Source organism: Serratia sp. CY47280, assembly GCF_052168655.1.
Lineage (GTDB): Bacteria > Pseudomonadota > Gammaproteobacteria > Enterobacterales > Enterobacteriaceae > Serratia > Serratia bockelmannii.
Genome location: NZ_JBJNMG010000001.1, coordinates 680592 through 906274, shown reverse-complemented (window position 1 = coordinate 906274; position 225683 = coordinate 680592). Strand labels below are relative to the sequence as shown.

The 225683-nt window shown below is 60.1% G+C and carries 210 protein-coding genes, 1 pseudogene, 1 riboswitch and 1 other annotated feature (1 of these 213 only partly in view); of the genes and pseudogenes, 104 read left to right on the top strand and 107 right to left on the bottom strand.

All coding sequences use genetic code 11. The features are described from left to right. Positions 1-82 precede the first annotated feature (82 nt). Together ACJ8J4_RS04310 and ACJ8J4_RS04305 are read left to right on the top strand one after the other, a co-directional pair. On the top strand, positions 83-637 hold the full coding sequence (locus ACJ8J4_RS04310) for a D-lyxose/D-mannose family sugar isomerase (RefSeq protein WP_025303061.1): 555 nt from the start codon (positions 83-85) through the stop codon (positions 635-637). Positions 638-707: 70 nt separating this feature from the next. Continuing rightward, positions 708-1709: a LacI family DNA-binding transcriptional regulator gene (locus tag ACJ8J4_RS04305; protein WP_025303060.1), complete on the top strand. Its 1002-nt coding sequence runs from the start codon at positions 708-710 to the stop codon at positions 1707-1709. A gap of 24 nt (positions 1710-1733) precedes the next feature. Here the strand turns inward: ACJ8J4_RS04305 and ACJ8J4_RS04300 are convergent, their stop codons facing one another. Next, on the bottom strand, positions 1734-2690 hold the full coding sequence (locus ACJ8J4_RS04300; RefSeq protein WP_049208559.1) for a DMT family transporter: 957 nt from the start codon (positions 2688-2690) through the stop codon (positions 1734-1736). Positions 2691-2781: 91 nt separating this feature from the next. Here ACJ8J4_RS04300 and ACJ8J4_RS04295 point away from each other — a divergent pair, with 91 nt between their 5' ends. Then, the gene (locus ACJ8J4_RS04295; RefSeq protein ID WP_049205515.1) at positions 2782-3636 is read left to right on the top strand and encodes a LysR substrate-binding domain-containing protein; all 855 of its coding nucleotides are present in this window, start codon (positions 2782-2784) and stop codon (positions 3634-3636) included. A gap of 108 nt (positions 3637-3744) precedes the next feature. Here the strand turns inward: ACJ8J4_RS04295 and ACJ8J4_RS04290 are convergent, their stop codons facing one another. Further along, positions 3745-4041, bottom strand: a complete 297-nt coding sequence (locus ACJ8J4_RS04290) for a YciI family protein (protein WP_004932096.1) — start codon at positions 4039-4041, stop codon at positions 3745-3747. Between the two features lie 175 nt (positions 4042-4216). Here ACJ8J4_RS04290 and ACJ8J4_RS04285 point away from each other — a divergent pair, with 175 nt between their 5' ends. From ACJ8J4_RS04285 to bioB, 3 genes are all read left to right on the top strand, one after another. Continuing rightward, positions 4217-4870: an epoxyqueuosine reductase QueH gene (locus ACJ8J4_RS04285; RefSeq protein WP_025303057.1), complete on the top strand. Its 654-nt coding sequence runs from the start codon at positions 4217-4219 to the stop codon at positions 4868-4870. A 236-nt stretch (positions 4871-5106) separates the two neighbouring features. Further along, positions 5107-5850, top strand: coding sequence for a TonB system transport protein TonB (tonB, locus tag ACJ8J4_RS04280; protein ID WP_197835978.1), 744 nt, complete (start codon positions 5107-5109; stop codon positions 5848-5850). Between the two features lie 582 nt (positions 5851-6432). Continuing rightward, positions 6433-7455: a biotin synthase BioB gene (gene bioB, locus ACJ8J4_RS04275; RefSeq protein WP_049205512.1), complete on the top strand. Its 1023-nt coding sequence runs from the start codon at positions 6433-6435 to the stop codon at positions 7453-7455. A 69-nt stretch (positions 7456-7524) separates the two neighbouring features. On the opposite strand, the gene yciA is transcribed toward bioB, so the two are convergent. Together yciA and ACJ8J4_RS04265 are read right to left on the bottom strand one after the other, a co-directional pair. Beyond that, positions 7525-7953, bottom strand: a complete 429-nt coding sequence (gene yciA / locus ACJ8J4_RS04270; RefSeq protein ID WP_004932085.1) for an acyl-CoA thioester hydrolase YciA — start codon at positions 7951-7953, stop codon at positions 7525-7527. A 116-nt stretch (positions 7954-8069) separates the two neighbouring features. After that, positions 8070-8609 (bottom strand): septation protein A, encoded by a 540-nt coding sequence (locus ACJ8J4_RS04265; RefSeq protein ID WP_004932082.1) that lies wholly within the window; start codon positions 8607-8609, stop codon positions 8070-8072. A 222-nt stretch (positions 8610-8831) separates the two neighbouring features. On the opposite strand from ACJ8J4_RS04265, the gene ACJ8J4_RS04260 reads away from it, so the two are divergent. After that, positions 8832-10535, top strand: coding sequence for a SulP family inorganic anion transporter (locus tag ACJ8J4_RS04260; RefSeq protein WP_197835976.1), 1704 nt, complete (start codon positions 8832-8834; stop codon positions 10533-10535). 52 nt (positions 10536-10587) lie between these two features. On the opposite strand, the gene ACJ8J4_RS04255 is transcribed toward ACJ8J4_RS04260, so the two are convergent. Then, the gene (locus ACJ8J4_RS04255; protein WP_016927513.1) at positions 10588-11340 is read right to left on the bottom strand and encodes a YciC family protein; all 753 of its coding nucleotides are present in this window, start codon (positions 11338-11340) and stop codon (positions 10588-10590) included. 34 nt (positions 11341-11374) lie between these two features. Beyond that, positions 11375-11815 carry a YkgJ family cysteine cluster protein gene (locus ACJ8J4_RS04250; protein WP_025303054.1) on the bottom strand — a complete coding sequence of 147 codons (441 nt, stop codon included), beginning with the start codon at positions 11813-11815 and terminating at the stop codon, positions 11375-11377. 286 nt (positions 11816-12101) lie between these two features. Here ACJ8J4_RS04250 and ompW point away from each other — a divergent pair, with 286 nt between their 5' ends. Continuing rightward, positions 12102-12734 carry an outer membrane protein OmpW gene (gene ompW, locus ACJ8J4_RS04245; protein WP_016927514.1) on the top strand — a complete coding sequence of 211 codons (633 nt, stop codon included), beginning with the start codon at positions 12102-12104 and terminating at the stop codon, positions 12732-12734. Between the two features lie 45 nt (positions 12735-12779). Here the strand turns inward: ompW and ACJ8J4_RS04240 are convergent, their stop codons facing one another. The 6 genes and pseudogenes from ACJ8J4_RS04240 to ACJ8J4_RS04215 form a co-directional block, all read right to left on the bottom strand. After that, positions 12780-13094, bottom strand: a complete 315-nt coding sequence (locus tag ACJ8J4_RS04240; protein WP_025303053.1) for a BON domain-containing protein — start codon at positions 13092-13094, stop codon at positions 12780-12782. Positions 13095-13311: 217 nt separating this feature from the next. Continuing rightward, on the bottom strand, positions 13312-14118 hold the full coding sequence (gene trpA / locus ACJ8J4_RS04235; RefSeq protein ID WP_025303052.1) for a tryptophan synthase subunit alpha: 807 nt from the start codon (positions 14116-14118) through the stop codon (positions 13312-13314). Continuing rightward, positions 14118-15308, bottom strand: coding sequence for a tryptophan synthase subunit beta (trpB, locus tag ACJ8J4_RS04230; protein ID WP_025303051.1), 1191 nt, complete (start codon positions 15306-15308; stop codon positions 14118-14120). Before trpB ends, trpA begins: the two co-directional genes overlap by 1 nt. Positions 15309-15349: 41 nt before the next feature. Then, entirely contained in the window at positions 15350-16711 is a 1362-nt protein-coding gene (trpCF, locus tag ACJ8J4_RS04225) for a bifunctional indole-3-glycerol-phosphate synthase TrpC/phosphoribosylanthranilate isomerase TrpF (RefSeq protein ID WP_025303050.1), read from the bottom strand. A 3-nt stretch (positions 16712-16714) separates the two neighbouring features. After that, positions 16715-18311, bottom strand: a pseudogene (gene trpD, locus ACJ8J4_RS04220) (bifunctional anthranilate synthase glutamate amidotransferase component TrpG/anthranilate phosphoribosyltransferase TrpD). Next, positions 18311-19873 carry an anthranilate synthase component 1 gene (locus ACJ8J4_RS04215; RefSeq protein ID WP_025303047.1) on the bottom strand — a complete coding sequence of 521 codons (1563 nt, stop codon included), beginning with the start codon at positions 19871-19873 and terminating at the stop codon, positions 18311-18313. The pseudogene trpD and the gene ACJ8J4_RS04215 overlap by 1 nt, the downstream one beginning before the upstream one ends. Before the next feature lie 24 nt (positions 19874-19897). Next, positions 19898-20001: a sequence feature (Trp leader region), on the bottom strand. Positions 20002-20253: 252 nt separating this feature from the next. Between ACJ8J4_RS04215 and rnm the strand changes: the two genes are divergently transcribed. From rnm to rluB, 5 genes are all read left to right on the top strand, one after another. Next, positions 20254-21135: an RNase RNM gene (gene rnm, locus ACJ8J4_RS04210; RefSeq protein ID WP_043142502.1), complete on the top strand. Its 882-nt coding sequence runs from the start codon at positions 20254-20256 to the stop codon at positions 21133-21135. A 47-nt stretch (positions 21136-21182) separates the two neighbouring features. After that, positions 21183-21803, top strand: a complete 621-nt coding sequence (locus ACJ8J4_RS04205; RefSeq protein ID WP_025303045.1) for an L-threonylcarbamoyladenylate synthase — start codon at positions 21183-21185, stop codon at positions 21801-21803. Between the two features lie 115 nt (positions 21804-21918). Next, on the top strand, positions 21919-22278 hold the full coding sequence (locus tag ACJ8J4_RS04200) for a Rap1a/Tai family immunity protein (RefSeq protein ID WP_025303044.1): 360 nt from the start codon (positions 21919-21921) through the stop codon (positions 22276-22278). 149 nt (positions 22279-22427) lie between these two features. Beyond that, positions 22428-23225 (top strand): alpha/beta fold hydrolase, encoded by a 798-nt coding sequence (locus ACJ8J4_RS04195; protein WP_043142506.1) that lies wholly within the window; start codon positions 22428-22430, stop codon positions 23223-23225. A gap of 162 nt (positions 23226-23387) precedes the next feature. Beyond that, complete coding sequence (gene rluB, locus ACJ8J4_RS04190; RefSeq protein ID WP_025303042.1) at positions 23388-24293, top strand: 23S rRNA pseudouridine(2605) synthase RluB; 906 nt, start codon at positions 23388-23390, stop codon at positions 24291-24293. Between the two features lie 38 nt (positions 24294-24331). Here the strand turns inward: rluB and cobO are convergent, their stop codons facing one another. Both cobO and ACJ8J4_RS04180 read right to left on the bottom strand, forming a co-directional pair. Continuing rightward, on the bottom strand, positions 24332-24922 hold the full coding sequence (gene cobO / locus ACJ8J4_RS04185) for a cob(I)yrinic acid a,c-diamide adenosyltransferase (RefSeq protein ID WP_025303041.1): 591 nt from the start codon (positions 24920-24922) through the stop codon (positions 24332-24334). 13 nt (positions 24923-24935) lie between these two features. Next, the gene (locus tag ACJ8J4_RS04180; protein WP_025303040.1) at positions 24936-25697 is read right to left on the bottom strand and encodes a YciK family oxidoreductase; all 762 of its coding nucleotides are present in this window, start codon (positions 25695-25697) and stop codon (positions 24936-24938) included. A gap of 359 nt (positions 25698-26056) precedes the next feature. Here ACJ8J4_RS04180 and sohB point away from each other — a divergent pair, with 359 nt between their 5' ends. Then, on the top strand, positions 26057-27103 hold the full coding sequence (gene sohB / locus ACJ8J4_RS04175) for a protease SohB (RefSeq protein WP_004930703.1): 1047 nt from the start codon (positions 26057-26059) through the stop codon (positions 27101-27103). A gap of 51 nt (positions 27104-27154) precedes the next feature. Here the strand turns inward: sohB and ACJ8J4_RS04170 are convergent, their stop codons facing one another. Continuing rightward, a complete protein-coding gene (locus ACJ8J4_RS04170; RefSeq protein WP_033650243.1) occupies positions 27155-27406 on the bottom strand; it encodes a YciN family protein in 252 nt (83 codons plus the stop codon). Between the two features lie 427 nt (positions 27407-27833). Between ACJ8J4_RS04170 and topA the strand changes: the two genes are divergently transcribed. The 5 genes from topA (at position 27834) to acnA (ending at position 37713) form a co-directional block, all read left to right on the top strand. After that, positions 27834-30431: a type I DNA topoisomerase gene (topA, locus tag ACJ8J4_RS04165; protein WP_004930691.1), complete on the top strand. Its 2598-nt coding sequence runs from the start codon at positions 27834-27836 to the stop codon at positions 30429-30431. 360 nt (positions 30432-30791) lie between these two features. Continuing rightward, positions 30792-31766 carry an HTH-type transcriptional regulator CysB gene (cysB, locus tag ACJ8J4_RS04160; RefSeq protein ID WP_004930690.1) on the top strand — a complete coding sequence of 325 codons (975 nt, stop codon included), beginning with the start codon at positions 30792-30794 and terminating at the stop codon, positions 31764-31766. A 333-nt stretch (positions 31767-32099) separates the two neighbouring features. Continuing rightward, positions 32100-34409, top strand: coding sequence for a type VI secretion system Vgr family protein (locus ACJ8J4_RS04155; RefSeq protein WP_043142510.1), 2310 nt, complete (start codon positions 32100-32102; stop codon positions 34407-34409). 17 nt (positions 34410-34426) lie between these two features. Continuing rightward, the gene (locus ACJ8J4_RS04150; protein ID WP_043142513.1) at positions 34427-34822 is read left to right on the top strand and encodes a hypothetical protein; all 396 of its coding nucleotides are present in this window, start codon (positions 34427-34429) and stop codon (positions 34820-34822) included. A 218-nt stretch (positions 34823-35040) separates the two neighbouring features. Further along, positions 35041-37713 (top strand): aconitate hydratase AcnA, encoded by a 2673-nt coding sequence (acnA, locus tag ACJ8J4_RS04145; protein WP_197835974.1) that lies wholly within the window; start codon positions 35041-35043, stop codon positions 37711-37713. Positions 37714-37769: 56 nt separating this feature from the next. On the opposite strand, the gene ribA is transcribed toward acnA, so the two are convergent. Continuing rightward, entirely contained in the window at positions 37770-38363 is a 594-nt protein-coding gene (gene ribA / locus ACJ8J4_RS04140) for a GTP cyclohydrolase II (protein WP_025303036.1), read from the bottom strand. 279 nt (positions 38364-38642) lie between these two features. Between ribA and pgpB the strand changes: the two genes are divergently transcribed. Beyond that, a complete protein-coding gene (pgpB, locus tag ACJ8J4_RS04135; protein WP_043142522.1) occupies positions 38643-39404 on the top strand; it encodes a phosphatidylglycerophosphatase B in 762 nt (253 codons plus the stop codon). Between the two features lie 22 nt (positions 39405-39426). Here pgpB and ACJ8J4_RS04130 read toward each other — a convergent pair whose 3' ends face one another. Beyond that, positions 39427-40221: a DeoR/GlpR family DNA-binding transcription regulator gene (locus ACJ8J4_RS04130; protein WP_089180979.1), complete on the bottom strand. Its 795-nt coding sequence runs from the start codon at positions 40219-40221 to the stop codon at positions 39427-39429. Positions 40222-40609: 388 nt separating this feature from the next. Between ACJ8J4_RS04130 and ACJ8J4_RS04125 the strand changes: the two genes are divergently transcribed. From ACJ8J4_RS04125 to lapB, 11 genes are all read left to right on the top strand, one after another. Continuing rightward, positions 40610-41413 (top strand): transketolase, encoded by an 804-nt coding sequence (locus ACJ8J4_RS04125; RefSeq protein ID WP_043142526.1) that lies wholly within the window; start codon positions 40610-40612, stop codon positions 41411-41413. A gap of 2 nt (positions 41414-41415) precedes the next feature. Next, a complete protein-coding gene (locus ACJ8J4_RS04120) occupies positions 41416-42321 on the top strand; it encodes a transketolase family protein (RefSeq protein WP_089195944.1) in 906 nt (301 codons plus the stop codon). 9 nt (positions 42322-42330) lie between these two features. Next, entirely contained in the window at positions 42331-43131 is an 801-nt protein-coding gene (locus ACJ8J4_RS04115) for a GolD/DthD family dehydrogenase (RefSeq protein WP_025303031.1), read from the top strand. A 63-nt stretch (positions 43132-43194) separates the two neighbouring features. Beyond that, the gene (locus ACJ8J4_RS04110; protein ID WP_025303030.1) at positions 43195-44127 is read left to right on the top strand and encodes a D-ribose ABC transporter substrate-binding protein; all 933 of its coding nucleotides are present in this window, start codon (positions 43195-43197) and stop codon (positions 44125-44127) included. Positions 44128-44191: 64 nt separating this feature from the next. Further along, positions 44192-44809: a DUF2291 family protein gene (locus ACJ8J4_RS04105; protein ID WP_025303029.1), complete on the top strand. Its 618-nt coding sequence runs from the start codon at positions 44192-44194 to the stop codon at positions 44807-44809. 9 nt (positions 44810-44818) lie between these two features. Next, positions 44819-46318: a sugar ABC transporter ATP-binding protein gene (locus ACJ8J4_RS04100; RefSeq protein WP_043142531.1), complete on the top strand. Its 1500-nt coding sequence runs from the start codon at positions 44819-44821 to the stop codon at positions 46316-46318. 10 nt (positions 46319-46328) lie between these two features. Continuing rightward, the gene (locus tag ACJ8J4_RS04095) at positions 46329-47393 is read left to right on the top strand and encodes an ABC transporter permease (RefSeq protein ID WP_049295734.1); all 1065 of its coding nucleotides are present in this window, start codon (positions 46329-46331) and stop codon (positions 47391-47393) included. Beyond that, positions 47386-48909, top strand: coding sequence for an FGGY family carbohydrate kinase (locus tag ACJ8J4_RS04090; protein ID WP_049295733.1), 1524 nt, complete (start codon positions 47386-47388; stop codon positions 48907-48909). The genes ACJ8J4_RS04095 and ACJ8J4_RS04090 overlap by 8 nt, the downstream gene beginning before the upstream one ends. Next, positions 48906-49703 (top strand): SDR family oxidoreductase, encoded by a 798-nt coding sequence (locus tag ACJ8J4_RS04085; RefSeq protein WP_025303025.1) that lies wholly within the window; start codon positions 48906-48908, stop codon positions 49701-49703. Before ACJ8J4_RS04090 ends, ACJ8J4_RS04085 begins: the two co-directional genes overlap by 4 nt. A 292-nt stretch (positions 49704-49995) precedes the next feature. Next, positions 49996-50298, top strand: a complete 303-nt coding sequence (locus tag ACJ8J4_RS04080) for a LapA family protein (protein WP_025303024.1) — start codon at positions 49996-49998, stop codon at positions 50296-50298. A 6-nt stretch (positions 50299-50304) separates the two neighbouring features. After that, entirely contained in the window at positions 50305-51477 is a 1173-nt protein-coding gene (gene lapB, locus ACJ8J4_RS04075; RefSeq protein ID WP_025303023.1) for a lipopolysaccharide assembly protein LapB, read from the top strand. A 61-nt stretch (positions 51478-51538) separates the two neighbouring features. On the opposite strand, the gene ACJ8J4_RS04070 is transcribed toward lapB, so the two are convergent. Together ACJ8J4_RS04070 and bhsA are read right to left on the bottom strand one after the other, a co-directional pair. Further along, positions 51539-51838 carry an Arc family DNA-binding protein gene (locus ACJ8J4_RS04070; RefSeq protein ID WP_025303022.1) on the bottom strand — a complete coding sequence of 100 codons (300 nt, stop codon included), beginning with the start codon at positions 51836-51838 and terminating at the stop codon, positions 51539-51541. Between the two features lie 172 nt (positions 51839-52010). Then, complete coding sequence (gene bhsA / locus ACJ8J4_RS04065; protein ID WP_025303021.1) at positions 52011-52271, bottom strand: multiple stress resistance protein BhsA; 261 nt, start codon at positions 52269-52271, stop codon at positions 52011-52013. Between the two features lie 329 nt (positions 52272-52600). Between bhsA and pyrF the strand changes: the two genes are divergently transcribed. Both pyrF and yciH read left to right on the top strand, forming a co-directional pair. Then, positions 52601-53329, top strand: coding sequence for an orotidine-5'-phosphate decarboxylase (gene pyrF, locus ACJ8J4_RS04060; protein WP_025303020.1), 729 nt, complete (start codon positions 52601-52603; stop codon positions 53327-53329). A gap of 10 nt (positions 53330-53339) precedes the next feature. Further along, positions 53340-53666, top strand: coding sequence for a stress response translation initiation inhibitor YciH (gene yciH / locus ACJ8J4_RS04055; RefSeq protein ID WP_025303019.1), 327 nt, complete (start codon positions 53340-53342; stop codon positions 53664-53666). 190 nt (positions 53667-53856) lie between these two features. On the opposite strand, the gene osmB is transcribed toward yciH, so the two are convergent. The 4 genes from osmB to ACJ8J4_RS04035 all read right to left on the bottom strand — a co-directional run bounded on the left by osmB (position 53857) and on the right by ACJ8J4_RS04035 (position 58489). Beyond that, positions 53857-54075: an osmotically-inducible lipoprotein OsmB gene (osmB, locus tag ACJ8J4_RS04050; protein ID WP_004945176.1), complete on the bottom strand. Its 219-nt coding sequence runs from the start codon at positions 54073-54075 to the stop codon at positions 53857-53859. A gap of 280 nt (positions 54076-54355) precedes the next feature. Continuing rightward, entirely contained in the window at positions 54356-55102 is a 747-nt protein-coding gene (locus tag ACJ8J4_RS04045; RefSeq protein ID WP_004930631.1) for a DeoR/GlpR family DNA-binding transcription regulator, read from the bottom strand. A gap of 50 nt (positions 55103-55152) precedes the next feature. Then, positions 55153-57585, bottom strand: coding sequence for a formate C-acetyltransferase/glycerol dehydratase family glycyl radical enzyme (locus ACJ8J4_RS04040; protein WP_049295728.1), 2433 nt, complete (start codon positions 57583-57585; stop codon positions 55153-55155). Between the two features lie 4 nt (positions 57586-57589). Beyond that, on the bottom strand, positions 57590-58489 hold the full coding sequence (locus ACJ8J4_RS04035; protein ID WP_049205489.1) for a glycyl-radical enzyme activating protein: 900 nt from the start codon (positions 58487-58489) through the stop codon (positions 57590-57592). Between the two features lie 149 nt (positions 58490-58638). Between ACJ8J4_RS04035 and fsa the strand changes: the two genes are divergently transcribed. Continuing rightward, on the top strand, positions 58639-59304 hold the full coding sequence (gene fsa / locus ACJ8J4_RS04030) for a fructose-6-phosphate aldolase (protein WP_049205488.1): 666 nt from the start codon (positions 58639-58641) through the stop codon (positions 59302-59304). A gap of 48 nt (positions 59305-59352) precedes the next feature. On the opposite strand, the gene ACJ8J4_RS04025 is transcribed toward fsa, so the two are convergent. Further along, positions 59353-61419 (bottom strand): carbon starvation CstA family protein, encoded by a 2067-nt coding sequence (locus ACJ8J4_RS04025; protein ID WP_197835971.1) that lies wholly within the window; start codon positions 61417-61419, stop codon positions 59353-59355. 385 nt (positions 61420-61804) lie between these two features. On the opposite strand from ACJ8J4_RS04025, the gene ACJ8J4_RS04020 reads away from it, so the two are divergent. Beyond that, positions 61805-62968 (top strand): M20 aminoacylase family protein, encoded by a 1164-nt coding sequence (locus tag ACJ8J4_RS04020; RefSeq protein WP_025303015.1) that lies wholly within the window; start codon positions 61805-61807, stop codon positions 62966-62968. Between the two features lie 30 nt (positions 62969-62998). Beyond that, entirely contained in the window at positions 62999-64309 is a 1311-nt protein-coding gene (locus ACJ8J4_RS04015; protein ID WP_043140662.1) for an MFS transporter, read from the top strand. A gap of 65 nt (positions 64310-64374) precedes the next feature. Here the strand turns inward: ACJ8J4_RS04015 and ACJ8J4_RS04010 are convergent, their stop codons facing one another. Both ACJ8J4_RS04010 and gloA read right to left on the bottom strand, forming a co-directional pair. Then, the gene (locus tag ACJ8J4_RS04010) at positions 64375-66309 is read right to left on the bottom strand and encodes an exoribonuclease II (protein ID WP_025303013.1); all 1935 of its coding nucleotides are present in this window, start codon (positions 66307-66309) and stop codon (positions 64375-64377) included. A gap of 187 nt (positions 66310-66496) precedes the next feature. Then, the gene (gloA, locus tag ACJ8J4_RS04005; protein WP_025303012.1) at positions 66497-67024 is read right to left on the bottom strand and encodes a lactoylglutathione lyase; all 528 of its coding nucleotides are present in this window, start codon (positions 67022-67024) and stop codon (positions 66497-66499) included. A gap of 99 nt (positions 67025-67123) precedes the next feature. On the opposite strand from gloA, the gene ACJ8J4_RS04000 reads away from it, so the two are divergent. Next, positions 67124-67978 carry a LysR family transcriptional regulator gene (locus ACJ8J4_RS04000; protein WP_197835969.1) on the top strand — a complete coding sequence of 285 codons (855 nt, stop codon included), beginning with the start codon at positions 67124-67126 and terminating at the stop codon, positions 67976-67978. Positions 67979-67993: 15 nt separating this feature from the next. Here ACJ8J4_RS04000 and ACJ8J4_RS03995 read toward each other — a convergent pair whose 3' ends face one another. Then, positions 67994-70300 carry an FdhF/YdeP family oxidoreductase gene (locus tag ACJ8J4_RS03995; protein WP_197832015.1) on the bottom strand — a complete coding sequence of 769 codons (2307 nt, stop codon included), beginning with the start codon at positions 70298-70300 and terminating at the stop codon, positions 67994-67996. Positions 70301-70582: 282 nt separating this feature from the next. On the opposite strand from ACJ8J4_RS03995, the gene dacD reads away from it, so the two are divergent. After that, entirely contained in the window at positions 70583-71752 is a 1170-nt protein-coding gene (gene dacD / locus ACJ8J4_RS03990) for a serine-type D-Ala-D-Ala carboxypeptidase DacD (RefSeq protein WP_089180971.1), read from the top strand. A gap of 64 nt (positions 71753-71816) precedes the next feature. Then, positions 71817-72722 carry a LysR family transcriptional regulator gene (locus ACJ8J4_RS03985; protein WP_089195936.1) on the top strand — a complete coding sequence of 302 codons (906 nt, stop codon included), beginning with the start codon at positions 71817-71819 and terminating at the stop codon, positions 72720-72722. Positions 72723-72765: 43 nt separating this feature from the next. Here ACJ8J4_RS03985 and ACJ8J4_RS03980 read toward each other — a convergent pair whose 3' ends face one another. Next, positions 72766-73950, bottom strand: coding sequence for a CMD domain-containing protein (locus tag ACJ8J4_RS03980; protein WP_049295717.1), 1185 nt, complete (start codon positions 73948-73950; stop codon positions 72766-72768). A gap of 17 nt (positions 73951-73967) precedes the next feature. Here ACJ8J4_RS03980 and ACJ8J4_RS03975 point away from each other — a divergent pair, with 17 nt between their 5' ends. After that, positions 73968-74225 carry a hypothetical protein gene (locus ACJ8J4_RS03975; RefSeq protein ID WP_141998194.1) on the top strand — a complete coding sequence of 86 codons (258 nt, stop codon included), beginning with the start codon at positions 73968-73970 and terminating at the stop codon, positions 74223-74225. A gap of 149 nt (positions 74226-74374) precedes the next feature. On the opposite strand, the gene sapF is transcribed toward ACJ8J4_RS03975, so the two are convergent. The 5 genes from sapF to sapA are packed head-to-tail and all read right to left on the bottom strand — an operon-like array spanning position 74375 to position 79669. Continuing rightward, positions 74375-75187 carry a putrescine export ABC transporter ATP-binding protein SapF gene (gene sapF / locus ACJ8J4_RS03970; protein WP_016927550.1) on the bottom strand — a complete coding sequence of 271 codons (813 nt, stop codon included), beginning with the start codon at positions 75185-75187 and terminating at the stop codon, positions 74375-74377. Between the two features lies 1 nt (position 75188). Then, positions 75189-76181: a putrescine export ABC transporter ATP-binding protein SapD gene (gene sapD, locus ACJ8J4_RS03965; RefSeq protein ID WP_019452674.1), complete on the bottom strand. Its 993-nt coding sequence runs from the start codon at positions 76179-76181 to the stop codon at positions 75189-75191. Next, entirely contained in the window at positions 76181-77071 is an 891-nt protein-coding gene (sapC, locus tag ACJ8J4_RS03960) for a putrescine export ABC transporter permease SapC (RefSeq protein WP_004930580.1), read from the bottom strand. Before sapC ends, sapD begins: the two co-directional genes overlap by 1 nt. Further along, entirely contained in the window at positions 77058-78023 is a 966-nt protein-coding gene (sapB, locus tag ACJ8J4_RS03955) for a putrescine export ABC transporter permease SapB (protein WP_004930575.1), read from the bottom strand. Before sapB ends, sapC begins: the two co-directional genes overlap by 14 nt. Continuing rightward, positions 78020-79669 carry an ABC transporter substrate-binding protein SapA gene (gene sapA / locus ACJ8J4_RS03950; protein WP_025303005.1) on the bottom strand — a complete coding sequence of 550 codons (1650 nt, stop codon included), beginning with the start codon at positions 79667-79669 and terminating at the stop codon, positions 78020-78022. The genes sapB and sapA overlap by 4 nt, the downstream gene beginning before the upstream one ends. A 204-nt stretch (positions 79670-79873) precedes the next feature. On the opposite strand from sapA, the gene folE2 reads away from it, so the two are divergent. Genes folE2 through zigA form a run of 3 tightly spaced genes read left to right on the top strand, consistent with a single transcriptional unit; the run spans position 79874 to position 82548 of the window. Then, positions 79874-80800, top strand: coding sequence for a GTP cyclohydrolase FolE2 (gene folE2, locus ACJ8J4_RS03945; RefSeq protein ID WP_442515990.1), 927 nt, complete (start codon positions 79874-79876; stop codon positions 80798-80800). Further along, positions 80790-81350 (top strand): carbonate dehydratase, encoded by a 561-nt coding sequence (locus tag ACJ8J4_RS03940; RefSeq protein WP_025303003.1) that lies wholly within the window; start codon positions 80790-80792, stop codon positions 81348-81350. The genes folE2 and ACJ8J4_RS03940 overlap by 11 nt, the downstream gene beginning before the upstream one ends. Positions 81351-81360: 10 nt before the next feature. Beyond that, positions 81361-82548, top strand: a complete 1188-nt coding sequence (gene zigA / locus ACJ8J4_RS03935) for a zinc metallochaperone GTPase ZigA (RefSeq protein WP_197835967.1) — start codon at positions 81361-81363, stop codon at positions 82546-82548. A gap of 194 nt (positions 82549-82742) precedes the next feature. Here zigA and pspF read toward each other — a convergent pair whose 3' ends face one another. After that, positions 82743-83750, bottom strand: a complete 1008-nt coding sequence (pspF, locus tag ACJ8J4_RS03930) for a phage shock protein operon transcriptional activator (RefSeq protein WP_025303001.1) — start codon at positions 83748-83750, stop codon at positions 82743-82745. 184 nt (positions 83751-83934) lie between these two features. On the opposite strand from pspF, the gene pspA reads away from it, so the two are divergent. From pspA to tyrR, 7 genes are all read left to right on the top strand, one after another. After that, on the top strand, positions 83935-84600 hold the full coding sequence (pspA, locus tag ACJ8J4_RS03925; protein ID WP_193402309.1) for a phage shock protein PspA: 666 nt from the start codon (positions 83935-83937) through the stop codon (positions 84598-84600). Between the two features lie 63 nt (positions 84601-84663). After that, a complete protein-coding gene (gene pspB / locus ACJ8J4_RS03920) occupies positions 84664-84891 on the top strand; it encodes an envelope stress response membrane protein PspB (RefSeq protein ID WP_004930553.1) in 228 nt (75 codons plus the stop codon). Next, positions 84891-85250: an envelope stress response membrane protein PspC gene (pspC, locus tag ACJ8J4_RS03915; RefSeq protein ID WP_004930552.1), complete on the top strand. Its 360-nt coding sequence runs from the start codon at positions 84891-84893 to the stop codon at positions 85248-85250. Before pspB ends, pspC begins: the two co-directional genes overlap by 1 nt. Before the next feature lie 96 nt (positions 85251-85346). Then, on the top strand, positions 85347-85613 hold the full coding sequence (gene pspD / locus ACJ8J4_RS03910) for a phage shock protein PspD (RefSeq protein ID WP_025302999.1): 267 nt from the start codon (positions 85347-85349) through the stop codon (positions 85611-85613). Beyond that, positions 85594-86991 carry a YcjX family protein gene (locus ACJ8J4_RS03905; protein WP_025302998.1) on the top strand — a complete coding sequence of 466 codons (1398 nt, stop codon included), beginning with the start codon at positions 85594-85596 and terminating at the stop codon, positions 86989-86991. The genes pspD and ACJ8J4_RS03905 overlap by 20 nt, the downstream gene beginning before the upstream one ends. After that, on the top strand, positions 86988-88049 hold the full coding sequence (locus ACJ8J4_RS03900) for a YcjF family protein (RefSeq protein WP_004930545.1): 1062 nt from the start codon (positions 86988-86990) through the stop codon (positions 88047-88049). The genes ACJ8J4_RS03905 and ACJ8J4_RS03900 overlap by 4 nt, the downstream gene beginning before the upstream one ends. Positions 88050-88362: 313 nt before the next feature. Further along, positions 88363-89934: a transcriptional regulator TyrR gene (tyrR, locus tag ACJ8J4_RS03895; RefSeq protein WP_025302997.1), complete on the top strand. Its 1572-nt coding sequence runs from the start codon at positions 88363-88365 to the stop codon at positions 89932-89934. A gap of 57 nt (positions 89935-89991) precedes the next feature. Here the strand turns inward: tyrR and tpx are convergent, their stop codons facing one another. Continuing rightward, the gene (tpx, locus tag ACJ8J4_RS03890) at positions 89992-90495 is read right to left on the bottom strand and encodes a thiol peroxidase (RefSeq protein WP_004930536.1); all 504 of its coding nucleotides are present in this window, start codon (positions 90493-90495) and stop codon (positions 89992-89994) included. 225 nt (positions 90496-90720) lie between these two features. On the opposite strand from tpx, the gene ycjG reads away from it, so the two are divergent. After that, complete coding sequence (gene ycjG / locus ACJ8J4_RS03885; protein ID WP_043143636.1) at positions 90721-91695, top strand: L-Ala-D/L-Glu epimerase; 975 nt, start codon at positions 90721-90723, stop codon at positions 91693-91695. A 3-nt stretch (positions 91696-91698) separates the two neighbouring features. Here the strand turns inward: ycjG and mpaA are convergent, their stop codons facing one another. Further along, positions 91699-92406 carry a murein tripeptide amidase MpaA gene (gene mpaA / locus ACJ8J4_RS03880; protein ID WP_060433156.1) on the bottom strand — a complete coding sequence of 236 codons (708 nt, stop codon included), beginning with the start codon at positions 92404-92406 and terminating at the stop codon, positions 91699-91701. Positions 92407-92612: 206 nt separating this feature from the next. Here mpaA and ACJ8J4_RS03875 point away from each other — a divergent pair, with 206 nt between their 5' ends. Then, complete coding sequence (locus ACJ8J4_RS03875) at positions 92613-92963, top strand: hypothetical protein (protein WP_025302994.1); 351 nt, start codon at positions 92613-92615, stop codon at positions 92961-92963. 158 nt (positions 92964-93121) lie between these two features. Then, positions 93122-94756, top strand: coding sequence for a peptide ABC transporter substrate-binding protein (locus ACJ8J4_RS03870; protein WP_049205471.1), 1635 nt, complete (start codon positions 93122-93124; stop codon positions 94754-94756). A 160-nt stretch (positions 94757-94916) separates the two neighbouring features. Here the strand turns inward: ACJ8J4_RS03870 and ACJ8J4_RS03865 are convergent, their stop codons facing one another. From ACJ8J4_RS03865 to ACJ8J4_RS03855, 3 genes are all read right to left on the bottom strand, one after another. Continuing rightward, positions 94917-95165 carry a hypothetical protein gene (locus ACJ8J4_RS03865; protein WP_004930507.1) on the bottom strand — a complete coding sequence of 83 codons (249 nt, stop codon included), beginning with the start codon at positions 95163-95165 and terminating at the stop codon, positions 94917-94919. 194 nt (positions 95166-95359) lie between these two features. Further along, positions 95360-96451 (bottom strand): hypothetical protein, encoded by a 1092-nt coding sequence (locus tag ACJ8J4_RS03860; protein ID WP_197835965.1) that lies wholly within the window; start codon positions 96449-96451, stop codon positions 95360-95362. After that, a complete protein-coding gene (locus tag ACJ8J4_RS03855; RefSeq protein ID WP_049205467.1) occupies positions 96403-97104 on the bottom strand; it encodes a hypothetical protein in 702 nt (233 codons plus the stop codon). Before ACJ8J4_RS03855 ends, ACJ8J4_RS03860 begins: the two co-directional genes overlap by 49 nt. A gap of 154 nt (positions 97105-97258) precedes the next feature. Here ACJ8J4_RS03855 and zntB point away from each other — a divergent pair, with 154 nt between their 5' ends. Beyond that, a complete protein-coding gene (gene zntB / locus ACJ8J4_RS03850; RefSeq protein WP_025302990.1) occupies positions 97259-98242 on the top strand; it encodes a zinc transporter ZntB in 984 nt (327 codons plus the stop codon). Positions 98243-98460: 218 nt separating this feature from the next. Here zntB and ACJ8J4_RS03845 read toward each other — a convergent pair whose 3' ends face one another. Together ACJ8J4_RS03845 and ttcA are read right to left on the bottom strand one after the other, a co-directional pair. After that, positions 98461-98859: a VOC family protein gene (locus ACJ8J4_RS03845; protein ID WP_025302989.1), complete on the bottom strand. Its 399-nt coding sequence runs from the start codon at positions 98857-98859 to the stop codon at positions 98461-98463. A gap of 146 nt (positions 98860-99005) precedes the next feature. Further along, positions 99006-99944 (bottom strand): tRNA 2-thiocytidine(32) synthetase TtcA, encoded by a 939-nt coding sequence (gene ttcA, locus ACJ8J4_RS03840; RefSeq protein WP_025302988.1) that lies wholly within the window; start codon positions 99942-99944, stop codon positions 99006-99008. 294 nt (positions 99945-100238) lie between these two features. Between ttcA and ACJ8J4_RS03835 the strand changes: the two genes are divergently transcribed. Continuing rightward, the gene (locus ACJ8J4_RS03835; RefSeq protein WP_025302987.1) at positions 100239-100553 is read left to right on the top strand and encodes a hypothetical protein; all 315 of its coding nucleotides are present in this window, start codon (positions 100239-100241) and stop codon (positions 100551-100553) included. Positions 100554-100639: 86 nt separating this feature from the next. Here ACJ8J4_RS03835 and nifJ read toward each other — a convergent pair whose 3' ends face one another. After that, a complete protein-coding gene (gene nifJ / locus ACJ8J4_RS03830) occupies positions 100640-104173 on the bottom strand; it encodes a pyruvate:ferredoxin (flavodoxin) oxidoreductase (RefSeq protein WP_264383568.1) in 3534 nt (1177 codons plus the stop codon). A 238-nt stretch (positions 104174-104411) separates the two neighbouring features. Between nifJ and ssmE the strand changes: the two genes are divergently transcribed. Together ssmE and ACJ8J4_RS03820 are read left to right on the top strand one after the other, a co-directional pair. Continuing rightward, a complete protein-coding gene (gene ssmE, locus ACJ8J4_RS03825) occupies positions 104412-104744 on the top strand; it encodes a multidrug efflux SMR transporter SsmE (RefSeq protein ID WP_025302985.1) in 333 nt (110 codons plus the stop codon). Positions 104745-105243: 499 nt separating this feature from the next. Further along, positions 105244-105498, top strand: a complete 255-nt coding sequence (locus tag ACJ8J4_RS03820) for a DUF333 domain-containing protein (RefSeq protein ID WP_015377999.1) — start codon at positions 105244-105246, stop codon at positions 105496-105498. 21 nt (positions 105499-105519) lie between these two features. Here the strand turns inward: ACJ8J4_RS03820 and hslJ are convergent, their stop codons facing one another. The 3 genes from hslJ to ACJ8J4_RS03805 all read right to left on the bottom strand — a co-directional run bounded on the left by hslJ (position 105520) and on the right by ACJ8J4_RS03805 (position 107423). Next, positions 105520-105948: a heat shock protein HslJ gene (gene hslJ / locus ACJ8J4_RS03815; RefSeq protein ID WP_337147103.1), complete on the bottom strand. Its 429-nt coding sequence runs from the start codon at positions 105946-105948 to the stop codon at positions 105520-105522. 50 nt (positions 105949-105998) lie between these two features. Then, a complete protein-coding gene (locus ACJ8J4_RS03810; protein ID WP_025302983.1) occupies positions 105999-106991 on the bottom strand; it encodes a 2-hydroxyacid dehydrogenase in 993 nt (330 codons plus the stop codon). Between the two features lie 141 nt (positions 106992-107132). Beyond that, positions 107133-107423, bottom strand: coding sequence for a putative quinol monooxygenase (locus ACJ8J4_RS03805; RefSeq protein WP_025302982.1), 291 nt, complete (start codon positions 107421-107423; stop codon positions 107133-107135). 139 nt (positions 107424-107562) lie between these two features. Here ACJ8J4_RS03805 and ACJ8J4_RS03800 point away from each other — a divergent pair, with 139 nt between their 5' ends. From ACJ8J4_RS03800 to ACJ8J4_RS03780, 5 genes are all read left to right on the top strand, one after another. Next, the gene (locus tag ACJ8J4_RS03800) at positions 107563-108387 is read left to right on the top strand and encodes a LysR family transcriptional regulator (RefSeq protein ID WP_080287156.1); all 825 of its coding nucleotides are present in this window, start codon (positions 107563-107565) and stop codon (positions 108385-108387) included. 324 nt (positions 108388-108711) lie between these two features. Further along, the gene (locus ACJ8J4_RS03795) at positions 108712-111324 is read left to right on the top strand and encodes a YdbH family protein (RefSeq protein ID WP_442515989.1); all 2613 of its coding nucleotides are present in this window, start codon (positions 108712-108714) and stop codon (positions 111322-111324) included. Further along, the gene (locus tag ACJ8J4_RS03790) at positions 111321-111518 is read left to right on the top strand and encodes a YnbE family lipoprotein (protein WP_025302979.1); all 198 of its coding nucleotides are present in this window, start codon (positions 111321-111323) and stop codon (positions 111516-111518) included. The genes ACJ8J4_RS03795 and ACJ8J4_RS03790 overlap by 4 nt, the downstream gene beginning before the upstream one ends. A gap of 8 nt (positions 111519-111526) precedes the next feature. Next, positions 111527-111850: a YdbL family protein gene (locus ACJ8J4_RS03785; RefSeq protein ID WP_025302978.1), complete on the top strand. Its 324-nt coding sequence runs from the start codon at positions 111527-111529 to the stop codon at positions 111848-111850. After that, complete coding sequence (locus tag ACJ8J4_RS03780; protein ID WP_421117533.1) at positions 111835-111972, top strand: hypothetical protein; 138 nt, start codon at positions 111835-111837, stop codon at positions 111970-111972. The genes ACJ8J4_RS03785 and ACJ8J4_RS03780 overlap by 16 nt, the downstream gene beginning before the upstream one ends. On the opposite strand, the gene azoR is transcribed toward ACJ8J4_RS03780, so the two are convergent. Continuing rightward, on the bottom strand, positions 111969-112574 hold the full coding sequence (azoR, locus tag ACJ8J4_RS03775; protein WP_015377994.1) for an FMN-dependent NADH-azoreductase: 606 nt from the start codon (positions 112572-112574) through the stop codon (positions 111969-111971). The two genes, ACJ8J4_RS03780 and azoR, sit on opposite strands and share 4 nt — an antisense overlap. Before the next feature lie 269 nt (positions 112575-112843). Here azoR and hrpA point away from each other — a divergent pair, with 269 nt between their 5' ends. Then, the gene (gene hrpA / locus ACJ8J4_RS03770; RefSeq protein ID WP_072070378.1) at positions 112844-116731 is read left to right on the top strand and encodes an ATP-dependent RNA helicase HrpA; all 3888 of its coding nucleotides are present in this window, start codon (positions 112844-112846) and stop codon (positions 116729-116731) included. Positions 116732-116829: 98 nt separating this feature from the next. Here the strand turns inward: hrpA and ACJ8J4_RS03765 are convergent, their stop codons facing one another. Together ACJ8J4_RS03765 and asr are read right to left on the bottom strand one after the other, a co-directional pair. Continuing rightward, positions 116830-117642 (bottom strand): trypsin-like serine peptidase, encoded by an 813-nt coding sequence (locus ACJ8J4_RS03765; protein ID WP_043143623.1) that lies wholly within the window; start codon positions 117640-117642, stop codon positions 116830-116832. Positions 117643-117936: 294 nt separating this feature from the next. Then, positions 117937-118212, bottom strand: a complete 276-nt coding sequence (gene asr / locus ACJ8J4_RS03760) for an acid resistance repetitive basic protein Asr (protein WP_025302975.1) — start codon at positions 118210-118212, stop codon at positions 117937-117939. A gap of 185 nt (positions 118213-118397) precedes the next feature. Here asr and ACJ8J4_RS03755 point away from each other — a divergent pair, with 185 nt between their 5' ends. Next, positions 118398-119303: an alpha/beta fold hydrolase gene (locus ACJ8J4_RS03755; protein WP_049207473.1), complete on the top strand. Its 906-nt coding sequence runs from the start codon at positions 118398-118400 to the stop codon at positions 119301-119303. A 166-nt stretch (positions 119304-119469) separates the two neighbouring features. Here ACJ8J4_RS03755 and ACJ8J4_RS03750 read toward each other — a convergent pair whose 3' ends face one another. From ACJ8J4_RS03750 to folM, 4 genes are all read right to left on the bottom strand, one after another. After that, positions 119470-120969, bottom strand: coding sequence for a carboxypeptidase M32 (locus tag ACJ8J4_RS03750; protein ID WP_025302973.1), 1500 nt, complete (start codon positions 120967-120969; stop codon positions 119470-119472). Positions 120970-121004: 35 nt separating this feature from the next. Further along, entirely contained in the window at positions 121005-122309 is a 1305-nt protein-coding gene (gene rstB / locus ACJ8J4_RS03745) for a two-component system sensor histidine kinase RstB (protein ID WP_043143616.1), read from the bottom strand. Next, entirely contained in the window at positions 122306-123031 is a 726-nt protein-coding gene (rstA, locus tag ACJ8J4_RS03740; protein ID WP_004938307.1) for a two-component system response regulator RstA, read from the bottom strand. The genes rstB and rstA overlap by 4 nt, the downstream gene beginning before the upstream one ends. 75 nt (positions 123032-123106) lie before the next feature. Continuing rightward, positions 123107-123829, bottom strand: coding sequence for a dihydromonapterin reductase (gene folM / locus ACJ8J4_RS03735; protein ID WP_025302971.1), 723 nt, complete (start codon positions 123827-123829; stop codon positions 123107-123109). Between the two features lie 184 nt (positions 123830-124013). Here folM and ACJ8J4_RS03730 point away from each other — a divergent pair, with 184 nt between their 5' ends. After that, complete coding sequence (locus ACJ8J4_RS03730) at positions 124014-124424, top strand: hypothetical protein (RefSeq protein ID WP_264383565.1); 411 nt, start codon at positions 124014-124016, stop codon at positions 124422-124424. 99 nt (positions 124425-124523) lie between these two features. On the opposite strand, the gene ACJ8J4_RS03725 is transcribed toward ACJ8J4_RS03730, so the two are convergent. The 4 genes from ACJ8J4_RS03725 to ydgH all read right to left on the bottom strand — a co-directional run bounded on the left by ACJ8J4_RS03725 (position 124524) and on the right by ydgH (position 128245). Continuing rightward, entirely contained in the window at positions 124524-124919 is a 396-nt protein-coding gene (locus ACJ8J4_RS03725) for a pyridoxamine 5'-phosphate oxidase family protein (protein WP_025302969.1), read from the bottom strand. A gap of 33 nt (positions 124920-124952) precedes the next feature. Beyond that, entirely contained in the window at positions 124953-125438 is a 486-nt protein-coding gene (locus ACJ8J4_RS03720) for a hypothetical protein (protein WP_264383564.1), read from the bottom strand. A gap of 220 nt (positions 125439-125658) precedes the next feature. Then, the gene (locus ACJ8J4_RS03715) at positions 125659-127050 is read right to left on the bottom strand and encodes an amino acid permease (RefSeq protein ID WP_264383563.1); all 1392 of its coding nucleotides are present in this window, start codon (positions 127048-127050) and stop codon (positions 125659-125661) included. 244 nt (positions 127051-127294) lie between these two features. Continuing rightward, the gene (ydgH, locus tag ACJ8J4_RS03710) at positions 127295-128245 is read right to left on the bottom strand and encodes a DUF1471 family protein YdgH (protein ID WP_025302966.1); all 951 of its coding nucleotides are present in this window, start codon (positions 128243-128245) and stop codon (positions 127295-127297) included. Between the two features lie 118 nt (positions 128246-128363). Here ydgH and ACJ8J4_RS03705 point away from each other — a divergent pair, with 118 nt between their 5' ends. From ACJ8J4_RS03705 to pntB, 3 genes are all read left to right on the top strand, one after another. Then, the gene (locus ACJ8J4_RS03705; protein ID WP_127145956.1) at positions 128364-128633 is read left to right on the top strand and encodes a hypothetical protein; all 270 of its coding nucleotides are present in this window, start codon (positions 128364-128366) and stop codon (positions 128631-128633) included. 149 nt (positions 128634-128782) lie between these two features. Continuing rightward, complete coding sequence (gene pntA, locus ACJ8J4_RS03700; RefSeq protein ID WP_264383562.1) at positions 128783-130312, top strand: Re/Si-specific NAD(P)(+) transhydrogenase subunit alpha; 1530 nt, start codon at positions 128783-128785, stop codon at positions 130310-130312. Positions 130313-130322: 10 nt separating this feature from the next. Next, the gene (pntB, locus tag ACJ8J4_RS03695) at positions 130323-131717 is read left to right on the top strand and encodes a Re/Si-specific NAD(P)(+) transhydrogenase subunit beta (protein WP_264383561.1); all 1395 of its coding nucleotides are present in this window, start codon (positions 130323-130325) and stop codon (positions 131715-131717) included. 57 nt (positions 131718-131774) lie between these two features. On the opposite strand, the gene uspE is transcribed toward pntB, so the two are convergent. The 13 genes from uspE to ACJ8J4_RS03630 form a co-directional block, all read right to left on the bottom strand. Continuing rightward, positions 131775-132737, bottom strand: a complete 963-nt coding sequence (gene uspE, locus ACJ8J4_RS03690) for a universal stress protein UspE (RefSeq protein ID WP_004938281.1) — start codon at positions 132735-132737, stop codon at positions 131775-131777. A 126-nt stretch (positions 132738-132863) separates the two neighbouring features. Beyond that, positions 132864-133628, bottom strand: coding sequence for an FNR family transcription factor (locus ACJ8J4_RS03685; protein WP_004938278.1), 765 nt, complete (start codon positions 133626-133628; stop codon positions 132864-132866). Positions 133629-133899: 271 nt separating this feature from the next. Further along, positions 133900-134424 (bottom strand): methylated-DNA--[protein]-cysteine S-methyltransferase, encoded by a 525-nt coding sequence (gene ogt / locus ACJ8J4_RS03680; protein WP_025302963.1) that lies wholly within the window; start codon positions 134422-134424, stop codon positions 133900-133902. Between the two features lie 219 nt (positions 134425-134643). Next, on the bottom strand, positions 134644-134955 hold the full coding sequence (locus ACJ8J4_RS03675; RefSeq protein ID WP_025302962.1) for a hypothetical protein: 312 nt from the start codon (positions 134953-134955) through the stop codon (positions 134644-134646). A 306-nt stretch (positions 134956-135261) separates the two neighbouring features. Then, entirely contained in the window at positions 135262-136116 is an 855-nt protein-coding gene (locus tag ACJ8J4_RS03670) for a tagatose bisphosphate family class II aldolase (protein WP_197824039.1), read from the bottom strand. 9 nt (positions 136117-136125) lie between these two features. Beyond that, on the bottom strand, positions 136126-137292 hold the full coding sequence (locus ACJ8J4_RS03665; protein ID WP_043144075.1) for an SIS domain-containing protein: 1167 nt from the start codon (positions 137290-137292) through the stop codon (positions 136126-136128). Positions 137293-137318: 26 nt separating this feature from the next. After that, positions 137319-138089 carry a transcriptional repressor AgaR gene (gene agaR / locus ACJ8J4_RS03660; protein WP_025302959.1) on the bottom strand — a complete coding sequence of 257 codons (771 nt, stop codon included), beginning with the start codon at positions 138087-138089 and terminating at the stop codon, positions 137319-137321. 332 nt (positions 138090-138421) lie between these two features. Beyond that, on the bottom strand, positions 138422-139327 hold the full coding sequence (locus tag ACJ8J4_RS03655) for an ROK family protein (RefSeq protein WP_049207688.1): 906 nt from the start codon (positions 139325-139327) through the stop codon (positions 138422-138424). Positions 139328-139345: 18 nt separating this feature from the next. After that, complete coding sequence (locus tag ACJ8J4_RS03650) at positions 139346-140629, bottom strand: Gfo/Idh/MocA family protein (RefSeq protein WP_043143427.1); 1284 nt, start codon at positions 140627-140629, stop codon at positions 139346-139348. 19 nt (positions 140630-140648) lie between these two features. After that, positions 140649-141761 carry an ABC transporter ATP-binding protein gene (locus tag ACJ8J4_RS03645; protein WP_025302956.1) on the bottom strand — a complete coding sequence of 371 codons (1113 nt, stop codon included), beginning with the start codon at positions 141759-141761 and terminating at the stop codon, positions 140649-140651. 21 nt (positions 141762-141782) lie between these two features. Next, a complete protein-coding gene (locus ACJ8J4_RS03640; RefSeq protein WP_004938251.1) occupies positions 141783-142601 on the bottom strand; it encodes a carbohydrate ABC transporter permease in 819 nt (272 codons plus the stop codon). 10 nt (positions 142602-142611) lie between these two features. Continuing rightward, the gene (locus ACJ8J4_RS03635; RefSeq protein ID WP_025302955.1) at positions 142612-143553 is read right to left on the bottom strand and encodes a carbohydrate ABC transporter permease; all 942 of its coding nucleotides are present in this window, start codon (positions 143551-143553) and stop codon (positions 142612-142614) included. Between the two features lie 78 nt (positions 143554-143631). Next, positions 143632-144885, bottom strand: a complete 1254-nt coding sequence (locus ACJ8J4_RS03630; protein ID WP_025302954.1) for an ABC transporter substrate-binding protein — start codon at positions 144883-144885, stop codon at positions 143632-143634. 465 nt (positions 144886-145350) lie between these two features. On the opposite strand from ACJ8J4_RS03630, the gene ACJ8J4_RS03625 reads away from it, so the two are divergent. From ACJ8J4_RS03625 to ACJ8J4_RS03610, 4 genes are all read left to right on the top strand, one after another. Then, positions 145351-147021, top strand: coding sequence for a DUF4091 domain-containing protein (locus ACJ8J4_RS03625; protein WP_264383560.1), 1671 nt, complete (start codon positions 145351-145353; stop codon positions 147019-147021). Positions 147022-147176: 155 nt separating this feature from the next. Continuing rightward, positions 147177-148898, top strand: a complete 1722-nt coding sequence (olsF, locus tag ACJ8J4_RS03620; protein WP_049207482.1) for an ornithine lipid synthase OlsF — start codon at positions 147177-147179, stop codon at positions 148896-148898. A gap of 101 nt (positions 148899-148999) precedes the next feature. Then, positions 149000-149782 carry an N-formylglutamate amidohydrolase gene (locus tag ACJ8J4_RS03615; protein ID WP_025302951.1) on the top strand — a complete coding sequence of 261 codons (783 nt, stop codon included), beginning with the start codon at positions 149000-149002 and terminating at the stop codon, positions 149780-149782. A gap of 76 nt (positions 149783-149858) precedes the next feature. After that, positions 149859-150572: a flagellar brake protein gene (locus ACJ8J4_RS03610; RefSeq protein WP_025302950.1), complete on the top strand. Its 714-nt coding sequence runs from the start codon at positions 149859-149861 to the stop codon at positions 150570-150572. Between the two features lie 43 nt (positions 150573-150615). On the opposite strand, the gene pdxY is transcribed toward ACJ8J4_RS03610, so the two are convergent. From pdxY to ACJ8J4_RS03595, 3 genes are read right to left on the bottom strand one after another with little or no spacing between them, the layout of a single operon-like run. Beyond that, positions 150616-151458: a pyridoxal kinase gene (pdxY, locus tag ACJ8J4_RS03605; protein WP_025302949.1), complete on the bottom strand. Its 843-nt coding sequence runs from the start codon at positions 151456-151458 to the stop codon at positions 150616-150618. A gap of 3 nt (positions 151459-151461) precedes the next feature. Further along, a complete protein-coding gene (locus tag ACJ8J4_RS03600) occupies positions 151462-152178 on the bottom strand; it encodes a glutamine amidotransferase (RefSeq protein WP_442515988.1) in 717 nt (238 codons plus the stop codon). Beyond that, the gene (locus ACJ8J4_RS03595; RefSeq protein ID WP_025302947.1) at positions 152175-152429 is read right to left on the bottom strand and encodes a hypothetical protein; all 255 of its coding nucleotides are present in this window, start codon (positions 152427-152429) and stop codon (positions 152175-152177) included. Before ACJ8J4_RS03595 ends, ACJ8J4_RS03600 begins: the two co-directional genes overlap by 4 nt. Positions 152430-152495: 66 nt before the next feature. On the opposite strand from ACJ8J4_RS03595, the gene ACJ8J4_RS03590 reads away from it, so the two are divergent. Further along, positions 152496-153800 (top strand): aminotransferase class I/II-fold pyridoxal phosphate-dependent enzyme, encoded by a 1305-nt coding sequence (locus ACJ8J4_RS03590; protein ID WP_049205632.1) that lies wholly within the window; start codon positions 152496-152498, stop codon positions 153798-153800. On the opposite strand, the gene ACJ8J4_RS03585 is transcribed toward ACJ8J4_RS03590, so the two are convergent. The 5 genes from ACJ8J4_RS03585 to ACJ8J4_RS03565 form a co-directional block, all read right to left on the bottom strand. Next, the gene (locus ACJ8J4_RS03585; protein ID WP_442515987.1) at positions 153797-154783 is read right to left on the bottom strand and encodes an MsnO8 family LLM class oxidoreductase; all 987 of its coding nucleotides are present in this window, start codon (positions 154781-154783) and stop codon (positions 153797-153799) included. The genes ACJ8J4_RS03590 and ACJ8J4_RS03585 overlap by 4 nt on opposite strands. A gap of 138 nt (positions 154784-154921) precedes the next feature. Continuing rightward, complete coding sequence (gene pbpG, locus ACJ8J4_RS03580) at positions 154922-155758, bottom strand: D-alanyl-D-alanine endopeptidase (protein WP_261464120.1); 837 nt, start codon at positions 155756-155758, stop codon at positions 154922-154924. Positions 155759-155851: 93 nt separating this feature from the next. Next, entirely contained in the window at positions 155852-156277 is a 426-nt protein-coding gene (nudI, locus tag ACJ8J4_RS03575; RefSeq protein WP_049207497.1) for a nucleoside triphosphatase NudI, read from the bottom strand. Between the two features lie 120 nt (positions 156278-156397). Then, entirely contained in the window at positions 156398-157312 is a 915-nt protein-coding gene (gene ppk2 / locus ACJ8J4_RS03570) for a polyphosphate kinase 2 (protein ID WP_025302942.1), read from the bottom strand. A gap of 26 nt (positions 157313-157338) precedes the next feature. Further along, on the bottom strand, positions 157339-158949 hold the full coding sequence (locus tag ACJ8J4_RS03565) for an inorganic phosphate transporter (protein WP_442515986.1): 1611 nt from the start codon (positions 158947-158949) through the stop codon (positions 157339-157341). 186 nt (positions 158950-159135) lie between these two features. Here ACJ8J4_RS03565 and ACJ8J4_RS03560 point away from each other — a divergent pair, with 186 nt between their 5' ends. Further along, positions 159136-160164, top strand: a complete 1029-nt coding sequence (locus ACJ8J4_RS03560) for a transporter (protein ID WP_049207503.1) — start codon at positions 159136-159138, stop codon at positions 160162-160164. Here the strand turns inward: ACJ8J4_RS03560 and ACJ8J4_RS03555 are convergent, their stop codons facing one another. The 9 genes from ACJ8J4_RS03555 to ACJ8J4_RS03515 form a co-directional block, all read right to left on the bottom strand. Further along, positions 160165-160698 carry an SRPBCC family protein gene (locus ACJ8J4_RS03555; RefSeq protein ID WP_025302939.1) on the bottom strand — a complete coding sequence of 178 codons (534 nt, stop codon included), beginning with the start codon at positions 160696-160698 and terminating at the stop codon, positions 160165-160167. A 3-nt stretch (positions 160699-160701) separates the two neighbouring features. Next, a complete protein-coding gene (locus ACJ8J4_RS03550; RefSeq protein ID WP_004938187.1) occupies positions 160702-161049 on the bottom strand; it encodes an ArsR/SmtB family transcription factor in 348 nt (115 codons plus the stop codon). 83 nt (positions 161050-161132) lie between these two features. After that, positions 161133-162359 (bottom strand): Zn-dependent hydrolase, encoded by a 1227-nt coding sequence (locus tag ACJ8J4_RS03545; protein WP_049207507.1) that lies wholly within the window; start codon positions 162357-162359, stop codon positions 161133-161135. Then, positions 162356-162847: an L-2-amino-thiazoline-4-carboxylic acid hydrolase gene (locus tag ACJ8J4_RS03540; protein ID WP_089195917.1), complete on the bottom strand. Its 492-nt coding sequence runs from the start codon at positions 162845-162847 to the stop codon at positions 162356-162358. Before ACJ8J4_RS03540 ends, ACJ8J4_RS03545 begins: the two co-directional genes overlap by 4 nt. A gap of 18 nt (positions 162848-162865) precedes the next feature. Then, complete coding sequence (locus tag ACJ8J4_RS03535; protein WP_406894506.1) at positions 162866-163975, bottom strand: branched-chain amino acid ABC transporter substrate-binding protein; 1110 nt, start codon at positions 163973-163975, stop codon at positions 162866-162868. Positions 163976-164051: 76 nt separating this feature from the next. After that, positions 164052-164765, bottom strand: coding sequence for an ABC transporter ATP-binding protein (locus ACJ8J4_RS03530; RefSeq protein ID WP_043143459.1), 714 nt, complete (start codon positions 164763-164765; stop codon positions 164052-164054). Then, positions 164758-165528, bottom strand: coding sequence for an ABC transporter ATP-binding protein (locus ACJ8J4_RS03525; RefSeq protein ID WP_025302934.1), 771 nt, complete (start codon positions 165526-165528; stop codon positions 164758-164760). Before ACJ8J4_RS03525 ends, ACJ8J4_RS03530 begins: the two co-directional genes overlap by 8 nt. Next, positions 165525-166637 carry an ABC transporter permease subunit gene (locus tag ACJ8J4_RS03520; RefSeq protein ID WP_060447725.1) on the bottom strand — a complete coding sequence of 371 codons (1113 nt, stop codon included), beginning with the start codon at positions 166635-166637 and terminating at the stop codon, positions 165525-165527. The genes ACJ8J4_RS03525 and ACJ8J4_RS03520 overlap by 4 nt, the downstream gene beginning before the upstream one ends. Before the next feature lie 10 nt (positions 166638-166647). After that, a complete protein-coding gene (locus tag ACJ8J4_RS03515; RefSeq protein WP_043143464.1) occupies positions 166648-167598 on the bottom strand; it encodes a branched-chain amino acid ABC transporter permease in 951 nt (316 codons plus the stop codon). Between the two features lie 170 nt (positions 167599-167768). Here ACJ8J4_RS03515 and ACJ8J4_RS03510 point away from each other — a divergent pair, with 170 nt between their 5' ends. Together ACJ8J4_RS03510 and ACJ8J4_RS03505 are read left to right on the top strand one after the other, a co-directional pair. Beyond that, positions 167769-168701, top strand: coding sequence for a LysR substrate-binding domain-containing protein (locus ACJ8J4_RS03510; protein ID WP_049207516.1), 933 nt, complete (start codon positions 167769-167771; stop codon positions 168699-168701). A 77-nt stretch (positions 168702-168778) separates the two neighbouring features. Beyond that, a complete protein-coding gene (locus ACJ8J4_RS03505) occupies positions 168779-169081 on the top strand; it encodes a cupin domain-containing protein (protein ID WP_043143548.1) in 303 nt (100 codons plus the stop codon). On the opposite strand, the gene ACJ8J4_RS03500 is transcribed toward ACJ8J4_RS03505, so the two are convergent. Then, positions 169078-169668 (bottom strand): TetR/AcrR family transcriptional regulator, encoded by a 591-nt coding sequence (locus tag ACJ8J4_RS03500; protein WP_197835940.1) that lies wholly within the window; start codon positions 169666-169668, stop codon positions 169078-169080. The genes ACJ8J4_RS03505 and ACJ8J4_RS03500 overlap by 4 nt on opposite strands. A gap of 140 nt (positions 169669-169808) precedes the next feature. On the opposite strand from ACJ8J4_RS03500, the gene ACJ8J4_RS03495 reads away from it, so the two are divergent. From ACJ8J4_RS03495 to ACJ8J4_RS03485, 3 genes are read left to right on the top strand one after another with little or no spacing between them, the layout of a single operon-like run. Beyond that, on the top strand, positions 169809-170864 hold the full coding sequence (locus ACJ8J4_RS03495) for a sugar phosphate isomerase/epimerase family protein (protein WP_049207521.1): 1056 nt from the start codon (positions 169809-169811) through the stop codon (positions 170862-170864). A 25-nt stretch (positions 170865-170889) separates the two neighbouring features. After that, a complete protein-coding gene (locus ACJ8J4_RS03490) occupies positions 170890-171783 on the top strand; it encodes an alpha/beta fold hydrolase (protein WP_043143472.1) in 894 nt (297 codons plus the stop codon). Then, positions 171773-172675 carry an alpha/beta hydrolase gene (locus ACJ8J4_RS03485; RefSeq protein WP_060433128.1) on the top strand — a complete coding sequence of 301 codons (903 nt, stop codon included), beginning with the start codon at positions 171773-171775 and terminating at the stop codon, positions 172673-172675. Before ACJ8J4_RS03490 ends, ACJ8J4_RS03485 begins: the two co-directional genes overlap by 11 nt. A gap of 48 nt (positions 172676-172723) precedes the next feature. Here the strand turns inward: ACJ8J4_RS03485 and ACJ8J4_RS03480 are convergent, their stop codons facing one another. Then, complete coding sequence (locus ACJ8J4_RS03480; RefSeq protein ID WP_025302925.1) at positions 172724-174157, bottom strand: NAD-dependent succinate-semialdehyde dehydrogenase; 1434 nt, start codon at positions 174155-174157, stop codon at positions 172724-172726. A 196-nt stretch (positions 174158-174353) separates the two neighbouring features. On the opposite strand from ACJ8J4_RS03480, the gene ACJ8J4_RS03475 reads away from it, so the two are divergent. Both ACJ8J4_RS03475 and ACJ8J4_RS03470 read left to right on the top strand, forming a co-directional pair. Then, on the top strand, positions 174354-175181 hold the full coding sequence (locus ACJ8J4_RS03475; protein ID WP_049207528.1) for an AraC family transcriptional regulator: 828 nt from the start codon (positions 174354-174356) through the stop codon (positions 175179-175181). A 98-nt stretch (positions 175182-175279) separates the two neighbouring features. Beyond that, the gene (locus tag ACJ8J4_RS03470; protein ID WP_264383556.1) at positions 175280-176248 is read left to right on the top strand and encodes a DMT family transporter; all 969 of its coding nucleotides are present in this window, start codon (positions 175280-175282) and stop codon (positions 176246-176248) included. A 27-nt stretch (positions 176249-176275) separates the two neighbouring features. Here the strand turns inward: ACJ8J4_RS03470 and fusA are convergent, their stop codons facing one another. Together fusA and ACJ8J4_RS03460 are read right to left on the bottom strand one after the other, a co-directional pair. Next, positions 176276-178381: an elongation factor G gene (gene fusA, locus ACJ8J4_RS03465; protein ID WP_141998152.1), complete on the bottom strand. Its 2106-nt coding sequence runs from the start codon at positions 178379-178381 to the stop codon at positions 176276-176278. 249 nt (positions 178382-178630) lie between these two features. Then, positions 178631-178879, bottom strand: coding sequence for a CsbD family protein (locus ACJ8J4_RS03460; RefSeq protein ID WP_016927634.1), 249 nt, complete (start codon positions 178877-178879; stop codon positions 178631-178633). Positions 178880-179100: 221 nt separating this feature from the next. On the opposite strand from ACJ8J4_RS03460, the gene ACJ8J4_RS03455 reads away from it, so the two are divergent. Continuing rightward, positions 179101-180597, top strand: coding sequence for an alpha/beta hydrolase (locus ACJ8J4_RS03455; protein WP_442515985.1), 1497 nt, complete (start codon positions 179101-179103; stop codon positions 180595-180597). 30 nt (positions 180598-180627) lie between these two features. On the opposite strand, the gene ACJ8J4_RS03450 is transcribed toward ACJ8J4_RS03455, so the two are convergent. The 3 genes from ACJ8J4_RS03450 to ACJ8J4_RS03440 are packed head-to-tail and all read right to left on the bottom strand — an operon-like array spanning position 180628 to position 184295. Further along, positions 180628-181665, bottom strand: coding sequence for an ABC transporter ATP-binding protein (locus ACJ8J4_RS03450; RefSeq protein WP_025302920.1), 1038 nt, complete (start codon positions 181663-181665; stop codon positions 180628-180630). Beyond that, entirely contained in the window at positions 181662-183245 is a 1584-nt protein-coding gene (locus ACJ8J4_RS03445; protein WP_264383554.1) for an ABC transporter permease, read from the bottom strand. The genes ACJ8J4_RS03450 and ACJ8J4_RS03445 overlap by 4 nt, the downstream gene beginning before the upstream one ends. 33 nt (positions 183246-183278) lie before the next feature. Continuing rightward, positions 183279-184295, bottom strand: a complete 1017-nt coding sequence (locus ACJ8J4_RS03440; protein ID WP_043143486.1) for an iron ABC transporter substrate-binding protein — start codon at positions 184293-184295, stop codon at positions 183279-183281. Positions 184296-184706: 411 nt separating this feature from the next. Here ACJ8J4_RS03440 and ACJ8J4_RS03435 point away from each other — a divergent pair, with 411 nt between their 5' ends. The 5 genes from ACJ8J4_RS03435 (at position 184707) to ACJ8J4_RS03415 (ending at position 189655) form a co-directional block, all read left to right on the top strand. Then, the gene (locus tag ACJ8J4_RS03435; protein ID WP_197835930.1) at positions 184707-186326 is read left to right on the top strand and encodes an ABC transporter substrate-binding protein; all 1620 of its coding nucleotides are present in this window, start codon (positions 184707-184709) and stop codon (positions 186324-186326) included. Between the two features lie 142 nt (positions 186327-186468). Next, positions 186469-186642: riboswitch (M-box (ykoK) riboswitch) on the top strand. A 75-nt stretch (positions 186643-186717) separates the two neighbouring features. After that, positions 186718-187740, top strand: a complete 1023-nt coding sequence (locus tag ACJ8J4_RS03430) for a magnesium transporter (protein WP_025302916.1) — start codon at positions 186718-186720, stop codon at positions 187738-187740. A gap of 132 nt (positions 187741-187872) precedes the next feature. Beyond that, positions 187873-187965 carry a protein MgtS gene (gene mgtS / locus ACJ8J4_RS03425; protein ID WP_004938109.1) on the top strand — a complete coding sequence of 31 codons (93 nt, stop codon included), beginning with the start codon at positions 187873-187875 and terminating at the stop codon, positions 187963-187965. Between the two features lie 107 nt (positions 187966-188072). Beyond that, positions 188073-188252 (top strand): hypothetical protein, encoded by a 180-nt coding sequence (locus tag ACJ8J4_RS03420; protein ID WP_025302915.1) that lies wholly within the window; start codon positions 188073-188075, stop codon positions 188250-188252. A gap of 26 nt (positions 188253-188278) precedes the next feature. Continuing rightward, positions 188279-189655, top strand: coding sequence for a cation diffusion facilitator family transporter (locus tag ACJ8J4_RS03415; protein WP_060433122.1), 1377 nt, complete (start codon positions 188279-188281; stop codon positions 189653-189655). Here ACJ8J4_RS03415 and ACJ8J4_RS03410 read toward each other — a convergent pair. The 3 genes from ACJ8J4_RS03410 to ACJ8J4_RS03400 all read right to left on the bottom strand — a co-directional run bounded on the left by ACJ8J4_RS03410 (position 189598) and on the right by ACJ8J4_RS03400 (position 192728). Then, the gene (locus ACJ8J4_RS03410; protein ID WP_148123463.1) at positions 189598-190443 is read right to left on the bottom strand and encodes an inositol monophosphatase family protein; all 846 of its coding nucleotides are present in this window, start codon (positions 190441-190443) and stop codon (positions 189598-189600) included. The two genes, ACJ8J4_RS03415 and ACJ8J4_RS03410, sit on opposite strands and share 58 nt — an antisense overlap. Positions 190444-190509: 66 nt before the next feature. Then, complete coding sequence (locus tag ACJ8J4_RS03405; RefSeq protein ID WP_169540893.1) at positions 190510-190950, bottom strand: GNAT family N-acetyltransferase; 441 nt, start codon at positions 190948-190950, stop codon at positions 190510-190512. A gap of 47 nt (positions 190951-190997) precedes the next feature. After that, positions 190998-192728, bottom strand: coding sequence for an ABC-F family ATP-binding cassette domain-containing protein (locus ACJ8J4_RS03400; protein WP_099817251.1), 1731 nt, complete (start codon positions 192726-192728; stop codon positions 190998-191000). Positions 192729-193178: 450 nt separating this feature from the next. Here ACJ8J4_RS03400 and ACJ8J4_RS03395 point away from each other — a divergent pair, with 450 nt between their 5' ends. Further along, positions 193179-195608, top strand: a complete 2430-nt coding sequence (locus ACJ8J4_RS03395) for a DUF3772 domain-containing protein (RefSeq protein WP_065424061.1) — start codon at positions 193179-193181, stop codon at positions 195606-195608. 48 nt (positions 195609-195656) lie between these two features. Here the strand turns inward: ACJ8J4_RS03395 and ACJ8J4_RS03390 are convergent, their stop codons facing one another. Then, positions 195657-195824 carry a hypothetical protein gene (locus ACJ8J4_RS03390; RefSeq protein ID WP_164550866.1) on the bottom strand — a complete coding sequence of 56 codons (168 nt, stop codon included), beginning with the start codon at positions 195822-195824 and terminating at the stop codon, positions 195657-195659. Between the two features lie 129 nt (positions 195825-195953). Between ACJ8J4_RS03390 and ACJ8J4_RS03385 the strand changes: the two genes are divergently transcribed. After that, positions 195954-196769, top strand: coding sequence for an alpha/beta fold hydrolase (locus tag ACJ8J4_RS03385; RefSeq protein WP_099817252.1), 816 nt, complete (start codon positions 195954-195956; stop codon positions 196767-196769). 49 nt (positions 196770-196818) lie between these two features. Here the strand turns inward: ACJ8J4_RS03385 and ACJ8J4_RS03380 are convergent, their stop codons facing one another. Then, entirely contained in the window at positions 196819-198957 is a 2139-nt protein-coding gene (locus tag ACJ8J4_RS03380; protein WP_264383553.1) for a TonB-dependent siderophore receptor, read from the bottom strand. Between the two features lie 387 nt (positions 198958-199344). Between ACJ8J4_RS03380 and ACJ8J4_RS03375 the strand changes: the two genes are divergently transcribed. The 5 genes from ACJ8J4_RS03375 (at position 199345) to ACJ8J4_RS03355 (ending at position 203891) form a co-directional block, all read left to right on the top strand. Further along, entirely contained in the window at positions 199345-200787 is a 1443-nt protein-coding gene (locus ACJ8J4_RS03375; RefSeq protein WP_049295670.1) for a GGDEF domain-containing protein, read from the top strand. Between the two features lie 104 nt (positions 200788-200891). Beyond that, entirely contained in the window at positions 200892-201242 is a 351-nt protein-coding gene (locus tag ACJ8J4_RS03370) for a DUF1428 domain-containing protein (RefSeq protein ID WP_025302905.1), read from the top strand. An 11-nt stretch (positions 201243-201253) separates the two neighbouring features. Continuing rightward, positions 201254-201727, top strand: coding sequence for a VOC family protein (locus ACJ8J4_RS03365; protein ID WP_025302904.1), 474 nt, complete (start codon positions 201254-201256; stop codon positions 201725-201727). Positions 201728-201754: 27 nt separating this feature from the next. Beyond that, the gene (locus tag ACJ8J4_RS03360; RefSeq protein ID WP_025302903.1) at positions 201755-202444 is read left to right on the top strand and encodes a VIT1/CCC1 transporter family protein; all 690 of its coding nucleotides are present in this window, start codon (positions 201755-201757) and stop codon (positions 202442-202444) included. A gap of 109 nt (positions 202445-202553) precedes the next feature. Continuing rightward, positions 202554-203891 (top strand): D-serine ammonia-lyase, encoded by a 1338-nt coding sequence (locus ACJ8J4_RS03355; protein ID WP_197770326.1) that lies wholly within the window; start codon positions 202554-202556, stop codon positions 203889-203891. 48 nt (positions 203892-203939) lie between these two features. Here ACJ8J4_RS03355 and ACJ8J4_RS03350 read toward each other — a convergent pair whose 3' ends face one another. The 4 genes from ACJ8J4_RS03350 to tet all read right to left on the bottom strand — a co-directional run bounded on the left by ACJ8J4_RS03350 (position 203940) and on the right by tet (position 208974). Beyond that, positions 203940-205376, bottom strand: coding sequence for a 6-phospho-beta-glucosidase (locus tag ACJ8J4_RS03350; protein WP_099817256.1), 1437 nt, complete (start codon positions 205374-205376; stop codon positions 203940-203942). A 130-nt stretch (positions 205377-205506) separates the two neighbouring features. Further along, positions 205507-206241: a MurR/RpiR family transcriptional regulator gene (locus tag ACJ8J4_RS03345; protein WP_025302900.1), complete on the bottom strand. Its 735-nt coding sequence runs from the start codon at positions 206239-206241 to the stop codon at positions 205507-205509. A 258-nt stretch (positions 206242-206499) separates the two neighbouring features. After that, positions 206500-207456, bottom strand: a complete 957-nt coding sequence (locus ACJ8J4_RS03340) for a sulfonate ABC transporter substrate-binding protein (RefSeq protein WP_060447138.1) — start codon at positions 207454-207456, stop codon at positions 206500-206502. Positions 207457-207654: 198 nt separating this feature from the next. Next, on the bottom strand, positions 207655-208974 hold the full coding sequence (tet, locus tag ACJ8J4_RS03335; protein ID WP_145957798.1) for a Tet(A)/Tet(B)/Tet(C) family tetracycline efflux MFS transporter: 1320 nt from the start codon (positions 208972-208974) through the stop codon (positions 207655-207657). On the opposite strand from tet, the gene tetR reads away from it, so the two are divergent. The 5 genes from tetR (at position 208898) to ACJ8J4_RS03310 (ending at position 214445) form a co-directional block, all read left to right on the top strand. Continuing rightward, positions 208898-209539 carry a tetracycline resistance transcriptional repressor TetR gene (tetR, locus tag ACJ8J4_RS03330; protein WP_025305231.1) on the top strand — a complete coding sequence of 214 codons (642 nt, stop codon included), beginning with the start codon at positions 208898-208900 and terminating at the stop codon, positions 209537-209539. The two genes, tet and tetR, sit on opposite strands and share 77 nt — an antisense overlap. Positions 209540-209714: 175 nt before the next feature. Continuing rightward, positions 209715-210188 (top strand): (2Fe-2S)-binding protein, encoded by a 474-nt coding sequence (locus ACJ8J4_RS03325; protein ID WP_164099673.1) that lies wholly within the window; start codon positions 209715-209717, stop codon positions 210186-210188. After that, entirely contained in the window at positions 210185-212443 is a 2259-nt protein-coding gene (locus ACJ8J4_RS03320) for a xanthine dehydrogenase family protein molybdopterin-binding subunit (RefSeq protein ID WP_164099674.1), read from the top strand. Before ACJ8J4_RS03325 ends, ACJ8J4_RS03320 begins: the two co-directional genes overlap by 4 nt. 28 nt (positions 212444-212471) lie before the next feature. Then, positions 212472-213770, top strand: coding sequence for a c-type cytochrome (locus tag ACJ8J4_RS03315; protein ID WP_264383954.1), 1299 nt, complete (start codon positions 212472-212474; stop codon positions 213768-213770). A 69-nt stretch (positions 213771-213839) separates the two neighbouring features. Then, on the top strand, positions 213840-214445 hold the full coding sequence (locus ACJ8J4_RS03310; RefSeq protein ID WP_025302894.1) for a nitroreductase family protein: 606 nt from the start codon (positions 213840-213842) through the stop codon (positions 214443-214445). 209 nt (positions 214446-214654) lie between these two features. Here ACJ8J4_RS03310 and ACJ8J4_RS03305 read toward each other — a convergent pair whose 3' ends face one another. Continuing rightward, positions 214655-215551 carry a DMT family transporter gene (locus tag ACJ8J4_RS03305; protein ID WP_025302893.1) on the bottom strand — a complete coding sequence of 299 codons (897 nt, stop codon included), beginning with the start codon at positions 215549-215551 and terminating at the stop codon, positions 214655-214657. 129 nt (positions 215552-215680) lie between these two features. Here ACJ8J4_RS03305 and ACJ8J4_RS03300 point away from each other — a divergent pair, with 129 nt between their 5' ends. Then, entirely contained in the window at positions 215681-216250 is a 570-nt protein-coding gene (locus tag ACJ8J4_RS03300) for a helix-turn-helix domain-containing protein (protein WP_043143518.1), read from the top strand. Positions 216251-216373: 123 nt separating this feature from the next. Continuing rightward, a complete protein-coding gene (locus tag ACJ8J4_RS03295; RefSeq protein WP_060433109.1) occupies positions 216374-218299 on the top strand; it encodes a DUF3857 domain-containing protein in 1926 nt (641 codons plus the stop codon). 38 nt (positions 218300-218337) lie between these two features. Here ACJ8J4_RS03295 and ACJ8J4_RS03290 read toward each other — a convergent pair whose 3' ends face one another. From ACJ8J4_RS03290 to ACJ8J4_RS03280, 3 genes are all read right to left on the bottom strand, one after another. Continuing rightward, positions 218338-218694 carry a DUF1937 family protein gene (locus tag ACJ8J4_RS03290; protein ID WP_049205691.1) on the bottom strand — a complete coding sequence of 119 codons (357 nt, stop codon included), beginning with the start codon at positions 218692-218694 and terminating at the stop codon, positions 218338-218340. Between the two features lie 99 nt (positions 218695-218793). Further along, positions 218794-220026, bottom strand: a complete 1233-nt coding sequence (gene eutH / locus ACJ8J4_RS03285) for an ethanolamine utilization protein EutH (RefSeq protein ID WP_033643135.1) — start codon at positions 220024-220026, stop codon at positions 218794-218796. Further along, a complete protein-coding gene (locus ACJ8J4_RS03280; RefSeq protein WP_049205692.1) occupies positions 220019-221479 on the bottom strand; it encodes an FGGY-family carbohydrate kinase in 1461 nt (486 codons plus the stop codon). The genes eutH and ACJ8J4_RS03280 overlap by 8 nt, the downstream gene beginning before the upstream one ends. A 257-nt stretch (positions 221480-221736) precedes the next feature. On the opposite strand from ACJ8J4_RS03280, the gene ACJ8J4_RS03275 reads away from it, so the two are divergent. From ACJ8J4_RS03275 to ACJ8J4_RS03265, 3 genes are all read left to right on the top strand, one after another. Next, complete coding sequence (locus tag ACJ8J4_RS03275) at positions 221737-223140, top strand: NAD(P)/FAD-dependent oxidoreductase (RefSeq protein WP_197835924.1); 1404 nt, start codon at positions 221737-221739, stop codon at positions 223138-223140. Next, positions 223130-224353, top strand: coding sequence for an NAD(P)/FAD-dependent oxidoreductase (locus ACJ8J4_RS03270; protein ID WP_197835922.1), 1224 nt, complete (start codon positions 223130-223132; stop codon positions 224351-224353). Before ACJ8J4_RS03275 ends, ACJ8J4_RS03270 begins: the two co-directional genes overlap by 11 nt. Positions 224354-224466: 113 nt before the next feature. Then, entirely contained in the window at positions 224467-225237 is a 771-nt protein-coding gene (locus ACJ8J4_RS03265; protein ID WP_060447144.1) for a DeoR/GlpR family DNA-binding transcription regulator, read from the top strand. A 48-nt stretch (positions 225238-225285) separates the two neighbouring features. On the opposite strand, the gene ACJ8J4_RS03260 is transcribed toward ACJ8J4_RS03265, so the two are convergent. Beyond that, a protein-coding gene (locus tag ACJ8J4_RS03260) for an FdhF/YdeP family oxidoreductase (RefSeq protein ID WP_197835920.1) crosses the window boundary here: on the bottom strand, positions 225286-225683 show its end. The gene runs 1897 nt beyond the window's last position; the window shows 398 of its 2295 coding nt (coding positions 1898-2295); its start codon lies beyond the right edge, outside the window — the gene reads right to left on this strand; it ends in the stop codon at positions 225286-225288.

The following is a 225683-nucleotide window of genomic DNA, read 5'->3' as shown; positions in this document are numbered from 1 at the left end:
TGAAGATCACAAAATCGGCGATGCAATGACGGTTTTAATATCAGCATGCTGATATCGATACCGTTACTTTGCAGGGGAAATGATGAACAAACAACAACGTGCCATAGCCGCTACGCTGGAATACTTGCGTGAAGCGGACATTGTTTTGACTGAGGAAGAACAGCAACGTATTGAAATTGCGACGTTTGGCTTGGCTGACTATCCCGTCTCAGGGCTGCAACTGCTGACCTATGTCAACTCACCTCGGTATTGCGCGAAAGAGCTGGTGCTGTTTCCTGGTCAGACTTGCCCGGAACATTTACATCCTCCCTTTGCCGGCACACCCGGCAAGCAAGAGACGTTCCGTTGCCGTTGGGGAGAGGTGTTTTTGTTTGTCGATGATGAAAACCTGACGCTTAATGATGCCGGCGGCGAACCGGTATGTCGGGTGCCAGAGGGCGCAGAACCTTGGTACACCTGCAATCGCTATATTCTCTTGCGGCCTGGCGAACAATACACCATCGCCCCCAATACCCGGCACTGGTTTCAGGCTGGGAAGCGGGGCGCAGTGGTGTCCGAGTTCTCTTCCGAGAGCCGTGACGAGCTGGATATCTTTACCGATCCCCGGATTAACCGCCTGGCAGGCGTAAACCATTAGCGCCACGATGAAAGTTCTGTCATGATGTTGCCAATGGTACAAAATGATACTTTAAGCTAAGGAGCTGCATTTGGCAGTGGGTCGAGGACGGAAAGCGACGCTGGCTAGCGTGGCCGCACAGGCAAACGTCAGTAAAATCACCGCGTCGCGGGCATTTTCACAGCCGGACAAGGTTCATCCGGAAACGCTGCGCCGCATTCGGGAGACGGCTGCCGAACTCGGTTATGTGGTCAATGCCGCGGCGCGCAACCTGCGGGCGAAAAGCAGCAGAACCATTGGCATCGTCAACCCGGATATGGCCAACCCGTTCTTTGGCGGCCTGACACGCCTGATGACGCTCGAAGCGCAAAAAATGGGGTACGACACCCTGGTGTTCGACTCCTATGAGTCTCAGGAAAGCGAAGACAGAATCATCGACAAACTGATTGGCTACAACGTCGATGCGATCATTCTCTCGGTCATTTCCAACGATCATCTGTACCAGCCTTCCTATCTAAAACGGTTGGAAACATTGAATATCCCGGTGGTGCTGATCGACCGGGAACTGGACAATCGCCACTGCAGCGGCGTGTATATCGATAACCTGGACTGCGGTCTCCAGGCGGGGCGCTGGCTTTTGGAACAGAAAGCGCAGCGGGTGGTGGTGGTGTCCGGACCGGAGAACTCTAACGTTGCACGGGACAGGGTCACAGGGCTGCAGGCGGCGTTGCAAGGGAAAGTGGCGTCGTTTGAAGTGCTGTATGCCGATTTCTTTATGGACGTCGCCTGGCAAGAGACGAGCCGCTGGCTGGCCAATCACCGCGCGCCGGACTTTTTCGTCGGCTGCAATAACCAGATCTCCCTGGGTATCATCAAGGCCTGTATCGAACATCGGCTGCCGTTGATGCAGGACGTGTCGCTGTTCAGCATCGATGAGGTTTCGCATGCCGAGATCTACGGTTTCCATTTCCCTTGCGTGTCGCATGATTTGCAAGAGATCGCCTGGCAAGCCTTGAATCTGGCGATCCGTCGTATTGCCGACCCCGAGATCAAACCGGGCAAGGTGGTGGTGCGAGGAAAACTCGTCGCGTAACGGCGCACCCGTTCTCCTTATCCTTCATTTTTCAGCGTGTTGCGCTGTTTTTGGCTCATCCCGCCCGGCGGGACGGATGAGCAGCCACAAACCGCTTCCTGCCGTCGCCGCGCCTAGCAGCATGGGCCAGGAAAGGGGTTCATTGAACATTAATCCCGCCCAACAGAAGGTAACGAAGGGACTGAGAAACAGCAGGCTCGTCACGCGCAGCGCAGAAGTGAGCCTTAGACACAACCAGTACAGGCCGTAACCGGCCAGCGTCGCCAGTAGCGCGTTCCAAAGCACGCCGATCGCAAACCCCGTCGTTACCGTGGGCAGCAGCGGGCCTTCATTGCCGGCCAGCGCGGCGAAAGCCAGCGCCGAAACCGCGCTTTGTATCCCCAGCGAGGCCGGCAAACTCATTGCGTGCGCCCGCGGCAGCCGTTCCTGCCACAGGGTTGCCAGCGCGAGCGAGAGCATCCCCGCCAGCGGCAACAGGTAACTCCACAATGGGGCTTCTCCCCATGAGATGGCGCTGCCGGTCGCCAGCGTTACCCCGCTAACCCCCAAGGTTAAGCCGGACCAAACGCGACCATCGGGCAGACGGCGTTGCAACAGCATGCTCAGCAGCGCGGTGCCGAGAGGGAGCAAATCGGCGATGAGGGCGGCCAACCCGGCCGGCACGCCATATTCGATGCCTTTGCTGACGCCGGTCAGGTAACCGGTCATGGCGAGCAACCCAATCCCGGCGTGAACCGCTATCGTCAGCGGAGATGCGCGCCTGATGGCGCTCAGACTAAACGGCAGCAACGCGAGAGCGACGACCACGCAGCGCCAGAACGCTACCAGCAACACCGGCGCGTAATCGGCGGCGAAGCGGATGCCGACGAAACCGGAGCTCCAGGCCACGATCAGCAGAACCTCGGCCGCAGCCAGCCAGAGGGCGGCTTTGCCGCGATGTTTGCCGCCGTGGGACGAGGGGCGAAATGATGGCAGGGACATGATGGTCACCTCCTTTCCGCCCGATGGTAGTGTGTGGCTATAATTTAATAAATCGAATAATTTTCGTTCAGTTGTTTAATGGAGTTAAATCATGCGGCCGACATTGGATATCGATCTCTTGCGCACTTTTCACGCCATTGCACGTTTGGGGCAATTTCGCGCGGCGGCGGCATTTGTCAATCGCAGCCCCGCCGCCGTGAGCGTGCATATCCAGCGCCTGGAACAGGTGGTGGGCGGCCGCCTGCTGGAGCGTGACAATCAGGCCGTGGTGCTGACGCCGCTGGGAAGCAAGCTGCTGGCATCGACGCTCGGGCTGCTGAGCGCCCATGACGATATTCTGCGGGAACTGCAGGGCGCGCCGCTAAGCGGCCATATCAAATTGGGATTGCCTGATGAGTACGCTTCTCATGTGATACGCCATATTTTGCCGCGGTTTGCCGACAGTTTCCCCGCGGTGGAGCTGGAGGTCTCTACCGCTGCCAGTCAGGCGCTGGTGGAACAAATTGGCCGTAATCGGCTGCATCTTGCGCTGGTGGTTCAACCCTCGAAGAGACAGTGTCAGACACCGCTCGCGGTGACAGTACCAGTGTGGGTTGGAGGCCGTTCGCTGGCGCTGCAGGCTAACCGGCCGCTGCCGCTGGCATTGCATGCCGCCGATTGCCCTTATCGTGAGGCTATGATCGATGCATTGACCAGGGCGGGAAGGCATTGGCGAGTGGTTGTGAGCAGCCCTTCGGCCAGCGTGGTGGCGGCTGCCATCGAGGCAGGATTGGCCGTCACGCTGCTTGACCGCGCACGGGTTTCGGCGGCGATGCGGATACTCGACGAATTGCCTTCGGTCGTACCACATGAAGTGCAACTGCTCCGTTCTGCCACGGCCGCCAGCCAACCGGCGGTGGCGATGCTGGAAAGCGTCATCGGTGAGTATTTACGGGGGGAAACATGAATATCGGCCGCGTGGGGAAGACGAATCGAGCATGACGGTGACGGAGAGATGTGGCTAGCGCCGGGAACGCTGTATCGCGGGGCGTTCCCGGTATTCGAGGGCTGGAGATCAGAACACCTGTTTGAACGGCTTCACCGTCACGTCGGCATAGACGCCGGCGGCGATATAGGGATCCTGCTGCGCCCAGGCCTGGGCTTCCGCCAGCGAGGCGAATTCGGCGATCACCGTTGAACCGGTAAAGCCGGCGGCGCCGGGATCGTTGCTGTCGATGGCCGGGTTAGGGCCGGCGACCACCAGGCGGCCGGCGTCGCGCAGCGCCTGCAGGCGCGCCAGGTGTGCCGGGCGCACCGCCAGACGGTTTTCCAGCGAGTTGGGGACGTCTTGCGCGTAGATCAGATAAAGCATGTTTCACCTTTAAAATCATGGCTATAAAACGGTGCTACCAAGGTAGCGCAAAAGGCGCGGCAGGGGAACGGTACGCGGCGAATTTCCCCGCGGATTGGCGCTTATGCCTTGAAGCCGCTACTTTTTATTCGTATAGTGCGGCGCGCTTAAACTGATATGCCATTGAGGTGAGGACATGACGGAACTGGTAAGGGAAAAACTCGATTTGCCGGCGGGCAAAAGTAAACTGCTGCTGCACTCTTGCTGCGCGCCCTGTTCCGGCGAAGTGATGGAAGCGATCCAGGCGTCCGGGATCGAGTACGCCATTTTCTTCTATAACCCCAACATTCACCCGCAAAAAGAGTATCTGCTGCGCAAGGAAGAGAACATCCGTTTCGCCGAGCAGCACGGGGTGCCGATTATCGATGCCGATTACGACACCGACAACTGGTTCGCCCGCGCCAAGGGGATGGAGAATGAGCCGGAGCGCGGTATCCGCTGCACCATGTGTTTCGACATGCGTTTCGAGCGCACGGCGCTGTATGCGCATGAGCATGGTTATGACACTATCTCCAGTTCGCTGGGTATCTCGCGCTGGAAGAATATGCAGCAGATCACCGACTGCGGCATCCGGGCGGCGGAAAAGTATCCCGATCTGGTGTACTGGGATTACAACTGGCGCAAGAAGGGCGGTTCGTCGCGCATGATAGAGATCAGCAAGCGCGAACGCTTCTATCAGCAGGAATACTGCGGCTGCGTCTATTCGCTGCGCGACACCAACCTGCACCGTAAGGCGCAAGGGCGACCGCTGATCAAACTGGGCGTGCTTTACTATGGTGATGAAGAATAGCGCTGACTCACCGCAATTAACCCGCTCCGGCGGGTTTTTTACTTTTTGACGCCTGCCCAAACGTTAATGAAGCGTGTCGCCCCGGCGGTAAAAAAGCAACGGCCAGGTTAATATCCTTATGAGTTTGCTGGTTTTAGCCGCGCATACTGACGATTAAAGCGATAGTTTGCCTTTCGTTATTGAATATGATTGCTATTTGCATTTAAACTTGGCGAACCAGAGGAAACAGAATCATTATGCCGCTAAAAAAGATGTTCCTTAATCGCCGTATATCCGTGCCTTTCGTCTTGTCCGTAGGCCTGCACAGCGCCCTGGTGGCGGGATTGCTTTACGCTTCGGTAAACGAAGTAGTGGAGCTGCCGAAGCCAGAGGACGCGCCGATCAGCGTCATGATGGTCAATACCGCCGCGATGGCCGAACCGCCTCCGCCGGCGCCGGCCGAGCCGGAGCCGCCGCAGATCGAACCTGAGCCGGAGCCAGAACCGGAACCTATTGTGGAGCCGCCGCCGAAGGCGATCGTGAAGCCGGAGCCGGTCAAGCCGAAACCAAAACCTAAGCCGAAGCCAAAGGTCGAAAAACAGGTCAAACCGGAGCCGAAAAAAGTCGAGCCGCGCGAACCGTCACCGTTCAACAACGATTCGCCGGCCAAGCCGATCGACAAAGCGCCGGTGAAACAGGCGCCTGCCGCGCCGGTGCAGGGCAATTCGCGCGAGGTCGTGCCGAAGGCGTTGGTGCAGTCCAAACCGATGTATCCGCCGCGCGCGCTGGCCTTACAGATTGAAGGCAGTGTTAGGGTCCAGTTTGATGTCGACAGCGATGGTCGCTTGAGTAACGTGCGTATCTTGTCGGCCGAACCGCGCAATATGTTCGAGCGCGAAGTGAAGCAGGCGCTACGCAAATGGCGCTATGAAGCCAAAGAAGCGAAAGACCTCATCGTCAACATTCGCTTCAAGCTGGATGGCTCGACCGAATTGAACTGAGGTAGATCTGGCGACAGATATCAAGCGTGTTGATCGTTTGTCGCTTCATCTGACTACCGTCCTTGACTTCCTCGCCCGATGCCTGGGCGAGGAAGCTATCCAGACCTGATAATTCACGTTGATTGTTTTACGTGGACGTCCTCTTTTGTCCTACCGCAATGCCAAATTTATCCTCATAAATATTCGCAATCTGCCGGCAAACTTCACCGTTCTCATAGCAATACTTTTACATGTCTGTTGAAAAACATTCATTTTCATCAGGTTATGAGTTTTTTTGACATGGATACGCAGGTTTTAAATTTATTCCTGTCGTGATTATGCGCCAAGTCTGGGTGAAAAATAATCAACGGTAAACATGTAATATGTAATTCAGGTTTACAATAGAGGGGTGATTTGCTTGAATGCGGAGCGAGATTTGTCACTACGCCCGCTAAGCCGACGACCACTGCATTGTTCGTCGGTGAGCGAGGGAAGGTGCGGTCTCAAACAGCCACTCAGATCAGTGAAGTCTCCGTTAATCTGTGTGACAGAACGGGGGCTGTCTGATGGGGCTGTCACTGCGAATAACATCAGGATGAAAATATGAGCTGGACGATTGATAAAGTGAAAGTGCTGTTTAATAAGCCTTTGTTGGATTTGCTCTATGATGCGCAAAAGGTGCATCGTCAACATTTTGATCCGCTGGAAATACAAATGAGCACTTTGCTGTCTGTTAAAACAGGAGGGTGCCCAGAGGACTGCAAATATTGTTCGCAAAGCGCAAGGTATAAAACAGGATTGCGGGCAGAAAAGTTGTTGCAGGTAGAAAAAGTCTTACAGTCAGCCCGTACAGCGAAAGAGGCTGGCTCCTCGAGATTTTGCATGGGAGCGGCCTGGAGTAATCCTCACGAACGCGATATGCCTTATTTGGAGGAGATGGTCAGAGGGGTTAAGGCGTTGGGGTTGGAAACCTGCATGACGCTGGGAAAACTGACTGATTCTCAGGTCGAGCGATTGGCTAACGTTGGCTTAGACTACTATAGCCACAATCTGGATACCTCTCCCGAATATTATGGCAGCATCATCACAACCCGCACTTATCAGGATAGATTAACGACGATCGATAAAGTCAGGGCGGCCGGCATCAAGGTCTGCTCCGGTGGAATATTGGGTCTAGGTGAAAGTAACCTAGACCGGATAGGTCTGCTTTTGCAATTGGCCAACCTGTCTAAAGCGCCGGAAAGTGTGCCCATTAACATGCTGGTCAAGGTGGCGGGCACCCCCCTGGAAGACAGTGAGCCGGTGGATGCCTTTGACTATATCCGCGTCATTGCCGTTGCCAGAATCATGATGCCTACCTCCTACGTGCGCATCGCGGCAGGGCGCGAGAAAATGAATGAGCAAATGCAGGCCATGTGTTTTATGGCGGGGGCCAATTCAATTTTCTATGGATGCAAATTGTTAACGGCAACGAATCCCGATGAGGATCAGGATATGAAATTGATACGGAAGTTGGGTCTGAAAACACAAAAAGTGCGCCAATCACTGACAGACGAGGAAGAGGGCGCTTCATTGCTGAAAGACGTAATGACTATGGATGATGAGAAGTATTATCAGGTTATTTGATGCGGCATTTAAATATGCCCACGGATAAAGCGTCAAGCCAACAGCAGTATGCTGTTGGCTTCAATCATCTTATTCTTCGAAACCGACGCGGAAATTCATTTTGCCCTCAGGCAGCGCGCGCGAGTTGCCTTCCGCATCGACCGCCACATAGGTGAACACCGCTTCGGTCGCCCGGTAACGCTGGCCGATCGGGGCGGAAGAAACTTTCTTTACCCACACTTCGATATTGATGGTGATCGAGCTGCGTCCGGTGCGGATACAGTGCGCATAGCAGCAAACCACGTCGCCTACCGCCACCGGTTTCAGGAAGGTCATGCCGTCTACGCGCACCGTCACCACGCGCCCTTCGGCGATCTCTTTTGCCTGGATGGCGCCGCCGATGTCCATTTGCGACATCAGCCAGCCGCCGAAAATATCGCCGTTGGCATTGGTATCGGCCGGCATTGCCAGCGTGCGCAGCACCAGCTCGCCGCTGGGTAAAGGTCGTTGTTGTGTCATAGCAGTCTGCTTTTAAAAGGAAGGGATAACATCATACTGCCCGCGGCAAATGCCGCAGGCATTAACAATTTTGTAACTATTTTGTTTCTTCTGCCGGTACGTGCCGGTATTTGTAACTATTTTTTCTGTTCTTCCGGCATGTGCCGGTAAATATAGATACCGCTGAGGAGGGTGAAGACCAGCGTCAGTACCGTCAGGCCAAAGACTTTGAAATTGACCCAGACGCTTTGCGGCAGCCAGAAGGCGACATAGATGTTCGCCAGGCCGCAGGCCAGGAAGAAGACCGCCCAGGCCAGGTTGAGGTTACTCCACACTTTGTCCGGCAACGTCAGCTCTTTGCCCAGCATGCGCTGAACCAGCGGTTTTTTGAGCACCCATTGGCTGATCAGCAGCGCCAGCGCGAACAGCGCGTAAATCACCGTGACCTTCCATTTGATAAACAAATCATTATGGAATACCAGCGTCAGGGTGCCGAATACCAGCACCATCAAGAAGGTGATCAACGTCATCTTCTCGACCTTGCGGTATTTCACCCAGGTGAACACCAGCGCCAGTGCGGTGGCGACGATCAACGCGCCGGAGGCGACGTAGATGTCGTACAGCTTATAAAAAGCGAAAAAGACAATTAGCGGGAGGAAATCAAGAAACTGCTTCATAAATCAATCCATCATCTGTTCATCGGCCGACTATACCGGATTCGGCGAGCTCTGTGTACCGCCGGGCGTTGCCGATTATCGGCGTTTAGCCGGCGGATTTCTGCCGCGAAAGCAGGAATTTGCATAAACTTACGCAAGAAAGCGCCGGCACATTGCCAGCGCGGGCCGCAGGTCGCATAGTAAGTGTCATAATAACCAGATAATTTACCGCGGAAAACAAGCATGCAGTGGAAATCTCTCCAGGCCCTGACGCCTGGTTTGACGCATTTATTGGGCTATCAACGCAGTTGGCTCAAGCCGGATATTCGCGCCGGCCTTTCCGTCGCCGCCGTCGCCCTACCGGTGGCCATCGCCTACGCCGAACTGGCCGGGGTTAGCCCGGTGGTGGGGCTCTATTCCTGTATCTTGCCGATGATGGCCTACGCGCTGTTCGGCTCGTCGCGCCAGCTGATCGTTGGGCCTGACGCTGCCACCTGCGCGGTGATCGCCGCCGTGGTGACGCCGCTGGCAGCGGGCAATATGGAACGCCATTGGCAGCTGACCATCATGATGACCGCCATGATGGGCGGCTGGTGTCTGCTGGCCAGCCGGTTCAAGCTGGGGGCGCTGGCGGATCTGCTGTCGCGACCGATCCTCAGCGGGCTGCTGAACGGAGTGGCGATCACCATTATTGTCGATCAGATCGGCAAGGTGTTGGGGTTCACGGTGCGCCCGGCACAGCTGATCGAACGCATCTACGCGCTGCCCGGCAACCTGCTGCACAGCGACTGGCTGACGATGGCGGTGTCGTTGTTGACGCTGGTGACGCTGCTCGGATTTAAAAAATGGCGGCCTAACTGGCCGGCGCCGCTGTTCGCTATCGTGCTGGCGGCGTTCGTGACCTGGGCGGGCGGCCTGCAGCAGCATGGCGTGGTGACGGTGGGCGGTTTCAGCGGCGTGCTGCCGATCGTCCAGTGGCCGGACTTCCAGCCCGGTTTGCTGCGCGACATGGTGATCCCGGCGCTTAACCTGGCGGTGGTGAGTTTTGTCAGCATGATGCTCACCGCCCGCAGCTTCGCCGCCAAAAACGGTTATGAGGTGAACGCCGACGCCGAGTTTCGCGCGCTGGGGCTGGTGAATATCGTCTCTGCGCTGTCGCAAGGTTTCGCCATCAGCGGCGCGGATTCGCGCACCGCGGTGAATGATGCCAACGGCGGCAAGAGCCAACTGGTGTCGATCATCGCCGCCGTGGTCATTGCCTTTGTCTTGCTGTTCCTGATGGCGCCGCTGCAGTTTATTCCGGTGGCCGGGTTGGGCGTGGTGCTGATGTATGCGGCCTGGTCGCTGCTGGACATCCGCGGCATCTGGATCTTGCGCCGTCGCAACGCGCAGGCGTTCCGCCTGGCGCTGTTTACCTTCCTCAGCGTGCTGCTGGTGGGAGTGATCAGCGGCATTGGGCTGGCGGTGTTGCTGGGGCTGATGCAGTTTCTGCGCACCGTCTTCCGGCCGACGGAACAGCTGCTGGGCGTCAACGACGAAGGCATGATCCATTCCATGGGCAATAACAATGGGGTGAAGGCGGTGCCTGGCGTCATGATGTATCGCTTCAATTCGCCGCTGACCTATTTCAACGTGGCGTATTTCAAACGCCGTATTCTCAATTTGGTCGACGGCACGCCGTTCCAGCCACGTTGGGTGGTGGTGGATGCGGTGGCCAGTTTCACCCACGCCGATATCAGCGTGCTGGCGGCCATCGACGAACTGAAACGCGACCTGTTACAGCGTAACGTAAGGCTGGTGCTGGCGGGGCGCCGCACCGAGCTGACGCGTTGGTTCCGCATCAACCGCTTAGGGCGCGACAAAGAGCTGATTTTGGTGCCGGACCTGTATCTGGCCCTGAAACTGATTCAGAGTAAGGAGCAGGCGGAAGCCGCCGTGGTGGGGTAAACAAAAAAGGGGCGCGCCGAAGCGTGCCCCTTGGTTTTTGCTTGCGCCGGCGTTAGCCGCGCAGCAGCATGTACAGACGGAACAGGTAGATCAGCAGCAGAGCAGACACCAGGTTGCTCAACGCGGTCAGTACCACGCTGGCGACGTTCGGCGTCAGTACCGACAGATGGCTCACCAAAAACAGCACCAGCAGCTTGGCCGCCAGCCACAGCATCATCGCCGGCACCAGCACGCGCGCATTGGCGAAGGCTAATTTGCTGCTCAGCTTGAGCGAAGCGAAGACGCCTTTTTTGTCGACGGAGGCGATCACCGGCGCCAGTGCGAAGGCGATAGCCATCAGCACGCCCGGCACCACAAACAGCGTCAGGCCAAGTTGGATCAGCAGGGTGCAGATAAACAGCAGCAACAACAGGCGCGGCAGATCGGGCGCCGAAGCGCCGAGCGCGCGCAGGGCGCTGGTGCGTTGCCCTTGCGACACCAGACGGATCAGCGTCAGCATCCCGCCGACCAGCAGCACGTTGCCGACCAGCGCGGAGAAGGTGGCGGCCGCCGACACTTTCAGCAACACCATCTGCTGTTCCGGCGTCATCTGCTGGATCACTTCCTGAATGCCCATGCCGGTAGAGGAAGCGAAATCGCTGGTGGTGGCAGCGAGCGTCGCCAACTGTTCGGCATCGGGGCTGAAGGCCTGATTCAGCAGCACGGAGATAAACGCCGTCAACAGCGCCAGCATCAGGATGCTGGCCAGTTGATTGCGTAAAAAGTTAAAACTGTCACGGTACAAAGCGTTGGCCGTGATAGGCATGCAGACTCCTTGGCGTCGGGAAAACAGAGATAAATCAGTGGGTGATTGTACCCTGTTCCACGCCGCTGTGGCACCCCGCGAATTGCACTACGCCTATTTCTTCAACGATCGTCGTCTCAGGCAGCGATAGCGGCAAGGGCACCGGCAAGGGGGGCAGGCCGTAGCGTTCCCGGGCGCGATCGCAGGCTTCGTTACGCAGGCCGTTTTCACCGGACTGATCGAACTCTCTGCACGGGCTGGGTCGATTGAGGTAGATCGAGCAGGACACGGCTTTGCCGATCTCGCCGTCCAGCGCGGTGCAGCGGGGGGACTTGCTGTTGGTCCCCTGCATGCAGCGCAGGAACGGGCTCAAAGGCTCCGTCAGGGAAAGGGGGACGGTGCCGCCGCCGTCTTCGGCTTCGGCCCAATAGAATGACACTCGAAAATAACCGCAGCATGCGCCGCAGCTGACACAGGGATTAAGGATTTCGCTCATCTTGATTGCCCGCCGACTCCTCACGGCACCAACCAAAACCAACACGGAAAATGAAATTACCTCAGCCGCATTTTTCTCCGCAACTGAAATTTGAACATGTAGATAATTTGCAACAAAATCGTTTTTTTGATGCAGATCAATCCTTGATTTATTAGACGGTTAGGTAACCTTGTTTTTAGTGGGATTTTAAATTTTTACACATAAGATGTGATCTCGATGGGATCACAAATACCCGAAAGTAGGTATATTCCCCCTCGAGCGATTAACCACACAAATGGAATGGATAATGAAAAAGACAACTCTGATGGTATTGGCGACGATGATGGCGCCTATGTTGGCAAGTGCGCATCAGGCCGGTGATTTCCTGTTCCGCGCGGGAACCGCGACCGTGCGTCCAAATGCGGGTTCAGACAACGTACTGGGGTTGGGCTCGCTGGATGCGAAAAACAACACCCAGCTCGGTCTGACCTTCGGTTACATGGTGACGGACAACATCGGCGTTGAGTTGTTGGCCGCAACGCCATTCCGCCACAAGGTGACGCTGGGCGGTACCGATCTGGCGACCGTTCACCAACTGCCGCCTACGCTGATGGCGCAATACTACTTCGGCGACAAGCAGGACAAACTGCGTCCTTACCTGGGCGTCGGCGTTAACTACACCACTTTCTTCGACGAGAAGTTCAACGACTACGGCAAAAGCGCCGGGTTGAGCGACCTCGATCTGAAAGATTCCTGGGGCGTGGCGGCGCAGGCCGGCCTGGATTACAACCTGGATGAGCACTGGATGCTGAACATGTCGGTGTGGTGGATGAACATCGAAACCAAAACTCGCTTCAACGATGCGAATGGTGGGCACCATAGCTTCGATACGCGTCTGGATCCGTGGGTGTTCATGTTCGGGGCGGGTTACCGCTTCTGATGAAGGCTTCCAAGCAGGGAGGCGTTGCGCCTCCCTGTGTCAGTATTATTTAATCTGCATCACGTTTTCAACAGATTTCACGCCGGCTACGCCGCGTGTGACCTGCACCGCACGGTTGGCGTCATCGCTGGACGTCACGAAGCCGCTCAGCTGTACGCGCCCTTTAAAGGTTTCCACGCTAATCTCGCGTGACTTGATGTTTTTATCCGCCAGCAACGCCGATTTCACTTTGGTGGTGACCACGGTGTCATCGATATAACCGCCTGTTCCCTCTGATTTTGCCGTCGGCGCGCAAGCGCTCACCGCGACCGCCACAACGGCTGCCATGCACAAGGCCGAAAGGGTTTTAAACAGCTTCATAAATTACTCTCCATGCAATGTTATGGTTGAAATTCGCTACGGTTTTTCGCCGCAGCGAGCGCATTCCCCAAATCAAACGAAGAAATGCATAGCGAACAAAGTTCATTGTGAGACAAGACTGGGTTTTGTTCAAATTTTTGCTGTAAATAAATGGAACAAACTTTGAGGGGAAACAAGCTGTTAAAGCGAGCGCCGGCAGGGCGCTCGCTAAAGAGGATCACGCCCGGGTGGCGCGCTTCATATTGCTGACAAAGGCCGCCAGCTTAGTCAGCATCTCCGCCGGGTTGGCATGGTGCTGTTCGATGATTTTGACGATTGCCGAGCCGGAGATCGCGCCGGCGGCCCCGGCCTGCAGCGCCGCCTTCACCTGCTCGGGTTCGGAGATGCCGAAGCCCTGCAGCGGCGGCGCGGCGTGATACTCGCGCAGCTTGTTCACCAGGTGATGCAACGGCAGCTGCGCTCGGCTTTCGGTGCCGGTGACGCCGGCGCGCGACAGCAGGTAGGTGTAGCCGCGGCCGTGCGACGCGATTTCACGCAGCAGATCGTCATCGGCGTTCGGCGGGCAGATGAAGATCGGTGCGATACCGTGGCGAATGGCCGCGGCGCGGAACGGCGCAGACTCTTCAAACGGCACGTCGGCGACCAGCACCGAATCCACGCCCACTTCGGCGCAGCGTTGGTAAAACGCATCGATGCCTTTATGGAACACCAGATTGGCGTACATCAGCAGCCCAATGGGAATGGTCGGGTGCTTCTGGCGGATGGCCGCCAGCATCTCGAAGCACTGGGTCGGCGTGACGCCGGCGGCGAAAGCGCGCAGCGTCGCGCTCTGGATAGTGGGGCCATCCGCCAGCGGATCGGAGAAGGGGATGCCCAACTCCAGCGCGTCCGCACCGGCTTCGATCAGGGTGTCGATAATCTGCAGCGATAGCGTCGGATTGGGATCGCCTAACGTCACGAACGGGACGAAGGCGCCTTCCTTGCTGCTTTCCAAACGCGTGAACAGTTGCTGATAACGTTCCATCAGATTTCTCCCCGTGCTTTCAAAATGTCGTGAACGGTAAATATGTCTTTGTCGCCGCGGCCGGACAGGTTGACCACCAAGATTTGCTCTTTCTGCGGCGTTTCACGGATCATTCTCAGCGCGTGCGCCAGGGCGTGTGAGGATTCCAGCGCCGGGATGATGCCTTCATGGCGCGACAGCGCCTTGAACGCTTCCAGCGCTTCGTCGTCGGTGATCGACACGTATTCGGCGCGGCCAGTGCTGTTCAGGTAGGCGTGCTGCGGCCCGACGGATGGGAAGTCCAGCCCGGCGGAAATCGAATAGGACTCTTCAATCTGGCCTTCGTCGGTCTGCATCATCGGCGCCTTCATGCCGAAGTAGATGCCGACGTGGCCGTGCTTGAGCGGCGCGCCGTGCTGACCGGTTTCGATGCCCAGACCGGCGGGTTCCACGCCGATCAGCCCAACGTCGGCGTCATCGATAAAATCGGCGAACATGCCGATGGCGTTGGAGCCGCCGCCGACGCAGGCGATGACCGCATCCGGCAGGCGGCCTTCGCGCTCCAGCACCTGCGCTTTGGTCTCTTCGCCAATCATGCGCTGGAATTCACGCACGATGGTGGGGTACGGGTGCGGGCCGGCGGCGGTGCCGAGCATATAGTGCGCGGTTTCATAGCTGCCGGACCAGTCGCGCAACGCTTCGTTGCAGGCGTCTTTCAGGGTGGCGGAGCCGCTGTGCACCGGGATCACTTCCGCGCCCATCAGCCGCATGCGGAACACGTTCGGCGACTGGCGCTCGACGTCTTTGGCGCCCATATAGATGCGGCATTTCAGGCCGAGCAGCGCGCAGGCCAGCGCCGACGCGACGCCGTGTTGGCCTGCGCCGGTTTCCGCGATGATCTCGGTTTTGCCCATGCGCTTGGCCAGCAACGCCTGGCCCAGCACCTGGTTGGTCTTGTGTGCGCCGCCGTGCAGCAGGTCTTCACGCTTCAGATAAAGCTTGGTGTTGCTGCCGGCGGTGAGGTTTTTGCACAGCGTCAGCGCCGTCGGGCGGCCTGCGTAGTTCTTTAGCAGATCGATGAATTCGGCCTGAAACGCCGGATCGCGCTGAGCGCTGACAAAGGCTTCTTCCAGTTGTTTCAGGGCCGGCATCAGAATTTGCGGCACATACTGGCCACCAAATTCGCCGAAGTAGGGGTTAAGCAGCGTCATGAGAGTTCCCGTTATTATCCGTTATTAATGTTGAGCCGTATTCAGTAGGCGCGCAGGGTCTGGAAGACCGAGGCCAGGCGCGCGGGATCTTTGATGCCCGGTTCGCTTTCCACGCCGGAGTTGAAGTCCAGCCCGGCGCAGCCGAGCTTGGCCGCTTCGACGCAGTTGTCGGCGCGCAGGCCGCCCGCCAGCATCACGTTAGTCAGATCTTCGTCTTGCAATACCGACCAGTCGAAGCGTTGGCCGGTGCCACCGGCACCGTTGTCGAGCAGGTAGCGATCGACATACTGCAAATCGCGCGCCGGCACCCGATCTTTCACGCTCAGCGCTTTCCAGATGCGGCAATCGGCCGGCAAGCGGGCGCGCAGGGCGCTGATATAAGCCTGGTCTTCCGCGCCGTGTAATTGCACCGCGTGCAGACCGAGGCGCTCAACGGTCAACGCCACGGTCTCGACCTGGGCGTCGCAGAATACGCCGACGTACTTCAGCGGCGCGCCGGAAATCACTTCGCGGGCGCGGGTGATATCCACGTAGCGCGGGGAGCGGCCGACGAAAATCAGCCCGCCGTAGATGGCGCCCGCCTGATACGCGGCGGCGGCGTCCTGTGGGCGGGTCAGGCCGCACACTTTGTTGTCGCCCAGGATCACGCGGCGCACGGCGGCGCGCAGATCGGGTTCAGACATCAGCGCGCTGCCGATCAGGAAGCCGTTGGCGTAATGGCTCAGCTCGCGGATCTGCCCATAGTTGTTGATGCCCGACTCGCTGATCACCGTCACGCCATGCGGCACGCGCGGCGCCAGTTGACGAGTACGGTCCAGATCGATGCTCAGATCGCGCAGATCGCGATTATTGATGCCGACCACGCGCGCTTCCAGCGCGATCGCCCGCTGCAGCTCTTCTTCACTGATCACTTCGGTCAGCACGCCCATATTGAGGCTGTGGGCCACCGCGGCCAGCTGGCGGTACTGCTCGTCGGTCAACACCGACAGCATCAGCAGAATGGCGTCGGCCTGATAGTAGCGCGCCAGGTAAATCTGATACGGGTCGATGATAAAGTCTTTGCACAACACCGGTTGGCTGACGGTCTTACTGACCAGCGGCAGGAAATCGAAGCTGCCCTGGAAGTATTTCTCGTCGGTCAGCACCGAGATCGCCGAGGCGAAATCTTTATAGACCGTGGCGATCTCCACCGGATCAAAGCTCTCGCGAATCAGCCCCTTGGAAGGCGAGGCCTTCTTGCATTCGAGAATGAAAGCCGTCCGGGTGCCCTGCAGCGCGTGGTAGAAGCTGCGTTCGCTCGGTACGATGTCATTCTGAAAGCCGGCCAGGGGCTGTTGCTGTTGTCGCGCCGCGATCCATTGCGCTTTGTCGCGGACAATCTTGTGTAGCACGGTTTCCTGCATCATTTATCCTCTTGCCGCCAGTGCGATGACACGCTCATAGGCCTGCCCGCTGTTGATCATATCCAGTGCCTGCCGCGCATTTTGGCGCAGGTCTTCATGTCCGAATAACTTCAGAAGCAACGCGACGTTGGCCGCGACCGCCGCGGCGTGCGCCGGCTCGCCTTTACCTTGTAACAGCCGCGCCAAAATGTCACGGTTTTCTTCCGGCGTGCCGCCCAGCAAGGCTTCCAGCGGATAGGTTTCCAATCCGAAGGACTGCGGCGTGAGCTGGTAGCTGCTGATTTCGCCGTTGTTCAATTCCGCTACGTGCGTCGGGGCGTGGATCGCCACCTCGTCCATGCCGCCACCGTGAACCACCGCCGCACGTTGATAACCCAGCACGCGCAGGGTTTCGGCAATCGGCAGCACCAGTTCCGGGCTGTATACGCCGATCAGCGCCAGCGGCGGACGCGCCGGGTTAATCAGCGGGCCCAGCACGTTGAACAGCGTGCGGGTCTTCAGCTGCTGGCGCACCGGCATGGCGTGGCGAAAACCGGTGTGGTACTGCGGCGCGAACAGGAAGCACACGCCGAGGTCGTCCAGCGCCTTGCGCGCTTCTTCCGCCGGCAGATCCAGACGGATGCCGAACGCCGCCAGCAGATCCGAAGAGCCGGAACGGCTGGAGACGCTGCGGTTGCCGTGTTTGGCGATTTTCGCGCCGCACGCCGCCGCCACAAAGGCGCTGGCGGTGGAAATATTGATGCTGTTGGTGCCGTCGCCGCCGGTGCCGACGATATCGGCGAACGGGTAGTCAGGGCGCGGAAACGGCTGAGCGTCGTCCAGCAGCGCTTTGGCGGCGCCGGCGATCTCTTCCGGGCGCTCGCCGCGGACTTTCATGCTGATCAACGCCGCCGCCAGTTGGCTAGGTTCCAGTTCGCCGCGCACGATAGCGCTGAACAGCTGTTGGCTTTCCTGCTGGCTCATCGACTCGGCGCGGTACAGTTTCTCAAGAATAGGTTGCATCGTCGTGTTCCTTATATTACTTCGCCAGCGCCCAGGCGAGGGTCTGCTCAAGCAGGCGCGCGCCATGGGTGGTCAGAATCGATTCCGGGTGGAACTGGAAGCCGCACACGCGGCGGTGGTCGTCGCGCACCGCCATCACCATCTCGCCGAAATGGGCGTTGACGGTGAGATCGGCCGGGATGTTGCTGCCGACCAGCGAGTGGTAGCGCGCCACCGGCAGCGGGTTGGCCATGCCGGCGAACATGCCTTCGCCATCGTGAACGATCGCCGAGGCTTTACCGTGCAGGATCTCACCCGCCTGGCCGACCTGGCCGCCGTAGGCTTCGACGATCGCCTGGTGGCCGAGGCAGATGCCGATGATCGGCAGCCGGCCGCACAGGCGCTGCAGCAGTTCCGGCATGCAGCCCGCTTCGGACGGCGTGCCGGGGCCCGGCGACAGCATCAGCACCGGCTGGGTCATGTGCTCCAGGCGTTCGATGATCACCTCGGCGGCGATCTGGTTACGGTAAATCACCACCTGGTGGCCGCTGGCGCGCAGCTGATCGACCAGGTTGTAAGTAAAGGAGTCGACGTTGTCGAGCAACAGGATATCGGCCATCAGAACACCTCCTTGGCATGGTGCGCAGTGGCGATGGCGCGCAGCACGGCACGGGCTTTATTACGGGTTTCGTCGGCTTCCGCCTGCGGGATGGAGTCCAGTACCACGCCGGCGCCGGCCTGCACGGTGGCGATGCCGTCTTCAACGTAGGCAGAGCGAATGACGATGCAGGTATCCAGATCGCCGGTGGCGGTGAAGTAGCCCACCGCGCCGCCGTAGCTGCCGCGGCGCGTGCCTTCTGAGGCGGCGATCAGCTGCATCGCCCGCACTTTCGGCGCGCCGCTGAGGGTGCCCATGTTCATGCAGGCCTGGTAGGCGTGCAGCACGTCGAGATCGGCGCGCAGGGTGCCCACCACGCGGGAAACCAGGTGCATGACGAACGAATAGCGGTCCACTTTGGTCAGGTCGGCCACGTAGCGGCTGCCGGCCTGGCAGATGCGTGCCAGATCGTTGCGCGCCAGATCGACCAGCATCAGGTGCTCGGCCAGCTCTTTGTGGTCGGTGCGCATTTCCAGCTCAATGCGGCTGTCGAGATCCAGATCCAGCGAACCATCGGCACGGCGTCCGCGCGGGCGGGTGCCGGCGATCGGGTAGATTTCGATCTGGCGATTGCCCGCGTCGTATTTCAGCGCGCTCTCCGGCGAAGCGCCGAACAGGGTGAAGTCATCATCCTGCATGAAGAACATGTACGGGCTGGGGTTGTTGTCTTTCAACGTCTGGTAGGCCGCCAGCGGCGCCGGGCACGGCAGGGTGAAGCGGCGCGACGGCACCACCTGGAAAATCTCGCCCTGGCGGATCGCTTCCTGCAGCTCGCTGACCACCGCGCCGTACTCTTCGTCGCTCTGGTTACAGCTCAGCTGCATGTTTTCCAGCGTTTGGTGCGGGATCGGCTGCGGGGTTTGTTGCAACTCGGCCTGAAGTTGTTCCAGACGTTGCTGCAAACGCTGCGCTTCACTCGCTTGTTCACTGAAGACGCTGGCCTGCAGACGGGCCGTACCGCGTTGGTGATCAAGCACCAACAGCGTTTCAGCCAGATAGAAGCAGAAGTCCGGGCAGCGCTGATCCTGGCGCAGTGCCGGCAGATCTTCGAAACCGGCGACCAAATCGTAGGCGAACAGGCCGCCCAGCATCACGGCTTCGCGCTCGTCCGCCGGAGAGTCCACCAGGGTCAGCAGCGTACGCAGCGCGTCGAACACCGACAGTGAGCGCAGGCGGGCATCTTCGTCCTGCACCGCGTCGATCGCCGGGAAGGTCAGCTCGCGGCCGTTGGGGCGTGCCTGGTTGCGTACCTCAGGCGGCAGCGCTTCGTCCAGCAGCGGCAGCAGCGCCGCGCCGTTGGCGGTCAGTGCCTGCACGCTGACGGTGTGGCCCAGTGCGGTAATGCGCAGCGCGCTGTCGATCACCAGCAGGCTCTGCAGATTCTGTTTGCTGTTGATTTCCGCCGACTCCAGCAGCAGGGTGGCCGGACGGGCGCCGCACAGCTGGTGGAAAAGGGTGGTGGGGTCGCCCCGGTAGCTGGCTTGCGCCTTCAGCAATGTCAGTTGTGGTTTGGTGTTCATCATCGGTGGTTCCAGTGAATTCTGTCCATAAAAAAGCCCGCATCAAGTGCGGGCTCAGGAAATCTGCATTGTCAGATGACAGCTATGCGCGATTACACCGCCCGCAAGAGGGAGGTACGCCACCAACCGTGAAGAGAAATATAGTTGTTCATTTGCCGACTCTCTCTGTTAACGCTCATCTGACACGGCCGTTGCCGTGAACTTGTGTACTAGTTAACTGGTTCGCGGCGACAAAGTCAACCCTCTTTTTGCACAATGTTTTAGCGGCCAGCGTGAATTCTATTCATCATCCGCCTGGCGCCTGCGGCCAGGGCAGAATAGATTTCCGTCCGGCCGTCGATCGCGGGTATGATAGAAAACCAAGCCATTGCCGGATAGCCGTTTTGACAGACAGTAACCCCCCATCCACCGCTTTTACTCTGTACGATCTCCACAGCCACACGACCGCCTCCGACGGTTATCTGACGCCGACGCAGCTGGTACTGCGGGCGGTCGAGATGCGTGTAGGCGTGCTGGCGATCACCGATCACGATACCACCGCCGGATTGGCCGAGGCCGCCACGGCCATTGCGGAGCAGGCGTTGCCGTTGCGGTTGGTCAACGGGGTTGAAATCTCGACGCTGTGGGAAAATCATGAAATTCATATCGTTGGGTTGGGCATGGACGTCACGCATCCGGCGCTGGTGGCACTGTTGGCGGAACAAACCGAACGCCGCAACTGGCGGGCGCAGGAGATTGGCGTGCGCCTGGGTAAAGCGCGGATCCCTGACGCCTATGCCGGCGCGCAACGGCTGGCGGGCGCCGGCGCGGTCACCCGCGGCCATTTCGCCCGTTACCTGGTGGAGCTTGGCGTGGCGAACAACATGGCGCAGGTGTTCAAGAAATACTTGGCCAAGGGCAAAACCGGCTACGTGCCGCCGCAGTGGTGTACAATAGAACAAGCCATTGATGCGATTCATCAATCGGGCGGTCAGGCGGTGATGGCGCATCCCGGCCGTTACGATCTGACCGCGAAGTGGTTGAAACGTTTACTGGCGCATTTCGCCGAACACGGCGGCGACGCCATGGAAGTGGCGCAGTGTCAGCAGGCGCCGCATGAGCGCGCGCAGCTGGCGAAATACGCGCAGGACTACCACCTGTTGGCCTCGCAAGGCTCTGATTTCCATCAACCTTGTTCGTGGATCGAACTGGGGCGCAAGCTGTGGCTGCCGGGCGGTGTCGAGCCAGTGTGGCGCGATTGGCCGCAACCGGGCCAGGCGGTCTGATTTTACGCGCGTGGCAACGCGCGCGGGCATCATTTTAGGAGCAAGTCATGAGTCAGCTTTTTTATATTCATCCGGACAACCCGCAACCGCGTTTGATTAACCAGGCGGTCGACGTGCTACGCAAGGGCGGAGTGATCGTTTATCCCACCGATTCCGGCTATGCGTTGGGTTGCATGCTGGAAGAGAAGGCGGCGATGGAGCGCATTTGCCGCATCCGTCAACTGGACGGCAACCACAACTTTACCCTGATGTGCCGCGATCTGTCCGAATTATCGACCTATGCGCACGTCGATAACACGGCCTTCCGCCTGATCAAAAACAATACGCCGGGCCACTACACGTTCATTCTGAAGGCGACCAAAGAAGTGCCGCGCCGCCTGATGAATGAAAAGCGTAAAACTATCGGCCTGCGCGTGCCCTCAAACCCGATCGCGCTGGCGCTATTGGAGGCGTTGAACGAACCGATGATGTCCACCACCCTGATGCTGCCGGGCAATGATTTTGCCGAGTCCGATCCGGAAGAGATCAGCGATCATTTGGGCAAGGTGGTCGATCTGGTGATCCACGGCGGCTTCCTCGGCCAACAGCCGACTACGGTTATCGATCTGACCGAATCCACGCCGGAAGTGGTGCGCGAAGGGGCGGGCGACGCGGCGCCTTTCCGCTGATGTAAAAGGTTGCCACCTTGCCCATTGTCTGAAAATCGGCTGAAGCGAGGCTATTTCGCGTGAAAGCCGCTATTCTTGATTACTTCAGAATTGATAATGGGCAGGATGCGCAGCAATGATTAAACAGGTTTCTTTTTTAGCGGCCTTATTATTTTCCTCAATGGCAAATGCGGGTTTTTATTCAGGCAGCGGTTTGCTGGCGGAATCCGGCGGTTACGTAAAAAATAAAAGCGGTGAAGCCACCGTGGCCGAAGCGCTGAATGGTGGCATGTTTATGGGATACGTCGCCGGCGTATTCGATACCTATTCTATGCAGGGCAATCGCAATATCTGTCCGGCTGCCGGGATGAGCATCGGCGTCGCCGCCGACGCGGTGATGAAGTATTTGAACGAGCACCCAGAGCAACTGCATTATTCCGCTCCGTCGGTGATCATGCTGGCATTAAGCGCTGCCTATCCCTGCGTGCGCCATTAAGTTCCCGTTCCAATTAGTGCGCATTTTTTCTTAAGGTGCGCTCGGGGCGCATTCCGCACGAACTTCAATAGATCAATGCCTGCTGCGCTGTCACCTTATTCCCGTCGGTATTTCCCGAACGGGTCGGGGAGAGACGCGCAGGAGGTAATATGACCGCATTTCACAGTGCCAACATGATGCTCGACTATCAGGATATCGGCTCAGGGCCGCTCACGCTGGTGCTGTTGCCCGGCTGGTGCGAACCGAAAACCGTGTTCGAGCCGTTCATTGCTTTGGCGGCCGAACGTTATCGGGTGATCAACATCGACTGGCGGGGCCATGGCCTGTCGTCGAAAGCCGCGGAGATGTCGCTGACGGCGGACGATTTGCTGGAGGATGTGCGCCAACTGCTGACGGCGCTGCGTTTGGATAACGTGGTCACCCTGTCGGTGGCGCACGCCAGCTGGCTGGCGGTAGCGTTGGCTGAAGCGTTGCCGCAGCGGGTGCAGGGCATGGTGTTTCTCGACTGGATCATGACGCAGCCGGAACCGGCGTTCTTTACGGCGGTGAGCCGCATGCAGGAGCCGCAGCGGTGGCTGGCGGCGCGCGACGCCTTGTTCGACTTCTGGCAGGGCGGCATCCGCCACGATCGGGTCAAACGCCATCTGGAGGTTGAGATGGCGCAGGAAGATTACCGGCTCTGGCGTGCCGCCGGCGTGGCCATCGAACAGGCCTATCGGCAATTCGGCTCACCGCTGCAACGCCTGGCGGGAATGAGCGCACCGCCGCCGTGCCGGCACATCTACTCGTTGGATCGCCGTGACGACTATCTGCGGCAACAGCAGGCCTTTGCCGCCGAGCAGCCGTTTTTCTCCGTGGTGCGTCTCGGGGAGGCCCGTACTCACCTCGGCATTCTGGAACGGCCTGACTCGGTGCTGTGGGCTGTGGAGGATTTTTTGGCGCCGTGAACGCCGTCTGAAGGGGGACACCGCCGATAAAGTGGGTTTCAACACCTTAGAAAGCCTGTATAATACACGGTTCGATCCTGATAAACGTATTATGACCGTTGTGGCTGTTGGCCACGACGGTATCCCCCCGACGCCTGTGAAGGCGACATTAGAGGTTGCTCAATGAGCGAAAAGTTACAGAAAGTATTAGCGCGCGCCGGGCATGGCTCGCGTCGTGAAATCGAAACCATGATTGAAGCCGGGCGCGTCAGCGTCGACGGCAAGGTCGCCAAGCTGGGCGACCGCGTTGAAGTGACCCCGGCGATGAAAATTCGTCTGGATGGTCATGTCCTGTCGATCAAAGAATCCGAAGAGGTGGTTTGCCGGGTGCTGGCTTACTACAAACCGGAAGGCGAGCTGTGTACCCGCAGCGATCCTGAAGGCCGCCCGACGGTGTTCGATCGCTTGCCGAAGCTGCGCGGTTCACGCTGGGTGGCGGTAGGGCGTCTGGACGTCAACACCTCCGGTCTGCTGCTATTCACCACCGATGGCGAACTGGCCAACCGTCTGATGCATCCAAGCCGTGAAGTGGAACGTGAGTACGCGGTACGCGTGTTCGGCCAGGTTGACGATGCGAAAGTGAAGCAGCTGAGCAAGGGTGTGCAATTGGAAGACGGCCCGGCCGCCTTCCGCACTATCAGCTTCCAGGGCGGTGAAGGCCTCAACCAGTGGTACAACGTGACCCTGACCGAAGGCCGCAACCGTGAAGTGCGTCGCCTGTGGGAAGCGGTGGGCGTGCAGGTGAGCCGCCTGATCCGCGTGCGTTACGGCGACATCGATCTGCCGAAAGGCCTGCCGCGCGGCGGCTGGGCCGAACTGGACCTGCCGGCGATCAACTACCTGCGCGAGCTGGTGGAACTGAAGCCGGAAACGGTCAGCAAAATGCCGGTGGAGCGTGAGCGCCGCCGCGTGAAGGCTAACCAGATCCGCCGTGCGGTCAAGCGCCACTCGCAGGTAGCCGGCAGCGGCCGCCGCAGCGCGCCTGGCAGCAAACCGGGTAAACCGGGCAAGCCAAGCAAACGCAGCTAATCCCTCATTCTGGCCCCGTTCGGGGCCAGAACTTTTTGTTACCAATCGATCCCTTGTTGCGCCTTCACGCCTGCGTCGAACGCGTGTTTCACCGGTCGCATCTCCGTGACCGTATCAGCCAGTTCCAATAGATCGCGATGGCAACCGCGCCCGGTCAGGATCACCGTTTGGTGCACAGGGCGCCGTAGGAGCGCTTCCTTCAACTCGTCCAGTTCCAGATAGCCGTAGGTCAGCATGTAGGTCACTTCGTCCAGCAGCACCAGGTCCAGGCTGCTGTCGGCCAGCATGCGTTTACCGTGCTGCCACACCGCCTGGCAGGCGGCGGTGTCGCCTGCCTTGTTCTGCGTCTCCCAGGTGAAACCGGTGGCCATTACCTGAAATTCAACGCCGTGTTGCTGTAGCAGATTCTTTTCGCCATTGGGCCATTCGCCCTTGATGAACTGGATCACCCCGGCGCGCATGCCGTGGCCAACCGCCCGGGTGACGGTGCCGAAGGCGGCGGTGGTTTTACCCTTGCCGTTACCGGTAAACACCAGCAGCAGGCCGCGAGTATCCTGCGCCGCGGCGATGCGCGCATCAACCTGTTCTTTCAGGCGCTGCTGGCGCTGTTGATGACGATCTTCCGCCATGAAACGCTCCTTATTATTCGGCCGCGCCGGGTTTACGATTCGGCTGCGCGTCGAAGCTCATGCCAGTTTTGCGGCGGCTGTCCTCGCCCATCAGATACAGGTACAACGGCATGATATCGGCGGGGGTCTTCAGTTTGTTCTTGTCTTCGTGTGGGAAGGCGGATGCGCGCATTTTGGTGCGGGTGCCACCCGGATTGATGCAGTTCACCCGCAAATTGCGAGTTTTGTACTCGTCGGCCAATACCTGCATCATGCCCTCGGTGGCGAACTTCGACACCGCATAGGCACCCCAGTCTGCGCGGCCGGTACGCCCGACGCTGGAGCTGGTGAACACCAGCGAACCGGCGTGGGATTTCAGCAGCAGTGGCAACAGTGCCTGGGTCAGCATAAAGGTGGCGTTGACGTTAACCTGCATCACCTCTTGCCACATGGTCATCGACAGCTCGGCCATCGGCGCGATGTCGCCGAGCAGGCCGGCGTTGTGCAGCACGCCGTCAAGGCGGGGGATCTGGCTAGCCAGATCGTCGGCTATCTGCCGGCATTGCTCCTGAGTGGCGTGCAGCAAGTCCAGCGTCACCACCAAGGCCGGGGCGCCGCCCTGGGCCGCAATTTCTTGTTGTACCGCCAGCAGTTTGCTCTCGGTACGGCCCAGCAGCACCAGTTGGGCACCGAAGCGCGCGTAGGTCAGCGCCGCTTCACGGCCGATGCCGTCACCGGCGCCGGTAACTAAAATGATACGTTGTTCGAGCAGGTCTTGTTTGGGTTGGTAATGCACGATACATCCTCGCCTGGGTGGCTGTTCTCCCGCGAATATCGGGGAGCAAGGGTGAAACGCGCGGCCGGGGCGGGAGCAAAGGCTCGACCGTCTGCGGGCCGCGCAGCGAATCCGTCTCATCGTATTGATGAATAATGGGTGTTATATGCCTTAATCCGCGGGCATTTTCAATGCGTAGCAGGCTGAAATGGCATTCTTTTGTAACAAAAGCGCGGCAGCGGCGGCTTGGTTCGACCGTAAATCGTCCCCATAGTGATGCTCCGTGCGCAATGAATTTTCATTTAGCCGCGACAGCAGCCGCTGCGGTTGGCTAGAATGGAAAGAAGTATACTAACAACCTGTAAATAAAGGCGGAATCTGTGGAGTTTATATCTGTTTATGGCCTGTTTCTGGCCAAGGTCGCCACGGTGGTGCTCGCCATCGCCGCGTTGGCCATATTGGCGGTCAGCCTGGGGCAACGCAAGAGCCGCCAAAAAGGGGAGTTGCAGCTGACCGACCTCGGCGAACAGTATCGCGAGATGCAGCGCGATATGCGCCTGGCGCGCATGGATGCCGCCGAGCAGAAGGTCTGGCTGAAACAGTTCAAGAAGCAGACCAAATCTGATGACAAATTGAAGAAGCAGCGCGCCAAGTCCGGCGCGGTGGAAGTGGCCAAGCCGTGCCTGTATGTGCTGGATTTCAAAGGCAGCATGGACGCGCACGAGGTGACGTCGTTGCGTGAAGAGATCTCGGCGGTGCTGGCGGTGGCGTCGGCGCAGGATGAAGTCCTGCTGCGCCTGGAAAGCCCTGGCGGGGTGGTGCATGGCTATGGCCTGGCGGCCTCGCAGTTGGAGCGCCTGCGCAAGGGCGGCATTCGCCTGACGGTAGCGGTGGATAAAGTGGCGGCCAGCGGCGGCTACATGATGGCCTGCGTCGCGGATCGCATCGTGGCGGCACCGTTCGCCATCATCGGTTCCATCGGCGTGGTGGCGCAGATCCCGAACTTCCACCGCCTGCTGAAAAAGAATGACATCGACGTGGAGCTGCACACCGCCGGGCAGTTCAAACGCACGCTGACGCTGTTCGGTGAAAACACCGAGCAAGGGCGCGAGAAGTTTCGCGAAGATCTGAACGAAACCCACGAACTGTTCAAGCGCTTCGTGCATGAGCAGCGCCCGTCGCTGGATATCGATAGCGTCGCCACCGGTGAGCACTGGTTCGGTTCTCAGGCCAAAGAAAAGGGGCTGATCGACGCCATCGGCACCAGCGACGATTTGCTGATCGCCGAGTTGGATAACCACGAAGTGATCGCCGTGCGCTACACGCGCCGCAAACGCCTGATGGATCGCTTCACCGGCAGCGCGGCGGAAAGCGTCGATCGTTTGCTGTTGCGCTGGTGGCAGCGTGGGGAAAAGCCGTTGTTGTAACGGCGATGAGAGCAGGAATCAACGGGGGCCAGGTGCCCCCGTTTTCTTTACTCAATCGACCAGGTGGTATTTTTCCGAAAGCAGATGGGCCAAATGTTTAAACATATTAAATACCGCGGTGGTTTTGGCGGTGGGCAATCCGTCGGCATCCAAAAAGTATTCGCCTCGAAAAACTAAAACGCCGCTTTTTTGTTCAACGTCGGTGGCGATCATGCCGTGCAGATAATCTTCGTGTTGGCGGATGATGTTATTTGCTTCCGCCAGTAGGGCCTCGCGGCCGATAGGTGCAGTATTCTTGTGCATTTATTAGACTCCAAACAAAAAACGCTGCGCATATTCTAACGCCGGTTCGCTTTTATCCGCAAACCGACTAAGGTTTATTTGCCGTCTGGATGGCCATGGGCGGCCGCCGGTTGGCGAAATCTGCCTTTCCGTGCTAATTAGGTTGCGTGACGCTTTTTATCAGGTACAGTGTGGGATTTTGCGGCGTCGGGTGGAAGGTTTTGTTTACGCCATGAATAAAACTCACACAGCCATACTTCTGGGGCATGGGTGAATAGCAGGCAGGATCAACAACTTGCGTTCAGGTTGAGCAATTGGGCAACCAAAAGAAAAAAATCTGTTGATCTCTTGCCAGACTGCCGCAATATAAAAAAAGAGACACGAATTGCCGCGGCACGGCGAGATAAAAGACTTCTTTTTAGAAGAAATAAATTAGGTAAAGGTAAATATGGGTAAAGCTCTCGTAATAGTTGAGTCCCCGGCAAAAGCCAAAACTATTAATAAATATTTAGGAAGTGACTACGTGGTGAAGTCCAGCGTCGGTCATATCCGTGATTTGCCGACCAGTGGCTCAGCCAGCAAAAAGAGCGCTGACTCAACCGAAGACAAAGCCAAGAAAAAAGTTAAAAAAGATGAGAAGGCGGCGCTGGTAAATCGCATGGGCGTCGACCCTTACCACGGCTGGAAAGCGCATTATGAAATCCTGCCGGGTAAAGAAAAAGTGGTCGCCGAGTTAAAATCGTTGGCGGAAAACGCCGACCACATTTATCTCGCAACCGACCTTGACCGCGAAGGGGAAGCCATCGCCTGGCACCTGCGGGAAGTGATCGGTGGGGATGACAAACGCTTTAGCCGCGTGGTGTTTAACGAAATCACCAAAAACGCAATCCAACAGGCGTTCAAACAGCCGGGCGAGCTGAACATTGACCGCGTTAACGCGCAGCAGGCACGCCGGTTTATGGACCGCGTGGTGGGCTATATGGTCTCGCCGCTGCTGTGGAAGAAAATCGCCCGCGGCCTGTCCGCCGGCCGCGTGCAGTCGGTGGCGGTGCGTCTGGTGGTTGAGCGCGAACGAGACATCAAGGCGTTCGTGCCGGAAGAGTACTGGGAACTGCATGCCGATCTGCTGGCGAAGGGTGAAACCGCGCTGCAGATGGAAGTGACCCATGCGCACGACAAACCGTTCAAGCCGGTCAACCGCGAGCAGACTCACGCCGCGGTCAAGCTGCTGGAAAAAGCCCGTTATACGGTGCTGGATCGCGAAGACAAACCGACCAGCAGCAAGCCGGGCGCGCCTTTCATTACCTCCACGCTGCAACAGGCCGCCAGTACCCGCCTGAGCTTCGGCGTGAAGAAAACCATGATGATGGCGCAACGGCTGTATGAAGCCGGCCACATCACCTATATGCGTACCGATTCCACCAACCTGAGCCAGGATGCGCTCAACATGGTGCGTGGCTACATCGGCGACAACTTCGGCGACAAATACCTGCCGAAGGCGCCGAATCAGTACAGCAGCAAAGAGAATTCGCAGGAAGCGCACGAAGCGATCCGTCCTTCGGACGTGAACGTGCTCGCCGAGCAGTTGAAAGACATGGAGGCGGACGCGCAGAAGCTGTATCAGCTGATCTGGCGCCAGTTCGTTGCCTGCCAGATGACACCGGCGCAATACGATTCCACCACGCTGACGGTGAAAGCCGGCGATTATCAACTGCGCGCCAAGGGCCGTACGCTGCGCTTTGACGGCTGGACCAAGGTGATGCCGGCGCTGCGCAAGGGCGATGAAGATCGCACTCTGCCATACGTCGAAATCGGCAGCGAACTTGATCTGCAGAAACTGATCCCAAGCCAGCACTTCACCAAGCCGCCGGCGCGCTACAGCGAAGCCTCACTGGTGAAAGAGCTGGAAAAACGCGGTATCGGCCGTCCGTCCACCTACGCCTCCATCATCTCGACCATTCAGGATCGCGGTTATGTGCGGGTGGAAAGCCGCCGCTTCTATGCCGAGAAAATGGGCGAGATCGTCACCGATCGCCTGGAAGAGAACTTCCGCGAGCTGATGAACTATGACTTCACCGCGCGTATGGAAGACGGCCTTGATGAGGTCGCCAACAACCAGGCCGAGTGGAAAGCGGTGTTGGACGAATTCTTCGTCGACTTCAGCGAGCAGCTGGAAACGGCGGAGAAGGATCCGGAAGAAGGTGGCATGCGGCCTAACCAGATGGTGATGACCAGCATTGACTGCCCGACCTGCGGCCGCAAGATGGGCATCCGTACCGCCAGCACCGGTGTGTTCCTCGGTTGTTCCGGCTACGCGCTGCCGCCGAAGGAGCGTTGCAAAACCACCATCAACCTGGTGCCTGAAGCGGAAGTGCTCAACATCCTCGAAGGCGACGACGCGGAAACCAACGCGCTGCGCGCACGCCGCCGCTGCCAGAAATGCGGTACGGCGATGGACAGCTATCTGATCGACAACCAGCGTAAGCTGCACGTCTGCGGTAACAACCCGGCGTGTGACGGTTATGAGATCGAAGAGGGCGAGTTCCGCCTGAAAGGCTATGACGGCCCGGTGGTGGAGTGCGACAAATGCGGCTCGGAAATGCACCTGAAAATGGGGCGCTTCGGCAAGTACATGGGCTGCACCAACGAGAACTGCAAAAACACCCGTAAGATCCTGCGTAACGGCGATGTCGCGCCGCCGAAGGAAGATCCGGTACCGTTGCCAGAGCTGCCGTGCGAGAAGTCCGACGCCTATTTCGTGCTGCGTGACGGCGCTGCCGGCGTGTTCCTGGCGGCCAATACCTTCCCTAAATCGCGCGAAACCCGCGCGCCGCTGGTGGAAGAGCTGGCTCGCTTCAAGGATCGTCTGCCGGAGAAACTGCGTTATCTGGCCGATGCGCCGGTCGCGGATGCCGAAGGCAATAAAACGCTGGTGCGTTTCAGCCGTAAAACCAAGCAGCAGTACGTCTCTTCTGAAAAAGACGGCAAGGCGACCGGTTGGTCTGCGTTCTACGTGGACGGCAAGTGGGTTGAAGGCAAGAAGTAAGGCTGATGTCCTGCCTGTAAGATGAAAAACCAGCCCTGGCGGCTGGTTTTTTATTGGTGAAAAGGGGCAAACGGATCTATCCTTTGCTGTTTTTATCCCTCCGACACCGCCGTTTCACGTTGATACCAATGCAAAATAATCGTTATCATAGTGTGACGCGGATCTATACTTGAAGCTGCAACGTGGTATAGTGGTTATATAAAAAGTTTTTTTATTATTAAAGCTTATTAACAACGGCGCTTTCTTCACCATCAGGGTAGAACACGGTGTTTATGGCTTGTGAGTTTCAGCATACCGGGGCGACACCGATATACCTGGCTGCGGGTAAGCCGCAGTGTTTAACCTAGGATGGTATAAGATATGAAATTGCAGCAGCTTCGTTACATTGTGGAAGTGGTTAACCACAACCTGAATGTCTCCTCGACGGCAGAAGGGCTCTATACCTCGCAACCCGGCATCAGTAAACAGGTGCGCATGCTCGAAGATGAGCTGGGCATCCAGATTTTCGCCCGTAGCGGCAAGCACCTGACCCAGGTCACCCCCGCCGGCCAGGAAATCATTCGCATCGCGCGTGAAGTATTGTCCAAAGTGGACGCCATCAAAGCCGTTGCCGGTGAACACACTTACCCGGACAAAGGCTCGCTGTACGTCGCCACCACGCATACGCAGGCTCGCTACGCCTTGCCCAACGTGATCAAGGGCTTTATCGAGCGTTACCCGCGCGTCTCGCTGCACATGCACCAGGGGTCGCCGACGCAGATCGCCGAAGCGGTCTCCAAGGGCACCGCCGATTTCGCCATCGCCACCGAAGCGCTGCACCTGTACGACGATCTCATCATGCTGCCGTGCTACCACTGGAACCGTGCGGTGGTGGTGAAGCCCGATCATCCTTTGGCGGGCAAAAGCAGCATCAGCATTGAAGAACTGGCGGCTTACCCGATCGTCACTTACACCTTCGGCTTTACCGGCCGCTCGGAGCTGGACACCGCCTTCAACCGCGCCGGCCTGACGCCGCGCATCGTCTTTACCGCCACCGACGCCGACGTGATCAAAACCTATGTGCGTCTGGGACTGGGGGTGGGGGTGATCGCCAGCATGGCGGTGGATCCAGTGCAGGATCCGGATCTGGTGACGGTGGATGCGCGCGATATCTTCACCTACAGCACCACCAAGATCGGCTTCCGCCGCAGCACCTTCCTGCGCAGCTACATGTACGACTTTATTCAGCGCTTCGCGCCGCACCTGACGCGCGACGTGGTCGACAGCGCGGTGGCGTTGCGTTCCAACGAAGAGATTGAAGCGATGTTCAAGGACATCAAGCTGCCGATTAAATAGCCGCCAGCGTTGACGACATCAAACAACACCCGGACAGGCCTGCGCCTCTCCGGGTTTTTTATGCGTAAAACCCTGCGCCATAACACACCCCATTCGCAAGCTGCGCTAATCCAATCTTGGTTGGGGGAACGCGTTATGGCGCTTTAACGTCAGACCGACTCCCTCTGTCATTTCCACTAAGTTTCTGAATAATGCCCATTCTGGCTTAAGACAGCTTATGTCTTCCTTGTTAGGAATCATCTGAAAACAAAGTGTTTTTGTTCTGGCAAAGAGTTTTTTTTCTCTCGGAAGTTAAAGTAATGCTAACCAATTGCCAGCGGAGCCGCTTATCTCATGACCAGCCGTATCTCTGTTCAATTGCCCGTTGAGGGCCTGCTTTTTTGGAAGCTGGCGGGCCGTGAGGCCTTGTCCGAGCCGTTTGCGCTTACGCTGACCTTGCTGGGACGGGATGCCCGCATTAATCGCAGCGAGCTGTTGGGGCAACCGGTCACGGTGAATCTACCGACGGGACTGCTGTCAGCGGATCGCCATATCAATGGCAAAGTGACCCGCGTTGCCGTCAGTGCCGTCGAATTAAGTGGCACGCGTTATGCTGTGTATACGCTGACGGTGGAATCGGATCTATGGCCGATGAAGCGGGATCGCAATCTGCGCATCTTCCAGGGGCAGACGGTGCCGCAAACGGTGCATGCTTTGCTCAGCGAATATCAGGTGAACGTAGAGGATAAACTCACCGGTCGCTATCGGGTGTGGGATTACTGTGTTCAGTATCAGGAGAGCAGTCTCGATTTTATCAGCCGCCTCATGGAGCTGGAGGGTATTGTTTACCATTTTCGCCATGAGGCGGGCCGCCACACGCTGGTGCTGACGGATGCGGCAGGGCAGTATCAGCCGTTTAGCGGCTACGAGACGATCCCTTACCATCAGACTCCGTCTGGCGGCAGCACCCTCGAGCAGGGCATCGGCCAATGGGCACCGGAAGACAGCGTAACGCCGGGCATTTACGGTTTGGACGACTATGACTTTCGCAAACCGAACGCCTGGCTGTTCCAGGCTCGCCAAAACCCGGCCTCGCCGATGCCGGGCAGCATCGACGTCTACGATTGGCCGGGCCGCTATGTCGAGCACGCCGATGGAGAATTCTACGCACGCGTGCGCCAGGAACGCTGGCAGGTGGAACATCAGCAGGTACACGGCACAGCAACGGCGATCGGAATCGCGCCGGGCTATACCTTTACCCTGATCAACGCCCCGTTTTTCAGCGATAACGGCGAATACCTGACGACGGCCGCCGATTACACGTTCTCCGAGAACCGCTACGCCAGCGGCGAAGAAGGAGAGACAATTCATCGCATCGACTTTACGGTTATCCCGGCTGCTACCGTCTTTCGTCCGCTGACGGTGACGCCGTGGCCGCGCACCTATGGCCCGCAAACGGCCAAGGTGGTGGGGCCCGTCGGCGAGAATATCTGGACGGACAAATACGGCCGGATAAAAGTGAAGTTTCACTGGGATCGCCGCGCCAAAGGGGATGATACCAGTTCGTGCTGGGTGAGGGTCTCGAGTGCCTGGGCGGGGCAAGGGTTCGGTTCGGTACAGATACCGCGCGTCGGTGATGAAGTGGTGGTGGACTTTATCAATGGCGATCCGGATCGGCCGATTGTCACCGGGCGCGTCTACAATGAAGCGAGCATGCCGCCGTGGGTGTTGCCGGCGGCGGCTACGCAAATGGGCTTTATGACTCGCAGTAAGGACGGAAGCCGGGACAATGCCAGCTATCTGTTTTTCGAAGATAAGGTGGGCAGCGAGGCCGTGGAACTGCACTCCGAAAAGGATATGAAGGTTTCGGTGGAAAATGACCAGCAGGTCAATATTGACGGTAACCGGTCGACAACTATCCTCAAGCAACAGCAAGACGAAGTGACGGGCAATGCCACCTTCCATTACAAGAGCCAGCGCACCACCACGGTGGATAAAAAAGAAACCGGCTATTTTAATGGCGGTGTCGCTACGGAGATCAAGGCAGGGCGGACGTTCGACATTAAGGACGGCGGTGACAAGGTAACGATCAAAGGCGACCGTACCAGCGATATCGACGGGAATGAAAGCCACCATGTCTCCGGCAAACTGACTGAGACCCTGGATAAAGGGCGGGACGTTACGATCGGCGCTGGCGGCCATAAAGAGAACATCACGGGGGGCGTTACCAGCGAGATCAAGGGCGGCGTCAACGAAACGATCAAAGACGGCGTTACCACCAATATCAATAGCGGCGACTGGACGCAAAACGTCAACGCGGGAACCATTACGATTTACAGCCCGCATCAGATCAAAATTGTCAGCGGCGAAAAGATCAGCCTCGAAGCGCCGGAGTCCGTGTTCAATCCCAAGCTGCACAGCCTGACCGTGACTGCCTTCAGTGAAAGCATTACCGGTAATAGCGTATCGGCATCGGCGATAGCCAGCAGCATCGTTGGCGTGTCCAACGGCCTGACGGGGCTATCCAATTCTTATAAGCTGAAAGAGTTTTCAAAGACGGCGTTCAAAACGGAAACGAACGGGGTGGTGGTGAATGTCGAGGTGACCAATATCAGCAACAGAACGCTGAATGTAACGAATAACTCATTGTTTATAATTACATAAAATGGAGCAGCACGCTTATGTCTCTGGCTGATATGTCGAAGTACTTCCTGTATGCGGGGATCGCCACCCCTGTCGTGATGGGCATTTTCTTTTACTGTATTTTTAAAAACAACGGCGGTAACTCGACCGAGATGTCTGCAGTTAAAAACTATCTCAACAAGGACAGCTGGCAAGGTGAAATTATCGCCTCACACCTCGAATCCTGTCGGCAAACCAACACTCGATATGGCAATGACTTTTTCTTTGACGTTGATTTTTATCTCCCGGGCGACACCCGACTCCACACTGCCAAGGCCCTGGTTCAACCAGGCCAGATGCATCTACTGCGTAAAGGGATGGACATCAAGGTAAAGAAGGGGCGTAAGAATCAGCTGGCGGTTGTGGAGATGGATTTCCCCGCTGAGCTGTTGTAGCTAACCTTTCCCTGCCAAAGCGCCGCATCGTTGCGGCGTTTTTGTTGGCGTATTGCCTAACCCCTTGGCTGGGCTCGCACTTCCTTTCCGCTGATTGTTCCCACCTATCGTTGTGATCAAATCGTGTTGTTATCAAAACGTTAACTTATCTTTGTGGTATCTTTAAACAAGACCTCACTGATTACCCTGTTTTAGTCACAATAAGAAATGGAGGAGCTATGTCGTCCGATCTTCGTGAAACAAGTATGGATAAGCTGGTTGCGCTGAATAGCGAATATTACTATTACAGTCTGCCGCTGGCGGCAAAGCAGCTGGGTGCTATCGACCGGTTGCCGAAATCAATGAAAGTGCTGTTGGAAAACCTGCTGCGCCATGTGGATGGTGACACCGTGCAGGTTGACGACCTCAAGGCCATCGTCGCCTGGCTGCAAACCGGCCATGCTGACCGTGAGATCGCCTACCGTCCGGCGCGCGTGCTGATGCAGGATTTTACCGGCGTTCCGGCGGTGGTGGATCTGGCCGCGATGCGCGAAGCGGTACGGCGACTGGGCGGCAACGTCGACCAGGTGAATCCGCTGTCGCCGGTGGATCTGGTGATTGACCACTCGGTTACCGTCGATGAATTTGGCGACGATAACGCCTTCGAAGACAACGTGCGTATCGAAATGCAGCGCAACCACGAGCGCTACACCTTCCTGCGCTGGGGGCAGAAAGCCTTCAACCGCTTCCGCGTGGTGCCGCCGGGCACCGGCATCTGTCACCAGGTCAACCTCGAATACCTCGGCCAAACGGTGTGGCACAGCGACGAAAGCGGCCGCCGCGTGGCTTATCCGGATACGCTGGTGGGCACCGATTCCCACACCACCATGATCAACGGCCTGGGCATTCTCGGCTGGGGCGTCGGCGGCATCGAAGCGGAAGCGGCGATGCTGGGCCAGCCGGTGTCGATGCTGATCCCGGACGTGGTCGGCTTCAAGCTGACCGGCAAGCTCCGCGAGGGCATTACCGCCACTGACCTGGTGCTGACGGTGACTCAAATGCTGCGTAAGCACGGCGTGGTCGGCAAGTTCGTCGAGTTTTACGGCGATGGGCTGGCCGATCTGCCGCTGGCGGACCGGGCAACCATCGCCAATATGTCGCCGGAGTTCGGCGCCACCTGCGGTTTCTTCCCGGTGGATGACGTTACGCTCGGCTATATGAAGCTCAGCGGCCGCAGCGCCGAACAAATCGCGCTGGTGGAAGCCTACGCCAAAGCGCAGGGCATGTGGCGCAACCCGGGTGATGAACCGGTCTTCACCAGCTCACTGGCGCTGGACATGTCAACCGTGGAAGCCAGCCTCGCCGGGCCAAAGCGCCCGCAGGACCGCGTCGCGCTGCCGAATGTGCCGCAGGCGTTCACGGCCGCGACCGAGCTGGATATCGGCGGCCACAAGGCCAATACCGACAGCAAAACCTTTACGCTGGACGGGCAGCAGCACGAACTGCGCGACGGCGCGGTAGTGATTGCGGCGATCACCTCCTGCACCAACACCTCCAACCCGAGCGTCATGATGGCGGCCGGCCTGCTGGCGAAAAACGCCGTCAAGAAAGGGCTACGCAGCAAACCCTGGGTAAAAACCTCGCTGGCGCCGGGTTCCAAAGTGGTGACCGACTACTTTGACAGTGCCAAACTCACCGCCTATCTGGAAGAGCTGGGGTTCAACCTGGTGGGATATGGCTGTACCACCTGTATCGGCAACTCCGGGCCGCTGCCGGATCCCATCGAGCAGGCGATCAAAGAGGGCGATCTGACCGTGGGCGCGGTGCTGTCGGGCAACCGTAACTTCGAAGGGCGCATCCACCCGCTGGTGAAAACCAACTGGCTGGCCTCGCCGCCGCTGGTAGTGGCTTATGCGCTGGCGGGCAGCATGAAGATCGATCTGACCAAAGAGCCGCTGGGCGAGGGTAATGACGGTCAGCCGGTCTATTTGAAGGACATCTGGCCGAGCAGCCAGGACATCGCTCAGGCGGTGGAAGAAGTGCGCACCGAGATGTTCCACAAGGAATACGGCGAAGTGTTCGACGGCGACGCCAACTGGCAGGCGATCCAGGTGACCGGTTCGGCGACCTATCAATGGCAGGAGGATTCTACCTATATCCGCCATCCTCCGTTCTTCAGCACCATGAAGGTGAAGCCGGATCCGGTGCAGGACATCAAGGACGCGCGCATTCTGGCGATTCTGGCCGACTCGGTGACCACCGACCACATCTCGCCAGCGGGTAACATCAAGCGCGACAGCCCGGCGGGGCGTTACTTGAGCGAGCACGGCGTGGCGCCGCAGGATTTTAACTCCTACGGTTCACGCCGCGGCAACCACGAAGTGATGATGCGCGGCACCTTCGCCAACATCCGCATTCGCAACGAAATGGTGCCGGGCGTGGAAGGCGGCTATACGCGCCATATTCCGTCGCAACAGCAGCTGTCTATCTACGACGCCGCCATGCAGTACCAGCAGGAGAAAGTGCCGCTGGCGGTGATCGCCGGTAAAGAGTACGGTTCCGGCTCCAGCCGCGACTGGGCGGCGAAGGGGCCGCGCCTGCTGGGCGTGCGGGTGGTGATAGCCGAATCCTTCGAGCGCATTCACCGCTCAAACCTGATTGGCATGGGGATTTTGCCGCTGGAGTTCCCGCAAGGGGTGACGCGCAAAACCCTGGGGCTGACCGGGGATGAGCAGATCAGCGTTGGCGGCCTGCAACAGCTGCAGCCGGGCCAGACGGTGCCGGTGCATATCACCTATGCCGACGGGCGCAAGGAAGTGGTCGACACCCGTTGCCGCATCGATACCGGCAATGAGCTGACCTACTACGAAAACGACGGTATCCTGCACTATGTGATCAGGAAAATGCTGTAATTAAGCAATAAAAAGGGCGCCGCGAGGCGCCCTGATTGTTTCCACCGCGGTAGCGATCACTTCTGGTCGAGCAAATGGCCCATTTTGGCGGCCTTGGTGGCCAGATAGCGTTCGTTCTTCGGATTGCGGCCGACGATCAGCGGCACGCGCTCGCTGATATTGATACCGGCTTCGGTCAGGATCTCGACCTTTTTCGGGTTGTTGGTCAGCAAACGCACCGCGTCGACGCCCAGCAGTTTGAACATATCGGCGCACAGGGTGAAGTCGCGCTCGTCGGCGGCGAAGCCGAGCTGATGGTTAGCTTCCACGGTGTCTGCGCCCTTATCCTGCAGGGCGTAGGCGCGGATCTTGTTCAACAGGCCGATATTGCGGCCCTCCTGGCGATGATAAAGCAGGATGCCGCGGCCTTCTTCGGCGATCTGCTCCAGTGCGGCTTCGAGTTGAAAACCGCAGTCGCAGCGCAGGCTGAATAAGGCGTCACCGGTCAGACATTCGGAATGCACGCGTGCGAGTACCGGCACTTCGCCGGAAATATCACCGAATACCAGTGCCAGATGGTCATGCCCGGTCGCCAGTTCTTCGAATCCTACCATCAGGAAATCGCCCCAAGGTGTCGGCAGTTTAGCCTCTGCCACCCGTTTAAGCTGCATGTCATTCTCCACAAAAACCTACGATTCAATCATTGTCGCGCATCCTAAGTCCGGTTCAGTGAATTGACCAAGACTAAAACGTGCTACGCCGATCTCTATTTCGTTAATTATCGGCTATTTTGCCACAACTTCTTGCCGGGCGGTGCTCAGCAAACCAGCAGATGGCGTTTTCTGGCCACCTATTATTGCGATAGGTTGCCTATCTGTTTAATTTTTCGCGTGTTATCAATATTGCACTCTTGTTACACTGCGGACTGATTCACGCAGAGGAAAACGGGAATGTATGAGATAGCGAAACGTACGGCGGGCGGCGCGCTGCTGCTGCTGTTGATGCCGCTGGTAGTATGGGCATCCGGCTGGCACTGGCAGCCCGGCGGCAATGATCGGCTGCTCAAAGCGCTGTACTGGGTGACCGAAACCGTGACCTCGCCGTGGGGCATTCTGACCAGCGCGATCCTTTGCGGTTGGTTTTTGTGGTGCCTGCGCTTTCGGCTGAAGCCGGCGATCGGTCTGGCGATGCTGCTTTTCGCCGCGCTGTTGATTGGGCAGGGCGTGAAGTCGTTGATCAAGGATCGGGTGCAAGAACCGCGTCCTTTCGTGGTGTGGTTGGAGCAAACTCACGGTGTGGACGGCAAGTATTTCTACTCGCTGCAGCGCAAAGAGCGCAGCGCGCTGGTGCGCGAGCAGTTGCAAGATCAGACGCTGGTGCCGAACTGGCTGCGCAAGCACTGGCAGTTTGAAACCGGCTTTGCTTTTCCGTCCGGGCACACCATGTTCGCTGCCACCTGGGCACTGTTGGGCGTAGGGCTGCTGTGGCCGCGCCGCCATTATAAAACCGTCGCGCTGCTGATGGTGTGGGCAACGGGTGTGATGGGCAGCCGTCTGCTGCTGGGCATGCACTGGCCGCGCGATCTGGCAATGGCCACGTTGATCAGTTGGTTGCTGGTGGTGATCACCTGCTGGCTGGCGCAGCGCTGGTTCGGTCCGCTGACGCCGCCGCCGCAAGAGCAGCAGGAAATCGCGGCGCGCAAGCCGGAATAATCACTTCTTTCACAGGCGCCGTTCAGGCGCCTGCCACCAAGACCTTAATGCCTACCTTTTCAAATGCCTGCAGTGCGGAATCGCTAATTCCGTTGTCGGTAATCAAATAGTCGATATGCTGCCAGTCACAAGGCAGCGCAAACATTGAAACCTTATCGATCTTGCTTGAGTCGGCCACCACATACACCGTGTTGGCTGCATTGATCATCGCCATTTTCAGTTTGATGTCGGTTTCGCTTGGGAAACTGAGCCCGTGGCGGGGCGAGATGCAGGCCGTCGCGAGGAACAGTTTTTGCGCCAGCACGTTTTCGAAGAAGCTGGCGGCTTTGTCCCCGGAGGTGGAGAGCGTAGGGAATTTGAATGAGCCCCCGGTCAGCAAAATATTCACGCCCGGTTCGCCGCCCAGCTGCAGTGCAATATTGACGCCGGTGGTGATAACGGACAGTTTCTTTATGTGATTCAGGTGATTGGCGATAGCCGTGGTGGTGGTGCCCGAATCAAGAATGATGGTGTCGCCGGGTTCGATAAAACCGGCGGCGAGCTTGCCGATGCGATCTTTGGCGGTCAGGTTAACCTGGCGTTCCAGCAGCATGGCATGAGTATTTTGCTTGCCATCAACCAGGGTTGCACCACCGTGGAAGCGCTGCACATAGCCTTGCTGCTGCAGGACGCGCAGATCGGTACGAATGGTCGCCTCGGTCAGCTTGAAGGTATCGGTAAGCATTTTGACCGTCGCCGAGCCGTCTTCGCGGATCATGTCGAGGATCTTTTCGCGCCGTTGCTGCATTTCCGCCAGCTGTTCGCTTTTGCTTTTCAATCGAAAGACTCCTGCACCTATCAGTACCTGTCAGTTCCCGCCACGCGGTTTGCTACGGCAACTCCTTATTGATGCGCTGAATTTTAGCTCGCGATTATTGATAAAGCCACGGATAAACTGCATTGGTTTTTGTTCGAAAATCAATGGAGTCCAATGAAATCAACGGTAAAAACTAAATCAAACTCGGTGATTTTACTTTATATTATTGTTATTTATTGGTTTTTATTGATTCTTTGATTGTCTGGTAAGCGCTTTTGCTTGAAATTTGATCTTGCCCACATTAATTATCGTTTTTGCTGCATATGATTTCCATTCGAAAATCAATGGCGAGTTAACGGATCAATTTCGATGCGATAACGATAATCAGGGCGCTTATGCAGAGGTGACGATGGACTTTCAGGCGATTAAAAACACGGCACGCCAGGCGCGCCGATATGTGGTGACCATGAACCATAAGGCAGGCAAGGGCCATACCGGCGCCGATCTGTCGGAGATCGACATCATCTGCACCTTGTATATGGCGGTGATGGATCGCAGCAATGCCCGGCCCGATCAGGATCGGTTCATTTTGTCTAAAGGGCATGGCGCCGGCGGTTTCTACTGCAGTTGCGCGGCGATGGGCTTGCTGGATCCTGCGGTGCTCGATCAGTTCATGGGCGACGACACCTTGTTGGCCGGGCATCCGGTGCGGCAGAAGCTGCCGGAGCTGGTGGAGATTAACTCTGGCGGTTTGGGGCATGGGCTGCCGATCGGCGTGGGGCTGGCGCTGGGCAACAAGCTGGCGGGGCGTGCGCATCGCCGCGCTTTCGTGTTGCTGGGCGACGGCGAACTGGCAGAGGGTTCCAATTGGGAGGCGGCGATGGCGGCCAGCAAATTTAAGCTGGATAACCTGATTGCCATCGTCGATCGCAACCGGCTGCAACTGGCGGGAAAGACAGAGGCCATCATGCCGCTGGAACCGTTGGCGGAAAAATGGCGCGCTTTCGGCTTTGAAACTCTGGAATGTGACGGCCACGATCCGGCGGCGCTGGTGGCGGCGATCCAACGCCCGAGCCAGGACAAGCCGCGAGTGATTTTGGCCAATACCGAAAAGGGGCACGGCGTGTCGTTTATGGCTAACGTTGCCGCCTGGCATCACGCGGTACCGGACGAACAACAGCTGGCGCAGGCGCTGGCGGAACTGGAGGGGTAAACATGCAGGATTTACGCGATGCGGTGGTAACGGCGTTGATCGAACAGCAACGGGCGGGTGCGGATCTGAGCGTGATGGTGGCGGATTCCACGTCCACGTCGAAAATCGCGCCCTTTGAGCAGGCTTATCCGGAGCGGGTGGTGAACGTCGGTATCGCCGAGCAGAACATGGTAGGCATGGCCGCCGGCATGGCGCTCAGCGGCCGCACGGTCTTTACTGCCAACGCGGCACCTTTCCTTTTCGCTCGTTCTAACGAACAGATGAAAAACGATGTTTGCTACACGGAGACCAACGTGAAAATGCTCGGCCTGAATGCCGGATTCGGCTATGGGCCGCTGGGGGCGACGCACCATTGCATGAACGATATCGCCATTGCCCGCACGCTGGGCAATCTCTGCGTCTATGCGCCTGCGGATGCGCGGCAAGCGGCAGAGATTGTCCGTTATGTTATCGCACAACCCGGCCCGGCCTATATCCGTATGGACAGCGACAAGTTGCCGGTGTTGAACGCGGATTACCAATTCCGTCCGGGAGAGCCGGAGGTGTTGCACCAGGGGGAAGATAACCTGGTGTTCTGTTTGGGCACGGTGGCTCATGAGGCGATGAAGGTGCTGGCATTGGGCGATAACCCGACCATTGTCTCTCTCCCTTCGCTCTGGCCACTCAATGAGGCGGCGGTAGTGGCGCTAATGCGCTCGCACCGCCGGGTGCTGACCATGGAGGAACATGCGCTCAGCGGTGGTTTAGGCACCATCATCGGTGAATTGTTGCTGCGGCATCAGCTGCCGCGGCCGTTTACCGCGCTGGGCGTGCCGGCTTACGAATTTACCCACAGCAGCAGCCGGGCGGCGCTGCGGCGGCAATACGCCATCGATGCGGCAGGATTGCATGCACAGTTAACTCAATAGGGGGATGCGATGGAGCGGAACGAATATGACGTTAATTTACGCTACGGTGTCGATAGCCGGATGTCGCTGGCAGGGAAGGTTGCGGTAATCACCGGCGGTTTGGGCGGCATCGCGATGGCAGCCAATCGCCTGCTGTTGGAAAAGGGCGCGCGCCTGGTGTTGATGTATCCGGCCTTTGAACAAGACAAGGCCGCGGCAGCGCTGCGAGAGTTGGGCGATGAACAGGTGTTCTGTCAGGTGTGCGACGTGACCGAACCCGACTCGGTGGCTGCCGCCTTCAACGCGGCTGAGCGGCGCTTTGGCCGGCTCGATATCCTGGTCAACTGCGCCGGCTACGTTAATTTGCAGCCGGCGACAGAAGTCACGCTCGAGGAGTGGCAGCGCCATCTGGCGGTCAATCTCACCGGGCCTTTCCTGTGCTCACAAGAACTGGCGCGCCGCGCGATAACCGCCGGCCACGGCGGGAAAATCATCAACATCGCGTCGCAGGCGGCTTCCATCGCCATTGACGATCACTGTGCTTACACCTCCGCCAAGGCGGGGCTGCTAGGCATGACCAAGGTGATGGCCAAAGAGTGGGCGCCGCACGGCATCACCGTCAATACGTTATCGCCCACCGTGGTGCTGACGCCTATGGGAGAGAAAGCCTGGCGAGGCGAAAAGGGCGAGGCGATGAAAAAGCTGATCCCACTGGGGCGTTTTGCTTATACCGATGAAATCGCGGCGGCGATCCTGTTTTTTGCCAGCAACGGCAGCGACATGATTACCGGCGCGGACCTGATGATCGACGGCGGTTTTACCATTTGGTAAGCGGCAACCGCAGCGATCGCCAACACCAGACGATGTTCAACACAACGATAAGAGAACACCATCATGAGAAAAATAGCCACTTACCTTACCCTGCTCACCGGTTTTGCCTTCACCTCTGCCATGGCGGCGGAAAAGGGCACGATCGCCATCCTCGTCAACTCATTGGACAACCCTTATTACTCCGCGGAAGCCAAGGGGGCCGAGGCCAAAGCCAAGTCTCTCGGCTATCAGACGCTGGTGCTGTCGCACGGCGAAGACGTTAAGCGCCAGGGAGAGCTCATCAGCCTGGTTATCGGCCGTAAGGTTCAGGGCATCATTTTGGATAACGCCGATTCCCAGGCCAGCGTCGCCGCCGTACAGCAGGCGAAAAACGCCGGCATTCCAGTGGTGCTGATCAACCGCGAGATCCCGGTTGATGGCGTGGCGTTGGCGCAGATCACCCATAACAACTTCCAGGCCGGCTCGGACGTCGCCAACCAGTTTGTGGAAAAAATGGGGGAAACCGGCAAATACGCCGAGCTGACCTGCAACCTGGCGGACAATAACTGCGTTACGCGTTCGCAGTCGTTCCACAACGTGATCGACCAATATCCTGAGATGGTCAGCGTGGCGCGTCAGGATGCCAAGGGTAATCTGCTGGAGGGGAAACGCATCATGGACAGCATTTTGCAGGCGCATCCGGACATCAAGGGCGTGATCTGCGGCAACGGCCCGGTTGCGCTGGGCGCAGTGGCGGCGCTGAAGGCCGCTGGCCGGCAGGATGTCACCGTGGTGGGCATCGACGGCAGCAACGATGAACGTGACGCCATTCTTAACGGCAACCTCTACGCCAGCGTGATGTTGCAGGCGCAGGCTATCGCTGCGCAGGGCGTTGAAATCCTCGACGGTTATTTCCAATCCGGCAGCTATACCGGCAAGGAACGCGTGATGTTCCGCGGCATCCTGATCGGCAAAGACAATGCGCAACGGGTCAGTGACTTCAACTTCAAACCGTAACCCGCGCTGAGCGGCGTCTTTCACCACCCCGTCCTGGTGGCGGGGTGCGATCGGAGGTGTTGTTATGTCGATGCGCATTGCGTTGACCGTCATCGTCGTCCTGACGTTGAGCGGTTGCCGTATCGTCTCGGAGAAAAAGCTGGCGGAGCTTCGCTCCCCGGTGAATCCACATGTGGCGCAGGCAGCGGAGATTTACCGCAGCAAAATCGCCCCGCAAACGGTCAAAACGGCGCAGCCGCTGGGCGAGCTGATCGCCCGGATCGCCCAAGCCAAGGATTTTGACAGCGCTTGCGGCCTGCTGGGGTACCGTGCTCAACCGGAGTTTCCTTGTTACTTCAACGTCAAGGTCAGTGGTGAAGTCGCGGCGGTCAACACCCGCTCGCGCAGCGGAAAATTAACGCTCGCACTGACCGATGCGCCGCTCAGCAGCGTGGAGGTGCAGATCGGGCCGGTCTACCGCGGTACGGCGTTACGCGACAGCTATCGCGGCCTGAGCTACAGCGATTTCAATGACCAAGCGCTGTTCGGCGATTTTGCCAGGGCGATTAACCAGGCTTCGATCGACGAACTGACCGGATCCCAGCCCAAGGTGGGTGACCACATTACCGTGTATGGCGTATTCAGCAGCTGGCAGGCACCTGCCGAGCCGCTGTTGATCACGCCGGTGCGCATTCAACCTTAAGGGGGCGTGATGAGCGATCCGATCATTATTCAAACGCGCAACGTTTCGCGTCTCTATCCGGGCGTCACCGCGTTGGATAGCGTGAGTTATCGAGTGTTTCGCAACCAGGTCAACGTGCTGATCGGCGAGAATGGCGCCGGCAAGTCGACCATGATGAAGCTGCTGGCGGGGGTGGAAACCCCGTCCTCCGGCACTATCGAGCTGGAGGGGAAAGCGGTGACGTTAACCTCCACGCAGCAGGCGGAGCGGCTCGGGATCAGCATTATTTTTCAGGAGCTGAACCTGTTCCCCAACATGTCGGTCATGGACAACATTTTTATGGCCAACGAGTTCTTCCAGCGCGGCCGTATCAATGTGGACTATCAGTATCAGCTGGCCAAATCCTTGCTGCAGCGGCTGGAGTTGGATATCGATCCGCATACGCCGTTGGGCAGCCTCGGTATCGGTCATCAGCAGCTGGTTGAAATTGCCCGTGCCCTGGCGAAGGACACCCGGGTGCTGATCATGGATGAGCCGACGTCGGCGCTGAGTCAGGCCGAAGTGCGCACGCTGTTTCGGGTGATCGCCGATCTGAAAAAACGCGGCGTCACCATCATCTACATTTCTCACCGACTGGAAGAGCTGATGGAGATTGGCGATCGCATCACGGTGTTTCGCGACGGGCGTTTTGTTGCCGCCGAACCGGTCAGTAACGTCAGCATTCCGTGGATCATCGAAAAGATGGTGGGGGAAAAGAGCAAGCACTTTGATTATTGCGCGGCAGAACAAGGGGATGAAGTGTTGAAGGTCGAACAGCTGACGCTGCCGCGTGAAAACGGCGGCTATTGCCTTAACGACGTCAGTTTTTCACTGCGCAAAGGGGAAGTGATCGGCATTTATGGCCTGCTGGGGGCCGGCCGTACCGAACTGTTCAAAGTGCTCAACGGCGTGATGCGCCAGACGGCAGGTCGCATTTTGCTCAACGGCAAAAGCGTGGAGCGGCTGGGATTCCGTCAACGCATGGCGTTGGGCATGGCGCTGGTGCCGGAAGACAGGCAGGCGGAGGGGTTGGTGCAGATGATGTCGATCAAGGCCAACATGACCCTGGCCAGCCTGGGACGTAATGCGCTACGGCCGTTGGCGTCGGCCGGGGAGTGTACGTTGGTCGATGGCATGATCGAAAAACTGGCGATCAAGGTCAGTGACCGGGAGCTGCCAATTACCAGCCTGAGCGGCGGCAATCAGCAGAAAGTGGTGTTGGGCAAGGCGCTGCTGACCGGGCCGCAGGTGGTGTTTCTTGATGAGCCGACGCGCGGAATTGACGTCGGTGCCAAAACGGACGTTTACCACCTGATTGGCGCGATGGCGCGCCAGGGGTTGGCGGTGATGTTCTCTTCATCGGAGCTGGATGAGGTGGTCTCACTGGCCGACCGGGTGATGGTGATGGCGGACGGGCAGCTGACGGCCGATCTGCCGCGTGAACGGGCCGATCGCGAAACGCTGATCCGCGCCTCAACCCCTCATGCATAAGGATAAGGCAATGCAAACCAAGTATCGGTTGTATATGTATTTGCTGCAGGCGCGCACCTTCATCGCCCTGTTGCTGGTGGTGCTGTTCTTCAGCAGCATGGTGCCGAATTTTCTGACCGTCTCTAATCTGCTGATCATGACACAGCACGTGGCGATTACCGGGCTGCTGGCGGTTGGCATGACGCTGGTGATCCTCACCGGTGGCATCGACTTGTCGGTCGGCGCGGTGGCAGGTTTGTGCGGGATGATTGCCGGTGCGCTATTGACCGTCGGTATCCCGCTGTGGGAGGGCAATCGGCTGTTTCTCAACGTTTTTGAAGTGATCGGCGCGGTGGCGCTGTTGGGCGTGTTGTTGGGTTTGATCAACGGCACGCTGATCACGCGGCTCGGCGTTGCGCCATTCATCTGCACCCTGGGGGCGATGTACGTGGCGCGTGGGGCCGCGTTGCTGACGGCGGACGGCAAAACCTATCCCAATCTGGTGGGCATGGAAGCGCTGGGCAACACTGGTTTCGCGGCCCTGGGGTCCGGCACCTTCCTGGGAATTTACAACCCGATTTGGCTGATGTTGGCCATCGTGTTGTTGGGGATCTATCTCACTAAGAAAACGCCGCTGGGCCGTTATATCTATGCCATTGGCGGCAATGAGCCGGCAGCGCGGCTGTCGGGGGTGCCGATCGTCAAAGTGAAAATGTTCGTCTATGCGTTTTCCGGGCTGTGCGCGGCGCTGGTGGGGCTGGTCATCGCTTCTCAATTGCAGACCGCGCACCCGATGACCGGCAATATGTTCGAAATGGACGCCATCGGCGCGACGGTGCTGGGCGGTACGGCGCTGAGCGGTGGTCGCGGCAGGGTATTCGGTTCGATCATCGGCGCCTTTGTGATCGTTTTTCTGGCGGACGGCTTGGTGATGATGGGCGTCAGCGAGTTCTGGCAAATGGTGATTAAAGGGCTGGTGATCGTCACCGCCGTGGTGATTGACCAGTTCCAGCAGCGTTTGCAGAGCAAGGTCATTCTGATGCAGCGCCAGGAAAAAAAAGCGGTGCAGCCGCTGGTTGAGGTGAGCCATGGTTAAAGCAGACTGCATTGTCGCGTTGGACGAGGGCACCAGCAACGCCAAGGCCGTGGTGGTGGATGCGCAGGGTACGATCGTCGCCAGGGCCAGCAGGCCACTGACGTTGCAGACGCCGCAGCCCGGTTGGGTGGAGCAACGGGGCGAGACCTTGCTGGCGGCCTCTCTGGCGGTATTGCGGGAGGCTATTGCGTTGGCCGGAGCATCCCGCATTGCCGGTATCGCCATCAGCAACCAGCGTGAAACCGCCATCGGCTGGCGGCGTTCCAACGGCCAGCCTATCGGGCCTGCCTTAACTTGGCAATGCGCGCGTTCCGCCGATTTCTGCGAACGGCTGCGGCGCGATCGGCAGGAGGAAGCAGTGCGTCGCGCCACCGGTTTGCCGCTTTCACCCTTGTTCTCGGCGTCGAAAATGCGTTGGTTGCTCGATCACTGCGAAGAGGGACAGCGGTTGGCGGAGAACGGCGAGCTGTGCCTGGGCACCATCGATGCCTGGCTGCTGTGGCAGTTGAGCGGAGGACAGGCATTCGGTTGCGATATCTCCAACGCCGCTCGCACTCAGCTGCTGAACCTTGTTTCCGGCGATTGGGACGAGCAGATGCTGGCGCTGTTCAATATTCCCCGTCAGGCGCTGCCGACGATCCATCCCTCCAGCCATCTGTTCGGTACGACGTTGGGATTGGACGGCATTGCTGACGGCATTCCAATTGCTGCGATGGTAGGGGATTCGCATGCGGCGCTTTATGGCCATGCGCTGGGTCAGGCTGGGCAGGTCAAAGCCACCTATGGCACCGGATCATCGGTGATGGCGCCAATCGCCGACGCGCAATGCGATACGAGCGCTCTGGCAACGACCATCGCTTGGCATGACGGTGGACGCATGCAGTACGCACTGGAGGGCAATATTCCCCACACCGGCGATGCTATCGCCTGGATGCTGGATATCGCCGCCATGCCGTCGGAGGACGAAGCGCCGTTGAGTGAACTGCCTGTTCGCGTGCCCGATAGCGGTGGTGTCTATTTTGTACCGGCGCTGACCGGTGCCGGCGCACCCTGGTGGGATGAGCAGGCGCGCGGCGTGATTTGCGGGCTCAGCCGCGGCACGCGGCGAGAACATTTGGTGCGGGCCGCTTTTGAATCGGTGGCTTATCAAATCGCCGATGTGATCGGCGTACTGCGGCAACAACCGGGTTTTGCGCTGCAGGGGCTGATGGCCGATGGCGGCCCCAGCCGCAATGACTGGCTGATGCAGTTTCAGGCCGATCTGCTGGGTTGCCCGGTGTGGCGCAGCAACACGGCGGAACTGTCGGCCCTGGGGGCGGCGTTGATGGCGATGCGCAGCCTGTGGGGAGCTACCGATCGGCAACTGGCGGCACTGTTGCCTCAACATGATGAGTTTAAACCCGATATGCAGCGCCACCACCAGCTGCAGGAAAGCTACAGCGCGTGGCGGCAGGCGGTACAGCGCACCTTGTGGCGGCCGCAGATGGCCTCATTGATAACAGGAGAACAATCATGAATCGTGACTTCACGGGGAAAACCGTGGTGATTACCGGCGCATGCCGCGGCATTGGCGCCGGTATCGCCGAGCATTTCGCCAGTTTGGGTGCCAATCTGGCGATCGCATCGAATGCGGAGCGCATTCTGACCGCGGCGGAAACGCTGCGCCAGCGTTATCGGGTGGCGGTGCTGCCGGTCATCCTCGACGTTACCGATGAAGCACAGGTAGTTGATTTTTATCGTCAGGTCTGGGAGCGATTTGGCGCGATCGACGTTTCTATTCAGAACGCCGGGGTGATCACTATCGATCGTTTTGACCAGATGCCCAAAAGCGATTTTGAGAAAGTGTTGGCGGTAAATACTACGGCGGTCTGGCTCTGTTGCCGGGAGGCGGCTAAATATATGGTCGGCCAGCGCAAGGGGCGCCTGATCAACACCTCTTCCGGCCAGGGGCGTAACGGGTTTATTTACACACCGCATTACGCCGCCAGCAAAATGGGGGTGATCGGCATTACGCAGAGTTTAGCGCTTGAGCTGGCGACACATGGCATCACCGTCAATGCATTCTGCCCCGGCATCATTGAAAGCGAGATGTGGGAATATAACGACCGCGTTTGGGGAGAAATTCTCAGCGGCCCGGAAAAAACTTACGGCAAAGGGGAGTTGATGGCCGAGTGGGTGGCGGGTATTCCGCTCAAGCGTGCCGGGCAACCCGAAGATGTGGCGGGTCTCGTGGCCTTCCTTGCCTCAGATGATGCCGATTATATCACCGGCCAAACCATCAATGTGGATGGCGGGTTAATCATGTCTTAACGTGACGATGTCACAAAAAGCGCGGCGTCGGATCGGCGCCGCATCAATCGCTTACATTTTCCCGCCATTGCATTCCACGCGGTTGCCCCCATATCCTTATAAATTCGACGTTTTGAGAAGCTTTCTCATCAATTTGTTCGCTAAAGCCGTTTACTGCCGAATATGCCAGCAGATATGTGGTTTTATCGTGCCGCAGGGTTTCCCTGCCGCAGCGGGAAATGCTAACTTAAGGGTTAGGGACGCCACGTTTTGGCATCGTTCATCCGATTCACTCGGCATCGCGGGAAAGAATGTGAAATATTTGCTGATTTTTTTGTTGGTTCTGGTGATCTTCGTGATTTCCGTCACTTTGGGTGCGCATAACGATCAGGTGGTCAATTTTAACTATCTGGTTGCGCAGGGCGATTATCGCGTATCGACCCTGTTGGCCACGCTGTTTGGCGCCGGCTTCGTTCTCGGTTGGATCATTTGCGGCCTGTTCTACCTGCGCACGCGCATTGCGCTGGGCCGCGCCGAGCGCAAGATCAAAAGGCTGGAGCTGCAGCTTGAGCAGCCCGCTGAACCGGCGGCTCAGGCCGTTGTCAGCAAGGAATAACCCTCTATGTTAGAACTGCTGTTTCTGTTGCTGCCCGTGGCTGCCGCGTATGGTTGGTACATGGGGCGCAGAAGCGCTCAGCAGGATAAACAGCAAGAAGCCAACCGCCTGTCGCGCGAATACGTGGCAGGGGTGAACTTTCTGCTTTCCAACCAGCAGGACAAGGCGGTCGATCTGTTCCTCGACATGTTGAAAGAGGACAGCAACACCGTTGAAGCCCACCTGACGCTGGGTAACCTGTTCCGTTCGCGCGGTGAAGTCGACCGCGCCATCCGCATCCATCAGGCTTTGATGGAAAGCGCTTCCCTGACCTTCGAACAGCGCCTGCTGGCGGTACAGCAGTTGGGCCGCGACTATATGGCGGCCGGGCTGTACGATCGCGCGGAAGACATGTTCAGCCAGTTGACTGACGAAGCGGATTTCCGCGTATCGGCGCTGCAGCAGTTGCTGGTGATCCATCAGGCCACCAGCGATTGGCAGAAAGCCATCGACGTGGCGGAAAAGCTGGTCAAGCTGGGCAAAGAGAAACAGCGCGTCGAGATTGCGCATTTCTACTGTGAGCTGGCATTGCAGGCGATGGGCAGTGACGATCTCGATCGGGCGATGAGCTTACTTAAGCGTGCGGACGCGGCCGATAAACAGTGTGCACGAGTATCCATCATGTTCGGGCGCATCTACATGGCGCAAAACGACTACGCCAAAGCGGCAGAGTCGCTGCAGCGCGTACTGAGCCAGGACAAAGAATTGGTCAGCGAAACGCTACCGATGCTGCAGGAATGCTACACGCATCTGCCGGAACAACAGCACAACTGGGCTGAATTCCTTAAGCGCTGCGTAGAAGAGAACACCGGCGCTACCGCCGATCTGATGTTGGCCGAGATCATCGAGCAGCACGAAGGGCGCGACGTGGTGCAGGTCTATATCAACCGTCAGCTACAGCGTCATCCTACTATGCGGGTGTTTTATCGGTTGATGGATTATCACCTGGCGGACGCCGAAGACGGCCGTGCGAAAGAGAGTCTGCTGTTGTTGCGCGATATGGTCGGCGAGCAAATTCGCACCAAGCCGCGTTACCGCTGCCACAAGTGCGGATTTACCGCACACTCGCTCTATTGGCATTGTCCGTCGTGCCGCGCCTGGTCATCGGTCAAACCGATCCGCGGTCTGGACGGACAATAACGCGGCGGCGCGACAAAATAAAACGGGGCGATTCATCGCCCCGTTTTTCTACGTTCATCGCTTACTTTTTCTTGCCGCCTTTGGCGCCAGTTTTCAACAGCTGACGCAGTTTCTTCAGCTCTTTCTGGCTCAGCGGCTGTTCAATCTCTTCTTCAGTGCTTTGATTGTCGATCTCGCCGTGGTGCAGCTCATCCGCCTTTTTGGTCGGTTTTTCTGCCTTGGCGGCGGGGGCGCTGAAGCTGCTTTCCAGGCGCTGGCACACTTCCACGCTCAATGAAAACTCGTTTTCAGCGGCGGCGGCGCGGATTTTTTCCTTCAGTGCCAGAGGAATTTTAATGGTAAGTGTCGATATCTCGCTCATTTTGAAAGCCTTTCTGCAGGAAGATGCCTTCAAGCTAAGCCACTGGCGATCGGGTGTCTAGTGTGTAATAAAAATTTAATATTTTTGTAACAGTGTAAGGCGAGCAAGATGCGGTTTTTTCAGGCGGGAAACAGAGGCAGGACCCGAGCGAGCGGGCCCTGTACCGGAAACATTATTTGTAGATGACCGCGGTGCCGCTCAGCATGTTGTTACCACCGGCGGAGATGATGCGGTAGCTGCTGGCGCCCTGGGCATCCGCTTTAGCGGCCAGTTTTTTCTCCAGGCTGCTGAGGGTGGTCGCATGACCTGCGGAAACGACGCCGGTGGCGGTCAGGCTATCGGCCTGCTGGCTGCTGATCGGCTCAGCGGCGAAAGTGGCGAAAGAGGTCAGTGCGATAGCGGCAGCGGCTGCAAAATATTTGATGGTTTTCATAGGTGACTCCAGTCTGTTTATTTAGGAAGGAAGCCATTCGCTTCCGATGTGGTGAATAATAAAGCATCTTGGCCGATTGAAAATCTGATAATGCTGAGTAATTTATTCAAAATATTTGATTGATAATTTACGCATCTTTACGGCGTTTTACGCTGCGTGGTTTATCGCTGGCGCGCTTTCGTTGACGCACCATGACAAAGGTGAGAGGTAACATGACAGAGCGCCGGTGCGCGCTGCGGCTGGGATTTCTGGCCCCCGGCATGTAGAATGCGGCGGTCAGTTTCGCGGGTGAGTCCCTGATTATGTCTATTTTACAGAAGGTAGAAGAAATGAAGTCTGAAAATAACGCTAATAACAATGACTTAAAATCATCTCCAATCGTTGTGGCGTTAGATTACGCCGATAAGAATGCCGCGCTGGCGTTCGCCGACCGTATCGATCCGCAAGACTGCCGGCTGAAAGTGGGCAAAGAAATGTTCACGCTGTTCGGGCCGCAGCTGGTGCGCGATCTGCACGGGCGTGGCTTCGACGTATTTCTTGACCTGAAATTCCACGATATTCCCAATACCACCGCGCATGCGGTCGCGGCGGCGGCCGAGCTGGGCGTTTGGATGGTCAACGTCCACGCCAGCGGCGGCGCGCGCATGATGACCGCCGCTAAAGAAGCGCTGACGTCATTCGGGGCGGATGCGCCGCTGCTGATCGCCGTGACGGTGCTCACCAGTATGGAAGCGGAAGACCTGCGCGGCATTGGTATCGAAGCCAGCCCGGCGGAACACGCCGAGCGCCTGGCGCGCCTGACCCGCGACTGCGGGCTGGACGGCGTGGTGTGTTCGGCTCATGAAGCGCAGCGCCTGAAGGCCGCCTGCGGGCAGGCTTTCCAGCTGGTGACGCCGGGGATCCGCCCTGAAGGCAGCGCGGCGGGCGATCAGCGCCGCATTATGACGCCAGTGCAGGCGCAGGCCGCTGGCGTGGACTACATGGTGATTGGGCGTCCGATCACCCAATCTGCGGATCCGGCCGCGACGCTGCGCGCGATCCGCGCCTCTTTGGCCTGAGGAACCGCCGATGAATGACGATAACAGCCGCCTGGTGTATTCCACGGACACCGGCCGCATCAAGCAGGAAGACGTTAAACCGCAACGCGCCAAGGGCGACGGCATCGTGCGCATCCAGCGTCAGACTAGCGGCCGCAAGGGGAAGGGCGTGTGCCTGATTACCGGCGTCGATCTGGATGACGCTGCGCTCGACAAACTGGCGGCCGAACTGAAAAAGAAATGCGGCTGCGGCGGTTCGGTGAAAGACGGGATCATCGAGATCCAGGGCGATAAACGCGATCTGCTCAAACAGCTACTGGAAGCCAAAGGCATGAAGGTCAAACTGGCGGGCGGTTGAGGCGAATAGCCATGCCGCAGTGCAATGCTGCGGCATGGCTTGAGGCTGTTGCTGCCGGGAGTTAGCCCGTTAACGGCGAAAGAACCATAGACTTAAAGTAAAGCAGACCTGAAATCATCGTTATTCTGGTTAATACGTCAAAGCGCCTCGGCGCTTTTGCCCGCCTGTCGGCAGAGGAACATCGGAAAGGTTATTTGCCAACCTGGTGACCGATGATGCCCCCTACCGCAGCCCCACCCAGCGTGCCCAACGCGCTGCCGTCTGTCAGCACTGCGCCGCCGACTGCACCGGCGCCGGCGCCGATAGCGGTGTTGCGATCGCGTTTGGACATGTTGGAACAGGCGCTCAGTGAAAACGCCAGAGTCAGAGCCAGAGCGGCGGTGGCGAAACGTTTATTGATAATCATCATAATGACTTCTCCTTAGCATTGGCTATATGGAAGTGCCCTCTAAGTATAGGCGCTAACCATAAATCAGGCCTGCTGTTGATTCCCGTACAGTATCGATATAAAAAATGGCACTTTTTGTTAACGGCCGAATAATTAGCAGGTTACGGCCCAAAAGTGACCGAAACTGAGTATAGGTTTCTCTGAAAGGATAAACAGGTAAATAGTCTTAAAATCCCGTTGCACAAGGGAAACGGCGCGCGGCGTGGCCCGCGCGACGCGAGAGGTGCGGTGGCGGCCCGCGTTATTCGTTGACCAGCTCCACCTGTACGCCCTGGCGTTTCAGCTGATGCTGATACTCCAGCGCCAGGCGTGAATCGGTGATCACTCGGCTGATTTGCCCCGGCTGCGCCAGCGGGTTGGGTTGGATCTGGCCGAATTTGCTGGAGTCCGTCAGCACGATATTCTCCACGCCCTTGGCCAGCACCGCGCTGACCACGTCGGCGCGCATCATGTCGCGGCCGGTAAAGCCGGTTTCGGCCTGAAAGCCGTCAATGCCGATAAACGCCTTGTTGAAATGCACCTGCTGAATGCACAGCCGTGTGAGCGGGCCGACCACGGTCTCGCTTTTCTTCTGATACATGCCGCCGAGGACAATCACGTCGCAGTCGGTTTCTTTCAGCAGGTTGGCGATATAGTGGCTGACGGTGATCAGCGTAATACGCTTGCGTTCGGCGATGTAGCGCGCCAGCAGGGCGTTGGCGCTGCCGCTCTCGATGAAGATCGTCTCACCGTCGTTGACCTGCGCCGCGGCGTACTGTGCCAATCGTTGTTTGAGGGTGAAATTGGACATCATGCGAGCGTCGACGTCGTCGCTTTCCAACGCCACGGCGGAACCGTGTACGCGCTTCAAATAACTGCGTTTTTCCAGCAGGTTGAGATCCTGCCGGATGGTGACTTCCGATACGCCCGAGGCCCGCGCCAGCTCATTGACGCTGATCCGCCGGCGATCGTTAACCAACTGCAATATGGTCTGTTGTCGTAAATTCATATCGGCCTGATGATGCGGCCGCCAAGGCGCGGCCGCTAAGAGTCAAAGGTTTAAAGAGTATGTTCTGTGCGCGCAATAATATCATCCTGCGCCTCAGGGGATAATGCGGTAAAGAAAGCGGAATAGCCAGCTACGCGAACCACTAAATCACGATATTGGTCAGGGTGTTGCTTCGCCGCCAGCAGCGTTTCGCGCGACACGATGTTGTACTGCACATGCCAACCGCGATAGCTCTCGAAGAAGGTGCGCAACATCAGCATCAGCTTTTCCCGATCGCGCGGGTTGTCCAGCGTCGCCGGATTCAGCTTCTGATTGAGCAGCACGCCGCCAAGGATCGCCTCGGTTGGCAACTTGGCGAGCGAATTGAACACCGCCGTTGGCCCCAGGTGGTCGGTGCCGGACGCCGGGCTGGCGCCTTCCGCCAGAGGCTGGTGCGCCTTGCGCCCATCCGGCGTGGCCAGGGTGGCGGCGCCGAAGGGCACGTTGGCCGAAATCGACGAGGTGCCGGCGTAGTAGCCGCCGCCGATCGGCCCGCGGCCGAAGCGGGTGTTGCGGTACTGTTTCAGTTCTTCGATGTAGGTTTGGTAGGCGCGCACCAGCAGCCGATCGACCTCGTCCACATCGTTGCCGTATTTGGGCGCGGCGTTGAGCAGCCGCTGACGCAGTTGTTCGCCATCCAGTCCGGCGAAGTCTTCGGCCAGCGCGGCCGCCAGCTGCTGCTGGCCGATTGCCCCTTGGTCGAACACCAGTTTGCGCACCGCCGCCAGGCTGTTGCCCAGGTTGGCGATGCCGACCTGCAGGCCGGAAACCCAGTCGTATTTGGCGCCGCCTTGCTTGATGCTTTTGCCGCGTTCAATGCAGTCATCCACCAGCGCGGAGCAGAGGATATCGTGGGCGTTCTCCTCCAGCACGCTGTCCACCACGCACTCGATCTCGATCGACTTGCGCGTGTAGTAGCGAATTTGCCGATCCCAGGCGGTTAAGACCTGTTCGAAATCGGCGAAGTTTCCTTTGGACAGCGCCTGTTCCTGCGGCAGGAAGATCTGCCCGGAGGTGGCGTCGCGGCCTTGTTCCAGCGCCGCCAGCAGCACGCGGGCGAAGTTGATGAAGCTCATGCCGGTGCAGCGATAACCCCATTTGCCGCCGACGGCGGTCTCGATACAGCCGATGGCTGCGTAGTCGTAAGCGTCCTGCGGCTCGACCCCCAGCTTGATGAACTCGGGAATGACGATTTCGTCGTTATTGAATGCCGGCATGCCGAAGCCGCAGCGGATCACCTGTACGCAGGCGTCGAGGAAATCGGCGCTCATCCCGGCGTGGTAACGCACGCTGAGGTTGGGCTGGGTGGAACGCAGGCGGCCGCAGGATTCGAGAATGGCGTAGGACAGCGGATTGACCGCGTCACACGGCCGCCCATCGACCCGTTTTTGCCCGCCGATGGTGACGTTTTGGTACAGCGGGCTGCCGGCGGAGGCCTTGGAGTGCGAGCCGGAGCGGATCTTGTTGATCTCCAGCAGCTTCAGCCAGCAGCTGTGCAGCAGCTCGATGGCGTCTTCCCGCGCCAGGTTTTGCTCCAGCTCCACGTCGCGCCGATACCAGGGATAAAGATATTGGTCGAGGCGACCGAAGGAAACCGAATGGCCGTTGGATTCGATCTGCAACGTCAGCTGGATGAAGTAGCACAGTTGCAGCGCCTGCCAGAAGGTTTGCGGCGGGCGATGGGCGATCAGGTCGCAGTTGTCTGCGATAGCCAGCAGCTCGGTGCGACGCCAGTCGCGGGTTTCGCGTTGCGCCATATCGCGCGCCAGGCGTGCGAAGCGTAGGATGTGCTCACTCAGCGCCGTCAGCACGATATCGATAGCGTTGAGAAACTGCGCTTTGTGCAGATCTTCCCACTCGGTCAGGCGCAGGCGGCTGCGGCGCGCGTTCACTTTTTCGCGCAGGCCGTCGAGGCCATGTTCCAGTAGCAGCGGGAAGTTGACCGCCAGATGGGCGTCGCCAGAGGTCATGTTGCCCTCGGCCTTGATGATGCCGGTGGCCAGCAGCGCCTTTTGTTCGTCGGTGAACATGCCGTAGCAGCGATCCTGCACCGTTTGGCCGCGCCACCATGGGCACAGACGGTGCAAAATCGCCTTATTCTCTTCGCTGACCGAGAAGCCGGCACCCGGCCGGTCTGCCAACTGGTCTATCTCGTTTTCTATCCAGCCGACGGTGTATTCGGGGAAGATCGGCGCGGCGCGCAGCTCGCTGGCCTGGTTGCCGACGATCAGCTCGTCGTTGGCGATCCAGATGCTGCGCTTCGCCAGGTGGTTGGCCAGCGCCAGCGCACGGCGCACCGGCAGCGGCCGATCCTGATGCTGCTGATAGGCCTCGGTATAGTGCTGCGCGCGTTCGGTGCACACCGGCGGTTTGACGATGTGGATCAGCGCGTTCTTATGCGCCTGAATACGGGCGCTGAGGGTGGTCAAATCCAATGTGGTCATGGCGTTATCCTCGCAAAATGGCGGTCAGGCCTTTGGCGCCGGCGTACGTTTCGGCGAAGGCCAGCAGATCGGGCGCGTCCAGCGGTGTGCGGGCGGCGCGGTAGGGTTCGCCGAGCAGGTGATACTTGTTGATGCCCAGCGTGTGGTACGGCAGAAAGTGGATCTCCGATACGCCGATCTCGTCGGCGGCGAAGTCGACAATCGCGCGGACAGAGTGGCGATCGGCATTGAAATCGGGGATCAGCGGTACGCGCACGGTCATTGGCACGCCGTGCGCCGCCAGCCGGCGAAAATTGTTCATCACCCGGCGGGCCGAGCCGCCGGTCCAGGTTTTGAAACGCGCTTCATCGGTGTGTTTGAGATCGGCCAACAGCAGATCCAGCCAGGGCAACGAAGGGGCGATGTAATGCCACGGCACGTGCAGACAGGATTCGACGGCGGTGTGGATGCCGGCTTCGCGGCCGCGCCGCAGCAGCTCCGCCGCGACTTCCGGCTGCATAAAGGGTTCGCCGCCGGACAGCGTTAAACCGCCGCCGCTGCGCAGGTAGAAAGGCTTATCCCGCATCACCTCGGCCATGATATCGTCGGGGTTGACCACGCTGCCGCACAGGCTGAGCGCGCCGGTTGGGCAGGCGGCGGCCAGCGCCGCGTAGTCGTCTGCGCTGATGACGTCGCGCCGCAGCGTCAGTGCGCCCTCGTCACGTAGCAGGCCTTGTGGGCAGCGCTCGGTGCACAGCGTACAGCCGCTCAGACACAGGCGCTCGTCAAACAGCAGATCCGCGTGGCGCGAGCGGCTTTCCGGGTTCTGACACCAGCGGCAGCTCAGCGGGCACCCTTTTAAAAAGACCACGCTGCGGATGCCGGGGCCATCATGGGTCGAGTAGCGCTGCAGATTGAAGAACATGAATCACCCGTTTGGCGTTGCTGAATCTTTCGCCATTAAAGGTCTTTCGAATGAAAGTTGAATTGATTTTGATCAAAAGTTGACGGGGTTTTTGCCCTATGATGATCAGAGTTTGAATCCGCCCACAGAACATGACACAGGAGTCCGTGATGGAGCTTTATCTCGATACCGCCGATGTGACCGCGGTAAAACGCCTGGCGCGCATTCTGCCGCTGCACGGCGTCACCACCAACCCGAGCATCGTGGCGAAGGAAGGCAAGCCGATCTGGGAAGTGCTGCCTGCGCTGCGCGACGCCCTTGGCGGCACCGGCAAGCTATTCGCGCAGGTGATGGCGGCCGATGCGGAGCGCATGGTGGCGGAGGCGTCGCTGCTCAGCCAGCGGGTACCGGGGCTGGTGGTGAAGATCCCGGCAACCGCGGAGGGATTGGCGGCGATCAAGAAGCTTAAAACGATGTCCATCCCGACGCTGGGCACCGCGGTGTACGGTGCCGGGCAGGGGCTGTTGGCCGCCTTGGCCGGGGCGGAATATGTGGCGCCTTACGTCAATCGGGTTGACGCGCAGGGCGGCGACGGTATTGAAATGGTGCACGAGCTGCAGCAGCTGCTGAGCCTGCACGCGCCGTCGGCGCAGGTGCTGGCCGCCAGCTTCAAAACACCGCGCCAGGCGCTGGAGTGCCTGTTGGCGGGCTGCCAGGCCATCACGCTGCCGGTGGACGTCGCGGAGCAGTTCCTCAGTGCGCCGGCGGTGCAGGCCGCGGTCGAGAAGTTCGAGCAGGATTGGCAGGGGGCGTTCGGCTCAACGCTGTTAGGCTAAAGCCAGTAAAAAGGGCGCCGCGGCGCCCTTGCTTGATGCTCGGTTCGCTTAGCCGCGGCCGGTCTCCTCTCGCAGCGCGGCGCCGACCTCGTGCGTCGTCGGCTGTTCGGAACGCAGCGCCCGGCGGATCGCGAAGAAGGCGGCAATCAGCATGGTTACCGCCACCAGCATAAAGAACCCGCACAGCGCGGCGTTGATCTGGTTGCTGAACACGATGGTTTCCATGTCTTTCAAAGACTTGGCCGGCGCAATGATCGTGCCTTGCTCGATGCCGGTGGAGAATTTCTTCGCCTGCGCCAGGAAACCGATGCTCGGTTTCTCGTGGAAGATCTTCTGCCAGCCGGCGGTCATGGAGGTCACGAACAGCCAGGCGGTCGGTAAAATGGTGACCCAAGCGTAGCGCTGTTTTTTCATCTTGAACAGCACCAAGGTGCCGAGGATCAGCGCCATCGACGCCAGCATCTGGTTGCCGATACCGAACAGCGGCCACAGGGTATTGATGCCACCGAGCGGATCGACCACGCCCTGATACACGAAGAAGCCCCAGCCGGCCACCGCCACCGTGGTGCCCGCCAGGTTGCCGAACCAGGAGCGGTTGTTGGCCAACTGCGGTACCGCCACGCCCACCAAATCCTGCACCATAAAGCGACAGGCGCGGGTACCGGCGTCGACGGCGGTCAGGATGAACAGCGCTTCGAACAGAATGGCGAAGTGGTACCAGAAGGCCATCATCGCCCGGCTGTTGAACACCTCGCTGATGATGTGCGCCATGCCCACGGCGAAGGTCGGGGCGCCGCCGGCGCGCGACAGGATGGAGTTCTCGCCCACCTCTTTGGCGATCAGCGCCAGCGTTTCCGGCGTGACGATAAAGCCCCAGCTGTTGATCACCTGCGAAGCATTTTCCACCGTGGTGCCGATCAGTGCCGCCGGCGAGTTCATGGCGAAGTAAACGCCCGGATCCAGCACCGAGGCGCAGATCAGCGCCATGATGGCGACGAAAGACTCCATCAGCATGGCGCCGTAACCGATAAAGCGAATGTGGCTTTCGCGTTCCACCAGCTTGGGCGTGGTGCCGCTGGAGACCAGCGCGTGGAAGCCGGAAATGGCGCCGCAGGCGATGGTGATGAACAGGAACGGGAACAGGGCGCCGGCGAACACCGGGCCGCTGCCGTCGATGAAGCGCGAGACCGCCGGCATTTTCATCTCCGGCATGGCGAAGACGATGCCGATAGCCAGGCCGATGATGACGCCGATTTTCATAAAGGTGGAAAGGTAATCGCGCGGCGCCAGCAGCAGCCACACCGGCAGCACCGAGGCGACGAAGCCGTAGATCACCAGCACCCAGGTCAGGGTGGTACCGTGCAGCGTGAAGAACGGCCCCCAATAGGGATCTTGCGCCACGTTGCCGCCGTAAACGATCGCCAGCAGCATCAGCACGAAGCCAATCACCGAAATTTCAGCGATTTTGCCCGGCCGGATAAAGCGCATGTAGATGCCCATGAACAGGGCGATCGGGATGGTGGCGGCGATGGTGAACAGCCCCCACGGGCTGTCGGCCAACGCTTTTACCACCACCAGCGCCAGCGCCGACAGGATGATGATCATCACCCCCAGTGCGCCGAGCATGGTGATCACCCCGGCGAATGCGCCCAGCTCTTGCTTGGCCATTTCCCCCAGCGAACGGCCGTCGCGGCGTGTGGAGATGAACAGCACCAGGAAATCCTGCACCGCGCCGGCCAGCATGACGCCGACCAGGATCCAGATGGTTCCCGGCAGGAAGCCCATCTGCGCGGCCAGGATCGGCCCCACCAGCGGCCCGGCACCGGCGATGGCGGCGAAGTGGTGGCCGAACAGCACCCATTTGTTGGTGGGCACGTAGTCCAGGCCGTCGTTGTGACGTTCTGCCGGGGTCAGACGACGGTCATCCAGTTCAAAGACCTTGTCGGCAATGAACCGGCTGTAGAAGCGGTAGGCGATGCTGTAGCAGGCGACGGCGGCGACCACCAGCCAGACGGCGTTGACGTGCTCGCCACGGCTGAGCGCCAGCATGGCGAAAGCGAAGGCGCCGACCAACGCCACCAGCAGCCAGATAAATCCGGACCTGATGTTTTTCATGAAACAACTCCTTGGCGTGCAGAGGTAAAAATCAACGTTGTTATTAGGAATGACGTTTTAACAGTAGAAGTTTTGCCGCCGAACCGCGGCAGGTCGGATGAGAAATGTGAAGCAGGTGGGGTTTTAGTGTAAAAACAACGTGATGAAACCGCGTTGGCGCAGGCTGTCGCCCACACCATCCTGAGCAGTTATTCATTCTGCATTTTCACGGCGCGCACAGCGAATTATCGTCGTTTTTTATCTGGGCACGGTGTCTGGCGGATTATTATTTTATCTGTCGAGGCGTGCCGAAATAAAATTATTCATGCCGTGTTATACCTTTATTTTCACCCGCAGGCTTAATCATTCATCAAATAAATAATAAAGCTACGAAAGGAATTTAATTATGATAAATAAAATCATCGAAGGGTATTTACCGCAGCTCACGGCCATTCGGCACGATATTCATCAGCACCCTGAATTGGGTTTCGAAGAGTTTCGCACCAGCGATCTGGTGGCGGATTATCTGAGTTCGTGGGGCTATGAGGTGCACCGCGGATTGGCGGGCACCGGCGTGGTGGGTACGTTGCGGGTGGGCGACGGCGTTAAACGCCTCGGATTGCGTGCCGATATGGACGCTCTGCCGATCGAAGAGAACAACGGCAAGCCCTGGAGCAGCAGCGTGGCCAACCGCATGCACGCCTGCGGCCATGATGGGCACACCACTATGTTGCTCGGTGCCGCCCGCTATCTGGCGCAAACGCGCAACTTCAACGGCACGCTGCACCTGATTTTCCAACCGGCGGAAGAGATGCTGAACGGCGGCGCGCGCATGGTGGAACAGGGGCTGTTCGAGCGCTTCCCCTGCGACGCCATCTTCGCCATGCACAACATGCCGGGGATGCCGCTCGGCGAGTTCTTCTTCCAACACGGTCCGTTTATGGCCTCGATGGATCAGTTCAACGTGCGGGTGCAGGGGCGTGGCGGCCACGGCGCCATCCCGCAGCTGGCGGTCGATCCCGTGCTGGTGGCCTCGCATATCACTGTCGCCCTACAGAGCATCGTTTCGCGTAATATCGATCCGCTGGAGGCGGCCGTGATCACCGTCGGCAGCATCAAGGCCGGTGAGGCGGCCAACGTGATCCCGGACAGCGCGGAAATGAAGCTCAGCGTACGCTCTCTGGATCGTCAGGCGCGCGCAATCCTGCTGGCGCGCATTCCGGCGCTGATCGAGGCGCAGGCGGCAAGCTTCGGTGCCCACGCGGTGGTGGAGCACGTTAACGGTACGCCGGTGTTGGTCAACGACGAAGCGATGACCCGCTTTGCCCACCGTGTGGCGGAGCAGCAGTTCGGCGCCGCCCGCGCGCACTACGGTGCCCGGCCGCTGATGGGCAGCGAAGATTTCTCCTTCATGCTCGATGCACATCCGCAGGGCTGCTACCTGATCGTTGGCAACGGCGATGGCGAAGGCAGCTGCATGGTGCATAACCCGGGATATGACTTCAATGACGGCTGTCTGGCGGCCGGCAGCCAGTATTGGGGAGCGTTGGCGGAAGCGTATTTAAAATAAACGCGAAAAATAATAACAGGGAAGATAATGATGAGTGAAAATACGGCTGAAACCCAAACGGAAATAATATCGGCCCCGAAGGTCGGTGGCAAAAAGGTCATATTCGCCGCCTCCTTCGGTAATGCGCTGGAGTTTTTCGATTTCGGTATTTATAACTTCTTCGTTATTTATATCAGCGTATTGTTTTTTCCCCCGTCTAGCGATCCGCATCTGGCGTTGCTGTTGGCGTTTGCCACGTTCGGCGTCAGCTTTTTCATGCGGCCGCTGGGCGGCATTCTGATTGGCGCCTATGCCGATCGCTGTGGCCGCAAGCCGGCGATGATCCTGACGATTTCCTTGATGAGCCTGGGCACGGCGATGATCGGCTTTGCGCCGACCTACGCCAGCGCCGGCTATTGGGGAACCGCCACGCTGGTGGCCGCGCGTCTGATCCAGGGCGTAGCGGCGGGCGGCGAGGTGGGGGCGTCGATGTCGTTGCTGGTGGAGTCGGCGCCGCCCAATCGGCGCGGTTTCTATTCCAGCTGGTCACTGGCGACGCAGGGCATCGCCACCGTGGTTGGCGGCGTCACCGCGCTGGCGCTCAGTGCGGCCTTGCCGGTGCTTTCCGGCGAACCGAACGCCATGGCCGAGTGGGGATGGCGCATTCCATTCTTTATCGGCGTGGCGCTGGCGCCGCTCGGTTGCTGGCTGCGTCTCGGGCTGGAAAGCGATCGGCCGTCGGTGGCGCGGGCTCACGAGCCGCCTGCTCAGCTGCGCCAGCACTCGCGGGCGGTAGTGCTCGGTGTGATGCTGACCATCGGCGCCACCGTCGCCACTTACATCTCGATGTATTATCTCGGCACCTACGCGGTGAAATACCTGGGAATGGCGCAGGCCTACGGTTATGCCGCGATGCTATTGGCGGGGCTCATCACCTTCGGCGGCAGTCTGCTGGTCGGGCACTGGTGCGATCGTTACGGCCGTCTGCCGCTGATCCGCGGGTCGCGGATCGCGATTCTGATCGTGGCCCTGCCGGCGTTTTGGTGGCTGAGCGCGGTGCCGCATCCTGCGGTGCTGCTGCTGATCGTCGCGGTGCTGGTCGGGTTGACCACGCTCGGTTCGGTGCCGACCATGCTGATGATTTCGGAGCTGTTCCCGCAGCGCATTCGTGCGCTGGGGTTTGCGTTGGTCTACAGCCTCGGGGTGGCGATCTTCGGCGGCTTCGCCCAGTACATCGCTTCGCAGTCGATCGCGCTGAGCGGTTCGCTGCTGGCGCCCGCCGTCTATCTGATGGTGGCTACGCTGGCTTCGCTGGCGGTGCTGCCATTGCTGCGTGAAACCGGCGGAGAGCCGCTGCGCTAGCCGAAAAAAAACGCCGGCGGTTTTCACCGTCGGCGCTTTGCGTTGCGACCGTTTCAGGCTGGCGTTCAGGCCGCCGGGCGGGCGATCACGCTGCGGGTTTCCATGCGCACTTCGGCGATGGTGACCTGCAAGGTATCGCTCTGGCGGTAAACCACTTCGCCTTTAATCTGCACGGTGCCGGTTTCCTGGCTGCACTGCATCTCGTCACGCACCGCGTGAATGAACGGTGCCGGGATGAAGGCAACCGCGCCGTTGTCCAGCAGGCGTACACGCAGGCCGCCACGGGTCACGTCGATGATCTCGGCGTTGAAGCGGGTATCGGTACCGGCCTTGTCCTGCAGGAAGCGGGCGTACAGCCAGTCGCCGACGTCGCGCTCCGCCATGCGGTTCAGGCGGCGGCGCTCCGCCAGCTGCACCGTGACGTCATCCTGTGGCTTTTCCGCCGGTTGCTGGTTGATGATCGCCTTCAGCAGACGATGGTTGACCATATCGCCGTATTTACGGATCGGCGATGTCCAGGTGGCGTAAGCCTCCAGACCCAGACCGAAGTGTGGCCCCGGCGTAGTGCTGATCTCGGCGAAGGTCTGGAAGCGACGGATGCGGCTGTCGAGGAACTGGGTCGGCTGCGCATCCAGGTGGCGGCGCAGTTCGCAGAAACCGTCGAGGGTCAGCAGCTTCTCGGCTTCGGCTTCCACGCCGTTGGCCTGCAGCACGGTGACCGCTTGTTCAACCAGCGCAGGATCGAAACCGGTGTGCACGTTGTACACGCCGAAGCCCAGGCGATCGCGCAGCACGATGGCGGCGCAGACGTTGGCGGCGATCATGCACTCTTCAACGATGCGGTTGGCGCTGCGGCGCTGCTCGGTAACGATCTCCAGCACGTCGCCTTTTTCACCCAGCACGAAGCGGTAGTCCGGACGATCTTTGAACACCAGCGCATGCTGGTGGCGCCAGGCATTGCGCGCATCGCAAACGCGCTTCAGCAGGGTGATTTGTTGCGCGATGGCGTCGCTCGGCGGTTGCCAGCCGGCAATGCCGTCCAGCCAGTCGGAGACTTCGTCGTACACCAGTTTGGCTTTGGATTCGATCTCGGCGGCGAAGAACTGAATATCGTCGCCTAGCGCGCCGTCGGCGGCGATGGTCACGCGGCAAGCCAGCACCTGGCGGCGCTCGTTAGGGCGCAGCGAGCACAGGTTGTCCGACAGATCGCGCGGCAGCATCGGGATGTTGAAGCCCGGCAGGTAATTGGTGAAGGCGCGCACGCGGGCGATATCGTCCAGCTTGCTGCCTTGTTCGACGTAGGCAGTCGGATCGGCGATGGCGATGGTCAACTGCAGCGAACCGTCACCGTTGTCGGTCACGTACAGCGCATCGTCCATGTCCTCGGTGCTGGCGCTGTCGATGGTGACGAATTCGAGCGCGGTCAGATCTTCACGCACCAGCGCAGCGTCCGGCTCGCTGAGGGCCTGCATCTCCGGCGCCTCTTTTTCCAGGTTGTGACGCGCCAGCGTCACCCACCACGGGGCGAAATGGTCTTCGCCTTCGGTGATAAAGTGGGTCAGGTCGGCGTTGAAACCGCGATCGCCTTTCAGCGGATGGCGGCGCATTTCCGCCACCGCCCAGTCGCCGGCCTGGAAGTTGTGGGTCAGTTCACGCACCGGGCGGCACGGAATCGCATCTTTCAGCAACGGATGATCGGGCACGATGGACAGGCGATCGTCGCGCTTTTGCACGCGGCCGACAAAGCGCGACAGGAACGGCTCGACCAGGGTTTCCGGCTCGGCGATTTCGCGCTCTTTCTCGGTGTGCAGGGTGGCGATAATGCGATCCCCGTGCATGACTTTCTTCATGTACGGCGGTGGAATGAAGTAGCTTTTTTGACCGTCTACTTCAAGAAAGCCAAAGCCTTTCTCGGTCCCTTTCACGACGCCTTCAACGCGCGGGGTCTGAGAGTGAAGTTGCTGTTTAAGCTGCGCCAGCAGCGGGTTATCTTGAAACATATCGTCCAGTGAATGGGTTGTGAGTGGCAAGATTTGCGGCTGACAGTTTTACGCGAATCACCCGCTGCGAGCAAGCCTAACGTCACGGAACCCCGCGTTGCCGCGCGATTTTGCGCAAGAATGGTCAATCGAAGGGCGAACGATGAAACACCCCGGCGCGCAGGCCGGGGTGAAGGGCGTGGGACAATCAGTCCCGCAGCGGCGTCGGCTGCAGGATTTCAATCCAGTAATCGTCCGGATCGCGAATGAACGCCACGTAGTTCATGCGGCCTTCATGCAGGCGTTTCTGGAAGGTGACGCCCAGGCGCTCAAACCGCTCGCAGGCGGCGCGCACGTCCGGCACCGTGACACACAGGTGGCCAAAGCCGCGCGGTTCGCTGTTGCCGTTGTGGTAGTGGAAATCCGCCTGATTTTCGGTGCCGTGGTTATGGGTCAGCTCGAGAATACCCGGCTGGCTCAGCGCCCAGCGTTTGCGTTCGTCGTCATCCTGCGGGATCTGCTCGCGCGGGCTGCGCGTCAGGTAGCAGATGGTGAAAGCGGCTTCTTTGAACTCTTCCAGATAGACCGGGGTAAAGCCCAGCACGCGCGTATAGAAATCCAGCGCTTTGGCCAGATCCTTCACGCGGATCATGGTGTGGTTGAACACGTAACCGTCGGTAACCGCGTCCGGTTGGGCCGCCACGCCGGGCAGCGTCAGTAAATCATTCAGTGGCATCAGTGATCCTCCTCAGGGTGTCGGCAGACTGTAGGTGAAATCGATGCTAATCTAAAGTAATTGTTTTTAACTAAAACACTAACTAAAAGTGAATGATAGATGAAGCTGAGCCAGCTGAAGTATTTCTGCACCGTGGTGGAACACAAAACCATCGCCGCCGCCGCCCGCGAGCTGCACTGCGTGCCTTCCAACGTCACGCTGCGGCTGCGCGAACTAGAGGAGTCGCTGGGCGGCGAGCTGTTTTTCCGCGACAAGAACCGGCTGTACGTCAATCCCAAAGGGCGGCTGTTCTACCAGCAGGCGCGCGACATCGTGGCGCAGGCGGAGCGCAGCAAGCAGCTGTTCGCCGGCGAGCATCAGCATGGGCTGCTGAACCTCGGGGCGCTGGATTTCTCGCTGGTCAGCCATTTACCGGCGCGTATTGCCCGGCTGCGCCGTTTACAGCCTCATCTGCACATCAACGTACTGAGCCGCGACTCGCTGGTGCTGGAACGCATGCTGATCGACAGCGATCTCGACCTGGCGATCACCGACGGCCCGATTGAGCATCCGTTACTGGCCAGCCAAAAGGCATTCGATGAACGGCTGGTATTGCTGATGCCGGCCGATGTCGGGGAACCCGACGCCGCCACGCTGGTGCCGCTGGAGTTTTACACGTTCAGCCGCGAATGTTCGTTTCGCCTGAAGGTGGATCACTGGCTGGCCTCGCGCGGGCTGAAACCGCGCATGACGCTGGAAATGGAGTCTTATGCCGCGATGGCGGCCTGCGTGCAGGCCGGTTGCGGCGTGGCCTGCGTGCCCGGTTCGTTGCTGCCGCTGATCTTGCCGGCACCAGGGTTGAAGGTGGTGGAAATGGGTGAGGAGGGCGTGAGCGATCTGTACTTCGTCTGGCGACGGCATCAGCTGTCCGACGAGTTGCAGACTATCCTGGAAATATTGGCGCGCCCGGTGTGAACCGGGCGCGCATGTTCAGGCAATACGCAGCGAGGGTTGCTGCTCGCTGCGGCGAATCACCACCGGGATCGACTTCGAGGTCGGGGTGCCGGTACCGTCGCCGAAGCTGGCCAGCGGCACCAGCGGGTTGGTTTCCGGGTAGTAGGCCGCCAGGTTGCCACGCGGAATGTCGTAACTCACCAGCTTGAACCCGTCCACTTTACGCACCACGCCATCGTTCCACAGGGTTTCTATCTCTACCCGTTCGCCATCCTGTAGGCCCAGTGCCGCCAGATCCTCCGGATGGATGAACAACACTTCGCGCTGGCCGTAAACGCCGCGATAGCGGTCATCCAGACCATAGATGGTGGTGTTGTACTGATCGTGCGAGCGCAGCGTCTGCAGGGTAAACGGCGCTTGCTCGTCGCCCAACTGCGGGAACAGGGTGGTCGGCAGCGCGGCGGCGCTGAATTCCGCCTTGCCGCTCGGCGTGGCGAAGCGCAGTTCGGCGGCAGCATTGCCCAGGTAGAAACCGCCGGGCTGGTCGCAGCGCCGGTTGAAATCTTCGAAGCCGGGAATGGTGGCGGCGATATGATCGCGGATCAGCGAATAGTCGTCGGCCAGTTCCAGCCAGTCCAGCTGTTGCGTACCTAGCACGGCGTCGGCGATGCCGCAGACGATCGCCGTCTCTGAACGTTGAGTATCCGCCAGCGGTTTGCCGATGCCTTCCGAAGCGTGAACCATGCTGAATGAATCCTCGACCGTGATGTACTGCGAGCCGCTGGCCTGCATGTCCAGTTCGGTGCGGCCGAGCGTCGGCAGGATCAGCGCGTCTTTGCCGGTCACCAGGTGGCTGCGGTTAAGCTTGGTGCTGATATGCACCGTCAAATCGCAGTTGCGCAGGGCGCGGGCGGTGCGTTCGGTGTCCGGCGCTGCGGCGGCCAGGTTGCCGCCCAGCGCGATCAGCACTTTCACTTCGCCGCGCAGCATCGCTTCGATCGCTTCCACCGTGTTGTGCCCCACCGCGCGATTGGCGGTGAAGTTAAAGTGGCGTTCCAGGCTGTCGAGCAGCGCCTTCGGCGACTTCTCATCAATCCCCATGGTGCGGTTACCCTGGACGTTGCTGTGGCCGCGCACCGGGCACAGACCGGCGCCTGGTTTGCCCAGTTGCCCGAACAGCAGCTGCAGGTTGGTGATTTCACGCACCGTCGCAATAGAGTGTTTATGCTGAGTCACGCCCATCGCCCAGGTGCAGATCACCCGTTCGGCACCCTGGTAGGTGGCCGCCGCCTGGCGCAATTGCGCTTCGCTCAGGCCCGATTGCGCGGTAATGGTCTGCCACTCGGTCGCGTCCACCTGCGCCAGGTAAGCCTCCACGCCGACGCTGTGCTGTTCGATAAATGCCAGGTCGAACAGGGCGGGTTCACCAGCGGCCATACGCTGGCGGTGAGTTTCCAGCAGCGCTTTCACCATGCCGCGCACCGCTGCCATATCGCCGCCCAGATTTGGTTGGTAATAGGAAGAGCTGATCGGCGAGGATTTTGGCGTCAGCATCTGTACCGGATCCTGCGGATCGGCGAACCTTTCCAGCCCACGTTCGCGCAGGGTGTTGAAACTGACGATACGCGCGCCGCGTCGGGCGGCGTTTTTCAGGCTGTGCAACATGCGCGGGTGGTTGGTGCCGGGGTTTTGACCGAACACGAAGATGGCGTCGGCCTTTTCGAAGTCATCGATGCGGATGGTGCCTTTGCCAACGCCGATGCTCTGCTTCAGCCCGACGCCGCTCGCTTCGTGACACATGTTGGAGCAGTCGGGGAAATTGCTGGTGCCGAGCATGCGGCCGAACAGCTGATAAAGGTACGACGCTTCGTTGCTGGCGCGGCCCGAGGTATACAGCTCGATCTGGTTCGGGTTGTCCATATCGTTGATGTGCTTGGCGATCAGCGCCAGCGCGTCCGGCCAATGGATAGGCTCATAGTGGTCGGTTTCGGCGTTGTAGCGCATCGGATGGGTGAGGCGACCCTGGTATTCGAGGAAATAGTCGCTCTGCTGCTGCAGGGTGCTGACGCTGTGGGCGGCGAAGAACTCAGGCTCCACGGCGCTGCGCGTCGCTTCCCAACTGACCGCTTTGGCGCCGTTTTCGCAGAAGCTGAAGGTGCTGTGGTTGTCGTCGCCCCAGGCGCAACCGGGGCAGTCGAAGCCGCGTGCCTTGTTGACGCGCATCAGGTTGCGCATGTTTTTTAGCGTTTGTTTACTGTCGAGGACAAAGCGGGTGGTGGCTTCAAGCGAACCCCAGCCGCCCGCTGGGCCGGTATAAGGCTTGATTGACGGTTTGAATTTCATGGTGACACTTCGCAGGTGGTTGTAGCTAAAAAGTAAACGCTTTTTTATGCGTCTTGCGTATTTATGTCACAAGTTTAGGGGCGTGGCAGGCAGGCGTCTAATCGAATGGGGCAATGGCGGCATAGAGCGTATCTATCGCAGGCGGACGCTGACCTAAACAAATGGTTGCATAAAGACACCCGCTGCAAAAGAGTAATGGTTTCGTCTGAAAGTGAATTCATGCAGTCTATCTCGCGGATTATATTGGCATTTTATTCAGCCTGCGGGCCTGAGGAACACAGCGTGAAGCGTTCAGTATCAGTGGTGATCGGCGGTATATTACTGCCTTTAGCGGCGCAGGCGGCGGAAACGACGCCCCATTTTCCCACCATGACCCCACCGGCGATAGACGCCGCCTCTTACGTTTTGATGGATTACACTACCGGCCAGGTACTGGCGGCCGACAATGCCGACGAACGGCGCAACCCGGCCAGCTTGACCAAACTCATGACCGGGTTGGTGATCGACCACGCGCTCGATCAGCACAAGATTGGCCTCGACGATGTCGTCACCGTGGGGAAAGACGCCTGGGCGCAGGGCAACCCGGTGTTCAAAGGCTCTTCGTTGATGTTCCTGAAGCCTGGTGACAGGGTCACGGTTCGCGATCTCAGCCGCGGCATCATCATCGATTCCGGCAACGATGCCTGCGTGGCGATGGCGGACTATGTGGCGGGCAGCCAGGCCAACTTCGTCAAGCTGATGAACGAGAAGAGCGCGCAGCTGGGCCTGCAGAACACCCATTTCGAAACGGTACACGGGCTGGATGCGCCGGGGCAATTCACCACCGCCGGCGATCTGGCGGTGATTGCGCGCGCCATCATCATGAGTGAGCCGGCGGAATACCACATGTACAGCGAGAAATCGCTGACCTGGAACGGTATCACGCAGCAGAACCGCAACGGCCTGCTGTGGGATAAGACGCTGCACGTCGATGGGTTGAAAACTGGGCACACCGCCTCGGCCGGCTTCAACATCATCGCCTCCGCCACCGAAGGGGATCGCCGCCTGATTGCCGTGGTGATGGGCGGCAAAAGTTCCAAAGGCCGCGAGGAACAGGCGCGCAAGCTGCTGAGCTGGGGGCTGCGCGACTTTACCACGGTACACCTGTTCAGCGCCGGCCAGAGCCTGGGGGAAGAGCCAGTCTGGTACGGCGAGAATCACCGGTTACCGGTCGGCAGCGTGCAAGAGCAGTCGCTCAGCCTGCCAAAAAACGAAGCGGACAAGCTGAAGGCGCAGTACGTGATCAATACCGCGCGGCTGGAAGCGCCGATTGGTAAAGGGCAAACCGTCGGCGAGATCCGCATCAGCGACAATGGCCAGGTAGTGAAAACCCTACCGCTGGTGGCGCTGCAGGCGGTACCGCAGGGCGGCGTGTTCTCGCGCCTGGTGGATTACGTGAAGCTGAGGCTCTGACTCGTCGGGCGGGCGGCGGCCCCCGGTGGTATACTGGTGCGAATGCCGATCATTGAGCTGCGCTATGGATATTAAACAACTGATTTATTTGTGCAATCTGGAACGAGAGCGCCACTTCGGCCGGGCGGCGGAGGCCAGCTTCGTCAGCCAGCCGACGCTATCCATGCGATTGAAAAATTTGGAAAAAGAGCTGGGCGTTTCGCTGATTAACCGCGGCAACCATTTCGGCGGTTTTACCGCCGAAGGCGAGCGGGTGTTGGCGTGGGCGCGTGAGATCGTCTCGGTTTATCAGGGGCTGAAGCTGGAAGTGGAGTCGCTCAAGCACGGTTTGCACGGCACGCTGCGCCTCGGCGTGGTGCCGCAGTGCAGTATCTCGGTATCGGAAATGCTCAAGGCGGTCAGCGAACGTTACCCGCATCTCGATTACCGGCTGGCGGTGCTGAGCGCTGATCAGCTGCTGGAGGCGCTGACGGCGCACACCGTCGACATCGGCATCGGCTTTTTCGAGCTGTCGACCTTGAAGGAGCTGCATTTCCAATCGCAACCGCTGGTGGAAACCGGCGTCGAGCTGGTATTTCATCCGCAACATTTCCCGAAGCTGGTGGGCGATACGCCGTTGCCGCTGGAGGCGGTGGCCGCCTTGCCGTTGTGTCTCGCCGAGCCGACGCGTTATTTCCGCCGCTATCTCGATCAACACTTTCGCGACGCCGGGTTGACGCTGCACCCGCGGCTTGAGACCGCGTCGATCTTCCAACTGCTCGAAGGTATTTTCGTCGGTTTGGGCTGCGGACTGTTCCCGCGCGGCCAGCTGCAATCGCCGTTGATGCCGGCGTTGCAGCGGCGTCCGGTGGCCATCGGCGCCATGCCGCGTCATGCGGCGGTGGTCGTCGATATGGCGGAGCGCGCTACGCCGTTGGCGCAAAAGTTCTTCGATGCCGCCAGCGAGTGGCTGCGTCAGCAGAATGTCTAAAACGCGCCGTATTGCGGCCGGTAATAAGGCCGCATAGCGGTATTCAGTCGGCGGTGATGGAAGATGTTGCATCGCCCAACGTTTGGCGCAGGCGATTTTCCCAGGCGTAGAGTGCGGCGGTGAGGATCACTTCCAGCGCCTGCGCCTGATTCAGACCGCTGTTGAACAACGGCTGCACGCTCTGCGGGGTAAATTTCTCCGGTGCGCGCGTCAGCTCGGCGGCGGTGTGGATCACCGCGCGTTTGACCGTATCCTCGGTAGAGGCCAATCCCTGAGGCAGCCCGGTGAACAGCGCCTGTACCAATCCGTCATCCTGCATTTCATGCGCCACCGTGGCCGCGCAGTAACGGCTGCCGTTGATGCGCGAGACCACCAGCGTCGCCAGCGCCTTCAGGCGGCTCGATAACCCATACCCTTCGGCATTGATGCCATTGAACACGCCGTTGCGTTCGCGCAGTGCGGCGGCATCGTGCGCTAACAGCAGATAATAAGATTCGGCGCGCGCCTGCGGGTGGCTCTGATCCAACACGTCAAGCTGTTCGGCGGCGGCGGTTTCCGTGTCGATCGGCGGCAGCCGCGCAGTCCAGCTCAGTTCTTCGGTACTGAAAGCGACGCCATCGGCGTCTTCGACATTCGGGAAGCCGGGCACCACTACCGCCGGTCGGCCGGCTAACGCCGCGATGCCAGCTACCACACGCGCCTGATAGCTGACAAAACCGATGATTTGCGAAAAGGTGACGATATCCGCAGGGCTCAGCCCGACGTCGACAAGCTGTTGCAGCGCCTTGCGGCAAATCAGCGTGGGTTGGCTGGCAAGCTGGCGGGCATATTGGGTGATCTGGGCGAGCCGGATATTGCTTTCTCGGGAGGCGTCCGGGCTGTGCAGCGGGGCGAGGCGGGCGGCATAGTGGCTACAGAGGGACTGCACGCCGGTCACCTGAGCGACGGTCAGTGCGGTGCTGAGGCGATCGTAGGGTGACAATGTCACGTATCGTGATAGCGACACCTGGTCGGGAAACAGGGCGTGGTAACCGGCCAGTGAGGCGTTGAATACCCCGGCGCGGGCGCCGAGCGCGCTGTTTAACGCTTCATCGGCGAAGGCACCCAGCCCCAGCAGAAAACGATCGCGCAGGGTAGCCGCCTGCGGCTCCAACGGCGTATCGCCCCGCACGCTGCTTTGGGTTTCGTGATACCACTGGGCATTATGTTGTCGACGGAGTCGTTCCATAGGGTCAATCCTTAATCATGATCAACAACCACCGCTGCGTACGGCAGCGGTGGCTGGACAAAGAGGCAACATGCCCGCAGGCGGGGCGAAAGGCGGATTTAGCGCAGCTCATCGCAGTACAGCGCGTGGCCGTAAACAGAGAAACCGGTGGCCAGCGTGAGAAGAAACTGCGCGAGGCGGCGATGGCGAAGGCTGTTCATCAGTGCGATATCCTGTCGTATGAGAGGCTCAACGTAGGGGATATCCTCACCGATCGCCCTGGCGAGATAAAATAATGTTACGGACTAATCAATAACTGAAAGGAATAAAATATAAGGATATATAACAAGAATGTAATTTGTATGTGCATTTTCTCGCTAAGCGACCGAGGCGCGCAGCAATAAAAAACCCGCCGCAGCGGGTTTGTTGCAGGCCAGGACGGGGCTCAGAAACGGCCGCCGTCGCGTCGCCAGGCGTCGGCGGTCAGCGCCTCGCCGAAGTGGCTGGCGATAAGACGCTTGGTCAATTCGTGCAGCGGCGCCGCCAACACCTCGGCGGTGCTGCCACGTTCGACGATTTCCCCTTCGTGCATCACCAGCACCTGGTCGCTGATATGCTTCATCATGCCGAGGTGCTGGGTGACGTAGATATAGGAAATGCCGTGTTTTTCCTGCAGTTCCAGCATCAGGTTGATGATTTGCGAGCGCATCGACATGTCCAGCGAGGCCAGCGCCTCATCGGCGACGATCACCTTCGGCTGCAGGATCAGCGCACGGGCCAGCGCGACGCGCTGTTTTTGCCCGGAAGCCAGCATGTGCGGATAGTAGTAAGCGTGATCCGGCAGCATGCCGACCTGGCGCAGCGTCTGGTTGATACGCTGCTCGCGCTCGGCGGGTTCCAGATCGGTGTTCAACCGCAGCGGCGCATCCAGCAGCTGGCCGATGCGCTGACGCGGGTTGAGCGAGGTGCTCGGATCCTGAAAAATCATACGAATGCGCTGGCTGCGGTAGCGATAATCACCGAACGCCAGCGGATGATCGTCGATCAGCAGTTCGCCGGCGGTCGGTTCCACCATGCCGGAGAGCATTTTCGCCAGCGTGGATTTGCCAGAGCCGTTCTCACCGATCACCGCCAGCGTCTGACCTTCACGCAGGGTAAAGCTGACGGATTTCACCGCCTCGACGTGCTGACGGCGGAACAGCCCGGTGCGGTAGCGGTAGGTTTTGCTCAGGTTGCGCACTTCCAACAGCGTTTCCATGTTATTGCTCCTCCATGTTCAGCGGGAAGTGGCAGGCGAAGAAGTGGTTTTTGACCGGGCGCAGGCGCGGCGTTTCGATGCACTTCTTCTGCGCGTAAGGGCAGCGTGGCCCCAGGCGGCAGCCGATCGGCAGGTGTTCCAGTGAAGGAATGGCGCCCGGTAGCGTGTTCAACCGGCTTTTGTGCGGCAGCGAGCGGCCGAAGTCCGGCATGGCGCGGATCAGCGCCTGGGTATAAGGGTGGTGCGGCGCCGCCAGCAACTCTTCGCACTGGGCGCTTTCCACCGTTTGCCCGCAGTACAAGACGTTCACCCGGTCGGCCCACTTGCTCATCATCTGCAGGTCGTGGCTGATCAGCAGAATGGTGGTGTTGTTGTTCTGGTTGAGGCGCGCCAACAGGCGGAAAATCTGCGCCTGAGTGGTCGGCTCCATGGCATTGGTCGGCTCATCGGCGATCAGCAGGCGCGGCTGGTTGGCCAGCGCGATGGCGATCATCACTTTCTGGCACTCGCCCTCGGTCAGCTCGTACGGGAAGCTGCCCATGATGTCGTCGTGATCCTTGATGCCGACGCGGTGCAGCAGTTCGATGGCGCGGCGTTTGCGCCAGTTGAAGCGTTGCCACCAGCGGCCCTTGTAGGTCCAGCCCGGTATGGCCTGCGCCAGCTGGCGGCCGATGCTTTCGGAAGGATCGAGACAGGACTGCGGCTCCTGGAAGATCATCGAGACGTTGTGGCCCACCAGCCTGCGCCGCTCGCGCGGGCTTAGCTGCAGCAGGTCGATGTCGTCGAAGCGAAAGCGATCGGCGGTGACGCGCCAGTTGTCTTTGGTCACGCCGCAGATGGCCTTGGCGATCAGGCTCTTGCCGGAGCCCGATTCACCCACCAGGCCGCGCACCTCGCCCTCGGTCAGCGTCATGCTGACGCGATCGACCGCCTTGACCGGCCCTTCGGCGGTCATAAATTCAATCGTCAGATTGCGGATATCGAGTAACGGCATTATTCCACCCCGGCATTGATTGCGCGGCGCATACCGTCGCCTAACAGGTTAACCAGCAGCACGCTGACGAGGATGGCCGCGCCGGGCAGCATCACCGTCCAGGGCGCAACGTACACCAGCTCGAGCGAATCGCCGAGCATCGCTCCCCATTCCGGCGAAGGCAGCTGCGCGCCGAGATCGAGGAAGCCGAGTGCGGCGATATCCAAAATGGCCATCGACAGCGCGCGGGTGAATTCGGTCACCAACACCGCCGCGATGTTCGGCATGACCGCGTACCATAAGATCTGCAGCGTGGAAGCGCCGTCAAGCCGGGCCGCCACCACGTACTCTTTCTCCAGTTCGTCGTGCACCGCGCTGTAGATAGTGCGCACCATGCGCGGCAACAAGGCGAGCCACACTGCCAGCATGGCGTGTTCAAGTTTGGGGCCGATAAACGCCACCACCACGATCGCCAGCAGCAGCGAGGGAATCGACAGCAGGGTATCGAGGATGTGGTTGAGCACCGCCGAGCGCAGCCCGTGGGTGACGCCGGCGAACACGCCGAGGATCACCCCGCAGAACGCCGCGGCCAGCGTCACCGCCAGCGCGGAGCCGAAGGTGGCGGCGGTGCCGGTCAATAGGCGACTAAGGATGTCGCGCCCGAGATCGTCGGTGCCGAGGAAAAACGACACGTTGCCATAGCGCGACCACGACGGCGGCAGCAGCTGATAACCAAGGAACTGCTGATCCAGCGCGTAGGGCGCCAGCAGGCTGCCGAACAGCGACAGTAGCAGCAGGGCGATCACCCCGTAAAAACCGATCATCGCCAGCGCGTCGCCATAGAAAATCCGCCAGGTGTAGCGCAGCGGGCTCGGCATCTTTTTCTCGCGGTATACGTTATCGAAGGGCATACCATTCCTTATGTTTCAGCGGGTTGGTTGCCGCACCCAGAATGTCGGCCAGAACGTTAATGGTGATCACCAGTGTGCCGACCACCATGACGCCGGCGGAAATTGCCGCATAGTCCTGCTGGCGAATTGCGTTGATCAGCCACCGGCCGAGGCCTGGCCAACTGAACACCACTTCGGTGATCATCGCCAGCGTGAGCATGGTGGAGAACTGCAGCCCCAGCTTGGGCACGATCGGCGGCAGCGCGTTGTGCAACACGTGGCGACGAATGATGGTGAAGCGCGACAGGCCGCGGGTGGCGGCGGCCTTGATGTAGTTTTGGCTCAGCACGTCGTCGGTGCTGATGCGCATCAGCCGCACCACTTCGGTGGTGGGCGCCACCGCCAGCGCGGCGATCGGCAGGATCATGTGGCGCAGGGCGCTGCCGATCATCTCGGCGCGATACGGCGAGTCCGACAGCCAGGCGTCGATCAGCGCGAAACCGGTGATAGGCTTCACCTGATACAGCAGATCGAAACGGCCGGAAACCGGCAGCCAGCCGAGATGCAGCGAGAAGAACAGCATCAGCAGCAGCGCCAGCCAGAACACCGGCATTGAAAAGCCCAGCAGCGCGAAGGTGCTGATGGCGGTGTCCTGCCACTTGCCGCGCAGCACGCCGGCGATGATGCCCAGCGGAATGCCGATAAACAGCGCCAGGGCGAACGCCAGCAGGCACAGTTCCATGGTGGCCGGGAATACTTCGCGCAGCTGTTCGCTGATCGCCTGGCCGTTGATGCTGGAGACGCCGAAGTCCCAATGGAGCAGGCTGACGAAGTAGAACTGATAGGCGTCCAGCAGGGCGGCGCCGTTCAGCGGCGCGCGCGGCGTGAAATAGCTCAGGCTGAAGCTGACCAGCGTCAGGAAGAACAGCGTGATCAGCAGCAGCAGAATGCGGCGCAGGGTAAAGATAATCACTTGTTCACCTCCGGCGCGGATTCACGGTACACCCCGGCGAACGAGGCGTTGCCGAACGGGCTCAACACCAATCCCTTGATGTCGTAGCGGTAGGCCTGCAGACGCAAAGAAGAGGCCAGCGGCAGCACCGGCAGTTGCTGCTCGAGGATTTTCTGCGCCTTGCGGTAGTTGTCGATGCGCTGAGACAGCTGCTGCGACAACAGCGCGTTCTGCAGCACCTCGTCGAAGCCTGGGTCACACCAGTGAGCATAGTTGGTTTGCGAACGGATTGCCGCGCAGCTCAGCAGCGGCCGGAAGAAGCTGTCCGGGTCGTTGCTGTCGGTGGCCCAGCCGGTCAGGGTCAGATCGTGGTTCATTTCCATCAGGCGCGCCTCTTGGAAACGGCCTTCTACCGGCACGATGGTGACGTTGATGCCCACCTGGCCGAGATCGGCCTGGATCAGCTCGGCGGTTTTCAGCGGGCTCGGGTTGTAAGACTGCGAGGCGGTCGGCACCCACAGCTTCAGGTTCAGCTGGCCGACGCCGGCCTGCCGCAGCATCTCGCGCGATTTGGCCGGATCGTACTCGGTGACGTGCGCGTCGTTGTCATAGGCCCAGGAGGCGCGCGGCAAGATTGAGGCGGCGGTTTCCGCCGTGCCGTAATAGATCGACTGCATCAATCGTTGGTTGTTGATCGCCAGCGAAATCGCCTGGCGCACATTGAGGTTGTCGAGCGGCGGTTTGCGGGTGTTGAACGCCAGATAGGCGATGTTCATCCCAGGGCGCAGCGTCAGGCGCAGGCGCGGATCGTCGCGCAGGATCGACAGCTGGCTGGCCGCCGGATAAGCCAGTACGTCGCACTCGCCGGTCAGCAGCTTGGAGAGGCGGCCGGTGCCGCCGGCGCCCAGATCGATCACCACCTGCGGCATGCGCGGCAGGCCTTTCCAGTAGGCGGCGTTGCGCGCCAGGCGAATATATTGCCCCGAGCGGTATTCGTTGAGCAGGAACGGGCCGCTGCCGACCGGCTCGCGGTCGATCAGCTCCTGATGGCCTTGGCGCGTCAGCGTGTCGGCGTATTCGGCGGACAGCACCGGCGCGTAGTGGGTCGCCAGGTGCCACAGGAACGAGGCGTCCGGTGACTGCAGGCGAATCTCCACCGTGTAGTCGTCGAGCTTTCTCACGCTCTGCACCGAATCGCCGAACTGCAGGCTGTCGAAATAGGGGTATTCGCCACCGTTGACGTCGTGATACGGGTGTTTTTGGTCAAATACGCGCGCGAAGCTGAACACCACGTCGTCGGCGTTCATCTTGCGGGTGGGCGTAAACCAGGCGGTGGTCTGGAACGGTACGTCCTTGCGCAGATGGAAGCGGTAGGTGGCGCCGTTGTCCAGCACCTCCCAGCTTTGCGCCAGTTCGGGGATCAGCCGGTAGGTGTACGGGTCGACGTCCAGCAGGCGATCGTACAGCTGGGCGGCCAGGGTATCCACCGTCAGGCCGCTGCTGGCCATTTGCGGGTTGAAGGTATTCAGTATGCCGCTGACGCAATAAACAAAGCCGCTCTGGCGAATGTCCGGCAGCGGCGCCGCGCTGGGCACGGGCGGTGTTGTCGCGGCCAGGGCAGAGCCCGTCAGGCACAACGACAGTATCCAAAAGGGTAAACCACGCATAGAGGCTCATGGGTTAATCAGCAATAGCGTTAGTGTATCGTACTCTGACCAGCAGCCCAATCCATTGAACAAAATCGCTGAGTTTTCTGCGACTTGATTAATCAGGCCGTTCAGCGGCAAGAAAAAAGTTTTTCATGTTATGTTATAATATAACAAAACCGTGTTACCGTTCCCCGGCAAAGTCACAATAACGCAAGGGGATGTATGAACGAAGTTGCACTTCCACCACGCCGTTCGCTGCCGGACGCTCAGGCATGGCGCGGCGAAATGAGTGATGTCGGGCTCGATTGGGTCGGGATGCAAGGGATCGCGCTGCCGCTGGAACTGGCTGGCAAGCCATTGATGGCGAAGGTCGACGCCGGCATCAACCTGCGCGCCGAAGCGGCGGGCGAACGCGGTATTCACATGTCGCGGCTGTATCTGGCGCTGGACGAATTGACGCAGGGCGAGCTGACGCCGCAGCGCATCGGCCGGACGCTGCAGGCCTTTCTGGATTCGCAGCCAGAACACAGCGATCGCGCCAGCTTGTCGATCGGCGGCGAGCTGTTGCTGTCACGTCCGGCGCTGCTGTCGCCACAGCGTGGCTGGAAGGCTTACCCACTGCGCATCGAGGCCACCCTGGCAGGCACGCTGACGCTGGCGCTGACCGTCGGCGTGCCTTATTCCTTTACCTGCCCGAGTTCGGCGGCGCTCAGCCGTCAGTTGGCGCAGCAACAGTTTCAGTTTGATTTTGAACAGGCGGCGGAGCGGGTCAGCCAACGCCAGGTGAGCGAGTGGCTGCTGGAGCAAGGTATGCCGGCCACGCCCCACAGCCAACGCAGCTGGGCCTGGATCACCGTGACGCCCGAGAATGAACGGGCGTTCGAACCGGTGAAACTGATTGACCGCATCGAACACGCGCTGGGCACGCCGGTACAAACGCTGGTGAAACGCCGCGACGAGCAGGCCTTCGCATTAGCCAACGGTCAGAACCTGATGTTTTGCGAGGACGCGGCGCGCCGTCTGTATGGCATGCTGCGCAGCCAGTGCGACTACCGCGCTTTTTCGCTGCGCGTCGAGCATCAGGAGAGCCTGCATGCCCACAATGCGGTGGCGGAGCTGAGCTGGCGGGGAGAACACCATGCTGCGTAAAAATCCCAGCGGCCATCTGCCGCAGGTCTCGCCGCTGGCCTACATCGATCCCACCGCCATTATTTGCGGCCGGGTGATCGTCGAAGATTTCGTCTACGTCGGGCCGTATGCGGTAATTCGCGCCGACGAGTTGAACGCCGCCGGCGACATGGAACCTATCGTCATCGGCTCGCACTCCAATATTCAGGACGGTGTGGTGATCCATTCCAAGAGCGGGGCGGCGGTCACCATTGGCCGTTACAGCTCTATCGCCCACCGCGCCATCGTTCACGGCCCGTGTCGCATCGACGATCGGGTATTTATCGGTTTCAACAGCGTGCTGTTCAACTGCCACATCCAGTCCGGCTGCGTGGTGCGTTATAACGCGGTGGTGGATGGCGTGACGCTGCCGGAAAACCGCTATATCCCCTCGACCGAGCGCGTGGGGCCGGACAGCGACCTGTCGCGCTATCGCCAGGTCGACCGCGGCGCGCTGCAGTTTTCGGAAGAAGTGGCCGCCACCAACGTCGAGCTGGTGCGCGGTTACCAGGCATTACGCAATGAATTTTAGTGAGGCTCTCATGAAACAACTTCCCGTGACCGTGCTTTCCGGCTTTCTCGGCGCCGGCAAGACCACGGTGCTGAACCACATCCTGAACAACCGGCAGGGCATGCGCGTGGCGGTGATCGTCAACGACATGAGCGAGGTGAATATCGACGCCGCGCTGGTGGAGAATGAAGTGCACCTCGATCGCCAGCAGGAAAAGCTGGTGGAGATGAGCAACGGCTGCATCTGCTGTACGCTGCGCGAAGACCTGCTGGTGTCGGTGCGCGAGCTGGCGCAGGACGGGCGCTTCGATTATCTGCTGATCGAATCGAGCGGCATCTCCGAACCGCTGCCGGTGGCGGAAACCTTTACTTTCGAGGATGAAGAAGGGGAAAGCCTGTCGCAGTTCGCCCGGCTGGATACCCTGGTGACGGTGGTCGACGGGGTAAATTTCATCCAGCAATATCAGCAGGCGCAAAGCCTGCAGGAGGCCGGTCAAAGCCTGGGCGAGGACGATCTGCGCAGCGTGGCGGACCTGTTGATTGAGCAGATCGAATTCTGCGACGTGATCCTGGTCAGCAAAACCGATCTATTGACGCCAACCCAGCAGGGCGAAGTGATGGCGCTGCTGGCCAGCCTGAACCCCGACGCCCGCATTGTGCCGATCGCGCCGGGCAAACTGCCGCTGGAGGTAGTGCTGAATACCGGCAGCTTCAGCTTTGAAAAGGCTCAGCAGGCACCCGGCTGGCTGAAAGAGCTGCGCGGCGAACACGTGCCGGAAACGGAAAGCTACGGCATCAGTAGCTTTGTCTATCAGGCGCGGCGGCCGTTTGCGCCGGACAAGTTCTACCGCGTGATCAACGGCGACTGGGGAGGCGGCAAGCTGCTGCGGTCGAAGGGCTTCTTCTGGCTGGCGACGCGGCCGCGGCAGGCCGGGCAGTGGAGCCAGGCGGGCGGCATCGCCCATTATGGCCTCGCGGGCACCTTTTGGCGCGCCATCCCGCAAGACAACTGGCCACAGGATCCCGAAACGCGGGCGCATATTAAGGAGAAATGGGTGGAACCGTTCGGCGACATGCGCCAGGAGCTGGTGTTTATCGGCCAGCATTTACAGCAGGCGACGATCGTGCGTCTGCTGGACGACTGCCTGTTGAGCGACGATGAAATGGCCGCCGGCGTGGACTATTGGCTGGACATGGCAGACCCGTTCCCTGAGTGGTAATTGCGCAATCTTCGTGTGGAGATGAGAAAAATTCTCAACAAAGTGCTTTACAGACGATACTGATAACTATTATCATCGCCTGGCAGTTCACGGAAGGCCACAGTTTGCGGCTCTGATGTGGAAGGCACGACATTGCTCACATTGCTTCCAGTGTTTTTTAAGCCAGCTCGGGTGCTGGCTTTTTTTTTTGCCTGTTATTCCTCGTCCGCTTCGCCGTTTTGCAGCAGCGCATGCTTTTTCAGCATACCGCGCAGCTGATGATAGGTGAGCCCCAGCAGCTGCGCCGCCTTGCGCTGATTGAACCGCCCCTGCTGCAGCGCCGCTTCGATCAATGCCTTCTCCTGCTCCAGCTGCCAGAGTTTCAAATCCAACGGCAGCGGCGGTAACGCGCCGGCGTCTTCAGGAATGGGCGCGACCGGCGTGGCCTCGCGTGGCGCAAACGGGTTGATGACGATCTCATCCAGCGGGCTGTCGCTGTCGCCGTGACGATAGACTGAACGCTCCACCACGTTTTTCAGTTCGCGCACGTTGCCCGGCCAGCCATACTCGAGCAACGTTTGCCTGGCACGTTCGGTAAAGCCGGGAAACAGCGGCAGCGCCAGCTCGCGGCACATTTGAATGGCGAAATGCTCGGCCAACAGCATGATATCGGGCCGCCGTTGGCGCAGTGGCGGCAGTTGCACCACGTCGAACGCCAGCCGATCTAGCAGATCGGCGCGGAATTTGCCCGCCGCCGCCAGCGCCGGCAGATCGTCGTTGGTGGCGCACACCAGGCGCACATCCACCCGCAGCGGCTGGCTGCCGCCCACGCGTTCCAGCTGGCCGTATTCGATCACCCGCAGCAATTTCTCCTGCACCAGCATCGGTGCGGTCGCCAGCTCATCGAGGAACAGCGTACCGCCGTCGGCGCGTTCGAAGCGGCCCAGATGGCGCTTTTGGGCGCCGGTAAACGCGCCGGCCTCGTGGCCGAACAGTTCGGAATCCAGCAGGTTTTCATTCAGCGCCGCGCAGTTAAGCGAGATGAACGGCCCTTGCCAACGGTTGGAGAGGTAGTGCAGACGGTGGGCGATCAACTCCTTGCCGGTGCCGCGTTCGCCGATCACCAGCACCGGCTTGTTCAGCTTGGCGACCTGGGAGACTTGCTCCAAGACTTCGACAAAGGCGTTTGCTTCGCCCAACAAATTCTCTGGCTGTTCGTTCATGATGAAATTCGCCAATGTTTGGTGAAAATAATCACTCTACAGCAAGCGCGCAGAGAGTCAAAAATAAAGAGTTGTTGTTTTTCAATGAAATAAAAGTTGGCACGGGTTTTGATTATCTCTTTGGGCAAGCTGTACGACTTAACGCGGCGCTTCAGACGCCATCAGAACCAAGAGGAAGTGAATTATGGGTATTTTTTCTCGTTTTGCCGACATCGTGAACGCCAACATCAACACCCTGCTGGACAAGGCGGAAGATCCGCAGAAGCTGGTGCGGTTGATGATCCAAGAGATGGAAGACACGCTGGTTGAAGTTCGCTCTACGTCGGCGCGTGCGCTGGCGGAGAAAAAGCAGCTGCTGCGTCGCATCGAGCAGGGTGAAAACCAGGTCAGTGACTGGCAGGAAAAAGCCGAACTGGCGCTGCGCAAAGATAAAGAAGACTTGGCCCGTGCGGCGCTGATCGAAAAACAAAAGGTGGCCGATCTGATCGCTACGCTGACGCAGGAAGTGTCGACCGTAGAAGAAACGCTGGCGCGCATGAAGAGCGAAATCGGCGAGCTGGAAAACAAGCTGACAGAAACCCGTGCGCGGCAGCAGGCGTTGGCGCTGCGTCATCAGGCCGCATCTTCTTCTCGTGACGTGCGCCGCCAGCTCGACAGCGGCAAGCTGGATGAGGCGATGGCGCGTTTCGAACAGTTCGAACGTCGCATCGACCATATGGAAGCCGAAGCGGAAAGCATCAGCATTGGTAAAAAGAAGTCGCTGGACCAGGAGTTTGCCGAGCTGAAAGCCGACGACGCCATCAGTGAGCAGCTGGCGGCGCTGAAAGCCAAAATGAACCGCTCCGAGTAAGGCGAACCGCGGCCACACGCCGGAGGTGGCCGCCTATCCAGGATCCGATAAGAAGGAACAACAATGAGTGCTTTATTACTTGCCATTCCGCTGACAATTTTCGTGCTGTTTGTCGCGCCGATTTGGCTTTGGCTGCATTACAGCAATCGGCAACAGACCGGCATCCAGCTGAGTCAGCAAGAAATGCAGCGCCTGGCGCAGCTGGCGGAAGACGCCAAACGCATGCGTGAACGCATTCAGGCGCTGGAAGAGATCCTCGATGCGGAACACCCGAACTGGAGACAGTCCTGATGAGCACGACGCTGGGCAGTAAAAAGCTTTATCGCGTTCCCGAAGAAGGCATGGTGAAAGGCGTCTGCGCCGGTTTGGCGCACTATTTCGACGTACCGGTGCGACTGATCCGCGTGATGGTGGTGCTGTCGCTGTTCTTCGGGCTGTTCTTCTTCACGCTGGTGGCCTATATCGCGCTGGTGTTCGTGTTGGATGAAGCGCCGGCCAGCCGTTTCGAAGGCGAGCATCAGAAGACGCCGCGCCAGCTGCTCGATCAGCTGGAGTATGAGTTGGGCAGCGGCGAGCAGCAGCTGCGTCAGGTCGAGCGCTACGTGACGTCCGATACCTTCGGCGTACAGAGCCGTTTCCGCAAGCTGTAACCCTTCTTGCGATACCCGGCCTGCGCAGGCCGGGCATCTTCGCCGCCGTTATCCCGTTGAATGTAACCTTAATCTCTTGTGCCGGAGGGCATTGTCATGAATAAAATCGATGTTGCAAACACCGCCAGAACGGGTGGATTTAAACGAGGAGCGGCGGCAATGTTGAAGACATTGGCTAAAGTCATCATCATAGCGTTATTGAACTATGGCCCGGCGGGCGCCGCCGGCTGGCTGCTGAAAACCGTCGGCCGTAAACCGGTGCGCGTCGTGCTGGCGCTGGTGCTGGAACCGCTGTTCCGTAAAGGCCTGAACAAGGCATTCGGGCGTTACGTCAAGGAGAGCAATGAAACGACTGCAAAATGAGTTAACCTCGCTGGTCAACCGCGGAATGGATCGCCATCTGCGCCTGGCAGTGACCGGCCTGAGCCGCAGCGGCAAAACCGCCTTTATCACCGCCTTCGTCAACCAACTGCTGCATGTGCACAGCGGCGCGCGCATGCCGCTGTTTTCACCGGTGCGCGAAGAGCGCCTGCTGGGCGTCAAACGCATCCCGCAACGCGATCTCGGCATCCAGCGTTTCACCTATGACGAAGGGCTGGCGCAGCTGTACGGCACGCCGCCGGCCTGGCCGACGCCGACGCGCGGCGTCAGCGAAATCCGGCTGGCGCTGCGTTACCGCTCCAACGATTCGCTGCTGCGGCACTTCAAAGACACCTCCACGCTGTACCTGGAGATCGTCGATTATCCGGGCGAATGGTTGCTGGATCTGCCGATGCTCGAACAGGATTACCTGGCCTGGTCGCGCCAGATGACCGGGCTGCTGCAGGGCGAACGCGCCGAATGGGCCAAGCCCTGGCTTGAACTGTGCAAGGCCTGCGATCCGCTGGCCCCGGCCGACGAAAACCGGCTGGCGGCGATCGCCCAGGCCTACACCGATTATCTGTTGCGCTGCAAAAGCGAAGGGCTGCACTTCATTCAGCCGGGGCGTTTCGTGCTGCCGGGCGACATGGCCGGCGCGCCGGCGCTGCAGTTTTTCCCGTGGCCCGACGTGGCCGCGATCGGCGAATCGAAGCTGGCGCAGGCCGACAAACACACCAACATCGGCATGTTGCGCGCTCGCTTCAACTACTACTGCCAGTCGATCGTCAAAAACTTCTACAAAGAACACTTCGTTCGTTTCGATCGTCAAATCGTGCTGGTTGACTGCCTGCAGCCGCTCAACAGCGGCCCGCAGGCGTTCAACGACATGCGCCTGGCGTTGACCCAACTGATGCAGAGCTTCCATTACGGCAAGCGCACGCTGTTTCGCCGCTTGTTCTCGCCGACCATCGACAAACTGATGTTCGCCGCCACCAAGGCGGACCATATCACCGCCGATCAGCACGCCAATCTGGTGTCATTGCTGCAGCAGCTGGTGCAAGAGGCGTGGCAGAACGCGGCGTTCGAGGGCATTAGCATGGATTGCGTCGGCCTGGCCTCGGTGCAGGCGACCGAGAGCGGCATCGTCGATCACCAGGGGCAACGCATTCCGGCATTGAAGGGCAACCGCCTGAGCGACGGCGCGCCGCTGACGGTGTTCCCCGGCGAAGTGCCCGCCCGCCTGCCGGGACCGGCGTTCTGGCAGAACCAGGGGTTCCACTTCGATGAGTTTCGTCCGCGCGCCATGAGCGTGGACAGCCCGTTGCCGCACATCCGCCTGGATGCGGTGATGGAGTTTTTATTGGGAGACAAATTGCGATGAGCGAGCCGATCAAACCGCGTATCGATTTTGACGAGCCGCTGCAGCCGCCGCAGGAGCCGGCGTTGCGCGCCGGCGTCGCTTTCGATGCCGAACAGGCAGAAAGCTTTTTCCCGGCGGCGCCGGAACTGCAGCAGGAAGAGGAAGAAGGGCGCGCTGAAGGCATCATCAACGCCGCGCTGAAACCTAAACGCAGCCTGTGGCGCAAAATGGTCACTGCCGGGCTGGCGCTGTTCGGCGTCAGCGTGGTGGCGCAGGGCGTGCAGTGGGTGCATACCGCCTGGGTGCAACAGGACTGGATCGCCATGGGCGGCGGCGTGGCCGGCGGCCTGATCGTGTTCGCCGGCGTCGGTTCGGTGGTCACCGAATGGCGGCGTTTGTATCGGCTGCGCCAGCGCGCGGAAGAGCGCGACGTGGCGCGCGAGCTGTTGCACAGCCACGGGCTGGGGCAAGGGCGCGAATTCTGCGAGAAGCTGGCGCGTCAGGCCGGGCTGGATCAGGGGCATCCGGCGTTGCAGCGCTGGCAGGCCTCGCTGCATGAAACCCAAAATGACCGTGAAGTGGTGGAGCTGTACGCCAAGCTGGTACAGCCAGTGCTCGACAACCAGGCGCGGCGCGAAATCAGCCGCTCCGCCGCCGAATCGACGCTGATGATTGCCGTCAGCCCGTTGGCGCTGGTGGACATGGCGTTTATCGCCTGGCGCAACATCCGTTTGATTAACCGCATCGCGGCGCTGTACGGCATCGAACTGGGTTACTTCAGCCGCATTCGTCTGTTCCGGCTGGTGCTGCTCAACATCGCCTTCGCCGGCGCCTCTGAACTGGTGCGTGAAGTGGGCATGGACTGGATGTCGCAGGATCTGGCGGCGCGGCTGTCGGCGCGCGCGGCGCAGGGCATCGGCGCCGGGTTGTTGACCGCGCGGCTGGGCATCAAGGCGATGGAGCTGTGTCGCCCGCTGCCGTGGCTGGAAGGGGAAAAACCGAAGCTTGGCGATTTCCGCAGCCAGCTGATCGGCCAGTTGAAAGACACGCTGAAAAAGAGCGACGGCAAGGCCAAATAACCCCGCGACGGCGCTCCCAGGAGCGCCGTTTTCTCAACGGCACCGACGCCGGACGTAATCGAGACTTGACGATAGTCGATCCCCCTGTGATTGCGTGATAAATCTCTGCAAAATTAATTCTGATTGTGATAACTCTCTGTTTGTAGGCTAAAATGACGCCGATGCTGTTATCCGCTTGCGTTTAAAATCAGCAACCACGGCAATAAATCAGAGTTCTGTCAACTTTTGCTGACAGATCGCTTCTACCGCCCGGTGCGAGGGAGTATCATCATCGTCAACGATCCCCGCACCTGCAGAGATAAGGCCAACACTGATGCGTTTGGAAGTATTTTGCGAAGACCGCCTCGGTCTCACTCGAGAATTACTCGATCTTTTGGTATCGCGCAGCATTGACTTACGTGGCATCGAAATCGATCCCATCGGCCGCATTTACCTCAATTTCTCCCAGCTGGATTTCGATACTTTCCGCGCGCTGATGGCGGAGATCCGCCGCATCGCCGGCGTGACAGACGTGCGCACCGTCAGCTTTATGCCTTCCGAACGCGAACATCGCGCGCTGCGTGCGCTGCTGGAATCGATGCCGGAACCGGTGTTCTCTATCGACATGAAGGGCAAGGTCGAGCTGGCCAACCCGGCGGCGCAGGCGCTGTTCAGCCTGAACGAAGACAAGATCCGCAACCAGACCGCCGGGGCGCTGATCGGCGGCTATAACTTCAGCCGTTGGCTGGAGAGCGAGCATACGGCGCCGCACGCCGAGCGGGTGGTGATCCGCAGCCAGGACTTCCTGATGGACATCACGCCCATCTATCTGGAAGACGAACAGCAGCAGGCGGCCGCGGTCGGCGCGGTGGTGATGCTGAAGTCCACCGCGCGCATGGGCCGCCAGTTGCAAAATCTATCGGTGAACGACGATACCGAATTCGACCACATCGTGGCGGTGAGCGCCAAGATGCGTCACGTGCTGGAGCAGGCGCGCAAGCTGGCGATGCTCGATGCGCCGCTGCTGATCGTCGGCGATACCGGTACCGGCAAGGATATTCTGGCCCGCGCCTGCCATTTGCGCAGCCCGCGTGGCAAACAGCCGTTCCTGGCGCTGAACTGCGCCGCGCTGCCGGATGACGTGGTGGAGAGCGAACTGTTCGGCCATGCGCCGGGCGCTTATCCCAACGCGCTGGAAGGCAAGAAGGGCTTCTTCGAGCAGGCCAACGGCGGTTCGGTGCTGCTGGATGAGATCGGCGAAATGTCGCCGCGTATGCAGACCAAGCTGCTGCGTTTCCTCAACGACGGCACGTTCCGCCGCGTTGGCGAAGAGCATGAGGTGCACGTCGACGTGCGCGTGATCTGCGCCACCCAGAAAAACCTTACCGAGCTGGTGCAGCGCGGCGAATTCCGCGAAGATCTCTATTATCGCCTCAACGTACTGACCATCACCATCCCGCCGCTGCGCGAACGTCCGCAGGACATCATGCCGTTGACCGAGCTGTTCGTGGCGCGTTTCGCCGATGAGCAGGGCGTGGCGCGGCCCAAGCTGGCGAACGATCTGGGCGGCTTCCTCAGCAAGTACGGCTGGCCGGGCAACGTGCGTCAGCTGAAAAACGCTATCTACCGCGCGCTGACGCAAACCGAAGGCTACGAACTGCGGCCACAGGATATCGTGTTGCCGGAGTTTGAGGTGGAGATGTCGCTGGGCGACGAGGTGCTGGACGGTTCGCTGGACGACATCAGCAAGCGTTTCGAACGCTCGGTGCTGACGCGCCTGTATCGCACCTATCCCAGCACCCGCAAGCTGGCGAAGCGGCTGGGCGTTTCCCATACCGCCATCGCCAACAAGCTGCGCGAGTATGGCCTGAGCAGCCGCAAAGGCGGCGCTGAGGGCGAAGAATAAGAAAGGCGCCTTGCGGCGCCTTTAATGGGTATCCAAAGCCGGCGTTCGCCGGCTTTGTTATTTCAGCGCAGCCAGCGCCGCGTCGTAGTCAGGCTCGGTGGTGATTTCGTTCACCAGCTCGCTGTACAGCACGTTGTCCTGGCCATCCAGCACCACGACCGCACGCGCGGTCAGGCCTGCCAACGGGCCTTCGGCGATTTCGACGCCGTACGCCTGCTTGAACTCGGCGCCGCGCAGGGTAGACAGGGTAACCACGTTGCTCAGGCCTTCCGCGCCGCAGAAGCGAGACTGCGCGAACGGCAGATCGGCGGAGATGCACAGCACCACGGTGTTATCCAGGCCGCTGGCCAGCTGGTTGAATTTACGCACCGACGTCGCGCAGACGCCGGTATCGATGCTTGGGAAGATGTTCAGGACTTTGCGTTTACCCGCGAAGCTGCTCAGCGCCACGTCTGACAGGTCTTTGGCAACCAGCGAGAAGGCCTTGGCCTGTTCGCCCTGCTGTGGCAGTTTGCCTGCTACGCTGACCGGATTGCCTTGAAAATGTACTGTCTGAGTCATTGCTAGATTCCTTTTACAGGTGTTTATACAAAGGGTATGAACCTGATGAAACGGCGCGCCGGCAACGGCATTTAACATCAGGTTCACACCCTGGCGCCAGTTTATGACAACCGGGGCGGATTGGATATCAAAGTTTGCTAAATAGTTGTATATATTAGGCTGTTCTATAAAACATCACCGGCGCATCAGCCTGGCTGAATGCGCAGTTTTCGCTCAGGAGCCGTTATGAGAGACATGCGTTTTTACCCGGAAGCCTGGCCGCTGCATACTGCCTTCGTGATTGCGCGCGGCAGCCGCACCGAAGCCCGGGTGGTGGTGGTCGAAATCGAACAGCAGGGCGTGCGCGGCACCGGTGAATGTACGCCGTACCCGCGTTACGGCGAGAGCGAGGAATCGGTGATGGCACAGCTGGCAGAGATGGCGCCGGCGATCGCACAAGGCATGACCCGCGAACAGCTGCTGGTGCAGATGCCGGCGGGCGCCGCCCGCAACGCGCTGGATTCGGCGCTGTGGGATCTGGAGTGTCGCCTGCACGGGCAGAGCCTGTGGCAGCGCAGCGGTGTGACGGCCCCGGCGCATATCCGTATGGCGCAGACCGTCAGCATCGGCACGCCGGAAGCGATGGCCTTCGCCGCGCGTGAACTGGAGCAGCAGGGCGCCACGCTGCTGAAGATCAAACTCGACGATCACTATATCAGCGAACGATTGGTAGCGATCCGCGCCGCGGTACCGCAGGCGACGCTGATCGTCGACGCCAATGAGTCCTGGCAGGCGGAAGGGCTGGCGGCGCGCTGCCAGCTGCTGGCCGATCTCGGCGTGGCGATGCTGGAGCAGCCGCTGCCGGCCGGTGACGACGCTGCGTTGGAGCACTTTATCCATCCGCTGCCGATCTGCGCCGATGAGAGCTGCCACACTCGTGCCGATCTGCCGCGGCTGGCGCAACGCTATCAGATGGTCAATATCAAACTGGACAAAACCGGCGGCTTGACTGAGGCGTTGGCGCTGGCGCAGGCCGCGCGCGAACAAGGGTTCGCCATCATGCTCGGCTGCATGTTGTGCACGTCGCGCGCGATATCCGCCGCCTTGCCGCTGGCGCCGGCGGCGCGCTTCGTCGATCTGGACGGCCCGACCTGGCTGGCGCGGGACGTTGAACCGGGTCTGGCGTTCGAATGCGGGGCGATCGTCGATATCGCCCCGTAGGGATTAATTCGGGTAGGTCAGCAGCTCGATCATCGCGTCGATGTAGCGCTCGCTGGCGGCATCGGCGGAGATCGGCGGGAATTCGGCGGTGATGCACGGCAGCGACAGATCTGCGCACCAGCTGCCGAACGAACCGGGCGTTTCATAGCCGACGCTGGTCACCAGCGGCAGTTCGAACTTGTGCGACAGCCAAACGCCGAGCCGCGAGCTGGCGGGATCTTCGATGCAGGCCAGCGGTTCGTGGAACGACACCACCCAGTGCGGCTTCAGACGATGGATCAGATGACATAGCGCCTGGGTTTCCGGTTCGGAACCGGGGCGCCCACCGGTGGAGAGCTTGACGTCGCGCACCGGCGCCGCGCTGTTCCAGCGGTAGACGGTGTCGCCGGAGCGCCAGTTGGCAGCCGGGAAGTTGCGGTTCAGATCGACGCCGTTGGCATTGGCGCGCAGCCCCAGCTGACAGCCGTCGGGGTTGACCGCCAGCACCACGTGGTGGCGCAACTGTTCGGGGGCGATGCTGCGCAGCGCGCAAGATAGGGTCACGATGGCGGCGCTCTCATCGCCGTGGGTGCCGGCGATGATAAGCCCGGTCTCCGGGCCGCTGATCGCCGCCGGGAAATAGAGCAGCGGCGCGCCCAGCAGCGAGCTGCCGTAGTTCTCTCCTGCGATGGCCAACTGGCCACGTTCACTGCGTGGTCGATGTTCGGTCATGGTGTTGTCCCTGGATTAAAGGTCGAGAGTCATTGTCATTTTATTCAGTGTATTACGCTTTGAGGCATCTTTCCCATCGCAATTGTGCGACGTTTGCGCAATCTGTGACGCCGCGGCGGTGAAAACGCCAATTAAACCGCACCTGGCCTGACGCTGTTGTTATACTAACGGCAGAGCTAAGCCAATCACCCGCAAGAGGATTTAACATGCCAGTAGCCAGAATCATCGCCAGCTATAGCGAAAATGAAAATGACACCATCACGCTGCTGTGCGGCGTGGATGCTGAAAACCAGATCCGTCAGGGGGAATGGTTCGGCGTGGTGAAAAATGACGACGGGCGCGGGGACGAATCGAACTATCCGTTCACCCTGCATATCGATTACCAAAAAGATGTCTTCTACCTCGACTACGGCTACGACGACGCCGACGCGCGCCAGCTGCAAAAAACCGATATCTCGGCCCGTCCGCTGGCCGAGAAAGGCTTTTTCACCGTGTTCGATGAAGAAGAGGGTGAAGAGTTCAGCTACCGCATCAACAGCATCCACCTGTACGACTGACGGTCGCCGCTGCAAACACCGCCCGTGCCGCCCTGCGCCGCACGGGTTTTTTATTGCCTGAATCGCACTTTTTGCAACTTCTCGGCCGTGAGCGCTAGGCCGGACGGATCTTGTGCTATATGATAAAAAATTCAGATGGTTAACGGGGGTAAATCATAATGACGGGAAGAAAAATGCAACGGGGTTTTCGTTTGGCGCTTTGCGCGGCGGCGATCGGCGCCTGTATGAGCAGCGCTATGGCGGCGCAGGTTCCCCCGGGCACCGCGTTGGCGGCCAAACAGGAAATCGTGCGCCACATTAAAGACGAACCGGCCTCGCTCGATCCGATTAAAGCGGTAGGCCTGCCGGAGGCACAGCTGGCGCGCGACCTGTTCGAAGGGCTGGTCAATCAGGACGCCAATGGGAAAGTGATCCCCGGCGTTGCCACGCGCTGGCAGACCAGCGATAACCAGACTTATATTTTCCATCTGCGCAAAGATGCGCGTTGGTCAAACGGTGACCCTGTCACGGCAAAAGACTTCGTCTACAGCTGGCAGCGGCTGGTCGAACCGAAAAACCTGTCGCCGTTCGCCTGGTTCGCGCAGTTAGCGGGGATCCAGAACGCCGAGCAGATCATCAGCGGCAAACTGCCGGCCGATCGCTTGGGCGTGTCGGCGCCGGACGACTACACGCTCAAGGTGCAGTTGGACAAGCCGGTGCCGTACTTCGTCAGCCTGACGGCTAACTTCAGCCTGTTCCCGGTGAATAAGGCGGTGGTGGAAAAATACGGCAACGACTGGACCAAGGTCGGCAATCTGGTGGGCAACGGCGCGTTCAAACTGCAAGAGCGGGTGGTGAACGAGAAGCTGGTGCTGACGCCTAACGATCATTACTGGGATCATGCGCAAACCGTGCTGACCAAAGTGACCTTCGTGCCGATCAATCAGGAATCCAACGCCACCAAGCGTTACCTGGCGGGCGATATTGACATCACCGAATCCTTCCCGAAAAACATGTATCAGAAGCTGCTGAAAGATATTCCGGGGCAGGTGTACACGCCGGATCAGCTCGGCACCTATTACTACGCGTTCAACACCCAGCGCGCGCCGACCAACGACGTGCGGGTGCGCCAGGCCTTGTCCTACGCCATCGATCGCAAGATTATCGCGGAAAAAGTGCTGGGCACCGGCGAAAAACCGGCCTATCACTTCACGCCGGACGTGACTGCCGGGTTCAAACCGGAGGCGAGTTTGCTGCAACAGCAATCGCAGGCGGAGCTGGATGCGCAGGCCAAGGCGTTGTTGCAGGCGGCCGGTTACGGCCCGAACAACCCGCTGAAGCTGACGCTGTTGTATAACACCTCGGAAAGCCACCAGAAGATCGCCATCGCCGTGGCTTCAATGTGGAAGAAAAAGCTCGGCATTGACGTCAAGCTGCAAAACCAGGAGTGGAAAACCTATATCGACAGCCGTAATACCGGTAATTTCGACGTGATCCGCGCCTCCTGGGTAGGTGACTATAACGAGGCGTCGACCTTCCTGTCGCTGTTGACCTCTACCCACAGCGGCAACATTGCCAAGTTCAAGAACGCGGACTACGACAAGCTGCTGGCGCAGGCGGGGCGGGAAACCAACCCGGCGGCGGTGACCGCCGATTACAACAAGATGGAGCAAATCATTGCCGATCAGGCACCGATCGCGCCGATTTACCAGTACACCAACGGCCGCCTGATCAAACCGTGGGTAAAAGGCTACCCGATCACCAATCCGGAAGACGTGGCCTATAGCCAAACGATGTATATTATCAAACACTGATTGGGCTTATTTTTCACCCCCGCATAACGCGGGGGATTTATTTTTATTGACGGTTAAATGAAGAAGGTAATTAATTTATCCACGCGATAAACCCCGTTTAATAATAAACAGGGTTGCCATCATCACATTATTTTTTTGCTATTTCAGAGAGCGGTTACGCTTATAGACAGTCCCGCATGGCATCCACCACCACACGGCCGCTCATGTCGGTTTGGGTGATGCGATAGCTGGTGGGATAAGAGCGGCGAGTGCTGAAACGATCGTGGACGGAGACCTTGCCAATCTGCAGGCCGGCGGCGTTTTTTACCACGAATTCACTGATCTCTTCCTGCCCCTGGTTTTGCAAATGGATATTGCTGATTTTTTCCAGCGTATCGCTGGCGTTTATTTTTAAATGGTCGCGTAACATAACTACCTCCTCGTAGTGAGAAAAGTATATGCCCCTAAAATTTGCGCTGAAACAGCTTTATGTAGATTTATTATTATCATTTTGAATTAAAAGTGATAGCAATATGTTAAGTCATAATAATAACGGCATTACCAGTGCTTTATCGGCGATATTGCCCGATTTATCGGCAATGGTTTATTTCATTACCGTTATTATTAGTCTGCATTAATCGGGAAAAGCGCCTGCCTGGCCGCCGGGGCGGGAAAGACGCAGGCGACGTTGTGCCCGCAGCCGGGAACGATCGTTAACCGATGCGGCTTCTTCGGCGCCAGGTAACGCCGGTCATAGTCGGCATAGGCCAGGGCGCGCTGCAACCGGTAGGGGCCCTGCAGCTGGGCGGCGCAGGATTTGTCGAGTATCCGATAGTAGGCGCCCGGCGCGGTGCCGGTATCCTCGGCGGCGGCCAGATAGGTGATATCGGCGGCGGCGTAACGCCGGCGCGCCGTGTCTGCGGTGCGTTGTAGATGAACGGGAAGCGCTTCCAGGCCGTATTTCCACTGGTTAGCCTGTGGGCACTGGCCGCCATTCACCGTTTGCCAACGGAATTGACAGGTTTTTTCACTGCCGCAGCTTCCCCAGCTTGTGGGCTGAGGACGCAGATTCTCAAAGTAGAGCCAGCTGCCGGGATCGGCCACCACATAGCGCAGACGCACCCCGTTTGGCGGATGGGCAAAGCCGACATAGTGCTGCACGAACTGGGCGCCGGCGGAAAAACCGGCCACGGTTATCGACTGCAGCGATGGCCAGCGCCGTTTCAGATCGGCCAGCAGGTTATCCAGGGCGTTGAACGAACCGGTTTTCCCGCTATTATCCAAATCGCCTGCGATCCAGGAGCCGCAGCGCCACAGGGCATCGCCGTCTTGCGGTGACGGGAGCCCGGCGGAATGGCAATGAACGGCAAGTTTCTCCGGCACCTGGAACAGCGGGGCGACCAATAAGCCATTGTCTCCCGCTTCCTGCGCGGCATCGATCGCCGCTTGCAACGTCTTGGCGACATCGCGCGGGCGGCCGTGCATCACCACCAGTGCGGTGCGCGGCTGGCGGGAGTGAGCGTGAGCGACAAAATAAGGCAGTGAACCCGCCGCCGTCGGCGCGTGATAGGGCGTGGCGAGGCGTTCTAATACCGGCTCTGCACGAACCGATTGGCCGAACAGCAGCAGGGCGGCCATTGCGATGTAGCGCAGGCGGCGCATCCTCGTCAGGTTCGGCGCAGCGCAGTGCGCAGTTGTCTCAGGACTTCCCGGCATCGTTGTTCCTCACGCGCTCGTTGATAGTAGCGATAAAAGGCGCGTTCCGAACTGAGGTTACCCGCCAGCGCCAGTTGCCTGAAGATTAAGTATGTCAGACTGAGCATGATGATAATAAATATAAAGCCGGGGAACAGCAGCTGCCAGCCGTCGGTGATGCGCGCACCGGACATAAACACCAGCGACGGCGCGATAACCAGCACGCCAAGCTGCCGCAAGCCCCATTGCGCCAGCACAGGCATTAGCACCAACAGAGTGACGAATAGCAGGTATTTCAACAGATAGCGACAGGAAAGCAGCGAGCGTTTTAACGCACTGTTGGCGCGTCGTTGCAAAACGAAACCCTCGGACGTGGTGCGCAGGATCTGCTGTCGGCCGCCAGTAGGTCTGTAGCGCTCCAGCGCCGTTACGCCGTCCGGCAGTGCCAGCAATTGCTGCAACTCCTCAAGCCCGACGGTTTTGCTACCGATGTAATCCCTAAACAGTAAGAGCTGCATGCGCTCACTGTGGGGCTTCTCGACGGATTCGAGTAGCTTGAGCAGCTTGTCATGGTTTTCCCGCCGAATACGAAATGGCGTTTTAACAACGGCGATAAACAGGGTGATAACGGTCAAACTGACTTTGAGAATATCTGCGGCGCTGATCTCAAACATGGGGGCTTCCTGTCGTTGCGATGTGTTCCCTAAGGCCAGAAGTATAGAGCACGTTTTTCACCTGGCGTGAAAACTGGCGTTACAGCTTGGCCTTTGATCTCCAAGGCGTTAAGGCTAGACTCAGCAACATAAGTAAGACTGAGGGGATAAATGAATGGATGTGATTGAGGGGAGCGAGCTGCAGATCGCCGATGCGGTTTACGCCTACCAGTTGGACGGCAAGGGCGGCGTCACGCCGATCGAGCAAGATGACAAGATCACCTGCGACGCGCCGTGCTGGCTGCATCTTGATTACGCGCACCCGGCCAGCGCCGAATGGCTGAGCACCACGCCGCTGCTGCCGGACTCGGTGCGCGAAGCGCTCTCCGGCGAAAGCTCTCGGCCACGCGTCAGCCGCCAGGGCGAAGGCACCATGATCACCCTGCGCAGCATCAACTTCAACGCCAACTCACGGCCGGACCAGTTGGTCACCATCCGTGTGTACATCACCGATAAACTGATTATCTCCACGCGGCACCGCAAGGTGTATTCCATCGATCAGGTGGTGAACGATTTGCAAAGCGGCGCCGGGCCGACCAACAGCGGCAACTGGCTGGTGGAGATTTCCGATGCGTTGACCGATCACACCAGCGAATTCATTGAGGATCTGCACGACAAGATTATCGATCTGGAGGACGCCTTGCTGGAACAGCAGGTGCCGGAGCGTGGTCAGCTGGCGTTGATCCGTAAACAGCTTATCGTGCTGCGCCGTTACATGGCGCCGCAGCGTGACGTTTTCGCACGGCTGGCCAGCGACCGCCTGCCGTGGATGAGCGACGACGATCGCCGCCGCATGCAGGACATCGCCGATCGCCTGGGGCGCGGGTTGGACGATCTGGACGGCAGCATCGCGCGCACCGCTATCTTGTCCGACGAAATCACCACGGTGATGGCCGACGCGATGAACCGCCGCACTTACACCATGTCATTGTTAGCGATGGTCTTTTTACCTACCACCTTCCTGACCGGGCTGTTTGGCGTCAACCTTGGCGGCATACCGGGCGGCGGCAACCCCTTCGGTTTCGCGGCATTTTGCCTGATGCTGGTCGGGTTGGTGCTTGGCGTCGCCTGGTGGCTGAAGCGCAGCCGCTGGCTGTAGGTGAAAATGACGAAAACCCGGTTAACATTGAGCAAAATCAACATTTAGCCGGGGGAAATGGGGCATGATCTCTCTCGCAGGTGAATGCAACGTCAAGCGATGGGCGTTGCGCTCCATAATTGTCTTACTTTCTTATTTTTGAATTACTGCATAGCACATTTGATTCGTACAATGCCGGTTTAATCACCGGCATTTTTTTATTCGGCTTCCCTTCTTCTTCAGGCCGCGCTTTCATCCCAGAAGCTGGCTTCAATCTTGTGCCCATCCAAATCCCGGACAAAGCAGCCGTAGTAAGCCTCACCGTAATGCGGCCGCGAACCGGGCGCGCCTTCATCGACGGCACCGGCCAGCAGCGCCTGGCGATGGAATTCATCCACCTGTTGCTTACTGGTGGCGAAAAAACCGACGTGCGTACCGTTGCCGGGTGAGGCCGGGCGGCCGTCGATCGGCACCTGCAGCCAAAACTCCGGGTAGTCGCGGCCGTAACCGATGGCGCCGGGATGCTCCAGCACCCGTCGGCATCCCAAGGCGGCCAGCGCACGATCGTAAAAGGCGGCGGCGGCCTCGAAATCGTTGGAGCCCAGCGAGATGTGGGACAGGCAGGGGGTAATATTCATTGCGCGATCTCCATATGACTGTATAAATAAACAGTATAGGGTAAAAACGGCACTGCCCAGTAAATTTTGCGCAAACTGTGAACAGGATCGAGATCGTCGAGAAAGGGAAATGTCGCCGCTCGCAGGATGGCAAGCGGCGAGGGGGCTTATTTGATTTCCAGCACGTTCAAACGTTCTGGCGCAGGTATCGCGTCGTCCGAGTCTTCCGGCTGCCAGCCGACCGGCTGCATCGGGATGTCTTCGCGATCGAAGGCCAAATCGCCGCCGTCTACTACGGCGCTCCCGTGGTGAATGCCCTTGAAATCGAACAGATTGATATCGCTCAGGTGCGAAGGCACCACGTTTTGCATGGCGCTGAACATGGTTTCCAGCCGGCCAGGATAGCGTTTGTCCCAGTCACGCAGCATATCGCCGATCACCTGGCGCTGCAGGTTAGGCTGCGAGCCGCACAGGTTGCATGGAATGATCGGGAACGCTTTGGCGATCGAGAAACGCTCGATGTCTTTCTCGCGGCAATAGGCCAGCGGGCGAATGACCACGTGCTTGCCGTCGTCGCTCATCAGTTTGGGCGGCATGCCTTTCATCTTGCCGCCGTAGAACATGTTGAGGAACAGCGTCTGCAGAATGTCGTCACGGTGATGGCCCAGCGCGATCTTGGTGGCACCCAGTTCGGTGGCGGTGCGGTACAGAATGCCGCGGCGCAGGCGCGAGCACAGTGAACAGGTGGTTTTGCCTTCCGGGATCTTGTCTTTGACGATGCTGTAGGTGTTCTCTTCGACGATCTTGTATTCCACCCCCAGGCTTTCCAGGTAGGCAGGCAAAATATGCTCAGGGAAGCCGGGCTGTTTCTGATCGAGATTCACCGCGATCAGCGAGAAGTTGATCGGCGCGCTCTGCTGCAGGTTACGCAGGATCTCCAGCATGGTGTAGCTGTCTTTACCGCCGGACAGGCAGACCATGATGCGGTCGCCTTCTTCAATCATATTGAAATCGGCGATCGCTTCGCCCACGTTGCGGCGCAGGCGCTTTTGCAATTTGTTCAGGTTGTACTGCTCTTTTTGGCTAACGGATTGCTTTTCTGACATTTAAATCGTGCTCATTCTCAATAGGGGGCACTAGGGGCATGGCGTTGTAGACCGCGAGTTTACCATTCAACCGGCCGATTTTGATCATTATTCATCATCCAGCCGCCACGCACCCGACGCGAGGTCTGTATGGTACGGATTGTAGCGATGAATACCAGCAGGTTTTTCAGCTCGCCGCTTTATCGGTTTCCCTTAAAAGCCTTCGCCGTCATTTGAACGAAGGCCTTGAGGGAACGTTGTTTCGCGGTGCAGGTCTCATCTCAGACAGAACTTACTTCGAGAGGCACTGAGAGCATGAAAGGAATCGCTGTTGTTGGATTTTACGCATCGTTTTTTGCCTACGCAGAAAACGCACTGGCGTTTGACACGATACCTGTTGGTCTGAGCGAACCGACCGAAACCGTGGTACTGGTACCGCGCGAGCAAAAAGAGCGTCTTGATGGCAAGGATAAGGGAGATGCACTTTATTGTTATTATGACGGGAAATTATTCTCGCTGGGCGCCACGTTCAAAGACAAGGTTTGCGCTTTAGCGGAGATTAAAACGGATAAGCCGTTCTCAGCACGCGTCATGGCCCAATGGATAAAAGAAAAAAGTGCGGCTCGCTAAGTGTGAAACCCCTGAGCATTGAGGCCCACCGCTGATTCAAACGGTATGTGAAAAACAGGGCGCGAATCGCTCGCGCCCTGAGGGGGTTACTCAGCGGCGGACTTTTCCGCCTTGCCGGCCAGCAGGCTGAGGAAATCGTATTTCTCCTTCAGCTCTTTCTCGGCGGCCTGATACAGCGCGCTGGCCACCTCCGGCTGCTGCGCGTTGAGGCGGCGGAAACGCTGTTCTTTCAGCAGCGTTTCCGACAGGTTGCTGTTTGGCGGCCGCGAATCCAGCGCCAATGCGGCCTTGCCCTCGGCGCTACGGCGCGGATCGAAGCGGTACAGCGGCCAGAAGCCGGTGGCGGTCAGCTGTTTCATCTGATCGTGGCTGAGCGCCAGATCGTAGCCGTGTTCTTCGCACGGGCTGTAGGCGATGATCAGCGACGGGCCCGGATAGGCCTCGGCCTCCTGAATCGCTTTCACCGTTTGGTTAAGCTGCGCCCCCAGCGAGATCTGCGCGACGTAGACATGGCCGTACATCATCATGCTGACGCCCAGATCCTTGCGCGCCTTGCGCTTGCCGTGCTCGCCGAACTTGGTCACCGCGCCGAGCGGCGTGGCTTTCGACTGCTGGCCGCCGGTGTTGGAGTAGCATTGGGTGTCGAGCACCAGCACGTTGACGTTCTCCGTCAGGCTGAGGACGTGATCCAACCCGCCGAAGCCGATGTCGTAGGCCCAGCCGTCCCCGCCGATCAGCCAGATGGATTTATCGACCAGGTAATCGGCGTCGGCCGCCAGTTGGCGTGCGTCTTCACCTTCAATACTCGTCAGCAGCGTGCGCAGTTCGGCGATTTGCTTACGGCGCGGCTCCGGCGCCACATCTTCCATCTGCAGGGCATTGACCAACTGCTCCGGCAGCTGCGGCGCCAGCGAATTCAGCAGGCGCAGCACCCGTGCGCGATGTTGATCGACCGTCAGACGGAAGCCCAGGCCGAATTCGGCGTTGTCTTCGAACAGCGAGTTGGCCCACGCCGGCCCGCGCCCTTCGGCGTTGGTGGTGTACGGCGTGGTCGGCAGATTGCCGCCGTAGATCGAGGAACAGCCGGTGGCGTTGGCGATCAGCAAACGGTCGCCATAGAGCTGGGTCAGCAGCTTGATGTACGGCGTTTCGCCGCAGCCGGAGCAGGCGCCGGAGTATTCGAACAGCGGCGTGATCAGCTGCGAGGTGCGAATGTCGATGCGCTCCAGCTGCGCTGGATCGATTTCCGGCAGCTGCAGGAAGAAGTCGTAGTTGTCTTTTTCCGCCGTCAGATTATCGAGGCGCGAAGCCATGTTGATGGCCTTGATCTCTGGGTTCTGGCGATCTTTCGCCGGGCAGACCTCGACGCACAGGTTACAGCCGGTGCAATCTTCCGGCGCCACTTGCAGTACGTATTTCTGGCCGCGCATATCGCGTGATTTGACATCCAGAGACTGCAGGGAAGCGGGGGCGTGTTCCATCTCCGACGGCTGAACCACTTTGGCGCGAATGGCGGAGTGCGGGCAGGCGGCGACGCAGTGGTTGCACTGGGTGCACAGATCGGGCTGCCAGACCGGGATCTCTTCGGCGATGTTGCGCTTTTCCCACTGGGTGGTGCCCACCGGCCAGGTGCCGTCCGGCGGGAAGGCGGAAACCGGCAGCGCATCGCCCAGCCCGGCCAGCATCGCGGCGGTAACGGTTTTGACGAAGTCCGGCGCGGCGTCCGAGACCACCGGTGGGCGCATCGGGCTGCTGTCGTCGACCGGCTGCAGTGGAATTTCAATCAGTGCGCCACGGGTGGCGCCCAGCGCCTGCCAGTTGCGCTCGACGATCTCCTGGCCCTTGTTGCTGTAGCTGCGCGCGATGGCATCCTGCAGCTGTTGCAGCGCCACGTCGCTTGGCAGGATCTGCGTCAGGTGGAAGAACGCCATCTGCATTACGGTGTTGATGCGCGCGCCGAGCCGGCATTCGCGCGCCAGCTTGGCGGCGTTGATGATATAGAAACGCGCCTGGCGTTGATACAGCAGCGCCTGTACCTCCTGCGGCAAGCGTGACCAGACCTCGTCGGCGCCGTAAGGGGTATTGAGCAGGAAGGTACCGCCGGGTTTGAGACGTTCAACCATCTGATACTTATCGATAAACTGCAGCTGGTGGCAGCCGACGAAATCCGCCTGGCTGACCAGATAGGCCGAATTGATCGGCTGCTCGCTGACGCGCAGATGCGACACCGTCAGGCCGCCGGCCTTTTTGGAGTCGTAGACGAAATAGCCCTGCGCATACAGCGGCGTGGCGTTGCCGATGATTTTGATGTTGTTCTTGGTGGCCGAGACCGAACCGTCGCTGCCCAAACCGTAGAACAGCGCTTCCAGCGAGGCGCGCTGCGGCAGGATTTCGTCGCTCAGCGGCAGTGAAAGCCCGGTGACATCATCGAAGATGCCGACGGTAAAGCGCGGGCGCGACTGCGGCTGGGCCAGCTCGCGAAACACCGCCAGCGCACAGTCCGGGCCGAACTCTTTCGACGACAGGCCGTAACGGCCGCCGATCACCCGCGGCAGCGTGGCGCGCTCACCCCGGCTGTAGGCCTCCGCCAGCGCGGTCATCACGTCCAGATACAGCGGTTCGGCCAGCGCGCCCGGTTCTTTGGTGCGATCGAGCACCGCGACGTTGCGCACGCTGTCCGGCAGCGCGCCGAGCAGGTATTTGGCGGAGAACGGCCGGAACAACCGGACTTTCAGCACGCCGACTTTCTCGCCGCGGGCCAGCAGGGTGTCAATCACCTCTTCGCAGGTGCCGGCGGCGGATCCCATCACCACCACCACGCGTTCGGCCTGCGGGTGGCCGTAGTAGTCGAACGGCCGATAGTGGCGGCCGGTGAGGGCGGCGAAGGCCGCCATGGCGTCGATCACGTGTTGGCCGGTGGCGTCATACCACGGGTTGGTGGCTTCGCGCGACTGGAAATAGGTGTCCGGGTTGGCGGAAGTGCCGCGCACCACCGGATGATCGGGCGACAGCGCCCGGCGGCGGTGAGCGTCGATCGCCGCCTGCGGCAGCATTTGCCGCAGCGTATCGTCGCTGAGCGGCACGATCTTGTTGATTTCGTGCGAGGTGCGGAACCCGTCGAAGAAGTGGATAAACGGCACGCGCGCGTTGAGAGTGGCGGTCTGTGAGATCAGCGCGAAGTCCTGCGCCTCCTGCACGTTGCTGGCGCACAGCATGGCGCAGCCGGTTTGGCGCACCGCCATCACGTCCGAATGGTCGCCGAAGATCGACAGCGCGTGTGTGGCTACGGTGCGGGCGGCGACGTGCAGCACGAACGGCGTCAGCTCTCCGGCCAGTTTGTACAGCGTCGGGATCATCAGCAGCAGACCCTGCGATGAAGTGAACGAAGTCGACAGTGCGCCGGTTTGCAAGGCGCCGTGCACGGTGGCGATCGCGCCGCCCTCAGACTGCATTTCCACCACCCGCGGAGTATCGCCCCAGATGTTTTGCCGGCCATCGCCGGACCAAGCGTCTGCTTGCTCCGCCATGGTGGAACTTGGCGTGATAGGGTAGATGGCAATCACTTCGTTGGTGCGATAGGCCACGGAAGCGACTGCGTTATTACCATCTGTAGTTATCATCGACATTACCTTTTCATTGCTCACAAAGCCGCGAAAGCACACTTTCGCAGTAATGGGAAAAAGTCTAACAGAGGGTTTGAACGTGGCTTTATCGCGTTTGTGTGGCGGGTGATAAATCGTCAATGGCGTATTTCCTCGCCGAATGAGATGCAGTGGCAATAAATTGTTTTGACCGTTTAAAGACAATTTATTTCCGGCGCGTCATAATTGCGCATCGGCAAACTGACAGAAGAAAATCATGAGCGCATTTATGTATTTGACGATGGCGATAGTCGCGGAAGTGATCGCCACCACCATGTTGAAAGCCTCCGAGGGCTTTACCCGCCTGTGGCCGTCGCTGCTGGTGGTGCTGGGTTACGGCGTGGCCTTTTGGGGGCTGTCGATGGTGGTCAAGAGCATGCCGCTGGGCATCGTGTATGCGATTTGGTCGGGTATGGGCATCGTGCTGGTGTCGATCGCCGCGGTATTCGTTTACCAGCAAAAATTGGATTGGCCAGCGATTGTCGGCATGGGATTAATTATTGCCGGCGTGCTGGTGATTAATTTACTGTCTAAAGCCTCGGTGCACTGAGTGTTATTTTAATGTGAAAAAAGGCCGGCGTGACAGCAAGTCGCGCCGGTTGAAGAATTCAGCCATCATTCACTGAAAATAGTGGAATGCTAATTACTTAGCGCCGCCAGCATAGACGCAAATATCGTCCTCTCCGGTAGCAAAAAATGCGTCGTCTCACTGAAAGCACGTGAAGATAATGAATACCGATATCGCGGGAGAAATCTCTTCGTCAGCAGCGGTGACGTTATCACTTTCTGCGTGCGGCCGGGGCCAGGCACAGGGTGGCGCTGTCACGTTTGGCGTATCGCGCCGGGGCGGAAATATTCTGCAAACAAAATAAATGTCCGGCCGGTGCAAAAAAATGACAAATAATGGCTGGAATATATTTTCATTATTTATATATCGAGCTAGATTAAACAAGTTTGCATCAAAGATAGCGAAACGTGTCCGCTAAGTGACGCGCGTTATCAGCAATGGCGATTTTACACAGCGCAGTTCCGGGTTCAGGAGTGGGATAATGACGACATCAAAATGGTTGCTTGCCAGCGCCGTGCTGCTTTTAGCCGCCTGCAGCAGCAATAACGAAGAGCCAGTACAGCAGGGCAACAGTGCCAGAATCAATACGTTGCAGACCAGCGCCGGTTGCGCGGCGGTCGGCGGCGTTACTACCATCGCGCATAACCTGAACGGTGAAGCGCTGCGCATGTGCCAAATGCCGAATGGCAAGCAGTGCGAAGAACGCACGCTGGGCCTGGGCAGCTGCGCCGGGTAAGCCCGCAGCGACAGGCCCGGATCAATACACCCAGTCGCGCAGGGTATAAACCAGCGTGTGGCCGCTGCCGTTGAGCGTCAGTTGCTGCACGTTCAGCATCACGTCGGCGCCGTTTTCGAGCACGGTGCCGATCACCCGATCCCAGCGGTTGCGCTGCTCATCAGGGCACAGCTTGCGCGTCGAGGCCAACGGTTTTACCGTCAGCACGCCGTCGCGTAACTGCCCCTGGCCGAAGAAGCGGTTGCACATCGCGCCGGAGACATGCAGGTTCTCGCCAAATTCCAAATTGAGCAGGCCGCCATCCGTTCGTGATTGTGCCGCTTCACCATCTACGCTCTGCAACACGAAGTTGTGATGCAACAGATCGCCGGGTGTGACGGTAGACTGTGGTTTCATGCTGCATCCCCCTAGGAACAGCGTCGCAAGGGCGGCCACCGTGGTTTTTCTCATTGCGTTCTCTCAAATAAACAGGGCGCCGCAAGGGCGCCCCGAAGTTACGCTCAGGCGTTCAGCTGGTTCGGGCAGGCTTCGCCGCGATCCAACAGGCTGATGTTCTGCAGCGTGGTTTGCGAAATGCTGGTCAGCGCCTCTTCGGTCAGGAAAGCCTGATGGCCGGTGAACAGCACGTTATGGCAGGCCGACAGGCGGCGGAACACGTCATCCTGAATCACGTCGTTAGACTTGTCTTCAAAGAACAGATCGCGTTCGTTCTCGTAGACGTCCATCCCGAGCGCGCCGATTTTTTGCTGCTTCAACGCGTCGATGGCGGCGGTAGAGTCGATCAGCGCGCCGCGGCTGGTGTTGATCACCATTACGCCGTTTTTCATCATCGCGAAGGCGTCGGCATTCAGCAGATGGTGGTTTTCCGGCGTCAACGGGCAGTGCAGGGTAATCACGTCGGATTGCGCGTACAGCGTTTTCAGGTCGACATATTCCGCGCCCAGCGCCAGCGCCTGTTCGCTCGGGAAGGGATCGTAGGCCAGCAGCTTCATGCCGAAGCCTTTCAAAATGCGCATCGTCGCCACGCCGATTTTACCGGTGCCGATCACGCCGGCGGTGCGGTTGTGCATGTTAAAACCGATCAGCCCTTCCAGCGAGAAATTGGCGTCGCGAGTGCGTTGATAAGCGCGGTGAATACGGCGGTTCAGGCACATCATCATGCCTACCGCGTGTTCTGCCACGGCCTCCGGCGAGTAGGCCGGCACGCGCACTACCTTGATGCCCAGTTCTTTGGCGGCGTCCAGATCGACGTTATTAAAACCGGCGCAGCGCAGGGCGAGGATCTCGACGCCCAGTGCCGCCAGTTCTTCGAGCACTTCACGGCTGCCGTCGTCGTTGACGAAGATACACACCGCCTTGCAACCGGCGGCCGTTTTGGCGGTTTTTTTGCTGAGTAAAAAGTCGAAGAATTCCAGCTCATAGCCAAACTGCTGATTCACCAGTTCGAGATATTTACGGTCATACTGTTTGGTACTGTATATCGCCAATTTCATCGTGGTTTCTCCACCGTGATTTTGTGATCAATTTAACAGATTTTAGTAAATTCGACAATTGGTTAGCGGTTTGGCCAGCGTGGGGTTTGTTCGGTCAACCAAGAGGATGAAACCGGCCCCATAGGGCCGGTTCACGCGATGTTAGCGAGCGATTTCCGTGTAATGATGCTCATCGTAGTCATGGGTCAAGTACCCGTTGACGGCATCGTTAAAGGCGACCCAATGCGGGGTTTTCTGGTGTGCCGAAAGCGCCGCCTTATCGTCCCAGTTTTCGATCAGCGCGTAGCTGTTTTCATCGTTCTGGCATTGCCAAAGCTGGTAAAAAGAGCAGCCGGTTTCTTTATTGGATTCCTGCACCATGGTGTTGAGCAGGCTGAGAAACGCGGGGCGTTTGGCCGGATTGACCTGAAAAAAGACATTGAGCGTGATCATGGTTTATTTCCTCAGTCGATAATGAAACTGGAATTTCCAGGTGGCAGCAATGTGCTGACTGCGAGGATTCTACGGACTTGATGGTTGACTAAAAGTGAAATAAAGTTCCGATAATATTCATTTTTGGTGAAGGTTTGTGATGTTGAAACGTGCTCAGTTGGTGACCTTTTGCATGGTGGTTGAGTCAGAGAGTCTCACGGCAGCGGCTGAGAGGCTGTTTTGCGTGCCCTCTAACGTGACCAAGAAATTAAAAGAGTTGGAAATGGCGTGTGGCGTTACGCTATTTGATCGTGAGCGCAATCGACTGTCGCTCACACCGGAAGGTCGGGCGCTTTACCATAAAGCCAAGCGCTTTTTGGCTATCGAAGAGCGGGCGCGAGCGCAGCTTGAACAGGATCCGGTGCAGGGTGAACTGAAGCTTGGCGCGCTGGATATCGCCTTGAGTCATCATCTGCCGCAAAAGTTGGCGCATTACCGTGCGCAGAACCGCCGCGTTCAGTTGAGTGTGGTGCAGGGCTATTCGCTGGATCTGGAGTTTCAATTGCAAAAAGGAACTCTGGACGTGGTGTTTTCAGATGGGCCGATAGAACATCCGCAGCTGCAGAGCCGGCGTGCTTTTCAGGAGCGTTTGGTCTTCATTGGCGGGGCGTATCAGCCAGCGTTGTTGGCAAAAAGCGATCTCTATGTTTATTCGCGTCAATGCCACTATCGCCATCTGGTGGACGCCTGGCTGCAAAAGCAGCAAGTGATCCCCGCCGCGCTGCTGGAGGTGGAATGCTATGACGTGATATTCGCCTGCGTAAGCGCGGGGTTGGGGTATGCGTTTGTCCCTGAGAGCCTGGCGCGACAGCGGGAGGTTGCGTATACCGAGTGCGGGAATGAAATGCGCAGCGATATTTATGCTATCTGGCGTAAAGCGAGCGACAGCCGCATAGTACAGGCTTTTATTGAGGCCGTGATTTGAAATTAGCGGCAAAAAAATCCCCACGGGGGTGTGGGGAATGGCTTCTCTAGTACACAGTTAGCTAGCAGCTAAACTTTTATTAGAATGGTTGCAAGACTATTAATCATCAACGGTAACGACAATAACAAAAGTCTGAAAACCGTCCTATTTATGTGATGTATATGTAACGAAAATCTACAACTTCGCACACGTTTGCGCTAAAAAGGTGCAAATCGCCTTTGCGACCCCGCTCAGCTTCACCCTATGTCAAATTCGTGCCATCATTATTGTCAATTCAGGCATAGACTTAACCAATGCCTAACTCAGGAACGAAGCAATCATTTAATGACCAGGCGATTGAAAGTATTCATAGGGACCGTGGCGGGCTGTGCAATTCTGGTGCTGGCGTTATGGCAAACTTTGCCGCGCTGGCTGCCGGGGGTGTTATCGCATTGGTTGCCGGCGGGAAGCCGACTTGAGTTACAGGGCAAGTTGCATTGGCGCCAAGGCGGCCTGGCGTTGCCGGGGGCACGTTTCACCGCGCAAGATTGCCTGCTGGCCAACGTCGGTCCGACGCGGCTGGCTTACCGCCAAGGCCGCTGGCAGCTGTCGAGCGATAAGGTCAGCGTCGATAGCGCCTGTTTGTCAAAACTGCCGGGCGGCGACGCCAACAGCGCGCCGCTGGCGCTCGATCAATTGCAGCGGCAACTGCCTGCGCTGGATCTCACCATTAATGATCTGACGCTTATTCCCTGGCAGCGCTATGCCGGCAAGCTGCAGCTTTCCTCCAGCCCCGACGGGCAACGTCTGCATTATCGGGGACCGAATCTCAGCGCCGAGGCGCGGCTGGATGAAAAACAGCAGCTGACGTTGCAGAGTCTGACCGTCGTCCCGCCCAACAGCGCGCAACCGCTGCACCTAGCCGGTAAGATAACTCTCCCGCTGGATCTGGCCAGCCTGCCGAAGCAGGGCGCGTTGCAGGGTGAAATGCAGACGGCCTATCTGGAAAAACCGGTTTTGCTGGATATGCGCTGGCAACAGCAGCAGGGCGTGTTGACGGTGAGCGAGAAAGGCGACGATCGGCCGCTGGCGGTGCTGCCGTGGGAAGTGACCCCGCAGCGGGTCAGCATCAAGCAGGGCGAGTGGCGTTGGCCCTACAGCGGACAGCCGTTGAACGGCGGCCTCAGCATCGCGCTGCACGACTGGAGCAAGGGATTGGATGAAACGGAGATCAGCGCGCGGCTGAACGTGATCACCGCCGGCCACAACGGCAAGGGTAATGCGGTGCTCACCCTCGGGCCGGGCAAGGTGGGGTTGACCGACAGCGATCTGCGCTTCCAACTGACCGGGCAGGCCAATCTGGCCGATTTCTCCACCACCGCGTCGATCCCGGGCGTGATCGGCGGCAGCATTCTTAACCCGACGCTGGTTCTGCAGCCAGGTTCGCTGCTGCGTCTGTGGGGCAAAGTGACGCCGGAAATGACGCTGGAAGAGGCGCGTCTACCGCTGGCCGGCGTGAAGGTGACCGCCGCCGGCATCACCGGCCGCCTGCAGGCGATTTTGAGCGCCAGCGACAGTTATTGGGGGCGTTTCAAGCTCCACCTGGACGGCCAGGCGCAGGATTTCTGGCCGGACAAGGGCGACTGGCAGTGGCGTTACTGGGGCAACGGCCGGTTGCCGCCGCTGCAGGCCGCCTGGGACGTCGCCGGCAGCGGTCGTTGGCAGGACAGCGAGCTGGTGCTCGACAAGCTCTCCACCGGTTTCGACAAATTGAAGTACGGTCTGGTGACGGTCGCCGCGCCGCGCTTGAGCCTCAACCAGCCGCTGCGCTGGCAGCGTGATGAACAAAGCCCGCAGTTCAACGGCGAATTCCAGCTGGCGGCGGATAAGGTCAGCTTCAGCGACGGTGGCTATCTGCCGGCGCCGGTGCTGGCGCTGCAGGTGAACGGCCGTTCGCCGGACAGTTTCCAGCTGCAGGGCAAGCTGCAGGCGCAACAGATCGGGCCGATCGCGCTGCGCGGCCGTTGGGACGGCGAACGTCTGCGCGGCGAAGGCTGGTGGCCGAAACAGTCGCTGAAGGTCTTCCAACCGCTGTTGGCACCGGATCTCAATCTCACGCTGCGCGACGGCGAGTTTTACGCGCAGTCGGCGTTTTCCGCCGCCCGTGAACAAGGGTTCGAGGCCGGTGGCCACTGGGTGGTGAAAAACGGCGGCATGTGGCTGAAAGACGGCGAAATGAGCGGCCTGGATTTCATCCTGTCGTACCGTTTCAAGCAGCATCACTGGCAATTGGGAGCTAAACAGCCGGTATCGCTGCGCATCAAGTCTTTCACCAACCTGTTCGAGATGCAGAACATTTCCGCCGATCTGCAGGGCACCTATCCTTATAGCGAAGGGCAGCCACTGACGTTGAGCAACGTCGGCGTGGACATGCTCAACGGGCATATCAGCCTGTCGGCGCTGCGGTTGCCGCAGCATGACGCCGCGGTACTGAAGCTGGATAAGGTCGATCTCAGCGCGCTGTTTACCGCCCTGAAACCGAAGCAGTTCGCCATGTCCGGCCGGGTCGACGGCGAGCTGCCGCTGTTCCTGAACCATCCGAAGTGGTTGGTGCAAAACGGCTGGATCGCCAACGCCGGCACGTTGACGCTGCGCCTGGACAAAGACATGGCCGACGCCATCGGCAGCAATAACCTGGCGACCGGCGCGGCGATCGACTGGCTGCGCTACATGGAAATCAACCGTTCGCATGCCCGGGTCGATCTCAACAACCTGGGCGAGTTGACGCTAAGCGCGCGCATCGACGGCATCAACCCGCAGAAAAGCGCCAAGCGCGAGGTGATCCTGAACTATCGCCATCAGGAAAACGTGTTTCAGCTGTGGCGCAGTTTGCGCTTCGGCGACAATTTACAGGAGTGGCTGGAGCAGGCCCTCTCACAACCTGGGGAGCAACAATGAAAATCATGAGTGTGTCGACGCTGGCAGCGGTGCTGTGCGTTTCGCTGCTGAGCGGCTGCGTGCCGCGCATCGAGGTGGCGACGCCGAAGGATCCGATCACCATCAATATGAACGTCAAGATCGAGCATGAAATTCATATCAAGGTGGATAAGGACGTCGAAAACCTGCTGAAAACCCAAAGCGGTCTGTTCTAGGAGCCGACATGAAAAAACGTTATTTGTGGCTGGCCGGCGCCGCCTGGTTGTTCAGTGGCATGGCGATGGCGTTGACGCTGGATGAGGCGAAGCAGCAAGGGCGGGTAGGTGAAACCCTGAGCGGCTACATCGCGCCGGTGAAGCAGGACGCGGAAACCCTGGCGCTGGTGAAACGCATCAACGCCGGCCGCGCCGAGAAGTATCAGGAAGTGGCGAACGGCAACCATATCGCCGTCGACGAAGTGGCGCGCATGGCCGGGCAGAAGCTGGTGACGCGGGCGCAGAGCGGCGAGTATGTGCGCGGCATCAACGGGCAGTGGCTGAAGAAATAAAAAAAGCGCGCCGTCTGGCGCGCCAAAAGATACGGATAGATGATTATTATGAGGGTAGTGCAGGTTTGACAGGACTTTCCTCTTGTCCGGCAGGGGCTCGGCGCCCCTGCGCAGGGTCTTAGGCAGCAACCACCTGAGACAGGGCCGCCTTGGCGTCTTCCTGTGCTTTGGTCGCCACTTCCGGGCCATAGGCGATGCCTTCCGCGAAGACGAACTCCACGTCGGTGATGCCGATGAAGCCCAGGAACAGACGCAGGTAAGGTTCTACCAGGTCGGTCGGGGTGCCTTTATGGATGCCGCCGCGGCTGGTCAGGATCACGGCGCGTTTGTTTTTCACCAGGCCTTCCGGACCGTTTTCGGTGTAACGGAAGGTCACGCCGGCGCGGGCAACCAGGTCGAAATAGTTTTTCAGCTGGGTCGGAATGTTGAAGTTGTACATCGGTGCGGCAATCACGATGACGTCATTGGCCTGCAGTTCGGCGATCAGCTCGTCCGACAGGGCCAGCGCTTCTTGTTGACGTGGAGTCAACGGAGCATCGGAAGGACGCAGCGCGCCGACCAGTTCACCGTCCAGCACCGGGATTGGCTGTGCGGCCAGATCGCGCACGGTGATGGTGTCGCCGCTGTGGGCGTTGCTCCATTGCTCTACGAAGAAATCGGCCAGTTGGTTAGACTGAGAGTAGGTCGCCAGGATGCTTGATTTCAGAACCAATACGTTGCTCATCGATAATTCCTTACGTTGTGACAGTGACATCAGGACTCAGCGTCCCTTGCATGAAGTACATGCTATTCACATTCCCCCAACAGTGATAGCGCAATATTTCGAGATCTCCGTTCAATTTTATTGAATGACATGGCGACGCTTTACTCGCGGAAGTAGGGGGAGAAAGCCGTTTGTGATAGGCTGTGCGGCTAAAGCAAAAAAATCGCTAAAAAAACATTAAACCGTTGCCAAGCCTGGCCTTGGCGGCGAAGAAACAAGGAACACCGAACGTGAAATCTCCGCTCGAGGCACTGCCGGCCCAACTGGGCGAGCTGATGCTCCGCGATCAACAACGCCTGCGTCGTCGCCTGCAGGGCGCACGAAAAATCAAAAATCCCGATGCCCAGCTGGCGGTCGCCGCCGACGTGGAAAGCGACATCGCGACGGCGCGGCAAAAAGTGCAGGCGCGCGCCGCGTCTTGCCCGCGCATTACCTATCCGGAAAGCCTGCCGGTCAGCCAAAAAAAGCAGGACATCTTAAACGCTGTCCGCGACCACCAGGTGGTGATCGTCGCCGGGGAGACCGGCTCGGGAAAAACCACCCAGTTGCCGAAGATCTGTCTGGAGCTGGGGCGTGGGGTGAAAGGGCTGATCGGCCATACCCAGCCGCGCCGCCTGGCGGCGCGCACCGTCGCCAACCGCATCGCCGACGAGCTGGAAACCCCGCTCGGCGGCAGCGTGGGCTACAAGGTGCGCTTCAACGATCAGGTGGGGGAAAACACCCTGGTCAAGCTGATGACTGACGGTATCTTGCTGGCGGAGATTCAGCAGGATCGCCTGCTGATGCAGTACGACACGTTGATCATCGATGAAGCGCACGAGCGCAGCCTGAATATCGACTTTATTCTCGGCTACCTGCGCGAACTGCTGCCGAAGCGCCCGGATCTCAAGGTGATCATCACCTCGGCGACCATCGATCCGCAGCGTTTCTCGCGCCACTTCAACAATGCGCCGATCATCGAGGTTTCCGGCCGCACCTACCCGGTGGAGGTGCGTTACCGCCCGGTGGTGGACGACGGCGATGATACCGACCGCGACCAGCTGCAGGCGATTTTCGATGCGGTGGACGAGCTTGGGCGCGAAGGGCCGGGTGACATTCTGATCTTCATGAGCGGCGAGCGCGAGATCCGCGATACCGCCGACGCTTTGAACCGCCTCAATTTGCCTCACACCGAGGTGCTGCCGCTGTATGCGCGCCTGTCGAACAGCGAGCAGAACCGGGTTTTCCAGTCGCACCACGGCCGTCGCATCGTGCTGGCCACCAACGTGGCGGAAACCTCGCTGACGGTGCCGGGCATCAAATACGTCATCGATCCGGGCACCGCGCGCATCAGCCGCTACAGCTTCCGCACCAAGGTGCAGCGCCTGCCGATCGAGCCGGTGTCGCAGGCCTCCGCCAACCAGCGTAAAGGGCGCTGTGGCCGCGTGTCGGAGGGCGTGTGCATCCGTCTGTACTCTGAACAGGATTTCCTCTCGCGGCCGGCGTTTACCGATCCGGAAATTCTGCGCACCAACCTGGCGTCGGTCATTCTGCAGATGACCTCGCTGGGGCTGGGCGACATCGCCGCGTTTCCGTTTGTCGAGGCGCCGGACAAGCGCAACATTCAGGATGGCGTGCGTCTGCTGGAAGAGCTGGGGGCGATCACCACTGCCGATAACGGCCACTATCAGCTGACGCCGCAGGGCCGGCAGCTGGCGCAGTTGCCGATCGACCCGCGTCTGGCGCGCATGGTGCTGGAAGCGCAGAAGAGCGGCAGCGTGCGCGAGGTGATGATCATTACCGCCGCGCTGTCGATTCAGGATCCGCGCGAGCGCCCAATGGATAAGCAGCAGGCCTCGGATGAAAAACACCGCCGTTTTGCCGACAAAGACTCGGACTTCCTGGCGTTCGTCAACCTGTGGGACTATCTGCAGGAGCAGCAAAAGGCGAACTCTTCCAGTCAGTTCCGCCGGCTGTGCCGCAACGATTTTCTTAACTACCTGCGGGTGCGCGAGTGGCAGGATATCTATACCCAACTGCGCCAGGTGGTGAAAGAACTGGGGCTGCCGATCAACAGCACGCCTTCCGATTATCGCAGCGTCCACACCGCGCTGCTGACCGGCCTGCTGTCGCACATCGGCCAGAAGGATACGGACAAGCAGGAATTTACCGGCGCGCGCAACGCCCGCTTCTCGATCTTCCCCGGCTCCGGCCTGTTCAAGAAGCCACCGAAGTGGACCATGGTGGCCGAACTGGTGGAAACCAGCCGCCTGTGGGGACGCATCGCCGCGCGCATCGAACCGGAATGGATCGAGCCGCTGGCTCAGCACTTGGTGAAACACAGCTACAGCGAACCGCACTGGTCGAAGTCGCAGGGGGCGGTGATGGCCAGCGAAAAGGTCACGCTGTTTGGTCTGCCGATCGTTGCGGCGCGCCAGGTCAACTACGGCGCCATCGATCCGCTGCTGTGCCGTGAGCTGTTTATCCGCCATGCGCTGGTAGAGGGAGACTGGCAGACGCGCCACGCCTTCTTCCGCGAAAACCAAAAGCTGCGCGCCGAGGTGGAAGAACTGGAGCATAAATCGCGCCGCCGCGACATTCTGGTGGATGACGAAATGCTGTTCGGCTTCTACGATCGCCGCATCCCCAACGACGTGGTGTCCGGCCGTCATTTCGACAGCTGGTGGAAGAGCGCGGCCAAGCAGCAGCCGGATCTGCTGAACTTCGAAAAAGAGATGCTGATCAAAGACGGCGCCAACAAGATCAGCGCGCTGGATTACCCGAACTTCTGGCATCAGGGCAACCTCAAGCTGCGGCTGAGCTACCAGTTTGAACCAGGCACCGATGCTGACGGCGTGACGGTGCACATCCCGCTGCCGATCCTCAACCAGGTGGAAGAGCAGGGCTTCGAATGGCAGATCCCCGGCATCCGCCGTGAACTGGTGATTGCGCTGATCAAGTCGCTGCCGAAACCGGTGCGTCGCAACTTCGTGCCGGCACCGAACTACGCCGAGGCGTTCCTTGGCCGCGTAACGGCGCTGGAATTGCCGCTGCTGGACGCGCTGGAGCGCGAGCTGCGGCGCATGACTGGCGTGACCGTGTCACGTGATGACTGGCAGTGGGATCAGGTGCCCGATCATCTGAAGATGACCTTCCGCGTGGTGGGCGAGAAAAACCAGACGCTGCGCGAAGGCAAAGATCTGGCCGCCTTGCGCCTGCAGTTGAAAGAGAAGGTGCAGGAGACGCTGTCGGCGGTGGCCGATGACGGACTGGAGCAGAGCAATCTGCATGTCTGGAGCTTTGGCCAATTGCCGGCGTTTTACGAGCAGAAGCGCGGCGGCTATTCGATGAAGGCATACCCGGCGCTGGTGGATGAAAAGGACAGCGTGGCGATCCGCCTGTTCGACAGCGAAAGCGAGCAGCAACAGGCGATGTGGCAGGGCACGCGTCGCCTGCTGTTGTTGAATATTCCTTCACCGATCAAATACCTGCATGAGAAACTGCCGAACAAAGCCAAGCTGGGGCTCTATTTCAACCCGTACGGCAAGGTGCTGGAGCTGATCGACGACTGCATATCGTGCGGCATCGACAAGCTGATCGCCGAACACGGCGGCCCGGTCTGGCAAGAAGCAGACTTTGCACGGCTGCAGGAGCAGATCCGCGCCGAGCTGAACGACACGGTCGTCGAGGTGGCCAAGCAGGTTGAACAGATCCTGACGGCGGTCTTCAACATCAACAAACGGCTGAAAGGCCGGGTGGACATGTCGTTGGCGCTGGCGCTGTCGGACATCAAGACCCAGCTCGGCGGGCTGGTTTACCGCGGCTTCGTGACTGGCAACGGATGGAAGCGCCTGCCGGATACGCTGCGCTACCTGCAGGCGATCGAGCGGCGGTTGGAAAAACTGGCTATTGATCCGCACCGCGATCGCGCGCAGATGTTGCGGGTGGAGCAGGTGCAGCAGGCGTGGCAGCAGTGGCTGAACAAGCTGCCGCCGAAGCGACAGCAGGAGGAAGAAGTAAAAGCGGTGCGCTGGATGATAGAAGAGCTGCGCGTCAGCCTGTTCGCGCAACAGTTGGGCACGCCTTACCCGATCTCCGATAAGCGCATTTTGCAAACTATCGAGCAGCTTTCGAGCTAAGCTCAGCCGCACCGGCCGGCAAGCGGCCGGCGCAGCGCAAGTTGAAATTCGCAGAGCAGAGAAACAGCAACGGCGCATAATGCGCCGTTGAGAGAGGATTATTTGCCTGCCGCCAGCGCGTCCAGCGCTTCGCGGATACCGGGCACCGCCAGGGCACGGTTATCGGCGCGATAGCGATCTTTCGCCGCCGGTGCCGAGCTTTGGATGGCGATCAGTTGCCAGCCGTCCGCGGTTTTCAACAGCAGCGGCGAACCGCTGTCGCCGGGCAGAGTATCGCACTGGTGCGACAGTACGCTTTGCTGGGCCCAGCCGGTGACCTTGCAGTTTTGGTGGCTGTAGAGGTCATCCAGATGATCCTCCGGGTAGCCCGCTTGAGTTATCAGCCGTTTGGCCTGTTTCAGGGCCTGAGTCAGCGCCTTGCTGTCGCCTTGCCACAACGGCAAGGGTGCGATCGGCAGCGGTTTTTTGTCTTTCAGACGGATCAGCGCAAAGTCATAAGCGGCCGCGGCGGGCGGGACGATCCAGCCATCACCGTCCGGCTTCAGCTTTTTGCCCAGTTTGCTGTCGACCAGGGTCTCGATATTGTCGGTTTGATACTGCCACGACTTATCACCCGCCACGAAGCGCAGAGCGATGGCTTTATCCAATTGCCCCGGCGGTGCCAGCACGCAGTGGCCGGCGGTCAACGCCAGGTGTGGGGAGATCAGCGTGGCGGTACACAGATTGCCGCTGGCGGTTTCGACCTGGCCGATGGCCTGCCACGGCTTGGCGGCGGTATCCGTGACCTTGATTCGTTCATCTTTGCCGAAAAACAGACGCGTTTGCTCGGCCTTGGACGGGCCGTCTGCGCGTGCCGCCTGAGAAGCGATGAGCGGGAGTGAACACAGCAACAGTAAAACGGATATGCGCATAGATCTCTTGCCTGACAAATACGGATCATCCATAAACACACTGAATGCTAACTATAGACTGATTTAGCAGCCATGTGGATGGGCAATAATTGATTTTTCAATAATTTCCCGCCGGCGATGCGGCAGGCTACAGGTAAAAAAAGACGGCGATCAGTCCGCAAAGGATCAGGGCGGTCAGAACGATCTCGAACAGGTAGCGGCGCAGCATCAATGAGAACCCCCCGATGAAAAAACACCCGGTGAACCGGGTGTCGTACACGTCAAGCCTGAAACGGTGAGGGGACCCTCACGACATTACGCTTTTTTGTGGCTGGCTTTCTTGTGGTGCTTTTTAGCCGCCTGGGCTTTTTGCGCCGGGGCTTTCTTGCCGGCTTTTTTGTGATGCTTTTTGGCCGCCTGAGCTTTCTGAACCGGGGCTTTCTTGCCGTGGTGTTTCACCTGAGCTTTAGCCGGCGCAGCGGTGGCGGTGGTTGCGGTAGCCGCAGGTGCGGTGGTGGCAGCCTCGGCAGCGAAAGCCACGGAAGACAGACCCATTGCAGCGGCAACAACCAGAGCTAATACTTTTTTCATCGCAGAATCCTCAACATGACTTTTGGGTACCAACCCCACTGCGGGGCCGTTGAGATGATAGTAGGCAAACGGCGTCCGGCTTTCCGTGAGTGATTGGTTTCGGCATGTAACCTAATGTACAGGGCGGCGGTGGCGAGGGGGATTGCTGCTATAATGACCGCCAGACAAGGAAAAAGGGATTTAAAATGAACGAGATAACGATTCGTTGTGGCGTGACTGAACAGGGCGAGGTGCCGCTGGCCTATGAGGACTGGGGCGATGAGACGCACCCGCCGTTGTTGCTCATCATGGGCATCGGCGCGCAGCTCCTGCTGTGGCCTGACGACTTCTGCCGCGCCCTGGTGTCCATGGGGTTTCGGGTGATCCGTTATGACAACCGCGACGTCGGCCTTTCAGGAAAAACGCAGGCACAACGCTCACAGCCATTGTGGCTGCTGATGTTGCGCGCCCAGCTTGGCTGGCAAACGCCGGTGCCTTATACCCTGGCGGACATGGCAACGGACGCGGCGCATCTGCTCGATCATTTACGCATTCCGCAGGCTCACGTACTGGGCGCTTCGATGGGGGGGATGATCGCCCAGGTGCTGGCCGCCGAATACCCGCAGCGTGTCGCCTCGTTATGCATCTTGTTTTCCAGCACCAATCAGCCGCTGTTGCCGCCGCCTGCGCCTTCGCTGCTGTGGTTGCTGGTGCGCCGGCCTGCCGCCGATATGACGCTGCAGCAGCGCCAGGAAGGGATGAAGGCCTTTCTGCGCGCGCTTGGCACCGCGACTTATCCACCGGAGGAGGCGGAGCTGGATGCCCTGGTGACGCGGTTGCTGAAGCGGGGTGTGGATCCGGCAGGCATGCAGCGGCAACTTTCCGCGTTGCTCGGCAGCGGCGATCTGCGGCGTTACAGCCGGCGCATCGCCGCGCCGACGCTGGTGATTCACGGCGATCGCGATCGGCTGGTGCGCAAGGCCGGCGGGGTGGCGATCGCTCGGGCCGTCGCCAACGCCAGATTGCAGATTATGCCGGGCATGGGGCATGACCTGCCCGCCGCGTTGAGGCCGCAGCTGGCGGCGATGATCGCCCGCCATGCATTGGGATGAGAGGCCGGTTGGTTCGGTATTTTTGCTTTTTTAGTTACAACATACTAATGGTGGGTGGCCACCCGCCACTCTGTAGCCAAGGCGTTACCCGCAGGAAAGTGCACTATGGAACAGTGTCAGGTCAACCAGAGGAAAAAAGGGCGCGGCAGGGCCGCGCCAGGAGAGATTACAGGTAGCGGTTTTCCAAATGCTGACGGAAGTAGCGTGGGTTGAGCGCTTCGCCGGTCGCGTTGGCGATCAGCGTCTCGGTCGGGAAGCGGCTACCGTGGCGCCAGATGTTGTGCTGCAGCCAGTGGAACAGCGGCTGCAGATTGCCGGCGGCGATATCCTCGCTCAGCGAAGGTAGGGCCTGGCGCACGCTGTGGAACAGCTGCGCGGCGTACATCGCGCCGAGGGTGTAAGTCGGGAAGTAGCCGAACGCGCCGTCTGTCCAGTGGATATCCTGCATGCAGCCGTTGCGATAGTTGCCGATGGTGTCGAGGCCGAGGTAAGCGTGCATCTTTTCATTCCACAATGCCGGAATGTCTTCCACTTCGACCTCGCCTTCGATCAGCGCTTTTTCAATTTCGTAGCGCAGGATGACGTGGGCAGGATAGCTCACCTCGTCGGCGTCGACGCGGATCAGGCCCGGTTTAACGCGCTGGTTGAGGCGAATGAAGTTGGCTTCTTCCAGCGCCGGCTGTTCGCCAAATTGCGCGGTGACCAGCGGACGCAAGATTTTCAGGAATTCATTGCCGCGCGCCAGCTGCATTTCGAACAGCAGGCTCTGCGATTCGTGGATGGCGGTAGAGCGGGCCAGGGCGACCGGCTGGCCGAGCAGATCGCGCGGCAGGTTCTGTTCGTAACGGGCGTGGCCGGTTTCGTGCACGATACCGAGCAGCGCGGTCAAAAACTCTTTCTCGTTGTAGCGCGTGGTGATGCGTACATCTTCCGGCACGCCGCCGCAGAACGGGTGGGCGCTGACGTCGACACGGCCGTTGTCGAAGTTGAAACCGAGCAGTTTCATGACGCTCAGGCTCAGCTGACGCTGGGTGTCCACATTGAACGGGCCTTGTGGCGCCTGGCAGGGCTCATTAGCCTGTTTGGCCACCACGCGCTGCAGCAGATCCGGCAGCCAGGTTTTCAGATCGCCGAAGATGCGGTCGAGATCGCTGCTGCGCATGCCCGGTTCATACAGATTGAGCAGGGCGTCGTAACGGCTGGTGCCGGCCGCCTGCGCACGGATCTGCGCCTCTTCCCGGCTGAGTTTGACCACTTCGCGCAGGTTCTCGGCGAAGCCGTCCCAGTCGTTGGCCGGGCGCTGGGCGCGCCAGGCGTGTTCGCAGCGCGCGCCGGCGAGCGATTTGGCTTCGACCAGCGACGCCGGTAGCAGCACCGCGTCTTCATACTGGCGGCGCATTTCGCGCAGGTTGGCGCGGTCGATCTCGTCCAGCGTCTCTTGCTGCGCGCGATCCAACAGCGCGCCGGTGCTTTCCGCTGTTAAAAGCTGGTGCTGCAGCACGCTCAGCTCGGCCAGCGCTTCGGAGCGCGCCTTGCTGCCGCCCGGCGGCATCATGGTTTGCATGTCCCAACCGGCGATGGCGGACAGGTGGCCGAAACGCGACAGACGGCTAAAAAGCGCGCGCAGGTGATCGTAAGCAGACGTGTTGGAATGTGCAGATGTCATTATTATTCGACTCCAATGAGAAGGGTCCGGCGGTATTACGCCAGATCGGCTTTTAAACTGAATGTCGGCTTCACCGGCCAACAGAAACGGAAACTGGCGCCGCCGAGCGAACTGCTCTCGACGAACACCTGTCCCTGGTAGGCGACGGCGATGGAATGGACGATGGCCAGCCCCAGTCCGCAGCCGCCGGTGGCGCGATCGCGGCTGGGATCGAGGCGAACGAAAGGCTCGAATACCCGCTCGCGCTCTTCCGGCGGGATACCCGGCCCGTCATCTTCGACCTGCAAACAGGCGAGGTCGCCGTCGAACCACAGACCCACGCGCAGACGCTGCTCGGAATAGCGCAGCGCGTTATTGACCAGGTTATCGAGCACGCGTTCCATCAGGCGCAGATCGACGCCGCCAAAGTCGCCGACGTGCGGGATATCGAGCTGGATGTCGCGTTCCTGATGAATAAGACGGATATCGTCGACCTTGTCCTCCAGCCACTTTGGCAGATCGATGGGTTCAATGTTTAGCGCAACCTGCGGCCGGTCCAGGCGGGCATAGGTCAGCAGCTCGTCGATCAGCGACTCCAACTGGCCGATATCGCGGTTCAGCGCCTGCTGTTCGCCTTCGGACAGGTTATCGCTCATCTCGAGCCGATAGCGCAGGCGCACCAGCGGCGTGCGCAGCTCGTGCGCGATGCCGTCGATCAGCTGTTTCTTGCTGGCGATCAGGGTGTTGACGTTGTCGGCCATCTGGTTGAACGCCACGCCGAGCCGGCTTAGGCTGGAAGTGGGATCGAAGTGGGTGCGTTCATCCAGATGCCCGGCACCGAGCCGCTGGGCGGCGTTTTCCAGTTTGAGCAGGTCTTGCCAGTGCGGCCGCATCCACAGAAACACCGGCAGCGCCAGCGACATGCCGATAAACACCAGCAACACCAGATCCAGCAGGCGCATCTGGTGCAGATAGAACAGATAAGGAATGGGGCCGACCACCAACACATAGTGGCTGCGCGGAATGCGCTGCATAAAGGTGTACTGATCGTCGAGGGCGATGATTTCACCCAGCCGCAGCCGCTTTTTCAGATCCTCGCTCAGTTCCTGTTTGCCGAGTGGCTCGATATGCAGCTTGAACGACAGATTGAGATCCAGCGTGGCGATAGTCTTGTTCCAGTCCTTCAGCGGGATTTCGCGCAGCTCGCTGCGCATCAGGTACAGCGAGCTTTTCATCAAATCGTCCATCGACTGGCGGCCTGCGCGCTCGGCGGTCACCTTGTACACCAGGCCGACCAGCATCGCCATCACCAGAAAACAGACGAATAGCAACAGGAAGAACTGGACGAAAAGTTTTCTCATTGTTGCACCGATGCCCAGGCGTTAGGGGCGAACAGATAGCCTTTGTTGCGCACGGTTTTGATGCGGAACGGCTCCAGCGCATTGTCGTACAGCTTGCGACGCAGGCGGGAGATCGCCACGTCGATGCTGCGATCCATACCGTCGTAGCTCACGCCACGCAGGTTTTGCAACAACGCCTCGCGATCCATGATCTGCCCGGCATGGGTCGCCAGCTCCCACAGCAGATCGAAATCCGAGGTGGACAGGGTGATGGTTTCTTCGCCCAGCGTAACCTGACGGTTGACCGGATCGATGCACAGCAGCCCGAAATGCAGCGCGTTATGCTGGGTGAGCGGCTGAACCGACTCTTCTTTCGGCTGTTGGCTGTGTTGGCGCAGGTGCAAACGCAGGCGCGCCAGCAACACCGCCGGTGGCGTGGTTTTCAGGATATAGTCGTTGGCGCCCATCTCCAGCGACAGGATATGGTTCATGTCGCTGTCGAGCGAAGTGAGCAGCACGATCGGGCCGGGGAAGGTAGGGCGCAGATCGCGGCACAGCGTCATGCCGTCTTTGCCGGGCAGCATGATGTCCAGCAGCACCAAATCGGGTTGCTCGCGCTCGATGCGCGCCTGCGCGCTGTCGCCACGCGGTTCGATCAGCACCTCGATGTCATGTTTGCCCAGATAGGCGGCGATCAGTTTGCCGACTTCAGGATCGTCTTCCACAAAAACAATTTTATGCATATGCCCGTGTTTTAATATAAAAAGCGGATTTGAGCATAGCGCGGCCCGCGACGTTGCGCCATGCGGATCTTGGCGTCAGCGCAGCGGCCGGCCGCCGTCGACGCCGTGGGTGCGGCCGGTGACGTAGCGGCTTTCCAGCAGGTAGTTCACCAGATTGACCACTTCACTTTCGCCGGGCGCGACCTTCATCAGCGATTTCGCCAGCGCCTGCTGGCGATAGGCTTCGTCGTCGCCCGGATTGAAGATGATCAGCGCCGGCGCGATGGCGTTGACCTTGACCTCCGGCGCCAGCTTGCGGGCAAACGAACGAGTCATATTGTCCAGCGCAGCCTTGCTGGCGGCGTAGGCGATATGCTTGTCGCTGCCTTTTTCCACCACGTAGTCGGTGAGATGGATAATGTCGGCGCCAGCCTGGCCCTGGCCGGTCAGACAGGATTCGAGCAGCTGGTTGAGCAAATAGGGCGTGTAAACGTGAATTTGCAGCATTGCTGCCATTACCTGTTCCGGCGGCACCTCCGGTGACTCGGCCTGCCAGGCGCTGGCGTTGTGGATCATCGCGCGCAGCTTGGGCGCCACTTGCCGCACCTGGTCGGCGAAACGGTAGATACCTTCATGTGTGGCAAAGTCGCCCTGAATGCAGCGGGCGCCCAAGGCCTGCAACTCGGCCATCGCCGGATATTCGCTGCGATAGGCGATAATGACCGGAACGCCGCGCTGGAGAAACGCTCTGGCGAGCGCCAGCCCTATGCGCCGCGCGCCGCCGGTAATCAGCACCGGGGCAGAGTTGGGGTGTTCCATTGATTAAAGCTCCTGGACAGACTGGCAAACAATAGGGGAATTATGCCATCATACGGCGCAAAGTCGTTAAAGCTTCGCATGATTATCCATTTCTGGATGTAAGATCCCCAATGCATTTCAGGTTGCCGTCCGGCGGCGGCTTGAAAGACCACGGGTTAACACTGGCCATGAGAGGAATGAGGGGATGAACAGCAATCACCTTGCATCCATCGCGCGCAGTGAGAAAATCTGTTTTGACTACATGGATTTTCTGTCCGCATCGTGCAGGAAGCACTGGCGCTTTGTTGATGCTATTTATGGTGTGATGCCGATCTTCGGCATGGTGGTGAAATCGCGCGTGACCACGTCACAAACGCGCAAAGAGCAGTTGAAAGAGCTGGCGCTGCAGGTGGTGTCAACGCAGGTTAGCGATGAAACCAATATCGTGCGCCTGATTGACCTGGCGCAGCAGCAGGGCCTGACGGTATTTGATATTCAGCTGCCTTATGCGCTGGAGGCGCAACAGCTGGCGGCCATTCAAAAAGAGTGCGCGGAAGGCATTGCGATCGCCCTGGTGGGTGAGCGAATGACCGTCACCATTCCCCCTAAAAGCTGACCGGGAATCAACCCGGCCGCCCGTTCATGGTTAGGCAATTGACCTGCTGAGATGGCCTAACCATGAACGTGAAATCTCACGCCGCGTGACGCGTGCTGTCTAAAGTCGGGTCCCGGCATTGGGACCGGAACGCAGGGTGTAAATACTGTCTATATGTATTAACACCGCGTATTTCGGCGGATTCATCCCGTTTTTTTCTGCAAATGCCAGCGCCTCGTCAAACGGTTTGCCCGTCAGAAACAGTTCGGGTGTACCAACGAAGCGGTAGCCGTCCAGTGCCTCGCGGTCGATGACCACAACGGCCATTTTCGAGCCTTCCTTGATGTTTTGCAGCGTTTGGCCACCGGTATTTTCGTTGTAAATCAGTGTACGGTCATCATAGAGGCGCAGAGAACGCTTGGGGCCGATATCGGGCACGCCGCTCGGGCTGCTGGTTGCCTGCACTGGCAGCTGTTTAGCCAGCATCTTCTTCATCTCGTCATTCAATTCATTCATGGGCAGATTACCCCTCAGGTTGATGTGTCACTGTTAATGCACGGTGGCGGAATGATGGGTAGCGGGCGCGCAGATGCTGGTTTCCGGCAGACGGTGCTCGCGCAGTAAGTGCAGGGTTTCAATCCTGAAGCGCAGCAGGTGCCGCTCAGCGATCTGCTGCATCTGTTCGCACAGCGACGAATCGGCCAAGAGTTGCTCGATAGCGACTCGGGCCTGATGAACATGCAGCTCGACGCCGCGCAGAGGCTTCTGCCGCAGGCGCAGATGGGTGATGTTGTTGAACGTGACGATCAGCGCGGCAAGGGCAGACTCGAAAATATTCAGCGCTTCAAATCTGGCGGTATAGTCCGCATTCAGCCAAGGCTTCTCGGCGATGATCGCCTGAGCCCCCTCCAGCGCCTGTTGATAGCTGGTCATCGCCTGGCGATCGTGCCGCTGATTAAACGCCGTGTTGCCCTCGGCGATCAGCGTCTCCCAGGCGGCAAACAAAGGTAATGAGTGCAGCAGTTTCTCAGCCATGAAATGCCTTCCATTTTAGCCTGTCTTCATCCGCCGCCTGACGCCTCTCGCCAGGGGCACTCGCGTCTTACCATTAATCAATAAATGATAATGATAATTAATTGCATTTGAGATCGCAAGCGTGGCGCATGGCTGACTGTGCAAAGGGAGGGTAAGCGTGGTAGCAGGGGAAAAGAGGAAGCAAAATGCGGCTGACGGGCAGCCGCATTGACGGGGCACTTTAGTGCAGCATAAACCAGCCGGCGGGCAGCGTGGCCACCAGCAGCAGTAAGATACTGCCTTTTTCCAGGCGATTCAGCAGATTGATATCCTGATGGCCGCGACGGGCGTACATGAACACCAACAGGCCCGGCGCATACAGCAGCACCGACATCAGCAGGTGCATCAGACCGGAAGCGTACAGCAGCCACAAACCATAGACGCAGGCGCCGGTGGCGGCGAAGATCAGGCGTTTGTCGCGGCGGCGGTAAGCCACCTTGAACAGAAATGCGCCGACCAGGAAGTAAGGCACCAGGATCATTTCCGACGCGATGGTCAACAGCGAGTTGTAGTTGCTACCGGTCAGCCAGATCAGCACCAGCGCCAGCTGCACCGCGATGTTGGTCAGCCACAGCGAAGACGCTGGGGCGTGATGGCGGTTCTGCTTGCCGAACACGCGCGGAAACGCGCCGTGCTGTGCGGCCAGCAGCGGCACTTCCGCCGCCATGATGGTCCAGCTGAGGTAGGCGCCGCACACGGAGATGATAAGACCGGCGGCGATGATCACGTCTCCCCACGGGCCAATCAGTTCCACCATCAGCACCGCCATCGACGGATTGCGCATGTCGGCCAGTTCGCTGCGTGGCACCACGCCCAGCGACAGCAAGGTGACCATCAGGTACACCGCCAGCGCCGACAGCACTGCCAGCATGGTGGCGCGGCCCACGTCTTTCTTATTGCGGGCGCGAGCAGAAACCACCACGGCGCCTTCCACGCCGATAAACACCCACAGGGTGATCAGCATGGTATCCTTGACCTGTTCCCACACCGGCTTGCCGAGGGCGACACCTTTGAAATCCAGCGTGAACACGTCCATTTTGAAGGCGATCGCCGCCAAAACGGCGAACATCCCCAATGGCAGCAGCTTGGCGAGGGTGGCCGCCAAGTTAATGCTGGCGGCAGTTTGCACGCCGCGCAGTACCAACGCGTGCACGATCCACAGCAGGGCGGATTCGGCGATCAGCGCCTGCCAGGTATTGCCGTCACCGAGAATCACGTTGCCGCCGCGATCGGTGAAAATACTCAGCGCCGCAAACACGATCACCAGATACGAGACGTTGGCGATCACGGCGCACAGCCAGTAACCCCAGGCGGAGCAGAAGCTCATCAGCTCGCCGAATCCTTCTTTGGCGTAGGTGAAGATGCCGCCGTCCAGATCCGGGCGCAGACGCGTAAGCAACAGCATGGCGAACGCCAAAAACAGAATGCCGACGCCGGTGATCCCCCAACCCAGCAGCAACGCGGCGGGGCTGGCGACCTGCGCCATGTTTTGCGGCAGACTGAACACGCCGGCGCCCAGCATCGAGCTGAGCACCAAAGCGGTTAGCGCGGTAAGACCGAGTTTTTTTTCCAATGACGGATCCTGAACGCAGAATAAACAACTGGAAGGGAACTGCTTGGCGGCAACAATGTGTTAACAACCACTGCGCGAATAGACAATAGCCCTAAAAATTGGCGCAAATTCTACGGAGGGATGATTAGAGATGCAATGATTGAATATGCGGAATTTACAAAAAACTATTCAACGAGCGGCGAAAAGAACGGCAATAAAAACGGGCAGCTCAAGGGCTGCCCGATGGTAAACCGAAAAGCGGGTTTTATTTGAACAGATCGGCGCTGACGGTCAGGTTGCCGCCGCTCTTGTTCTGCCATTGGCGAGTGACGTGATAGTACTTGGCGCCTTTCTCGGCCGCGCGTTTCGCCACTTCGGTGGACACGTCGGTCATGCTGTTGAAGTGGCCGGTGAAGGTGACGGAATCGAACGGCACCATCTGCGCGGCGGTCACGTTGTTCACTTCCTGGATCTTGGTGCCGTTAGGCAGCGTGACGGTATAGCGCTGGCCGGTAGAGGACTGCGTTTCGAAGAAACGGCCCACTTCGCGGCTTGGCGAACCGGAAGACGCGACGCCAGGGATTTCGACTTTCGCGGCTGCGGCACCACCGGCGGCCAGTGCGGCGCGGCCGGCGTCAGAATCAGCCGGGATAGCGTCCGGGCTCTGCACGCGGCGTTTCGGCGCATCGGCCTTATAGATGTACGCGGTGACGAACTGGTTGCCGCCGGAGTTGGCGTCAACCTGGCGCACGATGAAGAACGAGGCGGCGCCTTTTTTCTGCGCTTCTTTGGAGATGGCGTCGTTGATGTCCGGCTGGCTGCGGTAGAAACCGCTGACGCTCACGGTATCGTAAGGCTCCAGCAGGTAGGCTTCCTCTTTAGGCAGTTCATTCACGCCGTTAAATACGCGGTATTTTGGTGTTTTGCTCACTTCTGGCGCATCTTTATGATAAAGGTCTGCGGTGACGCGCCAGTTGCCGCCGTTGTTGCTGTTGTTGCTGTCCTGGATATAGAAGGAATCGGCACCCAGTTTGTCTGCACGGCGGGATACGGCGTCGACGGCTTCATTGATGGCATTGAAGCGGCCGGTAATCGTGATGCGATCAAACGGCTTCAGCGCCGCTGCTTTCTCAGGAGTTAACTCTTGCGCCGCATGAGCAGACAGCGCGGTGAGTGATAACAAGGCTGACGCGATGATCGTGGTCTTCAGCTTCATAAAAAATCCTTTCGCCTAGCGCATTAACGTTTATAACGTACTGAACTGTTTAAGTGTAATTCAGCCGTCGATTATTACATGTAATTCTGAAAACTGTCTCAGCATTTTATGTTATCCCGTGCGACAAATCGCTTACGGTGACGCGGGCCGCACGGATGGCGCCATCATCATAAGTTTCCATAATAAAGGCTTTGGTGTCATTAATGTTAATTATTCACAAAATGATAACTTTTATGCTTTTTCGCCGCGCGTGGCCATCAATCGTTACGCCGGGCGTAAACCTCTTGTCACGCAGAATGTGCTGTTCTGTATGGATTTTTTCACAGTAAATTGCGATTTGTCATATCACGCGCGGCATTTTTATGTAAAAACAGAGCTGAATGCGTAAGCAATTATGGATCATCGACCTTATTTTCAGTAGGTTATAGTTGGCGTCTGAAATCAGTGCGGGCAAGTTAACGCCTTGCTCGCCGGTGGCGTCGTGCTATGGGCAGGAAAATAATAAACATCATCCAAGACAGGTGAGAAGGGAACATTATGCGTATTGGTGTACCAAGAGAGCGGTTGGCCAATGAAGCCCGGGTCGCAGCCACGCCGAAAACGGTGGAACAACTGCTGAAGCTGGGTTTTACCGTCGCGATTGAACGCGGGGCGGGCAAACTGGCCAGTTTTGACGACGTCGCCTACGAAGCCGCCGGTGCGGCGCTGGTCGACGAAAACGAAGTGTGGCAGTCGGATCTGATCCTGAAAGTCAACGCGCCGCAAGACGACGAGATAGCCTTGATGCGCGAAGGCAGCACGCTGGTCAGCTTTATCTGGCCGGCGCAAAACCCCGAGCTGATGGCCAAGCTGGCGGCGCGCAACGTCACCGCGCTGGCGATGGATTCGGTGCCGCGCATCTCGCGCGCCCAGTCGATGGATGCGCTGAGCTCGATGGCCAACATCGCCGGCTACCGCGCGATCGTCGAAGCGGCGCATGAGTTCGGCCGCTTCTTCACCGGCCAGATCACCGCCGCCGGCAAAGTGCCGCCGGCTAAGGTGATGATCATCGGCGCCGGCGTGGCCGGCCTGGCGGCGATCGGCGCTGCGGGCAGCCTCGGCGCCATCGTGCGTGCCTTCGACACCCGCCCGGAAGTGAAAGAGCAGGTGCAGAGCATGGGCGCGGAATTCCTCGAGCTGGATTTTGAAGAGGAAGCGGGCAGCGGCGACGGTTACGCCAAAGTGATGTCCGAAGCCTTTATCAAGGCCGAGATGGCGCTGTTTGCCGCACAGGCGGCGGAGGTTGATATCATCGTCACCACCGCGCTGATCCCAGGCAAACCGGCGCCGAAGCTCATCACCAAAGAGATGGTGGCGTCGATGAAGCCGGGCAGCGTGATCGTCGATCTGGCGGCGCAAACCGGCGGCAACTGCGAACTGACCGTGGCCGACACCATTACCGTGACCGACAACGGCGTGAAAATCATCGGCTATACCGACCTGCCGAGCCGCTTGCCGACCCAATCTTCGCAGCTGTACGGCACCAACCTGGTCAACCTGTTGAAGCTGCTATCGAAAGAGAAAAACGGCGAGATCGACATCGATTTCGACGATACGGTGATCCGCGGCGTTACCGTGGTGCGCAGCGGTGAAGTCACCTGGCCAGCGCCGCCAATCCAGGTCTCCGCCCAGCTGAAAGCGGCACCTGCCGCTGCACCGGTCGCCAAACCCGAAGCCAAACCGACCTCGCCGTGGCTGAAGTACGGCCTGATGGCCCTGGCGATCCTGCTGTTCGGCTGGCTGGCGGACGCGGCGCCGAAAGAGTTCTTGTCGCACTTTACCGTGTTCGCGCTGGCCTGCGTGGTCGGTTACTACGTGGTCTGGAACGTCAGCCATGCGCTGCATACTCCGTTGATGTCGGTCACCAACGCGATATCAGGGATTATCGTGGTCGGTGCGCTGCTGCAAATTGGCCACGGCGGCTGGGTGAGTTTCCTCTCCTTTATCGCCGTGCTGATCGCCAGCATCAACATTTTTGGTGGATTCACCGTCACTCAGCGCATGCTGAAGATGTTCCGCAAGAACTAAGGGGTAACAAATGTCTGGAGGATTGGTTACAGCTGCATACATTGTTGCCGCTATTTTGTTTATTTTCAGCCTGGCGGGCCTGTCGCGTCATGAAACGTCGAAGCAGGGCAACCTGTTCGGCGTCGCCGGTATGGCGATCGCGCTGATCGCCACCATTCTGGGGCCGGATTCCGGCAACGTCGGCTGGATCATCATCGCCATGATCATCGGCGGTTCGATCGGCGTCTATCTGGCGAAGAAGGTCGAGATGACCGAAATGCCGGAACTGGTGGCGGTGCTGCACAGCTTCGTTGGCCTGGCCGCGGTGCTGGTCGGTTTCAATAGCTACCTGGATCACGGCGCGCCGATGGAACCGGTGATGGCGAATATCCATCTGACCGAAGTGTTCCTCGGCATCTTTATCGGTGCGGTGACCTTCACCGGGTCGATCGTCGCCTTCGGTAAGCTGCGCGGCATCATCTCTTCCAAGCCGCTGATGCTGCCGAATCGCCACAAGCTGAACCTGGCGGCGCTGGTGATCTCGTTCCTGCTGCTGGTGGCGTTCGTGCGCGCCGACAGCGTGGGCTGGCAGGTGGTGACGCTGCTGCTGATGACGGCGATCGCGCTGGCGTTCGGCTGGCATCTGGTTGCCTCGATCGGCGGCGCCGACATGCCGGTGGTGGTGTCGATGCTCAACTCTTACTCAGGGTGGGCCGCGGCCGCGGCGGGCTTCATGCTGAGCAACGATCTGCTGATCGTCACCGGCGCGCTGGTGGGCTCTTCGGGGGCTATCCTGTCTTACATCATGTGTAAGGCGATGAACCGTTCGTTTATCAGCGTGATCGCCGGCGGTTTCGGCAGTGACGGTTCATCCACCGGCGATGCCGAAGAGATGGGCGAATACCGTGAAACCACGGCGGAAGAGGTGGCCGAGCAGTTGAAGAACTCCATCTCGGTGATCATCACCCCGGGTTACGGCATGGCGGTGGCACAGGCGCAATATCCGGTGGCGGAAATCACCGAGAAACTGCGGGCGCGCGGCGTGAAGGTCCGTTTCGGTATTCACCCGGTCGCCGGGCGCTTGCCGGGCCACATGAACGTGCTGCTGGCGGAGGCGAAGGTGCCGTACGATGTGGTGCTGGAGATGGATGAAATCAACGAAGATTTCCCGGATACCGACACCGTGCTGGTGATCGGCGCCAACGACACGGTGAACCCGGCGGCGCTGGAAGATCCGCGCAGCCCGATCGCTGGCATGCCGGTACTGGAAGTGTGGAAAGCGCAGAACGTGATCGCGTTCAAACGGTCGATGAACACCGGCTACGCCGGCGTGCAGAACCCGCTGTTCTTCAAGGAGAACACTCAGATGCTGTTTGGCGACGCCAAAGACAGCGTGGAAGCGATTCTGCGGGCGTTGCAGAAGTAAAATTGGGCAACCAAAGAAAAACGGGCCGCTTAGCGGCCCGTTTTTTATACGCGAAGCTTAATCTTCGTCGTCGTGTTCGTCGTCTTCATCCGCTTCGATCGGGCAGTTGAAGTTTTCCGGTTTAATCACCAGCAGGTCGCATTTCAGATGATCGATCACATGTTCCGCGGTGTTGCCGATAAAGGCGGCTGAAATGCCGGTGCGGCCCAGGGTGCCCAGCACCACCACGCCGGCCTGCAGGTGTTCGGCCAGATCGGGGATCACCTCTTCCGGCAGGCCTTTTTCTACGTGGGTGAACTCTTCCTTAATGCAGAATTTCTGCCGCAGCGCCTTCATGGCGATCAGGTGCTGGCCGCGAATGGCGTCGTTGTAGACGCTCGGGTCGAAGTCGGGCAGTTCGATGGCGATGTTGATCGGCGTGACGGGATAGGCGCCGACCAGGTGAACCTCGGTCTGGTTGACGTTTTGCGCCAGTTCGACGGTTTCTTGCACCAGTTTGATATTGAGCGGGTCGTGATAGGGTTCTTCGCTGGCCAGGTTGACCGCCACCAGCGCTTTGCCGCCTTCCGGCCAGGGCTGGTCTTTCACCATCCACACCGGGCAAGGGCATTTGCGCAGCAGGTGCCAGTCGGTGGGGGTAAAGATCACCGACTCCAACCGGTCGTGCTGGTGCGCCATTTTCAGCAGCAGGTCATGTTGGCCAGAAAGCACTTCCTGAATGATGGCTTCGAAGGGGCGGTTATGCCAGACCACTTTGATTTCGATCGGCACGCCGTCGTTGAGGTAGAAGCGGCACTGTTCATTGATCCAGGCGGCGCGTTGGCTGATCACACCTTGCCGCATCGCCGTTCTTTCGTCCGGGGAGAGCAGGGTCGTCATTTCGTAAGAGAAGTCGTAAATGGGCAGGAAGGCTTTGATGCGCCCGCCGTTCCGTTTTACCAGGTACACGGCGCGGCGCAATGCCGGCTGATCGTCCTGATTGGGGTCAATAGCCACCAGAAGATTCTGATACTTCGCCATAGGGCCTCCTTACAGCTGAAATCAACAGTCTGTTAATTTACAGAGTAACCCAACATTGAAAAACAGAACAACAACAGAAGCGTGCCGGATCAACAATTTCGGGGAAATGTTGATCCGGCAGGGGGATCAGGCGTTGACGGTCACGTTGATACGTGGCGTTCCGGCCAGCACCGACAGGGCGTCGGCATTTTCGATGGTGATGTATTTGCCTTTCACGCTGAGAATTTCGCTTTTCTGGAAGCGGCCCAGCAGGCGGCTGATGGTTTCCACCGTCAGGCCGAGGTAGTTGCCGATGTCGCCGCGGGTCATGGTCAACCGGAACTCGCGTGGTGAGAAACCGCGCTCCGCGAAGCGGCGCGACAGGTTGTAAACGAACGCCGCCAGGCGCTCTTCGGCGTTTTTCTTCGACAGTAGCAGGATCATGTCCTGATCGCCTTTGATCTCGCCGCTCATCAGCCGCATGATCTGCTGACGCAGGTTGGGCATTTTGCCGGACAGATCGTCGAGGGTCTCGAACGGGATCTCGCACACCATCGAGGTTTCCAGCGCCTGGGCGAAGCTCGGGTGCTTCAGGCCGCCGATGGCATCGAAGCCCACCAGGTCACCCGCCAGGTGGAAACCGGTGATTTGCTCGTCGCCTTGCTCGGTGATGGTGTAGCTTTTGATGGTCCCGGAACGGATCGCGTACAGCGATTTCAGCTCGTCGCCGGCCTTGAACAGGGTCTGGCCTTTCTGGATGGGCTTTTTCCTCTCGATAATGTTGTCGAGCTGGTCCAGCTCGTGAGCATTAAGGGTGAAAGGAATGCACAGCTGGCTGATGCTGCAGTCCTGGCAATGGATCGCACAACCACCAGACTGGATACGACGAATCACGCGTTTTTCCGGGATCATAGATTACGCTCATTCAATAATTGATATGAGTCAATTTTAACATCTTTTGCTGCAGCTGATAAGGGTGGCATTAGCATGAATAGGGGTATTGTGTGCGAATTTTGCGCACACATGCCGCCGATTATTCTGTATGGGACTGAAGTTATGAGTATTATTTGTGACTTATGCGTTTTATTCACACAAGCTATTAATAGTACCCAAGTGGGCACGCGCGCGGCGTAGAGCAATGTGTTTTATTAAGCAGCGCCAAACAATGGCGCTGGATAGGTGGCTACAGCAAATTTTTCGGCAGGTAGCCTTCGTGCTGCAGCAGCCACTGCTTGCGTTGTACGCCGCCGGCATAGCCGGTCAGCGCGCCCTGCGAACCGATCACTCGGTGGCAGGGCACCACGATGCTGATCGGATTTGAACCGTTGGCCATGCCGACCGCGCGCGAGGCGGTCGGACGGCCGATGCGTTGCGCCAGTTGGCCGTAGGTCAGGATCTCGCCGCAGGGGATTTGGCGCAGCTGTTGCCACACGGTGCGTTGGAACTCGGTGCCGGCAGTCATCACCGGCAACCGATCGATAATGCTCAGTTCACCGGCGAAATAGCGCTGCATGGCGTCGGTCAGCCCGCTGGGATCGCGCTGTTCGCGCAGGGTGAAGCGATCGGCGCGGTAGTGGGTATTCAGCAGCTTCATGAGGCGCGCTTCGTGATCGGTCCAGTCAATCGCCCGCAGGCGCCCCTGTTCATCGGCAATCAGCACCAGTTCACCCACCGGCGTAGCGGTACGATCAATCAAAAAAGTCTGCATCTGGATCACTCCTCGGTTTAGTGTGGGGATTATCGCATGAAACGGAGGGAGACGATGGCGGATTTCGGACATGTTGATGGGCAACCGCAGGGTTACCCAAATAGGCGGCTCAGGGGAAGCCAGGGAGTCATTGTTCGACGAATTTATAAAATAAATTTATAAGTTATCAAGACAAGTTGTTTCTTGTTTATTATTTCATCAAGCATTGACACATTGGGGTTACTTATAGCTGATGGTCACACGCTTTAAATAGGGATTGTTATTCACCATTTCACTGGTGACGGCAGAGACTAATTCTTTTGGCATCTCTTTTAACGAAGAAGAAATATACCCGTTCTGATATTCCGTTACTTTGCCGAAACAGTTGGAGATAAGCTGTTCATCCTGATGTGTGATGGCGCAGGTTGGCGTAGTAATGGCGCCGGTGAAGCGCACGACGCCGGAGGCGACCTGGCTTCCGGAAAGCGGTTTTGCTTGCAGAGCGAAGGGCAGAATGACCAATGTGCTTAATACGGCTAAGTAATGGTTCATACGCTGTTCCTCTTAGAGTAAAGAATGCTGCCAATTAAAAACAAGCATGCTTGTTTTCATTAAATAAGCTATTTCGTGTGGCGAAATAAAAACGAATGGGCAAAATTCCTACTGCCTTCATTCAATGGGTTTGATAATAGGGAGGTAGGGTGAGCAAAACCATGATTTGGATCATAGTGAAGACCGGTTAATGGTTTCCGGTGCGGGCAGGGTAAAAGGCTGTGATCGTTCTCTCAGGAAAGCGGGGAATGGCGGGATGTTTTCGCCCCCGTGGTGTAACGGCAGGAACCGGGGGCGAGAGCGGGCTTACAGCATGCCGCTGCTGCCGCAGATGCGGATCTTTTCCGCTACCACTTCTTTCATCGCCAGCTTGCCGGGGACGATGTATTTGCGCGGATCGTTAGCATCCGGGTGCTGCGAAAAGTAGCTTTTTACCGCATCGGCGAAGGCGATTTTCAGTTCGGTAGCGACGTTGACCTTGCAGACGCCGAGCGAAATCGCGCGCTTGACCATCGCTTCCGGAATGCCGGAGGCGCCGTGCAGCACCAGGGGCACGTCCACCTGTTCGCGGATCAGCGCCAGGCGCTCGAAGTCCAGCTTCGGCTCGCCGTGATACAGGCCGTGGGCGGAACCGATCGCCACCGCCAGCGAATCGATGCCGGTGGCGGCGACAAACTCGCGTGCCGCCATCGGGTCGGTATAGAAGCTGTCCGCGGTATCGACGATCAGATCGTCTTCCTGCCCGCCCAGGCGGCCCAGCTCCGCCTCCACGCTGGCGCCATAGCGGTGGCACAGGGCCACTGCGGCGGCCACCTTGGCGATGTTCTGCTCGAACGGCAGATGGGAACCGTCGATCATCACCGAGCGGATACCGCTTTTCACCTTGTGCTCGATGTCGTCCAGCTCTTCGTGATGATCCAGATGCAGCGCCAGCGGCAAATCGTAGCGGTGCGCGGCCGATTGGCAAATGCCGATCAGGTAGTCGGTGCCGGCGTAGCTGAAGGTGCCGGGCGTGCCGGCCATGATCACCGGTGAGTGCAGCTCGGCGGCGGTCTCCGCCACCACCTGCACGGTTTCCAGATTGTGGACGTTAAACGCCGGAACGGCGTAACCCTGGCGCTGTGCCTTGAGCAGCATTTCTCGATTGGCTATCAGATACATGGGATCTCCTTACAACTCAGGGGAGGGAAAACGGTAAATCGTCACGCCTTTCACCACCCGGTTGACCTCGCCGGTCGGGCAAGGGTTGTCCGGGGTCAGCCCCAGCGCCAGTGAACTCTCGAAGGCCAGCATCTGGGTGAACAGCAGATACGGGAACAGCAGCCAGATATCGTCAGCCGCGTCGTGCATATTCAGCAGAGCGTCGGACAGGGGTTGGCGTTCGCCGGTCAATCCGACCAACTGCATCGCCAGCCCGTCGCGCTGCAGCTCGTTCCACAGATCGCGGTCATACTGGCGGGCGTAGTCGTCGTGGGAGAACATCAGCACCACCAACGTCTGGCCGTCGACCATGAATTTCGGGCCGTGGCGCAGGCCGAGCGGCGAGTCGTAGCGTGTAACGATGCGGCCGGCGGTCAGCTCCAGCATCTTAAGTGAGGCCTCTTCGGCGAGGCCGGTAAAGCAGCTGCCGCCGAGGGTGATGTAGCGGCGGAAGCCGCTGGCGGCCAGCGCTTTCACCTGCGCCTGCAGCGTTTCACGCAGTTCTCGGCAGCGCTGCACCATGGCACTCAGCGGTGCCTGGGCGGCCTCGAGCGACGTTGGGCCGAGCAGCAGCGCGGCGCTCAGCATCATGCAGCTGAAGCTGGAGGTCATGGCGAAGCTCTGATCGTTGGAACCTTGCGGCATCACCAGCGAACAGACGTTGTCACGCCGATGCGCGTACTGCGCCAGCCGGCTGTCCGGGTTGCACACCAGCATCAGGTGATAGCTTTCCGGCAGCAGCTGGTCGGCCAGCTCCACCGTCGCCACGCTTTCGGGGCTGTTGCCCGAGCGGGCGAAAGAGACCAGCAGCGTCGGCCGATCAGGGTCGAGATACTGCAGCGGGTTGGCGACGATATCGGTGGTGCCGTAGGCTACCACGTCGCGGCCGGTGCGTTCGCGCAGCCAGGGCGCCAGGGCACGGCCGGCAAATGCCGAACTGCCGGCGCCGCACAGGACGATCTGCAGGCGCGGATTGGCCAGCAGCGGCGCCAGGAACGGCTGCCACTGCGCCTGTTGATCCTGCAGCTGCCGGTGCAGCGCTGCCCACAGATCCGGCTGTTGCCAAATTTCTGCGGCGGTGTGCCAGGCGTTGCGCTGCTTCAGCCAATCCGCCTCGTAAGAGAAATACGCGTTCATGATGACAGCTCCTTAAAAAGCCTCGGTTAACGGTCGGCGATAATCACGTCGATCCCTAAATGGTGCAGCGCCTGCAGGTAGTGCGCCGGAATGCGGCTGTCGGTGACCAGACGGTGGATCTGACCGATTTCGCGGATCATGCAAAAACTGGTGCGGCCGAATTTGCTGGCGTCGGCGATGGCGATCACTTCACGCGCCACCTCGCACATCACGCGGTTCAGCTGCGCTTCGCCCGGATCCGGCGTGGTGATGCCGCTCGTGAGATCGAAACCGTCGACGCCGAGAAACAGCTTGTCGAACCGGTATTGGCGCAGCTGCTGTTCGGCGGCAGGGCCGTAAAGCGACCAGGCTTTGCGGCGCACGCTGCCCCCGACCACCATCAGATCGATCTGCTCGTTGCTGGCTAATTCGAAGGCGATGTTGAGCGCGTTGGTCATCACCACCAGATCCTTTTTCCCCGCCAACTGCGGCGCCATCTGGCTGGTGGTGGAGCCGGAGTCGAGGATGACGGCGTCGCCGTCTTCAATCAGCGCCGCGGCCGCGCAGGCGATGACGTGTTTTACGTCGCGATTGAGGCGGCCCTTGTCCTGCAATGGGCGGTCGAAGGCGAACTGTTTGTTCAACATAGCGCCGCCGTAGGCGCGCACCGCGCAGCCGTGTTTTTCCAGCTGGCGCAGATCGCTGCGGATGGTGACGCTGGACACCGAAAACTGCTGGCTGAGCTGCTCCACGCGCACTGTGCCCTCGCGGCACAGCTGGTCGATAATTAATTCCCGGCGTTTTGCGGTATTGATCATTAACGCAGACTCCTGATTTACCTGTAGCCGTGCCCGACCGCGGCTTAATAAGCCGCAGCGATACCGACCGGAGCGCTTTCAGTTGTTCGTGGCGAATTACAGCAAACGAAACACTGAAATGCAATCGATTAATTTTAAAATATCTATATCTATCAGATGGTTATATTTAATTTTGCTTTCAGTTTAATGCCAACCGAAAGCGGTGTTAACGCAAAGTGAAAACGGCAAATTCGTTATTTTTCAGTCGCCAATTCCCGGCATTTAATTATTCAGCCCGTCGAGGCCGAAAGCCGCAACGATCGCTCGACAACCGCCGGGCTTTCACTGTTTTTTTATGCCGGCGCGCGTAAAAGCGCCGCGCCGCGTACGCCGCTGCTGTCACCGTGCACCGGCGGGAACACCGCCGCCGGTTCCACGCCCGGCAGCAGCCAGCGCCGCATCGCCGGCGGCAACAGCCGGTAAAGCTCGCCGACGTTGGACAAGCCACCGCCCAGCACGAAGGCATCAACATCCAGCAGCAGCTGTAAGCCGGCCAGCGCGCTGGCCAGAATGTCGACGTAAATCGTCATCAGCCGATGCGCGAGCGCATCACCGGCACGATAGCTGGCGACCAGCGCTGGCACGTCGGCGGCCGGATGGGCGAAATGGCGGCTCAGCGCCAGCAGTCCGCTGCCGGAGACGTAGCGCTCAAAGCAGCCGGTCAGCCCGCAGTTGCAGCCGAACAGCGGCAGATCGTAACGCTGCGCCAACTGGGCCGAGATCGGCATATGGCCCCATTCACCCGCCACGCCGCTGCGTCCCTTATGCAGTTGCCGGTTCACCACCAGGCCACCGCCGGCGCCGGTGCCGATGATGGCGCCGAACACCAGCGGCAGGTGTGCGGTTTGCGGCGTACTGGCTTCCGACAGCGCGAAACAGCGGCAATCGTTCTCGATGGCGATCGGCCGCGCCAGCGCCCGCGTTAAATCATCCGCCAGGCAATGCCCGGTCAGGCAGGGCACGTTGACCGCCAGCTGGCGGCGGCTGACGGGATCGGTGATCCCCGGTAAACCGATGCCGATGCTGCCGCGCGTATGCAGTTCGCGATCCGCCTGCTCGACCAGCCCGGCGATGCAGGCCACGAATTCGCCGTAATCTCTGGTAGGGGTGCGCACCCGCTGGATCAGCACCTGATTGAGCCGGCGATCGTAAGCGGCCATTTCAATCTTGGTGCCGCCGATGTCGAAGCCGTAACGCATCTCTGTCGTGGCCATGCTTCAGGCTCCGTTCAGGGCGATCACCGCCGCTTCACGGCGTGCGCGTTCGGCGGCGAACACCATCAGGTGGCTCTCCAGCGCTTCGGCCGGGCCGGCCAGCACCTGGCTCGGATCGTTGGCGCGAATGGCCGCGATAAAGTGCTGCATCAGGTAGTAGTCGCCGCCGCCGTGGCCGCCCATCGCGTGCAGATCCTGGCCGGCGTCGGTGTCGTAATGCGTTTCGCCGTCGTCGAGGAACGAGGTGATGCGGATATGGCGGCCGTCGCCTTCCAGGCAGCCGCGGCTGCCGAAGATGCGGGTGTGGCGATCTTCGTGGCGAGTGAAGGCCGTCATGGTGAACGACGCAGTGCGGCCGCCGGCGAACTGCATGTTGACCACCTGATGGTCGACCACGTTATTGTCGCAGCGGTAGACGCAGCGGCCGTAGGGCCCGTCGCGCAGCGCCGCCCGCAGCGTCGTCTGGTCGGGTTCCGGCGTCAGCACCCGCAGAAAACCGGGCGTGGCCTTGTGATCGTCGCCCAGATAGATGCGTTTGGCGGAATAGGGACAGGCTGCCTCCACTGCGCAATCCAGGCAGTTGTCCGCCGCGCCGGCCGGTTGGTTTTCCCGGCGGAAGTGGTGCAGGTTGCCGAAGGAGCTGACCTGTTCGCAGGGCTGTTCCATCACGTAGCGGATCCAGTCGATGTCGTGGCAGGATTTCTGCAACAGCATAAACGCGGCCTGTTGATCGTTGCGCCAGTTGCCGCGCACGAAGGAGTGCGCCTGATGCCAGTAGCCAACCGGTTCTAAGTGTTGCAGGCTGACGATGTCGCCGATCGCGCCGTCGCGCAGCAGCTGTTTGAGCTTTTGGGTATAGCGGGTATAGCGCAGCACGTGGCCGACTGAGAAGATCAGCTTTTGGCGCACGACCTCGGCGACGATGGCCCGGCACTCGTCGGCGTCCGGCGACAGCGGTTTTTCCAGCAGCATGGCGTAGCCCTGACGGGCGAAGGCCAGCGCCGGCTCTAGGTGCATCTGATCCTGAGTGCAGATCAGCACCGCGTCGGCCAGCTTGCCGGCGTCGGCGGCCTGGCGCCAGTCGGTGAAGACGTTTTCCGGCGCGATGGCGTGCTGCACCACGAACGGCTCGCGGTAGGCATCGCGCGGTTCCGCCACCGCCACCACCTGCATCAAATCGGGGTGCGCCAGCGCATAGCGCGAGTAGATTTCACCGCGCGCACCGGCGCCGACGACCAGCACTCGCACCGGGCGCTGGGCAACGTTGTTGGGTTGTGTTGACGACATTGCTGATACTCCGCTGTTGTTATTTGAGGTTTTGGCCGCTGAGCTCGTCGAACAAATGCGCGCGCGTCAGATCGAATGCCAGATGAATGCTTTCGCCGAGGCGCGGCTCCCAGTCCGGCAGCGACGCCATGCGCAGCACGAAGCGCAGGTCAGCCAGTTCGCAGTGCAGCAACTCTTCGTTGCCCATGCGCTCGATGGTGACGATCTGCGCCGGGAAACAGTTGGCGCTGCCGGGCGCACACAGCCGCAGGGACTCCGGCCGGATGCCGAGACACACCCGCGCATGCGGGTAGTCGGCCAACTGCCGTTGCAGCGCCGGCGGCAGATCGAGCTGGTGCTGCAGGCCGATACGCAGCCGCACCGTTTGGCCGTCGCGCACGATCGCCAGATCGTGCAAATTCATCGACGGGCTGCCGATAAACTCGGCGACGAAACGGTTGGCGGGGTGGTGGTACAGATTGATCGGTTTATCCACCTGCATGATGGCGCCGCGATTCATCACGCAAATGCGATCGCCCATGGTCATCGCTTCGACCTGATCGTGGGTGACGTACACCATGGTGGCGGCGGCGCCTTCCTGCTTCAGCTGGTTGTGCAGTTCGATCAGCTGTACGCGCATCGACACTCGCAGCTTGGCGTCGAGGTTGGACAGCGGCTCATCGAACAGGAACACCTTGGGCTTGCGCACGATGGCTCGGCCGACCGCCACCCGCTGGCACTGGCCGCCGGAGAGCTGGCCCGGCTTACGCTGCAGCAGGTTGGTGATCTCCAGTTTTTCCGCCGCGTCGCGCACCCGGCGGTCGATCTCGGCCTTGCTCTCTTTGCCGATCAGGCCGAACGCCATGTTCTTGTACACCGTCATGTGCGGGTACAGCGCATAGTTCTGGAACACCATGGCGATGCCGCGATCCTTCGGCATGCTGTCGTTGACGCAGCGATCGTGGATCAGGATCTGCCCCTCGCTGACGCTCTCCAGCCCGGCGATCATCCGCAGCAGGGTAGACTTGGCGCAGCCGGACGGGCCGACGAACACCATAAATTCCCCGTCTTCAATTTCCAGATCGACGCCGTGCAGCGCGTGGAAACCGTTGGGGTAGACTTTTTTAACGCTGTTTAACTGAATTCCGGCCATGTCGTTTACCTTGTCTGCGCGTTAGCCTTTCACCCCGGCGCTGGCGATGCCCTGGATGAAATAGCGTTGGAAAATAATGAACAGCATCAACATCGGGATCACCGCCATCAGCGCCCCGGCCATCAGCAACGGGTATTCCACCCCGGCGCGGCTGGAGAGCGAGGCGAGGCCAACCGGCAGCGTCAGCTTCTCGGTGGTGGTATTGACGATCAGCGGCCACATCAGGTTGTTCCAGCTCCACAGGCCATTGATGATGACGCAGGCGATAATGCCTGGCCGGATCAGCGGCAGCATGATGCGCCAGAAGATGGCGAAGTAGCTGTAGCCGTCGATCAAAGCCGCTTCTTCCATTTCCTTCGGTACCGCCAGGAAGAACTGGCGCAGCAGGAAGGTGGCGTAAACGCTGAAAATGCCCGGCAGCACCAACCCGGTGATGCTGTTGACCAGCCCCAGCTTCTGTACCACCAGGAATTGCGGGATCAGAAATGCCTGACCGGGCACCATCAGGATCGACACGCATACCAGAAACACCGCGTCACGGCCGCGAAAATGCAGGCGCGAGAAGCCATAGGCGGCCAGGGTAGCGATCGCCATCTGCAGGGTGACGGTGAAGAAAGTCGCCAGCAGCGAGTTGAGGTAAAAGCCGGCGAACGGGATTTCGTGCATCACCCGACCGTAGGCCTGCAGGCTAGGGTGCGCCGGCAGCAGCGTCAGCGGGATCTGAATGCTCTCGGCCTGGGTTTTCAGCGAGGTCACCAGCATCCAGATAAAGGGCACCACCGAGGCCAGCGCCGCCAGCCCCATAAACAGGTACACCAGCGTTTTCTTGCTTGCGTTCATGTGCAGCTCCTCAGCTGACTTTCAGGCGCTTGCCGATCGCCATTTGAATCAGGGTGATCACCAGCGTGACGGCGAACAGCACCACGGTGATGGCGGAAGCGTAGCCTTTTTCCTGCAGGTAAAACGCGTACTTGTAGAACAGGTTGGTGACGGTCATCACGTCGTTTTCCACCAGCGCGCGGTCGAACATCAGGAACACCACGTCGAAGATTTGCAGGATCTCGATAAAGCTCATCACCGACACGAAAAACAGCGTCGGCACCATCATCGGCAACGTGATACAGAAGAAGCGGCGCAGGGTGCCGATGCCGTCGATATCCGCCGCCTCGTATAGCTGGCGCGGAATGCTCTGCAGCCCGGCCAGCAAAATGATGATCTTCAGCGCCAGCGACGACCAGATGATGATGATGGACACGCTGATGCGCACCACGTCCGGATCGGACAGCCAGGCGACCGGCGCAATGTGCAGCAGGCCCAGCGCCTGGTTGATCAGGCCGAAATCCTTGTTGAACAGCCATTGCCACACCATGGCCACCGCCGCAGGCATGGTGACCGCCGGCAGGAACAGCAGGGTGCGCAGCAGGCCTTTGCCACGGATGTTCTGATTGAGGCCGATCGCCAGCAGCAGCGACAGGCTCAGGCTGATCGGCACGCACACCACCACGTAGAACAAGGTGTTGGCGGCGGCGGTGTAGAAGTCGTCGTCTTCGAACAGGTTGAGATAGTTATCGACGCTGATGCTGCTCCAGCGCATGAACTGGTTCAGATCGGTAAAGCTGTAAAAAATGTTTTGCAAAAAGGGGATCAGGTAAAACACCGTCACCCCCAACAACAGCGGCAGGATCATCACCCAGCCCCAGAAGCGTTCGGCGCGTTCGAGCCGATTGAGCGCGGGGCGGGCGGTGCGCCGGGATGGTTTCAGGGTGACCGTAGCCGTTTCTGCCAGCGACATGTTGCCATTCCTCACCTATGACGTTCAGCGTGGGTCCACCGCGGCGCGCGCTCGGGGCAGCGCGCCGCGGCGGGGCGATTACTGCTCCATGACGCGCGCGATCTTCTTGACCGATTTGTCCATTTCCTGCTTAGCGTCCGCGCCCATAAAGATCTTCTTCAGGCTGGCGATCCACATGTTCTGCCACTTCGGCGTATTGGTGCCGGCGGTGGGGTAAGCCTGGGTCACTTCAAGGGTCTGGATATAAGGCGAAACGTCGACTTTCTGAATCTGCTGCGCCCAGACCTTGGCCGCCGTCTTGTTGGCCGGGATCACCACCTTGGCCAGCTCAGCCTGTGAGGCTTCGCTGCTCATGAAGGCAATATATTTCCAGGCGGCCTGCTTATGGGCGCTTTTGGCCGACATGGCGAAGGCCAGGCTGTGCGCCACGCCGGACTGGCGTTCAATTTTGGGCATCATCACCACGCCGATGTGGTCGTTGATCAGCGGGTTATTGGCGAACGGTGCCGCCAGCCAGGAACCGGCATAGACCATCGCCGCGCGGTTGGACTGGAAGATGTTCTCGGTTTTGACTTCGCTCATCTGCTGGGCGCTTGGCATCAGGCCGTCTTTCATCATGCCCTGCAGCTGCTGGTAGACCCAGAGGGATTTGTCGTTGGCGATGTCGGTGGGCTGGCCGTCTTTCGGCACGATGTGATTGCCGTTTTGGAACAGCAGGTTCATGTAACTGTCCTGGCCGTCGATGCTGAGATCCATCACCAGCGGGAAGGCCGTGCCTTTCAGCCCGTTTTTCAGCGCGGTAGCCTTGCTTTTCAGATCGTCCCAGCTCCAGTCGCTGGTGGGGTAGCTGACGCCGGCCTGATCGAACAGTTTTTTGTTGTACCACACGGCGATGGAATCGACGTCGCGCGGGATGGCCATCTGCTGGCCGTCGTACTGGTAGGCTTTCACCGAGCTGGCGACCACGTCGTCCAGCTTAAGGCCGCTGTCTTTAATATAGGGTGCCAGCGGCTCCATAATGCCGTTTTTGGCGTACTGCACAAAATAAGGCATATTGATCCAGAATATATCCGGCGCCACGCCGCCGGCGGCTGCGGAATCTAATTTAACGAAATATTGTGCCGAGGGGGTTAATTCTATTTCTATTTTTATATCCGGGTTGGCCTGCTCAAATCGCTTAGCAATCTCCTGTTCGGATGATAATTGATTTCTGTCCCAAACGGCATAGCGCAATGTTATTTTATCTGCGGCGTGGAGCAGTGTGGGCAATAATAATGCGCTGGCAAGAATAGAGTGCGCCAGCAGGCGGCCGGTATTTTTTATCGGTGACATTGCTTTTCCCTCGGTGAGCGACGAATAGCGTTTTTCGCAACGTAAATTCTTTCTATCCCTTAACTTTCAATGTGTCAATACACCCCCAAATGCCCAAAAATGGGGCGTTGATGTTTCATTGTTGTTAAAATCGAAAGGCTTTGACGGCCAAGTGAAAGGTGTGTTTATTCACAATTCGTTAACCTTTTGACGGGTTTTTTCCCCGGTGGCGCGGCATTTAGCGGCCTTCGCAGGCATAGGAATAACTGATAACCCTTGCACCATAATGGGGATTAAAAACATTTTTATTGTGCAAGCTTCTGCTTCTTTCATTTTTGTGATGCAAATAAACAAAAAAATCTTGCTGTGGCTGTCAGAGGAGGGTGCAGGAACGTTTTTTATTGCCGGCTATTGTCTGTGGCGATAAAAGACGTTAGCCTGGATTTCACAATATTGATTTATCCAAAATAAAGAGGGCCGATTATCATGCGCCTGTCTCTGGTATTTACGCATTGCCTGGAGAAAGTATTTCATTGCCAAAATATGCCGCCCGTTGCCGTAGAAAATCGGCTGAGCGGGTTAAATAACGAGGTGCTTTCCTGGCAGGCGGTGTACTGTTTGCAAACCCCGGGCAACGAGACTCGCCATGAGCTCAGTTATCAACTTGACGGACCGCTGGCGGCGTATATCAGCGTGCGCCAGGTGCAATCGGTACCGAGCGGTTTTCCCTGTTATCGCGAGACCGATGAGAATTACCTGACGACCGAGCCGGGCTTATTTCCCGATCCGCTGATGCCGCTGCCGCAACGGCGTTTTTTTGCCGCCTGCCGCTATTATGGCAGCCTGTGGCTGACCTTGACGCCGCCGGCCGACGCGCAACTGGCTGGTGACTTTCCGTTGACCCTGCGGCTGCGGGGTGCCCAGAGCGGTGAGGCGCTGGCCGAGGCCACGCTGACGCTGCATCTGGTGCCGGCGGCGTTGCCGCCGCAAACGCTGTTGCACACCGAGTGGTTGCACACCGACTGCCTGGCGGATTACTACCGTCTGGCGGTGTTCAGCCCGGATTACTGGCGCGCGGTGCGCAACTTTGTGCGCTGTGCGGTGCAGGCGGGGGTTAATATGCTGCTGACGCCGCTGTTTACGCCGCCGCTGGATACCGCCGTCGGCGGTGAACGCACCACGGTGCAGTTGGTGAGGGTGTCGCGTTCGGCGCAGGGATATGGCTTCGATTTCAGCCGCCTGGCGCAGTGGATAGCGTTGGCGCAGGAAGAGGGCATCGAGCACTTCGAAATCGCGCCGCTGTTTACCCAATGGGGCGCGGCACATGCGCCGAAGATCGTGGTGGAGGAGCAGGGCGAGGCGCGACCGCTTTTCGGCTGGCACACCGATGCGCAGGGCGAAGCGTACCAGCGTTTTCTGCAGGCGCTGCTGCCGGCGTTGACCGCCTGGTTCCGCGAACGGGGGCTGGAACGGCAGGTGTGGTTCCATGTTTCCGATGAGCCGACGCTGGACAACCTGGCGGCCTACCAGCGCGCCAGCGCCGCGCTACGCCCATTGCTGGATGGCTTTCGCACCTTCGATGCGCTGTCGGATTTCGCTTTCTATCAGCGAGGCCTGGTGGAAATCCCGGTCGCTGCCACCGATCATATCGAACCCTTTATCGAACACCGGGTGCCTGGCCTGTGGGCCTATTATTGCTGCGTACAGAAGACCGAGGTCGCCAACCGGTTCTTCGCCCAGCCTTCGGCGCGCAACCGCATATTGGGCGTGCAGCTCTATCTGTATCGCATCGCCGGCTTCCTGCATTGGGGATTCAACTTCTATAACAGCGCCCATTCGCGCGAGCGCATCAACCCTTATGCCGTGACCGACAGCGGCCATGCGTTTCCCTCCGGCGACCCGTTCGTGGTCTATCCGGGCGAGGATCTGCAGCCGGTGGAATCGCTGCGTCTGCGGGTGCTGCACCAGGGGCTACAGGATATGCGCGCGCTGCAGCTGTTGGAGAGTTTGACCGACAGGGCGACGGTGGAGGGGCTGATCGAACGCGAACTGGGTATGCGCATTACCTTCAAGCGTTATCCGCACCAGGCCGGGCCGCTGCTGCGCTTGCGCGAAGCGGTGAACCGCCGCATCGAAGCGCTGCTGGCGCCGATGTGAGGGCAAGTGGGGGCGAAAATGCGTCTTTCGCTCCCAATTCGTCATTACTTTGCTATACCTGATAGTCGATGGATTCATTTTATTGTCATGTAACTGACACGTCAGAGTCACGGCTCTGGCTTAAGTTTGCAGCGACTACGTCAGGAGATAACGCGATGTTCAGCCTGGATTCTCTGTTGCAAGATGCATTTCCACACCGCAATACCCCTGCCTGGCAGCGCAGCCTGCTAAGAACCCTTCTCTTCGAAAAAGAATTCAAACAGTTCGCTGCCGACTATCCCCACCTGAAAGGGCTCGATCTGATCGAGCAGGTGGTGGACTACTTCAACCTCAGCTGCGAGCTGGTGGACGGCGATCTGGAAAACATCCCGAGCCAGGGGCCGGTGGTGCTCGTCGCCAATCACCCGATCGGCTCACTCGACGGCCTGGTGCTGCTGCGCGCCGTCGCGGCGGTGCGCCCGGATGTGAAAGTGGTGGCCAGCCAACTGCTGACCTATATCGAACCGCTGCGCAACCTGTTCGTGCCGGTGGATAACGTCGCTTATAAAACCAGCCGCAAACAGATTGAAGGGATGCAGCAGCAACTGGACAATCAGGGCGCGCTGATCCTGTTCCCGGCTGGCGAAGTGTCGCGCATGAGCCCGAAAGGCATCCGCGATGGCCACTGGCATACCGGCTTTCTGCGCCTGGCCGCCAAGGCGCGCGCGCCGATCGTGCCGATCCACATCAGCGCGCGCAACAGCAACCTGTTCTACTTTACCTCGCTGGTTTATCGGCCGCTGTCGACGCTGCTGCTGGTGCGTGAAATGTTCCAGCAGCGGGGCGGGCGCATCAAGATCCGCGTCGGCGGCCGTGTGCCGTTCGCCAGCTGGCACGACGGCCACACCAGCGCCAAGGATCTGGCGGAGCGCTTTCGCCGCCACGTCTATCGCCTGGGCCAGGGTAAACCGGGGCTGTTCGCCAGCGAGTCGCCGATCGCGCTGCCGGAAGAGCGTCTGGAGCTGAAAAAGGCGTTGGCGAACTGCGAACGGTTGGGGGTAACGCCGGACGGTAAAACCATCTATCTCTACCGTCGCCGTGACGAAGCGCGTACGCCAATCCTGCGCGAGCTGGGGCGCCTGCGCGAGATCGCCTTCCGCGCGGTGGGGGAAGGATCCGGCCGCCGCCGCGATCTGGACAGCTACGACGACGATTACTACCACCTGGTGCTGTGGGATGAGGAGGAGCTGGAGATCGTCGGCGCCTATCGTTTTATTCCCACCGCCGAACAAATCGCGCGTAAGGGCCTGGAGAGCATCTACAGCAACAGCCTGTTCCACTATGACCGCGATATGGAACCGATCCTGGCGCAGGGCATCGAACTGGGGCGCAGCTTCATTCAGCCGGCCTATTGGGGCAAGCGCGGGCTGGACTATTTGTGGCTGGGCATCGGCGCCTATCTGTCGAAATACCCGCAATATCGCTATCTGTTCGGCCCGGTGTCGATCTCCGGCGGCATGCCGCTGGCGGCGCGCGATTTGCTGATCGCCTTCTACCGGCTCTATTTCTCGCCGGATCACGCCTTCGCGCAGTCGCGTCGGCCTTATCCGGCGTCGCTGCCGCAGGTGTTGGCGCAGTTTGCCGGGGACAACTACCAGGAAGATCTGGTGCGGCTGAAGAGCCTGCTCAGCAACATCGGCTGCTCGATCCCGACGCTGTACAAGCAATACACCGAGCTGTGCGAACCGGGTGGGGTGCAGTTCATCGACTTCGGCACCGATCCGGCGTTCAACAACTGTATCGACGGACTGGTGCTGGTGGATACCACGCGGCTCAAGCCGTCGCGCTATCAGCGTTATATCGCGGTGCACCAGCCACAGCCAGCCGAGACGGCATGACTACAGTCTGACTCATGCCTTTTTGATCTAAGCACGACCTTGGGGCCGGCGACGGGATAGCGCTACGATAAACGTTTTGCTTTCCACCGCCGGAGCCCGTCATGCCCCATTCGTTTATCCCGCCGTTATTGTCCGCCGATGAACCGCCCGCAGCTGCCGTTGAAATCCCGCGCGGCAAAGCGCCTTTTTTGCTGCTGTGCGATCACGCCGGCAAGGCGATACCGCAGTCCCTTGGCGACCTCGGTTTGCCGCCGGGGGAGATTGAACGCCACATCGGTTGGGATATCGGCGCGCTGAGCGTGTCGCGCCATCTGAGCCGCCAACTGGACGCCACGCTGATCCATCAGCGTTACTCACGGCTGGTGATCGACTGCAACCGGGCGCCCGGCATCGCCAGCTCGATCCCGCCTTTGTCCGAACTGACGCCCATCCCCGGCAATATCGGCATCGACGGCGAACACGCGCTGGCGCGCGAGCGTGAGGTATTTTTGCCGTATCACCACGCCATCGACGATCATCTGGGGCAACGCCAACTGCGCGAACTGCCGACGGCGGTGATCGCCATGCACAGCTTCACGCCGGTGTTCAAGGGCGAATCGCGCCCCTGGCAGGTGGGCCTGCTGTTTAACCGCTACCCGGAATTTGCGCTGCTGCTGGCCGAACTGCTGCGCGAAGAGGGGGATTTGCAGGTGGGGATCAACGAACCCTATGCGATGACCGACGCCACCGACTACACGTTGCCGGTGCATGCGGAACGTCGCGGTTTGCCTTATGTCGGCATCGAAATCCGCCAGGATCTGATCGCCGATGAACGCGGGCAGCAGGCGTGGGCGAAACGTTTCGCACGCCTGCTGCCGCAGGCCTGGCAGCGTTGGCAAATTTGACTTTAGGAATATTCCCAGAGATGATAACCGTAAGGAATACGTAATACGTCATTAGAAAAAAAGTCAGGAGAGACGTGTGGAGCACAGCGATAACGGACTGTTTATCAAACGGGAGCGTTTTGAAGTTCTGGCGATTCTGCGTGAAATTTGCAAACAACGCACGCCGCTGCGCGTAGAAAATCAGCAGCACCGGTTTCAAAGTCTGTTATTGAGCGTCGGGCCGGACAATATCGTGTTTAGCGGTGAGGAAGCGGAAAATGCCATCGACGGCGCCTGCACCATCGTGATTGAAAGCAACGACGCCAAAATCGAGTTTTCCGTCGGCCAGGCGGAACTGACCGAACATCAAGGCGTCCAGGCCTGCTCGACCCGGCTGCCGCAGGAGTTGGTCTACATCCAGCGCCGCCGTCAGTTCCGCATCACCACGCCACACTGGCGCCAATTCTTCTGTACCGGCGAATACCCGGACGGCACGCCTTATGAGCTGCGGATCCACGATCTGTCTGCCGGCGGCGTCGGTTTGCGCTTCGACGGGCCGCTACCGGATTTCTTCCAGCCGGGCCTGCAGTTCAAGAAAGCGGAGTTGGATCTGGGCAGCTACGGCAGCTTCAAGGTCAACATGGAGCTGGTGGTGGTCAACGACGATCAGGAAACCGACGATAACGATCAGGTGGTGCACTTCTCGCGCCTGTCATGCCGTTTCCTCAAGCTGGGGTTGGCGATGGAGCGCAAAATTCAGAGCGCCGTGTTCGCCTTCGAGCTGGATTTCAACAAAAAGAAAAAACGCTGATAGTGATCAGGGGCGGCACGCTGCCCCTGACTCTCCACCGGCCTTACGGCTTTAACGCCCGCAGGCTGCCGATTTCTTCCCAACCGAAATGTGCCGCTTCGGCCAGCACGTCGCACACTTCACCCCCGGCGGCGACCACGGCCGCGTCGAGCGCAGCGCCGTGCAGCAGATGGCTGACCAGCAATGCGGCGAACAGATCGCCGGTGCCTTTGACCGCCGATTTAACCTTCGGATGGGTAAAGCACTGTGTTTCCTGCCGGGTGACCAGCATCAATCCCACCTCGTCTTCGTGCTGCGCGACGCCCGGTGCGCTGGTGACCAGCACCCATTCGGTGGTGTCGTTCAACAGCGCCTGCGCGGCGTGCTGCGTCTGCTCCCGGCTGCTCAGTTGTCGGCCGCACAGCTGTTCCAGTTCAAAACCGTTCGGCGTCAGGCCGTTGGCCAGCCGCAGGAACGGCGATCGATAGCAGTTGACGATGCGCTCATCCACGTAGATCCCTTCACCGTAATCGCCCATCACCGGATCGATATAGATTTTTATCTGAGGATTGAGCGAGCGCACCCGCTGCAGCCAGTTGGCCAGAATATGGCACTGCATCACATCGCCCAGGTAGCCGACAATCACCGCCCGGGTGCGCTTCATCACGCCGCGGGCAATCAGATCGTCGAGAAAGCCGCCGAACCACTCGCCGGAAATGACGCCGCCGTGCGGCTTGCCGTAATAGGGCGGGCAGCCGAACAGCACGCTCGGCACCTGCAGCGCTTCCAGCCCCTTTTTCAGCAGTGCGCGGTAGGCGATGCCGTTACCGACGCTGCCGTAGACTACCTGAGATTGAATGCTGATCACGTCGATGGACGGTGACCGCAAGGGTGAAGACTGTTGCATGAGTTACATCCTTGGTTCGTTATTATCCAGCCAGCGTGCGAACACCTGCCGCGCGCGTTGTTCCAGCTGTGCGCCGTGGCGCGCCGCCTGTTCGCGCAGGCTCTGGGGCGCAACGCCGGCCAGTTCCAGCTCGCAGGCATGGCCAATCAGCCAGCGTTCGATATCGCGATGATCCGCCTCCAGATGGAACTGCAGGCCGAACGCGAACCCCTGATAGTCGAAAGCCTGATGTGGGCAAATCGCCGTGCCGGCCAGGCAGCGGGCACCGTCCGGGATCATGAACATATCGCCGTGCCAATGCAGCACCGGCGTATCGGCCAGCGGGGCCAGCACCGAGTCGTCTTCCGCCGCGAGCGTGCTCAGCGGGGCGAAGCCGATCTCTTTGACGCCGAGCGAGATCACGTCGGCGCCCAGTGCCTGGGCGATCACCTGCGCGCCGAGACAAACCCCGAGGGTCGGTCGCCGCTGCGCCAGGCGCTGTTTGACCAGCGCTAATTCATGGTCGAGAAAATCATAGCGCTGCTCACCGGAAAAGTGTTGGGCGGCGCTGATCGGCCCGCCGAGCACTACCAACAGATCGGTCTCTTCATTATTGATAGCACGAATATCATCGCGGCCGGCATCGTAATAGTCGATCTGATAGCCGCGCAGCGAGAGCAGAGAACCGAGGATACCCAGGTTTTCAAAATTGACGTGTCGAATGGCGACGGCTTTTTTCATTGTTCAACCTCGCTAGCGTGAGTGAAAGGGGTCAGCGCCAGCGACTCGCCCAGCACAGTGATGCCTTGCGCACCGCTCTGGTAGACGATGCGACGTTCGCTGACCTGGCTGAGCTGCACCTGATAACCCTGAGCGGCCGGGAACAGCGCGCACGCCTGTTCCAGCTGATCGGCTGCCCAGGGAGTGAACATCTGCAGGCGGGCAAAGGCTTTTCCTGCATACTGAATGTCGAGCACGTAATGTTTATCCATGGAACCCCTTACTTTTGGCCGCGGAAACGGGTAATCTATTTTGAACTAGTACAAAAGGATTTATGTATGAATTCATTGTATGCAAAAGGCGGCGGCGCTGTCCAGATTGCCGAGCAGATCGCCGCACGCATCAAAGACGGCGCGCTGCGGCCAGGTGAGCTGTTGCCGCCGGTACGCCAACTGGCGGCGGAGCTGGAGGTCAATCCGAATACCGTCGCCAGCGCTTACGCCCGATTGCGCGACGCCGGTCTGGTGGCGACGCGCGGGCGGGCCGGAACGGTGGTGCTGGAGCCGCCGCTGGCGGCGGTGAGTGCGGCCTATGTGCCGCGTCAGGTGCCTGCAGGGATGTGCGATCTGGCCAGCGGTAACCTGGATGCCGCATTGTTGCCGGTGCTGGCGCTTGGCACGGCGGAGGTGTTCCCGCAGCAAAACGGCTATGACATCAGCGGTGATCTGCCGATATTGACCGGTCTGGGTCGCGAGTGGCTCGGCCGCCAGGGCGTCGCGCTGGGGGAGCCGGCGGTGTTCTCCGGCGCGCTGGATGCGATGGAAAAGGCGCTGCGCTGCCATGTGCAGCCGGGCGCGGCGGTGTGGGTGGAAGATCCCTGCTGGCCGCCGCTATTGACGCTGTTGCGCCACCTGCGCCTGCGGCCGCTGCCGCTGGCGGTAGATGAACAGGGCTGTCGGTTGCCGGAAAGCGGGGCGGCCGCTGCGGTGATCCTGACGCCGCGCGCCCACAATCCGACCGGCGCCTCGCTCTCTGCGCAACGCGCGCAGCAGTGGCGGCGTTTTCTGCACGACAACCCGCAGTGTCTGGCGATCGTCGACGATTTCTGGGGGCCGCTGTCGCAGCAGCCGCTGCATCTGCCGTTCGACGGCGATCGCGGCCTGTACGTGCTGTCGCTGAGCAAGTTTCTCAGCCCGGATCTGCGTATCGCGCTGGCCTGCGGCGACCCGACGTTGCTGCAGGCGATGCGCGCCGATCAGTACATCAGCGAACGCTGGGTCAGCCATATTTTGCAGCAGATTGCCGCCAGACTGTGGGGACAGGCGTTGCAGGAAGGGCAACTGCAGCGGGCTCAACAGGCGTATCAGGCCAGAAGGGATGAACTGGTACAGCGGCTCAATACGTTGAATCACACGGCGCTGGCGGCGGGTGAAGGGCTGCATCTGTGGTTGCCGGTGAGATCAGAAACCGCCGCCGCGCAGCTGATGGCGCAGCGGGGGTGGTTGGTGCAGGGCGGTGAACCTTTCCGCCTGAAGGGCGGCCCGGCGCTCCGCGTCAGCCTGGCTAACGTCACGCCGGCGCAGTTGGCGCCGCTGGCGCAGGATCTGACCGACGCCATGCGGGCCAGCGCGGCGATCAACTAGGCCGGCGTCAGGCTCTCCTCCGCCAGCAGCTGTAGCGAAGTGAGCCGGGCACTCGGTTCGCCGATCGGCGTGTCGATGATGAACTCGTCCACGTCGTACCGCTGCTGCAGCTGCGCCAGTTGCTGATGTACCTGCGGCGCGGTACCAAGCAGGATATGGCTTTCCCGCGGCTCGATGCGGTAGTCGGTGGCGACGGCCTGCTGCACGAAACTCTCTGCCTGCGCCAGGCTACCGACGGTCACGCTCTGCTCACCGGCGACGTGCACGCGGTATTGCTGAATATCCGCCGCCAGCGTCGCGGCCTGCTCCGGGCTCTGCGCCACGATCGCCGCCACCGCCAGCAGCGCCTTGCGGCCGCCGCTCAGTGCGGTGTAGTGCGCCAGCGCCTCGCGGATATCTTGCGGATTGCCGTTCAGATGCGCGGCAAACACGAAGGCCCAGCCGGATTCGGCCGCCAGCGTCGCGCTCTCTTTACTGGCGCCGAGCAGAAAGCGCTGGGCGGCGTGCGGCGGCAGCGGTGTGGCGCTCAGGCCCGGTTCGGCGTCGTCGTTCAGGTAGGCGGTCAGCTGCGACAGCTGCTGCGGGAATGCCGGTTTGTTTTGTCGGTCATGGGCGGCCTGCAGCGCCTGGGTGGCGAGCGGCAGCCCGCCGGGCGCTTTGCCTACCCCGAGATCGACGCGCCCCGGCGCCAGCGCCGCCAGCAGGTTAAAGTTTTCGGCTACCTTGTAGGCGCTGTAGTGTTGCAGCATCACGCCGCCAGAGCCGATGCGAATGCGCGACGTCTGGCCGAGCAGGTAGCCGATCAGTATTTCCGGCGACGGGCAGGCGAGCTGCGGCGTGTTGTGGTGTTCCGCCAGCCAGAAACGCCGATAGCCCCAGCGTTCCGCCTGTTGCGCCAGATGCAGCGTGCGCGCCAACGCCTGCGCGGCGCTTTCCCCGTCGGCGATCGGACTTTTTTCCAATATGCTCAAGGCATAAGCCATTTTCCCGCTCCTTTGATCATCAGATATGCCTGACAAATACCATGCGGGCGGCGTGAGGCTTAATACTGATTGGCGATAGGATATTCCATTGATCCAAAACGGATTTGGATATGCGTGGGACGGTAAAGCGCCACGGTGTTACCCCTCGAGCCAGGCCTTCAGGCGAATGGCGTCACGGTAGTGGCCGTAGCGCGGCTGCGCGCCGAGCAGGATCATCACCACCGGTTGGCCTTTGATGGTGGTGCGCATCACCAGGCAGTGACCGGCCTCGTCGGTAAAGCCGGTTTTCTGCAGCAGGATCTTCCAGGCCGGGTTATTGATTAAGCCATTGGAGCTGCGGTAGACCAGTTGGCCGCGGCCGGGGCGTACGATCTGCTGCTTGTCGGTGCTGAAGCGGCGGATCGACTGATAGCGATAGGCGTGATTGACCATCTTCAGCAGATCGTTGGCGCTCGCCACGTTGCGCGGCGTCAGCCCGGTCGGATCGTAGAAGCGGGCGCGTTTCATGCCGATGGCGCGCGCTTTCTGATTCATTTTCGCCACGAAGGCCTTGCGCCCGCCGGGATAGCTGCGGCTCAGCGCCGCGGCAGCGCGGTTCTCCGAAGACATCAGGGCGATGTGCAGCATGTCGCGGCGGCTGAGCACCGAGCCGATGGTCAGCCGCGAATGGGTTTTCTTCAGCAGATCGCGATCGGCGGCGGTGACTTTGAGCTTGCTGCCCATCGGACGTTTGCTGTCCAGGGCGACCATGGCGGTCATCAGCTTGGTGAGCGAGGCGATCGGCAGTACGCGGTTCGGCTGCTTCTGATAGAGGGTCTTTCCGGTGCGTTGATTGACGACCAGCACCGATTTGGCATTCAGCACCAGCGGTGGCGCAGCGGCATACACGGGCGCCAAAACGAACAGCAGGCTGAACAGAAGGGCGGCGCCGAAGCGCCGGACAGGCAGACGGAGAAAAGCGTGAGATAAAAGCATAACGGCGGAAATAGTGACCCTAAGTGATTAAAAAATATCAAAAGAGTCTGCCCGGCAAATGTGAAGGAAATAGGGCGATAATCGCTCAAACTGTTACAACAATCCCTTTTGCTGCAGCGTGAAGCGCGTAGCCTCGTTCAAATCGTAGTCCCCCAGGCGCTCGCGCGGCACCCAGGCGTAGTCGTCGAACTCGTCGTTGATCGTTACGTCGCGGTTGGCGGCATGGCAGTCGAAAATCAGGTAAATCATGTAGATTTGCTCCTGGCGGCCGTCGGCGTAGGTTTTCATGCGCACGTCGTCGCGGAAGGTCCAGGGCGTGATGTTGTCGAGGATCAGCGCGGCGCCCAGCTCTTCGCGCACTTCGCGCCGCAGCGCCTGTTCTATTCGTTCACCCGGCTCGACGCCGCCGCCGGACAGCGCCCACTGGCCGGGAAACACGCCTTTGTGCGCCGCCATTTTGCACAGCAGGAAGGCGTTATCGTTTTCAATCAGCGGGCAAACAATGATGCGTTGGCGCATGGAAGACTCCTGTCAAAATGGAAAACAACCACTTTAACATGGGGTTCGGCACAGTAGCGTGAGAGAAATCAAAGCGTTGTCTTCGTACAGAGAAGCGGCAACCGCTTCTCTGCGCTAAGGTCAGTAGATTTCCGGCACCACCATGTTGTCCGGCACCGGGCTACGGTGGTATTCCGGGCTGCGTTTGCGCTGCGGCAGCGTGATGACGTTGCCTTCGGCCTCCTCATAAGGCACCTGCTGCAGCAGGTGAGTGATGCAGTTCAAGCGGGCCTTTTTCTTGTCGACGCCCTGAACTACCCACCAGGGTGCCTCGGCAATGTTAGTGCGCGCTAACATGATCTCTTTGGCTTCGGTGTAGTCTTCCCAGCGGCGGCGGCTTTCCAGATCCATCGGGCTGAGCTTCCACTGTTTGAGCGGATCGTGAATGCGGCTGAGGAACCGCAGCTCCTGCTCGTCATCGGTGATCGAAAACCAATATTTGACGATTTGGATGCCGCTGCGCGTCAGCATTTTTTCGAATTCCGGCACGCTGCGGAAAAACTCCTCATACTCTTCGTCGTTGCAAAAGCCCATCACGCGTTCCACGCCGGCGCGGTTATACCAGCTGCGGTCGAACAGCACCATTTCGCCGGCGGCGGGCAGATGCGCGATGTAACGCTGAAAATACCACTGGGTGCGTTCGCGATCGTTTGGCGCCGGCAGCGCCGCCACGCGGCAAGTGCGCGGGTTGAGGCGCTGGGTGATGCGTTTGATCACGCCACCCTTGCCGGCGGCGTCGCGGCCTTCGAAGATGATCACCAGCCGGTGGCCGGTGCGCATCACCCAATCCTGCAGCTTCACCAGTTCGCCCTGCAGGCGCAGCAGTTCGCGGAAGTATTGTTTGCGCCAGGCTTTTTTCGCGTCGCTGTCGACTTCTGCCGCGTCGAAGCGCAGGTCGTCCAGCTCCATTTCCAGCTCTTCATCGTAGCTGTCGTAAAATTCTTGCAGCAGGCGCTGGTTGAAACCGTCATCGCGGTTGAATTCATGCATGGTCATCAGATTTTCTCCGTATCAGCCCGGTGTTAGAAATGGTTGAAGATCCAGTACAGCACCGCCGACAGCAGCACCGAGGCCGGCAGCGTCAGCACCCAGGCCATCAGTAGATTACGCAGGGTGGCCATCTGCAGTCCGGAGCGGTTGGCGGCCATGGTGCCGGCGATGCCGGACGAGAGTACGTGCGTGGTCGAAACCGGCAAACCGAAGGCGTCGGCCGCGCCGATGGTGGTCATCGCCACCAGTTCGGCGCTGGCGCCCTGGGCGTAGGTCAGGTGCGATTTACCGATCTTTTCGCCCACCGTCACCACGATACGGCGCCAGCCGACCATGGTGCCGAGCCCCAGTGCAATCGCCACCACCACTTTCACCCAGAAGGGAATGAAGCGGGTGGCGTTATCGAGTTCACCCTTCAGCGCGTCGAGGTTGCGCTGCGCATCGGGATTGATCTGCAGCTGACGCTCTGCTTTGAGGTGCTTGATGGTCTCGGACGCCAGGTACATGTTGTTGCGGGTGTTCGACACCGCCTGCGCCGGGATCTTGTCGACCGAGCCGTACTGACGGATTTGATCGCCGATCGCGCCGGCCAGCTGCGCCAGCGCCGGTACGACTTCCGGCGTCAGTTCGCTGGTGCGCACATAGCCGGTCAACACCTCACGCGGCGGGGTTTCGCCGCCGGCCGGGAACTGGCGCAGCAGCTCGTTTTTGGTCACCTCCGCCAGCGCCGCCACCCGGGGGATCTGCTCCGGCGGCATCGAACGGTTCAGGGCGTAGGCGATCGGCATGGTGCCCACCAGGATCAGCATGATAAGGCCCATGCCTTTCTGCCCGTCGTTGGAGCCGTGGGCAAAGGAAACGCCGGTGCAGGTGAGGATCAGCAGCCCGCGGATCCACAGCGGCGGCGGGGTATTGCCTTTAGGCGCGCTGTACAACTGGCGGTTCTTGACGAACAGCTTTAGCGCCAGCAGCAGCAGGCCGGCGAACACGAAGCCGATCACCGGCGACAGCAGCAGCGCATAGCCCACCTTGATCGCCTGGCCCCAGTCCACGCCGCTGGTGCCGGTGCGGCCGTGGATCAGGGCATTGGCCACGCCGACGCCGATAATCGAGCCGATGAGCGTATGCGACGACGAGGCGGGCAGCCCGAGCCACCAGGTGCCGAGGTTCCAGATGATGGCGGAGAACAGCAGGGCGTACACCATGGCGAAACCGTTGCCGGTGCCGGCTTGCAGGATCAGCTCGACCGGCAGCAGTGAAATGATGCCGAAGGCCACCACGCCGCTGGAGAGCAACACGCCGAGAAAGTTGAAGAAACCGGACCACACCACGGCGACCATCGGCGACAGCGAGTGGGTGTAAATCACCGTCGCGACCGCATTGGCGGTATCGTGGAAGCCGTTGACGAATTCAAAGCCCAGCGCGATCAGCAGCGCCAGCCCCAATAATAAAAACGGAATGTAACTGGTATAGACGGCGCCGGCATCGCTGACGTCGTTAAATAAGTTCACCCCGGCAAACGCGATCCCCAGAATTAATAAGAAAACAAAAAAAAGAACAGTGAGTCGACTGTTCTTTTGATGCAGCTTGGGCAGGCTGGATGCGGCCGGCACACCCGTTTGAACGGCGCTGTTATCGCTCATAATGACCTTCCTGAAAGGATTGAATGCGGTAGCTGTCGCCTGAAAAGTATTCTGAATGAATGTGGCCTTTTTATGACGAAAATATTAATCATCGGGAACGGCGAAAATCATTAACGCCGATAAATAAAGATTGTTATAACAGCGGGGAAGGTCTTGGGTTAACGGCAACAGGCAGGATATGGCGTTATGGTGCAACGGTTAGCGGAAAAGATGCACAAGCTGGATTTTGATGATGAGGTGACCGGGCTGATCTACGGCCATGTGTTCCGCTCCGGTGAGGCGCCGGCGCGCCTGAACTCGCAGCAGGTTTGTCAGGCCTACCAAGCGTTGCCGCCCGGCGACGGTTTTGTCTGGCTGCACCTCAATCTCAACCACGCGGCGGCGGAGAAGTGGTTGAAAAACCATTTCGCCATTTCCGATTTTTTCTTTCACGAGATCCGCCACGGCTCCCACACCACGCGCATCGAGCGCCAGGGCGACGATCTGTTCGCGGTGCTCAACGACGTGATTTTCCACCCCGAGGACAGTAACCCGGAAACGGCGACGCTGTGGCTCTATTGCTGCCGTGGGCTGGTGGTCACCGTGCGTCACAAACCGGTGCGACTGATTGAACGGCTGCTCGGCCGCCTGACGGCGCTGCAGCTGGCGTCGTCTACCGAGCTGCTGGCGCACCTGCTGGAAGAGCAGGAGGACGTGCTGGAGCAGGTGGTGCGGCAGGCCAACCAGTATGTCGATGCCATCGAGGATCGTCTGCTGACGAGCCGCGTTAAACGCAACCGCGCCGAGCTGGGGCGCATGCGCCGCATGCTATTGCGCTTTCAGCGCCTGTTGGCGCCTGAGCCGGCCGCGCTGTTTCGCCTGTTGAACCGGCCGCCGAGCTGGCTGAGCCGTGAGGTGGTGCAGGATCTGCGGCAGTTTACCGAAGAGTTCACCGTGGTGTTGAACGATCTGGCCAGTTTGACCGAACGCATTCGGCTGCTGCAGGAGGAGCTGAGCGCCAAGCTGATGGAGCAGAATAACCGCACGCTCTATACGCTGACGGTGATCACCGTGCTGGCATTGCCGATCAATATCGTCGCCGGTTTCTTCGGCATGAACGTGGGGGGGATCCCGCTGGCCAGCAATCACCACGGTTTTATCCTGCTGGTGTTGCTGGTCGGCAGTTTTACGCTGATCGCCGGTTATTTGGCGTTCAGGCGCAGGGACGAGACGTAATTACAGGCGGGCGCGGTACTCTTCTTCCAGCCGGGCATGGGTGCTCCAGAACGGCTGCGGCGCCCGGTCGTGCAGGCGATCCAGCAGGATATCCAGATGAGTGTGCCAGCCGCCGGCGACGCTGAGCATCTCGTCGCGGTTGGCCAAGCGCCGGTGGGTGACCGTCAGCAGCACCGCGTTTCCCTGCTCCGTCAGTTCGAAGGTCACTTCGGAAGGGCGCCCCTGATCCTGTTCGGCCCAGGTAAAGCTCAGCAGGCGCGGCGGGAACAGGCAGGTGATGTGGCCGCGGTTGCTGACACAGCCGCCGTGCTGTTTGTACTTGGCCGGCGGTTGCTCGTGCTCGCCGGCCAGATCGGAGTTGCGAAACTCCAGCTCCAGCGGTGCGCCGTTTTCCAACTTCATGGCGCCGGACGCCAGCCAGGTGGCGCGCTTGTCGGATTCGGTCAGGTAAGCCCACACCCGCTCGATGGGCCCGGGCAGCAGCCGCTGGATGCGCAGCGTGCCGGGTTCGATAATCATGCCGTAATCATTCATGGTTCACTCCTTGGGAGGAAGCTGTTCGGGCTGTAGCAGCGCCTGTTCGAGCGCATCCAGCCGTTCAGTCCAGAAATGTTCATAGGTTTGCAGCCAGTGCATGGCCTGCGCCATAGGCTCGGGTTCGAGCCGGCAGATATGGTTTCTTCCTTGCACGGTGCGTTGCACCAGGCCCGCATGTTCCAGTGCTTTCACGTGCTTGGAGGCGCCGGCGAACGACATCTGCAACGGCGCGGCCAGTTCGCCGATGCTGCGCTCACCGCCGGCCAGCGCGCGTAACATCGAACGGCGGGTCGGGTCGGCCAGCGCATGAAAAATGGCGTCCAGCTGTGAGGAAGATAATTCAACCATATGGTTGAATATAGAACAGGTGGGCTAATATTCAACCGTTTTGTTGAATATTTTTTTGCCCCGGCGAGAAACCGGGGCGAGGATCAGGCGTACGTGTGCGCCAGCAGGGCGTTGAGCAACACGTCGGCGCCTGCGGCTGCCCAGGCGGGGGTGATATCTTCCCGCTCGTTGTGGCTGATGCCGTCCACGCAGGGAATGAAAATCATGGCGGTCGGGGCGACGCGGTTAAGGTAACAGGCATCGTGGCCGGCGCCGGAAATCATGTCGCGATGGCGATAGCCCAATGCTTGCGCGGCGTGGCGTACGCTGTCGATGCAGCCCCGATCAAAAGCGATAGGGGGATACTGGAAGATGCGGTCGGCGCGGGCGGTCAGACCACCGCCGTTGACGGCGTTCACCGCCGTCAGCAGACGCTGCTCCATCTGCTCCAGGGTAGACTCCTGCGGATGGCGGAATTCGACGCTGAAAAAGACGCGTCCCGGCACCACGTTGCGTGAATTGGGGGTAATTTGCGCCATGCCCACCGTGGCGCGCGCATCGGGCGCAAAATCCCAACCGATGCGGTTGACCGCCGTGACCAGCGCCGTAAAGCCCAGCAGGGCATCGCGGCGCCGATCCATTGGCGTGGTGCCGGCATGGGCGCTGAAGCCGACGACCTCCAGCTCATACCAGCGCTGCCCTTGTGCGGCGGTCACCACGCCGATGTCGAGATGTTCCGCTTCCAGAATCGGCCCCTGTTCGATGTGCAGTTCGAAGGCGGCGTGGATCGGCGTGCCGCCCACCGGGTGCTCGCCGGCGTAACCAATGCGTTCCAGTGCGTCGCCAAGGCTGACGCCGTGCTCGTCGCGGCGCGTCAGGCCGTATTCCAGGTCGAATACCCCGGCGAACACCCCGGAGGCGATCATCGCCGGCGCAAAGCGTGCGCCTTCTTCGTTAGTCCAGTTGATCACTTCAATCGGGCGTTCGGTGACGATCTGCCGATCGTTAAGGGTACGAATAACCTCCAATCCGGCCAGCACGCCGTAGATGCCGTCGAAACGGCCGCCGCGGGGCTGCGAGTCGCCGTGAGAACCGGTGACGACCGGCGGCAATTCGGGGCGCGCGCCTTCACGGCGCAGGAACATGTTGCCCATCCGATCGACGCGCACGTTACAACCTGCCTCCAGCGCCCAGGCGCGCAGCTGCTCGCGCGCTTGGCGATCTTCTTCACTCAGCGCCAGCCGGGTGACGCCGTTATCGGCGATGGCGCCGAACTGCGCCATCGCGTGCAGGCTTTGCCACAGGCGCTCGCCGTTGACCCGATACGTCATTGTTCTTCTCCCGACGTTTTGGCGGTGTAGCGAAAATCGCAGCAGGGGGCGCCGGACATGATGGTTTGGCTGCGCTGCAGGTCAACCTCTGGGGCATAGCCGACGATGAACTGGCTGTCGCGGGCGCAGGAGAGCAGGTGGCCGATCTCCCCCAGCCCCATCTCGTGATACATCTCGGCGTAGCGGCAGCGGGTGACGTTATAGTCGAAGTGCTGCGCATCCTGGTTGATCACCTCGACGCGCAGCGCATCGTCTTTTTCCCACAGGTACTGCAAGGCGGCGAAGCTGCGCAGATCCGCGCCGTTCGGTTCCTGGGCGGCGAACTGTTTGCCCGCCTCGATGGCGGCATTCTCGATGGCTTCGCCGATCACTGCCTGAGCACGCGTCTTGCCGATTTCACGCACCAGAATCTGGTAGATCGGCTTGATGATTTCCGCCTCAATCTTTCTGCGGGCCAAAATGCCCAATTCGTTTTTTGCACAGCTCATCGCCTTGCTCCTCTTGATTTATTGTGACTTGGCGCCGCCCAACACGGTTTGCGGCTGCCATTTGCCGTCAACCACCCGGTACAGGGTGAAGCTCGGCTGTTGCAGGTTGCCTTGCGCATCGAAGGCGATGTCGCCGGTGACGCCCTGGTAATGTATGGCGCGCAGTTTCGGCAGATAATCGGCCGGATTGGCCGAGCCGGCTTGTTCGATGGCGGCGATCAGCACCCGGGTGGCATCGTAGGCGAAGGGCGCATGCAGTTCGATGTGGGTGTGATAACGATCGCGGTAGGCTTGCTCAAACGCCTTGCCGCCCGGCATCTGCTCCAGCGGCAGCCCCGGCTCCAGCGCGACGACGCCTTCGCCTTCCCGCTGCGCCAGCGTCAGGAAGGTTTGGCTGACGAAGCCGCCGGCGCCCATCAGCTGCGCGTTCATGCCCAGCTGTTTCAGCTTGCGTGCCAACGGCGCCGCTTGAGAATCCACGCCGCCGAAGAAAATCAGATCGGCGTTTTTACTGCGCACGGTGGTCAGCACGGCGCTGAAATCGACGGTCTTGTCATCCACATACTCGCGGGTGACCGGCTGCACGCCCTGGGCCTGCAGCGATTTGATAAACTCGTCCGCCAGCCCCTGGCCGAAAGCGGTGCGATCGTCGATTACCGCGATACGCTTGGCTTTCAGCGTTTTCACCGCATATTGCCCGGCGTAGTTGCCGCCGTCGTCGTCGTGGCCCATCACGCGGAAGCTGGTGTCAAAGCCTTGCTGCGTGTAGCCGTGACCGGTCGCCACCGGCGCCACCTGAGCGATGCCGGCGTCGTGGTAGATGCGCGCCGCCGGGATGCTGGTGCCGGTGTTCCAGTGGCCGACCACGCCGGCGACGCCTTCGTCGACCAAGCGCTGCGCCACGGCCACGGCGGTGCGCGGGTCGGACTGATCGTCCTCGGACAGTAATTTGAAGGTGACCGGTTTGCCGTTCAGCGTCGGTTTCTGTGCGTTAGCGTCGGCGATCGCCAGCCGTGCGCCGTTTTCGAGATCTTTGCCGATGCGCGCGGAAGGGCCGGTCAGCGGCCCGGCCAGGCCGATCAGCACGGTGTCGTCCGCCAGCGCCGGGAGGCTCAGGATCATTGTCATGGCGGCCAGCGCCAACGGCTTGATGCGAATGTTCTGCTGCATGTCATACTCCTGGTGCGGTTAAAGGTAACAACGGTTATTCACCCAAATAGATCTGTTTGATTTTTTCATCGTCCAGCATGTCGGCGGAGCGGCCGCTGTGGCTCAGGCTGCCGCTGTCCAATACGTAGGCGCGATCGGTGGACGCCAGCGCCAGGCGGGCGTTCTGCTCGACCAACAGCAGCGTGACACCGTCACGGGCTAACTGCTTGATGACCGAGAAAATGGCCTCCACCACAATCGGCGCCAGCCCCATCGACGGTTCGTCCAATATCAGCAGCCGCGGGCGGCTGAGCAGCGCGCGGCCCATCGCCACCATCTGTTGTTCACCGCCGGAAAGCAGCCCGGCCGGTTGATGCAGGCGCTCGCTCAGCCGTGGGAAGGTGGCGCACACGCGTTCGAAATCTTGCCGCACCGCCGATGCGTCACGCCGCGCATAGGCACCCAGCTGCAGGTTTTCTCGCACCGTCAGGCGGGTGAAAATGCCGCGTCCCTCCGGCACCATCACCAGCCCTTGTTGCAGCAAGCGGTGCGGCGGCATGCCGCGAATCGAACGGCCGTCGAACAGGATGTCGCCCTCAAACGGCTGCAGGCCGGTCAGCGCCCGCAGGCTCGAGGTTTTTCCCGCGCCATTGGCGCCGATCAGCGTCACCTGTTCGCCGGCGTTCACCGTGAAATCGATGCCTTTGACCGCATGAATGCCGCCATAAGACACTTTGAGTCGTTTAACGCTCAGCAGGGCTTCAGACATGCGCGCCACCTCCCAGATAGGCCTGAATGACCGCCGGTTCGCGCCGCACCTGCGCCGGTTCGCCTTCGGCGATCGCTTTACCGTAATCCAGCACCGTCAGCCGATCGCACAGGCCCATCACCAGCTTGACGTCATGTTCAATCAGCAGCAGCGTTTTGCCGCTGTCGCGGATGCGCAGCAGCAGTTCGCGCAGCGCCACTTTTTCTCCGGCGTTCATGCCGGCCGCCGGTTCGTCCAGCGCCAGCAACCGGGGCTCGGTCGCCAGCGCGCGGGCGATCTCCAGCCGCCGCTGATGGCCGTAGGCGAGATCGCCGGCGCGGTAATGGGCGAATTGGCTGATGCCGACGTACTCCAGCAGCGCATGAGATTTATCGCGCACCGCCTGTTCCTCCTCCCTGGCGCGACGGTGCCGGGCGATCGCCGCCCACAGGCCGTTGCGGGTGCGCACGTGGCAGCCGACCATCACGTTTTCCAGCACGCTCATTTCATTGAACAACCGCAGGTTTTGGAAGGTGCGGGCAATGCCGGCCTGCGCCACTTTGTCGATCGCCTGGGGCTTATAGCGCTGGCCCGCCAGGCGGAATTCGCCCGCGTCGGCGCGATACAGGCCGGTGATCAGGTTGAAGCAGGTGGTCTTCCCGGCGCCGTTCGGCCCGATCAGGCCGTAGATTTCCCCCTGGCGGATGCTCATGCTGACGTCATCCACCGCCGTCAGGCCGCCGAAACGTTTGCTGACGTGATTTAAAGCGAGCAGTGGCGTCATGCGGCGGTCCTCCCAGCATGGCGAGCCGGCCACAGGCCCGCCGGGCGATACAACATCACCAGGATCAACGCCAGGCCGTAAAACAGTTGGCGAATGATTTCCGGGTCGATCAGCACCTGGCCGAACAGCGCCTGCTGCAGCGGCCCCATGCTGCTGCGCAGCAGCTCCGGCAGGGCGGCCAGCAGCAGCGCGCCCAGGATCACGCCGGGGATGTGCCCCATGCCGCCGAGCACCACCATCGCCAGTACGGCGATCGATTCCTGCAGAGTGAACGATTCCGGCGACACGAAGCCCTGAAACGCGGCAAACAACGCGCCGGCCACACCGCCAAAGGTGGCGCCGATGGCGAAGGCCAGCAGCTTGAAGTTGCGGGTATTGATGCCCATCGCCCGCGCGGCGTCCTCGTCTTCGCGGATCGCTGTCCATGCGCGGCCAATGCGCGAGTTTTGCAGCCGCAGGCTGATAAACAGGATCGCCAGCAGCAGCGCGGCGAACAGGTAGTAATAGAGATGCAGCCCGGAGAAACGCACGCCGAACCACTCATGCATGCCGGAGAACTTCAGGCCGAACAGGCTGACCGGGTCGATGCCGGAAATGCCTTTAGGGCCGTTGGTGAGGTTGACCGGGCGATCGAGGTTACGCATCAGAATGCGCACGATCTCGCCGAAACCGAGCGTGACGATCGCCAGATAGTCGCCGCGCAGCCGCAGCGTCGGCGCGCCAAGCAGGATGCCGCACGCCGCCGCCAGCAGCGCCGCCAGCGGGATCAGCCACAGCATCGACAGGTGCAGCCCGTCGGGGAACCACTGCAGCAGCAGCGGGAATTGCTGCGTCAGATGCGGTGACGACAGCAGCGCGGCCAAATAGGCGCCGACGGCGTAAAAGGCGATAAAGCCCATGTCCAGCAACCCGGTCATGCCCACCACGATGTTCAGCCCGAGCGCCAGCATCAGGTACAGCAGGGCGAAGTCGACGACCCGCACCCAGTAGTTGCCGCCGGCGGCGCCCGCCACCCAGGGCGCCAGCAGCAGCGCGAGAATGAACAGCGTCAGCCCCAGCCTGGCGCGACGCGGCGTGGCCAGAGGAACGGGGGGAGTCAAAACGGTCATGGTGATGTCCTTATGCGCGCGTGGCGATGCGTTCGCCCAAGAGCCCGGAGGGGCGGAAGACCAGCACGGCGATCAGCACCAGAAACGCGAACACGTCCTGGTAGTTGCTGCCGAACACGCCGCCGGTCAGCTCGCCGAGATAGCCGGTGCCCAGCGATTCGAACAGGCCCAGCAGCAATCCGCCGAGCATCGCGCCGCGCAGGTTGCCGATGCCGCCGAGCACGGCGGCGGTAAACGCCTTGATGCCCGGCAGAAAGCCCATCGAGAAACCGGCGTTGCCGTAGTTGCTGGCCATCATGATGCCGGCCACCGCCGCCAGCGCGCCGCCGAGCGCAAAGGTCAGAACGATGATGCGGTCAGGACTGATGCCCATCAGGCCGGCGACCTGCGGGTTTTCCGCCGTAGCGCGCATGGCGCGGCCGAAACGGCTGTGTTCGACCAGCAGCCAGAGGCCGGCCATGACCGCCACGGCCACCGCCAGCGTGACGATCGCCGTGCCGGTGATCACCGCCGGCGCATGCCCGCCGCTGCCTGCGGTCAGGGCGATGGGGGTCATTGGCAGCAGCTGCGGAAACATCAGGGGATTGCGTGACCAGATCAGCATCGCCAGGGTTTGCAGCAGCAGCGAGACGCCGATGCCGCTGATCAGCGGAGCCAGGCGCGGCGCAGTGCGCAACCGGCGGTAGGCGAGACGCTCGATCGCCATCGAGGTAATGGCGCAGACCGCCATGGCGAACAGGGCCGCCAGCAGCAGCGTGGCGTACGGCGATAACGCGGGAAAGTGGTGTTGCAACACGCCGATCGCCGACAACGCGCTCAGGGCACCGACCATCAGCACGTCGCCGTGCGCGAAATTGATGATGCGTAGGATGCCGTACACCATGGTGTAACCGAGCGCGATCAGCGCATAGATGCTGCCGAGCATCAAACCGTTGACGGTTTGCTGTACCAGCGTATCCATAAGGAGAGTCCGGAGATAATGAGTCAGGAGGCTCACAGTAGAGAATTTAAAAAAATTGTAAAATACGGAAAAATACTTTCTTATACAAAAAACGAGTGATTTTAATACGTTGATTTTTATGTATATTGAACCCATTCCTTCAGTGTCGATTTCCCAAAAACAGTCAATATATGAAAAAAACAGAACAGTACGATGAGCCATTGCCGATGCTGCCGAACGATCCGCCGCTGCGCGCCGTGCGGGCGTTCGAAGCCATCGCGCGCCTGGGTGGCATCAGCGCGGCGGCTAACGAGCTGATGATTTCGCCTTCGGCGGTCAGTCATCAACTCAAAACGCTGGAGGCATTTTTGCAGATGCCGTTGACCGAACGGCAGGGGCGTAACCTGGTGCTGCGCAGCGAGGGGCGAGAGTATTACCGCTCGATTCGCTCGGCGTTTAACGTGCTGCGCCAGGCGACCGAACACGTGCGCGAGCAGTCCGCATCGCGGCAGGTCACCATCAGCCTGATCCCGCTGTTCGGCATGGGCTGGTTCATTCCGCGGCTGCGTGGCTTTTTGCGCGAAAATCCGGATATCGACATCAATGTGGTTTACGCCAACCACCGCAATTACCTGAGCGACGCCGCCGATCTGTCGATCCGCTTCGGGGTTGGGCAGTGGACCGGCTATCGCAGCGAAAAGCTGATGTCTGGCCAAATGGTGCCGGTGTGCAGCCGGGCATTCAGTAAACTGCACGGTTTGCTGGATACGCCGGATCAGCTGGCGACGCTGCCGCTGCTGCACGACGAGGAGCGCAATACCTGGATGCAATGGTTTCAGCAGGCCGGCGTTAAACGCCCGCTGCGCAGCATCGGGCCGATGTTTGAAGACGGATTGTTGACACTGGCGGCGGTGCAGGCGGGGCTAGGGTGCGCGTTGATGCGTGAACCGTTAATCGCCCAGTACCTTGAGAGCGGTGAGTTGATCAAAATGTTCGATCTGCCGATCGACGACGGCCGCGATTATTACCTGTGCGCTCGACTGGATAGCGAGCTGTCGCAGGAAGGCGAAAATCTGCGGCAATGGCTGCGGCGTGAGGCGGCGGCTCAGAACGTCGGGGCATAATCTACAACCAACGCGTCTTTCAGCACCTGGCGGCTTGCAGTAGAGTGCGGGTTCCTGTGTCGCGATAAGGTATGACGATGCTGTTCGATTTAAACCAGCAGGCGGCCGAACTGCCCGAGGCCTGGCGTTCTGCCGTGCTGGGCCGCGTCGGTGCGGCCAATATCAAAGTGCTGCGCATGGACGCGCGCAGCATTGCGGATGAAGTGCATGATTACAGCGAAGGATTGCTGGTGATCAGCGGCCACCTGCGGCTGCAGGTGGCGGGGGAAGTGGTGGTGGTGCGCGCCGGCCAGCTGTATCAGGCCGCGGCCGGCGTGCCGCATCGCGTGTTGCCGGGCAGCGAAGGCACGCTGGTGATTGTCGATCTGCCGGAGGATTAAGCGGCGCCCAGGACCGCCAGCGCCACCTTTACCGCTGCCAATAGCCGCTCTTCAGTGACGCCGTCACGTGCCTGAATCGACAGGCCGTGCAGGAAGACGGCGAAATAGTCACCCAGGCTGTCGGCGTCGGTATCGGCCGGCAATTCGCCGGTTTGCTCCGCCTGCCGCAGCCGTTCGACGATCTGCTGCGTACGCTGCAACCGATGCTTTGCCAGCCAGGTTTTGAGCCCATCGTTTTCCGCACTGACACTGGCGGCGGCGGAGACCACCATGCAGCCCTGCGGCAGATCTGGCCGGCTGTAGAGGCGCACGGCATCTTCCAGCATACGTTGGATCGCCGGGCGAATGCCGCTTTCCTGCGCGAAGGCGCGATCGGCGAAGCCGCCTTCCTCGGTTTCGTAACTGGCGATTGCCTCGCGGAACAGCTGCTCTTTGGAGCCGAACGCCTTGTAGATGCGTGCGGAAGCAATGCCCAATTCCGCCACCAGATCCGACATCGAGGTGCCTTCGTAACCCTGTTGCCAAAATAAGTTTCGCGCCTTCAAGAGCGCCTGTTCGCGGTCGAACTCACGCGGTCTGCCAGCCATTCTCTGCTCCAATTTACCTGCCATTCAGCGACATAGGATCGCTTAAATCGGCGGGAATACCAATGTCTTTATAAATTTCGCTTGCGGTGAACTCGCTTTGCTCCTATTGTTTGTCAATCGACAACCAATAGGAGTTTACGATGAAAACCCTCAAAGGTCCAAGCCTGCATCTCGCGCAGTTCAGCGATGAGACAGTGCCGTTCAACAGCCTGCCGGCCATCGCCGAGTGGGCGGCGCAAACCGGTTTTACCGCCTTGCAGATCCCGGCCTGGGATCGGCGTTTATTCGACGTGGCCACCGCCGCGGAAAGCCAAACATACTGCGACGATCTGACCGGGATGTTGGCGGAGCAGGGGTTGGTGGTCAGTGAATTGACCAGCCATATCTTCGGCCAGCTGATGGCGGTACACCCGGCTTACGATGCGCTGTTTGACAGCTTCGCGCCGCCGGCGCTGCAGGGCAATCCGCAGGCGCGCGGCGAGTGGGCGCGGCAGCAAATGCTGCTGGCGGTGAAGGCGTCGGCGCGGCTCGGGCTCAGCGAGCTGGGCACCTTTTCCGGTTCGCTGGCCTGGCCCTATCTGTTCCCGTTCCCACAGCGCCCGGAAGGATTGATCGACACCGCGTTCGACGAACTCGCCAAACGCTGGCTGCCGGTGCTCGACGCCTGCGAAGAACAGGGCATCAACCTGTGTTATGAAATTCACCCGAGTGAGGATCTGCACGACGGCGTGACGTTCGAGAGGTTTCTTGAGCGCGTCGGTAACCACCCGCGTTGTCGGGTGCTGTTCGATCCGAGCCATATGGTGCTGCAGCAGCTTAACTATCTGGAGTTTATCGATATCTATAAGGACGTTATCGGCATGTTCCACGTCAAGGACGCCGAGTTCAATCCGACCGGTCGCCAGGGCATTTACGGCGGCTATCAATCCTGGATCGATCGCGCCGGCCGCTTCCGCTCGCTGGGCGACGGCCAGGTTGATTTCAACGGCATCTTTTCGCGCCTGACGCAGTACGGCTATTCGGGCTGGGCGGCATTGGAGTGGGAATGTTGCCTGAAAAACCCGCAGGACGGCGCGCGCGAAGGCGCAGCCTTCATTCGCGATCGCATTATCCGCGTCACCGACAAAGTATTCGATGACTTCGCCGGTGCGCCGGTCAGCCCGCAGCAGATCAACGCCTTGCTCGGCATTCGCTGAGCCCAACTTTTCAGGGAGTCACCCCATGCAATATCTACAGAACGAGGTCCCGTTGGCGGATCTCGCGGCGGAACACGTCTATCTCCAGGTCAACGGCCGGCGCCTTCACTGCGTGGTGGCCGGTGAAGGGCGGCCGGTGCTGCTGATCCCCGGCTGGCCGCAAACCTGGTACACCTGGCGCCATGTGATGCAAGCGCTGGCGGCGGCCGGTTTTCAGGCGATCGCCGTCGATCCGCCGGGCATCGGCGATTCTGACAAGCCCGCTGGCGGCTACGACACCGGCAGCGTCGGTGCGGCGCTGCACACAATGATGGCGCAACTGGGCCATGAACGTTACCAACTGGTTGGCCACGACATCGGCATGTGGATCGGTTACGCCATGGCGAGCGATTTCCCGCAGGCGGTGGAGCGTCTGGTGCTGACGGAGGCCGTGATCCCCGGGCTGGCGCCGCCGCCGCCGATTTTCGTTGCGCCGGAGGAGAACATCTTCCTGTGGCATTTCATGTTCAATCAACTGGCGGATTTGCCGGAGACCCTGACTCAGGGGCGCGAACGGGAGTATCTTGGCTATATCTTCAACCGCTGGTCCTATCGGCGCGATCGGGTGGCGGCGGAGGTGTATATCGCCGCCTATTCGGCACCGGGCGGCCTGCGCGCCGGATTCGACTATTACCGGGCGATCCCGGAGACCGTGCGGCAGAACCGGCTGCGCGCCGCTACGCCCTTGACGATGCCGGTGTTGACGGTGGGAGCGGAGCACGCCACCGGCGACGCGCCGCTGACGACGCTACAGGGCAATGCGCACGATCTGCGGGGCGAAACCGTCGCCGGCTGCGGCCATTTCATCACCGAGGAGTGTCATGAGGAATTTATTGCACTGATTACGTCATTCCTGGCGGGAGAGCCGTATGCCGCTTGATGAACGCATCGCCGCCTTTTTGACGGCATCGGCCGACGTGCCACCGCCCGCTTCGCTGGCGGCAATGCGCGCGGCCACGGAAACCGGTTTACGCCAGCTGCAGGGCGAGGCGGAACCGAGCGGCGGCGTCAGGGACCATACGGTGGTCGCCGCCGATGGACACCGGATTGCACTGCGCGCCTATCTACCGGCGGGGGAAAACGGCACGACCGCGCAGCCGGCGATGCTGTTCGCCCACGGCGGCGGCTGGTGCCTCGGCTCACTGGCGTTGTACGATCGGCCCTGTCAGGCGTTGGCTAACGCCACCGGCCGGGTGATCCTGTCGGTTGACTATCGTCTGGCGCCGGAATACCCGTTTCCACAGCCGCTGGAAGATGTCTATCAGGCGCTCTGCTGGGTGGCACAACGGGCGCCGCAGTTGGGGATTGACGCGCAGCGCCTGGCAGTGGGCGGTGATAGCGCAGGGGGCAATCTGGCGGCGGCGGTCGCACTGTTGGCGCGGGATCGCAGCGGCCCGTACATCGAACGTCAGCTGCTGCTGTACCCGGCGCTCAGCCGCGAGATGACGACGACGAGCTATCGCGAGTTTGCCGAGGGGCACTTTCTGACGCGCGACGCGATGGGGTTTTGTTGGCAGCAGTATCTGGGCCAGCGGCGCGATCCCGGCGCGGAACCGTTGTATGCCGCCACGCTGCGTGGGTTACCGCCGGCCACCATCCTGAGCTGCGAATACGATCCGCTGCGCGATGAGGCCGAGCAGTATGCGCAGCGGCTACGCGAGGCGGGCGTGCCGGTGCGCTGCGAACGGTTGCCGGGCATGGTGCATGCCTGTATTCACATGCTGGGGCTGACCCCGGCGGCGCGGCAGCTGTTCGAACTGGCCGGTGAGTAAAAAAAAGCCCCGCATTGCGGGGCTTCTGGCTATTCATCCGCCGGGCGATTATCGGCCGGCGACGGTGACAAAGCGCGTTTCCAGGTAGGATTCGATCGCTTCGCTGCCGCCTTCGGTGCCGTGGCCGGAGTCTTTCACGCCACCAAACGGCGTTTCCGGCAGGCCGAAACCGATGTGGTTGATGCTCAGCATGCCGCTCTCCACGTCACGCCCCAGCGCATTGACGGTGGCGATGTTGCGGCTGTAAGCGTAGGCGGCCAGCCCGTACGGCAGGCGGTTGGCTTCGGCGATCGCCTCGTCATAGGTAGCGAACGGGCGCAGCAGGGCGACCGGGCCAAACGGCTCTTCCGACATGGCGCGCGCGCTCAGCGGCACGTCGCGTAGCACCGTCGGCTCGAAGAAGTTGCCTTTGCCCGCCACGCGTTTGCCGCCGGTGCTGGCCTTCGCCCCGTGGGCGACGGCATCCTGCACCAGCGCCTCGATATTGTCGACGCTGCGGCCCAGCACCATCGGGCCCATCGTCACGCCGTCTTCCAGCCCGTTGCCGAGCTTGAGCTCACGCACCGCGGCGGTGAATTTCTCCACGAAGGCCTCATAAACGCCTTGTTGGATCAGGAAGCGGGTCGGGGCGATACAGACCTGGCCGGCGTTGCGGAACTTGGACTGCGCCAGCTCTTTGGCCGCCGCGTCGAGATCGGCATCGTCGAAGATCAGCACCGGCGCGTGGCCGCCCAGCTCCATGGTGGCCTTTTTCATATGCTGGCCGGCCAGCGCTGCCAAATGCTTGCCCACGCGAGTGGAGCCGGTGAAGGAGATCTTGCGAATGGTCGGATGGGGGATCAGGTATTCCGAAATGTCCGCCGGGGTGCCATACACCAGCGCGATCACCCCGGCCGGAATACCGGCGTCGGCGAAGGCTTTGATCAGTTCAGCCGGTGAGGCCGGCGTTTCTTCCGGGCCTTTGACGATGATGGAACAGCCCGCCGCCAGCGCGGCGGACAGCTTGCGCACGATCTGGTTGATCGGGAAGTTCCACGGCGTGAAGGCGGCCACCGGGCCGACCGGCAGCTTGAGGGTTTGCTGCTGTACATCGCGGGCGCGGGAAGGAATGATCTGCCCGTAGGTGCGGGTGGCTTCGCCGGCGAACCAGTCGATAACGTCGGCGGCGTTGAGAATTTCGACTTTGGCCTGCGCCACCGGTTTGCCCTGTTCCTGCGTCATGACGGCGGCGATGGCGTTGGCGCGTTCGCGCAGCAGCGCCGCGGCTTTGCGCATCAGGTTGGCGCGCTGGTGCGCGGCGGTGTCGCGCCAGACGTTAAATCCGCGCTCGGTGGCGGCCAGCGCCAGATCGAGATCCTCTGCGGCGGCATGCGCCACTTGACCGATGACCTCGTCGGTAGCGGGATTGGTGACCGGCAGGGTTTTTCCGGCCAGTGCGCTGCGCCATTGTCCATCGATATACAGTTGAGTATCCGGATACATTGTTGCCTCTTGTTTGCGGAGTGTCAGGGGCCGATGAGCTTCGCGATGCGGCCCGTCTGAAAGGGACAGGGACCTTAACCCTACGCCGAATGGCGGCGATCGTCCAGGCGAGGGGCACGAAAGGAGCAGGGCGGCTACTCAACCGGCGATGTTTTGGCTATGCTGAGCAGATTGTCAGCACGGATGAGGAGGTCGGGTGCAAGGGGTTCCACAACAGTTTCCGTTCGAGAAGGACTGCGCGCAGTTCCGGCATTTGTCGCATCTGCCCGGCGTCGAACTCTATCAGGCGCATATCGAACGCTATGCCTTCGAGCCGCATACCCACGACGCCTTCGCCATCGGCACCGTGGACACCGGGGCGGAGCGTTTTCGCTATCGCGGGGCGCAGCACCTGGCGGCGCCGGGCGCGCTGGTGCTGATGAACCCGGACGAGCTGCACACCGGCGAAGCCGAAACGCCGGGCGGCTGGTGTTATCGCATGCTCTACCTGGCGCCCGAGGCGCTGGAGCAGCTGTCCGGCGATCGGTGCCAGTGGTTTACCGATGCGGTGCGCCACGATCCGCGGGCGGCGCAGCGCCTGTCCGCCATTCTCGCCACGCTGTGGCAAACCGACGATCCGCTCACGCTCGACGGCCTGCTGTTGGAGGCGGTCGAGCTGTTGCACCCGCACATCCGCACCGGGCGGCGAGAGAAAGCCGAGGCGGCGCACCGTTTCGAGGTGGTGAAAAGCTACCTGCACGATAACTTCGCCGAGGCCGTGACCCTCAACCAGCTGGCCGATCTGGTATCGCTCAGCCCGTACCATTTCCTGCGCAAGTTCAAGGCCGAATATCACGTTTCGCCGCAGCAGATGCTGATGGCGATCCGGCTGTCGCAGGCCAAACGCATGCTGGAGCGCGGCATGCCCGCCGCACAGGTGGCGGCGGCGGCGGGGCTGACCGATCAGGCGCACCTGACGCGCGCCTTCGCCAATCGTTACGGCGTCACGCCAGTGCGTTTCCAGAAACAGGTGAAATTGGGCTAAAACAGCAACCTGCTACAATAATTCCTCCCCGCGTTTTCGTTACTCTGCCGCTGTCTTGTCGGGCGGATTGGCCGCGCCGGCCGTTTGTCGGAGTCGTTATGTTCATTGGCGTTGTGTTTGCCCTGGCCGCCGGGCTGATGTGGGGACTGATTTTCGTCGGCCCGCTGCTGGTGCCGGATTATCCCGCCGCGCTGCAGTCCACCGGGCGCTATCTGGCCTTCGGGCTGATCACCTTGCCGCTGGCGTGGTTCGATCGCCGCCGCCTGCGCAAGCTGCGGCGCCAGGATTGGCTGGAAGCGCTCAAACTGACGGCCATCGGCAATCTGCTGTACTACCTGTGCCTGGCCAGCGCCATTCAGCGTACCGGCGCACCGGTATCGACCATGATCATCGGCACCTTGCCGGTGGTGATCGCCATCTGCGCCAATCTGTTTTACGGCAGGCACGACGGGCGGCTGGCCTGGAGCAAGCTGGCGCCGGCGCTGCTGCTGATCGTCTGCGGGTTAGCGTGCGTAAACATCGCTGAACTGCGCGGCAATGCGGTGCCGATCGACGGCTGGCGCTATCTCAGCGGCCTTGGGTTGGCCGCGTTGGCGGTGGCGTGCTGGACCTGGTTTCCGCTGCGCAATTCGCGTTGGCTGCGGGATAACCCGACGCAGCGGCCGGCCACCTGGGCCACGGCGCAGGGGCTGGTGACGCTGCCGCTGGCGCTGCTGGGCTATCTGGCGGTCTGCGGCCAATTGGCGCTGAGCGAACCGGCGTTTGCCTTGCCGTTCGGCCCGCGCCCCGAGGTATTTATCCCACTGATGCTGGTTATCGGCGTGTTCTGCTCCTGGCTGGGGGCGCTGTGCTGGAACGAAGCCAGCCAGCGGCTGCCGACGGTGTTGGTGGGGCCGCTTATCGTGTTCGAAATTCTGGCGGGGTTGGCCTATACCTTTCTGCTGCGCCAGGCCTGGCCGCCGCTGCTGACATTGGCCGGCATCGTTTGCCTGATCGTCGGCGTGGTGTACGCCATGCGTATCAAGCCGCAGCCGGTGGTGGTGGCGTTGGAGGACAAGCCGAGGTGACGCCCGCCGCGAAGGCGGGCGCGAGGGTTAACGCTTGCTGTGGTGAATGATTTCTTCGGCCACGTTGCGCGGCGCTTCGGCGTAGTGGCTAAATTCCATGGTGTAGGTGGCGCGGCCCTGCGACATCGAACGCAGGGTGGTCGAGTAACCGAACATCTCGGACAGCGGCACCTTGGCGCGAATTTCCTTGCCGCCGCCGCCCGGGATCTCTTCCATACCCTGTACCAGACCGCGGCGTGAGGAGAGGTCGCCCATCACGTTGCCGGCATAATCCTCCGGCGTTTCCACTTCTACCGACATGATCGGCTCAAGGATCACCGGGTCCGCCAGGCGGCAGGCCTCCTTGAAGCCGAAGATCGCCGCCATGCGGAACGCCTGTTCCGACGAGTCGACATCATGGTAAGAACCGAAGGTCAGGTGTACCTTGACGTCCACCACCTGATAACCGGCCAGCACGCCGTTATTCAGCGCCTCAAGCACGCCTTTTTTCACCGCCGGGATAAACTCGCCCGGAATGACGCCGCCCTTGATCTCATCGAAGAACTCGAAGCCTTTGCCGGGGTCGTTGGGTTCGACGGTCAGCACCACGTGGCCGTATTGCCCTTTACCGCCGGACTGGCGCACGAACTTGCCTTCCACGTCGGTTACCCGTTTGCGGATGGTTTCGCGGTACGACACCTGCGGCTTGCCGGTGGTAGTCTCCACCCCGAACTCGCGGCGCATGCGATCGACGATGATCTCCAGGTGCAGCTCGCCCATGCCGTAGATAATGGTCTGGCCGGATTCTTCATCGGTGCGCACGCGGAACGACGGATCTTCCGAAGAGAGCCGCTGCAGCGCAATGCCCATTTTCTCCTGGTCGCCCTTGGTCTTCGGCTCGATCGCTTGGGCTATCACCGGCTCGGGGAAGGTCATGCGCTCCAGCGTGATGATGGCGCCAGGGTCGCACAGCGTATCGCCGGTGGTGACGTCCTTCAGGCCGACGCAGGCGGCGATGTCGCCGGCGTGCAGTTCGTCGATGTCCTTACGATCGTTGGCGTGCATCTGCACGATGCGGCCGATGCGCTCCTTTTTGCCCTTGATTGGGTTGTAAACGCTGCTGCCTTTGGCCAGCACCCCGGAGTAGACGCGCACGAAGGTGAGTTGGCCGACGAACGGATCGGTCATCAGTTTGAACGCCAGCGCCGAGAATTTTTCGTTGTCGTCGGCTTTGCGAGTGATGATTTCATCATGTTCACCGTGGCCTTCCATCGGCGGCACGTCGAGCGGCGAGGGCATCAGTTCAATTACCGCGTCCAGCATGCGCTGCACCCCTTTGTTGCGGAACGCCGACCCGCACAGCATCGGCTGGATTTCGCCGGCGACGGTGCGCACCCGCAGCCCGTGAACGATCTCCTCTTCGCTCAGCGGCACCTGGTTGAGGTATTTCTCCATCAGTTCTTCCGACGCTTCGGCGGCGGCCTCAATCATGTTTTCACGCCACTCCTGCGCCGAGTCGCGCAGCTCTGCCGGGATCTCTTCGAAGCTGAAGTTCATGCCCTGCGAGGCCTCGTCCCACAGAATGGCTTTCATCCGCACCAGATCCACCACGCCGCTGAAGCGGTCTTCGGCGCCGATAGGGATAACGATCGGCACCGGGTTGGCTTTCAGGCGCTCGATCATCATTTTGCGCACGCGGAAAAAATCCGCGCCGATGCGGTCCATCTTGTTGACGAACGCCAGCCGCGGCACTTTGTACTTGTTGGCCTGGCGCCAGACGGTTTCCGACTGCGGCTGCACGCCGCCCACCGAGTCATAGACCATCACGGCGCCGTCCAGCACGCGCATCGAACGCTCCACTTCAATGGTGAAATCGACGTGCCCGGGGGTGTCGATGATATTGATGCGATGCTGCGGATAATTATGCTGCATGCCGTTCCAGAAGCAGGTGGTGGCCGCCGAGGTGATGGTGATGCCGCGCTCCTGTTCCTGCGCCATCCAGTCCATGGTCGCCGCGCCGTCATGCACTTCACCCAGCTTGTGGCTGACCCCGGTGTAAAACAGAATCCGCTCGGTGGTGGTGGTCTTGCCGGCATCGATATGCGCGGAGATGCCGATATTGCGGTAACGTTCGATAGGGGTGGTGCGAGCCATAATTAACCTTTCTTAGCCGCATGAAGGAGAGCGGCTTAAACAGCATGGATAATGATGATAATCCTCATAGGGTTATCCGCCGGATTGCAGAGCCTTGCTCTGGTCACAAACTAATCGTAGTTGAAGGCGTTAGTTTTTTTAAGCGATGGCTGTGATAGATGAAAGTTTGCGCGCATAACGGCGCCGGTGCAGAAAAGGGCGAAAAAAAAGGCCCGTAACGGGCCTGTTGTCGTAGGGCGCATTCGCCGCTTATTTGCGGCCCAGCAGGAAGCCGAAAACGATGCCGACCGCTGCCGCAACGGCTACGCCGGCCAGCGGGTTGGCTTCCACCTGCGTTCTTACGCTGTCCGCTGCGTCACGGGCGGCATAGCTGGCCTGGGAGGCGTATTTGCGCGCCGCGCCGCGCACCTGATGCTCCGGCGAATCAACGGCTTTGCCGAACGCTTCTTGTACCGCGCCTGCGGCTTCATTGGCTTTGTCTTCCGCTTTACCAAACATGCTGCTCTCCTGTTCCTTGTGGGTTAACGAACACTAAGCCTAGCAGGTGAATGGCATTTTTTGCAGCATTCTGTGCGTTATAAGATCAATCTGAGCAAAGAAAAGTCTTTCCATACGCACGGCGTCGGCTTCACCCGCGCGTTTTTTTATGTTCTATTGGCTAGCGGTTTAACCGAGTATCTTTACCCTTTGACCGATTCGTTGAGTTGAAAGGACTCCCCATGTCAGTACTGCGTATTCTGGCGCTGTTCGCCGCGACCGCCGCCGCGTTGCCCGCCCTGGCCAAGCCGGCGGCTCACGGCATGGCGGTCGAGAACGGCATTCGTTGGCAATCTTGTCTCAACAGCGGTTTTCAGCGCTGGTTCGATGAGGCGCCACCGCCGGGGCTGCGCTGCGGTTACCTCGAGGTGCCGTTAGCCTACGCCACGCCGCCCGCCCATGCGGCGCAGGCGGGCGAACAGACCGTGCGTCTGGCACTGACCCTGCAGCCCGCCACCGGGCCGAAAAAGGGCAGCGTAGTAATGATCAGCGGGGGCCCAGGCCTGCCGGGCATCAACCCCTATCTGGGCAACGACGCCCACGTCGCCAAGCTGCGAAAATCCTACGACATCATCGGTTACGATCCGCGCGGCGTCGGTCAGTCGACGCCGAAAATCTCCTGCCAGCTGGCCGAAGGCGACGAAACCCCGACGCCGGACGATAACGACGTGGCCGGCGCGGAGAATCAGACGCGCACCCTGATTGCCGCCTGCATCGAACAGACCGGCGCGGACGTGTTGCAACACATCGGCACCGACGAGGCGGTCAACGATCTGAACGCAATCCGCCACGCGCTGGGCGAACCGGGGCTGACGGCGGTGGCATACTCTTACGGCACCAAGGTGGCGGCGCTGTATGCCGAACGTTTTCCGAAGAAGACGCGCGCGCTGGTGCTGGACGGGGTGGTGGATCTGGCGGAGGACGATTTCACCCAGCGCATGAACCAGGAGCGGGGCTTCCAGCAAAGCTTCCTGCGCTTCGCCGCCTACTGCGGCAAAACCGACAGCTGCCAGCTGGGCGGCGGCGCTAATCAGGCGCTGCAGCGCTATCATGCCTTACTGCGCAAGCTGCACTATCAACCGTTCGTTACCGCCGCGGGCTATGAAATCTCCGCCGACGATGTGCTGACGGTCACGCGTTCGCTGCTGCTGTGGCCGGAGCGCTGGCATGAGCTGGCGACCGTGCTGCGTCAACTCGATGCCGGCATCGCCGGGCAGCAGGTTTCCGATCTGATTGACGAAAGCTATTCGCCGGATGCCGATGACGCCCTGAACGTCATCACCTGCGCCGACGTCGCCAACCCGACGGCCGATCCGCAGCAGTTGCGCAGGCAGCGGCAGGAGATCAATACCGCCGCTTTGTACGCTCACTACCTGCCGCTACACGAGTATCCGCTGGAAATGTGCGATCTATGGCCGTACCGCGGCAAAGATCGGCCGCACACCCCGGTGGCGTCCGCCGCGCTGCCGCCGCTGCTGTTCGTCGCCCAGCGCTACGATCCGACCACGCCGTACCGCAACGCCCAGGTGATGGCCGCCGCCTTTAAAAGCCCGCTGATCACCCGCGAACGCGACGGACATACGCTGGCGCTGAACGGCATCGACAGCTGCGTTGACGAAAGCGTGGTGGAGTATCTGCTGGCGCCGAAAAAGCCGCGCCGCGACAAGGTTTGCCGCTGAGGAGGCCGGAGCAGCCCGGCCACAAGAGAGTCAGCCGGCGAAAATATGCGCCTGGCCCATCACGTTGAGATTGACTTGTGCACCGGGCCGCAGGCCTTCGCGGCTGACGGTTTTGATCTCGAGCTGTGCGCCGGTGGCCGCCATTTGCAGATTGAGGGTGGAGACGAAGCCGGCGAAATCGATGCCGGTGATCACCGCCTGGCCGCGCTGCGCCGGATCAGACAAACCGATTTGAATCTGCTCCGGGCGCAGCATGATGCGCGCTGAGCCGCTGCGTTGGCGATCGTCGACGGCGATGCGCCCCAATGCGCAGTCTGCCCAGCCCTGCGCCAGTTCGGCGGTCAGCACCAGCGTTTCGCCAAGGAAACTGGCGGTCGGTTCATCGACCGGGCGCAGATAGAGATCTTGCGGCGCGCCCACCTGCGCCAGCCGGCCGTTGCGCATCACCGCCACCTGATCGGCGAACGACAGCGCCTCGCTCTGATCGTGCGTAACCAGAATCGACGCCACTTTGGCCTCCGTCAGCAGTTCGGCCACCGCTTTGCGGGTGGCGGCGCGCAGGCCGGTATCCAACGCCGAGAACGGCTCATCCAGCAACATCAGCCGAGGTTGTTGCGACAAAGCGCGCGCCAGCGCGACCCGCTGCTGCTGTCCGCCGGACAACTCGTGCGGCCACAGCGCGGCCAGGCGGCGATCCAGCGCTACCATTTCCATCAGCGCCTCAATACGGTGCTGTTTCTCGCGTTTGCTTCCTTTAAGGCCAAAACCGATGTTGCCGGCAACGGTAAAGTGCGGGAACAGTGCGCCATCCTGCGGGACGAAGCCGATGCCGCGCAGATGCGCCGGCACCCAGCCGCCGCCGTTGCCCATGGCTTGCCCTTGCAGCAGGATCTGGCCGCCGTCGGGGATTTCAAAGCCGGCGATGATGCGCAGCAGGGTGGTTTTGCCGGAGCCGGAAGGGCCGACGATCGCCGTGCGGCTGCCGGCGGCAACCTGCAGGTCGATGTGTTCCAGCACCCTGATGGCATTGTAAGATTTTCCGATACCGTGCAGTTCGAGCGTGCTCATAGTCCCGCCGTACGTTTAGATTGAGAGTAAAGAAGCCAGGTGAGCGGCAGCGACAGCGCCACCATAATCAGCGCATAAGGCGCGGCGGCGACATAGTCTATCTCGCTGGTCAGCGCCCAAAATCCGGTGGCCAGCGTGCGGGTGCCGTTCGGCGCCAGCAGCAGCGTGGCGGTCAGTTCATTGGCGATCGCCAGAAACACCAGCGCGGCGCCCGCAGCGGCGCCCGGCGCCGCCAGCCGCAGCGTGGTGCTCCACAGCGCCTGCGCCGGCGATTTGCCGAGGCTGCGCGCCACGTTTTCCAATTCCACCGGCGCCTGTGCGATACCGGCGCGCAGATTGATCAGCGCCCGCGGCATAAACATCAGCAGATATGCCAGCAGCAGGGTGATTTCGGTCTGGTAAATCGGCCGGAAGCTGTGAATGGTGATGGTCACCAGCGCCAGCGCCACCACGATACCAGGCAGCGAGCTGGTCACGTAGTTGCAGCCTTCCAGCACCCGATACAGCCGGGCCGGATAGCGTACCGACAGCCAGGCCATCGGAATGGCACACAGCGTAATCAACAATGCGCCAGCGGCGGACAGCGACAGCGTTTGCCACAGCGCGGGCCACAGCTCGGCGTTACGCCACACCTCGAATCCACCCAGCCACAGCCAGCGGGCCAGGGTGATGAAAGGCACGCCCAGCGCCAACGCGGTCAGCGCGATCGGCAGCAGCAGCGCCAGCGCGGCGAGCGGCGGCGAAAGGCGACGCGGCGTTTGGCTGCGGGCGCTGCCGGAACCGACGCGGGCATAGCGTGCGCGGCCGCGGCTGAGAGCCTCAAGCAACAGCAGCCCCAGGCAGCACAGCACCAACACGCCGGCCAGCATGTTGGCCGCCGGGCCGTTGAAGGTCGACTGGAACTGATCGAAGATCGCGGTGGTAAAGGTATCGAAACGGATCATGGCGTACAGGCCATACTCCGCCAGCAGGTGCAGCGCGATCAGCAGCGAGCCGCCCCAGACCGCCAGCTTCAGCTGCGGCAGCACCACGCGGAAAAACACCGCCGGCGGCCGCGAGCCGAGTGAGGTGGCGACGTCCTCGATACCGGGATCCAGGCGGCGCAGCACGGCGGCGGCCGGCAGGTAGATAAACGGGAAATAAGCGAGCACCGAGATGAAAACGCCGGCGCCCAGGCCGTGCATCGACGGCACCAGGCTGATCCAGGCATAGCTTTGCACGAAGGCCGGCACCGCCAACGGCGCGGTGGCCAATACCGCCCAGAGACGGCGGCCCGGCAGCGTGGTGCGTTCGGTCAACCAGGCCAGGGCCACGCCCAGCACGGCGCAGATCGGCAGCGTTAACACCACCAACAACAGAGTATTCAACAGCAGTTCCGCCACGCGTGGGCGGAAAACCAGTGCTTTGACCGTTTGCCAGCCGGTTTCAAACGCCACGCCGATAACGAATCCCAGCGGCAACAGCGCCAGCAGCGACAGTAACACAGCGCTGGCCACCACGATCGCCCCTGGCCGCGGATGAAGGGGGACAACAGAATAACGCCGCGCGGTCTGCGCGGCGTGGGTACTCAGGTTTGACATAACGATCAAAAACTCTCGGTTTGCCGGCGGGCCTTACAGCAGGCCGGCCTCGGTCATCAGTTCGACCACTTTTTTACTGTTCAGCTGCGCGGCGTCTACTTTCGGTGCGTCCAGATCTTTCAGCGGCACCAGTTTCGGGTTGGAGGCCGCACCGACGCCGACGGCGTATTCGAAGGCATTGTTGGTGCGCAGGATCTCCTGGCCCTGTTTGCCGGTGATCCACTTGATGAAGGCCTGCGCCTGCTGCTGATGCTTGCTGGAAGCCAGCACGCCGCCGCCGGAGATGCTGACGAATGCGCCCGGATCCTGATGTTTGAAGTAATACAGCTTGATGTTGTTGCTGTTCTCGCCGGTTTTAGCGCCGTCGACGAACGGGTAGTAATGATAGATCACGCCGCTGTCGATCTGGCCGGCATTGACCGCTTTCATCACCGTGCTGTTGCCTTTATAGGCGGTAAAGTTGGTTTTCATCGCTTTCAGCCACTCCAGCGTGGCTTTCTCGCCTTTCAGCGCCAGCAGCGCGCTGACGATCGCCTGGAAATCGGCGCCCGATGGCGAAGCGGCCCAGCGGCCTTTCCATTCCGGCTTGGCCAGATCCAGCAGCGACTTCGGCAACTGCGCGTCGGTCAGTTTGGCCGGGTTGTAGACGAACACGGTAGAACGGGCGGCGATGCCGGTCCAGCGGCCGTGGCTGGGGCGATATTGCGGCTCTACCTGGGCCAACGTCGCGGCGTCCAGCGGGGCGAACAGCTTGGCGTTATCCACCAACACCATCGCCGGGGAGTTTTCCGTCAGGAACACGTCGGCAGGCGAGGCGCTGCCTTCCTGCACCAGCTGATTGCCCAGCTCGCTGTCGCCGCCGTTGCGCAGCGTGACTTTGATGCCGGTGTCTTTGGTAAACCCGTCGACCCAGGATTTCACCAGATTTTCATGCTGGGCGTTGTAAATAACGATGCCCTGGTCGGCGGAGGCCGCCTGAGCGCCAAAGGCCAGCATCATCGAGGAGGCGAGCAGGGCGACGGGGCCGAGAGATGAAATACGCAGCTTCATGCAGTTATCCTTTTTAGCGTTCGAATGAAGAAAACGAATATCGCCTGGCAAGCGCAAGCAGGCCGATTTTAGCCAAGAACATCAATAATGATAGTGAAAACGATTCGTATTAAATTATTTTTGACGATCGCTCACAAAATGAATTGCCCTAAGGATACGTTAAGCTTCGGCTGGAATAATCTATATTGATTGCCTGAATTTATGTCACCGCCGATTCACGGCGTTCCCGGCGGCAATGCCGGTCTCCGCGTTTATCCTCGTGTTCTTTATCGTTCCGTCACCAGTACTCCTTTGATAATGAAAGAAATTCAACACCGCTTTTGGTTATGACTCATAGCGATTAATGATTTAATTTATTCCACTGCCTCATTGCATATTGAACGCGATAAAACACTCATCAGGGATATCGACGTGAAATATTCATTCAATGGCAAGAAATTGGCTGGTTTAATCATCCTGGCTTTTAACGCGACGGTCGCACAGGCGGCCGAGGTGCCGGCGGGCGCTAAACTGGCGGCGGCGCAAGAACTGGTGCGCGCCAACGGGTATGAACCGGCGACGCTGGATCCAAACCTGGCCGAGAGCAATGTGGAGTTCTACATCTTCAACGATCTGTTCGAAGGCTTGCTGCGCGTCGGAAAAGACGGCGAAGTGATCCCGGCGCTGGCACAGAAGTGGGAGCACCAGGGCAACGTCTGGACTTTCCATCTGCGGCCGCAGGCCAAGTGGTCGAACGGCGATCCGGTCACCGCCGACGATTTCGTCTACAGTTGGCAGCGCCTCACCGATCCGAAAACCGCGTCGCCGTACGGCAGCTATCTGGCTTCGGCCTACGTGCTGAACGCGGCGGCGATCAACGCCGGCAGCAAGCCACCGAGCGAGCTGGGCGTCAAGGCGCTGGATGCGCACACCCTGCAGGTGACGCTGTCGGAGCCCAACTCCTATCTGCTCAAACAACTGGTGCATTTTCCGGTCTTGCCGGTTAACCGCAAGGTGGTGGAGCAGTACGGCAAAAACTGGACTCAACCGGCGCATTTTGTCGGCAACGGCGCGTTCCGCCTCAGCCAGTGGGTGGTGAACGAAAAGGTGGTGGTGGAACGCAATCCGCAGTATTGGGACAACGCCAACACCGTGCTCAACAAGGTGACGTTCTTGCCGATACAGGGATTCCCGGAAGTGGCGCGTTTTCGCGCCGGCGAGGTGGAATTGGGGTATACCACGCCGCCGGAGCTGTATCAGCAGCTGAAAAAAACGCTCGGTGAGCAACAGCTGGTGACCTATCCGCTGCTCTCCACCAGCTATTTCGCCTTCAACAACCGCCAGGCGCCGTTCAACGACGTGCGGGTGCGTCAGGCGCTGAATCTGGCGCTGGATAAAGAGATCATCGCCGGCAAGGTGCTGGGATATGGCCAGCAGCCGGCCTGGACCTTTACCCCAACGAGGGCGGGCGGCTATCGCCTGCAGCCCGGCGCCGCGGCCGGCTGGACGCCGGAACAACGGCACGCCCAGGCGAGGCAACTGCTGGCGCAGGCCGGTTTCAACGCCGAGCATCCGCTGCGCTTTACCGTGCTGTACAGTAACGACGCCACCATCAAGAAGATCGTCATCGCCGCCGCCGCCATGTGGAAAAAGAACCTCGGGGTAGAGGCCACCTTGCAAAGCCAGGAGCGTAAAGTGACGCTGGATAATATCAACCGCGGGCAGTACGGCGTGGCCTTTACTCGATGGCTGGCGGATTACAACGATCCGTCTACTTTCCTGAACGTGTTCCGTTCCGACAGCAGCGAAAACAGCCCCAAATACCGCAATCCGGAGTACGATCGCATTCTGCATCAGGCGACGGCGGCGCCGACACCGCAGCAGGTGCAGCAGTATTTCCAGCAGGCCGAGGCGGTGCTGGCCGTCGATACGCCGGTCGCGCCGGTGTACTACGAAGCCAACGCCACGCTGGTCAAACCTTACGTGAAGGGGATCGACTTTACCCGTCAGGGCGCGCTATACGATAAAAACGTCTACATTCTCGCGCACTGAGAAATAAAAAAACGGCTGATTTATATCAGCCGTTTTTATAGATTCACATTTAATAAAATTATCCTAAATACTCCATAAACGACGGGCAATCTTTTCTTCCCGCCGGATAAAACAACGCCTATACTGCGCCGGTAGTTTATATGCAGTATCTCGTTTGGCGAGGCTCCTATACAAACACAGGTTACTGATCTGACGACATCGAGAGATGCCCAAGGTTAAGACAGGCTTTATCGGATTAAGGTTCAGCCCAAAGTAACTTCCGAGCAACAATTCGGATACGTTGTATAGTGCTAAAACCTGGACGCGGAGATAGGCAGTCTGCACTCCCTCTGTGGTTACGCCCCTATGCGATTCGCTGTTGAAGTTCACAACAGAAATAGGGACTGACAAAATGATCAAGTCACATCAATACTCTTCTTCTCCGGCGCTGCGCGCGACTGAAACTCTCGATGAAACTTCAGTTGCCGGTTATATGAACGCCGATTTTATTACCGTTCCCGCGACGATGACGGTCACGCATGCCCGGGAATATTTACTTTCGCAGCTAAAAACGGACGAAATTCCCACCCGGGTCTTTATTACCGCGGACGACTATCATTTGCGCGGCACGCTGTCGGTGAAAAAACTGCTGCAGTGCGACGATGAGGATAAAGCGGTCGGCGTAATGATGGATTACAGCTATTTCCAGGTTTCACCCGACGACGATCGCAATGACGTGGCGCATCTGCTGGGCAAAGGCGGTTTGGACGTGGTGCCGGTCGTGGCGAACAACACGCTGGTCGGCGTGCTGGGCGAGCGCGAGATCGCTCGGCTGGTCGAAGATGAAAACACCGAAGACGCGCAGCGTCAGGGCGCGAGCCTGCCGCTGGACAAGCCTTATCTGGAGACCAGCCCGTGGGCGCTGTGGCGCAAACGCTCGGTGTGGCTGCTGATGTTGTTCGTGGCCGAAGCTTACACCGGCAACGTGCTGAAAGCGTTTGAAGATCAGCTCGAAGCGGCGATTGCGCTGGCGTTCTTCATCCCGTTGCTGATCGGCACCGGCGGCAACAGCGGCACCCAGATCACCTCGACGCTGGTGCGTGCTATGGCGCTGGGCGAGGTCAGCCTGCGCAATCTGGGCGCGGTGATCCGCAAAGAGGTCACGACCTCGCTGCTGATCGCCGTCACCATCGGTCTGGCGGCCTGGGTGCGCGCCTGGATCATGGGCGTCGGCATGGAGGTGACGCTGGTGGTCAGCCTGTCGCTGGTGGCGATCACCGTATGGAGCGCCATTGTTTCGTCGATCATCCCGATGCTGCTGAAACGGCTCGGTATCGATCCAGCGGTGGTGTCGGCGCCGTTTATCGCCACCTTTATCGACGGCACCGGCCTGATTATTTATTTCAAAATCGCCCAGCACGTCCTGGGAATTTAAACGGGTCCCGCGCTTGAAAGCGCGGGAATGTTGCCAAAAAGAGGAGGACGTTAAAAAACCATGGATACCGACCAACCCCGATATTTAACGCAAGGGGCTTTTATCGATAACATTTAACCTGAGGACAAAATAATGGGAAACATGACTATTTTTATGGGATTCCTGGCAATGATCAGCTCGCTGGGCCTGTTGGCGGCCTATATGAGCACCAAATGGGATGATTGATGAACGCTAAAGAACCGCCTAGATGCATCCTCCCCGTAACCGCTATTTATTATGGGGGGGATTTAGTGGCGCGCTGAACGCGCGGCCTGATACGGGAGTTGATAATAATGACGATTCTTATTTTGGGATTGCTCTACGCCATTTTAATGATCTCGGTGGGCGTTAATGAGATTTATTTTTATTCCACCGGAAAATCCAATTTTCTTACTAGCCTCATGCTGACATTCTCTGGCAGTATGCTGCTGATCGCCTTTGTCTGGCAATTATCCGCTAAAGTAAAAAAATAAATCACCGTCTGAATGTGAGCAGCATCATGCAGAATGAAAAACAGGCCGTGGCCAGAAACTCGATGATTGCCAGCGGGGTGCTGGCCACGGGCAAATTCGTCGCCGGCATTTTTACCGGCAGTATTGGCCTGATATCCGAAGGGATCCACTCTTTCACCGATTTTATCGCCACCAGCATCACCTGGCTGGCGGTGCGCATCAGCGATAAACCCGCCGATGACGATCACCACTTCGGCCACGGCAAAGTGGAAAACCTGGCGGCGCTGTTCGAAGTGCTGTTGTTGCTGGGCGCCGCCGGTTGGATTGTCTATGAGGCGGGCAGCAGCCTGCTCGGGCAACCGCATGAGATCGTCGCGGCGCCGGTGGTGATCGCGGTGTTGCTGATCTCCATCTGCGTCGATTTCTTCCGCGTGCGGGCGCTCAACCGCGTCGCCAAAGCCACCGACAGCGCGGCGCTGGAGGCGGATGCGCTGCATTTCTTCTCCGACATGCTTTCATCCGGCGTGGTGCTGCTGGGCATGGTGTTTGTGCTGCTAGGCTTTGGCCGTGCGGACGCCATTGCCGCGCTGATCGTCGCCGGTTTTATCTTTGTCGCCGCAATCAAGCTCGGTAAACGCTCCTTCGACTCGTTGATGGATACTGCGCCCGCCGGAGCCACCGAAGCGATTCGCGCCACGCTGGACAGCTTTCCGGCGGTGCTGGCCTGCGACAGCGTGCGCATTCGCAACGCCGGCGCCGTAATGTTTGTCGAGATCACGGTGGCGGTGTGCCGCACCTTGCCGCTGGAGCGCATCGATACGTTGAAGCGAGAAATCATCGAACGGCTGCGGGAGCAGTACGCCAGGGCGGAATTCACTGTCATCGCGGTGCCGCAGACCCGCAGCGACGAAGACATGGCGACGCGCATTCGGGCGATTGCCGCCAACCACGGCGCGCAGGTGCAGAATGTGACCTTGCAGCAGTTGCCGACGCGTATGGCGATCGGCATGGATTTGGCGGTGCCGGCCCACGTCAGCGTGGCGCAGGCGCATGACATCGCCACGGAGATAGAAGGGATCCTGCGCCAGGCGATCGGCGAAGACACTGAAATAGAGACGCACCTGGAGCCGCAGACGCCGCACTGGCTGACCAGCGAGGATGTCGATGCGGTGGAGCTGGCCGCTATTCGCCGTATCCTGCAATCGGCGCTGGAGCAGGGGGAGAATGTGCAAGACGTACACAACATCCGTGCGCGCAAGACCGACGGCGGCATCATCGTCAACTTCCACTGCCGCGTGTCGCCGGTGGTAACCATCGCCGCCGCGCACGATGCGGTCGATCGGGTCGAGCGGCGGCTGCGCGCGCTTTATCCGGCCATCACGCGCGCGATAGGGCACGTCGAGCCGATCAAGCCCGGCATTTGAATCAGCGCGGCCAACTGCGGATAGAGCACCGCGTTGGCCAGCAGCAGCGGGTTGCCGCGCCGCAGCCCGTTGTTGTGCATAAAGTCATTCGCCACGCCGCCGGCTTCGCGCGTCAGCACCAGTCCAGGCAGACTGTCCCAGGCATTCATGTGCGGTTCGTAATAGCCCAGCAGCCGTCCGGCGGCCACCTGGGCGGTCATCAACGCGCCGGAGCCGCTGCGCACAAACATTCCTCCCGCCTGCAGCAGGCGACAGAGAAAGCCGCTGAATTCCGCCGCCGAGGCGCGCGGTGATATCCCGACGCCCATCACGCCATCCGCAACGCTGCGCCCGGCATGCACGCCTATCGGTTCCCCGTTGAGGAAGGCACCGCCGCCGCGGCAGGCGCGGAACATCTCGCGGTGGTTGGGATCGTAGACCACACCGATCGTCGGCTCGCCGTCGATCACCACGCCTATCGCGATACACCAGGTATGCAATCCGTTCAGGAAGCAGGCGGTGCCATCGATAGGATCGACGACCCAAACGCAGGCGGCGTGCTCGCCGCTGCTGCCGCTCTCTTCGCCGAGAAAGCCATCCTGGGGAAACCGGCGATTGATCATGCGGCGGATCAGCGCTTCGACGCGGCGGTCGGCTTCGCTGACCACGTCCTGCAGCCCCTGTTTAAACTCGACCGCCAGGCTTTGCCGCCGTTGATAAAAACTGAAAGCGAGATCGGCGGCGGCGCGGGCGATCTCACGCGCGAAGCGGTAGCGCGTTTCGATATCCTGTGGGGAAAGTAACGGCATGGCAGGCTCGATAACAAAGAATGAATCGACTTACTCTGCCATAAAAGAATGAACGTAATGTGTCGTTCAACGCGGCGGATAATAAAAACGTAGCAGTATCAGGGCGTCGTGGGCTGAAAGCGGTTCGGTCTTGGCCTCGGCCGGTATTATCGAGCGCCAAAACGCCAGCCCGCGCGGATTATCCTGGCTGACCGACAGCGACCAACCGCCGGGATGCTGCACGAACAAGGCGCGGGCAGCCCGTTGTCCCAGCCCGTTGCGTCGCCATTCGGGTTTGATGTAGAACTCCGCCATTTCGACGGTGGCGCTATCCAGGCGCCTGACCAACGCGAAACCGGCGGTTTGCCGATCGCTCAACATCAAATAAGGGTAGCGGCCGACCTCGCGCCAGTAGAGCGGCAGATAGGGGTAATCTCCATCGGCGCCCAACTCGCGAAGGCAATCGGACAGCATGGCCGCCAGCAGTGGCCGCTGCGAGAGTGAGGCTTGCTCAAGGGAAAATGCCATGTCGCACTCCATCAAAAAACAGGCCGCCGGATGGCGGCCTGTCAAGGTTAGCCCAGATGCAACCGGGCGGTGATGTCGGCAATCTCGCGGCGCCAGCGCGCCTGAAGCTCCGGTTTCTGGTGCTTCGGCTTGCGCGCCAGGTCGGCCTCCAATTTGCTTTCGAGGGCAAACAGGGCGGTCAACAGCGCTTCTTCACCTTCCAATCGATCGTCCGGCGTCGGGCCATCAGCATTAGCCCTGTCCGCCGTCGGGAGTGCCGGCGCTTCGCCCGCCAGGCGCTGATACACCGGCGCCAGATCGTGCCACTCCTCCAGTTTTTGCTGGTCGATCAGCCAAAAGCGGTTGCAGCTCTGTTCGATCAGCATCCTGTCGTGGGTAACCAGCATGACGGCGCCGGGGAACTGGCGCAGCGTTTCCGCCAGCTCCTCTTTGCCCGCCATGTCCAGGTGGTTGGTGGGCTCGTCCAGCAGCAGCAGCGAATGGTTGGCCAGCGTCAGACCGACGAACAGCAGCCGCGAACGCTCGCCACCGCTCAGCGAACGGATCTGCTGATGGTGGCGCAGGTAAGGAAAACCGGCGCCGATCAGCGCCAGTTTCCGCTGTTCCTCGGTCAGCGGTGCAAACTGCGCCAACGCGTCGCTCAACGTGTCTTCATCGCGCAGCTGTTGCAGGCTCTGATCGTAATAGCCGATGCGCACGCGCGGATGGAACAGCGCCGGGCGCTCCGTTTGTTGCTGATACTCACGCCACAACAGGCGCAGCAGCGACGATTTACCGCAGCCGTTGCGCCCGACGATGGCGATGCGATCGCCGCTTTTCACGCGCAGATGTTCGAGGCTGAACAGCACCGGCGCATCCGGCGCCGGGCGCACCGCCCAGTGCGGCAGCGCCAGCAGGCGATCGGCATCCAGCGCTTCTCCCTGCAGCCGCAACCGCCACGGGCTGCCGGCGGTCAGGGTGGTCTGTTCTTCCTTCAACCGATCGACGCGCTTCTCCATTTGCTTGGCCTTGCGCGCCAGATCTTCGTTGTCGTAGACCTTGCCCCAGGTCGCCAGGCGTTTGGCGCTTTTTTCCACCCGGTCTATCTCTTTCTGCTCGGCGTAGCGCCGCTGTTCGTCCGCGGCGTCCTGTTCCGCCAGCGCGGTGCGCGCCGCAGAGCAGGGCAAACGGAAGAACTGCAGCGTTTTGTCGCGCAGGATCCAGGTGCAGTTAGTCACCTGATCGAGCAGGTAGCGATCGTGCGACACCAGCACGAAGCTGCCGGCCCAGCTGCGCAAGAACTGTTCCAGCCACAGCAGCGTGGGCAGGTCCAGGTGGTTGCTGGGTTCGTCGAGCAACAGCAGATCGGGTTGGCGGATCAACGCGCGCGCCAACAGCAGCCGCGTATGCTGGCCGCCGCTGAGGGTGCCGGCGGTCAACGTCCAGCTCGCCGGTTCAAACCCCAGCTCGGCCAGTAACGCTTCACAGCGCCAGCGTTCACTGAGGTGTTGGCCCGCAGGCAGCCGCGCCAGCACCGCATCCAGCAGGGTGCAGGCGTGCAGCTCCGGCGGCAGGTGCTGCTCGATGCGCGCCATCAGACATTGGTGTGACAATGTCACTGAACCGGTGTGCGCAGGTAGGTCGCCGCTGAGAATTTGCAGCAGGGTGCTTTTGCCGCAGCCGTTATCGCCGATCAAACCGATGCGATCGCCTTTTTTCAGGCTGAAGGATATCTCGCTCAGCAGGACGCCGAACGCGTTGTCGTAACCGACAGATTGTGCAGACAGTAATGTGCTCATTGCTTACTCAAGAGTTACAGGCATGACAATGCCTATCGTCAAACATCGCTGACGACAACCCGGTAAGCCGGAGGGAAGATCCTGGATTTTAGTAAGCTTCGCTCAAGCTGGGTTATCGCAGCACGATACCGGTAATGCTTGAGCGGCGACGATTACCAAAGAAGTGTGAGTGAAAAACCAATTCACACGTCAGCATAGTAAGTCTCCTTTTATTGGTTGCAGGTTAATCGGTGGCTGGAGTATAGAGCGCTTCATGCCGTATCGCCAGTGTAAAAGCGCCTGAATAATCAGCAGGCTAAGGCGAGCACGGGCGCGTGGCACACAATGGGAATAATTACTGTATTTCGGCCGACATTAAGCAGCTATTATAATTAGCGTTTATGGTTAAGCGACGGTTCATCCGCCGCCTTTTCGTCTGTCTATCAGATAATGATGCTGAGCACTGAATTTATGTTAAAGCCCCGTTCGTTCCTGCTGTTGTTGTTATTGCTGTTGGGTTTGCAGCTGACGCCGCTCGGCGCCGTCGCCGCCCCCCAGGATGATCCCACCGCCGAAAGCGCGCCCGATCCCGCTACGCAGCTGAAAGCCGCGCAAAAGCAGTTGGACAGCATGAAGCAGCTGGTTTCAAAGGCTACCACCGACACCCAGCTCAGCAAGCTGCGGCTGGCGACCGACGATCTGGTCGCCAGCATGGATAAATTGTCTGCCGATCTGCAGCCGCTGCAGGAAAAGCTGCAGGCGCAGTTGGACGTGTTGGGGCCGGCCCCGGCGGCCGGCGCGCTGCCGGAAACCCCGGCTGTCGCCCAGCAGCGTAATGCGCTGAACAGCAGCAAGAAGCAGCTGGACGATGCGGTAAAACGTGCGCAGGCCATCAAGACCAGCGCTTTCGACCTGGGGCAGCAGATCAGCGATCTGCGCCGGGTAGCGTTTAAAACCCAGCTGGCGCTGAACACCGGCAGCATTTTGGGCGTCAAGTTCTGGACGCCGGTGGTGCAGCCGTCAGCGGATGACGTGCAGCGGCTGGACCAGTTCAACGCCGAGATGAAAGCGGCCTGGGACGCCAGTTGGCAGGACGAATGGCGGTACGGCACGCTGGCGTTGCTGGCGCTGGCGGTGATCGTCTGGTCCTGGGGGCGCTATTTGTCCGAGCGTTTCCTCGCCTGGGTCAGCATTCGCTTCCTGCCGGACGGGCGCCTGCGCCGCAGCTTTATGGCGATCATCACCGTGGCCGTGACGGTGTTCACTACCTCGATCGCGCTGAATTTGCTGTATTACGTTTTTATCCGCGTGCAGCCGCTGCCGGTGATGCTGGAAGACTTCGCCGAAGGCTTTAACCGTCTGGGGATTTTCTGCGCGCTGATCGCCGGGCTGGGGCGTGCGGCGCTGTCGCTGAATCGTCCGTCGTGGCGTTTGGCTTCGCTGGACAATGAAGTGGCCGCCGGGCTGCGTTACTTCTCGCCGCTGCTGGCCGGTCTGGCGCTGGCGTTCGGCACCGTTGAGCTGATCAACAACGTCGTCAGCGCCTCATTGGCCACCACCATCTTCGGCAACGGCCTGGTAGCGGGATTGATCGGCATGGTGCTGCTGGCGGCGCCGCTGCGCGGCCAGCGCATTCGTCGCCGTCTGGAGCAGCAGGGCGCGCACCTGGAAAAACGCACGCTGGTCGGCGGGCTGGTGCACATCGTCACCCTGGTGTGTTCGGTGGTGATCCTGCTTTCCTTGCTTGTGGGTTACATCGCCTTCGCCCGCTTCCTGACCTACCAGCTGATCTGGGTGGTGCTGGTGCTGATGGCATTCTACTTCATGGTGTTGTTCGCCACTGACCTGTGCGCCGCGCTGTTTTCGCCGCAGACCGTCAGCGGCAAGATGCTGAAGAAAACGCTCAGCTTCAAGGATCGCCATCTCGAACAGGTGGCGATCATCACCACCGCGCTGGCCAAATGTTCGCTGTTGCTGTTGATGATCGTCGCGTTGTTCAACGGCTCGTTCGGCAGCACCACGCCAGGCTCGCTGATGGAGAAAATCGTCTCGATCCTGACCGGCGAAGGCTTGCAGCGTTTCAACATCGTGCCCGGCAACCTGCTCAACGCCGTGATCTGTCTGGCGATCGGTATCTACATTCTGCGCGCGGTGCGGCGCTGGCTGGGCTCTGAGCTGCTGCCGAAAACCATTTCGGACGTCGGCATCCGGGCCTCGCTGGTGACGCTGTTCAGCAATATCGGTTATGTGCTGGTGATTCTGATCACCCTGGCGGCGCTCGGCATCCAGTGGAGCAACCTGGCGTGGATCGTCAGCGCCTTGTCGGTCGGTATCGGTTTCGGTTTACAGGAGATCGTGAAGAACTTTATTTCCGGCCTGATCCTGCTAACCGAGCGCCCGGTGAAGGTCGGGGATATGATCGGCATCGGCGGCGTGGAAGGCGACGTGCGGCGCATCAACGTGCGCGCCACCGAAATCCAGCTCAGCGACCGCTCCACCATGATCGTACCGAACTCGCAGCTGATCTCGCAGAACGTGCGCAACGCCACCATGGGCAACGCGCAAGGGGTAGTGACCATCGCGCTGACGTTCCCGACCTCGATCGATCCGGAGCAGGTGCGCAATATCTTGCTCAGCGCCTATAACGAGTACGAAACCATTCTGGAGACGCCGGCACCTTATGTGCGCTTTAGCCAGCTGGGGCCGGACGGTATTATCCTGAGCGTGACTGGCTACGTGCCGAGCCCGCGCATGGTCGGCGCCACCAAGAGCGAACTGCTGTTCAATATCCTCAAGCTGCTGCGCGCGCAGGAAGTGAGCCTGTCCAGCCCGCAAGAAGTGGTGTTTATGAAACAGCAGGCGACGCGGTATCAGGCCAACGAAGAGGAACACTCCTCCTAACTCAGCCCTGAGGCGGCGGGCCGTTAAGTGACGGCCCGCCGAACGTGGCTAGTACATCGACGGCTCCACCGATTGCGAGCAGTCGCTGTTGGCGCTGGATTTGGTGCAGGTGTAAGGTTCATTCGGCGATGCCGAAGGCGCATTCGATGGGCCGCCGCCTCCGCCGATACAACCGCTCAACATCAGCATCAAAAACACGAGAATTATCTTCTTCATCTCACCGTCCTCCATTGCGATTCCTCCCTTAAGTATATGTCGGGAAAGCGAACGGCACCGCTCACCGGTGCAATCTATACTCCTTTGATAACGTTTCGGCGCACAACGGCGGCGAACGAGGAGGGAAAGATGCAAACCGACGACGATTTGACCCACTTTGCCGCGCAGGGTGCGCCGCCGTTGCCGCCCTGTACCAAGCAGGGTGATGTCGAACATGACGGCGCGCGCATCTGGTATGCGGCCTATGGCGCGGATCCGACGGTGATCCTGCTGCACGGCGGCCTGGGCCACAGCGGCAACTGGGGGTATCAGCTGCCGACGCTGCTGGCCGCCGGGTACGGCGTGCTGGTCATCGACAGCCGCGGGCACGGGCGCAGCACTCGCGACGCCCGGCCGTATCGTTACGCTCGCATGGCCGATGATCTGTTGGCGGTGATGGACGCGTTGCGGATCCCGCACGCCGCGCTGGCGGGCTGGAGCGATGGCGCCTGTGTTGCGCTTATCGCTGCCCATCGGGCGCCGCAGCGGGTGGACGGCGTTTTTTTCTTCGGTTGCAATATGGACGCCAGCGGCGTTAAACCGCCCGCGTCCAACCCCATCGTGGAGCGCTGTTTTGCGCGTCATGCGCAGGACTATGCCGCCTTGTCGCCGACGCCGGAGGAGTTCGACGCGTTCGTCGCTGCCGTGAGCCTGATGATGAGCAGCCAGCCAGACTACCGCGTACAGGAATTGGCAGCCATTCGCGTGCCGGTGACGATCGTTCATAGCGAGCACGATGAGTTTATCCGCGTCGAGCATGCCGTCTACTTGAGCCGCAGCATCCCTGGCGCCCGTCTGGTGATGCTGCCGGGTGTCAGCCACTTCGCGCCGCTGCAGCGGCCAGCGGTGTTCAACCGCGCGCTGTTGGATTTTCTCGCCGATGTGATGTGTCGCAAGGCGTTTTGAGGCCGCCGCAAAGAAAACGGGCGCCAAACGGCGCCCAAGGCGTGACAGGTTAGAAATCGACCGTCGCCTGCAGGCTCAGGCTGCGCGGCTCACCCTCAATCACGCGTAAATTACCGGCGCTGGAAGCATAGTATTCGCGGTTGAACAGGTTTTTCACATTCAGTTTCAGCTGAGTATGTTTCCCCAGCAGCTTGCTGTCCCAGGCGACAAAGGCATCCGCCACGGTATAGGCCGGCATGGTGAAACTGTTCTCCGGATCGCCGGCGCGGCGACCGACGTAGCGCGCGCCGCCGCCAATGCGCACCTCGCCGGGCACCACCGGCAGCGTCATGCGGTGGCTGAGGTACAGGCCGCCCATGTTGGTCGGGGCGTTGACCAGCCGATTGCCGACGTTGGTCGGATTGAGGTTGTCTTCGACGATCTCGGTTTTGTCGTAGCTGTAGTTGGCGGTGAGATCCCAGTTGGGCGCCACTTCGCCGTTCAACTCCAATTCCGCACCGGTGGAGCGTGCTTTGGGAATGCTGCGGGTCACGCCGTTGATAAAGATCGACATATTGCTTTCATCGATGCGATAGAGCGCCAGCGTGGCGTCGAACGCCGGAGTGATCTGCCATTTTCCGCCTACCTCATAGGTGGTGCCGGTTTCCGGCGTAGCGACGTCGCCATTGTCGTCGATGGCGGTGGACGGCGTGAACGAACGGCTGTAATTGCCGTACAGCGACAGGCTCGGCGTCAGCTTATACACCAACCCCGCCTGCGGCAAAAACTGGTCGTCTTTGTCATTGAGCGTATTTTTCGGTTTCTGGAAACCGTTGCTGTTGTTTTGGTAATACGACTGATAGCGCGCCCCCAGCACCGCGATCCATTGATCGGTGAGATGAATGCTGTCCTTGGCGTACAGGGAACGGCTGAACAGCGTGGCGCGCAGGTTGCTTGACGCGTCACTGTAAGTGGTGCTGTCAGTGACCGGCGTTTCGCCATACACCGGATCATACATGTTGAAGGTCTTCGAGACCTTGCCGCGGTAGGAATAGGCCTTGTAGGTCTGATTCTTCTCGTAGTCCACGCCCAGCAGCAGGTCGTGCTGCATGCCGAACAGCTGCGGCGAACCGGTCAGATCCCAGGAGTAATAGTGGGTTTGATGATTGAAACCGCGATTGGCGTCGGCGCGGCGCGAGACGATGCCGGTCGTGGTGTCGACCGCGGTGGCGCGCACTTCGTTGCTGTCGTAACGGCGTTGCAGCCAGGCGTAGTTGAAGCGGGTCGTCCAGATCGGATCCAGCGCGTACTCATAATGGGCGTTCAGACGTTTGTTCTTGCCCCAGGCATGGTTCGCGTAGTCATCCAAGCGGCGGTCATAGGGCACATCGACCGGTTTGCCGTCGATAAATGCGGTGCCGCGATCGTAAGGAATGTCGTACTTGTATTCGCTGTAGGCGATGTTAAAGGAGGCCTGGTCGCCGAACCAACTGAGCGAGGGGGCGATCAGCGTGTGTTCGTCGCTGCCGAAATTGCGCCAGTAATCTGCGTGCTGGCGTTCGGCGATCAGGCGAAAGGCGAAGCCGCCGCCCAGCGGGCCGGTCACATCGACGCTGCCGCTGCCGCCGCCAACACTGTTGGTGGCGCCGCTGATGCGGGTGTTCCAGTCATACTGCGGTTTTTTGCTGATCAGATTGATGACGCCGCCGGGGCTGAGGATGCCATACAGCAGCGAAGCGGAACCTTTCAGGACCTCAACGCGATCGGTGGTGGCGTCCATGCTCAACCCCTGGTTGCTGCGCACGCCGTCGATGAAGACCGAGCCGTCGGAGTTAACCCCGAACCCGCGTTTGACGAAGCCATCCTCCGTGCCGCCGAGCGTGTTGCCCTGGGTGACGCCGCTGACGAACTTCATCGCGTCATTGACGCTTTTTACCTGGAAGTCGTCAATGACCTGAGAGGTGACGACGCTGACCGATTGTGGCACCTCGTCGATCGGCGCTGCGCTCTTGCCGGCGGTCGAGGCGGTGTCGGCGCTATAGCTGCCAGAAGGCTGGGCCGAGGCGGTCACCGTAATGGATTCCTCCGTTTTTGCGCCGGGTGCGGCGGCGATCGCCAGGGCGGGGAACAGGCCGGCGAACAGGGGCAGCGAGCGAAAAACGTGATTTTTTTTGTTTTTGTTGGGGTGGCGAAGAACTGACTGGCGCATATAATTCCGTAAAAAATAATAAATAGTAACGATTATCATTATAATTATCATTTATGCGTTTTGAATAGTGGGGAATGCCTGTATCCCTTCACTGCGCGATTTAATTTTGTCTTTACGGTAAAAGACGGCCATTTTTCCGGTAAAAAATCGGCTGGATGGCAATAACGATCGTAGTGACGGGAGGGGCGCGGCAGTTTGTTCGCCGGAAGGGGGATTTCTGTCAATATATTGATACACAAATATATTTTCCCTTGATGAATAAACAGGTGTCCGGGCAGGCAAAACTGGCAATAATAGGCGGGTCGGCCGTTTATCTTCGCCTCATCGCCGACGGTTGTGACGCGAACAGACTGTCACTTTATGCTAGCGGAAGTCTCTGGATCCAAGATGCAAACCACCTCGTTGTCCGATACCCGGAAAATCTGGCCCGCGCTCATCATTTTTTTGCTGGTGTTCACCCTGTGTCTGCTGGGCATCGTGAGTCGCCCCGGCAGCTTTCTGGCGATATTCTGGCCGGTGAACGCCGTACTGCTGGCCGTTTTGGTGCGGCGGCCACAGTGGGCTACGCGGGCCGGCTGGGGCATGGCGGTGCTGGGCTATCTGGCGGCGGATCTGTTGACCGGCAGTTCGCTGCAAAAGACGCTGCTGCTGAACGTCGCCAATCTGACCGGCGTCGTGGTGGGGTATCTGTTGTTCATGCGGCTGTCGCCGCCGGCGCGCACGTTGCAGCGCGGCACGTCCAGCATGTACCTGTTCGGTATCTGCCTGGCTGCCGCCGCCGCGACCGGCGCGGTGGGCGCCGCAACTTCGCAGTGGCTGTTCGGCAGACCGTATCTGACCTCGCTGGCGCTGTGGTTCTCGTCCGAATTCACCAACTACGTCACGCTGATGCCGTTTATTCTGGCGTTTCCCGCCGATTGGCGACGTCGCCTTGCGGCGGCCGGCGCCCTGTTCACCCAGCGCAGCCACTGGCCGCGCGCGGGGCGAAAACTCACGGTATTGGCGCTGCTGTTACTGGCGGCGGTGTGCAGCGTGCTGATCGGCGGCCCCGGGGCGGTGATCTTTCCCATGCCGGTGCTGCTATGGCTGGCGATGTCCTTCTCATTGTTCTGCACCATGATTGCGGTGCTGATTTATGTGCTGTGGTGCCATCTGGCGATCGATTTCGGGTTGCTTAGCACGACGCTCGACATGAAGGTGTTGCAAAACGCGGTATCGATGCGTTTGGGCATCGCGCTGCTGGCGCTGGGGCCCATCGCCGTGGCCAGCATGAACTATGCGCGCAATGCGCTGCTGCGCACGCTGGAGCACGTGGCGAATCACGATGCGTTAACGCACGTGCTGACGCGCAATGCGTTTATGCAGCGCGGCGAACGGTTGATAGACCAAAAGGGCGAGCTGGTGTGCGTCATGATGCTCGATATCGACTATTTCAAATCGATTAATGACCGTTTTGGCCATGCCGGCGGCGATCAGGCACTGATGGCCTTTACCCGCGCGATCGCCGCCGATCTGAGCGTCGGTGACCTGTTCGGCCGCATGGGGGGCGAAGAGTTCGCCATCGTTTCGACGCTCGGCCAGCCGCAGCAAGGATGGCAATTGGCCGAACGCCTGCGGCAACGCATCGAAACGGAGTCTATCCTCATGCCGGCCGGGCATCCGCTGCAGATCACCGTCAGCATCGGCATGGTGACCTGCCCGGGCGGCGCCGGCCAAAGCCTGGCGGATCTGCTGAAGCTGGCGGATCTGGCGGTGTACAAAGCGAAAAACGCCGGCCGTAACCGGGTTGCCACACCGGAATCGTCTCCGCCGGCTGCTCATGGCCGCTGAACTTCCGATCCGCGCTCTGCCCCGGCCGTCTAAACTGGTAGGGGGCGCGGGCATTTCCGCCTGCGCCGAACCGACTGTCCTTAATCAGACAAGAGGATGCCAGAATGAAATACGTAGACGGGTTTGTGGTGGCGGTACCGGCCGCCAATAAGGAGGCCTATCACCGGTTGGCGGCCGCAGCGGCGCCGCTGTTCAAAGAGTTTGGCGCCACGCGCATCGTGGAATGTTGGGGCGATGACGTGCCCGACGGCAAACTTACCGACTTTCGCGGCGCGGTGAAAGCCCAGGAAGACGAAGTGGTGGTGTTCAGTTGGATAGAGTACCCCTCCAAGGCGGTACGTGACGCCGCCAACGAAAAAATGATGAACGACCCGCGCATGAAAGCGCTGGGCGAGATGCCGTTCGACGGCAAACGCATGATCTTCGGCGGTTTCGCGCCGATCCTCGATGCGTAAAGGAGGCACAGATGGCCAGAATTACGCAACATCTGTGGTTTGAAAAAGACATGGAAGCGGCGCTGAATTGCTATGTCGCGTTGATCCCCGGTTCGTCCGTGAACTGGTTTTCCGAGCTGCCGGCGGATACGCCGAGCGGCCCGGCCGGCAGCGTGAAGCTGGCTTCCTTCACGTTGGGCGACCAGCGCTATGCGGCGATCGAAGCCGGGCCGTTGGATCCGTTCAATCACAGCTTCTCCGTGATGGTGGAATGTGACGATCAGGCGGAGGTCGACAGGCTGTGGGGCGCGCTGAGCGAGGGCGGCGAGGCGGAGCAGTGCGGCTGGCTGCGCGATCGCTGGGGGCTGTGCTGGCAGATCGTGCCGCGGCGCCTGACGGAGTTGATGAACGATCCCGACGCCGCCCGCGTGCGGCGTGTCACGGAAGCGATGCTGTTGATGGGCAAAATCGACATCGCCGGGTTGGAAGCGGCGGCGCGCGAGTAGTGCAACGCTCACTGAGGGAGAGAACGGATGCACCGAGAACGGCACAGTATTGAACGCATCGGCTGGCTGCGGGCGGCGGTGCTCGGCGCCAACGACGGCATCGTTTCAACGGCCAGCCTGCTGCTGGGCGTCGCGGCGGCCAGCGCCTCGCATTCCGCGCTGATGATCGCCGGTGTCGCCGGGTGGGTGGCCGGCGCAATGTCGATGGCCACCGGCGAGTATGTGTCGGTATCATCTCAGGCGGATACCGAAAAGGCCGCGCTGGCGGAGGAACAGGCGGAACTGCTTGAAGACTACCCGGGGGAGTTTCGCGAACTGACGTCAATCTACGTGCATCGCGGTCTGGATCCGGCGTTGGCCCGGCAGGTGGCGGAAAAGCTGATGGCGCATGATGCGCTGGAGGCCCACGCGCGCGACGAGCTGGGCATTTCCTCTGCCACCCGCGCCCGGCCGCTGCAGGCCGCGTTGGCGTCGGCCCTGAGTTTCTCTCTCGGCGCGCTGTTGCCGCTGCTGGTGGCGCTGTGGGTACCGGTCGCCTGGACGCGGCCGGCGCTGGTGGCGTCGGCGCTGATTTCCCTCGGCGTTCTCGGCGGCATCGCCGCGAAAACCGGCGGGGCGCCGATCTTGCCGGGCGTGGCGCGCATCCTCATCTGGAGCGCACTGGCGATGGCGGTTTCTTCCGGCGTCGGCCTGCTGTTTGGCGTGACGGCCGGCTAACGTCGCACTTGCATCAATCTATTGCACCTCAAGCTCAGAATTTATCATTTGTCAGCCGCCGGCGTTCGCGGCAAGGTGACGGCAACGCCAACCTCAGTCAGGGACACTTATGCAGAAATCACAGATCCTATCGTGGGTCGCCCAGCATCCGCTGTTGCAACGCATGGTCGCGCTAGAGCCAATCACCTGGTTCAATCCACGCGCGACAACGTTGGCCGCAGGGCTGCCCCACGTCGGGTTGACTGCCGCCGACGTCGCCGACGCGGAGCAGCGCCTGGCGCGCTTCGCGCCTTATCTCGCCGCCGCCTTCCCGGAAACCCAACCCACAAAGGGGATCATCGAGTCCGAGCTGGTGGCGCTCCCCGTCATGCAGCTCGCGTTGGATCGGCGCTATGGGCAGACGTTGGGCGGACGCCTGCTGTTGAAAAAGGACAGCCATCTGCCGATTTCCGGCTCGATCAAGGCGCGCGGCGGCATCTATGAGGTGCTGACGCACGCGGAAAAGCTGGCGCTGGAGGCGGGGCTGCTGCACACCGGCGACGACTACGCCCGGCTGTTTTCCGACGAGTTCCGTCAATTCTTCAGCCAGTACCGCATCGCCGTCGGATCGACCGGCAATCTGGGATTATCCATCGGCATCATCAGCGCCCGGTTGGGGTTTGACGTCAGCGTGCACATGTCGGCGGACGCGCGAGAGTGGAAAAAACAGAAGCTGCGCGAAAATGGCGTGACGGTGGTGGAGTACGCCGACGATTACGGCGTGGCGGTCGAACAAGGGCGCAAACAGGCGGCGGACGATCCGAGTTGCTTCTTTATCGATGATGAAAACTCGCAAACCCTGTTCCTCGGCTACGCGGTGGCCGGCGGTCGCCTGAAGCGTCAGTTTGCCGAACAGGGCATTGTGGTGGACGCGCAGCATCCGCTGTTCGTGTATCTGCCGTGCGGCGTTGGCGGCGGGCCGGGCGGTGTGGCCTTTGGCCTCAAGCTGGCGTTCGGCGATCACGTTCACTGCATTTTTGCCGAACCGACCCATTCGCCCTGCATGCTGCTCGGCGTCTACAGCGGGTTGCATGACGGCATTGCGGTGCAAGATCTCGGCATCGACAACCGCACGGCGGCGGACGGGCTGGCGGTGGGGCGCGCCTCCGGCTTTGTCGGCCGGGCGATGGAACGTCTGCTGAACGCGTTTTACACTCTCAGCGATGAAGAGATGTTTGCGCTGCTCGGGTTGTTGGACCGGTACGAGCATATCCAACTGGAGCCGTCCGCGTTGGCGGGCATGGCCGGACCGTGGCGCGTTGCCGCCCATGCGAAGGCGCTCAGCGAGCAAGGCATCAGCGCCGAGCACCTGGCGCAGGCGACGCATCTGGTGTGGGCGACCGGCGGCGGCATGGTGCCGTCGGCGGAAATGGCGAAGTACCTCGCCGCCGGGCAGGCGGCGGAGTAAGGCACAGTAAAAAGGGGCGAAAATCGCCCCTGATTGTCTGTCGTGCGGTTACAGCTGTTCGCCGTTGCTGGCGATCACCTGGCGATACCAGTCGAAGCTTTTCTTGCGCGAACGTTCGAGCGTGCCGGTACCGTCGTCGTGTTTGTCGACGTAGATAAAGCCGTAGCGTTTGCTGTACTCACCGGTGGTGAACGACACGCAGTCGATGCAGCCCCAGGGCGTATAGCCGATCAGGTCTACGCCGTCTTCAATCACCGCTTTTTTCATCTCTTCGATATGGGCGCGCAGATAGTCGATGCGATAGTCATCGTTGATCTGGCCGTCCGCCTCCACCTTGTCGAAGGCGCCGAAGCCGTTTTCCACGATAAACAGCGGCTTCTGGTAACGTTCATACAGCACGTTCAGCGAATAGCGCAGCCCGACCGGATCGATCTGCCAGCCCCAGTCGGAGGCCTTGACGTGCGGGTTCGGCACGTTGCCCGGGAAGCCGAACATGCCGTCGCTGCCGTCCACCGCGTTGGCCTGCAGCGCATTGCTCATGTAGTAGCTGAAACCGATGTAGTCGGTGCAGCCCTCGCGCAGGATCTGCGCGTCCTGCGGTTGCATCTCGATCTTCAGCCCTTTGCGTTCCCAATCGCGCAGCAGGTAGCTTGGGTAGTAGCCGCGCATCTGCACGTCGGTATACAGATAGCGCTGGTGCATCGCTTCCACAGCGTACATCACGTCGTCCGGTTTACAGGAATAAGGATAGAACGGCACGCAGGCCAGCATGCAGCCGATTTTGAATTCCGGGTTGATCTGATGGCCGAGTTTGACCACCTGCGCGCTGGCGACGAACTGGTGGTGCAACACCTGGTACAGCGCCTGTTCCGGGTTGTCTTCCTGGGTGTAATCCACGCCGGAACAGCAGTAGCCGAACAGCGGGTAGCGGTAGTTGCTCTGGTTGTTGATCTCGTTGAAGGTCATCCAGTACTTCACTTTTTCGCGGTAGCGACGCATCACCACCTCGCTAAAGCGCACGAAGAACTCCACCACCCGGCGATTTTTCCAGCCGCCGTAAGCTTTCACCAAATGGTAAGGCATTTCGAAGTGGGACAGGGTGATCACCGGCTGGATGCCGTATTTCAGCAGTTCGTCGAACAGGTCGTCGTAAAACTGCAGGCCGGCCTCGTTCGGCGTCGCTTCGTCGCCGTTCGGGAAAATGCGCGTCCAGGCGATCGAGGTGCGAAAACACTTGAAGCCCATCTCGGCGAACAGTGCCACGTCCTGCTTGTAGCGGCCGTAGAAGTCCACCGCTTCGTGGTTGGGGTAACGATAGCCGTCGAGCACGCCGTCGGTCATCACGCGATCCACGCCGTGCGAGCCGCCGGACAGCACGTCGGCGATGCTTGGCCCTTTGCCGCCCCGATCCCAACCGCCTTCAACCTGGTGCGCGGCGACCGCGCCCCCCCACAGAAAATCCTTCGGCAACTGTTTCATCGTCAATGTCTCATCGGTTTATTTAATGAAGGGTAATAACGCTGCGTTGAGAACAGAGTAGCAAGACCGAAAGAAATGTCACGATATAACAAATCACCGTGAAAAGTGATTTGTCACAATAAAAAAACAGCCTGTTTTATTTTTCCGAATTAATATGCCCGAGCCGTTTGCCGATGGTTTCAATAATGTAAAGTACGGGGATCTGCGTGGTAATATTGTGATGCCCGCCGATCAAATGCTGTGGAACGTGGTAGGAGAGGTTAAAGTCCGCCAGCCGCGCCAGCGAAGAGGTTTCGTTGTTGGTGATGCTGATGATCTTGCAGTGGTGCAGGCTGAACTGGCTGGCCAAACGCAGGATCTCTTCGGTCTCGCCAGAGACCGACAGCATGATCGCCACCGCGTTTTTATACATATCGCTGTTGACGGGATAATAAGGATCGTCGATATGGGTGCTGAATTTCCCGACGTTGGAAAAGAAACGCGCGCCATATTTCCCCAATGCGCCCGACGTACTGATGCCGACGAAAATAATTCGCTCGGCGGCGGCGATATGTTGCACCGCCTGATCGATCAGCTGATTAAATTCTTCGTTGCTGACGCTTTTAAAAAAGCTGAGGATTTCGCCGATGCCAGAATCGACCGGTGGCGCATCGGTTTGTTCCAGATACAGCTTGAAACGGATGCGAAATTCCGAATAGCCGTCACAGCCCATTTTCTTGCAAAACCGCAGCACGGTGGTGGTGGAGACGCCGGCGGCCTCGGCCAGCTCGCGGATGGTCATGTACATCACTTGATTCTTGTGTTTGCTGACGTAGGTATAAACCATCAGCTCCAGGGCGTTGAGCTCGGCGATTGCTTTATGGGTAAACATGAGTCGGTCCGGCGGCTGAAAACGGGAAGCTTATCTGCGGGTTAACATAGCAAAATTCACCGCCGCTGGCACTGCCGGGCAAAAAGAAAAGCCGCACCAGTCAGGCGCGGCCCAGGGTTCACGACGAACAAATTAAAGCAAAACGTTCCGGAAGACATGCCATGAAAACGCGTTTCATCACACAGGGTTAGCATAGGTCAGCTTATTCCGGTGGCAAAATGCCGGTTTCTGCTTTCTAAAGCCAAAGCGCGGCAAAGGCTATGGCGTCTCGGGTTTATCTTCGGACCAGCGGGCGGCGTTGACGTCCACCTTAACCGGCAGCAGCCCGATGGCGGTGAATTTATCCGCCAACTGCTGTTGCTGCCTGAACACCTCTGGCGACATGCGCTGGCTGCCGAACGGCATGCGGGCGATGGCTCTGGCCCAAATGGCCTGATCCAGGCCGGTGCTCTGAGCGAGGATCGCCGCCGCTTCCTGCGGATGGCCGTTGGCCCAGTCGCTCAGCACGCCGAGCTGTTGAATCACCTGTTTGGCGCTGTCCGGGTACGTTTCGGCAAAGCGGCGGCTGGCGAGATAGAAGGTGTAGTGCGGCACCAGGCCTTCCGCGTCTTTCAGCAGGCGGGCGTTGGCACGGGTTTCCACCTCGGCGTAGTAGGGATCCCAAATCACCCAGGCGTCGACGCTGCCGCGCTGGAAGGCGGCGCGGGCATCGCTCGGCGGCAGGTAGACCGGCGTGATGTCCTTGTAGCTCAAGCCGGCCTGTTCCAGCGCGCTCACCAGCAGGTAATTGACGTCAGACCCTTTGTTCAACGCCACGCGTTTGCCTTTCAGATCGGCCACGGAGCGGATCGCCGAATCCTGCGGCACCACGATGGCTTCGGTTTTCGGGCTGGGCGGCGAATGTGCCAAATAAACCAGATCGGCCTTGGCGGCTTGCGCGAAGGCCGGCGGAGCGTCGCCGGTCGCCGCCAGATCGATGCTGCCGACGTTCAACCCTTCCAACATCTGTGGGCCGGCGGGGAATTCTATCCAGCGAACCTTGATACCCTGCGGCTCCAGGGTTTTTTCCAGCGTACCGCGGTATTTCAGCAGCGCAAAAATGTTGGCTTTCTGGTAACCGATGGTGATTTGTTGCGGTTTCTCCTGCGCGCCGGCCGGCAGGCCAAACAGGCCGAGCAGCAGGGCGGCGATCAGCGGCGTTGTGAGTTTTCTCATCCTGATTTTCCGATAGGCGAAGTGAACGGTAGCGATGACGCGCTGGGCGTAACGCCATGAAACGGCATTTAAATTTTCCTGCGGCGGGATAAGGGCGATGATAATGAGCGGCGCAGTGGCGTGTAAAGCGCCCGCTTATGCTGAATAATGCCTTGCTTAGCCATAAATGAGCTTAATCGGGAGAGGGTGAGCTTGACGCTACGCCGCGTCACGCTCACGCGAACGCGCCAGCAACAGCGGAACCAACAGATACAGGGCGGCGGCCAACGCCCAGACCAGGCCGGGCCAGACATCGCGCGTGGCGGCGTACAGCGCCGTCGCGACCAGCGGCCCCGCGACGCCGATCAGGCTGCCCATGCTGGCCAACGTCCCTTGCAGCTCGCCCTGATGATCGTCGTCCACCTTGTGCGCCATCAACGCCTGCAGCGCCGGCAGCGCCATACCGCCCGCGGCGAAGAACGGCAGCAGCGCAAAGGGCGCCCAGCCGCGGGTGGCGATCGATAACAGCACCAGACCCAGCGCGTCGGCCGCCAGGCCGATCAGCAGTGCCTTGCGCTCGCCGAGGCGTGCGACCAGCGGGCCGATGGCGAAGGCCTGCGACAGCGCGTGGCAGGCGCCGTAACCGGCCAGCGACAGGCCCGCCACCATCATGCTCCAGCCGAAACGATCCTGACCGTATAAAATCCACAGCGTGGCCGGCGCCTGTGAAACCAGCGCCATGATCAGGTAAATACCGGCCAGCGGCAGCAGGCCCGGTTTGCCGTGCAGCCGACGCAATGACGAAAATGGATTAAGGCGGATTTTCTCGGCGGCGCGGGCGCGGGGTTTACGCGATTCCGGCAGCAGGAAAAACGCCATGATCAGGTTGAGGGCATTCATCGCCGCCGCCGCCAGGAAGGGGGCATGCAGATGCCATTCGCCCAGCGATCCACCGAGCAGCGGACCGACGATAAAACCGACGCCGAACACCGCGCCCACCAGGCCAAAACGCCGCGCGCGCTGGCCGGCGGGGGTAATATCGGTGACGTAAGCGGTGGCGACCGCCATGTTGGCGCCGGTGATGCCCGCCAGCAACCGGCCCAGATAGAGCCAGGCCAGCGTCGGCGCGAACGCCATCAGCAGATAGTCGGCCGCCGCGCCGGCGAGCGAAATCAACAGCACCGGACGCCGGCCGAAACGATCGCTCAGTGCGCCGAGGATCGGTGAAAACAGGAATTGCATCAACGCATACGCCGCCAGCAGCGCGCCGTAATGCACGCTGCCGGCGTCGAGGCCGCCCAGTGAGCGCAACAGCGCCGGCAGGATAGGCATGATCAGGCCGATGCCTACCGCATCCAGCAATACCGTCAACAAAATAACCAGCATAGGTTTTTTCAAAATTGCGACTCTAACAGTGATAGAGTATTGAGTATTCCATAGTAACCCTATCAGTGATAGAGAGATGAGCGAAAAAAATACCGCGACGCGTTTAACGCGAGAGACCGTCCTGCGCGGGGCGCTGGCGTTGCTGAATGACATCGGCATCGATGCCCTGAGCACCCGTCGCCTGGCACAACATTTGGGAGTGCAATCTCCCACGCTCTATTGGCATTTCAAGAACAAGGCCGAACTGCTGAAGGCGATGGCGGAAACCATCATGTTGGATCACCGTGAAGAGGTGCCCGCCGACATGCCCTGGCAGGATTGGGTCGTTACCAATGCGAGCCATTTCCGTCGGGCGCTGCTGGCTTACCGCGACGGCGCGCGTCTGCATGCCGGCACCCGGCCGCAGGAACCGCAATTCGCCATCATTGAGGCCAAGGTGGCGCTGTTGTGTCGGGCGGGGTTGACGCCGGAACGCGCCGTTAATCTGCTGTTCGCCGTCGGACGTTTCGTGGTGGGCTGGGTGCTGGAAGAGCAACAAATGCAGTCGGACGATGCGCTGAATGACGCCGATCGCCAGCGTTACCCGCTGCTGTGCGAAGGCTGGGAAACATTGCAGGATAAGGGCGCAGACGCGCTGTTCGAAGCCAGCGTGCGGCTGTTGGTTGACGGCGCCGAGGCCGAATTGACGATCGACAATAATCACGGCCAGCAATCATAAAACCGGGCTTATCTATAGGAAATTTATAGGAAATACCCACTTTTCGTTAAAGCCATGGCGGCTACATTCCCTTAACATCATCATGTCTTTTGATGATAATTATTAGCACGCTGCTCAATTGTTCTTCGCAGTGATGTTACGGATTAAATCCGTTTGTTTAAGGGATAGTTTCACCATGGAAATCAATGTTAATGGCCGGGTGGTTCCACTCGGCAATCTCGCGCCCGACACGCCGCTGCTGTACGTTTTACGCAACGACCTGCAATTGAATGGCCCCAAATACGGCTGCGGCCTGGGGGAATGCGGCGCCTGCACGGTGCTGATCGACGGCGTCGCCGCGCGCTCTTGTTCAATGCCGCTGTCCGCCGTAGGAAGCAAATCCGTCACTACCCTGGAAGGCTTGGGCACACCGGACGTGCTGCATCCAGTGCAGCAGGGGTTTGTCGATGAGCAGGCGGCGCAGTGCGGTTACTGCACCAACGGCATGATCATGACGCTGGTCGCGTTGTTCGAACGCGAGCCGGAGGCGGACGAGCAAACGATCAAGAAAGCGCTGGCCTACAACCTGTGCCGCTGCGGCACTCACCTTGAGATCTTGCACGCCGCCGAGCGCGCCCGCGACCTGTTGGCAGCACGGAGGCAAGCATGAGCCGCCTCGAACTGACTCGCCGCCAGTTGTTGCAGGCCGGCGGGGTGGTGATGGTCAGCAGCCTGCTGCCCGCGCCGTTTAACGCCTTCGCCGCAGAGGCGGTTGTAGCGCCTGCCGATCTGCCGCTGGATCGGGTGGACAGCTTTATCAGCCTCACCGCCGACGGCCGGGTAACGGCCTTCAATGGTCACGTCGATCTGGGTACCGGCATTCGCACCGCGCTGGCGCAGATCGTCGCCGAAGAAATTTGCGTGCCGTTCGAGCACGTCACGATGATCCTTGGCGATACGCAGCGCACGCCGGATCAGGGGCCGACCATCGCCAGCGCCACCATTCAGGTCACGTCGGTGCCGCTGCGACAGGCGGCGGCGCAGGTGCGGCACATGCTGACGGCGTTGGCGGCCAAAGCCTTCGAACTGCCGGCCGAACAGCTGACTGCGGCGGCGGGGCAGGTATTTGTGACCAAAAAACCGGGGCGCTCACTGAGCTATGCACAGCTGGCGAGTGGGCAGAATCTGCACGTGATGCTGGATAAAAACGTTCAGTTGAACAGCGAACACCAGAATCGCTACGTCGGCCGCGCCGTTGCCCGGGTCGACATTCCGGCCAAAGTGAGCGGTGGGCTGACCTACGTGCACGACCTGCGCTTGCCCGGCATGCTGCATGGCCGGGTGGTGCGCCCGCCTTACGTAGGCGCCGACAGCAGCGCCCCGCTGGGCGGCGGCCTGCTGTCGGTGGATGAAAATTCGATCGCGCACCTGCCGGGCATCGTGAAACTGGTAGCGATCAACGATTTCATCGGCATCGTGGCCGAGCGCGAGGAGCAGGCGATCGCCGCCATGCGCCAGCTGAAAACCAAATGGAAACCCTGGGCCGGGTTGCCGGATCTGTCGCCGGAAGCGCTGCCCGCCGCGCTGGAAGCCAACCCGAAAACCGACCGCGTCCTGCGCGACGATGCGGGAACGGACGCCGCGTTGGCGGCGCTGCATACCGAAGTGCAGGCCGACTATGTCTGGCCCTACCATCAGCACGCCTCGATCGGCCCTTCCTGCGCGGTGGCGGAGGTTAAAGACGGGCGGGCGCAGGTGTGGTCCGGCACGCAAAACCCGCACGATCTGCGCAAAGACATCGCCACGCTGCTGGAATTGCCGCCTGAGCAGGTGCACATCATCCGCATGGAGGCCTCCGGCTGCTATGGCCGCAACTGCGCCGACGACGTCTCGGCGGACGCGGCGCTGTTGGCACGGGCCACCGGCCGCCCGGTGCGGGTGCAGCTGATGCGCGAACAGGAATCTGGCTGGGAGCCGAAGGGCACCGGCCAGCTGATCCGGGTGCGCGGCGGCCTCGACGCGCAAAACCGGGTGGCGGCCTACGAATTGAAAACCAGCTATCCCTCCAACAATGCGGTGACCTTGCCGCTGGTGTTGACCGGCAAGGTGGCCAACCGGGCCGACGTGCAACAGATGGGCGATCGCACCGCCATTCCGCAATACGCGTATCCGCACATGCGGGTGATCTGTCAGGACGCCGCGCCGATCGTGCGGGCGTCGTGGATGCGCGGCGTTTCGGCGCTGCCCAACGTGTTCGCCCATGAATCCTGGATCGACGAACTGGCCTGGCACGCCGGCGAGGACCCGATCGCGTTTCGCCTGCGTTACCTGAGCGATCCGCGCGCGGTGGCCTTGATTGAGGCCCTGAAGCGGCAAGCCAACTGGCAAGACGGCCCGGCGTACCGGTCGCACGCCGCCGGCGCCGAAGTGGTGAGCGGCCGCGGTTTCGCCTATGCCCGCTACTTCCACAGCAAATTCCCCGGCTTTGGCGCCGCCTGGGCGGCCTGGGTGTGCGATCTCAGCGTCAACCGCCTTTCCGGGCAGATCACGCTCGATAAAATCTTCGTAGCGCATGACTGCGGGCGCATGATCAACCCGGCAGGGGTGCGCCATCAGGTGCACGGCAACATTATCCAATCCGCCAGCCGGGTACTGAAAGAGTTTGTGACCTTTAACGAGACGGGGGTGACGTCATTGGACTGGGGCGGCTATCCGATCCTGCGCTTCGACGAATTGCCGCAGATCGATATCCAGCTGATTGACCGCCCGGACGAAGCGCCGATGGGTGCCGGCGAGTCCGCCTCGGTACCGAGTGCGGCGGCGATCGGCAACGCGCTGTTTGACGCGCTCGGCGTGCGTCTGCGCGAGGTGCCGTTTACGCCGGCACGGGTGCTCGCCGCGCTGCGCGCCCAGGCCGGCCATTAATCCCCCGTAACGAACAAGGACAGCAAAGATGAGTAAGATGAAAAAAATCGTCGGGTGGGGCGGCGTCACGGTGATCGCCGTTGTGGTGGCCGGCGTGGTCGCCAGTTGGCAGCCGGAAATCGCGCCGCTCGCCGCCGATGCGACCCACCGTTTCAGCGAGGCGCAGATCGCGCGCGGCAAAACGCTGGCCGACCTCGGCGACTGCGCCGTGTGCCACACCCGTACGGGTGGTGAGCGCAACACCGGCGGGCTGGCGATGGAGATCCCCTTCGGCACCATTTACACCACCAACATCACGCCGGACGTGGAAACCGGCATCGGCAGCTGGAGTTACGCGGCGTTCGAACGCGCCATGCGCCACGGCGTCGATCGCCAGGGCCGCTATCTCTATCCGGCGTTTCCCTATACCGCCTTTACCCGCACCCGCGACGAGGATCTGCAGGCGCTGTACGCCTACCTGATGTCACAGCCGGCGGTCAAATACCGGCCACCGGCCACCGATTTGCACTTTCCGTTCAATATTCGCCAGGGCATCTTTGCCTGGAACCTGCTGTTCCTGACGCCGGGCGCGATGCCGGAACAGGCGGCCCAAAGCGCCGACTGGAACCGCGGCGCGTACCTGGTCGAAGGGCTGGGGCACTGCAGCGCCTGCCATTCGCCGCGCAACGTGCTGTTCGGCGAGAAAACCGGCGGCGAGCACCTGGCCGGCGGCGTGGCGGAGGGATGGACGGCGCCGGCGTTGACCGGCCGCTCACCCGCGCCGCTCGCCTGGACGCAGCAGGATCTGGTCGATTTCATGCGCACCGGCTACTCGGCCAACCACGGCGTCGCCGCCGGCCCGATGGCGCCGGTGATCGAAGAAGGGCTGTCGCGCTTGCCGCAGGCCGATCTGCAGGCGATCGCCGTCTATCTGCGCAGCTATCATCCTGAAACGGCGGCGGGCGCTACGGCGGCAACGTTAAACGCTCAGGCGGAACGGCAGGTGGAGCCTCTGAGTTCGGAAGGGGCACGGCTGTTTTCCGGCGCCTGCATGGCTTGCCATGCGCAGGAAAAAGGCGCGCAGATGGCGGGGGTGCGGCCGTCTCTGGCGCTGAACACCAACCTGTTCGCCGATGCGCCGGACAACGCCATTCGTGTGGTGCTGGACGGCATACAGCGGCCGGCGAACGCCGAGCTGGGCTATATGCCGGGTTTTCGCCATAACCTGAATGACGCGCAGATCGCCATTCTGCTCAACTACCTGCGGCAACATTACGCCGGTCAGGCGCCGTGGCCGGACTTGGCGGCGCAGGTCAGCCGTTTGCGCACCGAAACCGCGCAGAAATAGCCGCCTGGGGCTGGACAGCCGCGCCGCGGTGACGACAATAGACCTTTTCACATGGACAGAGGCAGTAAAATGAATACGTTAGACGCGATCCGCCAACGCCGCGCCACCAAGCAGTTCGATACGCAGTACGTGATGACGCTCGAAGAGAAAAAAGCGCTGTTGAACATTGCGCTGCAGGGCGCACCCAGCGCGTTTAACCTGCAGCACTGGCGCCCGCTGCTGATCGAAGATCGCGCGCAGCGCGAGAAAATTCGCGAAGCGGCGTGGGGGCAGGCGCAGGTGACCGACGCATCGATGCTGGTCGTGCTGTGCGGCGATCTGTCGAGCTGGGAGTCACAGGTTAAAAACGTCTGGGCCGAGGCGGCGGAGCCGGTACAGCAGTTCATGATCCCGGCCGTCGATCAGTATTATCGCGGTAAGCCGCAGGTGCAGCGCGACGAAGTGATGCGCAGCAGCGGCATCTTCGCCCAGACGCTGATGCTGGCGGCCAAGGCGCAGGGCTACGACTCTTGCCCGATGGACGGATTTGATTTCGACGCGGTGGGTGAGATTATCAATAAGCCGGCGCACTATCAGATCGCGCTGATGGTCGCCATCGGCAAGGCGGCGGGGCAGCCTTATCCGCGCATCGGCAAACTGCCGTTCGACGACGTGGTGAAAACCGACCGTTTCTGATCTGAGCGGTGAATGACAAAAGGGAAGGCTTGCGCCTTCCCTTATTTTTTGGTGACGCACAGTTCGTTCCAGTAGCTGAAACGGATGCGCCGTTGCAGGCGGTGATGCCACATAGAAAACTCCTTCTACCCTACACGGTTTAAATAAATAGCACCGCGCCGGACACAAGGCGAATGCCTTATTGTGCATAGCTTGCCCGTCGGGCGGGATTAACCGATTTTACCGGCCCGGTGCGCGGCGAGCGTCCATCGCCAGCCGAAGTTCATGCCCGCTGCCGCGCCGAGAATGGCCAGCGTGCCCAGCAGCTGCAGCAGGCTGAGACGGTGCCCGAACACTGCCCAGTCCACCACGATCGCCACCGCCGGGTAGATGAACGACAGGGCGCCGACCAGGGCCGTGGGGATCTTCTGAATGGCGCCATAGAGCAACGTGGACATCAAACCGGTATGCACCAGGCCGAGGGTTGCCAGCAGCAGCCAGTCGATGGGGGCCGCAGGCGGCGTGGCCAGGCCGGCGAACGGTGCCAGTGCCAACGTGCCAACGGTCAGTTGAATCAACACGATGAGCTGCGGCGGCAACGCGGCCAGCCGTTTGACGATCGCCGCCGCAATGGCGTACATCAGGGCCGCACCGAGCGCCAGTACCACGCCGAGCAGGTAGTCATCGCCGCTGCCGCCGCTTTGCCGGCCGGCGACGATCAACACCATCCCCGCGAACGCCAGCAGAAGCCAGCCCAGCCGGTTAGCCGTTAGTTTTTCGCCGAACAGCAGCGCCCCCAGCGCCACCAACATAAACGGCTGAACATGGTAGGTCACGGTGGCGACAGCGATCGAAGCATGCTGATAGGCAGCAAACAATAGCGTCCAGTTGAGCACCAGCGCGATACCCCCGAGGATGGCGACAGCCAGCTGCCGCCGGTTGATTGCGCCGGGTTTCAACTGCCCAAGCGCGGCGCAGGTCGCCAGCATCGCCAGCGCGCCGAACGCGCAGCGCCAAAACACCACCGTTGTGGGCGGCTGCCCTAAAACGAGTACCGGCCAACCGACGGTGCCTGAGATGGTCATGGCGAGGATCATTTGCACTGCGCCACGCGTCTTTGTTTTCATGTTGTTGCCCTCGCTGCCTGACCATGCTTGTGGTGAAGCCGCTTAATCATTAAAATGAACAATTGGACATTATGATGAACACGCATGCAGCTGTTCGTCAATTCGAACAAGCGGATGATATAGCGAACGATGAGCAATAACCTGATGCAGAACATTACGCCGATCGGCCTCTTGTCGGCGGCGATCCGCCGCGAGCGTGAGCGATTGAACCTGTCGGTGACCGAGCTGGCGAAGCGCGCGGGCATCGCGAAGTCCACGCTGTCGCAGCTCGAAGCCGGCAGCGGTAATCCCAGCCTGGAAACGCTGTGGGCGTTGGCGATGGCGCTGGACGTGCCGGTCAGCCGACTGATTTCGCAACCCAGCAGGCCGGTGCAAGTGATCCGCGCCCATGAGGGAACGCCGGCGCTGTCGGAGCAGGGCAACTACGCCGCCACGCTGCTGGCCACCTGCCCGCCGGGCGCGCAGCGCGACATTTACCGGCTGCGGGTGCAACCCGGAGAGGCGAAACTTTCCCGGCCACATCCCCCCGGCACCGTCGAGCATGTGATCATCAGCAGCGGGCGAGCGCGCCTCGGGCCGGCGGAGCAGCCGCTGGAGCTGAGCGCCGGCGATTACATCAGCTACTCCGCCGATCGCGAGCACGTTTTCGAAGCGCTGGAGCCGGAGACCACCGCCGTGATGTTGATAGAACAGGGTTAGCCCGGGCGTTGAAGGTCCGTTTATTGAAAATGATTCTCAATTATATTAGTGTGCCCGCCTGTTTTGACGCCGGGGCAGGCGCGTAGCCCGGCGTCGCCGTTTATTGCCCTTCAAGGACCGAAGATGAAAATCGCTATTCCTTCCCTGCTGTTATTCGCCGGTTTGACGGCAACGCACCCGGCCACCGTGTTGGCCGCTACACCGCCCGTCGCGGCGGATCAGGGCCAGAACGACACGGCCAACAACGATTTCAGCTTCGTGCGCTATCGCGCGGATTACCGCGTCAACGCCAACGCCACCAACGTGAAGACGGAAAGCTACGAAGTGCTGCTGAAGACCAAGGCGGCGGTCGAAAAATTCAGCCAGATCCGCCTGAGCTACAGCGAAAAAATGGAAACGCTGGAGGTGGTCGCCGCCTACACGCTGACTGCCGACGGCCAGCGGCACGACGTGGCGCCCGATCGCATCTATACCCAGGAGAGTTACTCCAGCGCCACGGCCCCGCTGTATGCCGACCGCAAAGTGCGCGTCATCGTGTTCTCCAACCTGGCGCCGGGCTCGCGGGTGGTGTATGAGCTGCGCCGCACGCAAAACACCCCGTATTTCCCCGACTATTTCGGCCTGTGGGAGACGTTCAGCGTTTTCGATCAGTTCGACGACGCCGAAGTGACCCTGCAGGCACCGGCCAAGCTGCCGATGCATATCTTCACGCGTGGCGTGGAAGGCGGGGACAAGCCGCAGATCCGCAACGGCCAAGCGCACTGGCGCTGGCATTATTCGCGCAGCGCGCCGATGAAATCACAAAACTGGGCAGCGGACAGCTGGACCTTCAGCCCGACCATCATGGCGAGCACCTACCGCGAGTGGCCGCAGTTGGCCAAGGCCTATCAGCTGAAGGCCGGTGCGGCGGCGAAGGTGACGCCGGGCATCCAGGCACTGGCAGACAACATCACCGCCGGCATCAGCGATCGGCGCGAGCAGGCGGAGGCCCTCTATCGCTGGGTGGCGCAAAACATTCGCTACGTGGCGGTGTATCTTGGCAACGGTGGGCTGGAGCCGAATTCGGCGCAGAGCATTCTCGACAACCACTACGGCGACTGTAAGGACCACGTGGTGATCCTGGAGGCGCTGCTCGCTGCCAAGGGTATTGAAAGCTCACCGGTGCTGATCGGTATGGATGAAGGCCCGTTACTGCCTAAAGTGCCGCTGCTCAGCCGCTTTAATCACGCCATCACCTATGTGCCGGAGTTCAAACTGTACCTGGACTCCACCAATCCCTGGGCGCGGTTCGGGCAACTGCCGCAAGGCGATCTGGGGGCGCCGGTGCTGCTGACGCGCGACGCCAAGCTGGCGCGCACGCCGGGCAGCGATGAGCAGCCGGTCAAGAGCGCGCTGAGCGTCGATTTCGTGTTTGACAAAGCGGGCAATCTGCACGGACAAACCGAGCGTCGGCTGAGCGAAGTGGAAGAAATTGACCTGCGGGGCTATTTCTCGCAGATCAACCGGCAGAACCGGGCGCAGGCCGAAGCGTCGATCATGTCCGCCTCCGGTATCGACGGCAGCGGCGAAGTGGCGATGAACAGCGATCCGCTGGATCTCAAAAAACAGTTCGGTTACCGTTTCCGCTTCAAGGCGGACGACTACGTCGATTTCGGCGTGGTGGGCGGCATGACGCTACCTAATCCGCCCGGTGGCAAATCGTTCCGCACGCTGTATACCACCACGGCGGCACCGGACAACGAAACGCCGTTCTACTGCAGCGCGCAGCGCTACGACGAAACCTACCGTCTGCAGCTGCCGGCCAACGTGCCGATCATCGCCATTCCGCAAGACAGACAGTTCCGCAATGCGGCGGGCGACTATCGCGTGGCGTGGCGGCGCGACGGGCAGCAGGTGACCGTCAATCACCGCCTGCAGGTGAACGCCATTCGCGGCAAGGAAGCGCTGTGCCAGGCGCAGGATTACCCGGCGTTCCGCGAGCTGTTCCAGCAGGTGCGGCGCGGTTTCCGCGGCCAGGTGGTGTACGGCGAATTGGCCAACGGCAAATAAGCCGCTGCCCCGTCGCGCTTAGCGGCGGGGCGCACGCCTCAGTTGAACTCGCCCGCGACCTCAGACCACAGGCTGACGCGGCAGCCGCGTGCGGCGAAAGCGTCCATCTCGCGCTTGATGCCGCCGCTCTCTTGCCAACCCGGCAAATCGAGCACGATCAACTCATCCATCGCCGCCATGAACAGGGCGTCGATCGGTGCCCACAGCTTGCCGATGGCGGTTTTGTCGAGCTCTTGCAAACACAGGTTGATCGGATGTGACATGCTGACCTGGCTAAAAACGGCGCTGCCGGCGCGTACGATAGCGGCGGCGACGTCGTTGCACGCGATAAAGCGTTGCTGCACGACGTTGGCGTCGGCGTGGCTGTAGGGGCAGGCTAAAAATATTTTTCTCATTACCGTTTGTTCTCTCAATAATTGATGGTCGGGGCGAAAAAAGGGCGCAGCTTCCCCGTGAGGCGGCGCCCCGTTTATTTTTATGGCTTAGGGATAAATTTAGCGAGCGGCGGCGGCGATGGCCGTCGACTGCCTTTGCGTCTGTTCTTTTTCCAGCAATTCGGCTTCCGGCACCGAGATCTTGATGGCGATCAGGACAGCAATCATGCCGCCGAGGAATTTGCCCATCATGATCGGCAACACCAGCGAAGGTTGGAAGTTGGCGGTAAACGCCAGGTGATCGCCCAGCGTGGCCTGTGCGCAGATGCCGAAGGCCACGCACAGCACCTTATCGCGGGCGCGCATGCCTTTGAACAGGTGATAAACGGCGATGATATTGGCCAATACCATAATAAAGCCCAGCGCGCCGGTATCCGATAAACCGAGCTTTTTACCGATGAAATGCATCGGCTTGCGGCAATAGCGCTGGAATAAATAACAAATGGGGAATGTGCCCGCCAACATAATGCCGATATAACCGGCGATCTCGATAGCGCGGAATAATTCGTCTTTGTCGGCAAATAACGGATCGAATACCCAGCCGCCGAACACCTTTTTAAACACACCGGTGAAATGCTCGATGATGCACAGCGCCAACACCAGCTTGATAAAGGCATCCGCCGCCTTGCCGAAGATCAGGAACCCTTTCACCATCGCCGCCGGCCGCAGCTTCAGCCCCAACGCCAACAGGAAGCACAGGGCGAACAGCGGGGACAGCAGCCGCAGCGCCTGCAGCAAGTCCAACTGCAGATAGTGCGCGGCAGGTGACGTGGTGGAGATAATCTCCCTGACCGGCAGGTTGTTGAAGGTGATGGTCACCAGGGCGATCAGCACGGCGAACGGAATGCTGATCAGGCCCGCCATGGCGCCCAGCGCCAGATATTTATGGTCGTCGCGGTTCAGCATGATAAGCCCGACCGGGATCAGGTACACGATGCTGGCGCCGGAGGTGTAGCCCACCAACATGGCGACGATCCACATGTCGCGGTTGGCGGCGATGGCGTCAGCCAACTGATAGCCGCCCATGTCCACGGCGATCACCGCCAGCGCCGCGATCGAGGCGTCGGAGCCGAGCGCCGAGAAGAAGGGGCCGATGCTGTACATGATCAGGTAAGAGATGATTGGGATCGCCGCCATGATGCCCGCCTGGGCGAGAAACACCGGGCCGATGGCGTGAATGCCGTTGACGAACTCACGTCCCAGTTCGCCTTCCGGTTTGACGATCGACGCCAGCGCACCGATCAGAGTGCCGGCCATGATGATATAGATGATGAAATTACCGAACTCAGCCATGGTGTTCCTCCTGCGATGAACGTAAGCCGCGCGAACGCGCGATGATTTCCTGATAGCGGGCAAACCAGACCGCCATATCGACCTCGGTGGGCTCCGTCACTTCATAGCGGTTGAGCACCTTGAGCGGCTGTTCCACGCCCAGCCCTTTACGCGCCAACAGCGCCACGCCCTGAGCGGTGATCTCTTTATTGGCGGGCGTAACGATGCGCTTTTGGATCAGGTTGGCGAGGAACTGCGTGAAATAGCGGTTGGCGGACAGACCACCGTCCACCGAAATGCTGTCGCCGATCGGTTTCAACTTATCCATGGCGTTGATCACCTCGGCGGAACGCATGGCGATGCCTTCGAGTATTGACTGCAGCAGATCCTTGCGTTCGGTTTCCAGCGACAGGCCGGCCCACATCCCGGCGGCGGAGCGATCCCAGTACGGGCAGGCCAGCCCGGAGAGCGCCGGTACAAAGGCCAGGCCGCGCGCGATGGCCGGCTGGGCCGGGAAATCGCCGAATTCATCGAAATCGTTGAACAGGCCTATCTTTCTCGCCCAGTTAATGGCGGAGGCGGCGTTATAAACGCCGCCGTCCAGGCCATACACCGGCTCGCTGCCGGGCAGCTTCCAGCACAGCGTGGGCAACAGGCCGGACTCGCCGGCATCGATCGGACGCGGCCCGGTGATCGCCTGTAAAAAAGCGCCGGTACCGAAGGTGATCTTCATCTGCCCCGGTTGATGGCAGCCGTGGCCGTATGTACCGGCAAACTGGTCGACGATGCAGGCCGTCAGCGGCACCGGTTTGCCGTTGAGCACGACGTCGCCGAAGTGGCCGATGTTGTCTCTGACCTCGGGCAGGCTGTCGATCGGCACGCCGAACAAACGGCACAGCTCCTCGTCCCACTGCAGGGTATGAATGTTGAACAACGAGGTGCGCGAGGCCGAGTTATAGTCGGTGAGATGCCGGCCGCACAGGTGGAACAGGAAGAAGGCGTCCATGGTGCCGAGCCGCAGGCGGCCGCGTTGCGCCAACTGCCTGGCCCCCGGCGCGTTATTCATCAGCCAGCCCATCTTGCTGGCGGAGAAGTAGGTATCGAGCGGCAGGCCGGTTTTCGCCATCACCAGCGGTTCGACGCCTTCGCGTTTCAGGCGCTGGATCTCCGGCTCGGTGCGCTGATCTTGCCAAACGATGGCGTTGTACAGCGGCAGGCCGCTGTCGGCGTCCCAGGCCAGCAGACTTTCGCCCTGATGCCCTAAACCGATGGCGTCCACCATGTCGCACTGGCTGAGACAGCGGCGGATATTCGCCAGAATCTCCAGGGCGTCGTGTTCCACCCAGCCCGGATTGGGGGTGATCTGCTTGTGCGGCATGCTGGCCGGCGAATGGTGCCTGCCGTCTTCGCCGAACACCACGACCCGGGTGCCGGTGGTCCCCTGATCAATCGCGGCATAACGTTGATTCATCATTGCTTCGCTCTCTTATAGGTTTTGTTTTTTATTGTGCCTGGTGTTGGTTGTATGACTGTTTTAATAATCTATCTTCAATTTCACACATTAAAGCAACATAAATCACAAGATAAAATAACCCCGCGTGATCGACCTCATACTTTTTGCTTATCACCGCGTTCTGCGGCTTTTTTTTGGGAGTTGTGTTGTTTTTACCATTTCAAATGCGGTTATTGTGTGGTTTTATTGTGGTTATCACATCAAAACGGGACATCAGCATGATGGAAGAACAAACGGATTGGGACATTGTCGTGATTGGCGGCGGTGTGGTCGGGTGTGCGGTATTCCGCCAATTCTGCCTGATGGGCGCCCGAACGCTGCTGTTGGAAAAGGGAGGCGATATCCTGTCTGGCGCCAGCAAAGCCAACAGCGCGCTGCTGCACACCGGCTTCGATGCGCCCAGCGGCAGCCTGGAACTGCATTGCATGCAGGCCGGGTACCGGGAATTTATCGCCATCCGCGAACGGATGAATTTGCCGCTGTTACCCACCGGCGCCTTGGTTGTGGCCTGGGATGAGCAGCAGTTGGCGGCGCTGCCCGCGATCGTGCAGCAGGCGCACGACAATGGCGTGCTGGACGTGGCACATATCGACGCCGCCGAGCTGTATCGCCGTGAGCCACAGCTGGCGCCCGGCGCGTTGGCGGCGGTCGAGGTGCCGGGAGAGAGCGTGATCGATCCCTGGAGCACACCGCTGGCGTACCTGACGCAGGGCGTCAAACACGGCGGCAACTATCGCTTCAATACCGAGGTGACCGGCGCCGAACGCGTGCCGACCGGCTGGCGGCTAACCAGCAACCGGGGTGAGTTTCACGGCAAAATCGTCATCAACTGCGCCGGCAATCAGGGCGACCGGGTAGAAAGTTTCTGCCATCAGCCCGAGTTTGAAATTCGCCCGCGCAAAGGGCAGTTTCTGGTGTTCGACAAGGCCGCCGCCGGGCAGGTCAACGCCATTATCTTGCCGGTGCCGACGGCCATCACCAAAGGGGTGCTGCTGTCGAAAACCATCTTCGGCAATCTGCTGCTGGGGCCGACCGCCGAAGAACAGCAGGATCGAGAAACGGCAACGGTAGACGAAACCAAAATGCGCGAACTGATCGAACAGGGCACCCGGCTGCTGCCCTCGCTGGCGAATTACAGCGTGACCGCTAGCTATGCCGGATTACGCCCGGCGACCGAACAGAAACACTACCGCATTCAGCCCTATCCCGAGCGGCAGTGGATCTGCGTGGCGGGCATTCGCTCCACCGGCCTGACAGCGGCGCTCGGCATCGCGCAATACGTGGAGCAGCTTTACCGCGACCATTTTACGCCGTGCTTCACGCCGACGGCGCCGCAAACCGTGCATTGGCCGCAGATGCCGATGCTCGCCGACCACGCGCTGCGCGATTACGCGCGCCCGGATAACGGCGGCATCGTTTGCCATTGTGAGCTGGTGACCCAGCGGGAGATTGAGGCGGCGTTCGATTCCGCCGTGCCGCCGGAGTGCATCGGCGGGCTGCGGCGGCGCACGCGCGTGATGATGGGGCGCTGCAACGGCTTTTATTGCAGCAGCCGGGTGGCGGAAATGGTAGGCGATCGTTTTGGCCAGACGCTGGCCGTAGGGAGCATTGATGAAAACTGAGTATCAGGTGGCGATTGTCGGCGCCGGGCCGGCCGGGATCGCGGTGGCGACCGCGCTGCGGCAGGCGGGCATCGAGGATGTGGTGATCCTGGAACGGGAACAGCAAGCGGGCGGCGTGCCCAGGCACTGTCGGCACCCCACCTTCGGGCTGCAAACGTTTTACCGGCCGATGTTGGGCTCCACCTATGTCGATAAGATACTGGCGCGCGCCGGGCAGGTGGAAATTCGCACCGGCGTGACGGTGCTCGCCATCAAGCCGGGCGGCGAGCTGACCATCACGGATCGCCGCGGCGTCAGCACCTTGAAAGCGCAGCGGGTGATCCTGGCGACCGGCGTGCGTGAGACGCCGCGCCATCCTCGCCTGGTGAGCGGCCTGCGGCCGCAGGGCGTACTCACCGCCGGTGCGCTGCAGCAGTTCGTCTATCTGCGCGGGCTGCAGCCAGGTAAGGCGCCGGTGGTGGTCGGCACCGAGCTGGTCAGTTTCTCCGCGCTATGGACGCTGCGCAACGCCGGCGTGCGCGCCGTCGCCATGATTGAAAGCGGCGGCAGGCCCGTCGCCTGGAGGTTGAGCGCGCTCTATGCGCGTCTGATGGGGGTGCCGATTCATTATTATTCACGGGTGACCGATATTGCCGGCCACGATCGGGTTGAGTCCATCGAGGTGGAAAACCGCCAGGGGGAGAAGCAGCGCATCGCCTGCGACAGCCTGATCTTCACCGGCCGCTTCACCGGGGAGTATACGCTGATCCGCCAGAGCCACCTGGCGCAGCGGCCGGAGAGCGGCTGCCCGTTGACCGATCAGTTCGGCCGCTGTTCCGACGCCGCCTATTTCGCCGTCGGCAACATGCTGCATCCGGCGGACATGGGCGACCAGTGCTATCAGGAAGGGCTGCGCGTTGGCGAGGCCGTTGCCCGTTCGCTGCAGCGCACGCTGCCACCGGCGCGGCAAATCCTCCCGGTGCGGCATGACGAACGGATCCGCCTGACCGCGCCTACCAACGTGGCGCTGTCAGGCAAAGCCACCACGGTCACGATCAATATGCGCGTGGAACAGGCGGTGTCCGGTTCGGTGGTGGTGCGGCTGGGCGACGAAGTGCTGTATCGCAAAACGCACCGCTGCCTGCCGGAACGGCGGATCCTGCTGCGCAACATCGCCTTGCCGCCCGACGGCGAGCGTGACGCACTGCACATCAGCATAGAATCCGCCGGGTGAACGATGGCAACGGCTTGCGTCTAACGCCCTGAAACCCGTAGTATTCCGTCAGTTAACGCCGCGAGTCTCGGCGGAGGCAGTCACTCTTACTAAAGGCAGCGAGTGTAATGTGAATGGATATCTCTAATTCCGTGGAAAGGCGCAATGAAATACTGGCGCTGATCCAGGCCAACGGCCGGGTTTACGTGAATGAGCTGGCGGATAAATTCCAGGTTTCGCAGGAAACCATTCGGCGCGATCTGAACAAGCTAGAAGATTATCGGCTGATCAAGAAGATCCACGGCGGGGCAGTCAGCAGCCAGTTTAAATTCGAGCATGAATTCAACGAGCGGGCCAAAATCGCCGAGGCCGAGAAGCGCGCCATCGCAGAGAAAGCGGTGACGCTGATCCAACCGGGCGATACGGTGTTCGTGGATTTCGGCTCCACCACGCTGGAGTTTGCCCGGCAGTTGGCGACGGTCGATCAGTTAACGGTCATCACCAACTCGCCGTTGATTGCCAACGTCTGTCTGGAGAATGACTCCATTGACGTGGTGCTGATCGGCGGGCAGTTCATCGACTCCAAAATGGCGTGCCTGGGTGCAATCGCGTTGAATAACATTGAGGCGTTTTTCGCCGATTACGCCATTATCGGTGCCGGCGCGGTCAACGTGCAGACCGGCGTAATGGATCAGAACGTCAATGAAGCGGCCATCGCGCGCAAAATGATGGCGCAGAGCCGCAAGTGCATCGTGCTGGCCGACGAAAACAAGCTGCGCGGGCATGCGATGACGCTGGTGGCCAAATGGCCCGAGGTCGATTATCTGGTGACCTCCGACAGCGGTAACGCATTAGAAGGCTTGGTTTTCCCCGCCAACGTTAATGTGTTGGTGGCGCAGGTCTAAAGGGGGAGAAGCCTTTCTCCATGCGGAGAAAGGCTCAAACCGCTTCCGTCAGGCGATATCGACCGCGCGCACCTCTTTGGATCTCAACTTCACGCGGATCGGCACCGATTTATACGAAGGCGTGCCGCTCTCCTCATCGATGTAATGCAGCGGCACCAGCACGTTGGCCTCCGGGTAGTAGGCGCCGACCGAACCGGCTGAGATGTTGTAGGCGATCACCGTGATGCCTTCCAGGCGCTGGGTGCTGCCGGGCAGCGCCGTTTCCAGATCGACCACGTCGCCATGTTCCAGCCCCAAACGTTGCAGATCGCTGTCATTCATGAACAGCACGTCGCGCCGGCCGAAGACCCCGCGGTAGCGATCGTCCAGAGCATAGATGGTGGTGTTGTACTGATCGTGGCTGCGCAGCGTTATGAGCCGCAACGTGTCTTTGTCTGTCGTTATCT

Coding starts and splice junctions, on each gene's coding strand:
- ACJ8J4_RS04310 (WP_025303061.1), top strand. CDS start 83: ATGAACAAACAACAACGTGCCATAGCCGCTACGCTGGAATACTTGCGT.
- ACJ8J4_RS04300 (WP_049208559.1), bottom strand. CDS start 2,690: ATGTCCCTGCCATCATTTCGCCCCTCGTCCCACGGCGGCAAACATCGC.
- ACJ8J4_RS04295 (WP_049205515.1), top strand. CDS start 2,782: ATGCGGCCGACATTGGATATCGATCTCTTGCGCACTTTTCACGCCATT.
- ACJ8J4_RS04290 (WP_004932096.1), bottom strand. CDS start 4,041: ATGCTTTATCTGATCTACGCGCAAGACGTCCCCAACTCGCTGGAAAAC.
- ACJ8J4_RS04285 (WP_025303057.1), top strand. CDS start 4,217: ATGACGGAACTGGTAAGGGAAAAACTCGATTTGCCGGCGGGCAAAAGT.
- tonB (WP_197835978.1), top strand. CDS start 5,107: ATGCCGCTAAAAAAGATGTTCCTTAATCGCCGTATATCCGTGCCTTTC.
- bioB (WP_049205512.1), top strand. CDS start 6,433: ATGAGCTGGACGATTGATAAAGTGAAAGTGCTGTTTAATAAGCCTTTG.
- yciA (WP_004932085.1), bottom strand. CDS start 7,953: ATGACACAACAACGACCTTTACCCAGCGGCGAGCTGGTGCTGCGCACG.
- ACJ8J4_RS04265 (WP_004932082.1), bottom strand. CDS start 8,609: ATGAAGCAGTTTCTTGATTTCCTCCCGCTAATTGTCTTTTTCGCTTTT.
- ACJ8J4_RS04260 (WP_197835976.1), top strand. CDS start 8,832: ATGCAGTGGAAATCTCTCCAGGCCCTGACGCCTGGTTTGACGCATTTA.
- ACJ8J4_RS04255 (WP_016927513.1), bottom strand. CDS start 11,340: ATGCCTATCACGGCCAACGCTTTGTACCGTGACAGTTTTAACTTTTTA.
- ACJ8J4_RS04250 (WP_025303054.1), bottom strand. CDS start 11,815: ATGAGCGAAATCCTTAATCCCTGTGTCAGCTGCGGCGCATGCTGCGGT.
- ompW (WP_016927514.1), top strand. CDS start 12,102: ATGAAAAAGACAACTCTGATGGTATTGGCGACGATGATGGCGCCTATG.
- ACJ8J4_RS04240 (WP_025303053.1), bottom strand. CDS start 13,094: ATGAAGCTGTTTAAAACCCTTTCGGCCTTGTGCATGGCAGCCGTTGTG.
- trpA (WP_025303052.1), bottom strand. CDS start 14,118: ATGGAACGTTATCAGCAACTGTTCACGCGTTTGGAAAGCAGCAAGGAA.
- trpB (WP_025303051.1), bottom strand. CDS start 15,308: ATGACGCTGCTTAACCCCTACTTCGGCGAATTTGGTGGCCAGTATGTG.
- trpCF (WP_025303050.1), bottom strand. CDS start 16,711: ATGCAGGAAACCGTGCTACACAAGATTGTCCGCGACAAAGCGCAATGG.
- ACJ8J4_RS04215 (WP_025303047.1), bottom strand. CDS start 19,873: ATGATGAACACCAAACCACAACTGACATTGCTGAAGGCGCAAGCCAGC.
- ACJ8J4_RS04205 (WP_025303045.1), top strand. CDS start 21,183: ATGAGTCAGCTTTTTTATATTCATCCGGACAACCCGCAACCGCGTTTG.
- ACJ8J4_RS04200 (WP_025303044.1), top strand. CDS start 21,919: ATGATTAAACAGGTTTCTTTTTTAGCGGCCTTATTATTTTCCTCAATG.
- ACJ8J4_RS04195 (WP_043142506.1), top strand. CDS start 22,428: ATGACCGCATTTCACAGTGCCAACATGATGCTCGACTATCAGGATATC.
- rluB (WP_025303042.1), top strand. CDS start 23,388: ATGAGCGAAAAGTTACAGAAAGTATTAGCGCGCGCCGGGCATGGCTCG.
- cobO (WP_025303041.1), bottom strand. CDS start 24,922: ATGGCGGAAGATCGTCATCAACAGCGCCAGCAGCGCCTGAAAGAACAG.
- ACJ8J4_RS04170 (WP_033650243.1), bottom strand. CDS start 27,406: ATGCACAAGAATACTGCACCTATCGGCCGCGAGGCCCTACTGGCGGAA.
- topA (WP_004930691.1), top strand. CDS start 27,834: ATGGGTAAAGCTCTCGTAATAGTTGAGTCCCCGGCAAAAGCCAAAACT.
- cysB (WP_004930690.1), top strand. CDS start 30,792: ATGAAATTGCAGCAGCTTCGTTACATTGTGGAAGTGGTTAACCACAAC.
- ACJ8J4_RS04155 (WP_043142510.1), top strand. CDS start 32,100: ATGACCAGCCGTATCTCTGTTCAATTGCCCGTTGAGGGCCTGCTTTTT.
- ACJ8J4_RS04150 (WP_043142513.1), top strand. CDS start 34,427: ATGTCTCTGGCTGATATGTCGAAGTACTTCCTGTATGCGGGGATCGCC.
- acnA (WP_197835974.1), top strand. CDS start 35,041: ATGTCGTCCGATCTTCGTGAAACAAGTATGGATAAGCTGGTTGCGCTG.
- ribA (WP_025303036.1), bottom strand. CDS start 38,363: ATGCAGCTTAAACGGGTGGCAGAGGCTAAACTGCCGACACCTTGGGGC.
- pgpB (WP_043142522.1), top strand. CDS start 38,643: ATGTATGAGATAGCGAAACGTACGGCGGGCGGCGCGCTGCTGCTGCTG.
- ACJ8J4_RS04125 (WP_043142526.1), top strand. CDS start 40,610: ATGGACTTTCAGGCGATTAAAAACACGGCACGCCAGGCGCGCCGATAT.
- ACJ8J4_RS04120 (WP_089195944.1), top strand. CDS start 41,416: ATGCAGGATTTACGCGATGCGGTGGTAACGGCGTTGATCGAACAGCAA.
- ACJ8J4_RS04115 (WP_025303031.1), top strand. CDS start 42,331: ATGGAGCGGAACGAATATGACGTTAATTTACGCTACGGTGTCGATAGC.
- ACJ8J4_RS04110 (WP_025303030.1), top strand. CDS start 43,195: ATGAGAAAAATAGCCACTTACCTTACCCTGCTCACCGGTTTTGCCTTC.
- ACJ8J4_RS04105 (WP_025303029.1), top strand. CDS start 44,192: ATGTCGATGCGCATTGCGTTGACCGTCATCGTCGTCCTGACGTTGAGC.
- ACJ8J4_RS04100 (WP_043142531.1), top strand. CDS start 44,819: ATGAGCGATCCGATCATTATTCAAACGCGCAACGTTTCGCGTCTCTAT.
- ACJ8J4_RS04095 (WP_049295734.1), top strand. CDS start 46,329: ATGCAAACCAAGTATCGGTTGTATATGTATTTGCTGCAGGCGCGCACC.
- ACJ8J4_RS04090 (WP_049295733.1), top strand. CDS start 47,386: ATGGTTAAAGCAGACTGCATTGTCGCGTTGGACGAGGGCACCAGCAAC.
- ACJ8J4_RS04085 (WP_025303025.1), top strand. CDS start 48,906: ATGAATCGTGACTTCACGGGGAAAACCGTGGTGATTACCGGCGCATGC.
- lapB (WP_025303023.1), top strand. CDS start 50,305: ATGTTAGAACTGCTGTTTCTGTTGCTGCCCGTGGCTGCCGCGTATGGT.
- ACJ8J4_RS04070 (WP_025303022.1), bottom strand. CDS start 51,838: ATGAGCGAGATATCGACACTTACCATTAAAATTCCTCTGGCACTGAAG.
- bhsA (WP_025303021.1), bottom strand. CDS start 52,271: ATGAAAACCATCAAATATTTTGCAGCCGCTGCCGCTATCGCACTGACC.
- pyrF (WP_025303020.1), top strand. CDS start 52,601: ATGAAGTCTGAAAATAACGCTAATAACAATGACTTAAAATCATCTCCA.
- yciH (WP_025303019.1), top strand. CDS start 53,340: ATGAATGACGATAACAGCCGCCTGGTGTATTCCACGGACACCGGCCGC.
- osmB (WP_004945176.1), bottom strand. CDS start 54,075: ATGATGATTATCAATAAACGTTTCGCCACCGCCGCTCTGGCTCTGACT.
- ACJ8J4_RS04045 (WP_004930631.1), bottom strand. CDS start 55,102: ATGAATTTACGACAACAGACCATATTGCAGTTGGTTAACGATCGCCGG.
- ACJ8J4_RS04040 (WP_049295728.1), bottom strand. CDS start 57,585: ATGACCACATTGGATTTGACCACCCTCAGCGCCCGTATTCAGGCGCAT.
- ACJ8J4_RS04035 (WP_049205489.1), bottom strand. CDS start 58,489: ATGTTCTTCAATCTGCAGCGCTACTCGACCCATGATGGCCCCGGCATC.
- fsa (WP_049205488.1), top strand. CDS start 58,639: ATGGAGCTTTATCTCGATACCGCCGATGTGACCGCGGTAAAACGCCTG.
- ACJ8J4_RS04025 (WP_197835971.1), bottom strand. CDS start 61,419: ATGAAAAACATCAGGTCCGGATTTATCTGGCTGCTGGTGGCGTTGGTC.
- ACJ8J4_RS04020 (WP_025303015.1), top strand. CDS start 61,805: ATGATAAATAAAATCATCGAAGGGTATTTACCGCAGCTCACGGCCATT.
- ACJ8J4_RS04015 (WP_043140662.1), top strand. CDS start 62,999: ATGAGTGAAAATACGGCTGAAACCCAAACGGAAATAATATCGGCCCCG.
- ACJ8J4_RS04010 (WP_025303013.1), bottom strand. CDS start 66,309: ATGTTTCAAGATAACCCGCTGCTGGCGCAGCTTAAACAGCAACTTCAC.
- gloA (WP_025303012.1), bottom strand. CDS start 67,024: ATGCCACTGAATGATTTACTGACGCTGCCCGGCGTGGCGGCCCAACCG.
- ACJ8J4_RS04000 (WP_197835969.1), top strand. CDS start 67,124: ATGAAGCTGAGCCAGCTGAAGTATTTCTGCACCGTGGTGGAACACAAA.
- ACJ8J4_RS03995 (WP_197832015.1), bottom strand. CDS start 70,300: ATGAAATTCAAACCGTCAATCAAGCCTTATACCGGCCCAGCGGGCGGC.
- ACJ8J4_RS03985 (WP_089195936.1), top strand. CDS start 71,817: ATGGATATTAAACAACTGATTTATTTGTGCAATCTGGAACGAGAGCGC.
- ACJ8J4_RS03980 (WP_049295717.1), bottom strand. CDS start 73,950: ATGGAACGACTCCGTCGACAACATAATGCCCAGTGGTATCACGAAACC.
- ACJ8J4_RS03975 (WP_141998194.1), top strand. CDS start 73,968: ATGATCAACAACCACCGCTGCGTACGGCAGCGGTGGCTGGACAAAGAG.
- sapF (WP_016927550.1), bottom strand. CDS start 75,187: ATGGAAACGCTGTTGGAAGTGCGCAACCTGAGCAAAACCTACCGCTAC.
- sapD (WP_019452674.1), bottom strand. CDS start 76,181: ATGCCGTTACTCGATATCCGCAATCTGACGATTGAATTTATGACCGCC.
- sapC (WP_004930580.1), bottom strand. CDS start 77,071: ATGCCCTTCGATAACGTATACCGCGAGAAAAAGATGCCGAGCCCGCTG.
- sapA (WP_025303005.1), bottom strand. CDS start 79,669: ATGCGTGGTTTACCCTTTTGGATACTGTCGTTGTGCCTGACGGGCTCT.
- folE2 (WP_442515990.1), top strand. CDS start 79,874: ATGAACGAAGTTGCACTTCCACCACGCCGTTCGCTGCCGGACGCTCAG.
- ACJ8J4_RS03940 (WP_025303003.1), top strand. CDS start 80,790: ATGCTGCGTAAAAATCCCAGCGGCCATCTGCCGCAGGTCTCGCCGCTG.
- zigA (WP_197835967.1), top strand. CDS start 81,361: ATGAAACAACTTCCCGTGACCGTGCTTTCCGGCTTTCTCGGCGCCGGC.
- pspF (WP_025303001.1), bottom strand. CDS start 83,750: ATGAACGAACAGCCAGAGAATTTGTTGGGCGAAGCAAACGCCTTTGTC.
- pspA (WP_193402309.1), top strand. CDS start 83,935: ATGGGTATTTTTTCTCGTTTTGCCGACATCGTGAACGCCAACATCAAC.
- pspB (WP_004930553.1), top strand. CDS start 84,664: ATGAGTGCTTTATTACTTGCCATTCCGCTGACAATTTTCGTGCTGTTT.
- pspC (WP_004930552.1), top strand. CDS start 84,891: ATGAGCACGACGCTGGGCAGTAAAAAGCTTTATCGCGTTCCCGAAGAA.
- pspD (WP_025302999.1), top strand. CDS start 85,347: ATGAATAAAATCGATGTTGCAAACACCGCCAGAACGGGTGGATTTAAA.
- ACJ8J4_RS03905 (WP_025302998.1), top strand. CDS start 85,594: ATGAAACGACTGCAAAATGAGTTAACCTCGCTGGTCAACCGCGGAATG.
- ACJ8J4_RS03900 (WP_004930545.1), top strand. CDS start 86,988: ATGAGCGAGCCGATCAAACCGCGTATCGATTTTGACGAGCCGCTGCAG.
- tyrR (WP_025302997.1), top strand. CDS start 88,363: ATGCGTTTGGAAGTATTTTGCGAAGACCGCCTCGGTCTCACTCGAGAA.
- tpx (WP_004930536.1), bottom strand. CDS start 90,495: ATGACTCAGACAGTACATTTTCAAGGCAATCCGGTCAGCGTAGCAGGC.
- ycjG (WP_043143636.1), top strand. CDS start 90,721: ATGAGAGACATGCGTTTTTACCCGGAAGCCTGGCCGCTGCATACTGCC.
- mpaA (WP_060433156.1), bottom strand. CDS start 92,406: ATGACCGAACATCGACCACGCAGTGAACGTGGCCAGTTGGCCATCGCA.
- ACJ8J4_RS03875 (WP_025302994.1), top strand. CDS start 92,613: ATGCCAGTAGCCAGAATCATCGCCAGCTATAGCGAAAATGAAAATGAC.
- ACJ8J4_RS03870 (WP_049205471.1), top strand. CDS start 93,122: ATGACGGGAAGAAAAATGCAACGGGGTTTTCGTTTGGCGCTTTGCGCG.
- ACJ8J4_RS03865 (WP_004930507.1), bottom strand. CDS start 95,165: ATGTTACGCGACCATTTAAAAATAAACGCCAGCGATACGCTGGAAAAA.
- ACJ8J4_RS03860 (WP_197835965.1), bottom strand. CDS start 96,451: ATGCCGGGAAGTCCTGAGACAACTGCGCACTGCGCTGCGCCGAACCTG.
- ACJ8J4_RS03855 (WP_049205467.1), bottom strand. CDS start 97,104: ATGTTTGAGATCAGCGCCGCAGATATTCTCAAAGTCAGTTTGACCGTT.
- zntB (WP_025302990.1), top strand. CDS start 97,259: ATGGATGTGATTGAGGGGAGCGAGCTGCAGATCGCCGATGCGGTTTAC.
- ACJ8J4_RS03845 (WP_025302989.1), bottom strand. CDS start 98,859: ATGAATATTACCCCCTGCCTGTCCCACATCTCGCTGGGCTCCAACGAT.
- ttcA (WP_025302988.1), bottom strand. CDS start 99,944: ATGTCAGAAAAGCAATCCGTTAGCCAAAAAGAGCAGTACAACCTGAAC.
- ACJ8J4_RS03835 (WP_025302987.1), top strand. CDS start 100,239: ATGAAAGGAATCGCTGTTGTTGGATTTTACGCATCGTTTTTTGCCTAC.
- nifJ (WP_264383568.1), bottom strand. CDS start 104,173: ATGATAACTACAGATGGTAATAACGCAGTCGCTTCCGTGGCCTATCGC.
- ssmE (WP_025302985.1), top strand. CDS start 104,412: ATGAGCGCATTTATGTATTTGACGATGGCGATAGTCGCGGAAGTGATC.
- ACJ8J4_RS03820 (WP_015377999.1), top strand. CDS start 105,244: ATGACGACATCAAAATGGTTGCTTGCCAGCGCCGTGCTGCTTTTAGCC.
- hslJ (WP_337147103.1), bottom strand. CDS start 105,948: ATGAGAAAAACCACGGTGGCCGCCCTTGCGACGCTGTTCCTAGGGGGA.
- ACJ8J4_RS03810 (WP_025302983.1), bottom strand. CDS start 106,991: ATGAAATTGGCGATATACAGTACCAAACAGTATGACCGTAAATATCTC.
- ACJ8J4_RS03805 (WP_025302982.1), bottom strand. CDS start 107,423: ATGATCACGCTCAATGTCTTTTTTCAGGTCAATCCGGCCAAACGCCCC.
- ACJ8J4_RS03800 (WP_080287156.1), top strand. CDS start 107,563: ATGTTGAAACGTGCTCAGTTGGTGACCTTTTGCATGGTGGTTGAGTCA.
- ACJ8J4_RS03795 (WP_442515989.1), top strand. CDS start 108,712: ATGACCAGGCGATTGAAAGTATTCATAGGGACCGTGGCGGGCTGTGCA.
- ACJ8J4_RS03790 (WP_025302979.1), top strand. CDS start 111,321: ATGAAAATCATGAGTGTGTCGACGCTGGCAGCGGTGCTGTGCGTTTCG.
- ACJ8J4_RS03785 (WP_025302978.1), top strand. CDS start 111,527: ATGAAAAAACGTTATTTGTGGCTGGCCGGCGCCGCCTGGTTGTTCAGT.
- azoR (WP_015377994.1), bottom strand. CDS start 112,574: ATGAGCAACGTATTGGTTCTGAAATCAAGCATCCTGGCGACCTACTCT.
- ACJ8J4_RS03765 (WP_043143623.1), bottom strand. CDS start 117,642: ATGCGCATATCCGTTTTACTGTTGCTGTGTTCACTCCCGCTCATCGCT.
- asr (WP_025302975.1), bottom strand. CDS start 118,212: ATGAAAAAAGTATTAGCTCTGGTTGTTGCCGCTGCAATGGGTCTGTCT.
- ACJ8J4_RS03755 (WP_049207473.1), top strand. CDS start 118,398: ATGAACGAGATAACGATTCGTTGTGGCGTGACTGAACAGGGCGAGGTG.
- ACJ8J4_RS03750 (WP_025302973.1), bottom strand. CDS start 120,969: ATGACATCTGCACATTCCAACACGTCTGCTTACGATCACCTGCGCGCG.
- rstB (WP_043143616.1), bottom strand. CDS start 122,309: ATGAGAAAACTTTTCGTCCAGTTCTTCCTGTTGCTATTCGTCTGTTTT.
- rstA (WP_004938307.1), bottom strand. CDS start 123,031: ATGCATAAAATTGTTTTTGTGGAAGACGATCCTGAAGTCGGCAAACTG.
- folM (WP_025302971.1), bottom strand. CDS start 123,829: ATGGAACACCCCAACTCTGCCCCGGTGCTGATTACCGGCGGCGCGCGG.
- ACJ8J4_RS03730 (WP_264383565.1), top strand. CDS start 124,014: ATGAACAGCAATCACCTTGCATCCATCGCGCGCAGTGAGAAAATCTGT.
- ACJ8J4_RS03725 (WP_025302969.1), bottom strand. CDS start 124,919: ATGAATGAATTGAATGACGAGATGAAGAAGATGCTGGCTAAACAGCTG.
- ACJ8J4_RS03720 (WP_264383564.1), bottom strand. CDS start 125,438: ATGGCTGAGAAACTGCTGCACTCATTACCTTTGTTTGCCGCCTGGGAG.
- ydgH (WP_025302966.1), bottom strand. CDS start 128,245: ATGAAGCTGAAGACCACGATCATCGCGTCAGCCTTGTTATCACTCACC.
- pntA (WP_264383562.1), top strand. CDS start 128,783: ATGCGTATTGGTGTACCAAGAGAGCGGTTGGCCAATGAAGCCCGGGTC.
- pntB (WP_264383561.1), top strand. CDS start 130,323: ATGTCTGGAGGATTGGTTACAGCTGCATACATTGTTGCCGCTATTTTG.
- uspE (WP_004938281.1), bottom strand. CDS start 132,737: ATGGCGAAGTATCAGAATCTTCTGGTGGCTATTGACCCCAATCAGGAC.
- ACJ8J4_RS03685 (WP_004938278.1), bottom strand. CDS start 133,628: ATGATCCCGGAAAAACGCGTGATTCGTCGTATCCAGTCTGGTGGTTGT.
- ogt (WP_025302963.1), bottom strand. CDS start 134,424: ATGCAGACTTTTTTGATTGATCGTACCGCTACGCCGGTGGGTGAACTG.
- ACJ8J4_RS03675 (WP_025302962.1), bottom strand. CDS start 134,955: ATGAACCATTACTTAGCCGTATTAAGCACATTGGTCATTCTGCCCTTC.
- ACJ8J4_RS03670 (WP_197824039.1), bottom strand. CDS start 136,116: ATGTATCTGATAGCCAATCGAGAAATGCTGCTCAAGGCACAGCGCCAG.
- ACJ8J4_RS03665 (WP_043144075.1), bottom strand. CDS start 137,292: ATGAACGCGTATTTCTCTTACGAGGCGGATTGGCTGAAGCAGCGCAAC.
- agaR (WP_025302959.1), bottom strand. CDS start 138,089: ATGATCAATACCGCAAAACGCCGGGAATTAATTATCGACCAGCTGTGC.
- ACJ8J4_RS03655 (WP_049207688.1), bottom strand. CDS start 139,327: ATGCGTTACGGCTTCGACATCGGCGGCACCAAGATTGAAATGGCCGCT.
- ACJ8J4_RS03650 (WP_043143427.1), bottom strand. CDS start 140,629: ATGTCGTCAACACAACCCAACAACGTTGCCCAGCGCCCGGTGCGAGTG.
- ACJ8J4_RS03645 (WP_025302956.1), bottom strand. CDS start 141,761: ATGGCCGGAATTCAGTTAAACAGCGTTAAAAAAGTCTACCCCAACGGT.
- ACJ8J4_RS03640 (WP_004938251.1), bottom strand. CDS start 142,601: ATGAACGCAAGCAAGAAAACGCTGGTGTACCTGTTTATGGGGCTGGCG.
- ACJ8J4_RS03635 (WP_025302955.1), bottom strand. CDS start 143,553: ATGTCGCTGGCAGAAACGGCTACGGTCACCCTGAAACCATCCCGGCGC.
- ACJ8J4_RS03630 (WP_025302954.1), bottom strand. CDS start 144,885: ATGTCACCGATAAAAAATACCGGCCGCCTGCTGGCGCACTCTATTCTT.
- ACJ8J4_RS03625 (WP_264383560.1), top strand. CDS start 145,351: ATGCGCCTGTCTCTGGTATTTACGCATTGCCTGGAGAAAGTATTTCAT.
- olsF (WP_049207482.1), top strand. CDS start 147,177: ATGTTCAGCCTGGATTCTCTGTTGCAAGATGCATTTCCACACCGCAAT.
- ACJ8J4_RS03615 (WP_025302951.1), top strand. CDS start 149,000: ATGCCCCATTCGTTTATCCCGCCGTTATTGTCCGCCGATGAACCGCCC.
- pdxY (WP_025302949.1), bottom strand. CDS start 151,458: ATGCAACAGTCTTCACCCTTGCGGTCACCGTCCATCGACGTGATCAGC.
- ACJ8J4_RS03600 (WP_442515988.1), bottom strand. CDS start 152,178: ATGAAAAAAGCCGTCGCCATTCGACACGTCAATTTTGAAAACCTGGGT.
- ACJ8J4_RS03595 (WP_025302947.1), bottom strand. CDS start 152,429: ATGGATAAACATTACGTGCTCGACATTCAGTATGCAGGAAAAGCCTTT.
- ACJ8J4_RS03590 (WP_049205632.1), top strand. CDS start 152,496: ATGAATTCATTGTATGCAAAAGGCGGCGGCGCTGTCCAGATTGCCGAG.
- ACJ8J4_RS03585 (WP_442515987.1), bottom strand. CDS start 154,783: ATGGCTTATGCCTTGAGCATATTGGAAAAAAGTCCGATCGCCGACGGG.
- pbpG (WP_261464120.1), bottom strand. CDS start 155,758: ATGCTTTTATCTCACGCTTTTCTCCGTCTGCCTGTCCGGCGCTTCGGC.
- nudI (WP_049207497.1), bottom strand. CDS start 156,277: ATGCGCCAACGCATCATTGTTTGCCCGCTGATTGAAAACGATAACGCC.
- ppk2 (WP_025302942.1), bottom strand. CDS start 157,312: ATGACCATGCATGAATTCAACCGCGATGACGGTTTCAACCAGCGCCTG.
- ACJ8J4_RS03565 (WP_442515986.1), bottom strand. CDS start 158,949: ATGAGCGATAACAGCGCCGTTCAAACGGGTGTGCCGGCCGCATCCAGC.
- ACJ8J4_RS03560 (WP_049207503.1), top strand. CDS start 159,136: ATGGTGCAACGGTTAGCGGAAAAGATGCACAAGCTGGATTTTGATGAT.
- ACJ8J4_RS03555 (WP_025302939.1), bottom strand. CDS start 160,698: ATGAATGATTACGGCATGATTATCGAACCCGGCACGCTGCGCATCCAG.
- ACJ8J4_RS03550 (WP_004938187.1), bottom strand. CDS start 161,049: ATGGTTGAATTATCTTCCTCACAGCTGGACGCCATTTTTCATGCGCTG.
- ACJ8J4_RS03545 (WP_049207507.1), bottom strand. CDS start 162,359: ATGACGTATCGGGTCAACGGCGAGCGCCTGTGGCAAAGCCTGCACGCG.
- ACJ8J4_RS03540 (WP_089195917.1), bottom strand. CDS start 162,847: ATGAGCTGTGCAAAAAACGAATTGGGCATTTTGGCCCGCAGAAAGATT.
- ACJ8J4_RS03535 (WP_406894506.1), bottom strand. CDS start 163,975: ATGACAATGATCCTGAGCCTCCCGGCGCTGGCGGACGACACCGTGCTG.
- ACJ8J4_RS03530 (WP_043143459.1), bottom strand. CDS start 164,765: ATGTCTGAAGCCCTGCTGAGCGTTAAACGACTCAAAGTGTCTTATGGC.
- ACJ8J4_RS03525 (WP_025302934.1), bottom strand. CDS start 165,528: ATGACGCCACTGCTCGCTTTAAATCACGTCAGCAAACGTTTCGGCGGC.
- ACJ8J4_RS03520 (WP_060447725.1), bottom strand. CDS start 166,637: ATGACCGTTTTGACTCCCCCCGTTCCTCTGGCCACGCCGCGTCGCGCC.
- ACJ8J4_RS03515 (WP_043143464.1), bottom strand. CDS start 167,598: ATGGATACGCTGGTACAGCAAACCGTCAACGGTTTGATGCTCGGCAGC.
- ACJ8J4_RS03510 (WP_049207516.1), top strand. CDS start 167,769: ATGAAAAAAACAGAACAGTACGATGAGCCATTGCCGATGCTGCCGAAC.
- ACJ8J4_RS03505 (WP_043143548.1), top strand. CDS start 168,779: ATGCTGTTCGATTTAAACCAGCAGGCGGCCGAACTGCCCGAGGCCTGG.
- ACJ8J4_RS03500 (WP_197835940.1), bottom strand. CDS start 169,668: ATGGCTGGCAGACCGCGTGAGTTCGACCGCGAACAGGCGCTCTTGAAG.
- ACJ8J4_RS03495 (WP_049207521.1), top strand. CDS start 169,809: ATGAAAACCCTCAAAGGTCCAAGCCTGCATCTCGCGCAGTTCAGCGAT.
- ACJ8J4_RS03490 (WP_043143472.1), top strand. CDS start 170,890: ATGCAATATCTACAGAACGAGGTCCCGTTGGCGGATCTCGCGGCGGAA.
- ACJ8J4_RS03485 (WP_060433128.1), top strand. CDS start 171,773: ATGCCGCTTGATGAACGCATCGCCGCCTTTTTGACGGCATCGGCCGAC.
- ACJ8J4_RS03480 (WP_025302925.1), bottom strand. CDS start 174,157: ATGTATCCGGATACTCAACTGTATATCGATGGACAATGGCGCAGCGCA.
- ACJ8J4_RS03470 (WP_264383556.1), top strand. CDS start 175,280: ATGTTCATTGGCGTTGTGTTTGCCCTGGCCGCCGGGCTGATGTGGGGA.
- fusA (WP_141998152.1), bottom strand. CDS start 178,381: ATGGCTCGCACCACCCCTATCGAACGTTACCGCAATATCGGCATCTCC.
- ACJ8J4_RS03460 (WP_016927634.1), bottom strand. CDS start 178,879: ATGTTTGGTAAAGCGGAAGACAAAGCCAATGAAGCCGCAGGCGCGGTA.
- ACJ8J4_RS03455 (WP_442515985.1), top strand. CDS start 179,101: ATGTCAGTACTGCGTATTCTGGCGCTGTTCGCCGCGACCGCCGCCGCG.
- ACJ8J4_RS03450 (WP_025302920.1), bottom strand. CDS start 181,665: ATGAGCACGCTCGAACTGCACGGTATCGGAAAATCTTACAATGCCATC.
- ACJ8J4_RS03445 (WP_264383554.1), bottom strand. CDS start 183,245: ATGTCAAACCTGAGTACCCACGCCGCGCAGACCGCGCGGCGTTATTCT.
- ACJ8J4_RS03440 (WP_043143486.1), bottom strand. CDS start 184,295: ATGAAGCTGCGTATTTCATCTCTCGGCCCCGTCGCCCTGCTCGCCTCC.
- ACJ8J4_RS03430 (WP_025302916.1), top strand. CDS start 186,718: ATGATCAAGTCACATCAATACTCTTCTTCTCCGGCGCTGCGCGCGACT.
- mgtS (WP_004938109.1), top strand. CDS start 187,873: ATGGGAAACATGACTATTTTTATGGGATTCCTGGCAATGATCAGCTCG.
- ACJ8J4_RS03420 (WP_025302915.1), top strand. CDS start 188,073: ATGACGATTCTTATTTTGGGATTGCTCTACGCCATTTTAATGATCTCG.
- ACJ8J4_RS03415 (WP_060433122.1), top strand. CDS start 188,279: ATGCAGAATGAAAAACAGGCCGTGGCCAGAAACTCGATGATTGCCAGC.
- ACJ8J4_RS03410 (WP_148123463.1), bottom strand. CDS start 190,443: ATGCCGTTACTTTCCCCACAGGATATCGAAACGCGCTACCGCTTCGCG.
- ACJ8J4_RS03405 (WP_169540893.1), bottom strand. CDS start 190,950: ATGGCATTTTCCCTTGAGCAAGCCTCACTCTCGCAGCGGCCACTGCTG.
- ACJ8J4_RS03400 (WP_099817251.1), bottom strand. CDS start 192,728: ATGAGCACATTACTGTCTGCACAATCTGTCGGTTACGACAACGCGTTC.
- ACJ8J4_RS03395 (WP_065424061.1), top strand. CDS start 193,179: ATGTTAAAGCCCCGTTCGTTCCTGCTGTTGTTGTTATTGCTGTTGGGT.
- ACJ8J4_RS03390 (WP_164550866.1), bottom strand. CDS start 195,824: ATGAAGAAGATAATTCTCGTGTTTTTGATGCTGATGTTGAGCGGTTGT.
- ACJ8J4_RS03385 (WP_099817252.1), top strand. CDS start 195,954: ATGCAAACCGACGACGATTTGACCCACTTTGCCGCGCAGGGTGCGCCG.
- ACJ8J4_RS03380 (WP_264383553.1), bottom strand. CDS start 198,957: ATGCGCCAGTCAGTTCTTCGCCACCCCAACAAAAACAAAAAAAATCAC.
- ACJ8J4_RS03375 (WP_049295670.1), top strand. CDS start 199,345: ATGCAAACCACCTCGTTGTCCGATACCCGGAAAATCTGGCCCGCGCTC.
- ACJ8J4_RS03370 (WP_025302905.1), top strand. CDS start 200,892: ATGAAATACGTAGACGGGTTTGTGGTGGCGGTACCGGCCGCCAATAAG.
- ACJ8J4_RS03365 (WP_025302904.1), top strand. CDS start 201,254: ATGGCCAGAATTACGCAACATCTGTGGTTTGAAAAAGACATGGAAGCG.
- ACJ8J4_RS03360 (WP_025302903.1), top strand. CDS start 201,755: ATGCACCGAGAACGGCACAGTATTGAACGCATCGGCTGGCTGCGGGCG.
- ACJ8J4_RS03355 (WP_197770326.1), top strand. CDS start 202,554: ATGCAGAAATCACAGATCCTATCGTGGGTCGCCCAGCATCCGCTGTTG.
- ACJ8J4_RS03345 (WP_025302900.1), bottom strand. CDS start 206,241: ATGTTTACCCATAAAGCAATCGCCGAGCTCAACGCCCTGGAGCTGATG.
- ACJ8J4_RS03340 (WP_060447138.1), bottom strand. CDS start 207,456: ATGAGAAAACTCACAACGCCGCTGATCGCCGCCCTGCTGCTCGGCCTG.
- tetR (WP_025305231.1), top strand. CDS start 208,898: ATGAGCGAAAAAAATACCGCGACGCGTTTAACGCGAGAGACCGTCCTG.
- tet (WP_145957798.1), bottom strand. CDS start 208,974: ATGTCATTCAGCAACGCCAGCGCCCCGCGCAGGACGGTCTCTCGCGTT.
- ACJ8J4_RS03325 (WP_164099673.1), top strand. CDS start 209,715: ATGGAAATCAATGTTAATGGCCGGGTGGTTCCACTCGGCAATCTCGCG.
- ACJ8J4_RS03320 (WP_164099674.1), top strand. CDS start 210,185: ATGAGCCGCCTCGAACTGACTCGCCGCCAGTTGTTGCAGGCCGGCGGG.
- ACJ8J4_RS03315 (WP_264383954.1), top strand. CDS start 212,472: ATGAGTAAGATGAAAAAAATCGTCGGGTGGGGCGGCGTCACGGTGATC.
- ACJ8J4_RS03310 (WP_025302894.1), top strand. CDS start 213,840: ATGAATACGTTAGACGCGATCCGCCAACGCCGCGCCACCAAGCAGTTC.
- ACJ8J4_RS03305 (WP_025302893.1), bottom strand. CDS start 215,551: ATGAAAACAAAGACGCGTGGCGCAGTGCAAATGATCCTCGCCATGACC.
- ACJ8J4_RS03300 (WP_043143518.1), top strand. CDS start 215,681: ATGAGCAATAACCTGATGCAGAACATTACGCCGATCGGCCTCTTGTCG.
- ACJ8J4_RS03295 (WP_060433109.1), top strand. CDS start 216,374: ATGAAAATCGCTATTCCTTCCCTGCTGTTATTCGCCGGTTTGACGGCA.
- ACJ8J4_RS03290 (WP_049205691.1), bottom strand. CDS start 218,694: ATGAGAAAAATATTTTTAGCCTGCCCCTACAGCCACGCCGACGCCAAC.
- eutH (WP_033643135.1), bottom strand. CDS start 220,026: ATGGCTGAGTTCGGTAATTTCATCATCTATATCATCATGGCCGGCACT.
- ACJ8J4_RS03280 (WP_049205692.1), bottom strand. CDS start 221,479: ATGATGAATCAACGTTATGCCGCGATTGATCAGGGGACCACCGGCACC.
- ACJ8J4_RS03275 (WP_197835924.1), top strand. CDS start 221,737: ATGATGGAAGAACAAACGGATTGGGACATTGTCGTGATTGGCGGCGGT.
- ACJ8J4_RS03270 (WP_197835922.1), top strand. CDS start 223,130: ATGAAAACTGAGTATCAGGTGGCGATTGTCGGCGCCGGGCCGGCCGGG.
- ACJ8J4_RS03265 (WP_060447144.1), top strand. CDS start 224,467: ATGGATATCTCTAATTCCGTGGAAAGGCGCAATGAAATACTGGCGCTG.